Consider the following 230,686-nt stretch of genomic DNA (forward strand, 5'->3'; position numbering starts at 1 on the left):
TGAGCTGTTCCACCCGGGACAGGCGGTAGTAGAGGGTCTGCCGGTGGATGTTGAGGGCCGTCGCCGTGCGGCCCGCCTGGCCCGCGCAGTCGAGGAACACCTCGGCGGTGCGGGCCAGTTCGGCGTGTGCGGGGGTGAGGAGGGGGCTGACGGCGGGGTCCACCGGGTGGCCTGGGCCGCTGTCGGGGAGGGCGGCCAGGAGGCGGTACGGGCCGATGGACGACCACTCGGCGACGGGGCCGAGGTGCGGGCGGGCCAGCGCTGCCCGCGCGGCGGCGGAGGCCTCGCGCCAGGCGGCGGGGAGGTCGGCGAGGGTGCGGACGGCGGTGCCGATGCCGACGACGGGAGACCCGCCCGGCGCTCCCGACGCCCCGGATCCGCCCTGTGCCCTCGACGCCCCGGATCCGCCCTGCGCGCCCGGCGTTCCTGTTGCTCCCGGCGCCCCGGCCGTCAGCGTCTTCGCTGCCGACTGCGCCGGCCCCAGATCCGCCCCCGCCCCCAGTCTGACCAGTACCGCGAGCCGCGGCCCGGAAGCTCCCGGCACCGGTACGAGGGTGAGCGCCGACGCCCCGGGAACCGTACGCAGACCGGGAGGCGGGGCGCCCCAGGGTGCGGCGCACAGCACGGCGTACGGCCCGCCCGTCCCCAGCGGCCCCGACAGCGCCGCGAGCGCGGCCTCCCGGCGGTCCTCCGAGTCGGAGGTGAGGAGGGTGAACAGTTGCGGACCGAGGTCGGCGCGGGAGCGGGCCTCGTCGGCGAGCTGCGCGCCGATCCGGCCGCACACTGCCATCGCCGCGTCGAGCGTGGAATCCGGGAGGGGCGGCGGCGAATCGTCGGCCGCCAGCAGCCACACGTAGCCGTACACCGTCCCCCGGTGCCGTACCGGCAGACACAGCCGCCCGCGCAGGACGCCCGCCGCCGGGTCGGCCGGGATGTGCACGGGCCCGGCGGCCGACGTGATGCCGAAGCGTTCGAAGAAGGCGCGGACCTCCACCGTCGAGCGCCGGGTGAGGATCGACCGGGTGCGGACCGGGTCCATCGCGCCCGCGTCCTCACTGTCGTGCGCCCCGAAGGCGATCAGCCGGAAATCCCGGTCCTCAAGGGTTGCCGGAGCGCCGAGCAGCGCGGAGATTTCGTCGACCAGATCCTGGTAATCGGCATTCACAGCCCCATTCTCGCACCGCCCGACCCCCTTTTCAGACATATGTATGAGGTGGGGTGTCCGGATGCGTGACAGCTGTCGGTAGTCCAGGCTCGGCGCGATACCTAGATTTCACCGTGGTTATCCGTGCCGTCCCAGTTCTGTCACAAAACAGCTGGTCACGGCCCCTTCGAGTCTTTAGTTCAGTGGAGGTGCCCCGTGCTGGGTCCCGTGATCCTCGCCGCATCGCGCAGCGACCAGATGCGCCGTTTCGTCTCGGCCGCTCCGGGCACCAAACAGGTCGTCGGCCGGTTCATCGCCGGTGAGTCCGTCGACCAGGTCGTACCGATCGTCGTGGACGCCGCCGCCAAGGGCCTGGAAGTCACGCTCGACGTCGTCGGTGAGGACATCACCACCGCCGAGCAGTCGTACGCCGCCCGTGACGCGTACCTCGACCTGATCGAGCACCTCAAGGACCTGGGTCTGGGCACCAAGGCCGAGATGTCCGTGAAGCTGTCGATGTTCGGCCAGGCGCTGGAGGGCGGCCACGAGCTGGCGCTCGCGAACGTACGCCCCGTCGTCGAGGCCGCCGCCGCCATCGGCACCACGGTCACCCTGGACGCCGAGGACCACACCACCCTCGACTCGATGTTCGCCATCCACGAGGAGCTGCGGAAGGACTTCCCGCAGACCGGCTGCGTCATCCAGGCGTACCTCTTCCGCACCGAGGACGACGCCCGCCGCCTGGCCGCCGCCGGCAGCCGCGTGCGCATCGTGAAGGGCGCCTACAAGGAGCCCGCCTCCGTCGCGTTCCAGGACAAGGGCGAGATCGACAAGGCGTACGTCCGGATCATGAAGATCCTGATGGAGGGCGACGGCTACCCGATGATCGGGTCCCACGACCCGCGCCTCATCGCCATCGCGCAGGAGCTCGGCCGCCGCGCCGGGCGCAAGCTGGACGAGTACGAGTTCCAGATGCTGTACGGCATCCGCAGCGAGGAGCACGTCCGGCTCGCCGCCGAGGGCCACCGGATGCGCGTCTACACGGCGTACGGCACCGACTGGTACGGCTACTTCATGCGCCGTCTCGCCGAGAAGCCCGCGAACCTGCTCTTCTTCGGCCGCTCGATCATCACCAAGAACTGACTTCCCAGAACTGGCTTCCCAGAACTGGCTTCCCCGGAACTGACTTCCCAGAACTGCCGCACACCCCGCAACCTTCTGACGCAAGGAGCTATGGAACACATGGACGCAGTGACCCAGGTACCCGCCCCGGTCAACGAGCCGGTGCACTCCTACGCCCCCGGTTCGCCGGAGCGTGCCCGCCTTGAGGCCAAGCTCAAGGAGCTGGCCGAGAACCCCATCGACCTCCCGATGACCATCAACGGTGAGAAGCGGATGGGCGGGGGCGAGCGCTTCGACGTCGTACAGCCGCACAACCACAAGTCGGTCATCGGTACGTACGCCAACGCGACGACCCAGGACGCGCAGGACGCGGTCGACGCCGCCCTGGCCGCCGCCCCGGCGTGGCGCGCGATGTCCTTCGACGACCGCGCCGCGATCATCCTGCGCGCGGCCGAGCTGCTGGCCGGCCCGTGGCGCGAGACCCTCGCCGCCTCGACCATGCTCGGCCAGTCGAAGACGGCCCAGCAGGCCGAGATCGACACCCCGTGCGAGCTCATCGACTTCTGGCGCTTCAACGTCAAGTACGCCCGTGACCTGCTCTCCGAGCAGCCCCCGGCGAACTCGGCCGGTGTGTGGAACCGCATGGACCATCGCCCGCTCGAAGGCTTCGTCTACGCGATCACGCCGTTCAACTTCACGGCCATCGCGGGCAACCTCCCCACCGCCCCCGCCCTGATGGGCAACGTGGTCGTGTGGAAGCCGTCCCCCACCCAGACCCACGCCGCCGTCCTGCTCATGCAGCTCCTGGAAGAGGCGGGCCTCCCCAAGGGCGTCATCAACCTGGTCACCGGTGACGGCATCGCGGTCTCCGAGATCGCGCTGAACCACCGCGACCTGGCCGGCATCCACTTCACCGGCTCGACCGCGACCTTCCAGTACCTGTGGAAGACGGTCGGCGAGAACATCGCCAAGTACCGCACCTACCCGCGCCTCGTCGGCGAGACGGGCGGCAAGGACTTCGTCGTCGCGCACCCGAGCGCCGACCGCGCCATCCTGAAGACGGCGCTGACCCGCGGCTCCTTCGAGTTCCAGGGCCAGAAGTGCTCCGCTTCCTCGCGTGCCTACGTTCCGGCCTCCATCTGGAACGACGGCTTCAAGGAAGAGTTCGCGGCCGAGGTCGACGGCATCACCATGGGTGACGTCACCAACCTCGACAACTTCATCGGCGCCGTCATCGACGCCCGCTCGTTCGCCAAGAACAAGGCAGCGATCGACCGCGCCGCGTCGGACCCGACCTGCACGATCGTCGCGGGCGGCACGTACGACGACTCCGAGGGCTACTTCGTCCGCCCCACGGTCATCGCGTGCACGGACCCGGCCAACGAGGTCTTCACGACCGAGTACTTCGGCCCGATCCTCGCCGTCCACGTCTACGAGGACGCGGAGTACGACGCGATGCTGGAGCAGATGGAGTCGGTCTCCGACTACGCCCTGACCGGCTCGGTCATCGCCGGCGACCGTGCCGCGGCCGCGCGCGCGTTGGACAAGCTGCGCTACGCCGCGGGCAACTTCTACATCAACGACAAGTCGACGGGCGCCGTCGTCGGCCAGCAGCCGTTCGGCGGAGGCCGCGCCTCCGGTACGAACGACAAGGCCGGCGCCCCCCAGAACCTCCAGCGCTGGACCCTGACCCGGGCCATCAAGGAGACCCTGGTCCCGCCGACCGACTACCGCTACCCGCACCAGGGCTGAGCCCCTGCTGCTTCGGCAGCCCCTGAACCCCGCCCCCGTCCGACCCCACATCGGACGGGGGCGGTGTTGTGTCCGGGCCCCCCTCTACGCCGCGTCGGGCCAGACGAGGGAAGCCGCGCGATTCTCGCCGCGCCCGAAGTGAGTGACGGCGGACTGGGGCGAGTTGAGCCGCATGATCGTGCCGCCGCCGGTGCCGAAGAGGTCGGCCTGGCCGTCCTCGTACGCAAGCCCCCAGGCGGCGATCCACCCGTCGGTGGTGCCGTCGTCGAGGGTCCAGGTCTGGGCGACAGCGAAGAGGCGCGGGGCGAACTCTTTTGCCATGGCGAGGAGTTCGTCGTGGAGGGGTGGCGTCGATTCGGGGTCCGGGGTGTGCGGAGATACGGTGGTCATGTCGGCCTCCTGCCGTGCCGGATGAGTGGCGTGGCTCACACGGTAGCGTGACCGCTGTATGTTTTTAGAGTGGTTGGGGTCAAAAAATTACAGTCACTCGTGTGAGTGACCCCGTGGGTCGGGTAGGTGCTGGTGTCATCGGACAAGGTCTTCGCCCTGCGGCAGAAGCGTCTGGGTACTGAGCTGCGCAAGCTGCGCGAACGTACGGGCATGACGACAACGGTCGCCGCGCGGACGCTCGGTGTGCAGCCGGCGCAGATCAGCAACATCGAATCCGCGCGGCATCCGGTCAGCGCTGAGCGGGTTCGAGCCATGGCCGTCAACTACAGCTGTGCGGACCCCGGTTACGTGGATGCGCTCGCAGGGATGACTGGCGCGAGGAAGCGCGGCTGGTGGGAGGAGTACCGGGAGAGCCTTCATGCAGGTCTCATCGAACTGGCCGAACTGGAGGACAGCGCAACCACCCTGCGCGTAGCTGTGATCATCCATGTGCCCGGACTTCTGCAAACGGTGGAGCATGCTCGCGCGGTCTTCCGGGAGAACCTCCCCGCACTGCCGCCGCACGATGTGGAGCACCGCATCTCTTACCGCGTGAAGAGGCAGAAGGTGCTGTACGGAGCCAGTCCGACTCCGTACAGGGCGATCGTTCACGAAGCCGCGTTGCGGATGGGGGTTGGGGGGCCGGAAACGGCCCGTGCGCAGTTGAACTACCTACTTGAGATGAGCGAACGAGAGAACATCTCGATTGTGGTGATCCCCTTCGGGGAGGCCTCGTTCCCGGTTTCGGGGCAATCGGTTGTCTATGCCACGGGGCCAGTTCCGCAACTGGACACCGTCGAACTGGACACGGATTATGGGTGCGACTTCCTCGATGCCGAGGCGCAATTGGCCAAATACCGGGCGGTGCTAGACCGTATGGAGTCTCGTGCGCTCCCTCCGGGAAAGTCACGGGACTTGATCCACCGCATCGCGCGGGACATTTGAGGGGGAGTGCTGTGTCCACGACTGGCTGGCAGAAGTCTTCGTACAGTAACGAGGGTGCAAACTGCCTTTACGCAGCGGCCTTCGACGGCCACACCGTCAAGCTCCGCGAGAGCGACGAGCCCGACGTCATCCTGACCACGACCCCCCACTCCCTCGGAGCCCTCCTCCGCGCCGCCAAGTCCGGCCAGGGGATCTTCGCCGACTGACACCGGGGCGGGGGCAACCGGGGCGGACCCCGGCCGCCCCCGCCCCGGTGCGCCCGGACGGATGGTCAGCTGTTGTTGATCAGGTTGATCAGCTGCTTGACGCCTTCGGTGCCGAGGGCCGCGATGGCGAGCCGTACCGGGTGGTACCAGGCCAGGCCGTCAAGCCACTTCTTGAAGGCGGTGAACCCCTTGGCGGCAGCCGACTTGGCACCGGCCCACACCTTGCCGCCCGCCTTCTTCAGAACTGCCAGTGCGGCTTTGGCGGCGGCCGAGGCGGCACTCTGCTGGATCTGCGGCGTGGTGTCACCCTGCGCGACAGCCTGAAGGTCGGCCTGCGCGTGAACGGTCAGGTGCGGGCGCAGTTCGGGTGAGGCAAGGACGGACCGGGCCTGCTGTGCCGTCAGCGGCACGGGGGCCTGGGACGCCACGGCGACGGATGCGTGACGTGCCTCTGCGGCAGTGGCGGCGGGGGCGGCCACTCCGAGCGCGACGGCTGCTGCGGCGGTCGCAGCAGCGGCGCGGAGGTAGGAGATGTTCATGAAACGGTGAGTCCTCAGGTTCGGGTGAGCCAGAACAAGGCGCCGAGCAGGACATGGAGAAGGGGAACGACCACACCGCCCACTCCCGGAGAGGTCTTGCGAGCGGCGAACCACCCGTGAGCAAGGACCGTCGCAGCGACACCGGTGGCGTAGAGAATCCATCCCGGTGCGGTGTTGTGGGGCAGCATGTGGAAGGTGATCCAGCCGGCCAGGAGGGGCAGTGTCACGATGCCCCAGATGCTGTCTGTCCGCTTCTGGTCGTTCGTCTTTTCCATGGTCAACCTCTTGATTTCCCGTCGGGCCGGGCCCGGTCCGGCTGCCGCACAAGCAGCAGGACCGGGTTGATGTGCAGGGGCGCGGTCAGCCGACCTGCTTGGCGAGCCAGTCGATGATTTCGTACTGGACGGCACCCGGAAGTGCCTTCAAGGTCCACTTCACCGGGTTGAAGTTCGAAAGGCTGTCGACCCACTTGCGGTAGGCGTCGGCACCCTTCTTCGCGTTCTTCACGGCAGCCTTGAACAGGGAGCCGGACTTCTTCAGCAGCGCCTTGATGGCCTCTGCCCTGGGGCTTCCCTGCTGAACTTCCTGCTGGTTCTGCAGCTGCGCGATGACAGCGGCATTGAGGCCGGCCTCGCCGTTGGTGGCCGCCGCCGGATTCTGGGCGATCAGGGTGGCGAGGCGGGCCGCATCGGCGTGCTGCACGCTCACTGCGGGGGCCGGGGTGCGCCCGGACTCCGCAGCGTGGGCGCTGGGTGCTGCGACACCGAAGGCGACGGCAGCCAGGGCGGAGGCAGCGGCAATGCGGATCTTCTGACGGTTCACGTAAACTCCGTTGTGCATCATGCGGGAGGGGCACACGGGAGTGCGGCGAGGCGTCGAAACTTAGCCGACTTCCGTGTGTCCTCGTCCCCGAGGAATTGATGAAGAGTTATTCCGCCGGACTTCGCGAATTCGCGTCGGATCGGCGGCACGGGCAGGCGCCCCTCTTCACTGGTGAAATCCTGTCAGCCGATCGAGGCGGCTCTGTCATGCCCGGGGAGGATCGGTGAGCGTCGGCCCCCGCCATGTGGCGGGGGCCGAGTGGGCTCGCGGCTTGGTCAGTTGGCGGGACGGCGGGCCGAGAGGGGCAGGAGTACTCGGACTGCGAACCCGCCGTCCGGCTCCGGCTGCGCGGTCACGCTTCCCCTCAGGCGGGCTGCACGCTCGCGCAGCCCGACAAGCCCGTGTCCGTACGAAACCCCGTTGCCCTGCTCTGCGTCGCGGCCGGCGCCGCATGCTGTGGTCGGGGGCGAGTTGACCACTTCGATGCGCAGAACGGACGTCTGGGCGCAGGAAGAGACCGACACCGTGATCTCGCTGCCGGGCGCGTGTTTCGCCGCGTTGGTCAGCGCTTCCTGCACGGCCCGGTACGCGGCCAGTTCAATGTCGGGCGTCAGCCCGGGGGCTCCGGAGGAGACGGTGCACTCCGCGCGGACCGGAAGGCCACTGGCCGCGATGAGATCGGGCAGCTGGGAGAGACCGGGCAACCGCTCCGGCTCGCCCGATGCCCTCAGTACGCCAAGAACATCCCGGAGCTCGTCCACCGCCTTGCCGCCGAGCTCTCCGATGCGCTGGGCACGGAGCCGCGCCTGGGCATCCTTCGATTCCAGCGCGAGCAGGGTGGCCTCCATGTTGATCAGGCTCACATGGTGGGAGACGCCGTCATGCATCTCGCGGGCCAGCCGGGCACGCTCTTCCACGACGGCCATCTCGACGAAGAGCCGTCGCTCCTGCTCCTTGCTGTGCTGGAGTTCCCGCAGTCTGGCCGCCAGTTCACGGCGGGTGCGTGCCAGTTGCCCCAGAGCTGTGGGGCCGATGCTGAAGAGGGCGGGTCCGATCAGCGCCGCAGCCCATTGATCGGCGGTTCGGCCGCGTGCTTCCGCGACGGACTTGGGAGAAGCGGCGGCGAAGAACATCAGAGCCGCACAGCTGTAGACCGCCAGCCGGGCCGGCACCGCCGCCGCAGCGGTACCGAGCGCGGTCAGCGGTGCCAGCCAGAGATAGCCACTGACCGCTGCGGGAATCGTGGCGAGTGTGACAGCCACTGGCCACTTCCTGCGGAGAACCAGAGCGGCGACGGCCAGGAGGTAGGTGGCATTGACCAGCGGCCCCACCCGGGACTGGACCGTGAGGAACTCGCCGGCAGCAAGCAGGACGATCGCGGCATCGAGTGCCCACTGTGGAACGCTGCGTCTCATGTGCGGGAGTCCCACGCCGAGTCCGTCGCACGGCGGGTCGTCGCGACGCCCTGGGAGTTCGTGTGGTGTGCGGCGATGGCGGCCTGGATCCGATTGGCCACACCGAGCTTGGCGAGAATCGTACTGACGTGGTCCTTGACGGTGGAGCGGCTGACGGAAAGCTGCTGGGCGATCTCCGAATTCGTCATTCCTGTCGGCAATAGCTCAAGGACGGTCTGTTCCCTCGCGGTAAGGGCTGCTCCGGGTGACTTCAAAGGTGCGGATTCAACCGAGGGCGAACGTCCGGAAGGTGCCAGCGCCGGATTGCTCGCGAGCGCGCGGACGACCCTGGAGGAAAGGGCGCTTCCTCCGGCTGCGAGCAACCGAATGCCGGGAATGAGTTCATGGGGAGAAGCGTCCTTGAGGAAGAAGCCGGCGGCGCCTTCGGACAGCGCCCGCATCACGTTCCCCTCGCTGCCGAACCCGGTCAGCATGGCTACGGCCGGCGGAGTGTCGAGCCTGCGCAATTCTGCGAGGACGTCGAACCCGTCGACGTCCGGCATCTGAATGTCGACCAGAGCGACATCCGGAACGTATCTCTTCGCCATTGCGACGGCCTCGCGTCCGTCGCACACCACGGCTACTCGGATGTCTGACGCAGTCTCAAGAATGCGCTGCAACCCATATCGGAGAAGCTTGTCGTCGTCGATGATCATTACGGTCACGGCAGACATGGCCGATTCCGCCCCCAAGTTTTCCGATTATGGTGCAGGTGCACCATAACTGACCGGCGCCCCCCTTCGTCATGCAGTAGATCTACGTCACACATTTCCCCGGGCCGGGAAACCAGAGGTCACTACCCTTCGCACGGGGATCGTGGACACCTTTCGATTACGGCGGTTTCAAGTGGACTGCCTTATAAGGGAATTAGCGGGCGAGGGCGCCGAGCGGCGGGCGTGGCGTACCTCGGGCGATGTCATTGCCCGGCCGCATAATTGCGTCCATGCGTATAACCGAGCACACACTCAAAGAGGCCTGGCAGCAGCTGGCCGCCCGCTCCGACCTGCTCGACGAGGCCATGCTCCCGCCCACCGGCACCTCGCCCGATCAGTACGAACAGCGCGCCGACAGCTCCAGCGAGCTCTTCCTGGTCCTGGACGAGGACGGCACCGTGCGCGGCTTCCACGGTCCCTACCTGGAGGTCTTCGCCACCCAAGACCTCGACCAGGCCCTGTACTTCGCGGCGGAGGAAGCAGTGCGCGTACTCGCCGAGAGGGACGGGGCCGGTGTCACCGGTCAGGCCGGGATGCTGGAGCGGATCAACCCCGCATGGGGAGCGCGATTCCGCAGCGGCGGTACGGGCGATGCGAGCGATACGCAGGAGGTGCAGCGACCCTGCGGAGGGGACCCGCTCGAACGGCTCGCCTGGATCGCCGGCACCTGGCGGGAGCAGGAGCCCTACACCCACCTGGCCTTCTTCCGGGGCGACGACCTCAGTGCCGAAGAGATCGCCCTGGCCCACGGCGCCGACCCCGAACAGGTCGCCGCCGGGACGAGCCTGTCGGAGCTGCGGGGCATGGCCGGTGACGGCCGCGACGAGTGGGACATCGCCTGGGAGTCCTGCTGCTTCGGGCAGGTGGGCGAGTGGGCGTTCCTGATGTACCACGAGCTGCCGCCAGGCACCTGGCTCGACAGTGCGGGGCTCGGCCTGTTCGGCGTCACCGAGACGGTGGAGCTGAGTGCGACCTCTGCGAAAGCCATCTACAGCTTCAGCTACATGAGGGACGGCCACCGCGTCGACGACAACTGGGGCATGCTGGAGCTGATCTGGTACGACCGCGGCCGCGCCCCCTACTACCGGGGCGGCCAACTCGACTTCCTCAACCGGGCCGTACGCCGCGCGGAACTGGACCACCCCGAACTGACCGGCGAGTTCGAACTGTACTTCCACGCCCTGGAAACCGGACTCGGCCTGCAACTGCCCCGGCAGGCCGTTCAGGACGGAACGGTCCGGGCCGCGCAGTGGGCGGACAGGGCCCGCTGACCCCCGTCACCCCACAGCCTCGCCGTACCCCTCACGCACTCCTCAGAGCTTCCGCCACCGCGCCATCGCGAACGAGAAGACGCCGAAGAGCATCAGCCCCACTGCCAGCACCACCAGCAGCCACGGCCCCACCGGCGTCTCCCGGAACGAGCGGATCGTGTCGTCCATGCCCTTCGCCTTCTCCGGGTCGTACGACACCGCCGCTGCCACCGCGAAACCGCCCGCCACCGCGAACACCAGGCCGCGCGCCACGCCGCCGCCGACGCCGGTGACGTCGACCAACTGCCGTACCCGGTGCGGCATTTCACCCATCTTCAGGTGCTTGTGGTACTTGCGCATGACCGCCCGTACGCCGATCCAGACGCCCGCCCCTGCGATGACGAGCCCGCCCGCGCCGACCAGCCACTGACCGGCCGGCAGCTCCATCACCTTCGCCGTGACGTCCTGCGACTGCTGGTCGCTCGACCCCCCGCCGCTGCTCCTGCCGCCCGCCGCGAAGGCCAGTACGGAGTACGAGACGAAGCCGTAGAAGACGGCGCGGGCGGCGGAGAGGAGGCGCTTCTTGGGTTTGTGGCCGTCGACGCCGGCCGCCCCGAAGAGAGCCTCCGACAGTCGCCACAGCGCCATGCCGACGAGGGCGATCCCCATCGCCCACAGCAGGAACTTGCCGAAGGGCTTCTCCGCTATCTCGGCCAGTGCCCCGCCCCGGTCGGCGGACTTGCCCCCGCCGCTCAGCGCGATCTGCAGCGCCAGTAGTCCGACCAGCAGGTAGATGATTCCGCGTGCGGTGAATCCCGTGCGCGCGGCGTACTTCATGGTGTCGCTGCGGGCCGCCCGCCGTGCCGTACCGGTCGCACTCCTGGTGTTCATACGGGTCCGCCTCCAGCCTCTCCTCGTCGGCAGGCGTGTGCCCCGGGTGGAGGTGCGGAAACGAACGGGTGCGCGGGGGAGAGGTGCGGGGAGGGCTGTGCGCGGTCTTGTGGGTTCGTGATGGGCATGTCAAATTCAACGCTGGTGCCCCCACGGCGCCAAGGCACGCGTACCTCCCTCGGCCAGCCAGCCCAGAAGGAGATCCCCCATGCGCATCAGACGTACCGCCGCCCTGTCCTCCCTGCTCCTCCTCACCTCCCTCGGCCTCGGCGCCACCCCCGCCGGGGCCGAACCCACGCCCGGCCCCGCCCCGTCGCTCTACGCCCAGGACTCCACCGCGCGTGCCGAGTTGGGCGCCGACAGTGCCGGTACGTACGTGGACGCCAAGACGGGCGGTCTGGTCGTCACCGTCACGACCGAGCAGGCCGCCGCCAAGGTCCGCGCGTCCGGTGCCACCCCGAAGCTGGTGACGCGCAGTGCGGCGCAACTCGCCGGTGCGATGCGGCAGTTGGAGGCCCAGGCGAAGATCGTCGGGACCTCATGGGGCCTGGACCCCCGCACCAACCAGATAGCCGTCGAGGCCGACCGCTCCGTCTCCGCCCGCGACCTGGCCCGGCTGCGCAGGGTCGCCGACTCCCTCGGCGGTGCGGTGCGGATCGCCCGCGTCCCCGGTGTCTTCAAGAAGGAGATCATCGGCGGCGACGCCATCTACGGCGGCGGCTACCGCTGCTCCTCCGCCTTCAATGTCAAGAAGGGCACGGCGACCTACTTCGTCACCGCCGGGCACTGCACCAACTCGGCGAGCTCCTGGTCGGCGACCTCCGGCGGGTCCGCGATCGGCGTCCGTGAGGGCACCAGCTTCCCCACCAACGACTACGGCCTCGTCCGCTTCACCGACGGCTCCAGCCCCGGCGGCACCGTGAACCTCTACAACGGCTCCGCCCAGGACATCTCCTCGGCCGCCGACGCAGTGGTCGGGCAGTCTCTCAAGAAGAGCGGCTCGACCACGAAGGTGACGTCCGGCACCGTCACCGCCGTCAACGTCACCGTCAACTACGGCGACGGCCCGGTCTACGGCATGGTCCGCACCACCGCCTGCTCGGCCGGCGGCGACAGCGGCGGCGCCCACTTCGCGGGCAGCGTCGCGCTGGGGATCCACTCGGGCAGCTCGGGCTGCACGGGGACCTCGGGCTCCGCCATTCACCAGCCGGTGAAGGAGGCGCTGTCGGCGTACGGGGTGAGTGTGTACTGACCGGCGTGTGCTGACCGCTGTGTGCTGACCGGCGTGTGCTGATCGGCGTGTGCTGATCGGCGTGTGCTGACCGGCTTCGCACGGGTGGGGGTGGTTCCGTGCTCCTGCCCGTGCGAGGGTGCGGACGTGTTCGAGATTCTCCCGGGCCGGGGACTGGTCCTTCCGCACCGCGCCGGAACCCTCGCCTATGGCACGTCCGAGCGTGCCGCCCAGTGGGCCGTCGCGACGCTGTGCGACGTGCGTGAGTCGTGGGTGTGCGGGCTGGAGTGGTCGTTCGGGGCGACGTACCAGGGACTGTCGCTTCTGGTCGGCGGGGAGCGTGCGGGCGGACTCGACGTCGTGGACCTTCGGCGGGCGGTCCATCCGCCCTTGGAGCCCGCCGCCGTGCCCGTCGTCCTCGACGGGGTCGACGTCCTCGGGCACCCGCAGGACGAGGTACAGGAGGCGCTGGCCAGTCAACTCCCTTACCCGGACGTCAAGTTGTGGCGCAGCCACCTCCCCGGCGGGTACCTGGACCGGGTCCACCTCAGCTCCGGGCGGATCAGGTCCAGCCGAGCACGATGAGTGTCAGACCTGCCATGAACCCTGTCCCCAGCAGCACGAGATACCCCGGGTAGAGCCTGCGCCAGCGCCGCATCAGCAGCCCGAACGCCGCAAAGCCCAGGCCCACGGCGAGCGTGCGGGTGCCGCGTGCCTTCGCGGAGGCGAGCAGCCAGTCGGCGGCGGGGAGGTCCGCGCGGCCGGCCTCCGCCGCGTACACCTTGAACGGGATGCCGTTCCAGGGCTGGTGGCGGACGGCTGCCGCACCCTCGGCGGCGAGTTGGGTGCGTACTGCCGCGTGCATCCGGTCCGTGGTCATCGGGGCGGGCAACTGCACGCCGGAAGAGGCGAGTTGGAGGGCGAGGAGGCTGCCCGCCAGGCTGCCCGCGAGGGCGGTGGCGGAGAGCTTCAGGGCGGCTCGCGGGGCGGCCACGCAGGCCACCGCGAGCAGGAGTTCCGGCATCAGCGGCCAGCTCAGCGCCTCTGCCCCGGCCCAGACGAACGCGATCGGCAGCCCCCAGCGGGAGGTCGCGACGGCTGCGACGCGGCGGCGTACGACCGAGTCGCGCAGTGATTCCGCGTTCGTACGGTGGTGGAGTGCGGCCACCGCGTCGCGGGCCTCCTCCGGGGTGACGGTCGGCGGCAGCGGATCGCCGATCCGGATGCGTACGAGGGCGGAGCGCAGGCGGCCGTGCTTGGGGAGGAGACGGTTGGTGCCCGCGATGCCGACGGGGACCACCGGGACTCCGGCCCGTTCGGCGAGGAGCAGGGCGCCGCGGTGGAAGGAGCCGACCTCACCTGCCTCACCGGCGCCCCGGGTGCCCTCGGGGAAGAGGACGACGGCGCGGCCCGCGCGGAGTTCGTCGCTCATGGACAGCAGGTCTTCGAGGCCGCCGCCCTTGCGGCGCACCGGGAAACCGGCCGCGAGACGGCGGCAGACGCGGCTGCGCCACGGGGACGCGAACCAGTAGTCGGCGGCGGCGCCGATCGCCGGGGTGTGCCGGGCGTCGAGCGCGGCGAGCAGGGCGGCGGTGTCGGCGTGCGAGGAGTGGTTCGCGACGACGACGCAGCCGCCGCGAGGGAGACGGCCTCGGCGTTCGACGCCACCGGTGAGGGTGAGGAGGGACCACCACAGGGCGCGGCGGAGGAGGGCGGGGGTGCGGTGGGGGGCCGGGGCCGGGGTCTGTGCAGGTGCGGTTGTTGTGCTCACAGGGTCACCACCATCGCGAGTAGCAGGGCGAGCAGGAGGGAATCGACGCGGTCGAGCAGGCCGCCGAAGCCGGGCAGCCAGCTGCCCGCGTCCTTGACGCCGGACTCGCGCTTGACCATGGATTCGAGGAGGTCGCCGAGGAGGCAGCCGAGGAGGACGGCGGCCCACAGGACGGGCGTGAAGGCTCCGGCCGCGGCCAGGGCGGCGGCAGTTGCCGCCGCGCAGCCGGCGACGCCCGCCCAGGTCTTGTGGGGGGAGAGGGGGGAGAGCGGGCGGGCGAGGATGCCGCGCCGCCCGAGCGCTGTGCCGCCGCACCAGGCGCCGACGTCACCGAGGGCCACGGCGAGGCCGACGGCCATGGCGGTGTCGGGGCCGAGGAGGACGAGTCCGGTGAGGGCTACGGGGATCCAGAGGATGCCGAAGGTGGTGCGGGCGGTGCGGGTGAAGCCGTGATCGGTGTCGCCGGTCAGGAGGGAGGGGAGGGCGGCCGCTACTAGGAGCAGTGCGACGGCTCGCAGGTCGAGGGTTTGCGGGGCGAGCCACGCAAGGGCAGGGAGGGTGAGGGAGGCTGCGGCCAGGACGAGGAGGTCGCCGTGGGGGCGGGCCGGTGGGTGGTGCGGGTTGCCTGCGGCGCTTGCCCCTCCCCGCCCCTTCCCGAAACCGCTGGCCGCGGGGCTGGTGGGGGCTGATGTCCGGGGCTGCGCCCCGTGCACGGACTGCGTCCGCGCGTCCTCAAACGCCGGACGGGCTGAAGTGCACATACGGGCGTACTCCGTTACTGCCACCACCCCCAGGCCCGCCGCCAAGGCGAACGTGCCTGCCGTGCCCAGCCACAGTGCGCCCAGGTAGACCGGTGCTGCCAGTGCCCAGGTGCGCCAGCGCTTGCGGAGTTCTGCCCGCATCGTGACCCGGGGCGGGATCATTGCCACCGCCAGGCCGCTCACCGCCAGTACCCCGGCCACGATCACCGGCACCCGGGCGCTCACAGCGACCGCCACAGGCGTGCGCACCGTACGGCCGCCGTCAGTGCCGAGCCCGCCGCCAGTACCGCCAGGACGGGGACCGCCCAGCCGGGTACGGCCGCCGCGACGACCACCAGCAGGCAGCGTTCCGTCTTGCCGACCGGGCCGCCGTTGAGGCGCTCGGCGCCCGCCGCCGCGCCCGCCAGGGAGATCCAGGAGGGCAGTGTCGCGGCCAGTCCGGCCGTGGCCACCAGCCACAGCGGGGCCAGCGTCAGGAAGCCCGCGACGACGATCAAGTCGGCCGCCCGGTCGCCCAGTTCGTTGAGGAGCGCGCCACGCCGCGTCGTACGCCCCGTGTCCCGGGCCAGCGCCCCGTCCAGGTTGGCGAACGCGAGCCGTGCGGCGAGAAGTACGGCCACCGGCAGTGCCGCGTACGGCGCGGGCACCCAGGCCACTGCCGCCGCCGCACCCGCCGCGCACACCACCCCGGCGGCGGTCAGCGTGTCCGGCGACACCCGGCGGCGGACGAGCGAGGCGCGGACCCCGGACAGCCGGGCCGCGTACCAGGGCTTCAGGGCGTAGAGCCCGGCGCCGGGCGACTGGGGAGACGTCTTCGTGGACATGGCCCCAACTCTGCTGCGGCGCCCGGCAGTCCGACACGGCACGCGTACTCAAAGTGGGCCTGAGTACCTGTGACGGCAGGGGCCTGGGAGAGTGCTGTGCATGACTGAGTACGGGAGCACGACCGAGTACGGGACGACCCTGCGCACCGTTCACACCGCCCACCTCACGCCGGCCGAACTCGTCGCGATCCGCGCCCTTCTCGACACCGCCTTCGACGGCGACTTCGCGGACGAGGACTGGGAACACGGCCTCGGCGGCATGCACGCACTGATCAGCGAGGACGGCGAGATCGTCGCCCACGGCAGTCTCGTCCAGCGCCGGGTACTGCACCGCGGGCACTCGCTGCGGGTCGGCTACGTCGAGGCGGTCGCGGTACGGGCCGACCACAGGCGGCAGGGGCTCGGCGGCCGGATCATGGATGCCCTGGAGAGAATCGTCGACGGGGCGTACGTCTTCGGGGCGCTGTCCGCGTCGGACACGGGGGCCGCGCTGTACGCGGGGCGCGGGTGGCAGGTGTGGCCCGGGGGACTGGCGGCACTCGGCCCGGACGGTGTCGTACGGCTGCCGGAGGAGGAGGGTACGACGTACGTACGGGCTGCGGCGGGGCGGTCACTGCCGGACCCGGGGGCGGAGCTTTTCTTCGACTGGAGGAACGGGGACGTGCTCTGACCGGTTCCGGCGACACGGGGGCATCAGGGATGGGTCCTCAGGGGCGCGGGGCCGTACGGGACATGCGGCTCCGCCGCGTGGGCGCGCCCAGCCACGAACAACCCGCACCCGAAGTCCCACCCCTGCTAGTCCGTGAGGTTCTTGGCCACGTCCTGCTTGACGCCGCGCCAGCCCGCGAGGCCGCCGGCCAGCCCCGCGGCCGCCATGACCGCCAGTACCCATGGGTGCTCCGCCACGAAGTTCCCGTAGCCGCACACGAAGAGCACCGCGAGCGCCAGGAGGGACAGGCCGAGGATCAGCAGCATCCGGCCCAGCCGTTTGCCGAAGATCACCCGCTCGCCGGGGACCGGGGCGAGCGCGTCCAGTTCCGCCGCCGGGCCGGTGCTCGCCGCCTTCGGGCGTTTGAAGTACATGTAGAAGGCCCAGTGCCCGCACGGCTCCCACGCGTCAGGGGCCAGCTCGGCGGTCCTGGCCGCCCGCTGCTGCGCGTTGTTCGCCAGTTCGCGGCGGTACTCCCAGCGCAGTGCGGCCGACGAATCGCGGCGGCAGACGTAGCGGCCGAGGCGGTCCAGGCGCTCGACCTCCCAGCCCTGGTCGCCGTACTGGTTGAGCAGCCTGCGGTCGTTGTAGACGTCGGTGGTCCACTTCCAGGTCTCGGCCCCGCCGGACGGTTCCTCGACGGGCGCGCTGCCGGTCAGCCGCGCCGCGAATTCTTCCGGTGCGCCGAACTCCTCCGCCGGGTCGGCCCCGTCCCCGTCCGGCGCCGCCCCGTCCGTGACGTACGCCGTGAGGTCCGCGACGGTCGTCGTGACCTCGGCCTCGGGCATGCCGCCCGCGCGGAGTGCGGCCCCGAGCCGGTCGAAGTAGGTGTCGTTGGCAGTCATCATGATTCCCCCGTGGTGAGCGATGCGGTCAGCGCGTTCCGCACCGAGGTGTGGAACTCCAGCCAGGCGCCGGTCTGCCCGGCCAGCGCGGTACGTCCCTCGCCGGTCAGCCGGTAGTAACGGCGGCCGGGCCCGCGCTCGGTGGCGCGGAACTCCCCGACGACGTACCCGGCCTCTTCGAGCCGGTTCAGGACCGGGTAGAGCGTGCCGCCCTTGATCTCCCCGAGCCCCGCCCCGGCCAGTGCCTTGGAGATCTCGTACCCGTAGCTCTCGCCCTCGGTGAGACAGGAGAGGACGAGGAGGTCGAGAACTCCCTTGAGCCAACTGGATCTGCGATCGGGCTTGCGGTCTGCGGCCATGCCCGTATTCCACCACCAGATAGGTAGGAATGCAATCTAGTGGGTGGTCTCATCTAGATGGCGGTCTCAGGGCAGTCCGCACAAGGGGTCCGGCGTGATCGCGTCTCAGATAGTAGGAAGTCCGAGTAAGTGTGGAGACAGTTGCCCGGACCTGTCCTAGCTTTGTAGGAGCCGAACGTCTCGCTTCATCAGCGAATGGCGGCCGCGAGCCCGTGCCCCGAAGCAGGCAACCCCTGCCGCACCCGCTCCCCGCCTCTTTCCGGCGCCTCACAGATGCAGCAATTCCCCCTGTTCTTCCATGCCTCTGAAGGAGTCGATCCCCCATGTCCGAGATGACGATGACGATGCACGCCGCGATGCACCCGACGACCGCCCGCCGGGTCCGCCACTCCTCCCGTTCCGCCGAGGCCGCCGACCGCAAGCAGGCCGCGGCAGCACTCCAGCGCGCCCTGGACCGCCGCGACAACGGCGGCGAGACCGGCCACTGAGCCGTTCGGGACGGCCCGCCGCTGAAACGTGCGGAGTGGCATGTCGCGTCCACATGGCGGACGCGACGTGTCATCCCCTGGGACGCGGAGTAGGGTCCCGGACATGTCTCGCAGCATCAATCTCGCAGTGATCCCCGGTGACGGCATCGGCCAGGAGGTCGTCGCCCAGGGCCTCAAGGTCCTCAACTCCGTCCTCCCGCAGGACGTGAAGCTGGAGACCAAGGAGTACGACCTCGGCGCCCAGCGCTGGCACCGCACCGGGGAGACCCTCCCGGACGCGGAGATGGACGCCCTCAAGCAGCACGACGCGATCCTGCTCGGCGCCATCGGCGACCCGTCCGTACCCTCCGGAGTGCTGGAGCGCGGCCTGCTCCTCAAGCTGCGCTTCGCCTTCGACCACTTCATCAACCTGCGCCCGTCGAAGCTGTTCCCGAACACCGCGACGCCGCTGGCCGGCCGCCCGGAGATCGACTTCGTCGTCGTACGGGAAGGCACCGAGGGCCCGTACACCGGCAACGGCGGCAGCCTGCGCACCGGTACGCCCGCCGAGGTGGCCACCGAGGTCAGCCTCAACACGGCGTACGGCGTGGAGCGCGTGGTCCGTGACGCCTTCGAGCGCGCGGCGGCCCGCCCCCGCAAGAAGCTGACGCTGGTCCACAAGAACAACGTGCTCGTCTACGCCGGCCACCTGTGGAAGAACACCTTCGACAGGGTCGCCGCCGAGTACCCGTCCGTCACCACGGACTACCTGCACGTCGACGCCGCGACGATCTTCTTCGTCACCCAGCCGGAGCGCTTCGACGTCATCGTCACCGACAACCTCTTCGGCGACATCCTCACGGACCTGGCCGCCGCCGTCTCCGGCGGAATCGGCCTGGCCGCCTCCGGCAACATCAACCCGACGGGCGCGTTCCCGTCGATGTTCGAGCCGGTGCACGGCTCCGCGCCCGACATCGCGGGCCAGGGCAAGGCCGATCCGACGGCGACCGTCCTCTCCGTCGCACTCCTCCTGCGTCACCTCGGTTACGAGCCCGAGGCCGTCCGCATCGAGGAGGCCGTCTCCGCGGACCTCGCCGAGCGCAGCGCCTCCGCAGTCCGTACGACGGACGAGATCGGCGACGCGCTCGCCCTGCGAGTAGCGGGCTGACCCGACGACTCTCTTCCCACGACAGCCGCCGGGTCCCACCACCCGGCGGCTGTCGCTTTTCCGGCCCCGGGTGCGACCATCAACCCCTGGGCCGCACACCGCGCCAAACGCGCCATTTCATCCCTGCACCCCCGCGAGCGATAATCGAACTCAGGGTCGCGGTATGAGAGGAAGCTCGGACGTCCTACTTCGGTGGGGGCGTGAGCGCGGCCCTTCCCAGACGACCGGTGAAGGAACGCACTCATGACGACGCTCACGACGATCGAGCTCAAGCCCTCATCCACCCCGCTGGCCTCGGCGGAGCGCGAGGCGATCCTCGCCAACCCCGGGTTCGGCCGCCACTTCACCGACCACATGGTGACGATCCGCTGGACGGAAGGGCGAGGCTGGCACGACGCCCAGCTCGTGCCGTACGCCCCGCTCTCCATCGACCCGGCGAACATGACCCTGCACTACGCGCAGGAGATCTTCGAGGGTCTGAAGGCGTACCGCCGCCCCGACGGGTCGGTCGCCACCTTCCGCCCGGAGGCCAACGCCAAGCGCTTCCAGTCCTCCGCGCACCGCCTCGCGATGCCGGAGCTCCCGGTCGAGACGTTCATCGCCGCCTGCGACGCCCTGGTCAAGCAGGACGAGGCCTGGGTCCCGGCGCACGGCGGCGAGGAGTCCCTCTACCTGCGCCCCTTCATGATCGCCAACGAGGTCGGCCTGGGCGTCAAGCCCGCCAACGAGTACCTCTTCCTGGTCATCGCCTCGCCGGCCGGCGCGTACTTCCCGGGCGGCGTCAAGCCGGTCTCGGTCTGGCTCTCGGAGAACTACGTCCGCGCGGTGCCCGGCGGCATGGGCTACGCCAAGACCGGCGGCAACTACGCCGCGTCCCTGCTCGCCCAGGCCGAAGCCGCCGAGAAGGGCTGCGACCAGGTCGTCTGGCTGGACGCGCTCGACCACAAGTGGGTCGAGGAGATGGGCGGCATGAACCTGTACTTCGTGTACGGGGACCGCATCGTCACGCCGGAACTGACGGGCTCGCTGCTGGCGGGCGTCACGCGTGACACGCTGCTGAAGCTGGCCGGTGACCTGGGACTTTCCTCGTCGGAGGGCCGCATCTCCACGGAGCAGTGGCGTGCGGACGCCGAGTCGGGAGCGCTCACGGAGGTCTTCGCGTGCGGCACGGCGGCGGTCATCACGCCGGTCGGCCACGTGAAGTCGACCGCCGCGGAGTGGACGACGGCGGACGGTCAGCCGGGACGGGTGACGATGGCGCTGCGGAAGGCGCTGCTGGAGATTCAGACGGGACGGGTGGCGGATTCGCACGGGTGGATGCACGAGCTGGCGTAGCCGGTACGGGGCGGGCGCGTGCGGTCGTGAGGGGGCGGGCTCTGCGTGGGTGCCGCCCCCTTGCCCACCCGTCCCGCCCCCGGGGGGCGGCCCCGCTGCCCAAGAGGGCTGGGGGGCTTAAAGGGGCTAGGGGCTAGGGGGCAGGCTTTTAGGGGCGCGGGGAACTGCGCGATCAGCCACGACGCACCCGCACGATGTCCCCTAGGGTCGTCGCCAGCCCGGTCGCCCACGACACCAGCCTCTCGTCCTCCCCTGCCGCAGCCACACACTGCACGCCCAGCGGCAGCCCATTCGCCGCCCTCCCCGCCGGCAGCGAAAGCGACGGCAGTCCCGCATGGCTCCACGGCAGTGACATCACCGAACTCCCCGTCGTGGCAAGTCCCTTCGGGGCCGGACCGGTCGCCGCCGGAGTGATCCACAGGTCGATCCCGGACTCCCGCAGAGCCGCGGCGATGCGCGAGCGGAACCCCTCCCGGCCCGCCCGAGCCGCCTCGTACGAGGCCTCGTCGATCCCCTCGCCCTCCCGCAGCACGGCCACCGTCTCCGGCCGGTACGAGGACCCGTACGTCCCGAACCACTGCGCGTGCGAGCGCACCGCCTCGTACCGGTTCATGGTGAAGAGATCGCGCCGGACCTCCTCGAAGTCGGCCATCACGGGCACCCGCAGCACCTCGTACCCCGCCGCCCGCAGTGCCAGGACCTGCGCCTCGAAGGCGGCCAGTGCTTCCGGTTCCGCCTGCGCCAGATAGGGCCCGTCCGGCACCCCGAGCACGGGCGGCGCCGGCGGTCCCAGCTGTCCCGGGTCCCGCCAGTCGTCGCAGACGACACTCGCCGCCGGGACGATCCCGGCCACGTCCCGCGCGTACAGCCCGAGGGTGTCGAAGGACGGCGCGTTCGGGATCACCCCGTCGATGGGGATGCGCCCGTACGTCGGCTTGAAACCGACGATCCCGCAGTACGCCGCCGGCCGGATCATCGAGCCGACCGTCTGCGTGCCCACGGCGAGGGGCACCATTCCAGCCGCGACCGCCGCCGCCGAGCCGCTGCTCGAACCCCCTGGCGTGTGGGCGAGGTTGCTTGGATTGCGGGTCGGTCCTGGTGCCAGGATCGCGAACTCCGCGGTCACCGTCTTGCCCGCGACGTACGCGCCCGCCGCCAGCAACCGGCCGACCACCGTGGCCTGTTGGCCGCCCAGGGCCTGAGGCGGAAGCGCGGACCCGCCCCCGGTCGGCAGCCCGTCCACCCGGACGATGTCCTTCACGCCGACCGCTACCCCGCTCAGTGGACCGGGTGCGCAGACCGCCGGGGGATCGGCGAGCGTGATGAACGCCCGTACGTCCCGGTCGAGTTGCTCGATCTCCGTACGCTTCACTGTGCCGCCCCCGTCGTTCCCGCCGCCTCGGCCGCTCCCGCCAGGTCCACCCGTACCCCCGCATGGTCCGACGGCCACACCCCGTCGACCGCCCCGTGTCCGAACCTCGCCACGCCCTGCACGGTGCCCTCTCCGGCCGGGCCTGGCCGCCCCAGGTGGATGTAGTCGATCCGGCCGGTCGGGCCCGGCGTGTGATAGGCGTTGGAGGAGTCCCAGGTCGCCGAGGGGGCGGCCGGATCCGCGTACTCCCAGGCGTCGATGAAGCACTGCCGGGGTACCGGCGGTGCGGTCTTGTGTCCGCCGAGCAGCCGGATCTCGTCCGAGTCGGGCCAGGCGTTGAAGTCTCCGGTGACGACCGGCGGGAAGGCCCCGCCCCAGCCCTTCTCCGCGATGAACCCGGCGAGGGCCCTGACCTGATCGCACCGCACCGCCGAGTCGTGCGGCGGCGAGTTGAGGTGGGTGGTGAAGAGGGGGACGGGGCCCGCGGGCGAGTCGACGCGGGCGTACAGCGCCACCCGCCCGCTGTCCACGCTCCCTTCGGCGGGCAGCGGCAGCACCGCCTCCTCGCCGATCGGCCAGCGGCTGAGGACGGCCACGCCGATGTCCGAGGTGTCGCCGTCGGTGCGCCGCTGCCAGTGCCAGGGGCGGGCGAAGCGGGCCCACGTCCAGTGCTCCAGGCCCAACTCCTGCGCCAGCCAGCCGGCCAGGTTCTCGTCGCCGTTCGCCCAGACCTCCTGAAGGGCGATCACATCCGCCTGCTGCTCGCGCAGGACGGCGAGTATCGCTTTCCGGCGGGCGTCCCACGGGCCGAATCGCCACCACAGATTCCATGTCAGTACGCGCATGGGGCGAACGTATCGCGCAGGCGCAAGGAGGCGCGGCGGGTTCCCGACCGGTGCGCGGACGCACGAAAACCCCAGAGGTTGCACCGAATGCACACATTGACCGGTGGCCGGAGGTGCGCTTTCATCCTTCAGTGCCCTCGGTGCACTACCGGGGTGCGGGACATCCAACGGGGGACGGCATGTCAATCACCTTGCGTACGTACGTAGTTACGGCCGGAGCGGTCGTGTCGGGGCTGCTGCTCACCTCGCTGCCCAGCGCGGCCGCGGAACCCGCTCCGGTGCGGAACGAGCGGGTCAGTGTGAGTGCGGCGGGCCTGCAGGGCGACGGCTACGCCGAGGACGGAAGGATCAGCGAGGACGGTCGCTACGTCGCGTTCAGCTCGACCTCGGCCAATCTGCTGCCGGCGGCGCTGGAGTACCCGGGCCGCCAGTTGTACGTGAAGGACCGCAGCACCTCACGGGTGGAACTGGCGTCGGTCGCGGCCGACGGCACCCCGGGCAACGGCCCGGTCTTCGACACCTCCCTCAGCCCCGGCGGCCGGTACGCGGCCTTCGCGACGGCCTCCACCAACATGGGCCAGGACGCGCCCAGCGGCCTCAGTATCTACGTACGCGACCTGGCCAAGGGCGTCACCGAGCTGGTGAGCACGGGAGTGGAAGGGTACGGCGGCCAGACCGGCGGGATCTCGGTCAGCGCCGACGGCCGCTTCGTCGCCTTCGTCGCCGACGTGCAGCCCACCACCCCGTACCGGCCCACCGAGCACCGCCGGGTGTACGTGCGCGACCGCGTCAAGAAGACCACCACGCAGGTCAACCACCAGCTTCCGCAGGGGACTTGGGCGACCTCTCCCGAGCTCAGTGACGACGGCCGGTACGTCGCGTACCGCACCGACCGCAACGGCACCGATCCGGGCACGCCCGGCAAGAGCTCGCTCTTCCGTCGCGATCTGTGGACCGGCGCGCTCCAGCAGGTGGACGTCACCCCGGCCGGCCTCCCGTCCACCGCCTCCGCCCTTCCGGTACGCGACAGCCTCAGCGCGGACGGCCGCTACCTCGCCTTCACCTCCGAGGGCTCCGACCTGGTGGCGGGCGACACCGACTCCACCGAGGACGTCTTCGTACGCGACCTGCGGACCGGGCGGACCCGGCTGGTCGACATCTCGCCGCAGGGGGGAGCCACCGGGATCCCGGTGTTCAGCCCGGACGGCCGCAAGCTTGCCTTCGCCGCGCCCGCTTCGCGCAACTGGCTCCTGGACGTGGCGACCGGCCGCGCCCGCCTGCTCGACACCGGACACCAGGGCGGCCCCGACGTGGTCCCGCCCCGCCTGACCTCGCTGGACCTGCACGGGCGCCGACTGGTCATGGACTCCTCGTCCCCCGACCTGGTGCCCGACGACTCCAACAGGGAGAACGACGTCTTCGTGCACGAGACCGACTGACCACGGCCCTCGCACCGCGGACGGGCAGGAACACGCGCACTGCCCGCCGCCCCCGGCGGCGGCCCCGAGCGGCCCGCATCCTGAGACGCCCTGAGACGCGGGGGCAGCCGTGTGCCAGACTGCCCCCGTGTCCTCGTACGCCATGATTATCGGCAGCAGGCGCGCCGGTCAGCAGTGACCGTCCCGTACACCCACCACCCGGTACGGCACGGCCGCTCAGCTCCAGACCCGCGCGCAGACCTCTCGCACCCGCGAGGGGTTTTTTCGTTTTACGGCCCCACCCCGGCCGGAGGAACGAGGCGCCCGCGAAGATGGAGGCAAGTGGAGCAAGCCATTCCGCAGCCTGGGTCCACGCCCAGGACCCGACAGGAGTCAGACAGCATGACGACCGCAGACAGCGCAGCCAGCAGCGCAAACGGCCTTGACGACAGCTTCCACGTCTTCGACACCACGCTGCGCGACGGCGCCCAGCGCGAGGGGATCAACCTCACCGTCGCGGACAAGCTGGCCATCGCCCGTCATCTGGACGACTTCGGGGTGGGCTTCATCGAGGGCGGCTGGCCGGGCGCCAACCCCCGCGACACCGAGTTCTTCGCCCGCGCGCAGAAGGAGATCACCTTCCGCAACGCCGAGCTGGTGGCCTTTGGCGCCACCCGCCGTCCGGGCGCGAAGGCTTCCGAGGACCCGCAGGTCAACGCGCTGCTGGCATCCGGCGCCCCGGTGATCACCCTGGTCGCCAAATCGCACGACCGGCACGTCGAGCTGGCGCTGCGCACCACGCTGGACGAGAACGTCGCGATGGTCCGCGACACCGTCTCCTACCTGCGCGAACAGGGCCGCCGGGTGTTCGTCGACTGCGAGCACTTCTTCGACGGGTACCGGGCGAACCCCGAGTACGCCAAGGCCGTCGTACGGGCGGCCGACGAGTCCGGCGCGGACGTCGTCGTCCTCTGCGACACCAACGGCGGCATGCTCCCTGCCCAGATCCAGGCCGTCGTCGCCACCGTCCTCGCCGACACCGGCGCCCGCCTGGGCATCCACGCCCAGGACGACACCGGCTGCGCCGTCGCCAACACCCTCGCCGCCGTCGACGCGGGCGCCACCCACGTGCAGTGCACCGCCAACGGCTACGGCGAGCGCGTCGGAAACGCCAACCTCTTCCCCGTCGTCGCCGCCCTGGAGCTCAAGTACGGCAAGCAGGTCCTGCCCGAGGGCTCCCTGCGCGAGATGACCCGGATCTCGCACGCCATCGCCGAGGTCGTCAACCTCACGCCCTCCACCCACCAGCCCTACGTCGGCGTCTCCGCCTTCGCGCACAAGGCCGGACTGCACGCCTCCGCCATCAAGGTCGACCCGGATCTCTACCAGCACATCGACCCCGACCTGGTCGGCAACCGCATCCGGATGCTCGTCTCCGACATGGCGGGCCGCGCCTCCATCGAGCTCAAGGGCAAGGAGCTCGGCGTCGACATCGGCGACGACCGCGAGCTGGTCGGCCGGGTCGTCGCCCGCGTCAAGGAGCGCGAACTCAAGGGCTACACGTACGAGGCCGCCGACGCCTCCTTCGAGCTCTTGCTGCGCGAGGAGGCGGAAGGCCGGGCCCGCCGCTACTTCCGTACGGAGTCCTGGCGGGCCATCGTCGAGGACCGCCCGGACGGCACCCACGCCAACGAGGCCACCGTGAAGCTGTGGGCCAAGGGTGAGCGCATCGTCGCCACCGCGGAAGGAAACGGCCCGGTCAACGCGCTGGACCGGGCGCTGCGCGTCGGTCTGGAGCGCTTCTACCCGCAGCTCGCCAAGCTGGAGCTGGTGGACTACAAGGTCCGCATCCTGGAGGGCAAGCACGGCACCGAGTCCACCACCCGCGTGCTGATCACCACTGGCGACGGCAACGGCTCGGGCGGCGGCGACTGGTCGACGGTCGGCGTCGGGGAGAACGTCATCGCCGCGTCCTGGCAGGCGCTGGAGGACGCATACACATACGGGCTGCTGCGTGCGGGCGTCGAGCCGACCGAGTAACGCGGAAAAGACCGAACAGGTTCAATGAGCAACGAGTAAGCGCTCGTTCACCCTGAGTCAAGAGGGGTGAACTCGTCAGGTCTGCAGTCGAACAAGCCATCTCCGGGGTCCGGGGGTGCACAGGAGCAAGCGGAACCGTTCAACTGTTCCCCGGCCGCCACGGAGTTCACACGAGTCACACCGTGCACTTCCGTAACGGCCACTTATTGCTCGGTGCATCCCTATCCACGGAGAGGACGTGACGACGATGAAGAAGACCTACGTCAAGCCGTCGCTGTTCAACCAGGGCGACTTCAGCAAGAAGACCGCGGGCATGTTCTATGCCTCGTGCAAGGAATTCTGGTCCCGCAAGCTCTGCATCTGAGCAGACGGGAACTGAGTGATGAAGATGCCCGGTCACCTGCACCTGCGTGACTTCTTCGTGGTCCTTCCGGACACCGCCGAAGGCGAGGCGGCGGCCGGGCACCTTCGCTCGGCGGCGCCGGATTCCCCCGATGCGCCCGACGCCTTCGAGACCCTTTTCCATCCCTCCGGCCGGCCCTGGATCCTCGCCCGGCTTCTCGTACGGAACCTGGTCCAGGTCACGCGGGGCGACGACGCCCTCGTCCTGATCGGCCCGAACAAGATCCCCGCCGCGACCCTGGACGCCGTACTCGGCCCGGCCTGCGACACCCCCGACCTGCACCGGCGTCTCACCGCACTGCCGGGACTCAGCCATGTCGTCTCCCGCATGGGGGACGAGACGTGTGTGCGGGGCACCGCCTCCGGCCACCGCCGGGTCTACCACACCGAGCACACAGGCGGACGCGTCGCTTCCGACCGGCCCGCCGCCCTCGCCCACCTCATCGGCGCCGACCTCGACGACGGCGCCCTCGCGCTGCGCCTCCTGGACTTCGTACCGCACCCGCTGCGGGAACGGCCGCTCTGGCAGGGCGTCCGCGAAATCGACCCGGCGTACGCGCTGCTGCTCCGCGACGGGGGGCGTACGCACTCCGTACGGCGCTGGTGGCTGCCACCCGAACCCCGGCTCACCGCGGCCCAGGGCGCCCCCCTGGTGGCCGCCGCGCTCGCCGCATCCGTCGCCGCGCACCTGCACGGACGCACCCGGGTCAGCGGCGAACTCTCCGGCGGCATGGACTCCACCACCGTCACCTTCCTCGCCCAGCAGGCCGGTGCGCAGGATGTCACCCTGCTCACCGTGGCCGCCCGCGACGACCGCTCCGAGGACCAACTCTGGGCGGAAAGAGGGGTGTTGGCGGCCCGGGAGGCTGCGGAGGCCGAAGGCGGCTCGCGCAAGATCGAGCACCGGATCGTCCCCGCCGAGGACGCGCCCCTCTTCTATGCCGACCTCGCGGGCACGGGCGGCGAACTCCTCGACGAACCCTTCCCCGTCGCCCCCGCCCGCGCCCGCGCCGCCATGCTCCTCGGACGCGCAGCCGACACCGGCTCCGAGTACCACCTCACCGGCTACGGCGGCGACGAACTCTTCAACGGGCTCGCCTCCGCCTGCCAGGACCTCCTCCCCGCCAAGCCCCTCAAGGCCTGGAACCGGATGAGCGCCCTGCGCCACCAGTCCGGCTGGCCACTGCTGCCCACCCTGCGCGGCATGCTCTTCCCGCCGGCCTTCGGGAAGTGGCTCGCCACCTCGCTCGTCGCCGCCGCGACCGCCGACGCCCGCACCCCGCAGGTCTCCTGGGGGATGCGGCAGGCCATGCGGCCCTGGCTCACGGAGCGGGCGAAGGAGCTGATCCGCGAGGAGTTCCGCAGGGCGGCACAGAGTGCGCGGCCCATCGCGCCGCGCCCCGGCCGCCACATGGACATCGACACCGTCCGCCTCGGCGCCCGCTACTTCCAGTCCATGGAGGACCTGGGCGCAGGACTCGGACTGCCCGTCGCGGCGCCCCTCTTCGACGACCGGGTGATCGAGGCCGTCCTGGCCGTACGGGTCGAGGACCGGGTCGTCCCCTGGCGCTACAAACCGCTTCTCGTCGAGGCGATGCGCGACGTGGTCCCCGCGCACCTCCTCGCCCGTACGACGAAGGACGACATGTCCGCCGACGACGTCCAGGGGCTGCGCGAACACGCCCCGGAAATACGGGACTTGTGGACCGGGTCGCTGCTTGCCGAACGCGGCCTCATCGACGCCGGGCAGCTCCGGCGGCTCGCCGACGACCCGTTCTCACCGGTGCTCCAGCAGTACCCCATCGACGCCACGGTGTCCTGCGAGGCGTGGCTGCGCACGGCGCAGGACGCCTGGTCGAACACCCCTGTGAACAGTGAGGCCAACCAGTGAGTCAGCAGCTCCAGCCCCAGTTCCGGCTCCGCAAGGGCATAGCCGTCACCACCACCGAGTACGGCAGCGTCCTGCTCGACGAAAAGGACGGCACCTACTGGCAGTTGAACGAGTGCGGCACCCTCGTCGTGACCGCGATCTCCGAGGGGAGATCCCCTTCCGACGCCGTCGAACAGCTCCTCGCCGAGTACGACGTGGAGCGCGCCGTGGCGGAGGCGGACGTCGCGGAGCTCACCGGCCGGCTCATCGAGGCGAAGATCGTCACCCGGGCCGGCGGCCCCCGATGACCACCGAGATGACCATGCCCCGGCGCGGCGCGGGCCCCGGCGGCCTCAAGCTCCGCACCGCCGTCGCGGCAGCGCTCCTTCTGGCCAGGCTCAAGCCGGGCCGGCTGCGCCAGGTGCTGACCCTGCTCGGCCGGGGCGCACGCCCGGCCTCGTACGACCAGACCCTTCAGACGTACCGGGCGGTCGTCGCCACCAGCCGCACATGCGCGGGCTGGTACGGCTGCCTGCCCCGCTCGATCGCGATCTCGCTGGCCTGCCGCATGTCGGGCACCTTCCCCGACTGGCACGCGGGCGTCCGTGACGCCCCGCCGTTCCAGCCGCACGCGTGGGTGGCGGCGGGCGGCCGGACCGTCGGCGAGGACGTGCACGACTTCCGCCCGCTGATGAAGGTGACCGCAGGTGGCAGCTGAGGGGACGAACTCCCTGAACCCCCGGAACCCCCGGAACCCCCGGAACCCCCGGAACCCCCGGAACCCCCTGAACTCCCTGAAGCCCCTGAACTCCCTTCCGCTGAAGCTCCTTTGGTCCCGCACCCGCCCCCACTGGAAGCTGCTCCTGTGCGGCGCCCTGCTCTCCCTCGTCGGGTCCGCGGCGGGACTCGTCATGCCGATGACGGCGAAGTACGCCGTCGACGCCTTCGGCAGCGGACGCCCCACCACCGGCCCGCTCGTCGCGCTCGGCGCCGTCGTGATCATCGGCGCACTGCTCGCCGCGGGCGGCCGCTACGTGATGGCCCGCACCGGCGAAGCCGTCGTCCTGCGGGCCAGGCGCCGCCTCGTCGGCCGCACGCTGCGTCTCAAGGTCGCCTCCGTCGACCGGCTGACCCCCGGCGACCTGCTCGCCCGCGCCACCAGCGACACAACCCTCCTGCACACCGTCCTCTCCCGCAGCGTCGTCGAAGCCGCGAGCGGCGTCCTGATGCTGATCGGGACGGTCGTCCTGATGGCCGTCGTGGACCTGCTCCTCCTCGGCGTCACCGTCCTCGTCCTGCTCGTCTCCGTCGGCGTACTCGCACTGCTCATGCCGCGCATCCAGCGCGCCCAGCTCCAGGCGCAGGAGGCCGTCGGGGCGATGGGCTCGCTTCTCGACCGCTCGCTGCAGGCCTTTCGTACGGTCAAGGCCGGCGGCATCGAGGACCGGGAGGCCGCCGCGATCGGCGACGCGGCGAAAACCGCCCACGACCGGGGCGTCACGGTCGCCCGCTGGACCTCGGCCTCCGAGATCGCGATGTTCCTCGCCACCCAGCTGGCCTTCCTCGCGGTCCTGGGGATCGGCGGCGCACGCGTCGTCTCCGGCGCGATGGAGGTCTCCGCCCTCATCGCCTTCCTGCTGTACGTCTTCGGGCTGATGGGCCCGCTCGGGCAGCTCACCGACGGCTGGACCGGCCTCAGCACCGGGCTTGCGGCGGTCCGCCGCATCGACGAGATCGAATCACTGCCGGGGGAGCGGCCCGCGAAGGCCCCTCCGGAGGGGGACCGACTCCCGCCCCTCTCCGTCCAGTTCACCGACGTGACCTTCGCCTACGACGACGCGCGCTCCCCGGCCCACCACGGCGTCACCTTCACCGCCCCGCCCGCGGGCCTCACCGCGCTCGTCGGCCCGTCCGGTGCGGGCAAGACCACCGTCTTCGCCCTCCTGGAACGCTTCTACACCCACAGCTCCGGCACCCTCACCGTCGGCGGCCGCGACATCCGCGACTGGCCGCTCGCGGAACTCCGGTCCGCCCTCGCCTACGTGGAACAGGACGCCCCCGTCCTCGCCGGCACGCTCCGCGACAACCTCCTCCTGGCAGCCCCCGCCGCCACCCCCGCCGAACTCGCCCACGTGCTCACCCGCACCCGCCTCGACGACCTGGTCGGCCGCCTCCCCGACGGCCTCGACACCCAGGTCGGCCACCGGGGCGTCCTGCTCTCCGGCGGCGAACGTCAGCGCATCGCCCTCGCCCGCGCCCTGCTCCGCAGACCGAGCCTGCTCCTCCTCGACGAAGTCACCTCCCAGCTGGACGCCGTCAACGAGGAACGCCTGCGCGAGGTCATCGTCGAGCTCAGCCGCGACACCACGGTCCTGGTCATCGCCCACCGCCTGTCCACGGTCGTACGGGCGGACCGCATCGTCGTCATGGAAGCGGGCCGGGTCCGCGCGACGGGCACCCACGACGAGCTCGTCCGCACCGACGGTCTGTACGCGGAACTGGCGGCGACCCAGTTCGCCACCGAGGCCTCTCTCACCCCGGGGTGAGAAACCGTGACCCCGCGCAACTCGTGCATGTTCGAATACTTCGGGTAGCGTCGAATACATGAGGACCAGGCCGTTTTCGTTCATATCGGCCCTCGTCGGGTCGACGCTTCTGCTGCTGCTCCCGTTCGCCTCGGTGGCGGCAGCGGCCTCCGGCACGACCGAGGCGGGCGACGCCCTGAAGAAGAGCCCGGTGTACGTCGCCCCGGCGGCCAGGAGCCAGCTCTCCCAGGCCGACCAGGACGCCCTGGCCAAGAAGATAAAGGACGCGGACAAGCCCCTCTTCGTGGCGGTCCTGCCGCAGAGCCCCGAGTTCCCGCCGACGTCCGTACGCGGCAACCTGCGCAACGCGACGGGCGTCACCGGTGTGTACGCGGTCCGCCTCGGCGACGGCTTCGAGGCGGGCGCCGACCCGCGCGCGCTGCCCCGCGCCTCGGTCCGCAACCTCGTCTCGGCGGCCAAGACCCCGGCGGGCCTGGACGCAGCCACCCAGCTCAACACCTTCGTCGACCAGGCGCTCCCGCAGATCAAGGGCAGCGCCCCGGCGTCCTGGGACGGCGGCTCGGGCGGCGGCAGCACTTCCGTCGGCGTGCTCGCCGGGATCGGCGCGGTGGCGGTCGTGGCGGGCGCCGGAAGCTACGTCGTCGTACGCCGCAGCCGCAAGCGCAAGGAGGAGGAGCGCCTCGCATCCCTCCGCAAGCTGACGGTCGTGGTCGACGAGGACATCACCGCGTACGGCGAAGAGCTCGACCGCCTGGACTTCCGGCCCTCCGAGCCGGGTGCCACGGACGAGATGCGCAAGGACTACGAGCATGCGCTCGACCTCTACGAGACCGCCAAGTCCCGCATGGCGGCGGTGCACCGGCCCAATGACGTACGAGGTGTGACGGAAGCCCTCGAAGACGGCCGCTACTCGCTCGCCGTCCTGGACGCCCGCCGCACCGGCGCCCCGGTCCCCGAGCGCCGCTCGCCGTGCTTCTTCGACCCCCGCCACGGGCCCTCGGTCGCCGACGCGACCTGGACCCCGCCCGGCGGCGCGGCCCGCGAGGTCCCGGTCTGCGCGGCCGACGCGACCCGCATCGCCGACGGCCAGGATCCCGCCGTCCGTACGGTCGACACGGCCGACGGCCGCCGCCCCTACTACGACGCGGGCCCCGCCTACGGCCCCTGGGCGGGCGGCTACTTCGGCGGCGGAATGCTCCCCGGCCTCCTGATGGGCACCATGCTCGGCTCCATGCTCGCCTCGCCCGCCTACGCGTCGGAGTACGGCGCGGGCACCGGCTTCGACTCCGCCGGTGCGGGCTACGACGGCGGCGACGTCTCGGGCTCGGACTTCGACTCGTCGGGCTTCGGCGGAGGCGACTTCGGAGGGGGCGGCGACTTCGGTGGCGGCGGGGACTTCGGCGGTGGCGGCGGGGACTTCGGTGGCGGCGGCTTCTGAGGGGCCCATGTAAAGGGCCAGTGAAGATCGACTTACCATGTGGGCGACCATTGCTCGCTTTTCAGGTAACTCGGGGAACCACATGAAGTTCAGGCGCATATCGACGCTCGTCGTGTCCGCAGCCATCGCACCGGCCGTTCTCTTCGCCTCGCCGGCGTACGCCGCCGGTGCCGGGGCACCTGCCGCCGCCGCGTCCGACACCGGGTCGAAGACCCCCGGGCAGCAGGAGGAGGACGACCGGGTCGAGGTCGCGCGGCTGATGGGCGCCAAGGACGCGGGTCCGGGGCTCAAGGAGGCCGCGAGCGCGGCGCTCGACGGCGGCCCGGCCGCCGTGCGGAAGTTCCTGGAAGAGGGCCAGTTCCAGGCCCGCATCACCGACAACCGGGTGCTGGCGACCCGGATCTACGGCAAGGGCGGCCCGGGTGTGAAGGAGGCCGCCAAGAAGGCGCTCAAGGGCACGCCCGAGGACGTCCAGGCGTTCCTCGACAAGGGCCAGTACGAGGCCCGCATCACCGACAACCGGGTGCTGGTCGGCCAGGCCATGAGCGTCGGTGGTCCTGCCGTGCGGGAGGCGGGCAAGAAGGCGCTCATGGGTACGCCCGAGGACGTCCAGGCGTTCCTCGACAAGGGCCAGTACGAGGCCCGCAAGAAGGACGAGGCCGCCGCCGCGAAGGACAAGGACAACGGCAAGCCCCGTCCGGACGTCTCCAAGGAGACCGACCAGGGCACGGGTACCGGAACCGGTAGTGGCACCGGCACCGGCACTGCCGATGGCAAGGGCACGGCCGGGTCCGACGCTTCCAAGGAAGCCGACAAGGGCACGGGCGCCGGCACCACGGACAAGGGCACCGGCACCGCCACCGCCGACAAGGGTGGCCGGCCGGAGGCCGACGCGGCCAAGAACGTCTCGGCTTCCGCCTCCGGCGATCTCGCCTCGACCGGCGCCGGTTCCACGCTGCCGTGGGCCGCAGGCGGCGCAGCGGTCGCGCTCGCCGGTGGTGCGGGCATGCTCATCGCCGCACGCCGGCGCCGCTCCGCCGAGGGCTGAGCCCGGCAGAAAATGTGAGAGGTGCGGGGGTCGTCGTTGGCCGGGCGAGGGCGTGGAAATGCCCTGAGCCCGTCGAGTGGACCCCGGTGTGCACAGCCGTCCATGCGGTGAGCGCAGAAAGTGCGACATTCCCTTGTGGGTGTCGCACTTTCTGCACGCGCTTTTTGCACGCGCTTTCTGTACGCGCCTGTCCGCTCAGGCCGTCCCGGCCACCTCGACGCAGGCGCCGCCCCGCCCGCCGCTCAGGCGCTCTTCTTGATCGCGGAGATGTCGAAGTTCAGCTTGACCTTGTCGCTGACGAGGACGCCGCCCGTCTCCAGCGCCGCGTTCCACGTCAGGCCCCACTCCGAGCGCAGGATCGTCGTCGAACCCTCGAAGCCGACGCGCTCGTTGCCGAAGGGGTCGGTGGCCGCACCGTTGAACTCCAGGTCGATGGAGAGCGGACGCGTCACGCCCTTGATCGTCAGGTCGCCGGTGATCCGGTAGTCGTCGCCGCCGCGCAGCTCCGCCTTCGTCGAGCGGAAGGTCATCTCGGGGAAGGCCTCCACGTCGAAGAAGTCCGCGCTGCGGAGGTGGTTGTCGCGGTCCTCGGCGCCCGTGTCGATGCTGGCCACGCGGATGGTGAGGAAGGCCTCGGAGGCGGCCGGGTCCGAGCCGTCGAGCTTGAGGGTGCCCTCGTGGTCGGGGAAGGAGCCGCGCACGTTCGTCACCATGGCGTGGCGGACCGTGAAGCCGATGCTGCTGTGGCTCGGGTCGATCGTGTACTCGCCGGTCAGGGCGGCCAGGGCCGGGTCCACGGCGGTGGGGGTGGTGTGGTCGGTGGTGTCGTTGTCGTTGCGGCGGCCGAAGAGACCCATGGCGTTCCTCCTGGGGGCGGGGAGTTTATTTGGTTGAAGCTTCAATGAGCTTCCTGTGAACGACCGTAGCGCGATGATGTTCAACATTCAACCTTTACGGTCGGGTAGTCGCCGGGATTCAGCCGTTCGGCCCACCGCGCTCCGCTTGGACTTCCGGGCGGGGGTTGTTGGACTGCCGGGGACCGAGGGGTCCGATTCCGTTGACGGGGCCCGTGGGGGCGGGCTTACTCAGGCCCCATGTCGCCAAGATTCCGAGTGGCGTGCGGGGTCGCCGCCGCCTCGTCCGTCGTATTCGCCCTGGCCGGACCGGCCCTGCCGGGAGTCGCCGCACCGACTCCGGCAGCCCTCGCCGACGCCGCCGTCATCCGCTCCGCCCAGCTGTCCGTCGCCGTCGCGGGCGACTTCCCCCGGGTCCTCTCGTACACCGATCGCACCGGAGGGGCCCAGATCCTGGGCAGTACGAAGCCGGTCACCTCGATCGTGCTGAACGGCACCGCCCACCCGGTGCAGGTCAAGGCCGCGCCCCGGGTGCAGGCCGCCTCCGCGTCGTACACCCTTCTCGTGCCCGGCCTGCCCGGTGTCGAGATCGACGCGAGTCTGTCGGTCAGCGGCCGGGCCACCACCTTCAGGGTCACGGCGGTACGGGACACCGAGGCGTTCCGCGTCGGGACCATCGACATACCGGGGCACGACCTCGTGTCCGTGGGCAGCGGCGAGGCGGGTGCCGAGACCGCGTTCACCCGGCTCGACCCCGACTCGACGCGGACGGCCGACGTCTTCGGGAAGGTCACCGGTGCGACCCCCGCCGACGCGGCCCCCGTCGGCGCCTCGTACGGCATCGTGAACACCGGCTCCCTCGCCGCCGCCGTCGAGTCCAACTCCTCGTACGACAAGCCGAGCGGCGCCAGCGCCAAGGACGGCGCACGCCTCTGGCACCGGGCGACCCAGGGGGAGGACGGCAGCGTCCGGGTCGGGCTGTGGTCCGGGCAGTGGACCTACCGCGGCGAAGGGGCCGCCAAGCCCGAGAGCGGCAAGGACCTGCCGTGGGCGAAGGTCGTCGTGACACCCGACGCGAACGGTGACAAGAAGGTCGACTGGCAGGACGGGGCCGTCGCCTTCCGGTCCATCGGGATCGAGGCGCCCGGGTCGAAGGAGACCCCGGACCGGGTCGTCACCCACATCCCGTTCAACTTCGCCAGCCAGGCCACCCACCCCTTCCTCCGCACCCTCGACGACGTCAAGCGCGTCTCGCAGGCGACCGACGGGCTCGGCCAGCTCGCCGTGCTCAAGGGGTACGGGTCCGAGGGGCACGACTCCGCGCACCCCGACTACGGCGGCAACTACAACAAGCGCGCCGGCGGGCTCACCGACCTCAACAAGCTGCTGAGGGACGGCAAGAAGTGGGGTGCGACCTTCGGCGTGCACGTCAACGCCACCGAGTCGTACCCCGAGGCGAAGGCCTTCGACGAGAAGCTCGTCGACAAGACGAAGCCCGGCTGGAACTGGCTCAATCAGAGCTACTACATCGACCAGCGCCGCGACATCAACAGCGGTGATCTGGCGCGCAGGTTCCAGCAGTTGAGGGACGAGACCGACCGCAACCTCAGCCTGCTCTACATCGACGTCTACTACACGCACGGCTGGATCGCCGACAAGACGATGCAGGCGGTGCAGAAGCAGGGCTGGAACGTCGCCACCGAGTGGGCGGAGAAGTTCGAGCACGCCTCGCTCTGGTCGCACTGGGCCAACGACCTCGACTACGGCGGCAAAACCAACAAGGGCCTGAACTCCCAGATCATCCGCTTCATCCGCAACGGCGAGAAGGACATCTGGAACGACCACCCGATCCTCGGCCAGAGCGCCATCGAGGAGTTCGAGGGCTGGACGGGCGAGAGCGACTGGAACGCCTTCTCCGCCAACATCTGGCAGCGCAACCTGCCCGCCAAGTTCCTCCAGCACCAGAAGATCCAGCACTGGGAGAAGGACCGCATCGACTTCACCGGGGGAGTGCGCGGCGCCGTCGAGAACGGCAAGCGCGCCTTCTACGTGGGTGACGCGAAGGTCCTCGACGGGGAGAACTACCTCCTCCCCTGGGACGGCGGCAAGAAGCTCTACCACTACAACAAGGCCGGGGGGACGACCACGTGGACCGTCCCGGCACAGTTCAGGAACGCCGGATCCCTCACCGTCAGCAAGCTCACCGACAACGGCCGGGTGAAGACCGCCACCGTCCCGGTCAAGGACGGAAAGGTCACCCTCCGGGCGACCGCCGGCCAGCCGTACGTGCTGTACCCGGCCGCCCGCACCCCCGCCGCACGCGACGCGAACTGGGGCGAGGGCGGCAAGGTCGCCGACCCCGGCTTCAACGACGCCAAGCTCCGCGACTGGCGTACGACAGGCAAGGCCGTCCGTGACACCGACAGCCAGGGCCGCAACAGCGCCGCCCTCTCCGGCACCGCCGCCGCCTCCCTCTCGCAGCGCGTCACCGGCCTCAAGGAGGGCCTGCGGTACACCGCGTCCGCCTGGGTCGAGGTGCAGCCCGGCTCCTCCAGGCGTACGACGATGACCATCGGCGGCAAGGAGGTCGCCGTCGAACGGTCCACCGCCAAGGAGCAGACCGCCGCCAACGACTGGCACGGCACGTACTTCCAGCGCGCCAAGGTCAACTTCACCGCCCCGCCCGGCGGCACGACGACGCTCAACTTCCAGGCGGCGAAGGCCACTTCGGACGTACGCGTCCGCATCGACGACGTACGACTGGTCGCCAACGCCCCCACCACCAGGCCCGGCGCCCTCGTCCACGACGACTTCGAGGACGTCGACCAGGGCTGGGGCCCCTTCCTCAAGGGCAACGCGGGCGGCGACACCGACCCCCGCACCCACGTCTCCCAGAAGAACGCCCCGTACACCCAGGCCGGCTGGAACGGCAAGCGCATCGACGACGTCCTCGGCGGCAAGGAGTCGCTGAAGTCCCACGAGGAGAACGACGGGCTCGTCTACCGCACCGCCCCGTGGACCGTCCCCATGAAGGACGGCCACCGGTACAAGATCGAGTTCGACCACCAGTCGAGCCACGCCGGGGCCTACGAGTGGGTCACCGGGTACGACCGGATCGGCGCCGACGGCAAACCCGCGTCCATCGAGACCCGCAGCACCCCGATCGCCGAACAGCGCACCACCGCCCGCCTCACCGAAACCGTCACCGCGGGCTGCGGCGACACCTGGGTGGGACTGACGAAGAAGGACGGGGCACCCGAGGGCGCCGACTTCGTGCTCGACGACTTCACCGTCACCGACCTGGGTGAGGCCCCCGAGCGCGCCGCCTGCGGCAACCTCGCCCTGACCCCGGCCGCCGGCGCCTTCGAGCCGGGCCAGAAGCACGAGGTCGCCGCCACCTTCACCAACTACGAGACGACCCCCGCCACCGACGTCGCCCTCACCCTCGGCCTCCCCGCGGGCTGGCAGGCCGAGCCCGCAGGACCCGTCGCCTTCCCGGCGGTCGCCCCCGGCGCCAAGGTCACGGGCAGCTGGCGTGTCACCCCGCCCGTGGACGCCAAGTACCAGGCATACGAACTGAGTTCGGCCGCCGCGTACACCTCGGGCGCAGCGGTCCGCAAGCTCGCCGCCACCGCGAGCGTCCGCACCCTCCCGCCGCCGCCCACCAAGGACGCGTACGCCAGCGACCTCGACTGGACGTCCATGGAGAACGGCTGGGGCCCCGCCGAGAAGGACATGTCGAACGGGGAGACCGCACCCGGCGACGGCAAGCCGCTCACCCTCAACGGCACCGTCCACGCCAAGGGCCTCGGCACCGCGTCGCCCGGCACGATCCGCTACTACCTGGGCGGCAAGTGCACCGCCTTCACCGCTTCGGTCGGCCTGGACGACGTACAGAGCAGCCGGGGCAGCGTCCAGTTCAGTGTCCTCGCGGACGGGACGGAGAAGGTGAAGTCCCCGGTGCTCAAGGGGGCCGACGCCGGATGGTCGCTGACCGCCGACGTGACGGGTGCCAAGTACGTCGACCTGGTGACCGGGGACGGCGGCGACGGACCCGGGAACGACCACGCGGACTGGGGCGGCGCACGCTTCCGGTGCGGCGGCTGAGCCGGACGGGCCCCAAGGGGCCCTTGTAGGGGCCCGGCCCCACGGAGTGTGCGGCGTGCCACATTGGCGGCCTTTGTGAGCTCTTTACAACGGTGGCCCTCGCCGAACAGGGATTTCCTCCGTATCCGGGCATGGTTCTGTTCGGCCCCCACAGGGATACGGTCCGGAGACTGTGCAGAGTCGACGGACCGTTTTCTTGGTGTTCTTCGTAGGGTCGACACATGACCGTTTTGGATACTCCGGGTGCTCCGGGTGAGCCCACCGACTCCCGCGGCCGGGTGGCCGAGCTGCACGCGCTGCGTGAGCAGGCCGTCCGCGGCCCGAGCGAGCGGGCGACCGAGGCACAGCACGCCAAGGGCAAGCTGACTGCCCGCGAGCGCATCGGGCTGCTGCTCGACCCGGACTCTTTCAAGGAGGTCGAGCAGCTGCGCCGGCACCGGGCGACCGGTTTCGGGCTGGAGAGCAAGAAGCCGTACACCGACGGTGTGATCACCGGGTGGGGCACGGTCGAGGGCCGGACGGTCTTCGTGTACGCGCACGATTTCCGGATCTTCGGGGGTGCGCTGGGTGAGGCGCATGCCACGAAGATCCACAAGATCATGGACATGGCGATTTCGGCGGGTGCGCCGCTGGTGTCGCTGAACGACGGTGCGGGTGCCCGTATCCAAGAGGGCGTCAGCGCTCTTGCCGGGTACGGCGGCATTTTCCAGCGCAATACGCGTGCTTCGGGTGTGATCCCGCAGATCAGTGTGATGCTCGGCCCGTGCGCGGGCGGTGCGGCGTACAGCCCGGCGCTGACGGATTTCGTGTTCATGGTCCGTGAGACCTCGCAGATGTTCATCACCGGTCCGGACGTGGTCCGTGCGGTGACTGGTGAGGAGATCACCCAGAACGGCCTCGGCGGCGCCGATGTGCACGCGGAGACCTCGGGTGTCGCGCACTTCGCGTACGACGACGAGGAGACCTGCATCGCCGAGGTCCGCTACCTCATCTCGATGCTCCCCTCCAACAACCGCGAGAACCCGCCGACGGTCGCCTCCGAGGACCCGGCCGACCGGCGCGGCGACGTGCTGCTCGACCTCGTCCCGGCGGACGGCAACCGCCCGTACGACATGCGCAAGGTCATCGAGGAGCTCGTCGACGACGGCGACTACCTGGAGATCCACGAGCGCTGGGCCACCAACATCCTGTGCGCCCTGGCCCGCCTCGACGGCCAGGTCGTCGGCATCGTCGCCAACCAACCGCAGTCCCTCGCGGGTGTCCTGGACATCGAAGCCAGTGAAAAAGCTGCCCGGTTCGTCCAGATGTGCGATGCTTTCAATATCCCCATCGTGACGCTGCTCGACGTCCCGGGCTTCCTGCCGGGTGTGGACCAGGAGCACGGCGGGATCATCCGGCACGGCGCGAAGCTGCTGTACGCGTACTGCAACGCGACGGTCCCGCGGATCTCGCTGATCCTGCGCAAGGCGTACGGCGGTGCGTACATCGTCATGGACTCGCAGTCCATCGGCGCGGACCTCACCTATGCCTGGCCGACGAACGAGATCGCGGTGATGGGCGCGGAGGGTGCGGCGAACGTCATCTTCCGCAAGCAGATCGCGGAGGCCCAGGACCCGGAGGCGATGCGGGCGCGCATGGTCAAGGAGTACAAGGCCGAGCTGATGCACCCCTACTACGCCGCCGAGCGCGGGCTCGTCGACGACGTGATCGACCCCGCCGAGACCCGCTCGGTACTCATCGCCTCGCTGGCGATGCTGCGCAACAAGCACGCGGACCTGCCGTCCCGCAAGCACGGCAACCCGCCCCAGTAATTCTTTCTGCCGCAGGCTACGAGACGCGGCCGGCGAGACGCGGACGACGAGACGGAGACGACGAAACTGATGAGTATCCCTGCCGATACGGCTGCCACGAAGAACCTGCTGCGTGTGGAGAAGGGCGAGGCGGCTCCCGAGGAGCTGGCCGCGATCACCGCGATCCTGCTGGCGCGGGCCGCCGCGCGTCCGGCCGAGGTGTCGGCCGCGCATGGCCGCACGGCGGCCGGGTGGCGTCGGCTGGAGCGGACGCCGGGATTCCGGGCGCCGCACAGCTGGCAGGGCTGAGGGGCTCGGCGGCTCGTCCGCGCTCTTGCACCGAAGGCCCGGCCCCCTGCATGTGCGGGGGACCGGGCCTTCGGCATGTCCGGGACATCGTGCGGGTGCGGCGTGGCTGGGCGCGGGGCCGGTGGGCATTGTGCGGGTGCGTCGTGGCTGATCGCGCAGTTCCCCGCGCCCCTAAAAGACTGCCCCTTACCCCGCTGGTCCCCTGGGGGGGGAAGGGGGCGGGCCCCACGCGGAGCACGCCCCCTCACGACCGCACACGCCCCCCGCGCCTAGCGGAGTCGGGCCATCAGTGCATGCTCCACCAGCGTGATCAACGCACTCTTCGCATCCGCCCGGTGCCGCGCATCCGTCGTGATGATCGGAGTGTCCGGCCCGATCTGGAGGGCCTCGCGGACCTCCTCCGGGTTGTACGGCTGGTGGCCTTCGAAACCGTTGAGCGCGATGACGAAGGGCAGGCCGCTGTTCTCGAAGTAGTCGACCGCGGGGAAGCAGTCCGCGAGACGGCGGGTGTCGACGAGGACGATGGCGCCGATCGCACCCCGTACAAGGTCGTCCCACATGAACCAGAAGCGGTCCTGGCCCGGCGTACCGAAGAGGTACAGGATCAGGTCCTGGTCCAGCGTGATGCGGCCGAAGTCCATGGCCACCGTGGTGGTGGTCTTGTCCCCGGTGTGGGTGAGGTCGTCGATGCCCGCCGACGCGGACGTCATGACGGCCTCGGTGCGCAGCGGGTTGATCTCCGACACGGCTCCGACGAACGTCGTCTTGCCGACGCCGAAGCCGCCCGCCACCACGATCTTCGCGGAGGTTGTGGAGCGGGCTGCTCCGCTGCTAGAGCTTGCGAAGTCCACTGAGCACCCTTTCGAGCAGTGTCACATCTGGCTGACCACCCGCGGCTTCGTCGCCGCCGGGCTGGTGAATCGCGACGAGTCCGGCCTCTGCCAGGTCGGCGACGAGGATCCGGGCTACGCCGAGGGGGATGGAAAGGAGTGCGGAGATCTCTGCGACCGACTTGATCTCACGGCACAGGTGGCAGATCCGCTGGTGCTCGGGCAACTGCCCTTGCAGCCTGGCGGGTTCCGCCGTGGTGCTGACCAGCGCCTCGATGGCGAGCTGGTAGCGGGGCCTGGTACGGCCGCCCGTCATGGCGTACGGACGTACCAAGGGGTTGTGGGTGCCGCCCGGGGAGGACGACGAGGGGGAGCTTGAACCGCGGCCGGCCCCCGGACGCGGCTGCACCGGCTGGATACCGGGCGGCTGCCCACGGTGCGGCGGCTGCGGGGGCTGCTGCTGGTAGGGACGGCTCTCGTACGGTGAACGGCTTGGCGTGGAGGGGAAGTTGAAGCGGTTCTGCGAAGGATCGCCGGAACCACCCTGACCCTGTCCCGGGCCACGGCCATAAGGCCAGTCGGCCGACGAACCGTTGGGGGGCGTTGCCACGTTCTCCTCCTCCGACTGCACTGCGGGCACCATGCACTGTGGAGCCACGTCCCCGAACCCTAAAGCCCGGGGACGCCCCTACGCACGGGGTGTCTGCTAGTTGAGAACAGTTGTGTCCGCCTGTTCGACTACAGGCAGACCTTTGGTGAATCCTCGGCCAATCCTCAGTTGAGCAGACTTCCCTGAAGCTCGGCCCGCAGGTCCGGGGTCAGCACTGTGCCGGCCCGGTCCACAAGCAGTGCCATCTCGTAGCCTACGAGGCCGATGTCGGCGTCGGGGTGCGCAAGCACGGCTAGCGAGGATCCGTCGGAGATGGACATGATGAAAAGGAATCCACGCTCCATCTCCACCACTGTCTGGTTGACGGCGCCGCCCTCGAAGATCCGAGAGGCGCCGGCCGTCAGTGACGTCAACCCGGAGGCCACGGCCGCCAGTTGATCGGCACGGTCACGCGGGAATCCTTCGGACATCGCCAGCAGGAGTCCGTCGGCGGAGACCACCACCGTGTGGGAAACACCAGGGGTGTTGTCCACGAAGTTGGTGATCAACCAGTTCAGATTCTGCGCCGCCTGGCTCATCGGGCTCACACTAACGCTCCTGGTTGTAGGTACTACCCGGTCCACTGTGCTGATCGTAAGTGGCCGCTTGGTTCTGGTCTGTTCCCGCACTGCGTCCCTGCTGGACGCCGCGGCGCAGGTTGCTCAACCTGCCCCGCACGTCCTCGGGGGCGCGGGAGACCTGGGGGCCGCCCTGCGGGGTCTGCTCCGCGGCGCCCTCGACCAGGTTGGCCTTGGGCACCCGCTTGGGGAGGCCGGAGGGGGTGACCCCGCCCGCCTTCGGGTCCTTGAGCTTCTCGGCCCGCTGCCAGCGCTCGTCGTTCGACGTGCGCCAGCCGCTGTCCTTCGCCTCGCCGTCAGCGGCCGCGCCCTGCGCGCCGTCCTGCGGAGCGGCGGGCCGCTGCGGGAGCTGGGCCTGCGGGGGCTGCGGTGCCTGGGAAGGCTGCGGCGCCTGGGGCGCCTGCTCCTGTCGCTCCGAGCCGCCGGCGGACTTGCTGTGCCGGCTGAGCATGCTCTCAGGACCGGACTGACTGCCGCGGCGCGGAAGGCCCGCGTTGGTCATGGAGTGACCGGCGCGCGGCGGCGGAGGAGTGGGTTCCGAACGGTCGAAGCCTACGGGGTCCTGCGGCGCTTCGGGAGCCTCCGGGGAAGACTGAACAGATTCCGTTTGTGCCGGGTACGAGGTGTCGTACGCGGCCTGGAAACCGTTCTGGTCCTGCCAGTTGGCCTGCTGAGGCTGCTGGGACTGCTCCTCGTAACCCTGGTACTCGGGTTCCGCATAGCCCTGCGACTGCCCGGCATGGGACTGCCCGTCATGGGACTGCCCGGACTGCGACTGCCCGGAATGCGGCTGCGGGGCGTACCGCTCGGTCGAGCCGAAGGAGTCCCGGGGGCCGAAGCCGTCGAAGCCGCCGGAGGAGGCAGGGGACGCGGCCGGGTAGCCGTTCTGGTCGTAGCCCGGCTGCTGGTCACGCGTCTGGTAGGAGGAAGCCTGCTGCGAGGGGTCCTGGTACGAGGGGTCCTGATACGCGGACTCCTGGTAGGGCTCCTCGTACCGCTGCTCCTCGTAGCCGCCCTGCTGCTGCGGCACCTCGTCGCGGAACAGCGGGCGCTCCTCGTCCTGCCCGGACCTGCCCTCCAGGGCGGCCCTGCGCTCCTCGCGCTGCAGCGAGCGGTTCACCGGATCGAGCGGTGCCTCGTACTGGGAGTCGTCGAAGCCGAGTTCGGCCGCGGTCCGCAGCGGGGCGCTCTCGAAGGCGGGCGGCTGGGGGGCGTTCTGCTGGTCCGGCATGATCGAGGAGACCGTGAAGTCGCCCTGCGGCTGGTTCTCGCCGCCGCCACCGTGGGTGATCGCGTCCGGGAGCATGACCAGCGAGGTCGTACCGGCCTGCTCGCCCGAGGGGCGGAGCTGGACGCGGATGCCGTGCCGGTCGGCGAGGCGGCCGACCACGAACAGGCCCATGCGCTGCGAGACGGCGGCGTCCACCGTCGGCGGGTTGGCCAGCTTGTGGTTGATGTCGGCGAAGTCCTCGGGGGTGAGCCCGATGCCCTTGTCGTGGATCTCGACCATGACGCGGCCGTCCGGGAGACGGGTCGCGTTGACGCGGACCTTGGTCTGCGGGGACGAGAACGTGGTGGCGTTCTCCAGGAGCTCGGCGAGCAGGTGCACGAGGTCGGTCACGGCCTGGCCGTGGATCTCCGACTCGGGTACGCCGGTCAGCTCGATGCGCTCGTACGACTCGACCTCGGACGAGGCGGCGCGCAGGACGTCGACCAGCGGAACCGGCTGGTTCCAGCGGCGGCCCGGCTCCTCGCCGGCGAGGACCAGGAGGTTCTCGCCGTTGCGGCGCATACGGGTCGCCAGGTGGTCGAGCCTGAACAGGTTCTCCAGCTGGTCGGGGTCGGCCTCGTTGTTCTCCAGGTCGGTGATGAGGGTCAGCTGGCCCTCGATCAGCGACTGGTTGCGGCGCGAGAGGTTGGTGAAGATCGCGTTGACGTTGCCACGGAGCATGGCCTGCTCGGCGGCGAGCCGGACGGCCTCGCGGTGCACCTGGTCGAAGGCGCGGGCCACTTCGCCTATCTCGTCGTGCGAGGTGATCGGGATGGGCTGCACCCGGGTGTCGACCCGGCCGGGTTCCGTACGGGAGAGCTGGTCGACGAGCATCGGCAGGCGCTGCTCGGCGATGGAGAACGCGGCGGTGCGCAGGCGCTTCATCGAGCGGCTCATCTGACGGGCGACCGCACCGGCCAGGATGAAGGCGGCGAGCAGGGCGACCACGACGACCGCACCGTTGATGATCGCGGCGTTGCGGGACTCCTCGGAGATGACCGCGGCGTCCTTGACGGCCTTGTCGACGAGCTCGTTCTCGATCTGCGAGTAGCCCTCGAACTTGGCCGTGGCGGCGGCCATCCAGGTCTGGGGAACGATCCCCTTGGCGGCGAGGGCCCGCTTCGACTGGCCCTTGCAGATCTCGGCGGCCATGCCGTCGTAGACCGAGCCGTTCTTGCTGGGCGGCGTCGGGAAGGGCTTGCCGGCGGCCTGTGCGGCGGCCTTCGCCTCGGCGAGCTTCTTGGCGCCCGCGTCGGCCTTGCCCTTCATGACCTCGCGGAGCCGGTCGACGTCGTGCTGGGTGCCGCCCGAGGCGTACTCGCCGAGGGCGATCGTCTCCAGGTAGTTGTACGAGCAGAACGCCTTGACCTGACCGTCGTAGATCGTGCCGTTGCCGTTGCCGCCCGGACGGATCAGCAGGTGCGTGCCGATGGACCGCTGCAGCGACTCCGCGGCCTTCGCCAGCTCGACGGCGTACACGGTCCGGCCGTAGGAGGTGATGTTGCCGGAGCCGAGGCTCAGCTCGTTCGACACCTCCATCAGGAAGTGCTGGACGTCGCGGTAACCCTCTTCGGTGGCGACCGGGTTCGTGTTCTCGACGCCCGCGGTGTACGCGGTCTCGCGCAGCTTCGGGAGCTTCGGCTCGGCCTCCCGGATGCGGTGGAGGCGGTTGCGCAGGCCCTGGCTCTCCGGCATGCCCGTGACGGCCGTGTCGAACTTCTGCTTCGCGGAGTCGGTGACGGCCTGCACCGCGGCGACGTCCTCGCCGTCCCGGCTGCCACCCGCGAGCAGCGGTGCGGCGGTCAGGTCACGCTCGTTGAGCAGAGCGTGGCCGTACTCGGCGGCGGCGCGCACGATCAGCGCGGTCTTCTCCGCGTCCTGCGCCTGCCGCCAGTCGTTGATGGAACCGCTCACCTGGAAGCCGCCCATGACGAGGGCGACCAGGGCGGGTATGAGGAGGATGGCGTTCAGCCTGGTGGCCACTCGCCAGTTGCGGGGCGACATCCGGCTGGAGCTGCCGCCCTGCGGGGCATCCGCGGACACCTCGGCGGCACCCGGCGCCGCAGCATGCGACGGCGGGGTGAAGTTGCCCCGCGTCTGCTGCTCTGCGGAGCTCTTCTTGCTTCGCCTCACTCGACCAACAACCTCTCGGCGTCGGCACCTACGCTGTGCCGTTTTTCGTTCAGGGCCGTACCGACTGCTCGTACTACTCGTACTTACTCAGGAGTTTCGCCGAATTCCAGCACGCCCGACGGTTCTGAACCAAACAGCCGGAAGGCAGCCCTCCTAGTGGCCCATCCCTCAGATAAAACGGGCATAAAGAACGAGCCCCGTCAAAAGACGGGGCTCGTGTGAGCACAGTGACACCAAATGAACGCGCCGGGTTGCCTTGCTCCAGCAATTCTCTGTCGAAACGTTATGAATTCCACGGCGGAGCAGGGGCGGAGAGTGTCGTACGCCACAACCCGCCCCGGTTCGGCTACGACAACTGCCGTATACCGGACTCCACTTGTGTCCCGGTTTGGCCGGTCCGCTTCAACCGGTCTACTTCAACCGGGCCATCAGCGCGTGCTCGACCAGCGTGATCAGGCCGCTCTTCGCATCCGCCCGGTGCCGCGCGTCGGTCGTGATGATCGGGGTGTCGGGCCCGATCTGCAGCGCCTCGCGCACCTCCTCCGGCGTGTACGGCTGGTGGCCGTCGAAGCCGTTGAGCGCGATGACGAAGGGCAGGCCGCTGTTCTCGAAGTAGTCGACCGCGGGGAAGCAGTCCGCGAGGCGGCGGGTGTCGACCAGCACGACGGCGCCGATCGCACCGCGCACCAGGTCGTCCCACATGAACCAGAAGCGGTCCTGGCCCGGCGTACCGAAGAGGTACAGGATCAGGTCCTGGTCCAGCGTGATGCGGCCGAAGTCCATGGCCACCGTGGTGGTGGTCTTGCCCCCGGTGTGGGTGAGGTCGTCGATCCCCGCCGAAGCGGAGGTCATCACGGCCTCCGTGCGCAGCGGGTTGATCTCGGAGACCGCGCCCACGAACGTGGTCTTGCCGACGCCGAAGCCGCCCGCCACCACGATCTTCGCGGAGGTGGTGGAACGGGCCGCGCCCGTCGCGCCGTCAGAGCTTCCGAAGTCCACTGAGCACCCTTTCCAGCAGCGTGACGGCCGGCGTTCCGTCGGCGTCCGCTCCCTCGCCCGGCTGGTGGATGGCCACCATGCCGGCCTCGGCCAGGTCGGCGACCAGGATGCGTGCGACGCCGAGCGGCATCGCCAGCAGCGCCGAGACCTCGGCCACCGACTTGACCTCGCGGCACAGGTGGCAGATCCGCTGGTGCTCGGGGAGCAGCGTGGACAGGTGTGCCGGGTCGGCCGTGGTGCTGACCAGCGCCTCGATGGCGAGCTGGTAGCGCGGCCTGGTCCGGCCGCCGGTCATCGCGTAAGGACGTACCAGCGGCTGGTCGCCCTCGTATGCGTCGTACGGCGCGTCGGTATGCGCGCCGCCGTACGAATCGTGAGAGGCGGGGGGCGGGGTCATGGGTCCTCCGGGCATGACAGCAGGTGGTCGGCGTGCCGTCTGACGGGGCCGGTGGGGGGATCGGGCTTACGGCCGGACGGTGTGAAGCTTCTGAGGTATTTCCTGAGGGGTGCTGCGGGGGTACTGGCGGTAAGGCTGCCTAGTGGAGCAAGCTTCCCTGGAGCTCGGCACGGAGGTCCGGGGTGAGGACCGTGCCCGCCCGGTCGACCAGCAGTGCCATCTCGTACCCGACCAGACCGATGTCGGCGTCGGGGTGCGCCAGCACGGCCAGGGACGATCCGTCCGAGATCGACATGAGGAAGAGGAAGCCTCTCTCCATCTCGACCACGGTCTGGGCGACCGGGCCTCCCTCGAAGATCCGGGAGGCACCGGCCGTCAGCGAGGTCAGCCCGGAGGCCACCGCCGCCAACTGGTCGGCACGGTCACGGGGGAAACCTTCGGACATCGCCAGAAGGAGTCCGTCGGCGGATACCACCACCGTGTGGGACACCCCAGGGGTGTTGTCCACGAAGTTGGTGATCAACCAGTTCAGATTCTGGGCTGCCTGGCTCATCGGACTCAACTAACGCTCCTGCTGGTGAGTGGGGTCAATGGTGCGGAAGCTGCCAGTGGTGCCATTGGTACCGGCCTGGCGGCCCTGCTGAATGCCCCGGCGAAGATTGGTCAGCCGGCCGCGCACGTCGTCGGGCGCACGGGAGACCTGCGGACCACTCTGATGGTTCTGTTCCTGCGCGGTGCCCGGGACCAGGTTGGCCTTCGGGACACGACGCGGAAGTCCTGAGGTGGTGACACCGCCGGCGGCGGGCTTGCGGACCCGCTCGGCCTGCGAGGCGAGTTCGTCGTTCGGCGAAGCGCGCCAGCTCGACTCGGCAGCCTCGCGCTCACGCTCGGGAGCGGAGGCGGTGGGCTGCTGCGGCACGGAAGCGGACCGGCCCGGCCGGCCGGGCTGCTGACCCTGCGGGGCCTGCGCACCGCTCTGCTCGCCGTGGAACCAGTTCGACTCCAACGTGTCGAAGAGCGGCGTACGGCCGTCCCCGGGACCGGCGGGCGGCAGCGAGTCGGGCGACTGCTGCGGCTGCCGGGCCTGCGGAGCCTGGGGCGCGGCCTGCTGGTGCTGCGGCCGGTCCTGACGCTGCGGCGGAGCCTGCGGAGGGGACTGCTGCGGCGAGGGCCGGGAGGGCAGGCTCGCCACGGGGCGCGGCGCACCGAAATCGGCGTCACCGCGGCCGCGGCCGTCCGAACCGCCCTCGGGACCGCGCGGGCGCGGGGCGTTCGGCGACTGCGGCACACCGGTGGGCGGCGCCGGAGTGGGCTGGAAGCCGGGACGCTCGTACGAGCCGGTGTGGTGCGTGCCGGTGTCGTACGGGTCCACCCGGTGCTGCCCGGTGTCGCTGTTGCCCTGCGGTCCGCGAATCTCCGGGCGCTCGATCTGCCCGGCCCCGGCGTTCCGGCCGGCCTGCGGGAACTGGCCCGTGGCGGCCGGGTCCTGGTACCCGCGGACGTCGGCCTGCGGGAACTGGCCGGTGGCCGCGGGGTCCTGGAAGCCGTGAGCGCCCGGCTGCGGGAACTGTCCCGTCGCGGCAGGGTCCTGCGGACCGCGCGCCCCGACCTGCGGGAACTGCCCGGTCGAGCCGGGGCCCTGACCCTGGCCCTGCCCCTGGTTCTGCGGACCACGCGCACCCGGACGCTCGTACTGGCCGGTGGCGCTGTTGCCCTGCGGTCCCCGTACGTCGGGGCGCTCGTACTGCCCGGACGTGGAGGAGAGGTCGGCCTGCGGGAACTGGCCGGTGGCGGCCGGGTCCTGGAAGCCGCGGGTGCCGGCCTGCGGGAACTGCCCCGTCGCGGCCGGGTCCTGGAAACCATGGCCGGGCTGCGGGAACTGGCCCGTGGCCGCCGGGTCCTGCCGGACGTCAGGACGCTCGTACTGGCCCGTCGTCGAACTGGTCCCGGGCGGCGGCCCGTTGAAGTCCGGACGGTCGAACTCGGCGGTGGAGCCGGGACCCTGGCGGTCCCCGGTGTCCTCGTGACCGCGCGGCGCGTCGGCGGGGTTGGGCCGGGCGCCCCAGCTCGTACCGGGCTGACCGTCCTGCGGCGAGTTCTGCGGGACGGGCCGCTGCGGGGCCGCCGGACTGCCGCCGGGCAGCTCGGCACGCGGACCGCCGGCCCGGGGGAGCGGGGCGGGAGCGCCGCGCTCCGGCTCCGGCGCGTTCTGGCGTACGTCCTCACGGCCGCCGCGACCGCCGCCGAAGGCACCGGCGAGACCGCCGCGCTTCGGGGGGCCGGCGGGCGCCGGGTTCGCGAGACCCGCTCCGGGCGTACGGCCCGGCAGGGCCGGCGCACCCGAACCGGCCGAGACCTGACGCCGCGAAGGCTCCGAACCGAGCAGCCCGGGACCGCCCTGCGGCGGACCGGGGCGGCTGCCGGGGCCACCGCTGGAACCGGGCCCCGCGGGCAGACCCGGACGGGCACCGGGCCCTGCGGGCATCTGCGGCGCACCGCCCTGGCCACCGGGGCCACCGGGCTTGCCGGGAAGCTTCTTGCCGCCCTGGGCGACATCCACCGGGAGCATGACCAGCGCGGTCGTACCACCGGAGTCGGACGGGCGGAGCTGGATGCGGATGCCGTGTCGCAGGGACAGCCGGCCGACCACGAACAGACCCATCCGGCGCGACACCGAGACGTCCACGGTCGGGGGAGCGGCGAGCCGCTCGTTGATCGCGGACAGGTCCTCGGGAGACAGGCCGATGCCGGTGTCGTGGATCTCGACGAGCACCCGCCCGTCGGGCAGCGCGTGACCGGTGACGCGGACCTTCGTCTGCGGCGAGGAGAACGACGTCGCGTTCTCCAGGAGCTCTGCGAGGAGGTGCACGAGGTCGTTGACCACGCGGCCTGCGACCTCGGTCGAGGGCACCGAGGAGAGTTCGATGCGCTCGTACTGCTCCACCTCGGACGCGGCGGCACGGAGCACGTCGACCAGCGGCACGGGCCGCGTCCAGCGGCGGCCCGGCTCCTCACCGGCGAGGACGAGGAGGTTCTCGCCGTTCCGGCGCATACGGGTCGCGAGGTGGTCGAGCTTGAAGAGCGAGGACAGCTGGTCCGGGTCGGCCTCGCGGGACTCCAGCTCGGAGATGAGCGAGAGCTGACGCTGGATGAGGCCCTGCGAACGGCGCGAGAGGTTGGTGAACATCGCGTTGACGTTGCCTCGCAGCAGCGCCTGCTCGGCGGCGAGTCGTACGGCCTCGCGGTGCACGTCGTCGAACGCGGAGGCCACTCGGCCGATCTCGTCCTTGCTGTGCACACCGACGGACTCGACGGACGTGTCGACGTCCTGCGGGTCCGACTCGGACAGCGCCTTGACGAGCTCGGGCAGCCGTTCCTGGGCGACCCGGGTCGCGGTGTCCTGCAGCCGGCGCAGCGAACGGATCATGGAGCGGGCCACCACGAAGGCGCCGACCAGCGAGACGCCGAGCACCAGGAGGATGACCGCACCGGAGATGATCGTGGAGCGCTCGGAATCGGCCTGAAGGACGCGCGCCTTCTGGTCCATCTCGCTGAGCAGCTGGGCCTCGATCCGCTTCATGGCCTGGATCTCGTTGCTCGCCTGGTCGCCCCAGTCCATGTAGGACCGCTTCTGGACGCGGGTGATGCCGTTTTCCTTGGTCAGCACGTCACGCGCGTACATTTCGGCGCGCTGGGCGTCCGGGCTGCTGTTCTCCAGTACTTCGAGCAGCTTCTTCGCCTCGGCGTCGCCGTAGATGCGGGTGAAGGCGGTGAGCTGGCTGCGCTCGTTCTCCAGGGCCGACTTGCCGAAGAGGCGGTCGCTCTCCTGGAGCTTGGCCTGCCCCTCCTTGCCGCTGGCGTCCGGGGTGGCGGGGAGCGCGCCGGCGATGATCGCGCGCTGGATCGAGGCGTACTCCTTGGCGGACGAGAACGCCGCCAGGGCGCGGGTGCGCTGGATCATCTCGCGGCTGGAGGTGGCCTGCGCCATGTCCTGCGAGAGGCTCAGCAGCGCGGTGATCAGGTTGCTGTACTCGCTGACGGTCTGCGAGTTGCCGGTGCCGCCCTGGTCCTTGAAGGCCTCGGCGCGGATCTGCTTCAGGCTCGACAGCTTGACCGAGATGTCGATCATGCTGCCCCGGATGCTCTTCAGCGCAGGGTCGGACTCGTCACCGGTGTCGACGTCGCTCGTGCCGGTGTAGAAGGCCTCCCGCATGAGGTCGGTCTTGTCGGTCTCGGCCTTGATCAACGGGGAGGAGCGCTCGGTGCCGGTGTGCAGCGGGCCGGCCGTCTTGTCGCGCTCGTTCTGCAGAGCCGCGGCGAGGTCGGTGGCCTGACGGGTCATCTTGGTCAGCAGCTGCATGTGCTCCAGCTGCTGCATGTCGTCGAGGGACTCCTGAATACGAAGGCCACCGAGCGCGGTCGCCGCGACCACGGGAAGGGCCAGCAGCGAGACCAGACGGGTGCTGATGCTCCAGTTGCGCAGGGATATTCGGGTGCCCGCGCTGATCGGCTTCGGAGTCCTGGACTTCTCCTTGGGTGCGCCGGGGGCCGTCGGGCCCTCCTGACCGCCGCCGCCACCGCCGAAGGCGCCGCCGCCACCGAACGCACCGCTGCCGCCCGCGCCGCTGCCGCCCGCGCCGCTGCCGCCCGCGCCGCCGGAGGGGCCGGGCCTGGCAGCTCCGCCGCCGGACTTCGCAGCGCCCCTGCTCTGGGGGTTCTGCGGCGTCTGGGCGTGCTGGGGCTGGGGCGATGAGCCGCGGTCGGTCCCGCCGCGCGGCTCCTGCTCCGCCGCAGCGCTGCCATCCCTCTTGAAACGTCCCTGCACTAGCGTCGCAACCTCTGGACCAGGCGTCCTGCCGCAAAGCGGCACAACGGTGTCGAGTCGTGGGGTACCGGATCATCCCCATTGGGTGGTCGTGTGACCGCGGTCCGGGGAATTCCAGCACAGTGCAGGATCTCCAACAAGGCCCGAGGGGTCCGGCGTACCAGGAGTGACGCTTTGTACTGGATGGGTCACCAGTCGTAGACTCCTTTCCCCTACGAAATGGACAATTACCCACGAGTCGCTTACGGGTGGGGGGTGCCCCAGTCGAGACGATCAGGAGCGGAATGGAAGCTTCACATATGTAATGTCCGTTTCTGCCCGCAAGATCAACAGCCTGAAATGCGGCATTTGCCCAACAACTCGTGAGGAAACTCACACGAAGATCCCTGCACAATCCCGGCTTTGGCCGGGAAGCGGATGTTTAGCCTGGCGCTTTACAGGGATTGCGAATCCGACCACCGGCGCCGCCCGGCGCCCCCACGACAAGGCGCGACCACTCACATGAAGACGACGAAGACGGCGAAGAAGTCGGCCCCGGCGATCCGCAACCTGGCCAACCCGGAGCGCACCACGCTCGCCCACCTGGACTCCTCCGCGACCCCGAGCGCGGCGGCCCTCCCGGAGTACGCCCAGGAGCTCCCCACCGTCACCGCGAACTCCCGCCGCACCATCCTGATGGTCGCCCCGGAGACCCAGCAGCACCCCGAGCCCGTCTCCGCCTGACCGGCCCCGGCGCCCCCCTCGTCACAAACGGGGCGAAGCCCGCACCCCCACCCGCGTTAGCCTGGAGCGTCAGACTTCAGCCAGCTCAGTTAAGGGGCGCAGGCATCCCGTGCGCATCGCCAGATTCTCCATCGACGGCAATGTCGCCTTCGGCGCGGTCGAGGGCGAGGGCCCTGACGGCCTCGTCCTCGACATCATCAAGGGCATTCCGTACGCCGACTTCGAGCTCTCCGGCGTCAAGGTCCCGCTCGACAAGGTGAGGCTCCTGCCGCCCGTACTCCCCAGCAAGGTCGTGGCCATCGGCCGCAACTACGCGGAGCACGCGGCGGAGCTCGGCAACGAGGTCCCCGACGTACCCGTCGCGTTCTTCAAGCCGTCCACCTCCGTCATCGGCCCCGGCGACTCGATCGCCTACCCCTCCTTCTCCTCCGAGCTGCACCACGAGGCCGAACTGGCCGTGGTCATCGGCCGCATGTGCCGCGAGGTCCCCCGCGAGCGCGTGAAGGACGTCATCCTCGGCTACACCTGCGCCAACGACGTCACCGCCCGCGACGTGCAGCTGCGCGAGAAGCAGTGGGCCCGCGCCAAGGGCTTCGACACCGCCTGCCCGCTGGGCCCCTGGGTCGAGACCGACCTCGACCCCTCCGACCTCACCATCCAGTGCACGGTCAACGGGGAGCAGCGCCAGCTCGGCCGCACCAGCGACATGCTCCGCTCGGTCGAGGACCTGGTCTCCCACATCTCCGAAGCGATGACCCTCCTCCCCGGAGACGTCATCCTCACCGGCACCCCCGCGGGTGTCGGACCCCTGAACGTCGGCGACGAGGTCGCCGTCACCATCGAAGGCATCGGCACTCTCACCAACAAGGTGATCAAGCGTGGCTAACACCCCCTCCGTCCCCGTCCGCGTGCGGTTCTGCCCCTCCCCGACGGGCAACCCGCACGTGGGCCTCGTCCGTACCGCCCTTTTCAACTGGGCCTACGCCCGGCACACCGGCGGCACCATGGTCTTCCGCATCGAGGACACCGACGCCGCGAGGGACTCGGAGGAGTCGTACGACCAGCTCCTCGACTCCATGCGCTGGCTCGGCCTCGACTGGGACGAGGGCCCGGCTGCGTACGACGGCTCCTCCGTCGAGGCCGTCGGCCCGCACGCGCCGTACCGCCAGTCCCAGCGCATGGACCTCTACAAGGACGTCGCCGAGAAGCTCCTCGCCGCCGGCCACGCGTACCACTGCTACTGCTCCACCGAGGAGCTGGACGCCCGCCGCGACGCCGCCCGCGCCGCCGGCAAGCCCTCCGGCTACGACGGCCACTGCCGCGACCTCACCGCCGACCAGAAGCAGGCGTACGAGGCCGAGGGCCGTCCCGCGATCGTCCGCTTCCGGATGCCCGACGAGGCGATCACCTTCACGGACCTGGTCCGCGGCGAGATCACCGTCCTGCCCGAGAACGTCCCGGACTACGGCATCGTCCGCGCCAACGGCGCGCCGCTGTACACCCTGGTCAACCCGGTCGACGACGCCCTGATGGAGATCACCCACGTCCTGCGCGGCGAGGACCTGCTCTCCTCCACTCCGCGCCAGATCGCCCTCTACCGGGCGCTGATCTCCCTCGGCTTCGCCAAGGCGATCCCCGCCTTCGGCCACCTGCCGTACGTGATGGGCGAGGGCAACAAGAAGCTCTCCAAGCGCGACCCACAGGCGAGCCTCAACATCTACCGCGAGCGCGGCTTCCTCCCCGAGGGCCTCCTCAACTACCTGTCCCTGCTCGGCTGGTCCTTCTCCGCCGACCAGGACATCTTCACGATCCCCGAGCTGATCGAGAAGTTCGACGTCGCCGACGTCAACGCCAACCCGGCCCGCTTCGACCTCAAGAAGGCCGAATCGATCAACGCCGACCACATCCGTCTGCTCGACCCGAAGGCCTTCGCCGAGGCCTGCGAGCCCTGGCTGACGGCCCCGCACGCAAACTGGGCCCCCGAGGACTTCGACCGCGCCGCCTGGGAGGCCATCGCCCCCCACGCCCAGACCCGCGTCACGGTCCTCTCGGACATCACCGCCAATGTCGACTTCCTCTTCCTCAAGACCCCGGTCGAGGACGAGGCGTCCTGGACCAAGGCCATGGGCAAGGGCGACCCGGCGGCCCTCCTCACCACGGCCCGCGCCAAGCTCGAAGCGGCCGACTGGTCGGACCCTGAGTCCCTCAAGAACGCGGTCCTGGCCGCCGGCGAGGAGCACGGCCTCAAGCTCGGCAAGGCCCAGGCCCCGGTCCGCGTCGCCGTCACCGGCCGCACGGTCGGCCTGCCCCTCTTCGAGTCCCTCGAAATCCTGGGCAAGGACAAGACCCTGACCCGCATCGACGCAGCCCTGGCAAAGCTCACCGCATAAGCATTTCCCGTACGTGACCGACGAGGGGCGGCAGCCGATCCGGCTGCCGCCCCTCGCCCGTTCCCCGCCCCTCGCCCGTTCCCCGCCCCTCGCCCGTTCCCCGCCCCGCGTCCGTTCCCCGCCCCGCGGCTAGGCTCGCTCCATGCCGATCCGCGCCGTCCTCTGGGACATCGATGACACGATCTTCGATTACTCCTCCTCCGACCGCATCGGCATGACGCGGCACTTCGCGGCCGAGGGCCTGCCCGGCGGGTACGACACCGTGGAGCAGGCGCTGGGCCGCTGGCAGGAGCTCACCCGGCTGCACTGGGGCCGCTTCGCCGCCGGTGAGTCCACCTTCGACGAGCAGCGCCGCGACCGGATCCGCGATTTCCTCGGTACGGACGTGCCGGACTCGGAGGCCGACGACTGGTTCGCCCGCCATGTCTCGCACTACGAGGCCGCCTGGGCGCTCTTCCCCGACGCCGTGCCCGTCCTGGACGCCCTCTCCGAGGGCTATCGGCACGCGGTCCTCTCGAACTCCAGCATCCGCAACCAGGACCGCAAGCTGCGCGTCCTCGGCGTGCGCGACCGCTTCGAGGCCGTGCTGTGCGCCGCCGAGCTCGGGGTCTCCAAGCCGGACGCCGCGGCCTTCCACGCAGCCTGTGACGCCCTCGCGCTGCCGCCGCACCAGGTCGCGTACATAGGTGATCACCCGGACATCGACGCGCAGGGGGCCGTGGCCGCCGGGCTGACGGGGATCTGGCTGGACCGCTCGGGGGAGGGCGGTCGGCCGGATCTGGTCTCCGTGTCCGGACTCGATCAGGTGCCTGAGCTGCTGCGCGGCAATACCCGTTTTGGAGCCCCGGACACCTTCGGGTAATGTTCTTTCTGCGCCGCCCGAGAGGGCCGAAAGGTCCGGCCGGGAAGCGCAAGCCGAACAAAGACCCCCGATCAGGGGGTTGCGTTTTGGTGGGCTATGGTGTAATTGGCAACACTACGGTTTCTGGTACCGTCATTCTAGGTTCGAGTCCTGGTAGCCCAGCTCGCAAGAGCTGTTGAAGTCACGCAAGTGAAGGACATGCAGCTCTGCTAGGGCCCCCGTTGTGTAGCGGCCTAGCACGCCGCCCTCTCAAGGCGGTAGCGCCGGTTCGAATCCGGTCGGGGGTACAGATCCTTTCTTTCCGACACCTTCAGGTCGCTCCTGGATGTTTCGATGCAAGGATCGCTAGGGCCCCCGTTGTGTAGCGGCCTAGCACGCCGCCCTCTCAAGGCGGTAGCGCCGGTTCGAATCCGGTCGGGGGTACTGGTCACCATCAATTCAAAATGGTTGAACCACCATGGGCTATGGTGTAATTGGCAACACTACGGTTTCTGGTACCGTCATTCTAGGTTCGAGTCCTGGTAGCCCAGCGCAAGTTCAGCAGTACAGCAGCAGACAGGCCCCCGTTGTGTAGCGGCCTAGCACGCCGCCCTCTCAAGGCGGTAGCGCCGGTTCGAATCCGGTCGGGGGTACATGGAGAGAAGCCCTCCGCATCATCGATGCGGAGGGCTTTTTCGTGTGTCCGTACAGCCGTGTGCGGTACGCCAGTTGTACGGCAGGAGCCCTGAACTCCGCTGCTGTGGCGGGGAGTTCAGGGCTCCGGGGTGAAGTGTCGTACGGGAGAAGAGGGTTGACGGGGTGTCAGCTGCCGCCCGAGCGGCGCAGGGACTCCGAGAGGCGGGCCGCCGCGTCGATGACCGCCTGGGCGTGCATCCGGCCCGGGTGGCGGGTCAGGCGCTCGACCGGTCCGGAGACCGAGACGGCGGCGACCACACGGTTCGAGGGGCCGCGCACCGGCGCCGAGACCGAGGCCACGCCCGGCTCGCGCTCGCCGATCGACTGGGCCCAGCCCCGGCGGCGTACGCCGGAAAGGGCGGTGGCCGTGAAGCGGGCGCCCTGCAGGCCCCGGTGCAGGCGCTCCGGCTCCTCCCAGGCCATCAGGATCTGGGCGGAGGAACCGGCCTTCATGGTGAGGGTGGAGCCGACCGGGACCGTGTCCCGCAGTCCGGACAGGCGCTCCGCGGCGGCGACGCAGATGCGCATGTCGCCCTGGCGGCGGTAGAGCTGGGCGCTCTCGCCGGTCACGTCGCGGAGATGGGTGAGAACCGGTCCCGCCGTGGCCAGGAGGCGGTCCTCGCCCGCTGCCGCGGAGAGTTCGGAGAGACGGGGGCCGAGAATGAAACGGCCCTGCATGTCCCTCGCCACCAGCCGGTGGTGTTCCAGTGCCACGGCCAGCCGGTGGGCCGTGGGTCGTGCGAGCCCGGTGGCCGCGACCAACCCCGCGAGGGTGGCCGGACCGGACTCCAGGGCGCTCAGCACGAGCGCCGCCTTGTCGAGAACGCCGACGCCGCTAGAGTTGTCCATGCGTCGATACTCGCGTCTCACTCTGTGAAACGCAAGTTCAATTTTCCAACGAACTTGTCACGCTGTACCGGCGGCCGCACAACGGCCCGCGGTCACCGCCCCGTACCGGGGGCCGGGCGCGGTGAACCGCATCTCTAGTTGAGCCGGCAAAGCCGCCGGCCGGAGGGAAAGCGATGGGTAGGACACTCGCGGAGAAGGTCTGGGACGACCATGTCGTCCGGCGCGCCGAAGGGGAGCCCGACCTGCTCTTCATCGATCTTCACCTGCTGCACGAGGTCACCAGCCCGCAGGCCTTCGACGGGCTGCGGAAGAACGGCCGCCGGGTACGGCGCCTCGACCTCACCATCGCCACCGAGGACCACAACACCCCGACCCTCGACATCGACAAGCCCATCGCGGACCCGGTCTCCCGGATCCAGCTGGAGACGCTGCGCAGGAACTGCGCCGACTTCGGCGTGCGGCTGCACCCGCTGGGCGACGTCGAGCAGGGCGTCGTCCACGTGGTGGGCCCGCAGCTGGGACTGACCCAGCCGGGCACCACGGTCGTCTGCGGCGACTCGCACACCTCCACGCACGGCGCTTTCGGCGCGCTGGCCTTCGGCATCGGTACGTCCCAGGTGGAGCACGTACTGGCGACGCAGACCCTGCCGATGGCCCGCCCCAGGACCATGGCCATCACGGTCGAGGGCGAACTGCCCGACACCGTCACCGCCAAGGACCTGATCCTGGCGATCATCGCGAAGATCGGCACCGGCGGCGGCCAGGGACACGTCCTCGAATACCGCGGGTCCGCCATCGAGAAGCTGTCGATGGAAGCGCGGATGACCATCTGCAACATGTCGATCGAGGCCGGCGCCCGAGCGGGCATGATCGCCCCCGACGCCACCACTTTCGACTACCTCAAGGGTCGCGACCACGCGCCGCAGGGCGCCGACTGGGACGCCGCCGTGGCGTACTGGAAGACGCTGAAGTCGGACGACGACGCGGTGTTCGACGCGGAGGTCCTCATCGACGCCACCTCGCTGGCCCCGTTCGTCACCTGGGGCACCAATCCGGGCCAGGGCGCGCCGCTCTCGGCGAACGTCCCCGATCCCGCTTCGTACGAAGACGCTTCGGAGCGCCACGCCGCCGAAAAGGCCCTGGAATACATGGGGTTGACCGCCGGGCAGGCGCTGCGCGACATCTTGGTCGACACCGTCTTCGTGGGTTCCTGCACCAACGGCCGTATCGAGGACCTGCGGGCCGCCGCCGCCGTGGTGGAGGGCCGTTCGGTGGCCGAAGGGGTCCGGATGCTGGTGGTCCCCGGTTCCGTACGGGTGGCGCTGCAGGCCATGGACGAGGGCCTGGACAAGGTGTTCACCGCCGCGGGCGCCGAATGGCGGCACGCGGGCTGCTCGATGTGCCTGGGCATGAACCCGGACCGGCTGGCCCCCGGTGAGCGTTCCGCCTCCACCTCCAACCGCAACTTCGAAGGCAGGCAGGGCAAGGGCGGCCGTACTCACCTCGTATCGCCGCAGGTGGCCGCCGCGACCGCGGTCCTGGGCCATCTGGCCTCGCCCGCCGACCTGTCCGACGCAGCCGCAACCGCTCTCGTGGAGGCCTGAGAACCATGGAAGCTTTCACCGCGCACACCGGCCGGGCAGTGCCCCTGCGCCGCTCCAACGTGGACACCGACCAGATCATCCCCGCGCACTGGCTCAAGAAGGTGACCAGGGACGGTTTTGAGGACGGGCTCTTCGAGGCCTGGCGCAAGGACCCTCGGTTCGTGCTCAACCAGCCCGAGCGGAAGGGGGCCTCCGTCCTGGTCGCCGGACCCGACTTCGGCACCGGATCCTCCCGCGAGCACGCCGTCTGGGCCCTGCAGAACTACGGTTTCAAGACAGTTGTGTCCTCCCGCTTCGCGGACATCTTCCGGGGCAATTCGCTCAAGAACGGCCTGCTCACGGTGGTTCTGCCGCAGGAGACCGTGGAGCGGCTGTGGGCGCTCGTGGAGAGCGACCCGAACGCCGAAATCACCGTTGATCTCCAGGCCCGGCAGGTCCGCGCCCAGGGCATCACCGCCGACTTCGAGTTGGACGAGAACGCCCGCTGGCGGCTGCTGAACGGCCTGGACGACATCGGCATCACGCTGCAGAACGAGGACGCGATCACGGCGTACGAATCAAGCCGCCCGGCCCACAAGCCGAGTACGATCCGCGCCTGACCGCGCCGGCGGCCCCCGCCGCGGCCCCTTTCACGGCTCCCCGGTAGCCCGTTCGGCCTGAGATTCATGCCTCACTTTCGGTGCCCCCCGCCATTCGTGGCAGGGGGCGCCGAACTGTGTTCCGGGACTCAACTACGCATGTGAGTAAGGAAGTTGGGCACTGGGGCGGAAGTGACTTGAGGGGCTGATGGAGCCTGGAATTCCGTTAGTTGCCCCCGGCGGAGGCGACAACTCGCCCCAGATGGCACAATCGGTGCATGGAACGTGACAGCCAACTCGAGCTCTACGAGGCGGTCGCGGACCAACTGAAAGAAGCACACACACGGCTGCGTGCACTGCAAGTCCCGGAGGGCGTACGGATGGCGCTGTCCCGGAAGCTGCTGGTCATATCGGCCGCGGCGAAACACGATCTCGCGACTGCAGCTAGGCGCCTCGACAGGTTGATGAAGGACCTCGACGAGGGCCGATTCCCCGAAGGCAACTAGGTCTATGGAACTCCACAAGGACTCCCGCAAGGCCTACTTCGTTGCGGCACTAGGGTGATTAGCCCGTTTCGTGTTTGATTTGCGGTATATATCTGCCTAACGTGCGAATAAGCCTGGACATTTCGTTCCGGCAATGTCTCCGAAGGGGAAGACGTGAACAAGGCCCAGCTCGTAGAAGCGATTGCCGACAAGGTCGGCGGCCGTCAGCAGGCCGCTGACGCCGTGGACGCCGTCCTGGACGCGATCGTCCGCGCCGTCGTCGCAGGCGACCGCGTCTCGGTCACCGGTTTCGGCTCGTTCGAGAAGGTCGACCGTCCGGCCCGCTACGCCCGCAACCCGCAGACGGGTGAGCGTGTTCGGGTCAAGAAGACCTCGGTGCCGCGCTTCCGCGCGGGTCAGGGCTTCAAGGACCTGGTGGCCGGCTCGAAGAAGCTCCCGAAGAACGACGTCGCCGTGAAGAAGGCGCCCAAGGGCAGCCTGTCGGGCGGTTCTTCCACCCGTACGACCGCCAAGGCCGCGGCCAAGAAGGCCACCGCCAAGAAGGCGACCGCCACCAAGAAGGCCACCGCCGCGAAGAAGACGACCGCGACGGCCGCCAAGAAGACCACGGCGACGGCGAAGAAGGCCACGGCCAAGAAGGCCACCGCGACCGCCAAGAAGGCGACCGCCACGGCGAAGAAGGCCGCTCCGGCCAAGAAGACCGCGACCACGACCAAGAAGGCCGTGGCCAAGAAGACCGCTCCGGCGAAGAAGGCCACCGCCAAGAAGGCGCCCGCCAAGAAGACCACGGCGCGCAAGACCACCGCGAAGAAGACCACCGCCAAGAAGAAGTAGTTCAAGGCAGCGCGGTACTCACACGCCGGGCCGGGCTCCCTCCGGGGAGCCCGGCCCGCGGTGCGTTCCGGAGGTGCTTCGTGGTGGTGCTTCGTGAGGGTGGGGGCGGAGACAGGGCGTCACAGGGGCCTCAGAGGCCCCAGAAGCCCCTCTCAGAACGTCTGGAGCGTCACCAGGGTGATCCGGGCGTCCGCGCCCGTGGCCGCGCCCCCGTCGGCCGTCTCGATCCGTACGCGCTGTCCCGCGCGCAGCAGCCGCAGCCCGCCCGCGTCGAAGGCCGCCGCGTCGAAGGGCACCGGGGTGCCGTCGTCGAGCAGCACACTGCCGCTGCGGGTCTCGGAGTCGTACGTGTACGCGGTCGCCTGCATGGCGGCAGCGTATCGGCAGGGGAGCGGCGGAGAGGTCCGCGCCGGGGCTACAGCTGGGGCTGGTGCACGGATCCGGCGAAGCCGGCGGGCAGGGCGGCGCGCAGGGCCGCCGTGTGCGCGCCGGTCCCCAGGACGAACGCGGTGCGCAGATCGTCCCCGGTATCCACGTCCTGCCGCACAGAATCCACCAATTCCAGCTGCAGCTCCTCCGCACCGGAAAGGATGTGCCGCAAACGTGAAGGTCCCCCGAACGAGGGCCTCAATTCCACATCTGGCGCAGCGGAAAGGAATGTAGTTCCGATTCCGGCCGCATCGGTCAGAAATGCACGCGGAAATTCTGTCGCACGGTCGAGCACCCGCTGCAATTCGGCGGGGCGCAGCGCGGGCAGATCGGCGTTCAGCGCGGCGACCGCCGTGCGGGCCCCGGCCGCCCGCAGCGACTGTGCCCCGTACGCCAGCGCCGCGTTGAGGCCCGCCGCGGGGGCGTCGGGGACGATACGCGCCCCCAACTCGGCCAGTGCGACACCGGCCGTGGCGTCGTCCGTGACGACCACCACATCCCGTACCGCCGCACAGGCCAGCGCCGCGGCCACGGTGTCCTGCGCGAACGCCAGGGCGAGAGAGGGCCTGAGCGGACCGGGAACGGCGGTGGCGAGCCTGCTTTTCGCCCGCGCCAAGGGCTTCAGCGGGACGACCAGGGACCACGAGGGGGTCCGGGGCGGGTTCAGTTGCGGGCCTCCGTCCGGGCGCGGCCGGTGCGTCTTCGTCACGTGATCGGGAGGGGAACGGGCCCATTGTCGCCCGAGGTCCCGACAACCGAGAGGCCCGGTCCCCGGGCCGGGGCGTACGGTGTTCTCGACAGACGAGGGACCCGGGGCGACACTTGTCCGCCTGATCAGGGCGCACAGGTGCACACGGGGTGCAGCGGCCAGGGTCCCAGAGGAAGGTGTCCCGAGTGTCCCGCCGCAGAATCGGCTTCTGGTACCGCATGGCCGCGGTCATCGCCAAACCCCCGCTGCTTGTTCTGTTCAAGCGGGACTGGCGCGGAATGGAGCACATTCCGGCGGACGGCGGTTTCATCACCGCCGTGAACCACAACTCCTACGTGGATCCCCTGTCCTACGCGCACTGGCAGTACAACACCGGCCGGGTGCCGCGCTTCCTCGCCAAGGCGGGGCTCTTCAAGACCCCGTTCGTCGGCATGATGCTGCGCGGTACGGGCCAGATCCCGGTCTACCGCGAGACCACCGACGCGATGCGCGCCTTCCGGGCCGCCATCGACGCCATCGAGCGCGGCGAGTGCGTGGCCTTCTACCCGGAGGGCACCCTCACCCGCGACCCCGACATGTGGCCGATGGCCGGCAAGACCGGGGCCGCCCGTGTCGCGCTGCTGACCAAGGTGCCCGTGATCCCGGTCGCCCAGTGGGGCGCGAACCTCGCCATGCCGCCGTACGCGAAGGGAAAGAAGACCGACTTCTTCCCGCGCAAGACCCTTCAGGTGCAGGCCGGCCCGCCCGTGGACCTGGAGCGGTTCTACGACAAGGAACCCACGCCGGACGTGCTGCGCGAGGCGACCGAGGTCATCATGGCCGCCATCACCGAACTCCTCGCGGAAGTACGGCAGGAGCCGGTGCCCGCCGAGGTGTACGACCACCGCAAGGCACGGGCCGAACTGCGGCGCAGGGCCGCGGCCAAGAAGGCGGCCGAGCAGGAAAAGGCGGCCGGGCAGGCAAATCCGGCGCAGGTAAATCCGGCGCAGGTAAATCCGCCGCAGGTGAAGACTGGAGAGAACGAGAAGTGACACGGGTCGCCGTCTTCGGCAATGGCTCCTGGGGGACCGCCTTCGCCATGGTGCTCGCCGACGCGGGCTGCGAGGTGTCCCTGTGGGGCCGCAACGCCTCCCGCGCGGACGTCATCAATTCCACGCGTACGAACCCCGAATACCTGCCGGGGATCGAACTCCCCGCGGGCATCACGGCCACCGCCGACGCCGCACAGGCCGCTGCGGGTGCGGACTTCGTGGTCCTGTGCGTCCCCTCGCAGACGCTGCGCGAGAACCTGAGCGGCTGGAAGGACCTGCTGCCCGCAGACTCCGTCCTCGTCTCCCTGATGAAGGGCGTCGAACTCGGTACCGCGAAGCGGATGAGCGAGGTCATCGCCGAGGTCGCCAAGGTGCCCGACGAGCGCGTCGCCGTGCTCAGCGGGCCGAACCTCTCGAAGGAGATCGCCGCCCGGCACCCTGCCGCCGCGGTCGTCGCCTGCCGGGACGAGGACGTGGCCGTACGGTTCCAGGCCGCGTGCCACACCCCGTACTTCCGCCCGTACACGACGACCGACGTGGTCGGTGTGGAGCTGGGCGGCGCCGTCAAGAACGTCATCGCGCTGGCCGTCGGCATCGCCAACGGCATGGGCCTCGGCGACAACACCAAGGCCTCGCTCATCACGCGCGGTCTCGCCGAAACCACCCGGCTGGGCCTCGCGATGGGCGCCGACGCGCACACCTTCGCCGGTCTCGCGGGCATGGGCGACCTGGTCGCCACCTGCTCGTCGCCGCTGTCGCGCAACAACACCTTCGGCATGAACCTGGGCCGCGGCATGACCCTCCAGGAGGCCGTCGCCGCCACCAAGCAGACCGCCGAGGGCGTCAAGTCCTGCGAGTCCGTACTGGATCTGGCCCAGCGGCACGGCGTCGAGATGCCGATCACCGAGACGGTGGTGAGCATCGTCCACGAGGGCAAGCCGCCGCTGGTCGCGGTGAAGGAGCTGATGTCGCGCAGCGCCAAGCCGGAGCGCTGAATTCCGCCGGGCAGGCCCTAGGGGCATCTCGGGTACCCTCAAGCCGATATGAGCAGCGAGAACCTCCCCCAGAGCCCTGCCCAGGAGCCCCGCAAGCCGCGCGTGGCCGTCGTCTTCGGCGGTCGTAGCTCCGAACACGGCATTTCGATCGTCACCGCCGGCGCCGTCATGCGGGCCATCGACCGTGAGAAGTACGACGTGCTGCCGATCGGCATCACCACGGACGGGCGTTGGGTGCTGACCGCCGACGCGCCCGACCGGATGGCGATCGACGACCGCAAGGTGCCCAGCATGGAGCAGCTCGTGGTGTCGGCCGACGGCGCCGTGGTCCTGTCCGTGGATCCCGCCAACCGCGAGGTGGTCTACAGCGAGCCGGGCTCCGTGCCCAAGGCGCTGGGCGAGGTCGACGTCGTCTTCCCGATGCTGCACGGCCCGTACGGCGAGGACGGCACCCTCCAGGGCCTCCTCGAACTCTCCGGCGTCCCGTACGTCGGCTCGGGCGTGCTCTCCTCGGCCGTCGGCCAGGACAAGGAGTACATGAAGCGCGTCTTCACCTCCTTCGGCCTGCCGGTCGGACCGTATGAGGTCATCCGTCCCCGGGAGTGGGACAACGACCCCGCGGCGGCCCGCAAGAAGATCGTGGACTTCGCCGGCGAGCACGGCTGGCCGCTCTTCGTGAAGCCCGCCCGCGGCGGCTCCTCCATGGGCATCACCAAGGTCAACGCGCTGTCGGGGCTCGACGAGGCGATCGAGGAGGCCAGGCGGCACGACCCGAAGGTGCTCGTCGAGTCGCTGCTCACCGGGCGCGAGATCGAGTGCGGGGTGCTGGAGTTCGAGGACGGTCCGCGGGCGAGCGTGCCCGCCGAGATCCCGCCGGTCTCCGCCCACGACTTCTACGACTTCGAGGCCAAGTACATCGATTCGGCGGCCGGGATCGTCCCCGCGCCGCTGACCGACGTGCAGACGGCGGAGCTGCAGCGGCTCGCGGTCGCGGCGTTCGACGCGGCGGCCTGCGAGGGCCTGGTCCGGGCGGACTTCTTCCTGCAGGACGACGGCGAGTTCGTGATCAACGAGATCAATACGATGCCGGGCTTCACCCCGATCTCGATGTACCCGCGAATGTGGCAGGAGAGCGGCGTCGACTACCCGGAGCTGGTCGACCGGCTGATCACGGCGGCGCTGCGGCGGCCGACGGGGCTCAGGTAGTTCTCACGTACGGACTCGGGCAGCCCTGTGTACGGACCGGGTCAGTCGGCGATTCCGGTCGGGATGGTCTTCTTGACGGGGCCGGCGAGATCGGTCAGCGGGCCGAGATCGCCGGCGTACTCCTTGCCGAAGACCACCTCGACATAGGCGAGGCGCAGACTGGTGGTGAGCCGGAATCCGCCCTCCGGGAGTTTCTCCAGGAGCCAGCTCACACCGTTGACGTCGACCCCGTCCTGAGCAGGGTCCGACATCTTCGCGGGTCGGGGGACCCCGCAACGCAGTACGATCGCGGAGCCTCCCCAACCGGCGGTCAGCGACGAATCCGGCTTCGGGTCGACGCGGTCCATTTCGGCCAGGGTGTCCGGCAGTTCCTCGTGCAGCTTGCCGCACATGGCCGAGACGTCCTTGGACGGGGAGGGAACCGTGATCGTTGCCGCGGCGTCACTGGAAGAACAGCCCGCAGCCGCCAGCAGGACGGCGGCGGCGGGCAGTGGGGCAAGACGGCTCAGCAGGCGACGAGTAGACATCACCGGCCAAGCGTAGACGGGGCTACAGGTGGACGACCGGGCAGGTCAGTGTGCGTGTGATGCCGTCCACCTGCTGGATCTTGGCGACCACCATGCGACCGAGGTCGTCCACGGTGTCCGCCTGGGCCCGCACGATGACGTCGTAGGGTCCGGTGACGTCCTCGGCCTGGATGACTCCCGCTATCTTGCCGATCAGGTCGGCGACGGTCGATGCCTTGCCGACTTCGGTCTGGATGAGGATGTACGCCTGTACCACGGAACCTCCAAAGCGGCCACGAGGATCATGTGGGGTGGGGGAAAGAGACGCCACCGTATCGCGTCGTCGCGGGCGGTGGGGAGACTTGCGCGGCCGGTGACGCCCGTACGCAAGAGGCGCGGCACGGCATACGACATGACGTACGGCGAACAGAAGTTGACGTACATGTTGACGGTACCTACAGCAGGGTCGGCTCGCGACCGCAAGCGCACTGGGGCAGAAGGGGCACATTGATGAAGGGCACCGTGGGCGAACTGGGGGAGTTCGGCCTCATCCGGGAGCTGACCTCCAGGCTCACCACCACCCCGGCCGTGCGGCTCGGGCCGGGGGACGACGCGGCGGTCGTGGCCGCACCCGACCGGCGGGTCGTCGCCAGCACGGACATCCTCCTGGAGGGGCGGCACTTCCGCCGCGACTGGTCGACGGCGTACGACGTGGGCCGCAAGGCCGCCGCGCAGAACCTCGCCGACATCGCCGCCATGGGCGCGGTGCCGACGGCGCTGCTGCTCGGCCTCGTCGTGCCCGCCGAACTCCCGGCCACCTGGCCGGTCGAGCTGATGGACGGGCTGCGCGACGAGTGCCAGGTGGCGGGCGCCGCCGTGGTCGGGGGGGACGTCGTACGGGGCGACACCATCACCGTCGCGATCACCGCGCTCGGCGACCTCCGCAACCACGAACCCGTGCTGCGCTCCGGCGCCCAGCCGGGCGACGTGGTGGCGGTGACCGGCTGGCTGGGCTGGTCGGCGGCCGGGCACGCGGTGCTCTCGCGCGGCTTCCGCTCGCCGCGGGCCTTCGTCGAGGCGCACCGCCGGCCGGAACCGCCGTACCACGCGGGTCCCGCGGCTGCCGGGCTCGGCGCGACCGCGATGACGGACGTCAGTGACGGTCTTGTCGCCGACCTGGGGCACATCGCGGAGGCGAGCAAGGTCCGGATCGACCTGCGCTCGGGTCTCATCGACATCCCCACCCAGATGTCGGACATCGGGCAGGCGGTCGGCGTCGACCCGCTGCAGTGGGTGCTGACCGGGGGAGAGGACCACGCGATCGTGGCGACCTTCCCGCCGGACGTGAAGCTCCCGGCCCGCTGGAAGGTCATCGGCGAGGTCCTCAACCCGTCCGCGCTGCCGCAGGTGACGGTCGACGGGGCGCCCTGGACGAGCAAGGGCGGCTGGGACCACTTCGGCGACATCGAGGGCTGAGCCCGTCGCGGCAGAGTCCGCTTCGCGCGGCCGCGTTACATTCGCAGGTATGCGAATAACTCCTGCTGCGCGTCACGGCGTGCTCCCCTGCGTGCTCACCGTCGCCGGATCGGATTCCGGCGGCGGCGCCGGCATTCAGGCCGACCTGAAGACGATGCTGGCGCTGGGCGTGCACGGAATGAGCGTGATCACGGCCGTCACCGCCCAGAACTCCCTCGGCGTGCAGGGGGTTTGGGATCTTCCGGTCGAGGCGGTACGGGCCCAGTACCGCAGCGTCGTCGACGACATCGGCGTACAGGCCGTGAAGACCGGCATGCTGTCCTCGGCCGAGCTCGTCGAGACGGTCGCGGAGCTCCTCGCGGACACCGACGCCCCGGTGGTCGTCGACCCGGTGGGCGTCTCCAAGCACGGCGACCCGCTGCTCGCCGCGTCCGCCCTGGAGTCCGTACGCAAGAGGCTCCTGCCGACGGCGACAGTGGCCACCCCCAATCTCGACGAGGTGGCCCAACTCACCGGTGTACGCGTCGAGTCGGAGGCCGGGATGCGGGAGGCGGCGGACGCACTGCTGGCGTGCGGGCCGCGCTGGGTGCTGGTCAAGGGCGGTCATCTTCCGGGCGACGCCGTCGACTTGCTGACGGACGGCACCGAGGAGCACTGGCTGCGCTCCGTCCGCCACGACAACCGCCATACGCACGGCACCGGTTGCACGCTCGCTTCCGCGATCGCCTCGGGTCTGGCGAAGGGGCTCGACGTCCCGCAGGCCGTCTCGGCGGCGAAGGAGTACGTCACGGAGGCGATCGTGGCGGGCTTCGCCCTGGGCGCGGGCATCGGACCTGTCGACCACGGGTGGCGGCTGCGGAACCCGGCGGGGTAGTTCCGCCGAAGCGGGGACTCGGGGCCGGGGACCCGGGGCCCGGGACTCATTGTCGGGGACTCATTGCCGGGGACTCAGGGGTAGTCCCGCAGGATGATGTCCGTGGCGGCCTTCTCGGTGAGCTTCTTGAACAAGCGGGCCAACGGGCGGGAGCCGAGGATCCGGTACGTACGGTCGCGCTGGCGGAGCTTGCGCTCGGTGGGCGGGGCCAGGAACGGACCCGCGTTGCCCGCGATCTTCTGGCAGCCCTTCGCGAAGCCCCGGAATCCGGCCTCGTACGCGGCGAAGGCGGTGCGGTGGTCGCCGTGCGCGGCAGCCAGCTCGCCGGCCAGTACGTACGCGGCGACGATCGCGGCCCCGGTGCCCATGCCGCCCATCGTGGCCCCGTACCCCGCGTCGCCGATCAGCACGACGCGGCCGGTGGAGAGCCGGTCGATGTGGATCTGGGCGATGGCGTCGAAGTACAGCTGGTCGACCGATTCCAGGGCGGCGAGCGCTTCCAGGGCCCTGGGCGCCTCCCAGCCCATCCCCGCGTACCGCTCGGCGATGATCTTCTGCTGCTGGGCGAGGTCGCCCCGGTCGAAGTCCAGCCGCTCGGCGGAGGAGAAGACCAGGGCCACGCCCGCCCCGGCCGGGTCGCCGTCGTAGTTGCTGATACTCACCATGCGGCCGGGGTCGCTGTACAGGCGGGCGGTGCGGTCGAGGCCGAGGTGGTTGGGGATGTCGAAGCCGGCGACGTAGTGGCCGAGGAAGCGCAGATACCGGGACTCGTCGCCGAAGGCGAGGCGGCGGGTGCGGGAGTGCAGGCCGTCGGCGCCGACCACGAGGTCGAAGGTGCGGGGCCGCGCCTGCTCGAAGGTGACGTCGACGCCGGCCGGGGTCTCGTGGAGGGTGGCGATCGAGTCGCCGAAGACGTACTCGACGTTGTCGAGGTCCTTGGTGCGCTCGTACATGATCGAGGCGAGGTCGCCGCGGAAGATCTCGACGTCGCCGCTCATCAGTGCGGCGGGCAGATCGACGCGGGGAGTACCGTCGGCGTCGACGACGGTCTGCACACCCATGTGCGTCTGGCGGGCGTGCACCTCGTCCCAAATCCCCATGTCCTGAAGGACCTTGCGGTGCACATGCCCCCGGAAGTCGACGGCGAAGCCACCGGGCCGGAGGGCGGGCGCCTTCTCGACGACAGTGACCCGGGCCCCGCGCCGGGCGAGCTGAAGGGCGAGAGCGGGCCCGGCGATGCTGGCACCGGAGATGAGGAGGTGGAGGTGGGAAAGGCTGTTGTTGCGCTGCTGCGTCGTCATGCCGGTGAGCTTGGCGGGGCTGGCTTACCGAGCTCTTACCGCCGCCTGACGGGGGCGCCCCACAGGGGCGCGGGGCCGTATCGGATCTGCGGCTCCGCCGCGTGGGCGCGACCAACCACAACGCACCTGCACGACGACCACCGGCCCCCGGCAGGAAACGGTGTCGTCCCCTACTCGATCCCGATCAGCAGCGGCGCCGCCTGCCGCCCACCCCTGTACGTCACCGTGTCCACCGCCAAATGCCGCCTGCGCACATGGGATTCGAGTGCGTCCGCCAGCCCGTCCGGGACGTCCTCGCCGAGGACGAGCGTGACCAGCTCGCCCCCCGCCGACAGCATCCGGTCCAGCACCGTCCGTGCCGTCGACGCGACGTCCGTGCCGATGACGGCGACGTCGCCGTCGATCAGCCCGAGGATGTCGCCCGCCTGGCAGACCCCCGCCGTCGTCCACGACTGCCGTTCCGCGACGGCCAGTTCGGCGTAACGGGTGGCGCCCGCCGCCGACGTCATCGCCACCACGTCCTCGTCGAACCGCCGGTCCGGCTCGTGCACGGCGAGGGCCGCGATGCCCTGGACCGCCGCCCGCGTCGGAATCAGGGCGACCCGCACGCCCTCCGTACGTACCTGCTGGGCGGCAGCCGCAGCCGTGTGCCGCAGGTCCGCGTCGTTCGGCAGGAGCACCACCTCGCGCGCGTGCGCACGCCGGATCGCGTCGACCAGTTCGCCGCTGGCCGGCGGCTCCCCGGGCCGCGCCAGCACGGTCGTCGCACCCGCCTCCGTGCACAGCTCCCTCAGCCCCTCGCCCGGGACGACCGCGACCACGGCCCGCTGGGCGCGCTCACGCGGCGGGGCGACCCGGTCCGCACCGAAGTGCGTGATCCGGATGCGGTACGGACGTCCCGCTTCCACCCCCGCCTCCACGGCCGCACCCGCGTCGTCGACGTGCACATGGACGTTCCACAGGCCGTCGCCGCCGACGACGACCAGGGAGTCGCCGAGTCCGTCGAGCCGGGCCCGCAGCCGGCCCACCGCCGCGTCGTCCGCCTCCAGGAGGTAGATCACCTCGAAGGCCGGGCCGCCCTCGTCCGCGTGGTCGGCGGAGCAGTCGTCGACGAGCACACCGTGCGGCGCCTGCGGACGTACGGCCACGGCCTCCCCGGTCAGCGCCTCGACCAGCGACCCGAGCACGGTCACCAGGCCCCGCCCGCCCGCGTCGACGACCCCGGCCCGGCCCAGCACCGCCAGCTGTCCGGTGGTGCGCGCGAGCGCGGCCCGTGCTCCCTCGTACGCGGCGCGTGCGACGTCGGCTGTCCCGTCGGCCGGCGTGCCCGCGTCCGCCGCGTCCGCCGCCGCCGTGGCCACCGTCAGCACCGTGCCCTCCACGGGGTGCGCCACCGCCTCGTACGCGGACGACGCCGCCCGCCGCAGCGCCCGCCGCAGACCCGCGCCGTCGGCACTCTCCCTGCCGGGGCCCTTCCCGTCGGCACCCTCTTCGCCGGCGCTCTTCCCGCCGGCCAGTTCCTCGGACATTCCGCGCAGCAGCTGGGAGAGGATCGTCCCGGAGTTCCCCCGGGCGCCTATCAGCGCGCCGTGCGCCATCGCCCGTACGGCATCGCACAGCAGCGGAGCGGATACGGAAGGACCGGTGGGGGAAGGGACGGAAACCGTCTCGTGGGCGGCGAAGACCGCCTCCACGGCCTGGGTGGCCGACTCCATCGTCAGATAGAGGTTGGTTCCGGTGTCGCCGTCCGCGACCGGATAGACGTTGATCGCGTCGATCTCTTCGCGCTCCGCACCCAGTGCGTGCAGCGCCAGCGAGCACCAGGTGCGTACCGCGACGGCGTCGAGGTCGTCGGGGGACTGCGGCACCTGGGCCTCCTCCTTGAGCAGCGGGAACGTTCGCAGACTAGCTTCCGGCGGTGGGCCGGGGAGGGAAGGGGCCGGGGCGGGGGTCCCGGCAGCCGTGGTAGTTTCGTTGTACGAGAGCAGTCGTTGTATGCTGCTCCGGTTGCCCGATGAAAATCGGGACATTCCCCCGGCTACGCCACAGGATCCTCGGATCTTTCGGCATGCCGGAATTCACTGTAAGTGCATCTGAAGTCTTTGGAGTGACCGTGGCTGCCAACTGCGACGTCTGCGGCAAGGGGCCGGGCTTCGGCAACAACATTTCGCACTCGCACCGCCGTACCCCGCGTCGTTGGAATCCCAACATCCAGCGCGTGCGTGCAGTGGTCGGTCGGACGCCGAAGCGGCTTAACGTCTGCACCTCGTGCATCAAGGCCGGCAAGGTCTCGCGCTGACGTCTAGATAGCGCGGCCACCTAGCTGGTTGCTTAAGGAACCGGTCCACCCTCGGGTGGACCGGTTTTTTTCTTGCCCGAAAACGCTTCGGGAGCCCGCGAACCCCCTCTGTCCAGCACAATCGGCGGGTGCGCTTCGGACTGCTGGGCCCCATGGAGATACGTAACGACGACGGCGAGGCCCTCGACCCCGGCGGCACACGGCCGCGTTCCCTGCTCGCACTGCTGCTGCTGGACGCGGGCCGCACGGTGGGCACGGAGCGGCTGATTGAGGGGCTGTACGGAGACGAGCCGCCCGCCCGCGCCGCCAACGCCCTCCAGTCACAGGTGTCCCGACTGCGGCGCAGGCTCACGGCGCTCGGTGAGGGCCCCGGCGGGGGCATCGGCGCGGGCATCGAGTCGCTGCCCGCCGGCTACCGCCTCGACGTCGCCCCGGACAGCGTGGACGTGCACCTCTTTGAGGCGACGGCGCGGGCGGGACGCGAGGCACTTGGCGCGGGCGAGCACGGACGGGCCGCGGAACTGCTGCGGGAGGCGCTCGGCCTGTGGCGGGGCCCCGCCCTGGCGGACCTGGCGTCGGTGCCGTTCGCACGGGCTCAGGCGGACCGGCTGGAGGCGATACGGCTGGGCGTACGGGAGGACCTGGCGGAGGCGGAGCTGGGGAGGGGGACGGGGCCGGGGGCCGGGCTCGTACCGGAGCTGCGCGAACTCGTCGCCGTACATCCGCTGCGGGAGCGGCTCTACGGGCTGCTGATGCGGGCGCTGCGCGCGGCCGGAAGGCCCGCGGAGGCCCTGGCCGTGTACGAGGACGCCCGGCGGGCCCTCGCCGACGCACTGGGCGCCGACCCCTCGCCCGAGCTGGCCGCCCTCCATCTGGAACTGCTGCGCCCGGAACGCGCCGCCGTGCCGCGCCCGGTGCCCGCCACGATCACCAGCTTCGTGGGGCGTACGCGGGAACTCGCACATCTCGGCGAGCTGCTCGCTGCCGCGCGCCTGGTGACCCTCACCGGGCCCGGCGGGGCGGGCAAGACACGGCTCGCGGTGGAGGCGGCGGGGCGCTGGCCGGGCGAGGTCTGCTACGCCGAGCTGGCACCGGTGCCGGACGCGGCACGGCTGCCGTACGCCGTACTGGGAGCGCTCGGCGTACGGAGCAGCGGCTTCCGGGAACGGGCGGGGACGGCGGACGCGACGGACCGGCTGCTGTCCGCCCTGGCCGCGTTCGAGGGGCGCCGGCTGCTGCTCCTGCTCGACAACTGCGAGCACCTGGTCGACGAGGTGGCCCGGCTGAGCGCACTGCTCCTGGGAGTCTGTCCCGGCCTGCGGATCCTGGCGACGAGCCGTGAAGGCCTCGGCATCACCGGGGAGACCCTGGTGGCGGTGGAACCCCTGGGAGCCCAGGCGGCGGTGCAGCTCTTCCTGGAGCGGGCAGCGGCCGTGCGCCCCGGCTTCGCCTTCCGTCCGGGAGGCGGCAGCCACGCGCGCGTGGAGCACATCTGCGCGGCCCTGGACGGACTGCCGCTCGCCCTCGAACTGGCGGCGGCCCGGCTGCGCACCCTCTCCGTCGGCGCGATCGCGGACCGGCTCGACGACCGCCTCGGCCGCGGCGGCGACGACCGCTTCCGGCTGCTGTCGCGCGGCGACCGTACGAAGGAGGCCAGGCATCGCACCCTGGGCGCGGTCGTGGAGTGGAGCTGGGAGCTGCTCGACGAGGCGGAGCGGGAGCTGGCCCGGCGGCTGACCGTGTTCGCGGGGGGTGCGACGCCGGACGCGGTGGAGCGGGTGTGCGGGGTCGACGACGCGGACGGCCTGCTGGCCTCGCTCGTCGAGAAGTCCTTCGTGACGGCCGTGGACGGCCGGTACCGGATGCTGGAGACCATCCGGGCGTTCTGCGCGGAACAACTGGGCGACAGGGAGCGGGAGTTCCGGGACGCCCACGCGGCGTACTTCCTCGCGACGGCCGAGACCGCCGAACCCCTGCTGCGCGGCAAGGACCAGCTCCTCTGGCTGGACCGCCTCGACGCCGAGCACACCAACCTGCTGTCCGCCCTGCGCCACGGCACCACCGCCGCCTCTTTGAGGCTGCTGGCCTGCCTGTCCTGGTACGCACCGCTGCGCGGCCGGGCCGGCGAACTGTCGGCTGCGGCACGGGAACTGCTGGCACGGGCGGAGGACGAGCCGCCCGAGGGGCTCGTGGAGGAGTACACGCTGTGCCTCCTGGCCGCCGTCGGCCACCGGGACGGGGTGGACTGCGGCGCTGCGGACGTGGTGCTGATCGCCCGCGCAGGCGCTTTGATGGAGGGCCTGGTCGGGCGGCTGCGGATGCCGCACGCCCTGACTCTGTGGTCGCTCGCGGCGGGCCCGCGGACCAGTGCGGAGGCGACGGAGGAGGCGGAGGCGGCGTACGGGAGCAGCAGTCCGTGGGCGGCCGCCCTGCTGCGGATGGGCCGCGCCTACCAGCACCTCTATGAGGGGCGGCCCAGGCCGGCCGAGGAGGCGTTCGCCGGGTCGCTCGACGGCTTCCGCGCGACCGGCGACCGGTGGGGCATCGCCAACGCCCTCGACCCGCTGGCCACGTTCGCGCACTGGCGCGGGGACGCCGGCCGGGCACTGGCCCTGCTCGGCGAGGCGCTCGCCCTCGTACAGGAGCTCAGGGCGCCGGAGGAGACCGCCGACATGCTGCTGCGGCGGGCCCATGTGCTGCTGCACGCCGGCCAACAGGCGGAGGCGGTCGCCCTGTTCACCAGGTCGGCGGAGCTGGCACGGGGCATCGGCCTGCCGGACAAGGCGGCGGGCGCGCTGCGCGGGCTCGGCGACGCGGCCCGCCTGTCCGGGGACACGCCGCGTGCGCGCGTGCACTACGAGGCGGCGCTCGAAGGGGGCTCGCCGAACTGGTTCGGTACGGGCGAGACGCTGCGGGTGTTCCTCGGGCTGGGGCGCACGGCGTGGGCGGAGGGCGACGGGGCACAGGCCCTGGAGTGGTTCGAGCAGGCGGCGGTACTGGGGGAGGAGACCCCGGGACGGCTGCTGCTCGCCGAGATCGCGGAGGCACGGGCGGAGGCTGCCGGTCCGCTGCGGGCGGCGGAACTGCTGGGCGAGGCGGAGGGGCTGCGGGGCACGGCGGTGCTGGGCGACCGGGACGTCGTACGGACGCGGGAGACGGCCCGGGGCGCGCTCTCGGCCGCCGAGTACGGGGCGGCGTACGAACGGGGGCGCAGGGCTCGCGCGTGAGGGGCGCGTGAATCCCGCGAGCCACGGGGTTTTCCACAGGGCGAGGGCGTTGTCAGAGGGATGGTGTCCAATGGATCTCGTGCCCTCGCTCGACGAATCACTCAAGAAGACACTCGGCGGCACCACCGCGAAGGTGATGGCCGAGCACCTCGACCTGCACACGGTCGGTGACCTGCTGCACCACTACCCCCGGCGGTACGCCGAGCGCGGCGAGCTCACCCAGCTCGCCGACCTCCCGCTCGACGAGCACGCCACCGTCGTCGCCCAGGTGGCCGACGCCCGCGTCCTGCGCTTCAACAACGGCAAGGGCCAGCGCCTCGAAGTCACCCTCACCGACGGCAGTGGACGCCTCCAGCTGGTCTTCTTCGGCAAGGCGATCTACCACCACCAGAAGGAACTGCTGCCGGGCCGCAAAGGCATGTTCTCCGGCAAGGTCGGCATGTTCCGCAACATCCGCCAGCTCTCCCACCCGGCCTACGAAATGCTCGGCAAGGACGCGGGCGAGGACGCCGTCGCGGCGTGGGCGAACCAGCTGATCCCGCTCTATCCGGCCTGTGCCCAGATGGAGAGCTGGAAGATCGCCAAGACCGTCGACCTCGTCCTGGCCTCCATGGAGGCGACGAAGTGGGCGGAGATCGTCGACCCGCTGCCCGACGCCCTGCGGGACGGCCGGGGCCTTGTCCCGCTGCCCGAAGCCTTCCGCAAGATCCACCGGCCGCGTACGAAGGCGGAGATCGCCGAGGCCCGCGACCGGCTGAAGTGGGACGAGGCGTTCGTCCTCCAAGTCGCCCTGGCCCGCCGCAGGTTCGCCGAGACGATGCTCCCGGCCGTCGCCCGCAAACCGGTCCCCGAAGGACTGCTCGACGCCTTCGACGCCACACTCCCCTTCACCCTGACCGACGGCCAGCAGAAGGTGTCGAAAGAGATCTTCGACGACCTGGCCACGGAGCATCCGATGCACCGCCTCCTCCAGGGCGAAGTGGGATCGGGCAAGGCGCAGCCGCTCGATTCCATGGTGCTGACGCCGCGAGGGTTCCGGCGCATGGGCGATATGGCTGTCGGAGACGAAGTCGTGGTGCCGTCGGGCGACATCGCGCTCCTGGACGGAGTCTTTCCCCAAGGGGTACGGGACGTCTGGCGTATCGAGCTCTCCGACGGCACCTCTGTGGAGTGCGACGACGAGCATCTCTGGATCGTCGGCACGAGCTGCGACTGGGACCGGGGCCGGCCCCCGAAAGTTCTGACGACACGCGAAATCAGGTCGGACACATACAAGGCCAACGGAAGCGCGAAGTGGTACATCCCCGTGGTGACCCCGGTGGACCTGGGTGGTGATGAAACCCTTCCCCTTGACCCGTACGTCCTCGGTCTTCTTCTTGGCGACGGGTCGTTTCGACACAACCTGCGCTTCAGTTCCGTGGACGACGAACTCATCGATGCGGTCAGGTCCGCGGTGACCCCGCAGTGCGAGGGTGCCACCTCGCACGACACATTCGTCCCGGCGGAATTCAAGAACACGTCGATCAAGAATCGCCTGGCGGTCCTGCAGGGTCTGATGGACACCGACGGCACGGTTCAGGCCGACGGCACGGCCGTTTCCTTCTGTTCGGCTTCGCGGCGGCTGGCCGATGATGTGGCGTGGCTCGCGCGGTCCCTCGGCGGGAGAGCGCGGGTTCTCACGAAGAAGGCTGCGTACCACGTGTCCGTTGCGCTGCCCGACCTCTACCCGCCCTTCCGGCTGGAGCGGAAGGCACAGCGGATGACGGGCAGACCGAAGTACAACACCTTCCGGCGAGGAATCCGCGCGGTCGAGTACGTCGGCCGCAAAGAGGTGCAGTGCATCAGCGTGGCCCATCCGAGCCACGCCTACGTGACGGACCATTTCACCGTCACCCACAACACCATGGTGGCCCTGCGCGCCATGCTCGCCGTCGTCGACGCGGGCGGGCAGGCGGCCATGCTGGCGCCCACCGAGGTGCTCGCCCAGCAGCACCACCGGTCCATCACCGAGATGATGGGCGAGCTGGCCGAAGGAGGCATGCTCGGCGGATCCTCGCTCGGCACGAAGGTGGTGCTGCTCACCGGCTCGATGGGGATGCCCGCCCGGCGCCAGGCGCTGCTTGACCTGGTCACGGGCGAGGCGGGGCTCGTCATCGGTACGCACGCGCTGATCGAGGACAAGGTGCAGTTCCACGACCTGGGGCTGGTCGTCGTCGACGAACAGCACCGGTTCGGCGTCGAACAGCGCGACGCGCTCCGCTCCAAGGGCAAGCAGCCCCCGCACCTCCTGGTCATGACCGCCACCCCCATCCCGCGCACGGTCGCCATGACCGTCTTCGGCGACCTGGAGACCTCCGTCCTCGACCAGCTCCCCGCCGGGCGCTCGCCGATCGCCACCCATGTCGTCCCGGCGAAGGACAAGCCCCACTTCCTGGCCCGCGCCTGGGAGCGCGTACGGGAAGAGGCGGAGAACGGCCACCAGGCGTACGTCGTCTGCCCGCGCATCGGCGACGGCGAGGACGAGCCCAAGAAGAAGTCCAAGAAGGCGGCCGAGGACGCGGACGATCCCGAGAAGCGGCCGCCGCTCGCAGTCCTGGAGATCGCCGACCGGCTCCGCACCGGGCCGCTTGCCGGGCTGCGCGTCGAAGTGCTGCACGGGCGCATGCAGCCCGACGACAAGGACGACGTGATGCGCCGCTTCTCCGCGGGCGAGGTCGACGTCCTGGTCGCCACCACCGTCATCGAGGTCGGGGTCAACGTCCCCAACGCCACCGCCATGGTGATCATGGACGCGGACCGCTTCGGCGTCTCCCAGCTGCACCAGCTCCGCGGCCGGGTCGGCCGCGGCTCCGCCCCCGGCCTCTGCCTCCTGGTCAGCGAGATGCACGAGGCCAGCCCCGCCCGCGCCCGCCTCTCCGCCGTCGCCGCCACCCTCGACGGCTTCGAACTGTCCCGCATCGACCTCGAACAGCGCCGCGAGGGAGACGTCCTCGGCCAGGCCCAGTCCGGCGTCCGCTCCTCGCTGCGCGTCCTCGCCGTCATCGAGGACGAGGAGGTCATCGCCGCCGCCCGAGAGGAAGCGGTCCAGATCGTCGCCGCCGACCCCGAACTGGAGCGGCTGCCGGAGCTGCGGACGGCGCTGGACGCGTTGCTGGACAAGGAGAGGGAGGAGTATCTGGACAAGGGGTGATCACGCCTCGTTCGCCCCAACTGCCCCTTGCATCAAACAAGTTGACGAGAGCATCAACAGTGCACAGGATCATCACGGAACATCCAGAACTCACCTGGAGGCACGATGAATCCGAGCACGTCACGCGGTGCCCGCAGCCGCCCGTTGTCCCGCATCGCGGCGACTCTCGGCCTTGCCCTGGTCCTCGCGTCCGGCGCGCTGGCGACGGCCGGGACGGCGCAGGCCCAGCCCGTCGAGTCCGGCTCGCTCAGCTTCGCCGGTGACGACTGGATCGGCGGCGGCGAGTCGTACGCGTACTCCGTCGAGAACAAGGACAAGTTCTCCGTCACCAGCAACAAGGACCAGAACGTCATCTCGGTCTCCGTCAACGCGGCGAACGGCTCCTGGTGGTCGCTCGACCTCGCGGACGGCAAGGCCCTGAAGGCGGGCAGCTACCCGGGCGCCATCCGCTACCCGTTCAACGACGCGGGCCAGCCGGGCCTCTCGCTGAGCGGTGACGGCCGCGGCTGCAACACCCTCACCGGTTCCTTCGATATCGCCCAGGTCGTCTTCGGGCCGAACGGCTACGTCCAGAAGCTCGACGCCACCTTCGTGCAGCACTGCGAAGGAGGGGACGCGGCGACCAAGGGCGAGATCCACATCTCCAACCCGGAGCCGCCCGCCGAGCTGTCCCTCGGCCTCGACGTGTCCCTGGAGGGCCAGGCGAGCACGCTGAACGGCAAGGCCACCGTGCACGGCAAGGTGAGCTGTGACGTACCGGCCCAGGTGGAGGTCGCGGGCGACGTGACCCAGGTGAAGAACAAGGTCATCATCCGCGGTGCCTACAGCACCAGCGTGGCCTGCACCCCGGGAGCTCCCGTCGCCTGGACCGCCAAGGCCGTGCCCACGGGCACGACCCCGTTCCAGAAGGGCCTGGTCGAGGTCGAGGCACGGGCCTCGGCGGTCGACCCGAACTACGGGAACACCGTGACGGTCTCCCGGACCGAGGCCGTCCGCCTCGTCAAGGGCTGAGCCCCGAAGCACCACGGCCCCGAAGCACCACGGCCCCGAAGCGCCACGGCCCCGAAGCACCACGGGCCCGAGCCACCACGGACCCGAGCCACCACGGACCCCGAAGCACCACCGGCCCCGGTCGCACTCACCCGTGCGGCCGGGGCCGACGCCTGCCGGTCCGACGGTGAGCTGAGAGACTGGCCCGGTAGGCAGCCCGCCCCGACCAAGGACTTGAAGCAGATGACCCGCGTGATCGCAGGCACCGCCGGCGGACGACGTCTGGCCGTACCGCCGGGTGACGGCACCCGCCCCACCTCCGACCGTGCGCGCGAGGGCCTGTTCTCCACCTGGGAGGCGCTCCTCGGCACCCTCGAAGGCATCCGGATCGCCGACCTGTACGCCGGGTCCGGTGCCGTCGGCCTCGAAGCGCTGTCCCGCGGCGGAGTGCACGCCCTGCTCGTCGAGGCCGACCAGAAGGCCGTCCGTACGATCCGGGACAACGTCCGGGTCCTGGGTCTGTCCGGCGCCGAGGTCCGCGCGGCCAAAGCAGAGCAGATCGTGACGGGCCCGGCGCCCGCCGAGCCGTACGACATCGTCTTCCTGGACCCCCCGTATGCCGTCACCGACGACGATCTTCGGGAGATTCTCCTCACACTCCACACCCAGGGCTGGCTCGCACAGGACGCACTGGCCACCGTGGAACGCAGTACCAGGGGCGGAGAATTCAAGTGGCCCAAGGGATTCGAACCACTGCGGGCCCGTCGCTACGGCGAAGGAACGCTTTGGTACGGTCGCGCCGCCTCACCGTGCGAAGACGCACGATGACCGGACCGGAGAGACGGGGACCACAGATGCGCCGAGCAGTCTGTCCCGGGTCGTTCGACCCCATCACCAACGGACATCTCGACATCATCGGCCGAGCTTCCAGGCTGTACGACGTGGTGCACGTCGCGGTGATGATCAACCAGTCGAAGCAGGGCCTCTTCTCCGTCGAGGAGCGGATGGAGCTGATCAGGACGGCCACCGCCGACTACGGGAACATCGTGGTGGAGTCCCACCACGGCCTTCTCGTCGACTTCTGCAAGGACCGCGACATCCCCGCGATCGTCAAGGGCCTGCGCGCCGTCAGCGACTTCGACTACGAGTTGCAGATGGCCCAGATGAACAACGGCCTCTCGGGCATCGAGACCCTGTTCATACCGACCAACCCCACCTACAGCTTCCTCTCCTCCAGCCTGGTCAAGGAGGTCGCGGCCTGGGGCGGCGACGTCGCGCACCTGCTGCCGGAGCACGTGCACGCGGCGCTGACGAAGCGCCTCGCGGAGAGGCGCGCCGAAGCACAGGGGAACTGACAAACCGTCACCCGGTGTCGGGCGGGAGGCGACTGGCCTTACAGTCGTCCCGTCCGTCTCCAAACCAGGCCGAGAGAGTGGCGAGCACACGGTGGACGTGCAGAACAAGCTCGAGAGAATCGTCGAAGCGATCGGCAGCGCCCGGTCGATGCCCATGTCGGCCTCGTGCGTGATCAACCGCGCCGACCTCCTCGACATGCTCGAAGAGGTGCGGCAGGCACTGCCCGGCTCGCTCGCCCAGGCCCAGGAGCTGATCGGCGGCCGCGAGCAGCTGGTCGAGCAGGCCCGCCAGGAGGCGGAGCGGATCATCGAGTCCGCCCAGGCCCAGCGCGGCGACCTGATCTCCGACACCGAGGTCGCCCGCCGCTCCCAGGCCGAGGCCGACCGCATCCTCTCGGAGGCCCGCCAGGACGCCGAGGAGATCCGCGCGGAGGCCGACGAGTACGTCGACTCCAAGCTCGCGAACTTCGAGGTCGTCCTCACCAAGACCATCGGTTCCGTCGGCCGCGGCCGCGAGAAGCTGCTCGGCCGGGGCCCCGGCCTCGACGTGCAGGGGTACGGGGACCCAGAGGACGACGACGCCCCGGACTACAGCCCGGACCCCTCCACCCTGCTGCACCGCGCCGACGAGTACGTCGACACCAAGCTGGGCGCCTTCGAGGCCGTCCTCGCCAAGACCCTCGAAGCGGTCGGCAAGGGACGCCAGAAGCTGCACGGCCGGGTCGCGTCCGACGACCTCGGCGTACACATGGCGGAGCAGGACGGCCTGGACCACTCGCAGCTGCGCGGCAGCGACGCCGACTTCCTCGCCGACCTCGCGGAGCCCCAGCCCGCACCTCCGGTCAGGGCCGCCGAGCCCCCGCAGGCCCAGCCCCAGATCCCGGCCCAGCAGCCGTACGACCCGTACGCGACGCAGTACGGCCAGCAGCCCCAGGCGCAACCTCAGGCCCACCCGGCCCAGGGACAGCCGCAGGACGCCTACGCGGCCTCGTACGGCCAGCAGCAGGATCCCTACGGCTACCAGCAGGACCCGTACGCGGCCGCCTACCCGCAGCAGGGCTACGACCAGTACGGCCAGCCCGTACAGCAGCAGCCCCAGCAGCCTCAGATGCCCCAGCACCAGCCCCAGCAGTCGCACCAGCCCCAGCAGTCGCAGCAGCCCCACCAGTCGCAGCAGGGCGCCCTCGACGAGACCAGCATGTTCGACACGAGCATGATCAATCTCGACCAGCTGCGCGCGTACGAACAGGGTCGCTGAACCTCTGCGAGCAGGGTCGCGGAGACCGGATTGGGCCCTGGGCGAAGCGTCCAGTATCCTGGCCATTCGTCGCGGACCACGTCTGCGATTTCGGCTGCCCGATTCGCCATGGACCTTACGTCCTGCGACGTTACGGCGGCCCTTCTCCACAGCAATCCGAAAGCAGGAAGTCCCCTGAGTACGCACCTCGACCACCGCAACCCCCTCGTGTTCGACACACACGAGCTGGGCCGGCGTCCCGGTGCGCTCCAGCGGATGACCCGCTCCGCGGAGGCCCCCAAGGACTTCGGTGTCGAAGGGGTCATCGGCGTACCGGAAGGTGCGCCCTTGGAGATCAGGCTCCGCCTCGAATCCGTCATGGAAGGGGTGCTTGTCACAGGCACCGCCCGTGCCACGGCCGAGGGGGAGTGCGTAAGGTGTCTGGAGCCGGTGCGACTTAACGTCAAGGCGGACTTCCAGGAGATGTTCTCGTACCCTGACGCCGACGACCGGGGCCGTGCAAAAGCGGAACCGGGCGACGACGCCGAGGACGACGAGGACGCGCTTTTTCTTGAGGACGGCTTGTTCGACCTCGAACCGGTGCTGCGTGACGCGGTAGTGCTCGCACTGCCGATGCAGCCGGTGTGCCGGGAAGACTGTGCAGGGCTGTGTTCGCAGTGCGGGACCAGCCTGAACGAGAACCCCGACCACCACCATGACGCCGTCGACATCCGTTGGGCGGCACTGCAGGGACTCGTCGAGACCGGCCAGGTCGACGAGAAGGACAACGTGAACGACGCTGAATCTGGCGTCGACGAGAAGCAGGAGAAGTAGCCGTGGCTGTTCCGAAGCGGAAGATGTCGCGCAGCAACACGCGCCACCGCCGGTCGCAGTGGAAGGCTGCGGTCCCCACCCTGGTGTCGTGCGAGCGCTGCCAGGAGCCGAAGCTCCAGCACATTGCGTGCCCGAGCTGCGGCACGTACAACAAGCGCCAGGTCCTCGAGGTCTGAGCGGCTGGTGAGAGGCACCATGTCTGAGTCACACAAGACGGACAATGCCTCGTCTCACACGCTTCTGGAAGGGCGGCTCGGGTATCACCTCGAGTCCGCCCTTCTGGTGCGTGCGCTGACCCATCGTTCGTACGCGTACGAGAACGGCGGCCTGCCGACGAACGAGCGTCTGGAGTTCCTCGGGGACTCCGTGCTCGGCCTCGTCGTCACGGACACGCTGTACCGCACCCACCCCGACCTCCCGGAAGGCCAGTTGGCCAAGCTCCGGGCCGCGGTGGTCAATTCTCGTGCGCTGGCGGAAGTGGGCCGCGGCCTCGAACTCGGCTCCTTCATCCGGCTCGGCCGGGGCGAAGAGGGCACGGGAGGCCGGGACAAGGCATCCATCCTTGCCGACACCCTGGAAGCGGTGATCGGCGCGGTCTATCTCGACCAGGGTCTAGAGGCAGCTTCCGAGCTGGTGCACCGGCTCTTCGATCCACTGATCGAAAAGTCGTCCAGCCTCGGAGCCGGTCTGGACTGGAAGACCAGTCTCCAGGAGCTCACCGCGGCCGAGGGGCTCGGTGTTCCCGAGTACCTGGTCACGGAGACGGGCCCGGACCACGAGAAGACCTTCACTGCTGCCGCCCGCGTCGGTGGTGTCTCGTACGGCACCGGCACCGGCCGCAGCAAGAAGGAAGCGGAACAGCAGGCGGCGGAGTCCGCATGGCGCGCGATCAGCGCGGCTGCGGCGGAGCGCGAGGCGGCGGCGAAGGCCGAGGCCGAGAATCCGACGCCACCGGCCGAGCCGGTGATCCCTGCGGCTCCGGCTTCCGAGTCGGAGGACGACAGCACGTCGTCGGTCGTCTGACCTGTAGCAATCCGTCCGGCCCCGGCACCACCCCGCAAGGGGCGGCGCCGGGGCCGGACGCGTACCCCCACCCATGCCGTACCCGCACAGACGTATCACCCGTATCACCCGTATCACCCGCATCAGCATCACGCGAGGAGTGCCGCCGTGCCCGAGCTGCCCGAAGTGGAAGTCGTACGCCGTGGACTGGAGCGGTGGGTCGCCGGGCGGACCGTCGCCGAGGTCGAGGTGCTGCACCCGCGCGCGGTGCGCCGCCATCTCGCCGGCGGTGGGGATTTCGCGCTGCGGCTGCGAGGGCAGCGCATGGGGACGGCCATGCGGCGCGGCAAGTACCTGTGGCTTCCTCTTGAGGACGCGCCGCTGGCGGTGCTCGGCCACCTCGGGATGAGCGGACAGCTGCTCGTGCAGCCCGAGGAGGCGCCCGACGAGAAGCACCTGCGGGTCAGACTGCGCTTCGAGGACGATCTCGGCACGGAGCTGCGCTTCGTCGACCAGCGGACCTTCGGCGGTCTCTCGCTGCACGACACCACCTCCGACGGCCTCCCGGACGTCATCGCGCACATCGCACGCGACCCGCTGGACGAGCGGTTCGACGACGCGGCCTTCCACACGGCCCTGCGGCTGCGGCGCACCACGATCAAGCGCGCGCTGCTCGACCAGTCGCTGATCAGCGGGGTCGGCAACATCTATGCGGACGAGGCGCTCTGGCGTTCGCGACTGCACTACGACCGGCCGACCGCGACCCTGACCCGGCCGCGCTCCACCGAACTGCTCGGCCACGTACGGGACGTGATGAACGCGGCGCTCGCCGTCGGCGGCACCAGCTTCGACAGCCTGTACGTCAACGTGAACGGCGAATCGGGGTACTTCGAGCGGTCCCTCGACGCGTACGGGCGCGAGGGCGAGCCGTGCGGCCGGTGCGGCACCGCAATGCGGCGCAGCCCGTGGATGAACAGGTCCAGCTACTTCTGCCCGCGCTGCCAGCGACCGCCGCGCAGCGGGATCATTGCGGCGCCGTAAGGGCTCAGAACCCGAAGTCCTGCGTCCACCACGGGCCGCCCTCGCCCATGTGCACGCCGACGCCCAGCGTCGTGTAGTCGCAGTTCAGAATGTTCGCGCGGTGGCCCTCGCTCTTCATCCAGGCGTCCATCACCGCCTGGGCGTCGGCCTGGCCACGGGCGATGTTCTCGCCGCCGAGGTCCTTGATGCCCGCCTTCGCGGCGCGGTCCCACGGGGTCGCGCCGTCCGGGTCGGTGTGCTCGAAGAAGTCCCGGGCCGCCATGTCGCGGCTGAAGTTCGCGGCCAGCGTTGCCAGACCGGTGTCCGGGCGGACCGGGCTGCAGCCGGCCTTCGCACGCTCCTGATTGACAAGGGAGAGGACGGCGGCGGCCGCGCCGTTCGCGGAGGCCGGGGGCTTCAGCGGCCTGTTCGCCGCCGGGGCCTCGGTCGGAGGCGCGCTCCTGGTGCGCTCGGGGGCGGTGGTCTCCGGAGCCTTGGTGGGCTCCTTCTTCTCGTCCTTGACCGTCTGCTTCTGCGAATTCTCGACGGGCTTCTTGTCCTTGCCCGCCGGAGAGGGACGCTCGGGAGCAGGGGTCTTCGAGGGAGCCTGGGGGCGCTCCTCGCCCCGTGCGGAAGCCGAGGCGGACGCACGGTCGGTGGGGCTCGCCGAAGCGCCGCCCTGGGCCTTGAGGTCCACCGCGCCGCCCGCGGTCACCCGGTCGCCGGAGCTGTTTCCGCCGCTGCCGAGCGTGTAGTTCTCGCCGCCGGGGAGGATTCCGGAAGCAACCGCCACGGCACCGAAGGCCATGGCGGCGGAGACTCCGAGCAGCCCGGTCCGCACGGGCACGGCCCGCTTTTTCCGGCGTCCGGCGCCCCGGTTCCCGCCTGCCGGGGCCTCTGCGCGGTCTTCTGCGGCGGGCCCGGCGGCAGTGCGTCGATGGCGTCCCATCTGCTGTGCCTTCCTCAAAACTCGACGGTCAATGTGTTCACCCATATGGATGAGGCTCATTGGGTCGGGACTGTACGCCATGACGGGTGGGGGCGAAGTGTCTCGTGAGCATTTGGCCGGTTAGCGTGCAGTCATGAACGAAGATGCACGGGCGGACGTGCGGCTCACCGCCTGGGTACGCGGCCGGGTACAGGGAGTGGGCTTTCGCTGGTTCACCAGGGCAAATGCACTGGAGATCGGCGGCCTCACCGGCTTCGCCCTCAACCTTGACGACGGCCGGGTGCAGGTGGTGGCCGAAGGGCCGCGTGAGAATTGCCACCGGCTCCTTGAGTGGCTGCACGCTGGCGACACTCCCGGCCGGGTCGACGGTGTCACTGAGATATGGGGCACACCGCGTGGGGGCTACAGCAGCTTCGCGATCCGCTGACCGGACGGCTCCGAGGTACTCCCCGCCCCCTTCGCACGGGCCGCAGAAGGCCCGTGCGAAGGGGGCGCCGGCAGGTGCGTTCGGGAGAAATGCCCTGGTGGTTGCCAGAGAGGGCTTGCCGTGGAAGGCTGCCCGTACGAGAATGATCTCTACACCCCCGGGTCCCGCAGGAGATGCGTCGCCGGTGCCAGCGCTCGTCGCGGCACGGCAGTACGCCCCCGGGTTACCCGCCGATACGGGGTGTGATCGTGTTGACCGTCAAACTTTTTGGTGAGACGCTGGAATCCCCGCGCACCTTAGCTGTTTGGCAGCGAGAACCGCAGTTAAACAAACGCACTGCCAAGCACCGCGGGTGCGATTCCCTCACGACCCACACCGCTCTCGGTCGGTCACTCAGTGTGGAGGACCACTCATCATGGCAAAGGCGCTTCTCGGTTACGTCGGCGGCTCCGATCCGCGACTCCTCGCCGAGATGCGACGGCTTCAGCAGCGTGTTCAGGATCTTGAGTCCGAGCTCAACCGGATTCAGAACGAGAACGACACGCTCACCGCCGCCGCTCAGCACCGCGGAGACTCATCTCTGCTCGACGAGGACTTCGACATCGACGTCCCGCGCGCGGAGCCCGCGCTCACCTGATTCAGCTGTTTCCGTCCCAGGTCGTCACCTGTGCCGGTCTCCATGGATCTGCAAGGGACGTTTCGGCGTCCCTTCTTTCATTCTTCGACCTCGGTCTTTCTTGGGCCGCGGTCAACCCCCCGGTCGCACCGCGTTTTCTTAACGTCTGATGTGCCCTGCACGTTCATCGGTGAAACCGCGACAGCCCGGTAGAGTCCGGCTGCGTGCATCTCAAGGCCATGACCCTCCGAGGTTTCAAGTCATTCGCGTCCGCCACGACGTTCCGCTTCGAGCCGGGCATCACCTGTGTCGTGGGGCCCAACGGATCGGGCAAGTCCAATGTGGTGGACGCGCTCTCCTGGGTCATGGGAGAGCAGGGCGCCAAGTCGTTGCGCGGCGGCAAGATGGAGGACGTCATCTTCGCCGGCACGACCGGGCGGCCCCCGCTCGGCCGTGCCGAAGTTTCGCTCACCATCGACAATTCCGACGGTGCGCTGCCCATTGAGTACGCCGAAGTCACCCTTACGCGGATCATGTTCCGCAACGGCGGCAGCGAATACCAGATCAACGGCGACACCTGCCGGTTGCTGGACATTCAGGAACTCCTCTCCGACTCCGGTATCGGCCGGGAAATGCACGTGATTGTCGGGCAGGGCCAGCTCGATTCCGTACTGCACGCCGATCCGATGGGCCGCCGCGCTTTCATCGAGGAGGCGGCGGGCGTTCTCAAGCACCGCAAGCGCAAGGAAAAGGCGCTGCGGAAGCTGGAGTCGATGAAGGCGAACCTGGCGCGCGTGGAGGACCTGACCGGTGAACTCCGGCGCCAGCTCAAGCCGTTGGGACGGCAGGCCGCCGTGGCCCGGCGGGCCGCCGTCATCCAGGCCGACCTCCGCGACGTACGGCTGCGGCTGCTCGCCGACGATCTCGTCACGCTTCAGGAGGCGCTCGGCGCGGAGATCGCCGACGAGGCTGCGCTGAAGCAGCGCAAGGAGACGGCCGAGGCGCAGCTCAAGGCCGCCCAGCAGCGCGAGGCCGAGCTGGAGGAGGAGGTGCAGCGGCTCGCGCCGAGACTCCAGCGGGCACAGCAGAGCTGGTACGAGCTGTCACAGTTCGCCGAGCGGGTGCGCGGCACCATTTCGCTCGCCGACGCCCGCGTGACCAGCGCGAATGCCGCTCCGCAGGAGGAGCGGCGCGGCCGGGAACCCGAGGACATGGAGCGCGAGGCCGCCCGGATCCGCGAGCAGGAGGCCGAACTGGAGGCCGCTCTGGAGGCGGCGCAGCACGCCCTGGAGAACACCGTCGAGCACCGCGCCGAGCTGGAGCGGGACCTGGCGGCGGAGGAACGCCGGCTCAAGGACCTGGCCCGTGCGATCGCCGACCGCCGCGAGGGGCTCGCCCGGCTGAACGGGCAGGTCAACGCGGCCCGCAGCAGGGCAGGTTCGGCCCAGGCCGAGATCGACAGGCTCACCGAGTCCCGGGACGCGGCGCAGGAACGTGCCGTCGCCGCCCAGGAGGAGTACGAGCAGCTCAGGGCCGAGGTGGACGCTCTGGACGCGGGTGACGAGGAGCTGGCCGTACGGCACGAGGACGCCAAGCGCGAACTTGCCGACGCGGAGCGGGAGTTGGCCGCCGTACGCGAAGAGCTGACCGCCGTCGAGCGGGAGCGTGCCGCGACCTCCGCCCGCCGCGAGGCCCTCGCGCTCGGGCTGCGCCGCAAGGACGGGACGGGCGCACTCCTCGGCGCGGGGGAGAGGCTCTCCGGGCTGCTCGGACCGGCTGCGGAACTACTGACGGTGACACCGGGTTACGAGGTCCCGGTGGCGGCCGCGCTCGGTGCGGCCGCCGACGCAGTGGCGGTGACCGACCCGGCGACCGCGGCCGAGGCCATCCGGCTGCTGCGCAAGCAGGACGCGGGGCGGGCGGCGCTGCTGCTCGCGGGCGAGGCGGGCGAGGCGGGCGAGGGCGGAGCGGGCAGAGAGGGGAGAGAGGGGAGGGCGCTCGAAGTCCTGCCTCAGGCCCCCGCGCCGTACGCCGTCGCATTCGTCCGTGGCCCCGAGGATCTGATGCCGGCCGTACGGCGGCTGCTGCGCGGTGTCGTCGTGGTGGACACCCTTGAGGACGCAGAGGTACTGGTCTACGCGCAGCCGGCGCTGACCGCCGTGACCGCCGAGGGCGATGTGCTGGGGGCGCACTTCGCGCAGGGCGGTTCGGCGGGTGCGCCGAGCCTCCTCGAAGTGCAGGCGTCCGTCGACGAGGCCGGCGCGGCCCTCGCGGAGCTGGCCGTACGGTGCGAGGAGCTGGCCGGGAGGCAGCGGGCGGCGGGGGAGCGGAAGGACCGGTGCGCCGCGCTGGTCGAGGAGTGGGGGGAGGAGCGGCGGGCCGGGGACCGCGAACGGTCGGCGGTCGCGCAGCAGCTGGGACGGCTCGCCGGGCAGGCCCGCGGCGCCGCGGGCGAGGCCGAGCGGTCGGCGGCGGCCGCCGCCAAGGCGCAGGACGCGCTGGAGCGGGCCACCGAGGAGGCCGAGGAGCTGGCGGAGCGGCTCGCGGTCGCCGAGGAGGCCCCGGTGGAGGAGGAGCCGGACACCTCGAAGAGGGACCGGCTCGCGGCCGACGGGGCCAACGCACGCCAGACCGAGATGGAGGCCAGGCTCCAGGTCCGTACCCACGAGGAGCGTGTCAAGGGCCTGGCCGGGCGGGCCGACTCGCTCGACCGGGGTGCCCGTGCCGAGCGCGAGGCCCGTGCGCGGGCCGAGCAGCGGCGGGCCAGGATGCGCTACGAGGCGCAGGTCGCGGCGGCCGTCGCGGCGGGCGCCCGGCAGCTGCTCGCGCACGCCGAGGTCTCTCTCGTACGGGCGCAGGAGGAGCGGTCGGTGGCGGAGGCGGCGAAGGCCGGGCGGGAGCGGGAACTGGCCGTCGAGCGCGGCCGGGGCCGGGAGCTGAAGCAGGAACTCGACAAGCTGACCGACTCGGTTCACCGCGGCGAGGTGCTGGGGGCGGAGAAGCGGCTGCGGATCGAGCAGCTGGAGTCCAGGGCCCTGGAGGAGCTGGGCGTGGAACCGGCGTCGCTGGTCACGGAGTACGGGCCCGCGCAGCCCGTGCCGCCGTCACTGCCCGCCGACGGGGAGGAGCTGCCCCAGGACCCGCAGGACCCGCGCAACCTGCCCCGCCCCTTCGTGCGCGTGGAGCAGGAGAAGCGGCTGAAGGCCGCCGAACGGGCGTATCAGCAGCTCGGAAAGGTGAATCCGCTGGCTCTTGAGGAGTTCGCGGCGCTGGAGGAGCGGCACCAGTTCCTCTCCGAGCAGCTGGAGGACCTCAAGCGGACCAGGGCCGACCTGATGCAGGTGATCAAGGAGGTCGACGAGCGGGTGGAGCAGGTGTTCACCGAGGCCTACCGGGACACGGCGCGGGAGTTCGAGGGCGTCTTCTCCCGGCTGTTCCCGGGTGGCGAGGGGCGGCTGATCCTGACCGATCCCGACAACATGCTCACCACCGGTGTCGATGTGGAGGCGCGCCCTCCGGGCAAGAAGGTCAAGCGGCTCTCGCTGCTGTCGGGCGGGGAGCGGTCGCTGACAGCGGTGGCGCTGCTGGTGTCGATCTTCAAGGCCAGGCCCAGTCCCTTCTATGTGATGGACGAGGTGGAGGCGGCGCTGGACGACACCAACCTCCAGCGCTTGATTCGGATCATGAAGGAACTCCAGGAGAGCTCCCAGCTGATCGTGATCACACACCAGAAGCGCACGATGGAGGTGGCGGACGCCCTCTACGGCGTGTCCATGCAGGGCGACGGGGTGTCGAAGGTGATCAGCCAGCGGCTGCACTGAGGGCTGTTTTCGGTTCTTTCCGGGCTGTTCCGGGCTGCCTGGGCCCGTGGGGGTGCCCCACTGCTTGCTTCAAAAGGTGAAGGATTACGATCTCCTCCGACCCTTTTGGATTCAAGTAGAAACAACTGGCTACAAGAAGCTTCAAGTGGTGAGCAACGCGGAGTTGTGACCCACTGGTAGTCCACTTGAAGTGCCTGCCCCCCCACGGACATGCCCGGCAACGCGGCCGGGCCCAGGAGTTCACGTGACCAGCACTGCGACACCGTCGTCGTCCGGAGGCCAGCAGGCCGCTCCGGAGCACCTCGGCCATGTCATCTTCATCACGGCTGCGGCCGCGATGGGCGGTTTCCTCTTCGGCTACGACAGCTCGGTGATCAACGGCGCCACCCGGGCCATCGGCCACAAGTACGACATCGGCTCCGGAACCCTCGGGCAGGTCATCGCCGTCGCACTGATCGGCTGTGCCGTGGGTGCCGCGACCGCCGGCCGGGTCGCCGACCGGATCGGCCGCATCCGGGTCATGCAGATCGCCGCCGTGCTGTTCACCGTCAGCGCCGTCGGTTCCGCACTGCCCTTCGCGCTGTGGGACCTCACGATGTGGCGCTTCCTCGGCGGCATCGCGATCGGCATGGCCTCGGTGATCGGCCCGGCCTACATCGCGGAGGTCGCCCCGCCGGCCTACCGCGGCCGCCTCGGCTCGTTCCAGCAGGGCGCGATCGTCCTCGGCATCGCGATCTCCCAGCTCGTCAACTGGGGCATCCTCAACTGGGCCGGCGGCGACGACCGCCACAAGGTCTTCGCCGGTCTCGAAGCCTGGCAGGTCATGCTCGGCGTGATGGTCGTCCCCGCCGTGATCTACGGCCTGCTGTCCTTCGTCATCCCCGAGTCGCCGCGCTTCCTGGTCTCCGTCGGCAAGACCGAGAAGGCCAAGAAGATCCTGGCCGAGGTCGAGGGCGAGCACGTCGACCTGGACGCCCGGATCGCCGAGATCGAGTTGGCGATCCACAGCGACCACAAGCCGTCCTTCAAGGACCTCCTGGGCAGCAGGTTCGGCTTCCTGCCGATCGTCTGGATCGGCATCGGCCTCTCCGTCTTCCAGCAGCTGGTCGGCATCAACGTCGCCTTCTACTACTCGGCGACGCTGTGGCAGTCCGTGGGCATCGACCCCAGCGACTCGTTCTTCTACTCGTTCACCACGTCGATCATCAACATCATCGGCACCGTGATCGCGATGATCTTCGTCGACCGGATCGGCCGCAAGCCGCTCGCCCTGATCGGCTCGGTCGGCATGACGGTCGCCCTCGCCTTCGAGGCCTGGGCCTTCTCCGCCGACATGGTGGGCGGCAAGCTGCCCGACACCCAGGGCATGGTGGCCCTGATCGCCGCCCACGTCTTCGTGCTCTTCTTCGCCCTGTCGTGGGGTGTCGTCGTCTGGGTCTTCCTCGGCGAGATGTTCCCGAACCGGATCCGCGCCGCGGCCCTCGGTGTGGCAGCGGCCGCCCAGTGGATCGCCAACTGGGCGATCACCGCGAGCTTCCCGTCCCTGGCGAGCTGGAACCTCTCCGGGACGTACGTCATCTACACGTTCTTCGCGGCCCTCTCGATCCCCTTCGTGATCAAGTTCGTGAAGGAGACCAAGGGCAAGAGGCTGGAGGAGATGGGCTAGTCGTTGCCCGCTCCGACTGCTCCGCCCGCTCCGCCCGCTGCCCCGGTTCGTTCCTTGAGCCGGGGCAGCACCTTTTCGGAGAAGAGGGTCAGGCTGCTGCGGCCCTCCTCCACCGGCATCCCGCCGCACAGCGGATGCAGGACCAGGCTCTGCGCGTCCAGGTCCGCGCACTGCTCCGGCGTGAGGATCCGGTAGACCCCCTCGGCGCGCAGCTCCTCGACGGTGCTCGCGGAGGAACGTACCGCCGAGCGGGTGTCCTTCGACTGCCAGGAGGCGTACGTCCGGGCCTCGTGCAGGAAGTGCTTGCCGTACGTCGCCCAGGCGCGGTCCGGATCCTCGCTGACATGCAGCAGCGGGGTCTCGGCGCCGGGCATCATGCAGAAGCCCCGGGTGCCGTGTTCCGCGCACTGCTCCTCGTAGTACGCCGCCAGCTCCGGCAGGTGCGCGCTCGGGAAGAACGGCAGTCCGAGCCGGGCCGCACGCCGGGCGGCCGCCCTGGAGCTGCCGCCGACCAGGAGCATCGGATGCGGCTGGGTGTACGGGCGCGGGGTGACGCGGACGGTCCGGCCCCGGAACGTGAAGGGCTCGCCCGACCAGGCCTTGAGCAGGGTTTCGAGGAGCTCGTCCTGGAGCTTGCCGCGCCGGCCCCACTCCGCGCCCAGCTGCTCGTACTCCTCGGGGCGGTAGCCGATCCCCGCCACCGTGACCAGCCGGCCGCCGCTCAGCAGGTCGAGCACGGCGATGTCCTCGGCCAGGCGCAGCGGATCGTACAGCGGGCCGATGATCGCCGAGACGGTGACGGCGATGCGTTTCGTCGCGCCGAAGACGGCGCCCGCGAAGGCGAAGGGGGAGGGCAGCCAGCCGTTGGCGGCGCCGTGGTGCTCCTCTGTCTGGACCGTGTCGATGCCGTGCTCGTCGGCGTACGCGGCCATCTCCAGGGCGGCGCCGTACCGCGCCCTCAAAGAGGCGGGGGTCGCATCGGGCTCGACCAGGTTGAACCGGACCACTGAAAAGGCCATGACGCGAAGTCCCCCTCCGCCGGTGTGGGATGGCGAAGGGGGACGTTAGCTGACGCTGTGTCAGATGGACAGGCTTTCGACGGCCTCGGTGTCCTCGGTGCGGGGCTCGGGGGCCTGGGCCCGCGGCAGCACCGCGTACAGGGCGGCCGCCGCGACGATCGTGATGACCCAGCCGAGACCGTTCTCGCCGAGCCAGGTGGTGGCCAGCGGGCCGGTGAACCACTCGACCTTCGTGAAGAGCAGGCCGACCACCAGCGCCACGCCCCACGCGATCATCGCGGACCAGGCGAAGCCGCCGCTGTACCAGTACGCGCTGGTGCGCGTGGTGTCCATCAGTGCCTCACCGTCGTACGAACGGCGCTTGAGCATGTCGATGCCGAAGACGCCGATCCACGCCGAGAACGCCACCGCGAGCAGCGTGAGGAAGGAGATGAACGAGCCGATGAAGCTGGTCGCCACCACCATCAGCAGGAAGCCGAAGATCAGGCTGATGACCGCGTTGACGCTGACCGCCCAGGCGCGCGGCACCTTGATGCCGAGGGTCTGCGCGGTGAAACCGGCCGAGTACATCGACATGGAGTTGATCAGCAGCATCCCGATCAGGGCGATCACCAGGTACGGAACGGAGATCCACGTCGGCAGCAGCTCACCGATGAAGGAGACCGGGTCCTGCGCGCTCGCCAGGTTCGGGGTGGAGACCGCCATCACCGCGCCCATCAGGACCATCGGCAGGACGACGATGCCGGCGCCGCCGATCGACGCGGCGACCATGCCCTTCGAGGAGGCGTTGCGCGGCAGGTAGCGGGTGAAGTCGGGGCCCGTGGGAACCCAGCTGATGCCGCCCGCGGCGATGGTGCCGATGCCCGCGACCAGCATCGCCGTGGAGCCCGCGGGCTTGGCGAAGACGGCCGACCAGTCGGTGTTGGCGATCAGGTAGACGAGGACCAGCACGCTGAAGACGCCGAAGAGGTACGTCGACCACTTCTGGCAGACGCGCAGCGCGTTGATGCCCAGACCCGACACGACGAAGGTGCAGGCCACGAAGACGAGGAGGGTGATGACCACGAGGGGGGTGTTGCTCTTCACGCCGAAGAGCAGGTCGAGCACGGTCAGGACGGCGTACGCACCGGTGACCGCGTTGATCGTCTCCCAGCCCCAGCGGGCCACCCAGATCAGCGAACCGGGGAAGAGGTTGCCGCGCTGGCCGAAGACCGCCCGCGAGAGCGCCATGCCGGGCGAGCCGCCGCGCTTGCCGGCGATCGAGATCAGGCCCACCAGGCCGTACGAGACGACCGGCGCGGCGAAGGCGACGACCAGCACCTGCCAGAAGTTGAGGCCGTTGAACACGATCAGTCCGGCGCCCATGGTGAGCAGCAGCACACTGATGTTCGCGGCCACCCAGGTCGGGAACAGCTCACGGACATGACCGTTGCGCTCGTTGTCGGGGACCGGTTCGAGCCCTCGGGTCTCAACCGTTCCTTCGGATGCGGCGGTGGGTTCGGCAGTGGTGCTCATGGTGTGGGGGTTCCGTGCCTCTCGCTCGGCGCGCGACGTTGCGTGCCGGTGGGGGAGTGATCGGTCTGGACTCTACGCGCGTGGATACGAGCGCGACCATCGTACTTTGACCCGACTGCGCCCCGGAAAAAGGGGTATGTCGCTTGGAGGAAGCGACAAAGAGGGCCCGGAGATGCCTGGTGGCTGATACTGGGGGGGTTATGGACATCCTCACTCTTGCTGTACTCATCGCAGTCATCGCCCTGGTCGCGGTCGGCGCGATCAGCGGGCTCGTGGTCAGCAGCCGCAAGAAGAAGCAGCTGCCGCCTTCGCCGCCGCCGAGCACGCCGACCGTCACCGCCCCGCCCGCCGAACCTCAGGTCGGCGAGGAAGCCGCTCCGCCGAAGGACGAAGCGCGCCGCACCATCGAGGAGGTCGACCTCCCCGGGGCTCCCGAAGCGCCTGTCGTCGCCCAGGAGCCGGCCGTCGAGCCGGTGCCCGAAGCGCCCGTACTCGACGTACCCGAGCCCACCGCCGGCCGCCTGGTCCGCCTGCGCGCCCGGCTCGCCCGCTCCCAGAACTCGCTCGGCAAGGGCCTGCTCACGCTGCTCTCGCGCGACAACCTCGACGAGGACACCTGGGAGGAGATCGAGGACACCCTCCTCACCGCCGACGTCGGCGTCGCTCCCACCCAGGAGCTCGTCGAGCGCCTCCGTGAGCGCGTCCGGGTGCTTGGCACCCGCACCCCCGACGAGCTGCGCAAGCTGCTCCGAGAGGAGCTGCTGAACCTCCTGGGCACCGACTTCGACCGCGCCGTGAAGACGGAGAGCGGCGTCGACACCCCGGGCGTCGTCATGGTCGTCGGCGTCAACGGCACCGGCAAGACCACCACCACCGGCAAGCTCGCCCGGGTGCTCGTCGCCGACGGCCGCTCGGTCGTGCTCGGCGCGGCCGACACCTTCCGTGCCGCGGCCGCCGACCAGCTCCAGACCTGGGGCGACCGAGTGGGTGCCCGTACGGTACGGGGCCCGGAGGGCGGCGACCCGGCGTCGATCGCCTTCGACGCGGTCAAGGAAGGCATCGCCGAGGGCGCGGACGTCGTGCTCATCGACACGGCAGGACGCCTGCACACCAAGACCGGGCTCATGGACGAGCTCGGCAAGGTCAAGCGCGTCGTCGAGAAGCACGGCCCGCTCGACGAGGTGCTGCTCGTCCTCGACGCCACCACCGGGCAGAACGGCCTGGTTCAGGCGCGGGTGTTCGCGGAGGTCGTGGACATCACCGGCATCGTGCTGACCAAGCTCGACGGCACCGCCAAGGGCGGCATCGTCATCGCCGTCCAGCGCGAACTGGGCGTACCGGTGAAGCTGGTGGGTCTCGGCGAGGGCGCGGACGACCTGGCTCCGTTCGAGCCGGAGGCATTCGTGGACGCACTGATCGGGGACTGAGCTCCGGACGTGTGTGTACGAGGAGGGGCCACCCGGATCCGGGTGGCCCCTCCTCGTACACACGCAGAGCGCTCAGGCCAGATGGCGGTGGCAGATGTACGCCAGCGTGCCCAGCAGCAGTCGGGCCTGCGGGGGCTTGGTCGCCGTGTCGAGGGACGGCGGCCGCAGCCACCTGACCTGGCCCAGACCCGCGTGGTCCGACGGGGGAGCGGTGACGTACGCACCGGGTCCCAGACACCGCAGGTCCAGGTCCGCGTCGTCCCAGCCCATCCGGTAGAGCAGCTCCGGCAGCGCCGCCGCCGCGCCCGGGGCGACGAAGAAGTACGCGCGGCCGTCCGGCGTCACGCTCACCGGGCCGAGCGGAATGCCCATCCGCTCCAGCCTGATCAGCGCCCGCCGGCCCGCGGCCTCCGCCACCTCCAGCACGTCGAACGACCTGCCCACCGGCAACAGCACCGCCGCGCCGGGGAACTGCGCCCAGGCCGCCGTGACCTCGTCCAGCGTCGCCCCGGCGGGCACCACCTGCGCGAAGTCGAAGGGGTGGGCGCCGGGCGCCCCGCAGGACGCGTCGCCGCAGGAACAGACGCCCGCCGCGGCCCTCGCTCCGGGGACGACGTCCCAGCCCCACAGTCCGGTGTACTCCGCCACCGCTGTGCCCTCTGACGTACGGCTGCGGCGCCGTGTGCCGGAGCGCATGTCTCGGATGCCGCCGATCGTGAAGCCCATGCCCCCTCCAACGGGTCGAACTCGCCGGTGGTTACGACGTGGAGTGAGGTGTTGACACTCCGTCATGTCGCCGATGTCGGTGGCGTCGCCGATCCGGCTTCGGCGGCGTGCCGGGACACCCGGGGTGGTGCGGAATGCCGCATGCGCTCCGGCGTGCGTCGCTCCGCCTGCTCCTGATCGTCCTGTGTCAAGTGAATCGTGCCTGCCCGCAGGGGAGTTCACTCGGAGGGGTGGCGAATGGTGGCGTTTCTGTAAGAGCCCTCGCCGGAGCGGTGATCGTAGGATTACTTTCGGTGCATGGACCCCGGAGGTGCGCGTGTTCACGGGTATGCCGGAGGCAAGCCGGATTCCCGTTCGAGGGGGCGCATTCTGCGGACAGAAGGGCCCAACTCACGGCATTCTGTCAGGGGTTCACACGGACGATGTGTGTACGCACAGGATTTCCGGAGCAGGGTGTGCGGCCCCGCTCCGGGCGACGGAATGGGGGCGCTCCCGTGGGCGGCAGCACCGTGAGTGGTGGAAACGCTGGAAAGCGCCCGAACGAGCAGCTCGGTTCGTGGTTCGCGCGCAGCGGCTGGTCCAAGGGCGAGCTGGCGCGCCAGGTCAACCGCCGGGCGCGCCAGATGGGCGCGCACCACATCAGTACCGACACCTCCCGGGTGCGCCGCTGGCTGGACGGCGAGAACCCGCGCGAGCCCATTCCGCGCATCCTCTCCGAGCTGTTCTCCGAGCGCTTCGGCTCCGTCGTCGCCATCGAGGACCTCGGCCTGCGCGCCGCGCACCAGTCGCCGTCCGTGTCCGGGGTCGACCTCCCGTGGGCCGGGCCGCAGACCGTGTCGCTGCTCAGCGAGTTCTCCCGCAGCGACCTGATGCTGGCCCGCCGCGGCTTCCTCGGCTCCTCCCTCGCCCTGTCGGCAGGGCCCGCGCTCATCGAGCCGATGCAGCGCTGGCTGGTCCCCTCGACCCCGGGCGACCCCGGCCCCGCCGAGTCGTCCGCCGCCTCCCGCCGGCCGTCCAGACTGTCCGAGCCGGAGCTGCAGCTCCTCGAATCCACCACTGTGATGTTCCGCCAGTGGGACGCCCAGTGCGGCGGCGGACTGCGCCGCAAGGCCGTCGTCGGCCAGCTGCACGAGGTCACCGACCTGCTCCAGGAGCCGCAGTCCACCGCCACCTCGAAGAGGCTGTTCCGGTGCGGGGCCGAACTGGCCGAGCTGGCGGGCTGGATGAGTTACGACATCGGGCTCCAGCCGACCGCCCAGAAGTACTTCGTGCTCGCCCTGCACGCCGCCAAGGAAGCGGGCGACAAGCCCCTGGGTTCGTACGTGCTGTCCAGCATGAGCCGGCAGATGATCCACCTCGGACGCCCCGACGACGCACTGGAACTGGTCCACCTCGCCCAGTACGGCAGCCGTGACTGCGCCACCGCGCGCACCCAGGCCATGCTGTATGCGATGGAGGCTCGGGCGTACGCCAACATGGGCCAGCCCAGCAAGTGCAAAAGGGCCGTCCGGATGGCCGAGGACACCTTCACCGACGCCGGACTCGACGACGAGCGCGACCCCGACTGGATCCGCTTCTTCTCCGAGGCCGAACTCAACGGCGAGAACTCGCACTCCTACCGCGACCTCGCCTACGTGGCCGGCCGCAGCCCGACGTACGCCTCGCTCGCCGAGCCCGTCATGGAGCGCGCCGTGGAGCTCTTCAGGACCGACGACGAGCACCAGCGGTCGTACGCACTGAATCTCATCGGCATGGCCACCGTGCACCTCCTCAAGAGGGAGCCCGAGCAGGCCGTCCAGTACTCCCAGCAGGCCCTGACCATCGCGGAGAAGGTCAGGTCCGAGCGGGTCAACAACCGGCTCCGCAAGACGGTCGAGGGGGCCGTCCGCGAATTCGGCGACGTGGCCGAAGTGCACGACCTCACCGACCAGTTGGGAGCAAAACTGCCCGAAGCCGCCGAAGCGGTATAGCCGCCCCCGGCGGACCGCGCGGGCGGCCCACAAAGCCCCGGCCGCGACAGCAACCCCGTGAAGCCCGACTCGGCTCCCCCGCGCCAGGTCACCGGGGAGGCTGTCGCGGCCGGCTCATGCTCGTGCCCGTACCGCGGGCGCATGATCCGGCTGTAGGCGCATGATCCGGCTGTTCATTTCCGCGTAACACGCAGGACGCCATCGTCACTGCCGCGAAACATCCAGCTCCATCCGCCGAAACCGCGCTCCGCCACTCTCTGGGTCCATAACCAGCCACCCCGCACTGGCCGCCCCGAGGACGAGGAGACGCCGATGCCCCCAGGCATCACGACAGACGCGATGACTTCCTGGACGCATTCCGGGCTGCCGGTGACGCTCGCCGCGGACGCACCCACGCTGTCCGCCGCCAACACCGGCTTCATGCTCATCTGCTCCGCCCTGGTGATGCTGATGACACCCGGCCTGGCCTTCTTCTACGGAGGCATGGTCCGCGTCAAGTCCACCCTGAACATGCTGATGATGAGCTTCATCAGCCTCGGGGTCGTCACGATCCTGTGGGTGCTCTTCGGTTTCAGCCTCGCCTTCGGCGACGACATCGGCTCCGTCATCGGCTGGAGCTCGGACTTCGTCGGACTGAGCGGCATCGGCGTCACCGAACTGTGGGACGGCTACACGATCCCCGTGTACGTCTTCGCCGTCTTCCAGCTGATGTTCGCGGTCCTCACGCCCGCACTGATCAGCGGTGCGCTCGCGGACCGGGTGAAGTTCACCGCCTGGGCGCTGTTCGTCGTGCTCTGGGTGAGCGTCGTGTACTTCCCCGTCGCGCACTGGGTGTGGGGCGCGGGCGGCTGGCTCTTCGAGCTCGGCGTCATCGACTTCGCGGGCGGCACGGCCGTCCACATCAACGCCGGCGCGGCGGCCCTCGGCGTCATCCTCGTCATCGGAAAGCGGGTCGGCTTCAAGAAGGACCCGATGCGGCCGCACAGCCTGCCGCTGGTGATGCTCGGGGCGGGGCTGCTCTGGTTCGGCTGGTTCGGCTTCAACGCCGGTTCGTGGCTGGGCAACGACGACGGCGTGGGCGCGGTCATGTTCGTCAACACCCAGGTGGCGACGGCGGCGGCGATGCTCGCCTGGCTGGCGTACGAGAAGATCCGGCACGGCGCGTTCACCACGCTGGGCGCGGCGTCGGGCGCGGTCGCGGGCCTCGTCGCGATCACCCCGTCCGGCGGCTCCTGCTCCCCGCTCGGCGCGATCGCCATCGGCGTGATCGCCGGAGTGGTGTGCGCGATGGCCGTCGGCCTCAAGTACAAGCTGGGATACGACGATTCGCTGGACGTCATCGGCGTCCACCTGGTCGGCGGTGTGCTGGGCTCGCTGCTCGTCGGCCTCTTCGCGACCGGCGGCGTACAGTCCGAAGCCAAGGGCCTCCTCTACGGCGGCGGCCTCGAACAGCTCGGCAAGCAGGCGATCGGCGTCTTCGCCGTCCTCGCCTACTCCCTGATCGTTTCCGCACTCCTCGCCTTCGTCATCGACAAGATCATGGGCATGCGGGTCGAGGAGGACGTCGAGGTCTCCGGCATCGACCAGACCGAGCACGCCGAGACCGCGTACGACTTCACGGGAGCGGGCGGCGGCGCGGCCCCGCGCACTCCCGCCCCCGGCCCGACCGCCCAGGCGACGAACAAGAAGGTGGACGCATGAAGCTGATCACGGCGGTCGTCAAGCCGCACCGGCTCGACGAGATCAAAGAGGCGCTCCAGGCCTTCGGGGTCCAGGGCCTGACGGTGACCGAGGCCAGCGGTTACGGCCGCCAGCGCGGACACACCGAGGTCTACCGGGGCGCCGAGTACACCGTCGACCTCGTACCGAAGATCCGTATCGAGGTCCTGGTCGAGGACGAGGACGCCGAGCAGCTGATCGATGTGGTCGTCAAGGCGGCCCGCACCGGCAAGATCGGCGACGGCAAGGTGTGGAGCGTTCCGGTGGAGACGGCGGTCCGGGTCCGGACCGGCGAGCGCGGTCCGGACGCGCTGTAACCGTTCCGAACAGCTAGGGAGCCACTGGGTGACGAGCGTGGAAGTGACCGAAGAACCGAACCCCTCGGGACCCAGCGGCTACGCGGCGGCCCGTCTGCGACTCCTCCAGGAGGAGTCGCGGTCCGGGCCGCCGCGCCGTTCCGCCCTCGCCGGGATCACCGATGAATGGGTGGCGGAACTGTTCCGCATCGCCGCCCGGGAATCGGGGGTGCGATCCGCCGCGCTGATCGCCGTCGGCGGATACGGGCGCGGCGAACTCTCCCCGCGCAGCGACCTCGACCTGCTCCTGCTGCACGACGGCTCGTCCGACGCCAAGGCCGTCGCGGCCCTCGCCGACCGCATCTGGTACCCGGTCTGGGACCTCGGGATCGCCCTCGACCACTCCGTACGCACCCCCGCCGAGGCCCGCAAGGTGGCGGGCGACGACCTCAAGGTCCACCTCGGTCTCCTCGACGCCCGGCACGTCGCCGGAGACCTCGGCCTCACGGCGGGCCTGCGCACCGCCGTCCTCGCCGACTGGCGCAACCAGGCGGTGAAGAGGCTTCCCGAACTGCGCGAGCTGGGCCGGGACCGGGCCGAGCGGGCCGGGGAGTTGCAGTACCTCCTGGAACCCGACCTCAAAGAGGCGCGCGGCGGACTCCGGGACGCCACCGCCCTGCGCGCCGTCGCCGCCTCCTGGGTCGCCGACGCACCCCGCGAGGGCCTCGCCGAAGCCCGCCGCACCCTCCTCGACGTACGCGACGCACTGCACCTCACCACCGGACGGGCCACCGACCGGCTCGCACTCCAGGAACAGGACCAGGTCGCCGCGGCCCTCGGCCTCCTCGACGCGGACGTCCTGCTGCGGAAGGTGTACGAGGCGGGACGCACGCTGTCGTACGCGAGCGACGTGACATGGCGGGAGGTCGAGCGAGTGCTCACCTCCCGTTCGGTGCGGCCCAGGCTCAAGGCTCTCCTCGGCGGCAGGCCGGCCCCCGACCGGACACCGCTGGCCGACGGTGTCGTGGAGCAGGACGGCGAGGCGGTCCTGGCCCGTACCGCCCGGCCGGAACGGGACGCGGTGCTCCCGCTGCGGGCCGCGGCCGCCGCCGCGCAGGCCGGGCTGCCGGTCAACCTCCATGCCGTACGGCGACTCGCCAAGGTCTCCCCGCAGCTGCCCGTGCCGTGGCCCCCCGAGGCCCGCGAGGAACTGGTCACGCTGCTCGGGGCGGGGGAGTCGGCGGTACCCGTGTGGGAGGCGCTGGAGGCGGAGGGGCTGGTCACCCGGCTCCTCCCGGACTGGGAGCGGGTGCGGTGCAGGCCGCAGCGCAACCCCGTGCACACCTGGACCGTGGACCGCCACCTCATAGAGGCGGCGGTGCAGGCGGCGCGCCTCACCCGCAACGTGGGGCGGCCCGACCTTCTGCTGGTGGCCGCGCTGCTGCACGACATCGGCAAGGGCTGGCCGGGCGACCACTCGGTGGTCGGGGAGACCATCGCCCGCGACATGGCGGCCCGGATCGGTTTCGACGCGGGCGACGTGGCGGTCGTCGCCACTCTCGTACGCCATCACCTGCTGCTCGTCGAGACGGCGACGCGCCGCGACCTGGACGACCCGGCGACGGTGCGGTCGGTGGCGGATGCGGTCGGGACGGTGGGGACGCTGGAACTGTTGCACGCGCTGACCGAGGCGGACGCGCTGGCGACCGGGCCCGCGGCGTGGTCGGCGTGGCGGGCCTCGCTCGTCGCGGACCTGGTGAAGCGGGTGGGGGCGGTGCTGGCGGGGGATCCGCTGCCGGATCCGGAACCGGTCGCGCTGAGCGCGGAGCAGGAACGGCTGGCGATCGAGGCGCACCGCACGGGCGGGCCCGTACTGGCGCTGCGGGCGCGGGAGGAGAGGGACGCCGGGCTCGGGGTCGAGCTGTTGATCGCGGTCCCCGACCGGCCGGGGGTGCTGCCTGCGGTGGCGGGCGTCCTCGCCATGCACCGGCTGACGGTGCGGGCGGCCGAACTGCGCTCGGCGGAGCCCCCCTTGGAAGGGGCGGTGCCCGTACTGCTGCTGGACTGGCGGGTGGCGGCGGCGTACGGGGGGCTGCCGGAGGCGACGCGGCTGCGCGCCGATCTCGTACGGGCGCTGGACGGGTCGCTGGACCTGCCGGCGCGGCTGGCGGAGCGGGAGAAGGCGTACGCGGCCGGGCGTGCGCGGCGGCGGAGCCAGTCACCCGCGCCGCGCGTGACGGTCGCCCCGACGGCGTCCCGGCACGCGACGGTCCTGGAGGTCCGCGCCCAGGACGCCCCGGGTCTGCTGCACAGGATCGGCCGGGCACTGGACGCGACGGGGGTACGGGTGCGGAGCGCGCACGTGTCGACGTTGGGGGCAAGCGTGGTGGATGCCTTCTACGTCACGGGTGTGGAGGGGGAGCCGCTGGGAGCGGGTGAGGCGGCGGAGGTCGCGCGGGGGGTGGCGGAGGCGCTGGGAAGCTGAGAGGGGCGCCCCTTCAGGGGTGCGGGGCTGTATGGGACATGCGGCTCCGCGGCGTGGGCGCAACCAGCCACGACGCACCCGCGGGAATCGCGCCCCGCCCTCCGGACGCCCGCTCCGGGCACGGCGAATCCGACCTGCCCGGTTCCCCGCACCTCCAAGCCCGATACGCTGGGTGCCAAACCCATCAGCCCCCGACTCCGAGGACCAACGAGCGCCGTGTTCGATACCCTCTCCGACCGCCTCAGCGCGACTTTCAAAAACCTCCGCGGAAAAGGGCGGCTCTCCGAGGCGGACATCGACGCCACCGCCCGCGAGATCCGTATCGCGCTGCTGGAAGCGGACGTCGCTCTTCCCGTCGTCCGGGCCTTCATCAAGAAGGTCAAGGAGCGCGCCGCAGGTGCCGAGGTCTCCAAGGCGCTGAATCCTGCCCAGCAGATCGTCAAGATCGTCAACGAGGAACTCGTGACGATCCTCGGCGGCGAGACCCGTCGCCTTCGCTTCGCGAAGACCGGCCCGACCGTGATCATGCTCGCGGGTCTCCAGGGTGCAGGTAAGACGACCCTCGCCGGAAAGCTCGGCCTCTGGCTCAAGGGGCAGGGCCACTCCCCGCTCCTCGTCGCCTGTGACCTCCAGCGCCCCAACGCCGTCAACCAGCTGAGCGTCGTCGCCGACCGCGCGGGCGTTGCGGTCTACGCCCCCCAGCCGGGCAACGGCGTCGGCGACCCGGTCACGGTCGCCAAGGACTCCATCGAGTACGCGAAGACCAAGCAGTACGACGTGGTCATCGTCGACACCGCCGGCCGTCTCGGCATCGACCAGGAGCTGATGCAGCAGGCCGCGGACATCCGCGACGCCGTCAGCCCGGACGAGATCCTCTTCGTCGTCGACGCGATGATCGGTCAGGACGCGGTCAACACCGCGGAGGCCTTCCGTGACGGCGTCGGCTTCGACGGCGTGGTGCTCTCCAAGCTCGACGGTGACGCCCGGGGCGGCGCCGCGCTCTCCATCGCGCACGTCACCGGCCGTCAGGTCATGTTCGCCTCCAACGGCGAGAAGCTGGACGAGTTCGACGCGTTCCACCCGGACCGGATGGCCTCCCGCATCCTCGACATGGGTGACCTGCTCACTCTCATCGAGCAGGCGGAGAAGACGTTCAGCCAGGAAGAGGCCGCCAAAATGGCCTCCAAGCTGGCGTCCTCCAAGGGCGGCAAGGACTTCACGCTCGACGACTTCCTGGCCCAGATGGAGCAGGTCCGGAAGATGGGCTCGATCTCCAAGCTGCTCGGCATGCTGCCGGGCATGGGGCAGATCAAGGACCAGATCAACAACATCGACGAGAAGGAAGTCGACCGCATCGGCGCCATCATCAAGTCGATGACCCCCGCCGAGCGCGCCGAGCCGACGATCATCAACGGCTCCCGCCGTGCCCGTATCGCCAAGGGCTCCGGCGTCGAGGTCAGCGCCGTGAAGGGCCTGGTCGAGCGGTTCTTCGACGCCCGCAAGATGATGTCGAAGATGGCCCAGGGCGGCGGAATGCCCGGCATGCCGGGGATGCCCGGGATGGGTGGCGGGCCCGGCAAGCAGAAGAAGCAGATCAAGCAGGCCAAGGGCAAGCGCAAGAGCGGCAACCCGATGAAGCGCAAGGCCGAGGAGCAGGCGGAGGCCGAGCGGCGCGAACAGGCGGCGCAGAACGGCGGCGCGTTCGGTCTTCCGGCAGGTCAGGACAGCAAGGACTTCGAGCTCCCGGACGAGTTCAAGAAGTTCATGGGCTGACGGCCGGACAGCTTTCGTGCGACTTCGCACGACTTCGCATGGCGTCGTGGGCGCACTCCTTCGAGGGTGCCCACGGCGTTTTTGTGTCGTAACGTCCGAATATGAGCAACCCTGTGCCGCTGCGCCAGACCCCTGACCAGCCGTGGCGTTCGGAGGGTGCGCCGCCACCGCCGCCCGAGAAGAAGAAGATGCCCGGCGGCTGGGGCAGGCTCGTGATGACCGCGCTGCTCGTCTATCTGCTCGCCAACATCGTGCTGGGTTTCTTCAACGAGGGCGACGAGCCCACGGTCGCGTACACGGAGTTCAGCAAGCAGGTCACGTCCCACAACGTCTCCAAGATCTACTCCAAGGGCGACGCGATCCAGGGCGAGCTGAAGAAGGAACAGCCCGTTCCGGACGGCGACAAGGACGCGAAGTACACCAAGTTCCTCACCCAGCGTCCGGCCTTCGCCGACGACAAACTGTGGGACGAGCTGACGAAGGACGGCGTGACCGTCACCGCGAAGCCGGTCGTCGAGGAGCGCAGCTTCCTCGCCAACCTGCTGATCTCGCTCGCGCCGATGCTGCTCCTGGTCGCGCTGTGGGTGCTCATCGCGCGGCGGATGAGCGGTCGCACGGGCGTCGGTGGCATGGGTGGTCTCGGCCGGAAGGCGCCGCCGAAGCCGGTCGAGGTGGCCGCCGACAAACGGACCACCTTCGAGGACGTCGCCGGCATCGACGAGGTGGAGGGAGAGCTGTCGGAGGTCGTCGACTTCCTCAAGCACCCCGAGGCGTACCGGAAGCTGGGCGCCCGGATGCCCGGCGGTGTGCTGCTCGCAGGCCCTCCCGGCACCGGAAAGACCCTGCTCGCGCGGGCCGTCGCCGGTGAGGCCGGGGTTCCGTTCTTCTCCGCGTCCGCCTCGGAGTTCATCGAGATGATCGTGGGTGTGGGCGCGGGGCGGGTACGTGAGCTGTTCGCGGAGGCCCGCAAGGTCGCCCCGGCGATCATCTTCATCGACGAGATCGACACCATCGGCCGGGCCCGCGGCGGCGGTTCGGGCATGGGTGGCCACGACGAGCGGGAGCAGACGCTCAACCAGATCCTCACCGAGATGGACGGCTTCTCCGGTTCCGAGGGCGTCGTCGTCATCGCCGCCACCAACCGCGCCGACGTCCTCGACCCCGCCCTCACCCGCCCGGGACGCTTCGACCGCGTGGTCACCGTCAGCCCGCCGGACCGGGGCGGCCGCGAGGCCATCCTCCGGATCCACACCCGGGCGATCCCGCTCGCCGAGGACGTCGACCTCGCCCAGGTGGCCCGTACGACACCGGGCATGACCGGTGCGGAACTCGCCAACCTCGCCAACGAGGCCGCTCTCCTCGCCGTCAAGCGCAAGCAGACTTTCGTCACCCAGAGCGACCTGTCCGACGCCCTGGAGAAGGTCCAGCTCGGCGCCGAACGCCCCCTCGTCATGCCCGAGGAGGAGCGCCGCAGGACCGCGTACCACGAGAGCGGGCACGCTCTGCTCGGCATGCTGCAACCGGGCGCCGACCCGGTCCGCAAGATCACCATCGTGCCGCGCGGCCGGGCGCTCGGCGTCACCCTCTCCACGCCGGACGCCGACAGATACGCGTACACCGAGGAATATCTGCGCGGCAGAATCATTGCCGCCCTCGGTGGAATGGCCGCCGAGCAGGTCGTCTTCGGGGTGATGACGACGGGTGCCGAGAACGACCTGGAACAGGTCACCAACCTGGCCAGGGGAATGGTCGGCCGCTGGGGGATGAGCGAGCGGGTCGGACGTCTCACCGCCATCCCGTCCGATGCGCAGCAGGCGTACGGGCTGTCCGCCGCCCCCGCGACGCTCGACGCGGTCGACAGCGAGATGCGCCGCATCGTCGACGAGTGCTACGCCGACGCGCTGCGCCTCCTGGAGGAGAACCGGCCCAAGCTGGACGCCCTCTCCCGGGCGCTCCTTGAGAACGAGACCCTGGAGGAGGCGGCGGCGTACCGTGCGGCGGGCATCACACGCCTGTCGAAGCCGGACGCGTGAAGCCCGTCGGAGGCGTCAATTCCCTTCTGGTCCCTAAGGCTTGCGGGCGATCAGATACCGGAAGACGTTCGGCATCCACACCGTCCCGTCCGCCCGCAGATGCGGATGCAGTGCCTCCGCCAGCTCCTTCTCCACCTGCGCCGGATCGGTCGCCCGTACCGCCGCATCAAAGAGGCCGGTGGACATCAGCCCGCGCACCGCACTGTCCATGTCGCCGTACCCGAACGGGCACGCCACCCGCCCCGACCCGTCCGGCTTGAGTCCGGCCCGCGCCGCCACGTCCTCCAGGTCGTCCCGCAGCGCGGGCCGCCAGCCGCCGGACGTACGCAGGGTGTCCGTCAGCCGGCACGCCACCCGCAGCACTGCCGAGGTGGCGCAGCGCTCCGGTGGGCCCCAGCCCGTCAGGACGACCGCGCTGCCGCGGCCGACGAGCGGTACGGCGGCGGCGAGCGCCGGGGTGAGGCCGTCGGTGTCGCCGGCCGCACAGCCGATCGGCTCGAAGGCGGTCACCAGGTTGTACGGAGCGGGTTCTGTGGCGTCCGAGGGGCCGCCGCGGAACACGGTGGCCGCCGAGTCCGGGGCTATTGCGCCGTCGACCAGCCGTTCGCGGGCGAGTGCGATCAGCGCGGGATCGGTGTCGACGCCGGTGACCGACGCGCCCCGGGAGGCCGCGACGAGCAGGGCCAGGCCCGCGCCGCAGTCGAGGCCGAGCAGCCGGGTGGCAGGGCCTACCTCAAGCCGCTCGTACACCGCGTCGTAGAGCGGAACCAGCATCCGTTCCTGGATCTCGGCCCAGTCACGCGCGCGGGTACAGGCGCGCGTGCCCGCAGGGGGCGAGGTCGTGTTCAGGTGGTGCTGGACGAGCGTCGGTGTCATCGAAAGCGCCCCAATCCGCCAAGAGGTCGGTCGTGCCCCGGTGTGGCAACCCCCGTGCTGCGTGCGCGTCGGCGCATCCCCCGTATGTCAGGGAACTCCGCATCCGTCCCCACGTCCAGTGGGCGGCGGGCAATGCTTGCGCGCTCCGGGTGTGCGCCCCCACCGAGCGCCCCGGCCGCGCCCCCGTACGGGCGGACGGCCGTACGGCGTCTGTCCGACGTGCCCCGGCCGGTGTGCGGCCCGCCCCGGGGCGCCGGTAGGGTCGGTTCCCGGATTGGGCCGTTCCGGTGAACCCGGGCAGGGACTGCGTACGGCGCACGTGCCACGGGAGCCGACTGCCGCCCCCAGCAGGCGGTTCGGGTACGTGCGGGGACGTACCCGTGGATACGTACCGGCTTGACGCGAGCTGCGCGGGTCCTCCGCAGATCGGCGCACCCTCCCTCGTCGGGAAGCATCAGCGGGAACTGACTGGTACGTGCAAATTATTTGGGATGCCCCGGAATAGGAACACGGGGGCCCTCCGGCTCGTTGTCACGTCGTGAGCACGACACCACCTGTCCTCGCCGCAGAACTGGCGCAGGCGTGGGCCGACATCCAGCGGTACCACCCCGAGCTGCCCGATCTTGCCGCGCCCGAGTCCCTGATCGGAGAGTCCTCGTCCGCCTGCGGCGCGGCTCTCTCCTTCGAACGACTGCTGCACGAGGCAGTCCACGGCATCGCCGCAGCCCGCGGCGTCCGTGACACCTCACGCGCCGGTCGCTACCACAACCGCAGATTCCTCGCGATCGCCGAGGAGTTGGGCCTTGACCACCCGGAGGAGCCGCATCCCAGCAGCGGGTTCTCCCTGGTCGCGCTCAACCCCGAGGCGAAGCGCCGCTACCGGCCCACGATCGAGCGGCTGACCCGCGCGCTGAGGGCGCACACGGTCGCCACGGCCGCGGACACCAAGCGGTCCTTCCGCGGCCCCGCCGCCCGGCACGGGTCGTCCGGGGGAGGGGTGCGGGTCAAGGCCGTCTGCGACTGCGGGCGCAATGTCCGCGTCGTTCCTTCGGTGCTGGCCCAGGCCCCGATCGTGTGCGGCGGCTGCGGCAAGCCGTTCCGCATTCCGGACGTGGTGGCCGCCGTTAGCTGAGGCCGCCGATCGAGCCCCCCGGCCGCGGGCCGGCGCGTCGCAGGTGTGTGGCACAATGGACAGCTGTACTCGACAGCCGCACAGGACCCCTCTCTCCTCCGGCTGACGCGTCCATCGGGCACTCCGAGTACCGCAACCCCACGCGACATCCCGTGGTGCCCAACCACGTCAATTCCAGGAGAGACCACTCCAGTGCTCAAGATCAAGCTGAAGCGCCTTGGCAAGATCCGTTCGCCCCACTACCGCATCGTCGTCGCCGACGCTCGCGTGCGTCGCGACGGTCGTGCCCTCGAAGAGATCGGCCTGTACCACCCGGTGCAGAACCCCTCGCGCATCGAGGTCAACGCCGAGCGTGCGCAGTACTGGCTGTCCGTCGGCGCCCAGCCGACCGACGCCGTCCTCGCCATCCTGAAGCTCACCGGTGACTGGCAGGCGCACAAGGGCCTTCCGGCCCCGGCGCCGCTGCTGCAGCCGGCTGCGAAGGAAGACAAGCGCGCTTCCTTCGACGCCTTCGCGAAGGCTCTCGAGGGTGGCGACGCCAAGGGCGAGGCCATCACCCCGAAGGCGAAGAAGGCCGACAAGAAGGCGGACGAGGCTCCGGCCGACGCCGCCGCTGAGTCGACCGAGGCCTGAGCATGCTCGAGGAGGCTCTTGAGCACCTCGTAAAGGGCATCGTGGACAACCCCGACGACGTGCAGGTCGCCTCGCGCACCCTGCGTCGCGGACGCGTCCTTGAAGTTCGGGTGCACCCCGACGACCTCGGCAAGGTGATCGGCCGCAACGGCCGTACCGCCCGTGCCCTGCGTACCGTCGTGGGAGCCATCGGAGGCCGTGGTATTCGCGTCGACCTCGTCGACGTGGACCAGGCCAACTGAGCATCACGCAGTAGAGCATTACCGGCAGGGGCCGGGGAGGGCTGAGGCCCGCCCCGGCCCATTGTCGTTTCTGTACACACAGGTACGGGATCAGGTACGAACAGGAGAGAACGAGAGTGCAGCTGGTAGTCGCGCGGATCGGCCGCGCCCACGGAATCAAGGGTGAGGTCACCGTCGAGGTGCGCACGGACGAGCCGGAGCTGCGGCTCGGGCCCGGCGCCGTATTGACCACGGACCCCGCAGGAGTGGGCCCGCTGACCGTCGAGACCGGCCGGGTGCACAGCGGCCGGCTGCTCGTGCGCTTCGCGGGCGTCAAGGACCGCACGGCGGCCGAGGCCCTGCGCAACACCCTCCTGATCGCGGACGTCGACCCCGAGGCGACCCCCGAGGACCCCGAGGAGTTCTACGACCACCAGCTCATCGACCTCGACGTGGTCCTTGCCGACGGCACGCAGATCGGGCGGATCACGGAGATCACGCACCTGCCCTCGCAGGACCTGTTCATCGTGGAGCGCGAGGACGGCAGCGAGGTGATGATCCCGTTCGTGGAGGAGATCGTCACCTCGATCGACCTGGAGGAGCAGCGCGCGGTCATCGACCCGCCGCCGGGTCTGATCGACGACAGTCAGGCGGTCGTGGCCTCCTCCAGGGACGCCGAAGAGGACCCGGAAGAGGACCCGGAAGCGGACGCCGAAGCGAACGCCGAAGAGAACGCCGAAGCGAACGCCGAAGAGGACGCGAACTGATGCGTCTTGACGTCGTCACGATCTTCCCCGAGTACCTGGAGCCGCTGAACGTCTCCCTCGTCGGCAAGGCCCGCACCCGCGGCGTCCTCGACGTCCAGGTGCACGACCTGCGCGAGTGGACGTACGACCGGCACAACACCGTCGACGACACTCCCTACGGCGGCGGCCCCGGCATGGTCATGAAGCCCGACCCGTGGGGCGCGTGCGTGGACCAGGCGCTCGCCGACGGGTACGAGGCGGGTGCGCACGGCCCCGTGATGGTCGTCCCCACGCCCAGCGGCCGCCCCTTCACCCAGGAACTCGCGGTCGAGCTCTCCGAGCGGCCCTGGCTGATCTTCGCGCCGGCCCGGTACGAGGGCATCGACCGCCGCGTCATGGACGAGTACGCGACCCGGATGCCGGTGTACGAGGTCTCCATCGGGGACTACGTGCTGGCCGGCGGCGAGGCGGCGGTGCTGGTGATCACCGAGGCGGTCGCCCGGCTGCTGCCCGGCGTCCTCGGCAACGCGGAGTCCCACCAGGACGACTCGTTCGCCCCCGGCGCGATGGCCAATCTCCTGGAGGGGCCGGTCTACACGAAGCCTCCCGAGTGGCGCGGGCGCACCATCCCCGACGTACTGCTCAGCGGGCACCACGGGAAGATCTCCCGCTGGCGGCGGGACGAGGCGTTCCGCAGGACCGCCGCCCACCGGCCGGACCTGATCGAGCGCACGGACCCCGCGGCCTTCGACAAGAAGGACCGCGAAATGCTCTCCATCCTGGGCTGGCGGCCGGGTCCCGACGGCCGATTTGGGCCGGACCCCGAGGCCGTGGAAGAATAAGCAGCTGCTGTCCGTCCGCGTGCGCCCCTGCCACAGGGGGAACGACGTGCGTCCGACGTGATCAGCATTCCCTTTCATCTCCGAAATGCCGCTGATGACCTGTGGCATCAGCGAAGAAAGCAGACACACATGTCTCACCTGCTCGACGTCGTCGACGCTGCCTCGATCCGCAGCGACGTTCCGGCCTTCCGCCCCGGTGACACCGTGAACGTTCACGTGCGCGTCATCGAAGGCAACCGCTCCCGTGTGCAGCAGTTCAAGGGTGTAGTCATCCGTCGCCAGGGTGCGGGCGTCCGCGAGACCTTCACGGTCCGCAAGGTCTCCTTCTCCGTCGGCGTCGAGCGCACCTTCCCGGTGAACTCCCCGATCTTCGAGAAGATCGAGGTCGTCACCCGCGGTGACGTGCGTCGCGCGAAGCTCTACTACCTGCGCGAGCTGCGCGGCAAGGCCGCCAAGATCAAGGAGAAGCGCGACAACTGATCGCGCCTTTGGCGTCCAGGACCGGCCGGATAGGCTCGGATCCGATGGACACCGAAGCAGCACCACACCCGGAGCGCGACCGCTCCGCCGCCCCCCACAGTGGGGACGGCGAGCGGTCGCGCTCCGCGCGTTTGTCCGGACTCGGCGAGCCGTCCGACGAGGCTGAGCCGGCACAGTCCGGGCCGGGTGACGAAGCCCTGTCCGGAGATGCCGTCCGGTCCCCGTGGCGGCGGCCGGTGCTTCTCGCCTTCGCGTGCCTCACCTTCCTGCTGCTGTTCAGCGGCTTCGTACTGCAGCCGTTCCTGATCCCCAGTACCTCGATGCAGCCCACCCTCCAGGTCGGCGACCGGGTCCTGGTGAACAAGCTGGCGTACCGTTTCGGGGCCGCCCCGCTCCGCGGTGACGTGGTGGTCTTCGACGGCACGGGATCGTTTGTACGGGAGGAGCCCGTGGTCAATCCCGTGACGGGAGCGCTGCGTTGGGCGGGAGCGGCGCTCGGCATCGCCGAGCCGGCCGAGACCGACTTCGTGAAGCGGGTGGTGGGGGTGGGCGGCGACCGCGTGGTCTGCTGCGACAAGCGCGGGAGGATCCAGGTGAACGGGCAGGGCGTCGACGAGCCGTATCTGCATCCCGGCGACAGTGCGTCCCGGGTGCCCTTCGACATCGTCGTACCGGACGGGAAGCTGTGGATGATGGGCGACCACCGGTCCCGCTCCAGCGACTCCCGCGACCATCTGGGCAGCCCCGGCGGCGGCATGGTGCCCATCGACCGGGTGATAGGCCGCGCGGACTGGCTCGGCTGGCCCGCCGGCCGGTGGGGCTCGCTGGAGCGCTCGGACGCCTTCACTCACGTACCGGCGCCGGCCGGGGCCCATGGGTAGCCGCGGCCGGGACCGGGCGGCGCAGCACGTCCCGCTGCCGACCGGGAGCCGGTCCACCACGCCTGCCGCCGACGTCGGTGGCGACGGGCGTACGGGGCCGGGGCGGGCGGAGCGGCGGAAGCTGGCCCGCAAGGTGAAGCGGCGCCGGCGCAGATCGGCCGTCAAGGAGATACCCGTCCTCATAGTCGTGGCGCTGCTCATCGCGCTCGTACTGAAGACGTTCCTGGTGCAGGCCTTCGTGATTCCGTCCGGCTCGATGGAGCAGACGATCCGGATCGGCGACAGGGTGCTGGTGGACAAGCTGACCCCGTGGTTCGGGTCGCGTCCCGAGCGCGGCGAGGTCGTCGTCTTCAAGGATCCCGGCGGCTGGCTGGAGAAGGAAGCTGCGCCGGAGGAAGAGGACCCGGTGGTGGTCAAGCAGGTCAAGCTGGGGCTGACCTGGATCGGACTGCTGCCGTCGGCCGACGAGCAGGACCTCATCAAGAGGGTGGTCGCGGTCGGCGGGGACACCGTGCGGTGCTGCGACAAAAATGGTCAGGTCACCGTCAATGGCGTACCGCTCAGTGAACCCTACGTCTTTCCGCACGACCGGCCGTCGAAGATCCCGTTCGAGGTGAAGGTGCCCGAGGGGCGGGTCTTCGTACTGGGCGACCATCGGTCGAACTCGGCCGATTCCCGTTACCACTTGGACGAGAAGTACCACGGAACGGTCTCGGAGGAGGACGTACTGGGCCGGGCCGTCGTCATCGCCTGGCCGATCGGGCACTGGCGCAAGCTGGAGGTCCCCGAGACCTTCGCCCGTGTCCCCGAACCGCGCGCCGGGGCGGCGGCGGCCCCGGAACCGTCGAATAAGGTGGCGTTCCAGGATCGTCAGGTCCTACTCCCGAGCCCAGGGGAACTCCCGCTCGTTATGGGAGTGGTGGGTCTGCGCCTTCTCGGGCGCGGGCGGTGGCACGGAGTGAGGAGTGGACGTGGGGGATGTGGCGGTCGGTGCCCGGTCCGGACACGACGGACCCGAGGAAAAGCCCGAGCCGGAACGGCGTGCCGATGCGTCCCCGTCCGTGACCCCGGGCCCGGCGAGGGAGCAGCGGAGCGGTGAAGAGTTGAGCGACAACGGCTCGCAGGGCAGCGGTACGTACGACGGCGGTACGTACGACGGTGGTGCGCACGACGACGGCGGCGAGGACGGTCACCGGGGCAGCCCGAAGAAGCCCCGCTCCTTCTGGAAGGAACTGCCGCTGCTGATCGGCATCGCCCTCATCCTCGCGCTGCTGATCAAGACCTTCCTGGTGCAGGCCTTCTCGATCCCCTCCGAGTCGATGCAGGAGACCCTTCAGAAGGGCGACCGCGTCCTGGTCGACAAGCTGACCCCGTGGTTCGGTGCGGAGCCGGAGCGCGGCGAGGTCGTGGTGTTCCACGACCCGGGCAACTGGCTCAACACCCCCGTGGAGAAGTCCAATGTCGTGCAGGACGTCCTGAGCTTCATCGGTCTGATGCCGTCCGCCGAGGACAAGGACCTGATCAAGCGGGTCATCGCGGTCGGCGGCGACACCGTGGAGTGCAAGACCGGCGGCTCGGTCACGGTCAACGGCAAGACGCTGGACGACAAGTCGTACATCTCGCCGCAGGGCGCCCCGTGCGACGACCAGCCCTTCGGCCCGCTCAAGGTGCCCGACGGCAAGATCTGGGTGATGGGCGACAACCGGACGAACTCCGAGGACTCCCGCTACCACCAGAACCTCCCGACCAAGGGCTTCGTCAACAACGAGCAGGTCGTCGGCCGGGCCGTGGTGGTGGCCTGGCCGATCAGCCGCTGGGCGACCCTGCCGGTGCCGGACACCTTCGAGCAGAGCGGCCTCGCGAGCGCCACTGCCGCTGCCGCGTCGGCCGCTCCGGGCGCGCTCGGTCTGGCGGGTGCGCTGCCGGTGGTGCTCTGGCGCCGCAGGAGGCTGACCCGCGGGCGTACCGCCGGGTAGGGTGCCGTCCCAGATCGTTGATCTCCGAAACAGGGGGAGCGCTGGGATGGGCAGTTCAGGACGTACGGATGACGGCCGCGGCCGCCTCGGCAATGTGTTGTCGGGGCTGGCCGTGGCCGTCGGCTGTGTGCTCTTCCTCGGCGGGTTCGCCTGGGGAGCGCTGGTGTACAAGCCGTACACGGTGCCGTCGGACTCGATGACCCCGTCGATCAACACCGGGGACCGGGTGCTCGCACAGCGCATCACCGGCACCGAGGTGCGGCGCGGGGACGTGGTGGTCTTCACCGACGAGGTGTGGGGCGCCATGCCGATGGTGAAGCGGGTGGTCGGCGTCGGCGGCGACAAGGTCGTCTGCTGCGACAAGGACAAGCGGCTGACCGTGAACGGGAAGTCCGTGGAAGAACCGTATCTGCGCTCCGGGGGCGGGGCCGGGTCGGAACCCTTCAGCGCCACGGTCCCGCCGGGTGAGCTCTTCCTCCTGGGAGACGAGCGCCGCACGTCGGTGGACTCCCGGGGGCACCTCATGGACTCCACCCACGGCACGGTCCCGGTGGCCAAGGTCGATGCCCGGGTGGACGCCGTGGCCTGGCCGGTGGGCGGCGTACTGGAGCGGCCGGCGGCCTTCGCGTCGCTGCCCGGGGGCATCTCCGAGCCGGGGCCGGTGAGGCTGCTGGTGACCGCGATCGTGGCGGGTGTGGTGCTGATCTTCGGCGGAGCGGCGTACGGACCGCTCGCCAAACTGGCCGGACGACGGAAGGTGCGGGCGTGACGACCGGGACGACGGGTGCGGAAGACCTGGCCGACAGGCCGCTGCGGAGGGTCGCGCGGGTCATCCTGTTCGACCCCGAGGACCGGGTACTGCTGATGCACGGCTTCGAACCCGAGGACCCGGACCGCAGGTGGTGGTTCACCCCGGGCGGCGGTGTGGAGGGCGAAGAGACCCTGGCCGAGGCGGCGCTGCGCGAGGTCGCCGAGGAGACCGGGATCACGGACGTCGAGCTCGGACCGGTGCTCTGGCAGCGGATCTGTTCGTTCCAGTTCGACGGGCGCCGCTGGGACCAGGAGGAATGGTTCTTTTCCGCACGTACGAAGCAGACCGAGACGGTATTGACCGGGCTGACGGAGCTGGAGCGGCGCAGCACCGCGGGTCTGCGGTGGTGGTCCTCCGCCGCCCTGTCGGCGACGCGTGAGACGGTGTACCCGACCAGGCTCGCCGAGCTGCTGCGCACGCTGCTCGACGAGGGTCCTCCGAGTACGCCGATCGTCCTGGCCCCGGAAATCGCATAGGGGCGTACGGGGCTGGCGCACAATAGGGGGACGCACGGCTGAAGGGGAACATGCCATGAGCGCCGAGGACCTCGAGAAGTACGAGACCGAGATGGAGCTGAAGCTCTACCGGGAGTACCGCGATGTCGTCGGTCTGTTCAAATATGTGATCGAGACCGAACGGCGCTTCTACCTCACCAACGACTACGAGATGCAGGTGCACTCGGTCCAGGGCGAGGTGTTTTTCGAAGTAACCATGGCGGACGCGTGGGTCTGGGACATGTACAGGCCCGCCAGGTTCGTCAAGCAGGTGCGGGTGCTCACGTTCAAGGACGTCAACGTGGAAGAGCTCAACAAGAGCGATCTGGAACTTCCGGGTGGCTGAGTTTTCCACAACGGTGGAGTTGTCCACCAAGATCCACTAGTTCGCGGGGATTGCGTCACATTCGGTTCCGGAGGTGGAACCGAATGAACGCGAACAGTGAACGCAAGCCGCGCACCGCACGCGGAAACCTTGGCCGGTACGGCGAGGACCTGGCGGCCCGCTGGCTGGCCGAAGTGGGAATGTCCGTACTGGAGCGCAACTGGCGCTGCCAGGCCGGAGAGATCGACATCGTGGCCCGGGACGGCGACTCGCTCGTCGTCTGCGAGGTGAAGACCCGCCGTAGCGGCCCCTTCCAGCACCCGATGGAAGCGATCACCCCCAGGAAGGCGCAGCGACTGCGCACCCTGGCCGAGCTCTGGCTGTACGAGCACGGCGGGCCGCCGCCCGGCGGCGCCAGGATCGACCTCGTGGGCGTCACCCTGCCCAGACGCGGGGCCCCGGTCCTGGAGCACGCGCGGGGGGTGGCCTGATGGGATTCGCGCGTACGTGCTCGGTGGCGCTGGTCGGCGTCGAGGGCGTGGTGGTGGAGGTCCAGGCCGACCTGGAGCCGGGCGTCGCGGCCTTCGCCCTGGTGGGGCTGCCGGACAAGAGCCTGACGGAGAGCAAGGACCGGGTGCGGGCGGCGGTGGTCAACTCCGGCGTCGCCTGGCCGCAGAAGAAGCTGACGGTGGGGCTCAGCCCCGCCTCGGTGCCCAAGGGCGGCAGCGGCTTCGATCTGGCCGTCGCGGTGGCGGTCCTGAGCGCCGCCGAGCGGATCGACCCCAGGGAGATCGCCGACCTGGTGATGGTCGGCGAGCTGGGCCTCGACGGCCGGGTCAGACCGGTGCGGGGCATCCTGCCCGCGGTGCTCGCGGCGGCCGAGGCAGGCTACCGGCAGGTGGTCGTGCCCGAACAGTGCGCGGCGGAGGCCTCGTTGGTGCCGGGCATCTCGGTCCTCGGTGTACGCAGCCTGCGCCAGCTCATCGCCGTGCTCGCCGGGGAAGAGGTGCCCGAGGAGGAACCGGCCGAGGAGGGCCGGCCCGACGCCATGCTGGCCGGGCTCATGGTGCCCGGCGCGGGAGCGGGCACCGGACTGGCGCCCGGCAGCGGGGACGCGGGACCGGACCTGGCGGACGTGGGCGGCCAGGAGGCGGCACGGATCGCCCTGGAGATCGCCGCGGCGGGAGGCCACCACCTGCTGCTCTTCGGTCCGCCGGGGGCGGGCAAGACGATGCTGGCGGAGCGGCTGCCGGGGCTCCTGCCACCGCTCACCAGGCAGGAGTCCCTGGAAGTGACGGCGGTGCACTCGGTGGCAGGCATCCTGCCACCGGGCGAACCACTGGTCACCCGGGCGCCCTACTGCGCACCGCACCACTCGGCGACCATGCAGTCGCTCATCGGCGGGGGCAACGGGCTGCCGAGACCGGGCGCGGTCTCGCTGGCCCATCGCGGAATCCTCTTCATGGACGAGGCGCCCGAATTCACCGCGAAGGCCCTTGATTCCCTGCGCCAGCCACTGGAGTCGGGGCATGTGGTGGTGGCGCGCAGCGCGGGAGTGGTGAAGTTTCCGGCCCGATTCCTGATGGTGCTGGCGGCGAATCCCTGCCCCTGCGGACGGCACGGCTCCCAGGAGGCCACCTGTGACTGTGGTCCGGCGACGGTCCGCCGCTATCAGTCGAGGCTGTCGGGGCCTCTGGTCGACCGGGTCGACCTGCTGGTCAGGGTCGAAGCGGTGACCCGCGCGGACCTGATGGGGCAGGGCGGCCGGGGGGAGTCGACCGAGGTGGTCGCCGCCCGGGTGCGCGAGGCGCGGGAGCGGGCCGCCGCCCGGCTCGACGGAACCCCGTGGACCAACAACAGCGAGGTGCCGGGGCACGAACTGCGTACCCGGTGGCAGTCGGCACCGGGAGCGCTCGGCGCAGCCGAACGGGACATGGAACGGGGCCTGCTGACGGCACGGGGCTTCGACCGGGTGCTGCGCGTCGCCTGGACCGTCGCGGACCTGGGCGGGCACGACCGGCCGAACGAGGCCGACCTGGAACTGGCGCTCCAGATGCGGACCGGGATCGACCGGGGCGCGGTCCGCAACCGAGCCGCGGGAAGATCCCCGCTGGTGGCCGGAGGTGTGGCGTGAGTACCGGGACGGGCGCGGGGACAGGGACGGGGACGGGAGCGGGAGCGGGGGTGAGCAAGGCGGAGCGGCTGGCCAGGGCCGCACTCACCGGCATCGTCGAGCCGGGCGACGAGACGGGCGGGCGCTGGCTGCGGGAGTACGGGCCGGTGGAAGTGTTGCGGCGGCTGACGGCGTCGGGGTGGGAGGGGACCGGAAAAGAGGGGCCCGGACAGGAGGCGTCCGTACGGGAGGGGCCCGGACGGGAGGGGCCGGTACGGGAGGCGCCCGGACGGGAGGTGTCCGGGTCGGAGGGGGCCCTTCCGGAAGCGCGGGGTTCGCTGACCGGGGCGAGTGGGAAACGGCTCGCCGGCTACCGGAGCCGGGCCACGGCCGTCGATCCGGTGCGCTACCTCGAAGCGGCGGCCGCCGTCGGAGGTCGCCTGGTGTGCCCGGGGGACGAGGAGTGGCCGACCCAGCTGGACGACCTCGGGGACGCCCGCCCGATCGCGCTCTGGGTGCGGGGCCGGCCGAACCTGCGGATGTGGGCGCTGCGGTCCGTCGCCGTCGTAGGGGCCCGCGCCTGCACACCGTACGGAGCCCACGTAGCCGCGACGCTCGGCGGCGGGCTCGCGGAGCGCGGCTGGGTGGTGGTGTCCGGGGCCGCGTTCGGGGTCGACGGGGCGGCGCACCGCGGGGTGCTGGCCGTGGGCGGGGCCACCGTCGCGGTCCTGGCCTGCGGGATCGATGTCGTCTATCCGCGGGGGCATGCCGAGTTGATCGGCCGCATCGCCGAACAGGGGCTGGTGGTGAGCGAGTTGCCACCGGGAAGCCATCCCACGGCGAGCCGGTTCGTACTGCGCAACCGGGTCATCGCCGCCCTCACCCGGGGCACCGTCGTCGTCGAGGCCGAGTACCGCAGCGGCTCGCTCGTCACCGCCCGCAGCGCCCAGCGCATCGGCCGCTTCACCATGGGCGTGCCGGGCCCGGTCACCAGCGGGCTCTCCGCCGGGGTGCACGAACTGCTGCGCGGCGAGGGTGTACTGGTGACGGACGCCGCCGAAATCGTCGAACTGGTCGGCGAGATCGGCGACCTCGCCCCGGCAAGGCGCGGGCCCGTACTCCCCAGGGACCTCCTCGATCCCGTCACCGCACGGGTGCTTGAGGCGCTGCCCGCCCGTGCGGCGGCCGACGCGCGGAGCGTCGCACGGGGTGCGGGTACCACTGGCGATGAAGCCCTCGCCAGGCTGTACGAACTGCACGCTCTCGGGTTCGTCGAACGCCACGGCGACGACTGGCAGTTGGCGTCAAGCGCCGTACGCGGTGCGCGCGCCCGGCGAGGCGGTGCTTGACCAGGGGCGTCCGAGTGAAAAGGTAAAGACGATGACCTTTGAATCGTGCATGGGACCCCGGGTGGAGCAGTCGTGTGCGGCGGCGGGTCCGTCGACGGGGAGCGGGCCGGGACTGTCAATCGTACGATCCGGTCCCATATCCTTCGCGCACTGCGACGCTTCAGTCACGCTACGCTCGCAAGGATTTCGCCCCGCTCAGGCATCACACACGGCATCAAGTCCCCCTCACATCACAGCAGAACGGCTCAAGGCAACGCATGCCCCAGCACACCTCCGGGTCTGACCGCGCGGCAGCGCCCCCGGCTGCCCGCGGTGCCGTACGGCCCCCGGCGCCCTCGTCCGTGGACGAGTTGTGGCGGTCGTACAAGACCACGGGCGACGAGCGGCTGCGGGAGCAGCTGATCCTGCACTACTCGCCGCTGGTCAAGTACGTCGCGGGCCGGGTCAGCGTGGGGCTGCCGCCCAACGTCGAGCAGGCGGACTTCGTGTCCTCCGGGGTCTTCGGGCTGATCGACGCCATCGAGAAGTTCGACATCGAGCGCTCCATCAAGTTCGAGACGTACGCCATCACCCGGATCCGCGGCGCGATGATCGACGAACTCCGTGCCCTGGACTGGATCCCGCGTTCGGTGCGGCAGAAGGCGAAAGCCGTCGAGCGTGCGTACGCGACCCTGGAGGCGAAGCTGCGCCGTACCCCCTCCGAGTGCGAGGTTGCCTCGGAAATGGGCATCGCGGTGGAGGAACTGCACGCGGTTTTCAGCCAGTTGTCGCTCGCCAACGTGGTCGCGCTGGAAGAGCTGCTGCACGCCGGCGGCGAGGGCGGCGACCGGCTGAGCCTGATGGAGACGCTGGAGGACACCAGCGCGGACAATCCGGTCGAGGTCGCCGAGGACCGCGAGCTGCGCCGACTGCTCGCCCGCTCCATCAACACCCTCCCCGACCGGGAGAAAACCGTGATCACCCTCTATTACTACGAGGGCCTCACCCTCGCCGAGATCGGCAACGTGCTCGGGGTCACCGAGAGCAGGGTCAGTCAGATCCACACCAAGTCGGTCCTCCAGCTCAGGGCCAAGCTGGCGGATGTCGGCCGCTGACCCGGTGAGGCGGAGACAAGGGCGCTGAATCGTCCCTGCCGGGTGTACCCGTCGTCAGACCGGGCCCGCATCCGTAGAGTGGAGCCGTGCCAAGGATTCGAGCGGCCTCCGTGGCCGAGCACCGGACGATGCAGCGCAGTGCCCTCCTGGACGCTGCGCGATCCCTCCTGTCCGAGGGCGGTACGGAAGCGCTGACCTTCCCCGCCCTCGCCGAGCGCACGGGCCTGGCCCGCTCCTCGGTCTACGAGTACTTCCGATCCCGGGGCGCGGTCGTCGAGGAGCTGTGCGCCGTCGACTTCCCCGTCTGGGCTGCCGAGGTCGAGTCCGCCATGGCGGCGGCCGACACCGCGGAGGGCAAGGTCGAGGCGTACGTACGACAGCAGCTGACGCTGGTCGGTGACCGCCGCCACCGTGCCGTGGTCGCGATCTCGGCGAGCGAGCTGGACGCCGGCGCCCGCGAGAAGATCCGCGCCGCGCACGGCGGCCTCGTCACCATGATCGGCGACGCCCTGCGCGACCTGGGCCACGAGCAGCCCCGGCTGGCGGCCATGATGCTCCAGGGCGTGGTCGACGCGGCCGTGCGGCGCCTGGAGCTCGGCGGCGCCGCCGAGGAGCCCTGCGTCATCACCGAGGCGGCCGTCTCCATGGCCCTGCGCGGCGTCCGGGGCTGAACCCGGGCCCGTGGTCCGGCAGTGGACCCGGCAGTGGGCCCGGGACTGGGTCCGGGGCCGCGCTGCCGCTGTGTCCGGTACGCCAGTACCGCGGCCACGGACAGCGCCAGCGCGTGCAGGGCGTCCGGTGCGAGCGCCGCGATCTTCGCAGGCGGCAGGGTTTCCTGGCCCGGCTCGGGCGGCGGGACGCCGAACACCGGCAGCAGCCGGGGCGGCCCCCGGCGCAGCAGACCGGGCGGCAGCAGCGACAGCGGGTCGAGGTACTCCTCGCCACGCAGCAGCCCCCAGTGCAGGCAGCTCCCTGCCGGGCAGTGGTACGTCCCGGGCTCCAGCACCGCCACCACCTGGCCCGCGACCACCTCGTGGCCCTCCGCGACCAGGGCGCGCACCGGTTCGTACGTCGTGCGCAGCGGCGGATCCCCGCTCGCGGGCAGCGTGATCGAGAGAACTCCGCGGCCGGCCACCGGGCCCGCGAACGAGACCCGGCCGGACGCCGCCGCCCGCACCTCCGCACCGGCCTCCGCCGCCAGATCCACACCCCGGTGCCCGGCCGTGTACTTCGACGGCGGCGGCTCCCAGCCCCGTACGACAGCAGGGCGGTCACCCACCGGCCAGGCACGGTCGGGACCGTCCGCGGCGAGAGCCGTGGCAGCCCCCGGCAGGACGAGGGAGGCCAGTGCGGACAACGCTGCGATCACAAGTCGGTACATGCCGAAAACGGTGCCCCACCGGGCGAAAACGCGGTGATCATGGACCGTTTCTGTGGACGGCCGGGCGGTTGTGGACAACGCCGTCACCCGGCACTGTGCGGGTCCCGTACACTTCTTGTGGCGATCCGGGTCACCGGGTCGACTTCGCACGTCCCGCCACCACCCACTCTGCGGTCAGTGGCAGCACCGCTCGGTCCCCAGGGGTTTTCCCAGACCCCATGGGCACGGCGCGTGGGACGTCAGGCGCGACCGCCGTCCGGCGGGAGCGATAACCGAGAACCTCAAGGAGTACGGCCATGGCCGTCGTCACGATGCGGGAGCTGCTGGAAAGCGGCGTCCACTTCGGTCACCAGACCCGTCGTTGGAACCCGAAGATGAAGCGTTTCATCTTCACGGAGCGCAACGGCATCTACATCATCGACCTGCTCCAGTCGCTGTCGTACATCGACCGCGCCTACGAGTTCGTCAAGGAGACCGTCGCCCACGGCGGCTCCGTCATGTTCGTCGGCACCAAGAAGCAGGCGCAGGAAGCGATCGCCGAGCAGGCGACGCGCGTGGGCATGCCCTACGTCAACCAGCGCTGGCTCGGCGGCATGCTGACCAACTTCTCCACCGTCTACAAGCGCCTCCAGCGCCTGAAGGAGCTGGAGCTCATCGACTTCGAGGACGTGGCCGCGTCGGGCCTCACCAAGAAGGAGCTCCTGGTTCTCTCGCGTGAGAAGGCCAAGCTGGAGAAGACCCTCGGCGGTATCCGCGAGATGTCGAAGGTTCCCAGCGCCGTCTGGATCGTCGACACCAAGAAGGAGCACATCGCCGTCGGTGAGGCGCGCAAGCTCCGCATCCCGGTCGTCGCGATCCTCGACACCAACTGCGACCCCGACGAGGTCGACTACAAGATCCCCGGCAACGACGACGCGATCCGCTCCGTCACGCTGCTCACCCGCGTGATCGCCGACGCCGTCGCCGAGGGCCTCATCGCCCGTTCCGGTGCCGCCACGGGCGACTCCAAGCCGGGCGAGAAGGCCGCCGGCGAGCCGCTCGCCGAGTGGGAGCGCGACCTGCTCGAGGGCGACAAGAAGGCTGACGAGGCTCCGGCCGCCGACGCCGCTGCCGCCGAGGCCGCTCCGGCCGCCGACGCCGACGCTGCTCCGGCCGCCGAAGCCGAGGCTGCCCCGGTCGCCGAGGCCGAGAAGCCGGCCGAGGCCGCTGCCGAGGCTCCGGCCGCGGACGCCGAGCAGGCCTGACCCAGCCCTTAACGGCTGACTGACGGCGGGGGAGGGTGCGCCAACAGGCGTACCGCCCCCGCCGTTCACCCGTAGATCACGTAGATCACGAATCGCAGATCACGATTCACCTCGCCGATCACGACTCGTAGATCACGACTTCCGAGAAGAGATTCACAGACTCATGGCGAACTACACCGCCGCTGACGTCAAGAAGCTCCGCGAGCTCACCGGCGCCGGCATGATGGACTGCAAGAAGGCTCTCGACGAGGCCGACGGCAGCGTCGACAAGGCCGTCGAAGCCCTCCGCATCAAGGGCCAGAAGGGCGTCGCCAAGCGCGAAGGCCGTTCTGCCGAGAACGGCGCCGTCGTCTCCCTGATCGCCGACGACAACACCTCCGGTGTCATCGTCGAGCTCAAGTGCGAGACGGACTTCGTCGCCAAGGGTGACAAGTTCCAGGCCGTCGCCAACGCGCTCGCCGCCCACGTCGCCGCCACGAACCCGGCCGACATCGCCGCGCTGCTCGCCTCCGAGATCGAGGCCGGCAAGACGGTTCAGGCGTTCGTCGACGAGGCCAACGCCAACCTGGGCGAGAAGATCGTCCTGGAGCGCTTCGCCCAGTTCTCCGACGGCTACGTGTCCGCGTACATGCACCGCACCATGCCCGACCTGCCCCCGCAGATCGGTGTTCTGGTCGAGCTGGACAAGGCCGACGCCGAGCTGGCCCGTGGCATCGCGCAGCACATCGCCGCCTTCGCGCCGAAGTACCTCACCCGTGAGGACGTCCCGGCCGAGATCGTCGAGGCCGAGCGCCGCGTCGCCGAGGAGACCACGCGCGCCGAGGGCAAGCCCGAGGCCGCCCTCCCGAAGATCGTCGAGGGTCGCGTCAACGGCTTCTTCAAGGAGGCCACCCTTCTTGGCCAGCCGTACGCGCTGGACGCCAAGAAGTCCGTCCAGAAGGTCCTGGACGAGGCCGGTGTCACCCTGAAGCGCTTCTCGCGCATCAAGGTCGGCATCTGAGTCCGTACGTCCGACTCTGTCGACGTAACGCGAACATCGCCAGACCCGGCTAGGGTCTGATGCAGCCGTCGGCGTACGCGCCGGCCGGCCGCAGATCTGACGAGGAGGCCATTGCCGCAGCGGGAACCGCAAGGATCCACCGGCAATGGCCTTCTTCGTATGTGCACGAGGAGAAGCACCCCCATGAATCAGGCGCATCAGGCGAATCAGGACAGCGGCAAGAAGACCGGCCGCTTCATGCTGAAGCTCTCCGGCGAGGCGTTCGCCGGCGGCGGTGCTCTTGGCGTCGACCCCGACGTCGTACACGCCATCGCCCGTGAGATCGCCGCGGTCGTACGGGACGGCGCGGAGATCGCGATCGTCATCGGCGGCGGCAACTTCTTCCGCGGCGCGGAGCTCCAGCAGCGCGGCATGGACCGGGCCCGTTCGGACTACATGGGCATGCTCGGCACGGTCATGAACTGCCTCGCCCTCCAGGACTTCCTGGAGAAGGAGGGCATCGACTCCCGCGTCCAGACCGCCATCACCATGGGCCAGGTCGCGGAGCCGTACATCCCGCTGCGTGCCGTGCGCCACCTGGAGAAGGGCCGCGTCGTGATCTTCGGCGCGGGCATGGGCATGCCGTACTTCTCCACCGACACCACGGCCGCCCAGCGCGCCCTGGAGATCGACGCGGAAGCCCTGCTCATGGGCAAGAACGGGGTCGACGGGGTCTACGACTCCGACCCGAAGAAGAACCCGGAAGCGGTCAAGTTCGATGCGCTGGAGTACAGCCAGGTGATCTCCCGAGACCTCAAGGTCGCGGACGCCACCGCCGTCACCCTGTGCCGTGACAACGATCTGCCGATCCTGGTCTTCGAGCTGCTGGCCGAGGGCAACATCGCCCGCGCGGTCAAGGGTGAGAAGATCGGCACGCTCGTCAACGCGCAGGGCACCCGCGCCTGACCGGATGTGCGGTCCGTGATCCCGGTCCGCGCCCCCGATGGTGACCCCGGCCCGGCCGCGGGGTCGGACTCGGGGGATGGACAATGTCCTGCCGGTCGGACACCGTGCAGGAGAAGACGCCCGCAGCAGCAGTACAAGCCGTGCAGCAGTCCAAGCCATGCAGCAGCAGTTCACGACAGCAGGAGTACGTGGTGATTGAAGAAATCCTCCTCGAGGCCGAGGAGAAAATGGAAAAGGCCGTCGTGGTCGCCAAGGAGGACTTCGCCGCAATCCGCACCGGCCGTGCGCACCCGGCGATGTTCAACAAGATCGTGGCCGAGTACTACGGCGCGGTGACGCCGATCAACCAGCTGGCGTCGTTCTCGGTGCCCGAGCCGCGGATGGCCGTGGTGACCCCCTTCGATGCGAGCGCCCTGCGCAACATCGAGCAGGCGATCCGCGACTCCGACCTCGGCGTCAACCCGAGCAACGACGGCCGCATCATCCGAGTGACGTTCCCCCAGCTGACGGAGGAGCGCCGCAAGGACTACATCAAGGTCGCGCGCAACAAGGCCGAGGACTCCCGGATCTCCATCCGCGCCGTCCGCCGCAAGGCCAAGGAGACCCTCGACAAGCTCGTCAAGGACAAGGAGTCCGGCGAGGACGAGGTCCGCCGTGCGGAGAAGGAGCTCGACGACACCACCGCGAAGTACGTCACGCAGGTGGACGAGCTGCTCAAGCACAAGGAAGCCGAGCTGCTCGAGGTCTGATGAACGACTCTTCCTGGGGGGCCCCGCCGAGGGCGGGCTATGCCGGTGAATGGGGAACCCGTGACCAGGGTCCCCTCCCGGCGGGTCCCGCGTACGATGCGCATGACGCCCAGCACACTCGGCCCATGCCCATCGTGCCTGAGACAGGCAGAGACGCCGACGACCGAGACGACCGGAACCGGGGACCTGCTCCCGCCGCGCAGAATTCCGCTGCCCCAGCCGCTTCGGCGGCCGGGGACGCGGCCCGGATTTCTGCTGCCGGGGGCGGTCCCCTGTTCCGCGACCAGATGCCGCAGGAGCCCATGTCGACCCCGTCCCCGGCCCCGCCGCCGCCCCAGAAGAAGCGTGCGGGCCGCGACCTGCGCGCGGCGATAGGGGTCGGCCTCGGACTCGGCGTGCTGATCGTGGCATCGCTGTTCATCTGGAAGGCCGCCTTCGTCGGCGTCATAGCGGTCGCCGTGGTCGTCGGGCTGTGGGAGCTGACCTCCCGGCTGGAGGAGCGCAAGGGCATCAAGGCTCCGCTGGTTCCGCTCGCGGTCGGCGGTGCGGCCATGGTCGTCGCCGGTTACGTGCGCGGGCCCGAGGGCGCCTGGGTCGCCATGGCGCTCACCGCACTGGCGGTGCTGGTCTGGCGGATGACCGAACCGCCGGAGGGGTACCTCAAGGACGTCACCGCGGGTGTCTTCGCCGCGTTCTACGTGCCGTTCCTGGCCACCTTCGTCGCGATGATGCTCACCGCGCAGGACGGACCGCAGCGGGTGCTGACGTTCCTGCTGCTGACGGTGGTCAGCGACACCGGGGCGTACGCGGTGGGCTGGCGCTTCGGCAAGCACAAGCTGGCGCCGCGCATCAGCCCCGGCAAGACCAGGGAAGGCCTGCTCGGCGCGATCGCCTTCGCGATGGTGGCCGGCGTGCTGTGCATGACGCTGCTGGTCGACGGCGGTACGTGGTGGCAGGGCGCGCTGCTCGGCCTCGCGGTCGCCGCCAGTGCCACGCTCGGCGACCTGGGCGAGTCCATGATCAAGAGGGACCTCGGGATCAAGGACATGGGCACGCTGCTGCCGGGCCACGGCGGCATCATGGACCGACTGGACTCGCTGCTGCCGACCGCTCCGGTGGTCTGGCTGATGATGGTCATCTTCATCGGTTCCGCGTGAGCTTCCTACGTACCTGAGCTGCTGTTTTACCCGTGAGGGGCCCGTTGTCCACAGGACGGCGGGCCCCTTGTCGTACATCTGAGACACTGGTATGACCATGCCTGTACCCGGAGAACTCACTTTTGTCGCGCCCCGCGGAGCCAAGAAGCCCCCGCGGCACCTCGCCGACCTCACGCCCGCCGAGCGCAAGGAGGCCGTGGCCGAGATCGGTGAGAAGCCGTTCCGCGCCAAGCAGCTGTCCCAGCACTACTTCGCGCGGTACGCGCACGACCCGGCGGAGTGGACCGACATCCCCGCCGGCTCGCGGGAGAAGCTGCGCGAGGCGCTGCTGCCCGAGCTGATGACGGTCGTGCGCCACCTGTCGACCGACCAGGAGACCACGCGCAAGACGCTGTGGAAAATGCACGACGGGACGCTCGTCGAGTCCGTGCTGATGCGGTATCCGGACCGGGTGACGATGTGCATTTCGTCGCAGGCGGGCTGCGGCATGAACTGCCCGTTCTGTGCGACAGGACAGGCCGGTCTCGACCGGAACCTGTCGACCGCGGAGATCGTGCACCAGATCGTGGACGGCATGCGGGCGCTGCGCGACGGCGAGGTCCCGGGCGGTCCGGCCCGGCTGTCGAACATCGTCTTCATGGGGATGGGCGAGCCCCTCGCCAACTACAAGCGCGTCGTCGGCTCGATCCGCCGGCTGACCGACCCCGAGCCGGACGGCCTCGGCCTTTCGCAGCGCGGGATCACCGTGTCCACCGTGGGCCTGGTGCCCGCGATGCTGCGGTTCGCCGACGAGGGCTTCAAGTGCCGCCTCGCGGTGTCGCTGCACGCCCCGGACGACGAGCTGCGCGACACCCTGGTGCCGGTCAACACGCGCTGGAAGGTGCGGGAGGTCCTGGACGCGGCGTGGGAGTACGCGGAGAAGTCCGGCCGCCGGATCTCGATCGAGTACGCGCTGATCAGGGACATCAACGACCAGGCGTGGCGCGGTGACCTGCTGGGCCGGCTGCTGAAGAACAAGCGGGTGCACGTCAACCTGATCCCGCTGAACCCGACGCCCGGCTCCAAGTGGACGGCCTCGCGCCCCGAGGACGAGAAGGCGTTCGTCCAGGCGATCGCGGCGCACGGGGTGCCGGTGACCGTGCGGGACACCCGCGGCCAGGAGATCGACGGAGCCTGCGGCCAGCTGGCGGCGTCCGAGCGGTAGCACGTCCGGGCCTGGTTGTACGCTGGGCCGCACATTTGCATATTCCGACAGGGGAGCGCCACAGCGCTGAGAGTGCAGTCCTCACTGCAGACCCTCTGAACCTCGCTCAGGTCATTCTGGGTAGGAAGTTCGGTCGTTTACTCAAGCTGTTGCGCCCTGCCCGCATCCTCCCGGTGCGGGCAGGGCCGCGTCTCTTCCTGGTCATTTCCAGGAGGAATTCACCAGTGAGCACCATCAAGAAGTACGCGGCGATATCCATCGTCGCCGCGCTCGGCGTCAGCACGCTCGCCGCCTGCGGCGGTTCGTCCGACGGCGAGAAGAAGGCCGACGGGGCCGGGTCCAAGACGGTCACGCTGGTCAGCCACGACTCGTTCGCCGCCTCGCCCGCCGTGCTGAAGGAGTTCACCCGGCAGACCGGCTACACGGTCAAGGTGCTGAAGAGCGGGGACGCCGGGGCAGCCCTCAACCAGGAGATCCTGACCAAGGGCTCGCCGCGCGGCGACGTCTTCTTCGGCGTCGACAACACGCTCCTCTCGCGCGCGCTCGACAACGGACTGTTCCAGTCGTACGAGGCGAAGGGCCTGGACCGCGTACCGGCGGACCTCCAGCTCGACAAGGGCGAGCACCGGGTGACGCCGGTCGACACCGGCGACATCTGCGTCAACTACGACAAGAAGTACTTCGCGGACAAGAAGCTCGCGCCGCCGAAGTCGCTCGACGACCTGGTCAAGCCCGCGTACAAGAACCTCCTCGTCACCGAGAACGCCGCGACCTCCTCGCCGGGGCTCGGCTTCCTGCTCGCGACCGCCGGACAGTACGGCGACGACGGCTGGCAGGGCTACTGGCAGAAGCTCAAGGACAACGGCGTCAAGGTCGTGGACGGCTGGGAGCAGGCGTACAACGACGAGTTCTCGGGGTCCTCGGGCGGCAAGAAGGCGAAGGCGGACCGGCCGCTCGTCGTGTCGTACGCCTCCAGCCCGCCCGTCGAGGTGCTGTTCGCCGAGCCGAAGCCGGCCGAGGCGCCGACCGGGGTCGCCACCGGGACCTGCTTCCGGCAGATCGAGTTCGCCGGGCTGCTGGACGGCGCGAAGAACGAGGCGGGCGGCAAGGCGCTCCTCGACTTCCTCATCGGCAAGCAGTTCCAGGAGGACCTGCCGCTGAAGATGTTCGTCAACCCGGCCGCCAAGGACACCAAGCTGCCCGAGGTCTACGCCAAGTTCGGCGCGACCATTGACAAGCCGCTGACCGTGGAGCCCAAGAAGATCGCCGACAAGCGTGAGCAGTGGGTCAAGTCGTGGTCCTCGCTGGTGAACAAGTAGGCACGACCCCGCCGGGTGCCCCCAGGGGCGCCCGGCGGGGTTCCTGGCGTGGGAGCGCGGTGCGGCTGGGCCTGATGGCTGTGCCCGTCGCCTTCTTCGCGCTGTTCTTCGCCTACCCGGTCGTCGCGATCGTCGGGCGCGGGCTGAAGTCAGGCGATGCCTGGCAGCTCGGGCGGATCGGGGAGGTGCTGGGCGACCCGGACATCCTCGGCGTGCTCTGGTTCACCACCTGGCAGGCGCTCGCCTCGACCGCGCTCACTCTGCTGCTTGCGCTGCCCGCCGCGTACGTCTTCGCCCGGTTCGACTTTCCGGGGAAGCAGCTGCTGCGGGCCGTGGTGACGGTGCCGTTCGTGCTGCCCACCGTGGTGGTGGGCACCGCGTTCCTGGCGGTGCTCGGGCGCGGTGGGCTCCTCGACGAGCTGTGGGGCGTACGGCTCGACACCACCGTGTGGGCGATCCTGCTCGCCCACGTCTTCTTCAACTACGCGGTGGTCGTACGGACCGTGGGCGGCCTGTGGTCGCAGCTCGACCCCCGGCAGGAGGAGGCCGCCCGGGTGCTCGGCGCGGGGCGTTTCGCGGCCTGGCGGCGGGTGACGCTGCCGGCGCTCGGGCCCGCGGTGGCCGCCGCCGCGCTGATGGTGTTCCTGTTCACCTTCACCTCCTTCGGTGTCGTACAGATCCTGGGCGGGCCCGCCTACTCCACCCTGGAGGTGGAGGTGTACCGGCAGACCGCGCAGCTCCTCGACCTGCCGACCGCGGCCGTGCTGACGCTGGTGCAGTTCGCCGCGGTGGGTGCGATCCTCGCCGTGCACGCGTGGACGGTGCGGCGGCGCGAGAGCGCGCTCAAGCTGGTCGACCCGGCACAGACGTCGCGCAGGCCGCGCGGCGCCGGGCAGTGGACGCTGCTCGGCGGGGTGCTCGCGACCGTACTTGTCCTGATCCTGCTGCCCCTGTCCGTGCTGGTCGAACGGTCGCTGGACGGGCCCGAGGGGTACGGATTCGGCTACTACCTGGCGCTGCGGTCGGTGGCCGAGAGCGGCGGGACCTTCCTGGTGCCGCCGCTGGAAGCGGTCGGGAACTCCCTGCAGTACGCCGTGGTGGCGACCGCGATCGCGCTGCTCGTCGGCGGTCTGGCGGCCGCCGCCCTCACCCGGCGGGCGGGGCGGCTGGTGCGCGGGTTCGACGCGCTGCTGATGCTGCCGCTGGGCGTCTCCGCGGTGACGGTGGGCTTCGGCTTCCTGATCACCCTCAACAAGCCGCCGCTGGACCTGCGCACCTCGTGGATCCTGGTGCCGCTGGCCCAGGCGCTAGTGGGCGTGCCCTTCGTCGTACGGACCATGCTGCCCGTGCTGCGCGCGGTCGACGGACGGCTGCGGGAGGCCGCGGCGGTCCTCGGGGCCTCGCCGCTGCGGGCCTGGCGGGAGGTCGACCTGCCGCTGGTGCGGCGGGCGCTGCTCGTGGCGGCCGGGTTCGCCTTCGCCGTCTCGCTGGGCGAGTTCGGCGCGACCGTCTTCATCGCACGGCCCGACAACCCGACGCTGCCGGTGGCCGTGGCCCGGCTGCTCGGGCGGGCCGGCGACCTCAACTACGGGCAGGCGATGGCCCTCAGCACGATCCTCATGGTCGTGTGCGCGGTGTCGCTGCTGGTGCTGGAACGCATCCGGCCCGACCGATCCGTATCCGGGGAGTTCTGAATGACCGACGCTGCGCAGTCCTTGTTGCGGCTGGAAGCTCTCACCGTACGGTTCGGTGCGCGGGCGGCGCTCGACGCGGTGGACCTGCGGGTGGCCGCGCACGAGATCGTCTGCGTGCTCGGGCCGAGCGGCAGCGGCAAGTCGACGCTGCTGCGGGTGGTGGCCGGGCTCCAACTGCCGGACGCCGGGCGGGTGTTGCTGGACAGCGCCGACCAGGCGGGGGTGCCGGTGCACCGGCGGGGGGTGGGCCTGATGTTCCAGGACCACCAGCTCTTCCCGCAGCGGGACGTCGGCGGCAACGTCGCCTTCGGTCTGCGGATGCGGGGCGCGGGACAGGCCGAACAGGTGCGCCGCGCCGAGGAGTTGCTGGAACTGGTCGGGCTGCCGGGCGCCCAGCTGCGGGCGGTGGCCTCGCTGTCCGGCGGCGAACAGCAGCGGGTCGCGCTCGCCCGCGCACTGGCCCCGCAGCCCAAGCTCCTGATGCTGGACGAACCGCTGGGCCAGCTCGACCGCGGCCTGCGCGAGCGCCTTGTGGTCGAACTCCGCCAGCTCTTCGGCCGGTTGGGCACCACCGTCCTCGCCGTCACCCACGACCAGGGCGAGGCCTTCGCCCTGGCCGACCGGGTCGTCGTCATGCGGGACGGCGGCATCGCGCAGACCGGGGCCCCTCTCGACGTCTGGCAGCGGCCCGCATCGGAGTTCGTGGCCCGCTTCCTGGGCTTCGACAACGTGGTGGAGGCGACCGTGAGCGGCGAGGCCGCGGACACGGTGTGGGGCAAGATCCCCGTCCCGGCAGGATCCCCGCAGGGCGTCACCCGGCTGCTCGTACGCCCCGCAGGCGTCCGGCTCGTACCGGTCGCGGACGGCCTGCCCTGCGCGGTGACCGCGCGCACCTTCCGGGGCAACCACGTCGCCGTACAACTGCGCCCGGCGGACGGGCCGTTGCTGGAGGCCGCATGCGCGCTGCGGGACGCCCCGGAGGAGGGCGCCGACGTGGGGGTCGCCTTCGCGGCGGACGAGGTCGTGCTGCTGCAGGGCTGAGACAGGTGCTTGACGTGCCACGGGCCGGTCCCTGGCGGTGCCATGGAGTGGCCCTGTCGGTGCCATGGGCCGGTCCCTGGCGGGGCACGGAGTGACCCTGTCGGTGCCACGGGCCGGCCCTTGGCGGTGCGGCGGAGTGACCCCTGTAGTGCCACGGGGTGACCCGGAGGTTGGCACCAGGGTGTGATGCCACGTCTGCGGACCGCCCCGCACCGTGGCCGCATGAACGATGCGACGGTGGTTGTCGACGGCAAACGGCATGTGCGGCAAGGGGAGTTGAGGGCGGGCGTCGGGTGGGTCGGGTGCGGCGTGCTCTGCCTGCTCTTCGCTCTCGTGTCCGGGCTGGGGCCGCACCGTGCGTGGGGGCTGACGGCCGCGTTCGGATACGGGGCGGCCGGGTGGGCCGCCGCCCGGCCGCGAGCGGTGTTCGGGGTGCGGCTGAAGCCGGTGCTGGTGGCGCTGGCGGGGGCGGTGCTGCTGCCGCTGACGGTTCTCGTCCTGACCGGGCAGGCGCAGTCGGAGGTGCGGGTGGTCGAGCGGTCGGCGCAGTTGCTCGTGGCTGCGGGCAGTCCGTACGTGGCCGACCCGGTGGTGACGGGGGACTTCAATCCGTACTTGCCGGGGATGGCCGTTTTCGGGTTGCCCCATGTGCTGTTCGGGGACGGCCCGTTGGCCGTGCTGGGCGATGCACGGTGGTGGATGGCGGCCGCATTCCTGGGGGCGCTCGTGGTGGCCGCACGGCGTGCGGCGGTGCCGTGGGTCGCGGCCTGTCCGTTTGTTGCGCTGCCGCTCGCCGTCGGCGGGATAGACCTGCCGGTGGTGGGGCTGATGTGTCTGGGGATCGCGCTGGCGGGCCGGGGCAGGGCCGGGGGCGCCGGGCTGGTGCTCGGGGTGGCGGCCGCATTGAAGTGGACCGCGTGGCCCGCGGTGCCGGTGGTACTGGCGCTGCTGGTGGTGTGCGCGGGGAGGCGGGCGGCGGTGCGCTGCGCGGTGGTCGCTGCCGGTGTCGCGGGGGTGCTCGTGGTGCCGGTGGTACTGGCCGACCCGGGGGCGGTCTACCGCAACGCGGTCGCGTTCCCGCTGGGGCTGAGCGGGGTCGAGTCACCGGCGGCCAGCCCGCTGCCGGGGCGCCTGCTCGCGGAGTACGTACCGGGCGGGACGGTCATCGCCACGGTGCTGCTGGTGCTCGCTGCGCTGCTCGTCGCCGGTTCGCTGGTGGTACGGCCGCCGCAGACGGTCCGGGCGGCGGCCGTACGGCTGGCGGGCGGGCTGGCTCTCGCCATGGCCCTCATGCCGGCCAGCCGGTTCGGCTACCTCGTCTATCCGCTGGTACTGCTCGGGGCCTGCGGCGGCCCGCCGTGGCTGCTGCGCCGGCTAGCGGGGAGTGTCCACCAGTTGCAGAGGTTCCCCGGTCTCGGTGCCCGGCTCGCCCTCGTGCTTGCCGTACCAGGCGACGGCGACCGCGCCCGCCACGGCCAGTACGAAGCCGATGACCGCCACCCAGGCGAACCCGGGGCGCGAGGCGTCGCCCAGCCAGACCACGCCGATCAGGCCCGGTAGCACGGTCTCGCCGACCACCAGGGCGGCGGTGGCGCCGTTGACCGAGCCGATCTGCAGGGCCACCGTGTGCAGGTACATGCCGCCGATGCCGGCGACCAGGATGGCGTACAGGGCAGGGTCGGTGAGGAGCGCCCCCAGGTCGTAGGGGTCCACGCCGTTCAGGATGCGTACGCCCACGCCGAGCGCGCCGAAGCCGAGGCCCGAGAGGAGACCGGCGAGGATCGCGGCGCCCCCGCCCATCAGCCGTACGGCCACCGTCCCGCCGACCATCAGCGCCACGGAGATCGCCAGCAGCCACCAGTGGGTCGCCATCTCGGCGTGGCTACCGCCCTCGTGGCCCGCCGCCGTCGCCAGGAGCACCAGTGATCCGCAGACGACCGCGATCGACGTCCACTCCTTGCGGGTCAGCCTGATGCCGAGCATCTTGACGCTCAGCACCGCAGTGATCACCAGGTTGGCGCTGATCACGGTCTGGGACAGGAAGAGGGGCAGCATCCGCGCGGCCAGCGCGCCGAGCGCGAAGCCCAGGAAGTCGAGGATGGTGCCGACGATGAACTCCCAGGTCATCGCAGCCTTGGCGGTGGAAGACAGGCTGGGACCGCCGTGCTGGGTGACACCGGTGGTGGAGGCCACGGCCGCCTCCCGGCGGGCGGACTTCCGTGATCCGACGGCTTGCAGGACCGATCCTGTGCCGTAGCAGACCGACGCCAGGATGGCGGTGATGAGGCCGATGAGCACCAAAAGCTCCGTTCACGGGTGGTTCGTCTCGCGGGTTGTTCGTCGTCGTTCTCCGACTACGAGACGTGAGAATCGCCGTGAACGTTGCTTTTGGCTCGCCCCAATGTGCCGGGGAGATCAGCCGGTGCGCTCGGCCGCGCTGCGCTCCACGCAGAACTCGTTGCCCTCGGGGTCCGCGAGGAGGGCCCAGCCGGTGCCGTCGGGCTTGCGGTGGTCGGTCACCAGGGTGGCCCCGAGCGCCAGGATCCGCTCCACTTCCTCGTCGCGGGTGCGGTCCTGGGGCTGGAGGTCGAGGTGGACGCGGTTCTTGACCGTCTTGGGCTCGGGAACCTGGATGAAGAGGACCCCGACGCCCGGTGCGGTCACCAGGGCCTCGGGGTCACCGGGGACGTCGTCGTCCGCCAGCGGGGAGTCGAGCACCGCTGCCCAGAAGGTGCCGAGCTTGTAGGCGTCGGCGCAGTCGATGGTGAGGTGTCGTACGAGAGATGCCATGGGCGTCACTATGACCGCGCGTGCATCCGGTCGCTAGCGGATTTCCGCGGTGGCCCCCGCAGCCCGGAGCCGGGCCAGTGCCGACGGGGCCTCGGCGACCGAGTCGACCAGGGCGATACGGAGTTCCATCGCGCGGTCCCTGGCGAGGGACTGAAGCAGGGGCCAGGCCGGGAGGCGTTCGGTCCAGTGGGTGCGGTCCACCAGGACCATGGGGGTGGGCTCGCCGCGCGACTCGTAGTAGTTCGGGGTCGCGTTGTCGAAGATCTCCTGCACCGTGCCGGCCGCGCCCGGGAGGAAGACGACGCCCGCGGTGGAGCGGGCCAGCAGACCGTCCTCGCGGGTGGCGTTGGCGAAGTACTTGGCGATGTGCGCGGCGAACGCGTTCGGCGGTTCGTGGCCGTAGAACCAGGTGGGGATGCCCACCGAGTCGCCGCCGGCCGGCCACCGGGACCGTACGTCGAAGGCGGCCGCGGCCCAGTCCGTGATGGACGGGGTGAAGGAGGGGGCCTTGCCGAGGAGTTCGAGGGCCTCGTCCAGCATGGCGTCCGGGTGTGGGGCCGCGTACGCGCCGAGGTTCGCGGCCTCCATCGCGCCGGGGCCGCCGCCGGTGGCGACCGTCAGGCCCTCGCGGGTGAGGGTGCGGCCGAGGCGGGCCGCGCCCGCGTATGCGTCGGTGCCCCGGGCCATGGCGTGGCCGCCCATGACTCCCACGACCGGTGCGCCGGTCAGGTGCTCGTCGAGGGCGTCGGAGATCGCGTCGTCGTGGATCGAGCGCAGCATCGAGGCGAATATGTCGCCGTCGGACTTGGTGCGCTGGAACCAGGTGTAGGCGAGTGCGTCGGGAGTCGCCTCGTACCCGCCGTCGGCCAGGCCCTCGAAGAGGGAGTCCGGGGTGTAGAGCAGGCCCCGGTACGGATCGAAGGGAAGGCCCGGGACCGGTGGGAAGACGAGCGCGCCGTCCGCCCTGACCTTGGCCGTGGCCTCGTCCGTCATCGGGCAGCCGAGGAAGACGGCATGGGCGGTGTCGGTGCCCAGCAGGGCTTCCGTACGGGCCGTCAGGTCGAGGGACTGCAGTCGGTGGCCGGTGAGGAGGCCGCCGGCGGCCGCCCGGTCGAACTCGGCCAGGGTCTCGATCTCGTGGTCGTGGTCCGGGTGTTGAGGCACGGAGCCATGGTAGGCGGCGGGCGGAGCAGCGCCGGTTCGGGGGTGGCGGGAGTGGCCGTGGGTGCGTCAGGCGGTGAGAGGGGTTGCGGCCAGGGCGGCCACCGCCCAGGTCAGGGGCGCGAAGAGGGCGAGGAGGGCGAGGGCTCGGGTGGCGGCTGCGGCGCGGAGGGTTCTGGCGGCGGCGCCCTGGCGGAGCAGCGTCCGAGTGGTCTCGGCGCGGGCCTGCTTCGTCTCCAGGGCGACGGTGAGGAGCGTCGCGGTGGTGCAGGCCAGGACCAGGGTGGCGCCCAGGCCGGTGAGCGGGCCGAAGGAGGACGCGGAGCCGGGGCCGGAGGTGTACAGGGTGGCTGCCGCGATCAGTCCGGAGGCCGTCGCGCAGACCACGCCGAGCGGGCGGCCGATGCGGTGGGCCTCGCCCTGGAGCGCGCGGCCCGCCAGGAGGCGTACCGCCCCGGGGCGTACGGCCTGGAGGAGGAGGCCGCAGAGATGAACCAGGCCGGGGCCCGCCAGGGCCAGGCCCAGCGCGGTCAGTGTCCAGCCGGCGAGGACGCCCGCCGGGGCGATGTCCGGGTGGCCGGGGAGGGGGAGCGCCCCGCCGGTGCCGCCGCCCCGGCTCGCGTACGTCTCCACCGCCAGGCCGACGGCGGTCAGGGCGACTCCCCAGGGGAGGCCGGTGGGAGGAGCGGCCGAGGGGGTGGACGCGGGGGTGCCGCCCGTCGGCGGTGTGCCGTTCGGGCGGGTCGGCGCGTCTGTGCCGGTGCCGGTTCTTGTGCCTGTACGGGTGCGCGGGCGCAGGGCCAGGGCGCTTGCCGCGGCCGCGATGAGGGGCACCAGGGAGAGCAGGATCAGGACCGCGGGCAGGGGCAACGGGCGGTCGGCGGCGAGGAGTTCGGTGGCCGCGCCGTCGAACGGGAGCCCGCTCAGGTCGCCGCGCAGGTGCAGGAAGAAGAGCAGGGCCAGCAGGGAGCCGAGGGTGCAGGACAGGGCGGTCGAGGCCGCCGCCGTCGAGGCCAGCCGGGCCGGGCCCAGGCCCACCGCGGACAGGCCGGGACGCGGCCGGGTGCTGGGGTCCGTACGGGCCACGGCGACCGCGAACTGCACGGTCGCCGCGAGCGGGACCAGACACCACAGGAGGCGGAGCAGGGAGGGGGCCGGAGGCGACGGGTGGCCGAGGGCGTAGCCGAGTGTGCACAGCAGGAGGAACCCGACGCCCGCCGAGGCCGCCGCGACCAGCAGCCGGCGCAGCAGCACCAGCGGGTGGCTGCCGCGGGCTAGACGGAGAGCGAGCACGCCGCCCGGCCTTCCGTGAGCTGCGCGGGGCTGACGCGACGGCCGTCGAGGAGGCTCACGGTGCGGTCCGCGAGCGTGGCGACGTCCGCGTCGTGCGTGGCGAGGACGACGGTGATGTGGTGCGAACGGGCCGCCGTGGTGAGCGTGCGCAGCACCTGGGCGCCGTCCCTGCTGTGCAGCGGAGCCGTCGGCTCGTCGGCGAACAGGACCGTGGGGGTGGTGGCCAGGGCGCGGGCGATCGCGATGCGCTGGCGCTGCGACTGCGCGAGCGCGGCCGGGCGCGTGCGGGCGACGGCGCCGATGTCGAGCCGCTCCAGCCACTCCATGGCCGTCGTTTTCGCCGCGCGGTGCCCCTCGCCGCGCAGCAGCAGGGGGAGCGCCGTGTTCTCCCAGGCGGTGAGTTCCGGTACGAGGCCGGGCTCGGGGGAGATCCAGGCGAACCGGTCGCGGCGCAGCCGTTCCCGGGACAGCGCGCCCATGGTGTGCACGGGGACGCTGTTGAACCACACCTCGCCGTCGTCGGGGACCAGCCGGCCCGAGAGGCAGCCGAGGAGGGTCGTCTTGCCGCTGCCGCGCGGGCCGGTCACGGCGAGGATCTCGCCCTCGCGGACACCGAGCGAGACACCGGTGAGCGCGGGGGACCCGCCGTGGGAGTGGTGCAGGGAGCGAGCCCACAGGACGTCGTTGTCCGGAGGGGCGTTGTCCGGCAGGGCCACCATGGCGTACACCTCGGTTCAGGGTCAGATCAGATTTCCCGTCCCCCTTGCGGGGGAACGAAAGACAGAGCCGATCGGTCACTGGGCACCGTAAGGATTCGCCGTGCGAGGGGCGCGGCGGCACGGCAGACGTACGGCCCGGAGGCGGACGTTCTCACTGGAACGGGCGCATCCGGGCCGCAGCCGAGGATCAACGGATGATCACGAGGATCCGCGAGGGATCCGGAGGATCAGAGCTTGGTCCAGGCCTCCGTGAGGACCGCCCGCAGGATGGCCTCGATCTCGTCGAAGGTCTCCTGCGTGGAGATCAGCGGCGGGGCCAGCTGCACGACCGGGTCGCCGCGGTCGTCGGCCCGGCAGTACAGGCCGTTCTCGTACAGCGCCTTGGAGAGGAAGCCGTACAGGACGCGCTCGGTCTCCTCGTCGGTGAAGGTCTCCTTGGTGGCCTTGTCCTTCACCAGCTCGATGCCGTAGAAGAAGCCGTTGCCGCGGACGTCGCCGACGATCGGCAGGTCGTGCAGCTTGCGGAGCGTCTGGTAGAACGCGTCCTCGTTGTCCAGGACGTGCTGGTTGAGGCCCTCGCGCTCGAAGATGTCGAGGTTGGCGAGGCCGACCGCGGCGGAGACCGGGTGGCCGCCGAAGGTGTAGCCGTGCAGGAACGTGTTGTCGCCCTGGTAGAACGGCTCGGCGAGCTTGTCCGAGATGATGCAGGCGCCGATCGGGGAGTAGCCCGAGGTCATGCCCTTGGCGCAGGTGATCATGTCCGGTACGTAGTCGAACTTGTCGCACGCGAACATCGTGCCGAGGCGGCCGAAGGCGCAGATGACCTCGTCCGAGACCAGCAGCACGTCGTACTTGTCGCAGATCTCGCGGACCCGCTGGAAGTAGCCGGGCGGCGGCGGGAAGCAGCCGCCGGCGTTCTGCACCGGCTCAAGGAAGACCGCGGCGACGGTGTCCGGGCCCTCGAACTGGATCTCCTGCTCGATCTGGTCGGCGGCCCAGCGGCCGAAGGCCTCCGGGTCGTCGCCGTGGATCGGGGCGCGGTAGATGTTGGTGTTCGGGACCTTGTGCGCACCGGGCACGAGCGGCTCGAACGGGGCCTTGAGGGCAGGCAGGCCGGTGATGGACAGGGCGCCCTGCGGGGTGCCGTGGTAGGCGACCGCACGCGAGATGACCTTGTACTTGGTGTGGTGGCCGCGCAGCTTCCAGTACTGCTTGGCGAGCTTCCACGCGGTCTCGACGGCCTCGCCGCCGCCCGTCGTGAAGAAGACCTTGTTCAGGTCGCCCGGCGCGTGGTGCGCGAGCCGCTCGGCCAGCTCGACGGCCTTCGGGTGGGCGTACGACCAGATCGGGAAGAAGGCCAGTTCCTGGGCCTGCTTGTACGCGGCCTCGGCGAGCTCGTGGCGGCCGTGACCGGCGTTCACCACGAACAGGCCGGAGAGGCCGTCGATGTAGCGCTTGCCCTTGTCGTCGAAGATGTGTGTTCCCTCGCCGCGCACGATGGTCGGCACGGGAGCGTTCTCGTACGACGACATGCGGGTGAAGTGCATCCACAGGTGGTCGTACGCGGTCTTCGAGAGGTCCTTGCCCGGGGCAGGGTTGCTGGTGGCAGTCACGACTATCGGGTTCCCCACATGTAGGTCTGCTTCTTGAGCTTGAGGTAGACGAAGCTCTCGGTGGAGCGCACTCCGGGGAGGGTCCGGATGCGGCGGTTGATCATCTCCAGGAGGTGGTCGTCGTCCTCGCACACGATCTCCGCGAGCAGGTCGAAGGAGCCCGCCGTGACCACGACGTACTCGACCTCCGCCATCTCGGTGAGTGCGTCCGCGACCGGATCGAGGTCGCCCTCCACGTTGATGCCGACCATCGCCTGCCGGCGGAATCCCACGGTGAGCGGGTCCGTGACGGCGACGATCTGCATGACGCCCTGGTCGAGCAGTTTCTGTACGCGCTGGCGTACGGCGGCCTCGGAGAGACCGACCGCCTTGCCGATGGCGGCGTACGGACGGCGGCCGTCCTCCTGGAGCTGTTCGATGATCGCCAGAGAGACGGCATCGATCGCCGGGGAGCTGCCGCTGCCGGGCCTGGGTTCTGCGCTACGACTGACCACGAGCTCACTGTGCATCACGTATCGCCCGTCCCGCAAGGGCAGACCGATGAAATTCGTTGTTGAAGGGTCTCGATTTAACTGAATCCGAAGTTGTCGACAGTGAGGTATGTCGAAAGCGTCGCTCCACTGACTAATGTGGGTGTCTCATCCACCGGACATCTGAGAGGGAGACTGGCCGTGACCACCGAGCTGCGCCGTCTGCGCAATTACATCGCCGGAGAGTTCCGGGACGCCGCCGACGGGCGGACCACCGAGGTGATCAACCCGGTGACGGGCGAGGCGTACGCGACCGCGCCGCTCTCGGGCCAGGAGGACGTCGACGCCGCGATGGCCGCCGCCGCCGAGGCGTTCCCCGCCTGGCGCGATCTGACGCCCTCCGACCGCCAGAAGGCGCTGCTGAAGATCGCGGACGCCTTCGAGGAGCGCGCGGAGGAACTGATCGCCGCCGAGTCGGAGAACTGCGGCAAGCCGCTGGGCCTGACCCGCACCGAGGAAATCCCCCCGATGGTCGACCAGATCCGCTTCTTCGCGGGTGCGGCACGCCTCCTTGAGGGCCGCAGCGCGGGCGAGTACATGGAGGGTCTGACCTCCATCGTCCGCCGCGAGCCGGTCGGCGTCTGCGCACAGGTCGCACCGTGGAACTACCCGATGATGATGGCCGTCTGGAAGTTCGCCCCGGCGCTCGCCGCGGGCAACACGGTCGTGCTGAAGCCGTCCGACACGACGCCCGCCTCGACCGTCCTCATGGCCGAGATCATCGGTGGCATCGTCCCCAAGGGCGTCTTCAACGTCGTCTGCGGCGACCGCGACACCGGCCGCACGATGGTCGAGCACAAGACCCCCGCGATGGCCTCCATCACCGGTTCCGTACGGGCCGGCATGCAGGTCGCCGAGTCCGCGGCCAAGGACCTCAAGCGGGTCCACCTGGAGCTGGGCGGCAAGGCGCCGGTCGTCGTGTTCGAGGACACCGACATCGCCAAGGCCGTCGAGGACATCTCGGTGGCGGGCTTCTTCAACGCGGGCCAGGACTGCACGGCGGCCACCCGAGTGCTCGTACAGGAGTCGATCCACGACGAGTTCGTGACGGCGCTCGCCAAGGCGGCGGCCGACACGAAGACCGGCCTGCCGGACGACGAGGACGTGCTCTACGGGCCGCTCAACAACGCCAACCAGCTGAAGCAGGTCACCGGCTTCATCGACCGGCTGCCCGCGCACGCCAAGGTCGAGTCGGGCGGCCACCGGGTCGGCGACAAGGGCTACTTCTACGCCCCGACCGTCGTCTCCGGACTCAAGCAGGACGACGAGATCATCCAGAACGAGGTCTTCGGCCCCGTCATCACCGTCCAGTCCTTCACCGACGAGGCCCAGGCCCTGGAGTGGGCGAACGGCGTCGAGTACGCCCTCGCCTCCTCCGTCTGGACCAAGGACCACGGGCGCGCCATGCGCATGTCCAAGAACCTCGACTTCGGCTGTGTGTGGATCAACACCCACATCCCGCTCGTCGCGGAGATGCCGCACGGCGGATTCAAGCAGTCCGGCTACGGCAAGGACCTCTCGGCGTACGGCTTCGAGGACTACACCCGGATCAAGCACGTCATGACGTCGCTCGACGGCTGAGCCGGGTTCCGGGGCGGGCGGTAGGCAGACTGTCTATTGCCCGCCCCTCGTACGCTCCGGGAGGGTGAACGCCATGGGTGATCTTGGTCGCGTTTCGCATCGTCTCTCACGCCGTCCCGCACGCCGTCTCTCGCGCCGTACGGTGCTCCGCGGTATCGGGTACGGAATCGGTACGACGGGCGCGCTCGCCGCGCTCACCGGGTGCGGCGTCCCCGCCGCGTACGTCAAGCCGGGGGAGCGGGCCGCTGCGGACTCCTCCGACCGGGACAGAAGCCTCCAGTTCGCCAACTGGCCGCTCTACATCGACACCGACGAGGAGAACAAGTCCAAGCGGCCCACGCTGGACGAGTTCACCAGGCGCACCGGGATATCCGTCCGGTACACCGAGGAGATCAACGACAACGACGAGTTCTTCGGCAAGGTCAGCCCGGCGCTGATGAACCACCAGGAGACCGGCCGCGACCTGATCGTCATGAGCGACTGGATGGCCGCCCGCTTCGTACGGCTCGGCTGGGTGCAGGAGATGGACCGCGCCAAGCAGCCGAACGTGGCGAAGTACCTGGACCCGCAGCTGCGCGGCCCCGCCTTCGACAAGGGCCGGCTGCACAGCGTGCCCTGGCAGTCCGGCATCACCGGCATCGCGTACAACCGCAAGAAGCTCGGCCGCGAGATCAAGCACACGTCGGACCTGTGGCGGCCCGAGCTCAAGGGGAAGGTGACGCTCTTCTCCGGGCTCGACGAGAGCTTCTCACTGCTGATGCAGGGCCTCGGCGCGGACGTCACACAGTGGACCGCGGACGACTTCCACCGGATGTGCGAGCAGGTCGAGAAGCTGGTCGAGTCGAAGCACATCCGCCGCTTCACCGGCAACGACTACGTCAAGGACCTCGCCTCGGGCGATGTGCTGGCCTGCCAGGCGTACTCGGGGGACGTCATCCAACTCCAGGCGGACAACCCGGACATCGAGTTCGTGGTGCCGGAGGAGGGCGCGGAGCTCTGGGCGGAGTCGCTGATGATCCCCAACCTCGCCAAGCACAAGCGAAACGCCGAGAAGCTGATCGACCACTACTACGACCCCGAGGTCGCCGCCGAGCTCGCCACCTGGGTCAACTACGTCTGCCCGGTGCCGGCCGCCCGCGACATCATCGCCTCCTCCAAGGACGAGGAGACCGCCGCACTGGCCGAGGACCCCCTGATCTTCCCCGACGGCGAGGTCCGCAAGCGCCTCGTCATCGCGCGCGACATCACCGCCCAGGAGCGGCTGGAATTCGCGAAGACGTGGAACGGGATCGTGGGGCTGTAGGGGGGACCCGTAAAGCTCGCGTGAAGGTGCTCGTACGCTGCGGACATGAACGAGCCCGCCGCCCAGCTGAGGCGCATCCGTGTGTGGTTGATCTTCTTCATCGTGTGCCTCGTGCTGAGCGGGCTGACCGCCTTCCCGCTCGTCACGGAGCTCAACTGGCTGGCCGACGTGCTGAAGTCGTCCCCGCTGCCCGATGTCATGCCCGGGTTGATGGAGTGGATCGAGCGGTGCCGGGAGGGGCTCGTCGCCACCGAGGCGAAGTACCCGTTCGTGCTGTACGGGACGGACTGGCTCGCCTTTGCCCACCTGGTGATCGCGGTCGCCTTCTACGGTCCATACCGCGATCCGGTGCGGAACATCTGGGTGATCGAGTTCGGGATGATCGCCTGCGCCGGGATCGTTCCGCTCGCCCTGATCTGCGGGCCGGTCCGGGGGATTCCCTTCGGCTGGTCGCTGATCGACATGGCCTTCGGGGTGTTCGGGGTGATTCCGCTGGCGATCGTGCGGCGGAAGATCAAGCGGCTGGAGGCGCTGACGGCGCCGGTCGCGGTGTCGGGGGCGGCGCTCGCGTCGATCCGCTAGGCCGCCTCTCGCAAGCGCGTCAACGCTTGACGGCCACCGCGCCGAACTGGGCCACCTGTGCCGTCCGCGGGTCCTCGTCGCGCCAGCGTGCGCACGACACGATTCCCGGGTCCAGGATCTCCAGGCCGTCCAGGAACGAGGCGAACTCGGTGCGGGTGCGGGCGGTGATCGGCGGGGTCGCGTTCTCGTTCCAGAACGCCATCGCGGCCTCGTTGCCCTCGCCGCCCAGTTCCAGGGTCGGGTGGGTGAGGGCGAGGTGACTGCCGGGCGGGAGGGCGTCCAGGAGGGTGCGTACGATCTCCCGGGCCTGGGCCGTGTCCGCCACGAAGTTGAGGATGCCCAGCAGCATCAGTGCCACCGGGCGGTCCAGGTCCAGGGTGCGGGCCGCCTCCTGGAGGATCCTGTCGGGGTCGTGGGCGTCCGCGTCGATGTACGCGGTGCGGCCCTCGGGGGTGCCGGTCAGCAGGGCGCGGGCGTGGGCCAGGACGACCGGATCGTTGTCGACGTACACGATCCTGGCGTCCGGGGCGATGCGCTGGGCGACCTGGTGCGTGTTGTCGGCGGTGGGGAGCCCGGTGCCGATGTCCAAGAACTGGCGCAGCCCGGCCTCGCCCGCCAGGTACGACACCGCGCGGCCGAGGAACCGCCGGTCGGCACGGGCCACTTCGCCGATGCTCGGGTAGAAGGCGGTGACCTGCTCGCCCACCGCCGTGTCCACGGGGTAGTGGTCCTTGCCGCCCAGCCAGTAGTTCCAGACGCGGGCATTGTGGGCGATGTCGGTGCGAATCGCTTCGGGCATCCGTGGTTCCCTCTCTCCTCCGGTGCGGGGGTGGCGAGGGGCCCATCATGCCGGACGGATCAACTCCGCAGAGCCGAGCGGTACTTGGCTACGGTCGTCGCGAGCAGGTCGAGGCGGTTGGTGGTGATCGCGTCGACGCCCGCGGCGAGCAGCCGGTGCATGCTGCGTGCGGTGTCCGGGGTCCACGCGCCCACCAGCAGACCCTGCCGGTGGGCGTACGTGGTGAGCGTGCGGTCGACGAGGCCGAAGCGGTAGTTGAGCCAGCGCGGGCCGATCGCCGCCAGCAGCTCGGGGCGCGGCGGGGCGCAGGACTCCCAGGTCAGGGCGATCTCGGCGTGCGGGTCCGCGGCCCGTACGCGCAGCATGGCGGTCGGACTGCCCGAGTAGTACATCCGCTCGCTCGCGCCCGCCTCGCGGACGGCGCCCACCACCGTGCGCACCAGCGCGTCGTGCGCACCGTGGAGGTCGATCATCAGGCGGCGCGCGCCGACCGCGAGGATCGCCTCGCGCAGGGTCGGCACGCCGTGCCCGGTCAGCTCGTCGACCTCCGCCTTGGTGAGGTCGACGAGCCAGCGGTCGTGGCCCCAGAGCCGCTTCAGTGTCTCGTCGTGCAGCAGTACCGGGACGTTGTCGCGGGTCAGCCGCACGTCCACCTCGACCGCGCCGGCGCCGAGGGTCAGCGCCGAGCGGATCGAGGCGAGCGTGTTCTCGCGGAAGCGGTACGGGTCGCCGCGATGGCCCACGGCGAGGACACCGGTGGGGACATCCGCGAGGACACCGGCGGGGACATCGGAGCGGACGTCGGCGACGGCGGTGTGGCTGTCGGTGCTCATGAGGTCATTCTTGGCGATGGGGCCAGAGGTCGCTCAGTGAACGGTTCTGGTGAATGGCTCTGGTGAACGGTTCCGCGGTGCTCAGCGGGCGAGCCACTCCGTCGTGTAAGCGTCGATCTCGGCGGACAGCTTCGCCTTGCCCGCCGGGTCGAGGAAGGACGCCTCGACGGCGTTCTTCGCGAGGGCGGCCAGGCCCTGCTCGTCCAGGCCGAGGAGGCGGGCCGCGACCGCGTACTCGTTGTTGAGGTCGGTGCCGAACATCGGCGGGTCGTCACTGTTGATCGTGACCAGGCAGCCCGCCGCGACCATCTCCTTGATCGGATGCTCGTCGAGGTCGGCGACGGCGCGGGTCGCGATGTTCGAGGTCGGGCAGACTTCGAGCGGGATCCGGTGCTCGGCCAGGTAGGCGAGGAGCTCCGGGTCCTGGACGGCGCTGGTGCCGTGGCCGATGCGCTCGGCGCGCAGGTCCCGCAGCGCGTCCCAGATGGTCTCCGGGCCCGTCGTCTCACCGGCGTGCGGAACGGAGTGCAGGCCGGCCTCGACGGCCCGGTCGAAGTACGGCTTGAACTGCGGGCGCGGCACACCGATCTCCGGGCCGCCGAGACCGAACGACACCAGGCCCTCCGGGCGGTGCTCCAGGGCGAGCCGTACCGTCTCCTCCGCCGACTCCAGACCGGCCTCGCCGGGGATGTCGAAGCACCAGCGCAGTACGACGTCCAGCTCGGACTCGGCGGCCCTGCGGGCGTCCTCGATGGCCGCCATGAAGGCGTCGGCCGGGATGCCGCGGCGGGTCGAGCTGAAGGGGGTGACGGTCAGCTCGGCGTACCGGATGTTCTGCCGGGCCATGTCGCGGGCCACTTCGAAGGTGAGGAGCCGGACGTCCTCGGGCGTGCGGATCACGTCCACGACGGACAGGTAGACGTCGATGAAGTGCGCGAAGTCCGTGAACGTGAAGAACTCGGCGAGGGCTTCCTCGTCGGAGGGCACCTTGGAGTCCGGGTGCCGGGCGGCCAGCTCGGCGACGATGCGGGGAGAGGCGGATCCGACGTGGTGGACGTGCAGCTCTGCCTTGGGCAGGCCCGCGATGAAGGGGCGCAGGTCTGACATCGGATCCTCCTGATGCGGGGTGGTACGCCGGGCGGCGCGTGAGTGCTCGGGATCATCGTAGGCGGGGCGCTGGGCCAAGTGGGGTACGCCGTAGCATGACCGGGAACCACGATGGGGGAGGGCCCATGTCAGACAACACGCCGCAGCCTTCGGGGGCGCCGGACCCGTGGGCACCGCCGGAGGGCTCGGGGAACCGCGTGCCCTTGGACAAGCCGGGCGCGCCGTCCGGGAATCCGGTGCACGAGCAGCCGACGGTGACGTCGATGCCGACGGCGGGGGTGGGGCCGGAGGACGCGATTCCCGGTTCTGCGCCGGCCCCGGCTCCGGCCCCGGCTCCGGGGGCTCCCGCTGCGTACGGGTACCCGGTGCAGGGGGCGCCGCCCGGGGTCACGCCGGGGGAGTACGGATACCCGTCGGCGTATCCCGCCGCGCCGTCCGCGCCCTACGGCGGGGGATATCCCGGCTACCCGGGGTACGCGGGGCCGTCCGGGTGGACCGGGCAGGGGCAGCCGCAGAACGGGTTCGGTGTCGCGGCGATGGTGCTCGGCATCCTCTCCATCTGCCTGTTCTGTGTGTACGGCGTGATGGGCATCGTCCTCGGCGCGATGGGCCTGATCTTCGGCATCCTGGGCCGGAAGAAGGCCGAACGGGGCGAGGCGAACAACGCGGGGATGGCGTTGGCGGGGATCATCACGGGGTCGATCGGAATGGCGATCGGGGCCGCGTTCCTGGGCTTCATCATCTGGGCGGCTGTGAGCGGCGGCCTGTAGCGGGGGTTTTACGGGTGGGGGTGCGGGGCGCGTGGCCTCTGCGCGGTGGGTACGGGGGGCGTGTCGCTGCTCCGGCGACGCTGCCGCTGTGGGCAGGTGTTCCGCCACGCTGTGGGCAATCGTTCCGCTGGGGCGAGTGGGGTCTCCCCTGCTCGAACGGAGTTGAGAGCTTGGGGAAGGGTGGGCACAGCGGAACCCCTCGCTCCGGGTAGGAGCACCGCCGCCCCTCCCGTGCCCCTCTTCGGCGTGCCGAGTGTGGGCGGGAGCGAGGGGTGCGGCTCCGCGTGAGGGCCGCCCCCTTGCCCACCCGTTCCGCCCCCGGGGGGCGGCCCCGCTGCCCAAGGAGGCTAGGGAGGCTAGGGGCTGAGGGGCAGGCAGTTAGGGGCGCGGGGAACTGCGCGATCAGCCACGACGCGCCCGCACATGCCCACCGACCAGCCACGACGTGCCCGCACATGCTCACCGACCAGCCACGACGCACCCGCTGCCCTAGGCAGTGAGGTGGGAGCGGGTTTCGGTGAGGGCGAAGCCCAGGAGGTTTTGGCCGCGCCATTCGGCGGGGGACGAGGCGCGGGGGTCGTCGGCTGCGAGGCCGATTCCCCAGATGCGGTCCAGGGGGCTCGCCTCGACCAGTACCCGCGAGCCCGTGCCCAGCAAGTACGCGCCCAGGGACGGGTGTTGGGTGAATTTGTGGGTGTTGCCCGTGACGACGATGTCGTAGCGGGAGCGGACCCAGACGGCTTCGTCGAAGTCGCGGACCAGGCGGCCCGCCTTCTTCGCCTCGGCCGGTGTCCGCGCCGTCAGTGCCGCCCGCTCCGCCTCCGCGTCGCCGAAGAGGGCCGCCTTGCGGGCCATCATCCAGTGCTCGGCGGTGGCGTAGACCGTCCCGTCCACCGTGAAGGGCGATGGCCACCACTGGCTGAAAATGCTCGGTCCGAGCGAGCCGTCCGGTCGTGGACGGTGACCCCAGAAGTGCAGGAATTTGACGCGCTCGCCCCGGTTGACCTGCGCCGTAAGCTCTTCGATCTTCCCCATGCATGCGAGTCTGGCATCCGCCACTGACACTCCGTACGGAATTTCCGTGCCGACTCGACACACGGTCGACCGAATTCGTTGCGTAACCAAAAGGCAACAACGGAATCACTTGTTGGCGGCGCCCTGCTCTGTCAGGATCGGCAATCAAATCAAGCTGGAGCTACGCCGACCCCCGTATGACGGGGTGAACGGCGGAGGAGAGCGTCATGGGCAACCGCTTCCAGGTGCAGGACCGTTTCGAAGGCGGCGCACAGTACATCGGCGGGCAGTTGCGTCCCGGTACCTCGGGTCGTACTCACACGGTCGTGAACCCCGCCACGGGCGAGGGGATCTATACGTACGAGCTGGCCGGAAGAGATGACGTGGACGCGGCCGTGGCGGCCGCCAAGGACGCCTTCCCCGGCTGGTCCGGGGCCACCCCGGGCGAGCGCTCCGACGCCATGCACAAGTTCGCGGCCGTACTCGCCGAGCAGGCCGAGGACTTCGCGTACGCCGAGTCCCTCCAGTGCGGCAAGCCGATCAAGCTGTCGCGCGAGTTCGACGTTCCGGGGACGGTCGACAACGTCGCCTTCTTCGCGGGCGCCGCCCGTCATCTGGAGGGCAAGTCCGCCGGGGAGTACGACGGCGACCACACCTCGTACGTACGCCGCGAGGCGATCGGCGTGGTCGGCTCGATCGCGCCCTGGAACTACCCGCTCCAGATGGCCGCGTGGAAGGTGCTTCCGGCCATCGCCGCGGGCAACACGATCGTGCTGAAGCCGGCCGAGATGACCCCGTTCACCTCGATCATGTTCGCGCAGGCCGCGAAGGAGGCCGGGCTGCCGGACGGTGTCATCAACATCGTCACCGGCGCGGGCAAGGACGCGGGCGAACACCTCGTCGGCCACCCCGACGTCGCCATGACCTCCTTCACCGGCTCCACCCCGGTCGGCAAGCGGGTCGCCGAGATCGCCACTTCGACGGTCAAGCGGCTGCACCTGGAGCTGGGCGGCAAGGCCCCGTTCCTCGTGTTCGACGACGCGGATCTGGAAGCGGCGATCAACGGCGCCGTCGCCGGTTCGCTCATCAACACCGGCCAGGACTGCACCGCCGCCACCCGCGCCTACGTACAGCGCCCGCTCTACGACGCGTTCGTGAGCGGTGTCGCCGAGCTGATGGAGTCCGTACGGCTCGGGGACCCGTTCGACGAGTCGACCGACCTCGGCCCGCTCATCAGCTTCGCCCAGCGCGACCGCGTCGCCGCCATCGTGGACAGGGCACGTGGCTACGCGCGCGTCGTCACGGGTGGCGAGGCCCCGGGCGGCGACCTCAAGGACGGCGCGTACTACCGGCCGACTCTGATCGCCGACGCCGCCCAGGACAGCGAGGTCGTCCAGGACGAGATCTTCGGTCCGGTGCTGGTCGTGCTGCCCTTCGACAGCGACGACGAGGGCATCGCGCTCGCCAACGACACCCCGTACGGCCTGGCCTCCTCCGCCTGGACCCGTGACGTGTTCCGCGCGAACCGCGCCACCCGCGAGATCAAGGCGGGCTGTGTGTGGGTCAACGACCACATTCCGATCCTCAGCGAAATGCCGCACGGGGGATACAAGGCCAGCGGCTTCGGCAAAGACATGTCGGCGTACTCCTTCGAGGAGTACACGCAGGTCAAGCACGTCATGTTCGACAACACCGCGGTGGTCCGCAAGGACTGGCACCGCACGATCTTCGGGGACCGATAAAGAGTCCGCCTGACCAGCGGCAACCCACCCGAAAGGGCAATGCGCATGGAGAAGTTCCAGTACGGGAGACTCCCCGCGGGCGGCACGGAATCCGTGAGCGCCGTGGAGAGTGCCATGCGGCGCAGCATCACGAGCGGCCGGGGTGCACTGACCCGCCGTTCACTGATGCGCGCCGCCGGCGGCGGGGCCCTTGCCCTCGGTGGCATCGGGGCCCTCAGCGCCTGCGGTATTCCGGCCGCGGGCGGCAAGGGCCAAGCGGCAGCGGTCTCGGACGACCTGTCGGCCAAGGAGAAGCAGGTCGTCTTCTCCAACTGGACCGAGTACATGGACGTCGGTGAGAACGACAAGGGATATCCGACCCTCGAAGCCTTCACGAAGCGCACCGGGATCTCCGTCAAGTACACGGCGGACATCAACGACAACAACGAGTTCTTCGGCAAGATCCAGCAGCAGCTGCACAACGGCCAGGAGATCGGCCGCGACCTCATCTGCGTCACCGACTGGCTGGCCGCCCGGCTGATCCGGCTCGGCTGGGTGCAGAAGCTCGACCCCACGCACCTGCCGCACGCGTACGCCAACCTCACCGCGCAGTTCCGCAACCCCTCCTGGGACCCGGGCCGTGCCTACTCGTACCCCTGGACCGGCATCTCCACGGTCATCGCGTACAACGAGAAGGCGACCGGCGGGCGCAAGGTCGACTCGATCTCCCAGCTGCTCGACGACCCCAAGCTCAAGGGGAAGGTCGGCTTCCTCTCCGAGATGCGCGACAGCATCGGGATGACGCTGCTCGACCTCGGCAAGGACCCGGAGAAGTTCACCGACGACGACTACTCGGCGGCGATCGCCCGACTGCAGAAGGGCGTCGACAGCAAGCAGATCCGCCGCTTCACCGGCAACGACTACACCGCCGACCTCGAAAAGGGCGACCTGGCGGCCTGTGTCGCCTGGGCCGGTGACATCGTGCAGCTCCAGGCGGACAACCCGGCGGTGAAGTTCGCGATTCCCGAGGCCGGTTATATCTCCTCCTCGGACAATCTGCTGGTTCCGGCGAAGGCGCGGCACAAGACCAACGCCGAGAAGCTGATCGACTACTACTACGAGCCGGGCCCCGCGGCGCAGCTCGCCGCGTACATCAACTACGTCTGCCCCGTCGACGGCGTCCGCGAGGAACTCGCCAAGCTCGACAAGGCCCTGGCCGCTTCGCCGCTGATCCTTCCCGACAAGGCGATGACCGCCAAGTCGCATCCGTTCCGCCCGCTGAGCGAGGCGGAGGAGAAGGCGTACGAGGAGAAGTTCGCCAAGCTCATCGGCGCGTAGCCGGCACCACGCGTAGCCGGCGCCACGCGTCACCGGCACGCGCGGTCAGCACCACGCGCGGCCGGCACCACGCGTCACCGCCACCGCGCGCAGGTGTCACACCTCGCGCAGGCGCCACCAGCCGCACGTACCACCAGTCGTACGCACGTGTCACCGCGTATGTGTCACCACGTATGTCACCGCGTACGTGTCACGTACGTGACAGCCCCGCACTCCCCGACGCACCCCGACTCCCCCCTGGGACCGCAACCCATGACTCAGAAGACCGAAGGCGGCGACGTCCGCCTCGCCGGGATCAGCAAGACCTACGGCTCCTTCACCGCCGTGCACCCGCTCGATCTGACCGTCCCGCAGGGCTCCTTCTTCGCCCTGCTCGGCGCGTCCGGCTGCGGCAAGACGACGACGCTGCGGATGATCGCCGGCTTGGAGGACCCCTCCACCGGCACCGTCTCCCTCGGCTCCACCGACGTCACGCACCTGCCGCCGTACAAGCGCCCGGTGAACACCGTCTTCCAGAGCTACGCGCTCTTCCCGCACCTCGACATCACCGAGAACATCGCCTTCGGGCTGCGCCGCCGCGGCATCAAGTCGGTCAAGAAGCAGGTCGACGACATGCTGGAACTGGTCCAGCTCGGCCAGTTCGCGGGGCGCAAGCCGCACCAGCTCTCCGGCGGCCAGCAGCAGCGCGTCGCCGTCGCCCGCGCGCTGATCAACCACCCGCAGGTGCTGCTCCTCGACGAGCCGCTGGGCGCCCTGGACCTCAAGCTGCGCCGGCAGATGCAGCTGGAGCTCAAGCGCATCCAGACCGAGGTCGGCATCACCTTCGTGCACGTCACCCACGACCAGGAGGAGGCCATGACGATGGCCGACCAGGTCGCGGTCATGAACGGCGGCCGGGTCGAGCAACTGGGCGCCCCCGCCGACCTGTACGAGAACCCGAAGACCACCTTCGTCGCCAACTTCCTCGGCACCTCCAACCTCATCGAGGCCCAGATCGCCTCGACCGCCGCCGACGTTGCCACGGTGACCTGCGGCGACTCCAAGCTCAAGGTGCCGGGCAAGCGATGTCAGGCGCAGACCGCCACCGGCGACAAGCTCCTGGTGGGCGTACGCCCCGAGAAGGTGTCGATCATCCACGCGGACAACGCGGGCACGATCCCCGACGGCCGCAACCGCCTCACCGGACGCATCGTCGCCTCCAGCTTCATCGGCGTCTCCACCCAGTTCGTCGTCAACAGCCCGTCGTGCGCCGACTTCGAGGTGTACGTACAGAACGTCGAGCGGGACGTGCGGCTGGTGCCCGGCACCGAGGTCGTCCTGCACTGGAACCCGGAGCACACCTTCGGGCTCGACGCGGACCAGGCCATCGACGCGGGCGTGCAGTCGGTGGAGGACGCCTCGTGACCGTCACCGAAGCGCAAGCGCCCCCCGTGGAAGAACCCCCGGTGCACAAGGCGTCGGTGCGCAAGCGCCTCGTCCCGTACTGGCTGCTGCTGCCCGGCATCCTGTGGCTCGTCGTCTTCTTCGCGCTGCCGCTGATCTACCAGGCGTCGACCTCCGTCCAGCAGGGTTCGCTCGAAGCCGGCTTCAAGGTCACCTGGCACTTCCAGACGTACTGGGACGCCTTCACCGAGTACTGGCCGCAGTTCGTCAGGTCCCTGCTGTACGCGGGCACGGCGACGATCCTGTGTCTGCTGCTCGGCTACCCGCTCGCGTACCTCATCGCCTTCAAGGCGGGGCGCTGGCGCAACCTGATCCTTGTGCTGGTCATCGCGCCGTTCTTCACCAGCTTCCTGATCCGTACGCTCGCCTGGAAGACGATCCTCGCGGACGGCGGCCCGGTCGTCGACGTGCTCAACACGCTGCACGTCCTGGACGTGACGAGCTGGCTGGGCTGGACCGAGGGGGACCGGCTCCTTGCCACGCCGCTCGCGGTGGTCTGCGGTCTGACGTACAACTTCCTGCCCTTCATGATCCTGCCGCTCTACACCTCCCTGGAGCGGATCGACGGCAGGCTGCACGAGGCGGCCGGGGACCTCTACGCGACCCCGGCGACGACCTTCCGGAAGGTGACGTTCCCGCTGTCCATGCCGGGTGTCGTCTCCGGCACGCTGCTGACCTTCATCCCGGCGGCCGGCGACTACGTCAACGCGGAACTGCTCGGCTCGACCGACACCAAGATGGTCGGCTCGGTCATCCAGTCGCAGTTCCTGCGGGTGCTCGACTATCCGACGGCGGCAGCGCTGTCCTTCATCCTCATGGCGATCGTGTTGATCATGGTCACCGTCTACATGCGCAAGTCCGGGACGGAGGACCTCGTCTGATGGCCACGCCTTTGAAGCAACCGGTGAAGTGGCTTCGCCGCAATCTCATCGTCATCGCGGGTCTGTTGACCCTGGCGTACATGATCCTGCCGAACATCGTCGTGATGGTGTTCTCGTTCAACAAGCCCAACGGGCGCTTCAACTACGCCTGGCAGCAGTTCTCCACGGACGCCTGGAAGGACCCGTGCGGCGTCGCCGACCTGTGCGGCTCGCTCTCCCTCTCGCTCCAGCTCGCCGCCTGGGCGACGCTCGGCGCGACCGTCCTGGGCACGATGATCGCCTTCGCGCTGGTCCGCTACCGGTTCCGGGCGCGCGGCGCGATCAACTCGCTGATCTTCCTGCCGATGGCGATGCCCGAGGTCGTCATGGCCGCCTCGCTGCTGACGCTCTTCCTCAATATGGGCGCCCCGCTCGGCTTCTGGACCGTGCTCATCGCGCACATCATGTTCTGCCTGAGCTTCGTCGTCACCGCCGTCAAGGCGCGTGTGATGTCGATGGACCCGAGGCTGGAGGAAGCCGCCCGCGACCTGTACGCGGGCCCCGTCCAGACCTTCGTACGGGTCACCCTGCCGATCGCGGCCCCCGGCATCGCGGCCGGTGCGCTCCTCGCCTTCTCGCTGTCGTTCGACGACTTCATCATCACGAACTTCAACGCGGGCTCGACCGTCACCTTCCCCATGTTCGTCTGGGGCTCGGCCCAGCGCGGCACACCCGTACAAATCAACGTCATTGGTACAGCTATGTTCATCATCGCCGTGCTGATGGTCCTCGGCGGCCAGCTCATCGCCAGCCGCCGGAAGAACAGCGCAAGCCCCAAGTAAGACCCAGTAGTTCCCCGAAGGAGTTGGAAACCATGGCCCCGGTTGCCATGCGTAGTGCCGCACAATCCCTTTCCGGCGCGAAGCCGCTGTCGTACTGGCTGGACGACCCCGACCGGCCCGCCCCCGAGCCGTCCCTCACCGGGGACGAGCGCTGTGACCTGCTGGTCGTCGGCGGCGGGTACAGCGGACTGTGGACCGCGCTGATCGCCAAGGAGCGCGATCCGCAGCGGGACGTCGTCCTCATCGAGGCCAACGAGGTGGGCTGGGCCGCCTCCGGGCGCAACGGCGGATTCTGCGCCGCGTCGATCACCCACGGCCTCGGCAACGGCATCGCCCGCTGGCCCAAGGAGATCGGCAGGCTCGAAGAGCTCGGGATGCGCAACCTCGACGCCATCGAGGAGGCCGTCACCAAGTACGGCATCGACTGTGCCTTCGAGCGCTCGGGCGAGATCGACGTGGCCACCGAGCCGCACCAGCTCGGAGACCTCCAGGAGATGTACGAGGAGGCCGAGCGGCTCGGTCTCGCCGAGCACCTGGAGCTCCTCGACGCGGACGCCGTGCGCGCCGAGGTCGACTCGCCGACGTTCCTGGGCGGCCTCTGGGACAAGCGCGGGGTGGCCATGCTCAACCCGGCCCGCCTGGCGTGGGGCCTCAAGCAGGCCTGCCTCGACCTGGGTGTGCGTATCTACGAGAACACCAAGGGCACCCAGCTCGCCTCGGACGACAACGGCACCGCGGTGCGCACCTCGTACGGCCGGATCTTCGCCCGCCGGGTGGCGCTCGGCACCAACGTTTTTCCGTCCCTGGTCAAGCGGATGCGCCACTTCACGGTCCCGGTCTACGACTACGCGCTGATGACCGAGCCGCTCACCGAGGAGCAGCTGGCGTCGATCGGCGGCTGGAAGAACCGGGCGGGCCTCGGTGACAGCGCCAACCAGTTCCACTACTTCCGGATCTCCGAGGACAACCGGATCCTGTGGGGCGGCTACGACGCCGTCTACCACTTCGGCGGCAGGCTGAGCGGCGAGCTGGACTCCCGCCCGGAGACCTTCCTCAAGCTGGCCGAGCACTTCTTCACCTGCTTCCCGCAGCTGGCGGGCCTGCGCTTCACGCATGCGTGGGGCGGCGCGATCGACACCTGCACCCGCTTCTCCGCCTTCTTCGGTACGGCGCACGCGGGCAAGGTCGCGTACGCGGCCGGTTACACCGGGCTCGGCGTGGGCGCGACCCGCTTCGGCGCCGAGGTGATGCTCGACCTTCTCGACGGGAAGAAGACCGAGCGCACCGAGCTGGAGATGGTGCGCAGCAAGCCGCTGCCGTTCCCGCCCGAGCCGGTCGCCTGGGCGGGCATCGAGATCACCAAGCGCTCGATGGCCCGCGCCGACGACAACGGCGGCAGGCGCAACCTGTGGCTGAAGGCCATGGACAAGGTGGGTCTGGGCTTCGACAGCTGAGCCCGCCAGAGCCCGTAGCGAGTGAGTGCGCCCCCGGTCCGACCGGGGGCGCACCACTGCGTAGTGGACCCGTTGAGAATTCACTGCCAACAAATGCCGGAACCCGCGTAATGATCGCGGCCCGCGGCCCTCTCCCCCTGTGTACGCACTGTCCGCCCGTCTGTGCACAGGATGAGAAGGAGGCCGAGCGCGATGGCTGGCTCGGAAGCGAAGACCGCGGTGGAGTGGCTGGTCTCGGTGGCCCCGGACCCCGACGCGTGCCGGTGGGAGTGGGAACGCAACCCACTGGGCGTCGCGCTGCTGCCCGCCGGCCGCCGCTGGGACGTCCTGATCCTGCCGGGCGAACTCGGCTGTCCCACGCTCGAGGTGCTGTCCCGCCTGGTCGACCGGCCGGGACCGGTGCTCGCCGACTTCGGCGACTCCCGGACGGGATTCTTCGTCCCGGCGGGCACGGCCGCCCGCTGGCTCGGCACGGGGGTACGGGGCGCGGGCCGCGGCACCTGGATCGTGGTGCCCTACCCGGGCCGTGCCACCACCGGCGGCGTCCGCTGGCTGGTCGCCCCGGACGGCCGGGGCACCCTCACCGACCCGGCTCTGCTGGAGCTCGCGATGCACGAGGCGGCGAGCCGGATGGTGCGCGACGACTGAGCCACCACGCGGGTGCGAGCAGGAGGACGCCCAGGCACCAGCTGCCGAGCACGTCCAACGGCCAGTGATATCCGCGCAGTACGAGGCCGATGCCGGTCGCCGCGGTGAGCACGAGCGCGACGGGCATCGGCCACCGGCCGCGTATCCCCGTACGGAGGAGGACGGCGGCCCCGCAGTACGCGACGGCCGCCGTCGCCCCGTGCCCGGACGGGAAGTAGCCGGTCTCGGCCGGATCGAGCGGCGACGGCCGGTCGATCAGCACCTTCAGCGGTACGACGACGGCCGGGACCGCCGCCATCGCCAGGGCGGCGGCGAGCGCGAGCAGCCGCCGGCCGCGCCACAGCGCGTACGCGATACCCAGGGCCAGGACCGGGAGGGCGACCTGCAGATTGCCCAGGTCGGCGCAGAACTCGGTGAGCCGGCCCGGCCCCCGGCCGACGAGGGAGCGGTCCGCAGCCGTGTCGGCGGCCGACAGCGGGCCCCGCACCACGACCTGCCAGGTGATCAGTGCGAACAGCAGCGCGCTCGTCACCACCGTGACGACAAAGGCCGACTGCCCCGGAGCAGGGGGGGTGGCTCCGGGGCAGTCGGCAGGACCGGAAGGACGGCCGCCCCGGGGGGTGTGGGGCGGGCCACCGTCCGATCGGTGAGGATTTCCGGGGCCAGAGGCCCCGGGGGTGGTGTGCGCGAAGGCACGACCAGGGAAGTGCCGGGAAAGCGCGACCCTGGCGTCGCCCGCAGTCCCCTGCGGGCGGGGTGTTTCTCTCATCTGCCAGGAACCGTACGGGAGGAAGAGGGGGTCCGACAGCGGGAGTGCGATCCCGCCATTGGCCCCCCACACATCCTTCACAGGCACAGTCTGCCCCGGGCACGGACCGGGTGCGGACCTCAGATTCCGGCGAACGCCGTTTCGAGGATGTCCAGGCCCTCGTTCAGCAGTTCCTCACCGATCACCAGCGGCGGCAGGAAGCGCAGCACGTTGCCGTAGGTGCCACAGGTCAGGACCAGCAGGCCCTCCGCGTGGCAGGCCTTGGCGAGGGCGCCGGCGGCCGCCGCGTTCGGGGCCTTCGAGCCGTCCTTGGTGCCGGACTCGACCAGCTCGATGGCGATCATGGCGCCGCGGCCGCGGATGTCGCCGATGACGTCGTACTTCTCCTGCATCGCGGTGAGGCGGCCCTTCATGACCTCCTCGATGCGCTTGGCCTTCCCGTTGAGGTCCAGCTCCTTCATCGTCTCGATGGCGCCGAGGGCCGCCGCGCAGGCGACCGGGTTTCCGCCGTACGTGCCGCCGAGGCCGCCCGCGTGCGGGGCGTCCATGATTTCGGCGCGGCCCGTGACGGCGGCGAGCGGCAGACCGCCCGCGATGCCCTTGGCGGTGGTGATCAGGTCCGGGACGACGTTCTCGTCCTCGCACGCGAACCACTGGCCGGTGCGGCAGAAGCCGGACTGGATCTCGTCGGCGACGAAGACGATGCCGTTGTCGGTCGCGAACTTCGAGATCGCGGGCAGGAAGCCCTTGGCCGGCTCGATGAAGCCGCCCTCGCCGAGGACCGGCTCGATGATGATCGCGGCGACATTCTCGGCGCCGATCTGCTTGTTGATCATCTCGATGGCCTGGGCGGACGCCTCGGCGCCGGCGTTCTCGGCGCCCGTCGGCCAGCGGTAGCCGTACGCGACCGGGACGCGGTAGATCTCCGGGGCGAACGGGCCGAAGCCGTTCTTGTACGGCATGTTCTTGGCGGTCATGCCCATGGTGAGGTTCGTACGGCCGTGGTAGCCGTGGTCGAAGACGACGACGGCCTGGCGCTTGGTGTACGCACGGGCGATCTTGACGGCGTTCTCGACGGCCTCGGCACCCGAGTTGAACAGCGCCGACTTCTTCGCGTGGTCGCCCGGCGTCAGCTCGGCGAGCTGCTCGCAGACCTCGACGTAACCCTCGTACGGCGTGACCATGAAGCAGGTGTGGGTGAAGTCCTGGAGCTGCGCGGTCGCACGGCGCACCACGGCCTCGGCGGACGCGCCGACCGAGGTCACGGCGATGCCGGAACCGAAGTCGATCAGACGGTTGCCGTCGACGTCCTCGACGATGCCGCCGCCCGCGCGGGTCGTGAAGACCGGCAGTACGGAACCCACCCCACCGGCGACCGTGGCCGTACGACGGGCCTGAAGCTCCAGCGACTTCGGGCCGGGAATGGCGGTGACGACGCGGCGCTCCTGCGGGACTGCGCTCATGAGGGGCTCCTCGGGAAGGGGGTGGGGTGAAACGGACGCTCCGGTACACATTCCGGTACTTCGCAGGCTAGGGGCGGGGCGGCGTGGTGGGCATGTTCCGTTCGGGAGAAGTACGGGGGGCGCCTTGTCCGGTACGGACATAGCGGGTTCATGGGTTCGGGAGCCCGGAAGCGGGGTCCTGGACCACTAGATTGGGCCCGGCAGTGGGACGCGTACAGCTGGTTCGTGGGGACGAGGGGCAGCACATGAGCACCGGTGACAGGCACGACGCACGCTCCACCCGGGCGGGCGGCGTACCCCGGCCGGCCGGACCGCCGCCCGCGCACCTGCCGCCCGTGCCCGCCGCCGCCCCGCCGCTCTCCCGGGTCGAGGACTGGCTGACCACGTCCCGCCCGGACGCAGGCCCCGGGATCTGGCGGTACGGGCACGTGCCGCGCCCCGAGCGGCCCGACGAGGACGTGGTGAGCGACCGGTCGCTGCTGGTCGGCGCGGTCATCTCGCTCCTGACCGGACTGCTGATCTGGTCGCTCTGGTGGAACAACTACATCCCGTACTGGCTGGTCCCCATGAAGCTCGTCACGCCGAGCGAGTGGTGGAACCCGGGGATGTACGGCGGCCCCCGCACCCCGGACGCCTACGAGGGCGTCGCCGTGTACACCGGGCTCTTCGGAGCGGCGCTCGTCTACTGGTTCGGCAGACTCGGCAACTGGGCCGAGGTGTTCCGCCGCTTCGTCCGCAGCCGCGAGCAGCCCTTCCGCGCGGCGATCGCCTTCGGCCTCGCCGCCCTCGTCCAGCTCCTCACCTGGACCGGCACGCTGCCCGTCGTCGACCCGGTGATGATCCTGCTGCCCGACGCCTGGCTCGGCGGCGGCGGCAACCGCTACGTCGCCGCGATCGTCGTCTACGCCGTCTACGCGCTGATCGTCCTCGCCCTGCTCTGGCCCTTCGCCCGCATGGGCGACTGGGCGGGCGCCCTGTGCCGCAAGCCGGCGCCGAGTGCCCCCGCCGCGCCCGCGCACCCCGCCGCCGACCCCGCCCGCTGGCCCGAGCTGCGGGCGGCGGGGGAGCGGGAGGCCGCCGACCTGCTCACCGCTGAGGTGCGCGGCGGGCGGATGAGCGACCTCGATCTCGTACGGATCCGGCAGGCCTGGGACGCGGCAGGGGACGACCCCGAACGCCGCACCGTCTTCACCGCCACCGTCCTGCGCGACGGCGCCGCGGCCTTCACCCACCCCTCCGGCGCCCGCGACCTGCCGCGCCGCACCGCGCACCACGACCTCCTCGCCTCGCAGGTGCGGATCGGCACGTACGTCGACGACGAGCCCAACCCGTATCAGCGCAGGGGAGCGGGCACCGCCGTCGAACCCGCCGTCCTCGGCACCTCGTTCCTCGCCGTCGGCCCGCCCGGCGCGGGCAAGACGCGGCGGCTCACCGCGCCCGTCGTCGAGTCCCTCGCCCTCCAGGCGCTCGCCGGGAAGTGCAGCGTGATCGTCGTGTGCGCGGCCGGGACGGAGTTGCTCGGCGACGAGGCGTACGACGTCGTGGTCAAGCTCGGCGACCGCAGCTCCGTCCACGACCTCGACCTCTACGGCGGCACTACCGACGCCGAAGCCGCCTCCACCGTCCTCGCCGAGGCCCTCGTCGGCGACCTCGACACCGTCGACACCGGGCGGGCGGCGACCGCGCTGGCGCAGCTGGTGGGCCCGTACCACGCGGTGCACAGCTGCTTCCCCGCCGTTCCCGAGCTGTACGAACTCCTGCGCGCGGACCCCGCCGCGCTCCAGCGCCTCGCCGCCGAGCTGGACGCGGCGGGGGCCGACGCGATGCTGCGGGACCTGTCGTCCCGGGTCCGCCAGATGGGCACCGCGTCCGACCCTTGCCCGGCCCTCGCCGACCGGCTCGCCCTCCTCGACCGGCCCGCCTTCACCGACTTCTTCGACACCTCGGCCACCGCCCGTCCCTTCTCCCTGCGCGCCCTCCAGCACCACCCCATGCGGGTCCGCGTCGAGCTGCCCGAGCACGGGCACGCGGAGGCGTCCCGGCTGCTCGCCCGGCTCGTCCTGGCCCAGTTCCTGGTCGCGGTCACCGCCAGGACCGACCGGTCGCTGTTCAGCTGCCTGGTCCTCGACGACGCGACGGCCACGCTCACCGCCGAGACCGTGCGGGGCATCAGCCGGATCCGCTCCGCCAACGCGGGAGTCGTGCTCAACCTCCGTACCGTCGACGACGTCCCCGAGGCGCTGCACATCCCGCTCCTCGGCGCGGTCGGCTGCCACATGGCGTTCTCCGGGGTCACCACCTGGGACGGCCGGCGCTTCACCGAGGCGTGGGGCACCGAGTGGGTGGAGACCACCGAGGTCGCCCAGCACACCGTCTTCGCCAACCAGCCGCTGACCCGGGCCATCCACTGGCTGCGCAAACTCGTCACCGGAAAGGCCGTCGTCACCAGCGCCGTCACCGTCAGGAAGGTGGAACGCGAGCGCTGGTCCGCATCGGAACTGGCCCGCGGGGTACCCGCAGGACACGCGGTGCTGTCACTGACCACGGTGCACGGGGAGCACGCCCCGCCGCTGCTGGTGGACCTGCGGGGCTGAGCCGCCCGGCCCGCGGGGCCGGTGTGACGCGCTCTTACGTACGCCCTGGCAGAATTGACAGTGCCGTTCATACGGGGCGGCACATTTCACCTGAGAAGGTCCCGTCCTCCGATGCCGCCCACGCTCGCCTCCCTCGTCCACCACTCCGCGCTCAAGCTCGTCGTGCGCGCGGGGGAGGACCGGCTGGAGACCCCCGTCCGCTGGGCGCACGTCAGCGAACTCGCCGATCCCGTTCCGTACATGGAGGGCGGCGAGCTGCTCCTCATCACGGCGATGAAGCTCGACGCCGAGAACCCGGAGACCATGCGGCGGTACGTGCGCCGGCTGGTCGGCGCCGGAGTCGTGGGCCTCGGCTTCGCGGTCGGCGTGTCGTACGACGACATCCCGCAGGCGCTGCTCGCCGCCGCGAAGGAAGAGGGCTTCCCCCTTCTCGAAGTGCCGCGCCGCACCCCCTTCCTCGCCATCTCCAAAGCGGTCTCGGCCGCGATCGCCGCCGACCAGTACCGGGCGGTCACCGCGGGCTTCGAGGCCCAGCGCGAACTGACGAAGGCGGCGCTGACGGGCCCCGCGGAACTGGTCGCCCGCCTCGCCTCCCACGTCGACGGCTGGGCCGCCGTCTACGACGCGTCCGGGGCCCTGGTCGCCGCGGCCCCCGACTGGGCGGCCAGGCGCGCCGCCCGCCTCGTACCCGACGTGGAACGGCTGCGCGAGCGGCCCGCACCGGCCAGCGCGGTCGTGGCGGGCCCGGTGGAGGGCTCAGACACCGAGGACCGGGTCGAGCTCCAGTCCCTGGGCGCGGGCCGCCGCGCCCGCGGCACGCTCGCCGTCGGCACGGCGGCACCGCTGGGCACCGCCGAGCGGTACGCCGTCCACTCCGCGATCGCCCTCCTCACCCTCACCACCGAACGCACCAGGGCCCTCCAGGCCGCCGAGACCCGGCTGGGCGCGGCCGTCCTGCGGATGCTCCTGGCCGGAGAGAGCGACCACGCCCGCGCGGTGGCGGGCGACCTCTACGGAGGCCTGCTCGACGCCCCCTTCCGCCTCCTGATCGCCGAGGCGGCCGGCGAGGGCACGGACGCGACCGAACCCCTCCAGGCCCTGGTCGACGCCCTGGAATCGGCGGCGGCGCGGGCGGGCGAGGTCATCCTGGTCGTCCCGGACGGCGGCCGCGTCGTCATCCTGGCGGCCGACGGCGGCGAATCCGTCGCCGAGTGCGCGGCCCACACGGCGGTACGGCGCGGGGACGCGGCCCGCCCGATGGAACCGGCGGAGGAGGGCGAACTGGTCGTCGGCCTGTCCGCCCCGGCGGGCCCCACCGCCGCGGCTTCGGCCTTCAAACAGGCCGAACAGGCACTGTCCGTGGCCCGCCGCAGGGGCCGCACCCTCGTCGAGCACGAGGAACTGGCGACGGGCTCCGTCCTCCCCCTCCTCGCGGACGACGCGGTGCGCGCCTTCGCCGACGGGATGCTGCGCCCCCTCTACGAACACGACGCGACGGGCCGCGGCGACCTGGTCGCCTCACTCCGGGCCTGGCTCTCCCGGCACGGCCAGTGGGACGCGGCGGCCGCCCAGCTGGGCGTCCACCGGCACACGCTGCGCTACCGGATGCGGAGGGTAGAGGAGATCCTCGGCCGCTCCTTGGACGATCCGGACGTCCGGATGGAACTGTGGCTGGCGCTGAAGGCGACGTCCACTTCGCCGGGGGCGTAGGGCGGGGCTCTGCGTGGGGGCCGCCCCCTTGCCCACCCTTCCCCAAGCTCTCGGCTTCGCTCGAGCAGGGGAGACCCCACTGCCCCCGGGGGGCGGCCCCGCTGCCCAAGGAGGCTAGGGAGGCTAGGGGCTGAGGGGCAGGCAGTTAGGGGCGCGGGGAACTGCGCGATCAGCCACGACGCACCCGCACGACGCCCACCGGCCCGCACACGGCCATCCACCCACCCGTACCGGCCCCGCCAATCCGGCACCCACCCCACCCCCAACACTCCACCCCGGACAAACGACGACTCCCCGCCCCGCCCCTACGGTGGAGCCCACAACCCACCTCATTGCACCCCGCACTCTCGGAAGGGCCGGATCCCCCTATGACTTCCACTTCCACCCACGCCTTCTGGCTCGCCGGCCGCCAGGCCACCGGCGACGACGCCTTCGACGTGACGTCCCCGTGGGACGGCCGCCTCGTCGGCAGGGTCAGCGTTCCGACCGACGCCCAGGTCGAAGAGGCCGTCGCCGCCGCGCACGCCGTACGGGACGAGTTCGCCGCGACCCCGGCCCACGTCCGCGCCGCCGCCCTCAACCACGTCGCCGACCGCCTCGGCGAGCGCACCGAGGAGATCGCCCAGCTGATCTCCGCCGAGAACGGCAAGCCCGTCAAGTGGGCCCGCGGCGAGGTCGGCCGCGCCGTCTCCGTGTTCCGGTTCGCTGCCGAAGAGGCCCGCCGGTTCAACGGCGGCGACGCCCAGCGCCTCGACACCGACGCCGGCGGCGTCGGCCGCCTCGCCCTGACCCGCCGCTTCACCCGCGGCGTCGTCCTCGGCATCGCGCCGTTCAACTTCCCGCTCAACCTGTGCGCCCACAAGGTCGCCCCCGCGATCGCCGTCGGCGCGCCGATCATCCTCAAGCCGGCCCCGGCCACCCCGCTCTCCGGCCTGATCCTCGGCGAGCTGCTCGCCGAGACCGACCTGCCCGTCGGCTCCTGGTCGGTCCTGCCGGTCGCGAACGACAAGATGCCCGCGCTGGTCCAGGACGAGCGCCTGCCCGTAATCTCCTTCACGGGCTCCGACAAGGTCGGCTACGCGATCATGGACTCGGTGCCGCGCAAGCACTGCACCCTGGAGCTCGGCGGCAACGGCGCGGCCGTCGTCCTCGGCGACTTCTCCTCCGAGAAGGACCTGGACTGGGCCGCCACCCGCATCGCGACCTTCTCCAACTACCAGGGCGGCCAGTCCTGCATCTCGGTGCAGCGGGTCATCGCGGACGCCTCCGTGTACGACCGCCTGGTCCCGAAGATCGTCGCCGCCGTCGAGAAGCAGGTCACCGGCGACCCGTCCGACGCCGCCACCGACGTCGGCCCGCTCGTCAGCGAGGACGCCGCCAAGCGCGTCGAGTCCTGGGTGGACGAGGCCGTCAAGGCCGGCGCCGAGCTGCTCACCGGCGGCAAGCGCGACGGCGCCAGCTACGCGCCGACCGTCGTCGCCGCCCTCCCGGCCGACACCACCCTCTCCTGCGAGGAGGTCTTCGGCCCGGTCCTGTCCGTGCAGAAGGTGGACGGCGAGAAGGAGGCCTTCGAGGCGGTCAACTCCTCCAAGTACGGCCTCCAGGCAGGCCTGTTCACCCACGACATCCAGGCCGCCTTCCGCGGCCACCGCGCCCTGGAGGTCGGCGGCGTGATCGTCGGCGACGTCCCCTCCTACCGCGCGGACCAGATGCCGTACGGCGGCGTGAAGCAGTCCGGCGTGGGCCGCGAGGGCGTCCGCTACGCGATGGACGACTACACGTACGAGCGCGTACTGGTCCTGACGGGCATCGACCTGTAGCGGGGCAGAACAGAAGGAAGGGGAGGCCAGTAGGCTCGTCCACACCATGACGAGCAGCTCACCGGCCTCCCCTTCGGCGTCCCCGCCACCCCGTTCCCTCGGCGCCAAGGCCGACAAGGACACCGTGCGCCGGCACAACCTCAGCCTCGTGCTGCGGGCCGTGCACGACGAGGGCGAGATCACCAGGGCCCGGGTCGCCGCCCGGGTCGGCCTCACCCGCGCCGCCGTGTCCTCCCTCGTCGAGCAGCTCCTCGAAGGCGGCTTCCTCGCCGAGTCGGGGAAGACGTTCAGCGGGCAGGCCGGGCGGCCCGGCACCGTCCTCAAAATGGCCCGCACCGGCGCCGCGGGGCTCGGCATCGAGATCAACGTCGACTACGTGACCGTGTGCGCCGTCGACCTCAGCGGCACCGACCGGGTCCGCCTCACCGAGCACCTCGACAACCGTGACGTCCCGCCCGCCGACGTCTTCCAGCGAGCGGTCCGTATCGCCGTACGCGCCATGCAATCGGCGGAGGAGCAGCAACTGCGGCTCGTGGGAGTGCAGTTGGCGCTGCCCGGTCTCGTCTCCGGCGGCACCGTACGGTACGCCCCCAACCTCGGCTGGAACCGTGTCGCCGCCGAGGGACCGTTCGCACAGGCCCTCGCCGCCCTGTACCCCGGCCGCCCCGCCCTGCCCGTCGGCGCCGACAACGAGGCCAACCTCGCCGCCCTCGCGGAACTCTGGTTCGGCGGACGCAGCGCCGACCGCTCCTTCCTCTACCTCAGCGGCGAGGTCGGCGTCGGCGGCGCTCTCGTCCTCGGGGGCCAACTCCTGCACGGCGCCCACGGGTTCGCGGGCGAGATCGGCCACGTCGTGGCCCGCACCGACGGCCCGCAGTGCCGCTGCGGCGCCCGCGGCTGCCTGGAGCAGTACGCGGGCCAGCCCGCCCTCCTGCGCAACGCGGGCCTCGACGAGAACGCCGGAGTCCCAGGTGTCGCCGAACTGGAACGGCGGGCCGCCGCCGGCGACGAGCAGGCCCTCACGGCGCTCGGCACGGCGGGCGAGAAGCTGGGAATCGTCCTGTCCGGCGCGGTCAACCTGCTCGACCCGCAGGCGGTCGTCCTGGGCGGCATCTACCGGGGCCTCGCCCCCTGGCTGATCCCCACCGTGACCAGCGAACTGTCCGAACGCGTCGTCTCCGGCCTGTGGCCCACCGACTCGGACCGCCTCCGCGCCTCGTCCCTGTCGGGGGATGCGGCGCGGGGGGCGGCGGCCCTGGTCGTCCGCGACGTCCTGTCCGACCCGGCCGCGTACGTCAACGCATCGCGCTAGCGGCGGGGAACGTGCGAGCACGTCGCGGCCGGCCGCGCAGTTCCCGCGCCCCTGACGAGGCGCCCCGTCAGGGGCGCGGGGAACCGCGCGATCAGCCCACCACCGGCCCGCACGTAAATGCCCCCCGGCTCAGCGCACAGCGAGAAGGTGCTCCATTGCCAGCTGGTCGAGCTTCTCGAAGGCCATCGACCGCTCAGCGGCAGCCGTCACGTCGAACTCCTCGTACGCACTGGGATCCACGAGCAACGAAGCCAGCCCGTCCTCCGCCGTCGGCCGAGCCAGCTCATCCAGCCGCGAGTCCCGCAGCGCCTGCTGCACGGCGGGGTCCGCGCGGAAGGCGGCCGCGCGCTCCTTGAGAATCAGATAGTTCCGCATGCAGCCGGCTGCCGACTCCCACACCCCATCCATCCCATCCGTCCGCACCGGCTTGAAGTCGAAGTGCCTCGGCCCCTCGTACCCTGCCGTCTCCAGCAGATCCACCAGCCAGAACGCCTGACGCAGGTCACCCGCGCCGAACCGGAAGTCCTGGTCGTACTTGATGCCGGTCTGGCCGTTGAGGTCGATGTGGAAGAGCTTTCCGGCCCACAGGGCCTGCGCGATGCCGTGCGGGAAGTTGAGCCCGGCCATCTGCTCGTGGCCCGTCTCCGGGTTCACGCCCACCAGCTCCGGGCGCTCCAGCCGCTCGATGAACGCCAGCGCGTGGCCGATCGTCGGCAGGAGGATGTCGCCGCGCGGTTCGTTCGGCTTGGGCTCGATGGCGAAGCGCAGGTCGTACCCCTGCTCCGTGACGTAGTCGCCGAGCAGGTCGAAGGCCTCCTTCATACGGTCGAGCGCCACCATCACGTCCTTGGCCCCGCCGGACTCCGCACCCTCCCGGCCGCCCCATGCGACATACGTCGTCGCGCCGAGCTCCACCGCCAGGTCGATGTTGCGGATCGTCTTGCGCAGCGCGAAGCGCCGTACGTCACGGTCGTTCGCCGTGAACCCGCCGTCCTTGAAGACCGGGTGCGTGAAGAGGTTCGTGGTCGCCATCGGCACCTTCATGCCGGTCGCGTCCAGCGCCTGCCGGAAGCGCTTGACGAGGGCCTCCCGCTCACTGTCGGTCGACCCGAACGGAATCAGGTCGTCGTCGTGGAACGTCACCCCGTACGCGCCGAGATCGGCGAGCCGGCGCACCGACTCGACCGGGTCGAGCGCGGGCCGGGTGGCGTCCCCGAAGGGGTCACGGCCCTGCCAGCCGACGGTCCACAGACCGAAGGTGAACTTGTCCTCGGGGGTGGGGGAGTAGCGGTCGTTCGTCATGGCCGACACCTCGGTCCTCGCCTCGCACGGCGTATTTGTTTTCTGACATGACTAATACTGCACGAGGTGGCGACTGCTGACCAGAACCTCGTGTCGAACACCCTCCCCATCTGCATTTGTTCTGGGTACGATCAAACCCCCGCGCCTTCTGTCGGCCGCCCGCGAACAGGGAGACACCACCCGATGACCGCCGCCCCGCACGCCCCCCTCGTCATCGGCGTGGACAGCTCCACCCAGTCCACCAAGGCCGTCGTCGTCGACCGCGGCACCGGCCGCATCCTCGGCACCGGCCGCGCCCCGCACACCGTCACCGGCACCGACGGCGCCCGCGAGAGCGACCCCGAGCAGTGGTGGCACGCCCTCGCCAAGGCCGTGTCCGCCGGGCTCAAGGAGGCAGGCGTACGGGCCGGGGACGTCACCGGCATCGCGGTCGCCGGCCAGCAGCACGGACTCGTCGCCCTCGGCGCGGACGGCCGCCCGCTGCGCCCCGCCGTCCTGTGGAACGACACCCGCTCCGCCCCGCAGGCCGCCGCCCTCGTGGCGGAGCAGGGCGCGCACTGGTGGCTGGAGCGCACCGGCTCGGTGCCGGTCGCCTCGCTCACCGCCACCAGCTGGCAGTGGCTGCGCGAGAACGAACCGCGCGCCGCCGGTGCCACGGCCGCCCTGCGCCTCCCGCACGACTACCTCACCGAACGCCTCTCCGGGGTCGCCGCCACCGACCCCGGCGACGCCTCGGGCACCGGCTGGTACTCCACCGCCACCGGCGGCTACGACCCGGAGATCCTCGAACTCCTGCACCTCGACAAGGCGTTGCTGCCCGAAGTCGCCCCCACCGGTGCCACCCGGGTCGGCTCCCTCACCGCCGAGGCCGCCGCCGCCCTCGGGCTCCCTGCGGGCATCGCCGTCGCCGCAGGGACCGGCGACAACATGGCCGCCGCCGTCGGACTGGGCCTGGGCGGCGCGGGCCTCCTGGACCACCCCGTCCTCTCCCTCGGCACCTCGGGCACCGTCTTCGCCGCCACCCGCACCCGCCCCACCAGCCCCGGCATCAACGGATTCGCCGCCACCGACGGCAGTTACCTCCCGCTCGGCTGCACCCTCAACTGCACGCTCGCCGTGGGAAAGGTCGCCGAACTGCTGCGGCTGGAGAGGGAGGACGCCGTACCCGGAGGCGAAGCGGTCCTCCTCCCGTACCTCGACGGCGAGCGCACCCCCGACCTTCCGGGTGCCTCGGGTCTCCTCACAGGCCTGCGGCACGCCACCACCCCGCAGCAACTCCTCGGCGCGGCCTACGAGGGGGCGGTCTTCACGGTGCTGCGCGCCCTCGACGAACTCCTCGCCGCCTGCGGTGCGGACCCGCAGGACCCCGGCGTCGCCGACCGGCCGCTGCGGCTGATCGGCGGCGGTGCGCAGGGAGTGACGTGGGTGGAGACCGTACGCCGCCTCTCCGGCAGGCCCGTACTGCTGCCCGCCGCGAGCGAGCTGGTCGCCCTCGGAGCCGCCGCGCTCGCCGCGGGCGCGGACACCGGAGCCGACCCGGTCGCGGTCGCCACCTCCTGGGACGCGGCCGCGGCGAGGGAACTCCCGCCGGTGGCAAGGGACCTGGAGACATGGGCCCGTATCGAGCACGTACTTCAGCAGGCCTCGGCGAGCCGGCAGGCCTGAGCCGCACGGCCTCCGCCCCCCGGCCCCCCGGCCCCGCCCTGCCCCTCGCGTGCCCGAGAGCGAGGCGATGAGAGGCTGGGGGCCATGATGAAGCTCGTGCTGCTCGGACTCGTGGTGCTCGCCGTCGGTGGGTGCGTGTGTGTGGTGTGGGCGGACCGTGGCGGCCCCCGCTGGACACGCGTGGTCGCCGCCGCGACGCTCTGCCTTGGCCGACTGGTGCGCAGCTCCGCGAAGAACAACAGGCGCAGCGGCGGGTCGAGCGGCGGCGACTAGGACCCCTGTCCGGCGCCTGGGGTCCGGAGCCTTCCCGGCGCCCGGGGCCTGTCCGGCGGATCGGTCCTGACAGACCCCGGGCCGGGGCTCGGCCGGAAGCGGTCTAGCTGACCTTGTACATCGGGTTCGGCAGCTTGAAGGTGCGGTCCGCGTAGCCACCGGTGAAGTCGGAGTCCTGGTCGCCGATGTTGGCGACCAGGTCGAAGCCCCGGGACTCGATGTACTTGCGGGTGGCGGCCTTGTACTGGCCCCCGTCGCACTTCCAGGCGGCGCCCGACCCGCACGCCTCCTTCAGATACGCGGGCGGGTTCACCTTGTCCTTGAGGAAGAGGTGGGTGCGGTCGAGCGGCGTCTTCACACCGACCTTGGCGAGGTTCTTCGCGAACGGGGCGCGGACGTCCTCGGCGGAGCCGGTGAGGAAGAAGACCTCGACGCCCTTGCTCCTCGCGTAGTTGACGAGCTCGGGCATGCCGAAGACGGGGCCGCGGTCGGCCTTGCTCACGTAGTCCGTGAAGGTCTTGGTGCCGTACGTGAAGTTCGTCGCCTTCTCGTAGTCGTACGTCAGGAGCATGGTGTCGTCGACGTCGAGGACGACGGCGGGCTTCTTGCCGTGCCGCGCGCCCTTCTTGCCCGCCTCGGCCAGGTGCTTCCTGGCGGCCTTCTGGACCCGGTGCACGTCGTGCGCGTACGGGCTGTCCGCGGAGGCGGTCCAGGTGCCGTCGGCGTTCTTCGTCCCGGCGTAGTAGCGGTCGATCTGGGTGACCAGGTCGGCGATGTTCTGCGGCTCCTGGGTGGCGGTGCGGTCCTGCGCAGTGCCGTCGGCGGTGGCGACGCCCGCACCGTAGACGGCACCTCCCGCCAGTGCCAGGGTGGCGGCGATGCCGACGATCCGGGTGTTCCAACGTGGCATGGATCGATCTCCGATGAGTTGCGTAGTGGCAGGTCGCGACTTGTCTACGCGCATCGCACGACCGGCCTCAAGGCCCGCTCCCGCTTCTTTGTCCAACCATTGCCGGCCGACGTGCCCCGGGACGGCGGAAGTTCGGCTTACCCGCCGCGCCGATACCTAGAACAATCGACCCGGCCCGTACGTGCCGACGGAACGAAGGGGGCCGGGGATGTTCCACGTCGTAGACACCACGTCGCTGCCGGCACAGGACCGGTTCGACTGGTGGTGCCAGTCGGTCAGCCGCGGCGCGGCCCCCACCCGGGTCAGCAGCGAGCACGCCGCCGACTTCGCCGGAAGGGTCGGCATGCTCTCCGCGGGCCCCCTGCACGCGACCGCCATGGGTTTCCCCACGCTCCGCTCCGAGCGCACGCCGCACCTCATCAGGCAGTCCGACCCGGAGACGTACGAACTGACGCTGATCCTGGACGGAACGATGAGCGTGACGCAGAACCGCACCGAAGCCCTGCTGACGGGCGGCGACTTCGTCATGTGGAGCTCGTCGCGCCCGTACACCGGCCTCGTCACCGGCGCGGGAGAGGCCGGGCCCCGCCAGGGGCAGGGGATGGTGCTGCACCTCCCCAGAACGCTCCTGCCCCTTCCCGAGCACCGGATCGGCGGGCTTCTCGCCACCCGCCTCCCGGCCGCCTCCGGCATCGGCGCCGTCCTCGCCCGGCACCTGCGCGCACTGCTCGACGAAGCCCCCCGCCTGGAGGAGTCCGCGGCCGCCGCGACAGGAGAGGCCACGCTGCACCTGGTGCACTCCTTCCTGGCGACCCACCTCGGCGGGCCGGTGACCCTGGAGCCGGAGACGCGCAGCGCGGCGCTGCTGGCCCGGATGGAGACGTTCATCGAACAGAACCTCGCCGACCCCGGGCTCACCCCGCACACCATCGCCGCCCGCCACCACGTCTCCGTACGCCTGGTGCACCACCTCTTCGGCAGGCGGCCGGAGACGGTGTCGGCGTTCATCCGCCGCCGCCGTCTCGAACAGTGCCGCTCCGACCTGGCCGACCGGCGGCTGGACCCGCTGCCGGTGCACGCCGTGGCCGCCCGCAACGGCCTCGGCGACCCCGCCGGATTCAGCCGCCACTTCAAGCGGACGTACGGAATGCCGCCCGCCGAGTACCGGAGGAGCCTGCGGGGGCACGAGGGGAACTGACCGCACGCAAGAACAAGATGCCTTGCACCGACACCCAATGACGCCCCCGGGGCCGCAGGGGATGATCGGGCACAAGGCGGCGCGGGCGGCTCGGACCCGGCGGACCGGGCGCACCGGCCGACGGCGTGCAGGGGGGCCGGAGCCTCCGCGGCCCGAGCCGCGCCCGCCGCCGGGGTCGGCACCGGGAGGACCATTCGCCACCCGGTGCCGAGCCGCCACCCCTCTGCTTCCGCGCGAGGGCTGGTAGCGATGGGCACAATGGGGTAGATACGAGTGGGTAGAACCGGTCGGTAGCCGTACAGGCTCATTGGGACGGTACGGCGTCCTCCGGGTCCTTGATCCCGACTCGCGGCGAGGTGAGCCTCATGTCCGCACCACACGCATCCGACGCACCGCACGGCCGGCAGCCCAAAGTCACCGGCCCCAAAGTCACCGGCCCCAAAGTTTCAGAACGTGAGGCCCGGCAGGTCGCCGAGGCCGCCCGTGAGCAGGACTGGCGCAAGCCCAGCTTCGCCAAGGAGCTCTTTCTCGGCCGCTTCCGCCTCGACCTCATCCACCCCCACCCGCTGCCCCCGGCAGAGGACAGCGAGCGCGGCGAGGCCTTTCTCGCCAAGCTGCGCGCGTTCTGCGAGAGCGAGATCGACGGCGCCCGCATCGAGCGCGAGGCCCGCATCCCCGACGAGACGGTCAACGGGCTCAAGGAGCTCGGCGCGCTCGGCATGAAGATCGACCGGAAGTACGGGGGCCTGGGGCTGACCCAGGTGTACTACAACAAGGCGCTCGCCCTGGTCGGCTCCGCCAGCCCCGCGCTCGGCGCGCTGCTCTCCGCACACCAGTCCATCGGCGTACCGCAGCCGCTCAAGCTCTTCGGCACCCAGGAGCAGCGGGACGCCTTCCTGCCGCGTCTCGCCCGCACCGACATCTCCGCGTTCCTGCTCACCGAGCCGGACGTCGGCTCGGACCCGGCGCGGCTGGCCACCTCCGCCGTACCTGACGGGGACGGCTCGTACGTCCTCGACGGCGTGAAGCTGTGGACCACCAACGGCGTCGTCGCGGACCTCCTCGTCGTCATGGCCCGCGTCCCGAGGACCGACAGCAGCAAGGGCGGCATCACCGCCTTCGTCGTCGAGGCCGACTCCCCGGGCATCACCGTCGAGCACCGCAACGCCTTCATGGGCCTGCGCGGCCTGGAGAACGGCGTCACCCGCTTCCACCAGGTCAAGGTCCCCGCCGCGAACCGCATCGGGCCTGAGGGTGCAGGGCTCAAGATCGCGCTCACCACGCTCAACACCGGGCGGCTCTCCCTTCCCGCCATGTGCGTCGGCGCCGGAAAGTGGTGCTTGAAGATCGCCCGCGAGTGGTCGGCGGTGCGCGAGCAGTGGGGCAAGCCGGTCGCCCTCCACGAGGCGGTCGGTGCCAAGATCTCCTTCATCGCCGCCACCACCTTCGCCCTCGAAGCCGTACTCGACCTGTCGTCGCAGATGGCTGACGAGGACCGCAACGACATCCGCATCGAGGCGGCGCTGGCCAAGCTGTACGGGTCCGAGATGGCCTGGCTGATGGCCGACGAGCTGGTGCAGATCCGGGGCGGCCGGGGCTTCGAGACCGCCGACTCGCTGGCCGCGCGCGGCGAACGCGCCGTACCCGCCGAGCAGATCCTCCGCGACCTGCGCATCAACCGGATCTTCGAGGGCTCGACGGAGATCATGCATCTCCTCATCGCCCGCGAGGCCGTCGACGCCCACCTCAAGGTGGCGGGGGACCTGATCGACCCGGACAAGACGCTCGGCGACAAGGCGCGGGCGGGCGCGCAGGCGAGTGGCTTCTATGCCCGCTGGCTGCCCAAGCTGGTCGCCGGGCCGGGTCAACTCCCGCGCAGCTACCGTGAGTTCCATCCGCAGGGTCACCCCGATCTGTCCGGCCATCTCCGCTACGTCGAGCGCACTTCCCGCAAGCTGGCCCGCTCCACCTTCTACGCGATGTCCCGCTGGCAGGGCCGCATGGAGACCAAGCAGGGCTTCCTCGGCCGGATCGTCGACATCGGCGCCGAGCTGTTCGCGATGAGCGCGGCCTGTGTACGGGCCGAACTCCTGCGCACCACCGAGGACTACGGCCGCGAGGCCTACCAGCTCGCCGACGTCTTCTGCCGCCAGTCCCGCATCCGCGTCGAAGAACTCCTGAACCGACTCTGGACCAACACCGACGACCTCGACCACAAGGTGGTCCAGGGCGTCCTCTCCGGCACGTACACCTGGCTGGAGCAGGGCATCGTCGACCCCAGCGACGACGGCCCGTGGATCGCCGACGCCACCCCGGGCCCGGCGAAGGAGGACAACGTGCACCGGCCGATCCGCTGACCGAAGCCAGTAATGGTCAACAGGTGACACCGCGACTTCCCGTGCCCCACGATGAACACATGAACCAGGGGTACGGGAAGAAGCGCACGGCGGCACGGACGATTCTGGCGGCGGTGGCGGCGGTCGTGTCCTGCACGGCCGCCCTGACGGCCTGCGGCGCACCGGCCGAGCCCGCCGCCCGCACCGACGGCAAGCCGGCTGCCGCGCCCGAGCCCCTCTCCCAGACCGCCCTCACCGCCCGCGCCCTCACCCCCGGCGAGGAGGCCGGCCCGTACCGCACCGCCGAGTACACCGTCTCCGGCGGCCCGCCGAGCGACGACTACACCGCGGCCCCCGCCGTCTGCCAGCCCCTCGTCGGGCTCCGCGCGGCCCGCGGCGGCCCCGCCGCCCAGGTCCACCGCAGGCTCGCCGACCCCGGGGAGCCGCAGGGCGCCGACGTCGCCGTGCAGTTGCGTACGTACGCGGCCGGGCGTGCGGCCGGTGTGCTGGAAGACCTGCGCACCGCCGGGCAGAAGTGCGCGGGCGGCTTCGCCGAGGTGCGCGGGACGAACCGGGGCACGTACACGGGCGTCGGGAAGCTGCCCGCCCCTGCCGGGGTCGGCGACGAGGCGCAGGCGTTCCGGCTCGCGCTGCTCGACGGCAAGGGCGGTGCCACGTCGTACGAGTACCTCACCGTCGTGCGGTCCGGGCCCACCGTGCTCTCCTTCCGGGCCCAGACCCTGGAGGGCACGGACCTCGGGGGCGTACCGCGGGAGATCGTGGACGCGCAGTGGGAGAAATTCAGCAGCCTCAAGCATTGACCCTCGTCGCATTCCGTCCCACCCGTACACAACTCTCCTTGCGGCAGCGGAACTTAGCCCAGACAATGGTCCGCCTCAGCGAGGGGGAATTCCGATGCCGGGTTTCGGTCTGGGGCGGGTCACCAACAAAATCATGCGCGCGGGCGAGGGCCGTATGCTGCGCAGGCTGCAGAGAATCGTCGAAGAGGTCAATCTCTTCGGCGCGGAGTACCGCGAACTCGCCGACGAGGAACTCCAGTCGCTCACCGGGGAATTCAAGGAGCGGCTCACCGGCGGCGAGAGCCTCGACGATCTCCTGCCGGAAGCATTCGCCGCGATGCGCGAAGCGGCCCGGCGCACTCTCGGAATGCGTCACTTCGACGTACAGATCATGGGCGGTGCGGCCCTCCACCTCCAGTGCGTGGCCGAAATGCGTACGGGGGAGGGGAAAACCCTCGTCGCCACCCTCCCGCTCTATCTGAACGCGCTCACCGGAAAGGGCGCCCACCTCGTCACCGTCAACGACTACCTGGCCGAGCGCGACGCCGCCTGGATGGGCAGGGCGTACCGCTTCATGGGGCTGACCGTCGGCGTCATCAAGGCCGACATGGTACCGGCCGACCGGCGCGCCGCCTACGGCTGCGACATCACCTACGGCACCAACACCGAATTCGGCTTCGACTATCTCCGCGACAACATGGCCTGGTCGCTCACCGAACTCGTCCAGCGCGGCCACCACTTCGCCGTAGTCGACGAAGCGGACTCCATTCTCATCGACGAGGCCCGCACCCCGCTCATCATTTCGGGACCCGCCGACCAGCCCACCAAATGGTATTCCGTCTTCGTGAAAATGGTCGCGCACATGGAAGGCGTACTCGTTCAGGAGGAGCGGTTCAACACCCAGCAGCAGAAGGACGAACTCGCCGACATCCGGGCCCGCCACCACTACGAATACGACCCCAAGAAGCGCACCGTCGCCATTCTCGACCGCGGCATCGAATACCTGGAGGACCAGCTCGGCATCGACAACTTCTACGACTCCGCGCACACCCCGCTCATCGGCCACCTCAACAACGCCATCAAGGCCAAGGAACTCTTCCGCAAGGACAAGGACTACGTCGTCATGGACGGCGAGGTCCTGATCGTCGACGAGCACACCGGCCGCCTGCTGGCCGGCCGCCGCTACAACGAAGGACTCCACCAGGCCATCGAGGCCAAGGAAGAGGTGGAGATCAAGAATGAGAACCAGACCCTCGCCACCGTCACCCTGCAGAACTTCTTCCGCCTCTACGGCAAGGGCCTGTCCGGAATGACCGGCACCGCCATGACCGAGGCCGCCGAGTTCCACCAGATCTACAAGCTCCAGGTGGTGCCGGTGCCCACCAACCGGCCCATGGTCCGCCGCGACGAACCCGACCTCATCTACCGCACCGAGGACGCCAAGTACGCGGCCGTCGTGGACGACATCGCCGAGAAGTACGCCGAGGGCCAGCCCGTCCTGGTCGGCACCGTCTCCGTCGAGAAGTCCGAGTACCTCTCCGGTCTGCTGCGCCGCCGCGGCATCCCGCACGAGGTCCTCAACGCCCGCAACCACCAGCGCGAGGCCCAGATCGTCGCCCGCGCCGGACACCGGGGCGCGGTCACCGTCGCCACCAACATGGCGGGCCGCGGCACCGACATCATGCTCGGCGGCAGCCAGGACCCCGTGGAGCCGGGGGAGTCCGAGGAGCCGGGAGAGCCGGGGGAGTCCGAGGAGCCGGTGAACCTGGACAAACAGGACCGTACCGCCGCTTCCGAACAGGACCGTACCGCCGCCTCCGAAGAGGTCAAAGCCCTCGGCGGCCTCTACGTCCTGGGCACCGAACGCCACGAGTCCCGCCGCATCGACAACCAGCTCCGCGGCCGCTCAGGACGCCAGGGCGACCCCGGCGCCTCCCGCTTCTACCTCTCCCTAGAGGACAGCCTGATGCGGCTCTTCCGCGCCCAGGCCGTCGACCGCGTCATGACCATGGCGAACCTCCCCGACGCCGTCCCCATCGAGAACAAGCTGGTCACCCGCGCCGTCGCCTCCGCCCAGGCCCAGATCGAGCGGCAGAACTTCGAGGCCCGCAAGGACCTCCTGAAGTACGACGAAGTCATGGACCGCCAGCGCAAGCTCGTCTACAGCGAACGCCGCCGCGTCCTCGAAGGCGAGGACCTCACCTCCCAGATCAGCCACTTCATGGACGACACCACCGACGCGTACATCGCGGCCGCGACCGCCGAGGGGTTCGCCGAGGAATGGGACCTGGACCGCCTCTGGACGGCGCTGCGCCAGCTCTACCCGTGCACCTTCACCGTCGCCGGGCTGCGCGAGAACCCCGACCTCACCCCCGAGACCCTCGCCGACGTCGTACGGCAGGACATCCACGAGCGGTACGCGGCCCGCGAGGCCGAGCTCGGCGCCGACACCCTGCGCGACCTGGAACGCCGCGTAGTCCTCGCCGTACTGGACCGCAAATGGCGTGAACACCTCTACGAGATGGACTACTTGAGGGAAGGGATCGGCCTGCGCTACATGCTCGGCCGCGAACCCGTCTTCGAGTATCAGCGCGAGGGGTTCGAGCTGTTCACCGCCATGATGGAAGCCATCAAGGAGGAGAGCGTCGGCTTCCTCTTCCACCTGGAGGTCGCGGCCACCGAGAACACTGAGCCCGCCGCGGACCTGGCGCCCCGCCAGGACGACCACCTCCGGTTCAGCGCCCCCAGCATGGACACCGAGGACGGCGTCGTCACCCGCGAGAACGACCGGTAACGGGCCTGCTGCGGTACGGAAGCGGGGGCGCGCTGTCCACCGGCCCCCGCGCGCGGGCCACAATGGGAGGATGACCGACAGTCCAGCCCCTCTCGCCGACCCGCACCTCCGCTTCGGAGCCGTGACCGAAGGGCCGCGCGACGTCGTCGTCCTCGGCTCCACCGGGTCGATCGGCACCCAGGCCATCGACCTGGTGCTGCGCAACCCCGACCGCTTCCGGATCACCGCGCTGTCCGCGGCGGGATCCCAGGTGGACCTGCTCGCCGACCAGGCGCGGCAGCTGAAGGTACGCACCGTGGCGGTCGCCCGCGAGGAGGCGGCGCCCGCCCTGCGCGAGGCACTGCGCGCGAGGTACGGCACGGAGCCGCTGCCCGAGATCCTGGCCGGACCCGACGCCGCCACCCACCTCGCCGCCTCCGACTGCCACACCGTCCTCAACGGCATCACGGGCTCCATCGGTCTCGCGCCCACCCTCGCCGCCCTCGAAGCGGGCCGCACCCTCGCGCTCGCCAACAAGGAATCGCTGATCGTCGGCGGCCCCCTGGTCAAGGCCCTCGCGAAGCCCGGCCAGATCATCCCCGTCGACTCCGAGCACGCCGCGCTCTTCCAGGCCCTGGCCGGCGGAAAGCGCAGCGACGTCCGCAAGCTCGTGGTCACCGCGTCGGGCGGCCCGTTCCGCGGACGTACGAGGGCGGAGCTGGCGGGCGTCACCCGCGAGGACGCACTCGCCCACCCCACCTGGGCGATGGGCCCCGTCATCACCGTCAACTCGGCGACCCTCGTCAACAAGGGCCTGGAAGTCATCGAGGCGCACCTCCTCTACGACATCCCCTTCGACCGCATCGAGGTCGTCGTCCACCCCCAGTCGTACGTGCACTCCATGGTGGAGTTCGTGGACGGCTCGACCCTCGCCCAGGCCACCCCGCCCGATATGCGCGGCCCCATCGCGCTCGGTATCGGCTGGCCCGAACGGGTTCCTGACGCGGCCCCCGCCTTCGACTGGTCCAAGGCCTCCACCTGGGAATTCTTCCCCCTGGACACCGAGGCGTTCCCCTCCGTGGGACTCGCCCGTCACGTCGGAACGCTCGCGGGCACGGCTCCGGCGGTGTTCAATGCCGCGAACGAGGAATGCGTGGACGCGTTCCTCGCGGGACGGCTGCCTTTCACAGGAATCGTGGATACGGTCGCGGAAGTCGTGGCCGAACACGGAACTCCGGTAGCGGGAACCTCCCTCACGGTCGCGGACGTCCTGGAAGCAGAAACCTGGGCGCGCACCCGCGCCCGTGAACTGGCAGCCCACAAGGCAACGAAGGCAACAGCGGAGGCCCGCGCATGACGTCCATCCTGTTGACGGTCCTCGGGATAGTCATCTTCTTCGTCGGGCTGCTCCTCTCGATCGCCCTGCACGAACTCGGCCACCTCTCGTTCGCGAAGCTCTTCGGCGTCCGGGTGCCCCAGTACATGGTCGGCTTCGGCCCCACCATCTGGTCGAAGAAGAAGGGCGAGACCGAGTACGGCATCAAGGCCATCCCGCTCGGCGGCTACATCCGCATGATCGGCATGTTCCCGCCCGGTGCCGACGGCCGCATCGAGGCCCGCTCCACCTCACCGTGGCGCGGCATGATCGAGGACGCCCGCTCGGCGGCGTACGAGGAGCTCCAGCCCGGCGACGAGACGCGGCTCCTCTACACGCGCAAGCCGTGGAAGCGCTTCGTCGTGATGTTCGCCGGACCCTTCATGAACCTGATCGTGGCCTTCGTGCTGTTCCTCGGCGTGTTCATGATCATCGGCCAGAACAAGTCGACCACCACCGTCGACAACGTCGTCCCGTGCGTGGTCTCGCAGAGCGAGAACCGCGAGTGCAGGGCGAGCGACCCGGCGTCGCCCGCCAAGGCGGCCGGACTCCAGAAGGGCGACCGGATCGTCGCCTTCCAGGGGCAGCCGGTGGCCGACTGGGCGGCCCTCTCCGACCGCATCCGCGAGTCCAGGGGCCAGGTCAGCGTCACCGTCGACCGCGGCGGCGAGCAGAAGGTCCTCACTACCAAGGTGCTGACCAACAAGGTCCTGGCCAAGGACGCCGACGGCAACCCGATCAAGGACAAGTACGTCGAGGCCGGCTACCTCGGCTTCGGCCCTTCCGCCGCCATCACCCCGCTCACCTTCGGCGAGTCCATCGACCAGATGGGCACCATGTTCCAGTCGGGCCTCGACTCCCTCGTCGCACTCCCGTCCAAGGTCCCCGACCTGTGGAACGCGGCGTTCAACGGCGAGGAGCGCAAGGCGGACTCCCCGATGGGCGTCGTCGGAGCGGCCCGCGTCGGCGGCGAGATCATGGGCCTCGGCCTGCCCACCGACACCACCATCGGCTTCATGCTGACGCTCGTCGCGGGCTTCAACCTGTCGCTCTTCCTGTTCAACATGCTGCCGCTGCTCCCGCTCGACGGCGGGCACATGGCGGGAGCCCTGTGGGAGTCCCTGCGCCGCAATCTGGCGAAGGTCTTCAAGCGGCCCGACCCGGGCCCCTTCGACGTCGCCAAGCTCATGCCGGTCGCGTACGTCGTCGCGGGACTGTTCATCTGCTTCACGGCACTGGTGCTGATCGCGGATGTGGTGAACCCCGTCCGCATCTCCTGAAGCCCCGGCACGCCCCCGTCACCGGCGCCCCTTCGGGGGCGCCGTTTTCTGGGTTCCATTGAGTGGATTTGTCGACGGGGTGCACTCCGGTCATTCGAGGTGACGTACGCTCGAAGACCTGTAAGTCCGGAGCCCGCCGATCGTCTCGGGACCTAGATCCACACTTGGGGTTGCACAGCAGATGACTGCAATTTCTCTCGGAATGCCCGCCGTTCCGACGAAGCTCGCCGACCGGAGGATCAGCCGCAAGATCCAGGTCGGTACCGTCGCGGTCGGCGGGGACGCACCCGTGTCGGTGCAGTCGATGACGACCACCCGTACGTCCGACATCGGCGCGACGCTGCAGCAGATCGCCGAGCTCACCGCGTCCGGCTGCCAGATCGTCCGCGTCGCCTGCCCGACGCAGGACGACGCCGACGCCCTCGCCACGATCGCGCGCAAGTCGCAGATCCCGGTGATCGCCGACATCCACTTCCAGCCGAAGTACGTCTTCGCCGCGATCGACGCGGGCTGCGCGGCGGTCCGCGTCAACCCGGGCAACATCAAGCAGTTCGACGACAAGGTGAAGGAGATCGCGCACGCCGCGAAGGACTCCGGCACCCCGATCCGCATCGGCGTCAACGCGGGCTCCCTCGACGCCCGGCTCCTCAAGAAGTACGGCAAGGCCACCCCGGAGGCCCTCGTCGAGTCCGCCCTCTGGGAGGCGTCCCTCTTCGAGGAGCACGGCTTCGGCGACATCAAGATCTCGGTCAAGCACAACGACCCGGTCGTGATGGTCAACGCCTACCGCCAGCTCGCCGCCCAGTGCGACTACCCGCTGCACCTCGGCGTCACCGAGGCGGGCCCCGCCTTCCAGGGCACCATCAAGTCGGCCGTCGCCTTCGGCGCCCTGCTCTCCGAGGGCATCGGCGACACCATCCGCGTCTCCCTCTCGGCTCCGCCGGTCGAGGAGATCAAGGTCGGCATCCAGATCCTGGAGTCCCTCAACCTCAAGCCGCGCCGCCTGGAGATCGTCTCCTGCCCGTCCTGCGGCCGCGCCCAGGTCGACGTGTACAAGCTCGCCGAGGAGGTCACGGCCGGGCTCGAAGGCATGGAGGTGCCGCTGCGCGTCGCCGTCATGGGCTGTGTCGTCAACGGCCCCGGCGAGGCCCGTGAGGCCGATCTCGGCGTCGCCTCCGGCAACGGCAAGGGCCAGATCTTCGTCAAGGGCGAGGTCATCAAGACCGTCCCCGAGTCGAAGATCGTCGAGACCCTCATCGAAGAGGCGATGAAGATCGCCGAGCAGATGGAGAGGGACGGCATCCCGTCCGGCGAGCCCGAGGTCTCCATCAGCTGACCCGTGTTTCTCCGCCTGCCGAAGCCCCGCCCCGATTCCTCGGGCGCGGGGCTTTTCGGTCCGGCTGGGCGCTTTCGAACCTGCCCGGTACAGTGCGGAGATCAGCGATCCGTACGGTGAGGCCCTCTACGTGTTGACGACGACCACCTGCCGCGTCCTCGCCCCCGGCGATCTGGGCGAGGCGCTCGCCCTGCTGGAGAGCGAGCCCGTCAACAACGCCTTCGTGGCCGCCCGGGTCCAGGTCGCGGGCCTCGACCCCTGGCGCCTCGGCGGCGAGATGTGGGGCTGGTACGAGGACGGGCGGCTGCGCAGCCTCTGCTACTCCGGCGCCAACCTCGTCCCGATCTGCGCCACCCAAGAGGCCGTCCGCGCCTTCGCCGAGCGAGCCCGCCGCACCGGCCGCCGCTGCTCCTCGATCGTCGGCCCCGCCGAGGCCACCGCCCCGCTGTGGCGCCTCCTCGAACCGAGCTGGGGCCCCGCCCGCGACGTCCGCGCCCACCAGCCCCTGATGGTCACGGAGACACTGCCCCCCGACATCACGCCCGACCCGCTCGTCCGCCGCATCCGCAAGGACGAAATGGAAGCGATCATGCCGGCGTGCGTGGCGATGTTCACCGAGGAGGTCGGCGTCTCCCCGATGGCGGGCGACGGCGGACTCCTCTACCAGGCCCGGGTCGCCGAACTCGTCGCCGCGGGGCGGTCGTTCGGGCGCATAGAGGACGGCAAGGTCGTCTTCAAGGCGGAGATCGGCGCGGCCACCTCCGCCGCCTGTCAGATCCAGGGCGTCTGGGTCGCCCCCGAGCACCGGGGCCGCGGGCTGTCCGTGAGCGGGATGACCGCTGTGCTGCGTTACGCCCTCGCGGACGTCGCCCCCGTCGTCAGCCTCTATGTCAACGACTTCAACACCCCGGCCAGGGCGTCGTACCGGCGGGTGGGCTTCCGCGAGGTGGGCGCCTTCATGAGCGTCCTGTTCTGAAGCGCTTTTCCGAAACGGGGGCGGCTAGGGTTTCGCCCATGACGGATGACGTACGGGTCGGCCCGCTCGACCTCGCCGCACACGTGGACGAGGCGCTCGCCGTACAGGCGGTCGCCTTCGGCCTCGGTCCGGACGAGGTGGGCGTACGGCGCCACATCGTCGTGCGGCACATGACCAGCCCGGGGGCGCGGGCCCTCGGCGCGACGACCGGGGACGGCCGGCTGGTCGGCTTCGTGTACGGCATGCCGAACGACCGTGCCCACTGGTGGTCCACCATCGTCGAGCCCTACCTCCGGCACACCGGGCGGGACGGATGGCTCGACGGCTCCTTCGTCATCACCGAACTCCACGTCCATCCGGACTTCCAGGCCCGCGGCATCGGCCGCGCCCTGATCACGTCCCTCACGGACACGGCCACCGAGCCCCGCTCGATCCTCTCCGCCATCGACATCGAAAGCCCGGCCCGCGGCCTCTACCGCTCCCTCGGCTACGTGGACCTGGCCGAACAGGTCCACTTCCCGAGCGCCCCCCGCCCCTACGCGGTAATGGGCGCACCACTCCCGCTGACGCGGGGCTAGGGCGGGGCGGATCGGTGGGCATCGTGCGGGTGCGTCGTGGCTGGTCGCGCAGTTCCCCGCGCCCCTAAAAGCCTGCCCCTTACCCCGCTGGCCCTCTTGGGCACGCCCGCGCCCCGTAACCGATTTCCGCCCGCCCCCACCCCCCGGCTAACCTCCTGACATCACCCTTCCGAGCAGGAGTTCACCATGGCCCAGGTCCAGCGCATGTCCCGTTTGATGGTCAAGACATTGCGTGACGACCCGGCGGACGCCGAGACACTCAGCCACAAGCTGCTGGTCCGCGCCGGTTACGTCCGTCGCAACGCCGCCGGTATCTGGACCTGGCTGCCGCTCGGCAAGAAGGTCCTCGACAACATCTCGCGCGTCGTGCGCGAGGAGATGGACGCCATCGGCGCCCAGGAGGTGCTGCTCCCCGCGCTCCTCCCCAAGGAGGCGTACGAGGCCTCCGGCCGCTGGGAGGAGTACGGCGATCTCCTCTTCCGCCTCCAGGACCGCAAGGGTGCCGACTACCTCCTCGGCCCCACGCACGAGGAGATCTTCACCCAGACGGTCAAGGACCAGTGCTCGTCCTACAAGGACCTGCCGGTGATGCTCTACCAGATCCAGACCAAGTACCGCGACGAGGCCCGTCCCCGTTCCGGCGTGCTCCGCGGCCGTGAGTTCCAGATGAAGGACTCGTACTCCTTCGACACGACCGACGAGGGCCTGGCGGAGTCCTACCGCCTGCACCGCGAGGCGTACATCAAGATCTTCAACCGTCTCGGCCTGGACCACCGCATCGTGTCCGCCGTCTCCGGCGCCATGGGCGGCTCCGCTTCCGAGGAGTTCCTCGCCCCGGCCGCCGCCGGCGAGGACACCTTCGCCGACTGCCCGAACTGCGACTACGCCGCGAACACCGAGGCCGTCACGTTCGCGCTCACCCCCGTCGAAGGCGCCGCGCACCCCGCCGCCGAGGACATCGCCACCCCCGACACCCCCACCATCGAGACCCTCGCCGCCCAGCTCGGCGTCGACGCCTCCGCGACCCTGAAGAACCTCCTGGTGAAGATCGACGGCGAGATCGTCGCGGTCGGCGTCCCGGGCAACCGCGAGGTCGACCTCGGCAAGCTGGGCGAGCACCTCGCCCCGGCCGTGGTCGAGCTGGTCACCGCCGAGGACTTTGAGGGCCGTGACGACCTCGTACGCGGCTACGTCGGACCGCAGGGCCTCGCCAAGGTCCGCTACATCGCCGACCCCCGCGTCGCTCCCGGCACCGCCTGGATCACCGGCGCCAACAAGGCCGACACGCACGCCAAGAACGTCGTCGCCGGCCGCGACTTCGAGGTCGACGACTACCTCGACGTCGTCGTCGTCGAAGAGGGCGACCCGTGCCCCAAGTGCGGCACCGGCCTCAAGCTGGACCGCGCCATCGAGATCGGCCACATCTTCCAGCTCGGCCGCAAGTACGCCGACACGTTCTCCCTCGACGTACTCGGCCAGCAGGGCAAGCCGGTCCGCGTGACCATGGGCTCGTACGGCATCGGCGTCTCGCGCGCCGTGGCCGCCCTCGCCGAGCAGTCCGCCGACGACAAGGGCCTGTGCTGGCCCGCCGAGATCGCCCCGGCCGACGTGCACGTCGTCGCGGCGGGCAAGGCGCTCCAGACGGAGCTGGCCGTCGAGGTCGCCGAGAAGCTGGGGCAGGCCGGTCTGCGCGTCCTGGTCGACGAGCGCCCCGGCGTCTCGCCGGGCGTGAAGTTCACCGACTCCGAGCTGATCGGCGTCCCGAAGATCCTGGTCGCCGGCCGCCGCGCCGCCGACGGCGTCCTGGAACTGAAGGACCGCCGCACCGGCGAGCGCGAGGAACTGACGGTCGACGAGGCCATCGCCCGTCTGACCGCATAGACGCACGCAGGAGGGGCCCGCACTCGTCACGAGTGCGGGCCCCTCCTGCGTCGCGGGAAGCCCGCCTACAGCCAGCTCGCGAACTCCAGCAGCATCTCGCCGTCCTGGGTCCGTCCCGCCGCCAGCGCCCGCGTCCCCGACTCGACCGCGCGGAACAGTGTCCAGCCGTGCAGCCGCTCCCGGTCCACGTCGAGGGAGTCGGCCAGCCGGTTGATCCGGCGGCGGGTGGCGGGGGATCCCGCCGCGGTCGCGATCTGGTCGTCGATACGGTCGCGGACGAGGCGTGCCAGGTCGTAGGCGCGCTCGCCCACCAGGGGATCGGGGCCGACCGCCAGCCACGGTGTGCGGTCGCCGCCGAGCACCTTTCCCTGCCTGAAGTTGCCGTGCAGGAGGAGGAGTTCGGGGGAGGCGGCCACCAACTCGTCGCGGGCCGCGAGGGCCGCGTCGACCAGCGGGGTCAGCTCCCCGGGAGCCTCGCGCATCGGTGCGCACTGACGGGCCGTGCGCTCCTCGACGGTCTCGAAGGGGTGCGCGTCGGCGGGCGCCACCCACAGCTTTCGTACGACTCCGGCGGCCTCCAGGAGCGCCTTCGCCTCCGGCAGCGAACGCAGCGACACCTCGCAGTGCAGCCGTTCGAGGAGGAGGGCGCCGTCGCCCGCGGCCGGGTCGTCGGCGAGCTGTACGGCGCCCCAGCCGTCCCAGTGGGCGAGCGCCGCCCGCTCCCGCTCCGGGTGGGCCGCCCCGGGCGCGAGCTTCAGCGCTCCGTGGCTTCCGTCGGCGCGCCGGACCAGCACCACCATGCTGCTCCGGCCGCCGGGCGCCTGTACGCGCTCGACCGTCAACTCCCGGGCGGCGACGGCCTCCTGAGCCAGCGTCGGCAGTTGCCCCAGCCAGTCGGCGGCGGCCGTTTCCCCCTGCGCCTCGCCCAGCGCCTTCACCAGGCGCCCAGACGGTTCGAAAGCCATAGGTGGGGTGTTCTCCTTCGATTCGGAGGACTCACACGCCTTCGCGTACCGAAGTGGTCAGTTCGGCGAGCCCAGGAAAGGCTACGCTGCCGCCCTGCCAGCGGACCGCCCGCACCGCCGCCTCGCGCAGCGCCCCGGCGGCCTCGCGCCGCAGCGGGCCCTCGGAGGCGCGCACCAGGTCCGCGTACACCCCGGCCACCCGGTCCTCCAGGACGGCGGCCAGCCTTGCCGCCGACGCGGTGTCCGCCGCCGGGAACGGCAGCGCGTACGCGGCCTCCGAGACCACCGGCTTCCCGCCCAGGTCGTGCACCGTGCGGGCCAGCGCGTCGCGCCTGGCGCGGTGCGCGTCGTACGCCTCGCGCGCCTCGGCCCGCCGCTTGTCGCCGATCCGGCCGCCCACGACCCCGTACCCGTACACCGCCGCGTGCTCGGCGGCGAGTGCGGCCTGCGCCGCGTCCAGGGTGCTCATGCGGAAGCTCCGTCCGTCAGCAGGTACACGTGGACCGCGCCCGCCGCCGCCACCGACGCCAGCAGCCGGGCCAGTTCGGGGGTGGCCCGGACCACCGCGGCCAGCTGCGCGTCGGAGGCCCGCTGCTCGGCATCGGCCAGCTCGCGCACGGCGGCCTTCGATTCGGCGGCCATGCTCACCGGCGCGGTCCCTGCGGACGCCCGGCCGCTGCCGCGCAGCACCTGCGCCTGCCGGGCGACCTCCGCGCGCAGCGGCTTCAGACGTGCGGCCTCGCCGGGGTGCTTCTTCAGCAGGGCGTCGTAGTGGGCGAGCAGGTCCGTGCTCGTACGGGCCGCTCTCTCGCGCAGGCGCAGCGCGGCCTTCCGTACGGTCGTACTCGTGTCCCGGCTCGTCTCCGTACCGGCGGAACCGGAAGAAGCACCGCCGTCCGAGCAGCCGGCCAGCAGGCCCGCCGCGGCGGCCCCGCTCCAGGCCAGCGCACGTCTGCGAGTGGTGGGCGTGCGCACTGTGTCCGTCTCCCTCGGTCCCGGGGTGATCACCGCAGGCGAGCGTACCTGCGGTGTGGGTCGGGCGGACGGCAACACCCCTCCGGACCGGATACCCTTTGACCTGACACACGACGAAACAGACAACAGCACACGCGGCCGAGGAGTCACCCGGATGAGCACCACCCAGAGCGACAGGCTGCGCGAACTGCTGGAACCGCTGGTCGCCGCGAAGGACCTGGATCTTGAAGAGATCGAGGTGTCCCGGGCGGGCCGGCGCCGCATGCTGAGGATCGTCGTGGACTCGGAGGAGGGCGTCGAGCTCGACGCGTGTGCCGAGGTCAGCCGCGCGATCTCCGAGAAGCTCGACGAGAGCGACGCGATGGGCGACGAGGAGTACGTCCTCGAAGTCAGCTCCCCGGGCGCGGACCGCCCGCTCACCGAGCACCGCCACTACGTACGGGCCGTCGGCCGCCTCGTGAAGCTCACGCTGACCGACGACGCCGAGCTGATCGCCCGCATCCTCGTCGTCGACGAGGCCGGGCTCGACCTGGAAGTGCCGGGCGTGAAGGGGCGCAAGCCCACCGCCCGCCGCGTGGAATTCGCCGACATCGCGAAGGCCCGCATCGAGGTCGAGTTCAACCGCAAGGACCAGAACGAAGAAGACGTGACCGACGAGAAGGAAGAGGAGGCGTAGCCGTGGACATCGACATGAGCGCCCTGCGGGGTCTGGTACGGGAGAAGGAGATCTCCTTCGAGGTACTGGTCGAGGCGATCGAGCAGGCCCTCCTCATCGCCTACCACCGCACCGACGGCAGTTTCCGCCGTGCCCGCGTGAAGCTCGACCGTGAGAGCGGCTCGATCAAGGTGTGGGCGAAGGAGGACCCGGCGGACCTCGAAGAGGGCCAGGAGCCCAAGGAGTTCGACGACACTCCGGACGACTTCGGCCGCATCGCCGCCAGCACCGCCAAGCAGGTCATCCTGCAGCGTCTGCGCGACGCCGAGGACGACCAGACCTTCGGCGAGTACGCCGGCATCGAGGGCGAGGTCGTCGTCGGCCTGGTCCAGCAGGGCAAGGACCCGAAGAACGTACTTGTCGACATCGGCAAGCTGGAGGCCATCCTGCCGGTGCAGGAGCAGGTCCCCGGCGAGGAGTACACGCACGGCCTGCGCCTGCGCACCTTCGTCGTCCGCGTCGCCAAGGGCGTCCGCGGCCCGTCCGTGACCCTGTCGCGCACGCACCCCAACCTGGTCAAGAAGCTCTTCGCGCTGGAGGTCCCGGAGATCGCCGACGGTTCGGTGGTCATCGAGGCCATCGCCCGCGAGGCCGGTCACCGCACCAAGATCGCGGTCCGCTCGACACGCTCCGGCATCAACCCCAAGGGCGCCTGCATCGGCCCGATGGGCAGCCGTGTGCGCAATGTCATGGCGGAGCTGCACGGCGAGAAGATCGACATCGTCGACTGGTCCGACGACCCGGCCGAGATGGTCGCCAACGCGCTGTCCCCGGCCCGGGTCTCCAAGGTCGAGGTCGTCGACATGTCGACGCGCTCCGCCCGGGTGACCGTGCCGGACTACCAGCTGTCGCTCGCCATCGGCAAGGAGGGCCAGAACGCCCGCCTCGCCGCCCGCCTCACCGGCTGGCGCATCGACATCCGCCCCGACACCGAGGAGCTCGGTGAGGGCGAGGAGCCGGGCGAGTACCGGCGTGACAGCGGTGAGGGACGGGACCGCCGGGACGACCGCGGCTGACCGTGCCGTACGTGACGAGGTGAGCCCGGGTGAGACCCGGGCCACATCGTTTTTTGGACCAATCTTGAGCGAGCAGGCTTTCGATTCTTGCCCCAAAGGGGTGAGGTCGGTGCGGGGAGGTAGACTTAGTCGTGTCTGGCCAAACGCATACCGGCGCATGCCCTGAGCGAACCTGTGTGGGTTGCAGGGAGCGAGCGGCCAAGAGCGATCTGCTGCGCATCGTGATGATCGAGGGTGAATGCGTCCCCGATCCTCGCGGTACGCTGCCCGGCCGGGGTGCTTACGTACACCCCGCCTCTGCCTGTTACGACCTGGCGGTCCGCCGCCGGTCGTTTCCCCGGGCCTTTCGGGGCCAGGGCCCGCTGGATACCGCGCCACTGGAGAAATACGTGGCGCGGTACGTCGAGCAGGCGACACCGTAAGACGTAACAAACGAACGGCACGGGTCCCCGTGCGGTCAGGTACCTCGCGAGTTGGAAGTAGGTCGAGATTGCGATGAGCACTCGATGAGTACGCGATGAGTACGCCCATGAAGTAGCGACGGTCCGGCGTTCAACCCGGACCTAAAAGGAGCGAAGTGGCTAAGGTCCGGGTATACGAACTCGCCAAGGAGTTCGGTGTTGAGAGCAAGGTCGTCATGGCCAAGCTCCAAGAACTTGGTGAATTCGTCCGTTCGGCGTCCTCGACGATCGAGGCGCCGGTTGTACGCAAGTTGACTGACGCACTGCAGGGTCCCGGCGGCAACGCCGGCAAGTCCGCAGCAAAGCCCGGCGCGCCCCGCAAGGCGACGCCTGCCAAGCCCGCGGCCCCGTCCGCGGCAACCCCGGCATCGGCGGCGGCTCCCCGCCCCGGCGCCCCCAAGCCCGGCGCACCGGCCCCCAAGCCGGCCGCCGCCGAGGCCCCCAAGAGCGAGCCCACGGCCCCCGCCGCGACGACCCCGGCCCCGGCCGCCGGTCCGCGTCCGGGCCCCAAGCCCGCAGTGGCCAAGCCGGCTCCGGTCACCCCGGTGCCGCAGGCCGAGTTCTCCGCGCCCGCCCCGGCTCAGAACGCCCCGGCCCAGGACGCTGCTCCGGCAGCGCCGCAGGCCGCGCGTCCCGCCGGTGCCACGCCCGGTCCGCGTCCGGCCCGTCCGGCCCCGGCCCAGCGTGAGAGCGCCCCCCGTGAGGGTGGCCAGCGCGACAACCGTGGTGGCGAGCGCGGCGGAGACCGCCCCGCACGTCCGGCCGGTCAGGGCGCCCCGCGCCCCGGCGGCGCCCGTCCCTCGGGTCCCCGCCCCGGCAACAACCCCTTCACCTCCGGCGGTTCCACCGGCATGGCGCGTCCGCAGACGCCCCGTCCGGGTGGCGCGCCCCGTCCCGGCGGTGCCGGTGCGCCCGGTGGCGCCCCGCGTCCGCAGGGCGGCCCCGGCGGCGCTCCGCGTCCGCAGGGTGGCCAGGGCGGCGCAGGCCGTCCGAGCCCCGGTGGCATGCCCCGCCCGCAGGGTGGTGCCCCGCGCCCCGGTGGCGCTCCCGCAGGTAACCGCCCGAACCCGGGCATGATGCCGCAGCGTCCGGCTGCCGGTACCCCCCGTCCTGGTGGCGGTCCCGGCGGTCGCGGTCCCGGTGGCGGCGCAGGCCGTCCCGGTGGCGGTGGCGGTGCTGGTCGTCCCGGTGGCGGCGGCGGCTTCGCCGGTCGTCCGGGTGGCGGCGGTGGCGGCTTCGCAGGCCGTCCGGCCGGTCCCGGCGGCGGTGGCGGCGGCTTCGCCGGTCGTCCCGGTGGCGGCGGCGGTGGACGTCCCGGCTTCGCCGGCCGTCCCGGTGGTCCCAACGCACGTGGTGGCACGCAGGGCGCCTTCGGCCGCCCCGGCGGTCCCGCGCGCCGTGGTCGCAAGTCGAAGCGTCAGAGGCGCCAGGAGTACGAGGCCATGCAGGCCCCGTCCGTGGGCGGCGTGATGCTGCCTCGCGGCAACGGACAGACCGTCCGCCTGTCGCGCGGTGCCTCGCTCACCGACTTCGCCGAGAAGATCAACGCCAACCCGGCGTCGCTCGTCGGCGTGATGATGAACCTCGGCGAGATGGTCACTGCCACGCAGTCCGTCTCCGACGAGACGCTCAAGCTGCTCGCGGACGAGATGAACTTCATCCTCGAGATCGTCAGCCCGGAGGAGGAGGACCGAGAGCTTCTCGAGTCCTTCGACATCGAGTTCGGCGAGGACGAGGGCGGCGAGGACATGCTCGTCTCCCGTCCGCCGGTCGTGACCGTCATGGGTCACGTCGACCACGGTAAGACCCGCCTTCTGGACGCGATCCGCAAGACGAACGTCGTTGCGGGCGAGGCCGGTGGCATTACGCAGCACATCGGTGCGTACCAGGTCGGCGCCGAGGTCAACGGCGAAGAGCGTCGCATCACCTTCATCGACACCCCCGGCCACGAGGCGTTCACCGCCATGCGTGCCCGTGGTGCGAAGTCCACCGACATCGCGATCCTCGTGGTCGCGGCCAACGACGGTGTGATGCCGCAGACGATCGAGGCGCTCAACCACGCCAAGGCCGCCGGTGTCCCGATCGTCGTCGCGGTCAACAAGATCGACGTCGAGGGCGCAGACCCGGTCAAGGTGCGCGGTCAGCTCACCGAATTCGGTCTGGTGGCGGAGGAGTACGGCGGCGACACGATGTTCGTCGACATCTCGGCCCGTCAGAGCCTCAACATCGAGGCCCTGCTGGAAGCGGTCATCCTGACCGCGGACGCTTCGCTCGACCTCCGGGCGAACGCCGAGATGGACGCACAGGGCATCGCGATCGAGGCCCACCTCGACAAGGGCCGCGGCGCTGTCGCCACCGTCCTCGTCCAGCGCGGTACGCTCCGCGTCGGCGACACGATGGTTGCGGGCGACGCCTACGGCCGAGTGCGCGCCATGCTCGACGACAAGGGCAACAACGTCCAGGAAGCGGGTCCCTCGACCCCCGTCCTGGTGCTGGGCCTCACCAACGTCCCCGGCGCCGGCGACAACTTCCTCGTCGTCGACGAGGACCGTACGGCTCGTCAGATCGCCGAGAAGCGTGCCGCTCGTGAGCGGAACGCGGCCTTCGCCCGCCGTGGCGTCCGGTTCTCCCTGGAGAACCTGGACGAGGCCCTCAAGGCCGGTCTGGTGCAGGACCTCAACATCATCATCAAGGGCGACGCGTCCGGTTCGGTGGAGGCTCTCGAGTCCTCGCTGCTCCAGCTCGAAGTCTCCGACGAGGTCTCCATCCGCGTCCTGCACCGTGGTGTGGGTGCGGTCACCGAGTCCGACATCGACCTGGCGACGGGTTCCGACGCCATCGTCATCGGATTCAACGTCCGTGCGGCCGGCCGTGCTCAGCAGATGGCCGAGCGCGAGGGCGTCGACGTCCGCTACTACTCGGTGATCTATCAGGCCATCGAGGAGATCGAAGCAGCGCTCAAGGGCATGCTCAAGCCGGAGTACGAGGAGGTCGAGCTCGGTACCGCGGAGATCCGCGAGATCTACCGCTCGTCCAAGCTCGGCAACATCGCGGGTGTTCTCATCCGCTCCGGCGAGGTCAAGCGCAACACCAAGGCGCGCCTCATCCGCGACGGCAAGGTCGTCGCGGAGGACCTCAACATCCAGGGTCTGCGCCGCTTCAAGGACGACGTCACCGAGATCCGCGAAGGGTTCGAGGGCGGTATCAACCTCGGCAACTTCAACGACATCAAGATCGACGACGTCATCGCGACGTACGAGATGCGGGAGAAGCCGCGCGGCTGAGCACCGTGTAGCGAGAACCGTGAGTCCGGGGCTGAGCCCCTGATGTCAGCGCGGTCGGGGCCGCTCGGCGGAGATTATTTCCGTCGAGCGGCCCCGGCCGTTGCGTGTACGGTTCTTGTGTCCCTGCCAAGCAGTGGCAGTGGTACACGAACCCGAACCGGCGGGACATCCGGACACACATGTATGTGGGGACTCTGTCCTTCGACCTCCTGCTCGGCGACGTACGGTCGCTGAAGGAGAAACGCTCCATCGTCCGGCCGATCGTCGCCGAGCTGCACCGCAGGTTCGCGGTCAGCGTGGCGGAGGTGGGCGACCAGGACCTCCACCGCAGGACCGAGATCGGGCTCGCGGTGGTGGCGGGTGACACGGGGCACCTCACAGACGTACTGGACCGGTGCGAGCGCATGGTGGCCGCCCGGCCCGAGGTGGAGTTGCTGTCGGTACGGCGGCGGCTCCACAGTGACGAAGACTGAGCACGTCAAGCGTGTAATAAACAAGGAGAAGGACCAGTGGCCGACAACGCTCGGGCGAAGAAGCTGGCGGACCTCATTCAGCAGGTCGTCGCCGAAAAGCTGCTGCGCGGGGTCAAGGACCCGCGTCTGGGGACGCACGTGACGATCACGGACACCCGCGTCACCGGTGACCTGCGGGAGGCCACGGTCTTCTACACGGTGTACGGCGACGACGAGGACCGCGCCAGCGCGGCGGCCGGACTCCAGAGTGCGAAGGGCGTCCTGCGCTCGGCGGTCGGGGCGGCGGCCGGCACCAAGTTCACGCCGACCCTGACGTTCGTCGCGGACGCGCTCCCGGAGAACGCCAAGACGATCGAGAGCCTGCTCGACAAGGCGCGGGCCTCCGACGCCAAGGTGCGCGAGGTGTCCTCCGACGCCACGTTCGCCGGCGACCCGGACCCGTACAAGAAGCCCGGTGACGACGACGAGGACGACGCCACCGCATGAGCAACGCAGTAGTGAGCAAGACGCCGGACGGACTTGTCATTGTCGACAAGCCGTCCGGCTTCACTTCGCACGACGTCGTCGCGAAGATGCGCGGGATCGCCAAGACCCGCCGGGTCGGCCACGCCGGCACACTCGACCCGATGGCGACCGGGGTTCTGGTGCTGGGTGTCGAGAAGGCGACCAAGCTGCTCGGCCACCTCGCGCTGACCGAGAAGGAGTACCTGGGCACCATCCGGCTCGGCCAGGACACCCTCACGGACGACGCCGAGGGCGACATCATCTCGTCCACCGACGCTTCCGGCGTCACCCGCGAGGGCATCGACGCAGGCGTCGCGGAGCTGTCCGGCGCCATCATGCAGGTGCCGTCCAAGGTCAGCGCCATCAAGATCGACGGCAAGCGTTCGTACAAGCGGGCCCGCGAGGGCGAGGACTTCGAGATCCCGGCACGTCCGGTGACCGTCTCCTCCTTCCAGGTGTACGACGTGCGCCCGGCGGTCGCGGAGAACGGCACGCCCGTCGTGGACCTGGTCGTCTCGGTGGTCTGCTCGTCCGGCACGTACATCCGCGCCCTCGCACGCGACCTGGGCGCCGGACTCGGCGTCGGCGGCCACCTCACGGCGCTGCGGCGCACCCGGGTCGGTCCCTACGGTCTGGACGGGGCGCGCACCCTGGAGGCGCACCAGGAGGAGCTGACCGTCATGCCGATCGCGGACGCGGCGGCAGCGGCGTTTCCGAGGTGGGACGTCGACGAGAAGCGGGCCGCGCTGATCATGAACGGTGTGCGGATCGACATGCCGGCGCACGAGCGCAACCCGGTGGCCGTTTACGGGCCCGACGGGCGCTTTCTTGCGTTGGTCGAGGAGCAGCGGGGCAAGGCGAAGAGTTTGGCTGTCTTCGGCTGAGGGGTTTTCGGGGCGTTGTCCGGTGCGGGTTCGGGCTGGGCGCGCAGTTCCCCGCGCCCCTATGGGGCGCCTCTGAGGGGCGCTCCCTGAGGGGCGTCGGCGAAACCGTGGAGCGGGTGGCCCGCTCCACGGTTTCCTCCCGCTCCCCCCCCATTCCCCCTGCCTTGGGTCTGTCCGTTTCCGGTGCTCGATTCACCCCTTCGGGCGGGCGCTCGGAGTGAATACGGGGAGTGACGGGGGGCGCTTTCGCCAGGCGTTCTTCTGCAACTGATCATCCTCTGCCTACGGTCGTGGGCAGGGGGTGATCCTTTATGGCGGACGACGGGACCCGGCCGGTTCCGCCGGTCGTGCTGGTGCGGATCTGCGACCTTGCCGGGCGGCCGCGCGGCACCGGCTTCGTCGCGGACGACCTGGGCACCGTCGTCACCAGTCACGAGAGCGTCGACGGGCTGAGCCGTCTCGTCCTGCACGCCCCGGGCGACCGTACCTGTCTCGCCGAGGCCGACGCCATCACCCCGCTGCCGGAGCAGGGCCTCGCGCTCGTACACACCGACGGGCTCGGTGTGCGCCCGCTGCCGGTGAGCGGGCGGACGGAGACCGCGGTCGGGACGTACGTACGGCTGGTGGCCGGGGGGTGGCGGGAGGCGCGGGTGCTGGGGGCGGCGCCCGTGACGTACACGGCGACCGACCGCTTCCATCTCCTGGACTCCGCAATGGAGTTGGCGATGGGGACGGCGGGGAGCGACGCGCTGCGGCTGGGCGGGGCGGCGGTCGGCGGGCCCGTGCTCGACGCGGAGACCGGGGCGGTGCTCGCCGTGGTCGGGACCTCGCTGCTTCCCCAAGCTCTCCACTTCGTTCGAGCAGGGGAGACCCCACACGCGCACGCGGCGGCCGGTTACGCCGTACCTCTCGCAGGCAGGGCGGACGGCCCGCTGGGGGAGTTGCTGCGGCGGAACGCGGCGAGCGTGCCCGCGTACGGGGAGGACCTGAATCTGGCGGGCGCGCTGCAGCTGACGGCCGCGTCGGTGGGGTCCGTGGGCGGGCCGGGCGTCTGGCGGGAGTCCGTCGAACGGGACTGGCTGGTAAGGGAGTTCGCGGACTTCGCGGCCGGTGGGGCAGGTGGTTCGGGAGGTGCGGCGGTGCTCGGTCTTGTGGGTGCGCCCGGGACCGGACGTACCACCGAGCTCGCGGCACTCGCCGCGCGGCGGGCCTGCGGGGCCGGGCCCGCGCCGACCGTATGGCTGCGCGGGGCCGACCTGCGGGACGGGGACGCGTCGGTCGCGGCCGCGATCGGGCGGACGCTGGCGCAGGCGGGGCGGATCGTCGCCGCGTCCGGGACGCCGGGGGACATGGGCGTGGCCACGCCGGAGCGGGTGGCGCGGCTGGCGCGGGACGCCGGCCGGCCCCTGCTCGTACTCCTGGACGGGCCCGAGGAGATGCCGCCCGTACTCGCCCACCGGCTCGCCGAGTGGACGGCGGGGACGGCGGGCTGGCTGAGGGAGTGCGGGGCGCGCCTGGTGATCGCGTGCAGGCCGGAGCACTGGGAGCAGGCCGGGGCGCTGTTTCCCCCGGAGATCCTGCACCCGGTACAGGCGGAACGGCTGCCTCCGGCGGTCCTTGTGGGTGATTTCGACGAAGCGGAGGCGGCCCGCGCACGGGAACGGTACGGGATCGAGGACGGGGCGCTCGAGGAGTCCGACGCCCGGCATCCGCTGACCCTGCGGCTGCTGTCGGAGGTGCGGGCGGCTCTGCCGGGAGGCGCGGCGCAGGGGTGCCCGACGCGGGAGGAGGTCTTCGAGGCGTACCTGGGTCTGGTGTGTCTACGGGTGGCGGTACGAGTGGCTGCCGGCCGGCGTCCGGCGCTGCGGGGCAGCGCCGTGAGGCGACTGGCGGCGGAGGTGTCCGGCCGGGTGCACGAGGCGGCACGGCGGTGCTTGGGTCCCGGGCAGGGGGAGTTGGACAGGGAGTCCTTCGAGGAGATCTTCCCGTGGCGTACGGGCTGGGCGTCGGCGGTGCTGACGGAAGGGGTACTGGTGCCGGCGGGCACCGGGTACCGGTTCGCCCACGAGGAGGTGGGGGACTGGGTGCAGGGGGCGCACCTGGACTTGGGGGAGGCGGTGGAGGGGCTGGTGCATCGGGGGACGGGTGCGGGGGCCGTGGTGCGGAGCGGCCCCCTCCCCGCCCCTTCCCGAACCTGGGGGCGCTGCGAAGTACCGGCCCGTCCGGCGTGTGAGGACGCGCGGCCGCAGGCCGTGCACGGGGCGCAGCCCCGGACCTCGGCCCCCACAGTGCAGGCGGTGCACCCGCCCTGTGGTGAGGGGGTCGCGCGGGTGTTGCCCGTGCCTCGGCATCGGATTGGGCCCGTGGTGGAGGCCATGCTTCTGCTGGAGCGGAATGTCGGTACCGCCGAACTCGTCCTGTGCATGAGCGAGTTGATCGCGTCACTGGAGGTTCTGGAGGGCGAGGAGAGCGCCGACGCCCAGTGGTGGGGCGCCCAGCTTCTCGCGGAGACCCTGTTGCGGGTGCCCGACGTCGGGCCGTACAGCACCGTGCTGAAGGAGCTCGCCGCCGCGGTCACCGCGCGCTCGCTGCGCGCGGGCGGGCCGCAGGGGCTCGGTGGGCTCGGCCGGTTCGGGCCCTGGTTCTGGGAGCGGGTCGAGGTCGACCTGGCCGAACGGGTCGACCTGCTGAGGGTGTTGGTGCTCGCGGACGGGGTGCCGGTGCCGGAGGAGCAGCACTCGCCCCCCGGCGTGCCGCTGCCCGCCCCCCGCCCCCGGTATCTCGACGCGCTCGTGCGTCTGCTCGTCGCCGACGTGCGGCGGGTGCAGGTGCTGCTGTGCGGGTGGTTCGGGGACGGTCGGGTGCTGCCGGGCGGGGCCGGGCTCACCGTCGCCGAGGTCGCGCAGGTGGTGCTGCACACGCACCGCGGCCTCGCGATCGACGATCTCGTCGAGACGCTGGTGGAGGCGGGACGTCCGAGAGCCGATGAGTTGCTGCGCGCCCTCGCCGCCGACGAGCCCGCCGCGCTGTGCCGGGCCGTCGGCCGGTGGGCGCACGACGGGCGGGCCGAGCGGCGGGTGGCCGCCGCCTTCTACGGGGGCGTGGTGGCCCCGCATGCGGCCGGGGCCGCGGACCGGGAGCTGCTGCGGTTCGCCGCGCTCGCGCTGCTGGCACGGGGGGAGGACCTGAGCCTGCACGGGGCGGCGCTGGCACTTCTCGTACGGGATCCCGCTTCGCGGTCGCGGTTTCTGCCGCGTGCCGTGGCCGCGTTCGTCGTCGGGGAGCCGCGGGTGCCCGCGGACGCGCTCGTCGCCGCGCTGGGCACGCACCCGGAGCCCGCCCTCGCCGCCCTCAGGACCGGGCTGCACGCCGCCGACTCCCGGGCGGGGGAAGTGCTGGCCGCCCTCGCGGGTGTGGACACGCCCGCTCTCGCACCGCGCGTCGCGGCCCTCGTCGCCGAGTACGTGGCGCGGTGCCCGGACGGGGCCGGGTACGTGGCCGCTTACGTCGAGGCGCGGCTGGAGAGAGGCCCCGATGCGCGGGCCGTGCTGTTTCCGCTGGTGAGCGGGGCGCTGCGGGGGAGGGCGTGGCAGGTGAGGAGTGCGCTGGCGCCGGTGCTGGCCGCACCGGGGACGGCCGTGTCCCGGGCGCTGCGGGCCGAGCTCCTCGACGTACTCATGGAGTACGAGGAGTACCAGCAGTGGGAACGGTTCCAGGAGCAGTTTCAGGAGCGGGAGGAGTGGGAGGGGCGGGAACAGGCTGTGCTGGACGCCGTGCTCGGGGCCGCCGCGCGCGGGGCGGGGGCCCGGGACGAGGAGCGGACCCGGGAGCTGGTGCGGCGGGCCGGGGTGCTGCTCGTCCGGACGCCTGAGGGGGCGACGCGCTTTGACCGGCGGCTCGTGGCGCTGGCCCGCGAGGTGCCCGGATTCGCCCGGTTGGTCGCCGAGTGGCTGGCCGGGGCGCCGCAGCAGTGGGCGGCCCTGGTCGGCCCCAGCGCGCGGCGGACGGTGCAGGCACTGGCCGAGGCGTCGCCGCCCGCGAGGGAGGGCGGGGGCGAGGACGGGGCACCGATGCGGGGTGCCGGGCGTGGGCATGGCAGTCTTAGACCTGCGTAAGAGCAGGCTTCGGGGTCCGTCCGGACCTCCGGGCAGCCCACATCACGTACAAGAGACGTACAAGGAGCGGTCACAGTGCAGCGCTGGCGTGGCTTGGAGGACATCCCCCAGGACTGGGGACGCAGCGTCGTCACCATCGGCTCCTACGACGGCGTGCACCGAGGGCACCAGCTGATCATCGGGCGGGCGGTGGAGCGCGCCCGCGAACTGGGCGTGCAGTCCGTCGTGGTGACCTTCGACCCGCACCCGAGCGAGGTCGTGCGTCCCGGCAGCCACCCGCCGCTGCTGGCCCCGCACCACCGGCGCGCCGAGCTGATGGCGGAGCTGGGGGTCGACGCCCTGCTGATCCTGCCGTTCACCGCCGAGTTCTCGAAGCTGTCGCCCGCCGACTTCGTGGTGAAGGTGCTGGTCGACAAGTTGCACGCGCGGCTCGTGGTGGAGGGGCCGAACTTCCGGTTCGGGCACAAGGCCGCCGGTAACGTCGCGTTCCTCTCCGAGCTGGGTCCGACGTACGACTACGGCGTCGAGGTCATCGACCTGTACGTGAGCGGTGCGGCGGGCGGCGGCGAGCCGTTCTCGTCCACGCTCACCCGGCGCCTCGTCGCCGAGGGCGACGTCGCGGGCGCCGCCGAGATCCTGGGCCGCCCGCACAGCGTCGAAGGCGTGGTCGTACGGGGCGAGCAGCGCGGCCGCGAGCTGGGCTACCCGACCGCCAACGTGGAGACCCTGCCGCACACCGCGATCCCCGCCGACGGGGTGTACGCGGGCTGGCTGACCGCCGACGGCGAGCGGATGCCGGCGGCGATCTCGGTGGGCACGAACCCGCAGTTCGAGGGGAAGAAGCGGACCGTCGAGGCGTACGCCATCGACCGCGTCGGCCTTGATCTGTACGGGCTGCACGTGGCCGTGGAATTCCTGGCGTACGTGCGCGGAATGGCGAAGTTCGAATCGATCGACGCGCTGCTCGAAGCGATCGCGGACGACGTGAAGCAGTCGCGGTCGCTGATCGCGGACGCGGACGCCGCCGCCGACGCGAAGTAGAAGCAGCAAGGGCAGGCAAGGGGCAGGAAGGGAAGGGGGCGGTCCGGTCCGGAGGCCGCCCCCTCGGCGGTCCGGTCCGAAAGCCGCCCCCGCCGCTCACCCCGTGTGCACCTCCAGCGCCGTCCGTACCGCCGACTCCAGCGCCCCCTCGATCCAGGCCGGTTTGACCGAGGTGTGGCAGCCCGCGAAGTGCAGCCGTCCCTCGGCCGCCGGGATGTCCGGGAAAAGCTCCGTGTGCTGGCCGGGCAGCAGCACCGACGCCTCCCCGTACGCATACGGGTCGCGCATCCACGACTGGGTCCTGCCGACCCCCGTGTAGAACACCTCGATCCGCTGCCCGTACACGTCCTGCACCCCGCCCAGCGCACGCGGGTAGCGCTCCTCGTCGTCGAAGGCGTCCCACTTCAGGGCGTCGTCGGCCCAGCTGTACGAGGCGAGCAGCACTCCGCCCGCACTGCCGGGCACCGGGTACGACGGCTCGAACATGAACCGGTTGGGGTTGTCGGTCGTCGACCCGCCGCCGATCACCCGCGCCGCTTCCGGCTGTTCGTGCAGGGTGGCCCGGTGCGCCGCGTAGTGCACCCGCTGGCTCCGCGAGATGTGCCCGTCCGGTACGGAGGGGTGGGCGCCGAGCAGCGTGCCGTCGGCGGGGGCCCTGCCGCGCCGGTAGGCGTCGTACAGGCCGGGCCGCACCGCAGCCAGCTCCCGCTTCCAGTCCGCCTCGTCGAACTCCCACCAGCGGCGCGAGAATTCCAGCAGCACCTTGGTCGCCGAGTCGTAGTGCACCTCGGTCACCGCGCGCCGCTTCCCGTACGAGAGGGCGGGCGTGAAGGTGACGTGGCGCAGCCCGCTGAACGGCACGGTGAGGATCACCTCGTCGCCGTGGAAGGTCTCCTGCACGGTCTCCTCGCCGCCGCGGCCCTCGGAGACAGTGTGCACGTCGACCCCGCGCGGCCCGTGCTCGACGCGCACCGCCCGCCGGTCGAGCCGTACGGCGTCCCGCACCCGGTCGTAGAGCGCGTCGGCGAACGTCGCGGTGCCGCCGGGCAGTTCGTAGAACACGGTGTCGGGGCTGATCAGGGCCGCGGACAGGAAGCTGTGCACGAAGCCGAGGTGGAGCCGGGACGTCATGTTCTGGACCGTGCCGATCAGGTCGATCGTCGCGTCGTCGAGCCTGGCCCGCTCCGTCAGGTACCGGTACATCGACCAGTGGCCGTACGTTTCGAGGACCGTCGCCCAGCCCTCGACCAGCGCGTCGCCGCTCTTCCCGTCGATCAGCGCGCGGGCGGGCGCGAGCGCGGTGCGCACGATGTCGGAGGCGGGCACGGTTTCGTACTGTGCGGGAACACCGAAGGAGCGATTCACCGCACGCGGGTCGCGCTGGTAGTCGGCGCGGCGGGCCCGGACGCCGTTGACCAGGATCCAGGTCCGGAGGGCGGGATTGCCGAGCGAGTCCACGTCGGACAGGTGGAAGCGGCGGCGCTTGAGCCCGAGGGAGTCCAGCAGCCCTGTGACCAGCGGATGGCTGTCGGGGATGCGCATCGCACCGGCCTCGGCGTACTGCAGGGGGTCGGCGAACGGCTGCTCGGCGTTCTCGTGGCCGCCGGTGCGGAAGGTCTTGATCCGGCCGCCGACCCGGTTGCCGTTGGCCTCGATGACGGTGACCTGGTGACCGGCCTGGAGAAGGAGGTGCGCGGCGGCCATCCCCGCCGGCCCCGCACCGACGATCAGGACCTTCTTGGGGGCGCGGCGGCTGCGCGGCAGGCCCTCTTCGAGGAGGATGCGCGCGTAGCCGGGGACCAGGGGCCGGTGGTGCCGGTCGAGTACGAGGATGGCGCGGGCCACGGCACGGCAGACGTCGCGGGGCACGGGGGCCTGGGCAGCGGCGTGCGCGGGGGCCTGCCCGGGGGAGTGGGGCGGGGACGCGGCGGTGGCGGCCGAGGTGCCGGGGAGAACGAGGGCGGCGGCGCCGGTCGCGGCGATGACCGTACGCCTGGACGGCCGTGCACGTGGGTGGTCTTCGTAACCGTTCATAGTCATTTGGCCTACGTTCGGGCCCGGAGGGACGCAGGCGGCAGGAAACACTCGCACGAGTGGAGTGATTCACCCGTTCCGACCACCGGGCCCGGGTGCTCTCCACATGCGGAAGGCGGCCTGTTGCGGCAACGTGGTCGGGGTCCGTACTTCTGTACCTCTGTACCTCTGTGAAAGGCAGGACCCGTGGCTGACGGCGAGAACACCATCGACAAGATCAAGGGCAAGGCCAAGGAGATGGGCGGCAAGGCCACCGGTAACGACCGGATGAAGGCCGAGGGGAAGACCGACCAGCTCAAGGCGAAGGCCGGGGAGATGCGCGACAAGGCCAAGGACAAGGCCGAGGGCGTCAAGGACTCCTTCGGCCGCAAGAAGGACGACAACGCCTGACGATGGCTGCGCGTCACAGCGACGCGGCGGGCCCGGACACACCCCTCGGTGCGTCCGGGCCCGCCGCGTCGTCCGGCTGCCGCTCTGCTACGTCACTCTGTGACGCGCCTCTTCTACGCCCCCCGGGTCGCCGCCGCCCAGTGGCAGGCGACCTGGGGGGAGTCGCTGTGCGCGGGAAGCACAGGCAGCGCTTCCGTACGGCACTGGTCGGCCACGCCCGCCGCCTCCGCCTCGCCCGAGGCGAGGATCTGGCAGCGGGCGTGGAAGCGGCAGCCCGACGGGATGCGGGAGGGGTCCGGGGGCTCGCCGGTGAGCACGACCGGCGCGCCGTCCGCCTCCGGCAAGACCGACAACAGGGCCTGTGTGTACGGGTGTTGGGGCGAGGTCAGGACGTCCTCCACCGGTCCGCTCTCCACGATCCGGCCCAGGTACATGACGGCCACCCGGTCCGCGATGTTCCAGGCGAGGCCGAGGTCATGGGTGACGACGAGCGCGGACAGACCGAGTTCGTCCCGGAGTTGGAGGAGCAGGGCGAGGATCTCGCCGCGCACGGAGGCGTCGAGGGAGGCCACCGGCTCGTCGGCGACGAGGAGTTCGGGGCCGAGGACGAGGGCGCCCGCGATGACGACGCGCTGGCGCTGGCCGCCGGAGAGCTCGTGCGGGTAGCGCAGGAAGAACCGCTCGGGCGGCCGGAGACCGGCCCGGGACAGGGCCTCGCCGACGGCCGCGCGTTCGTCCCCGTCGTAGCCGTGGATACGGAGGCCCTCGGCGACGGCGTCGTACACGGTGTGCCGGGGGTTGAGGGAGCCGCTGGGGTCCTGGAGGACGAGCTGGACGCGCTTGCGGTACGCCTTGAGGGCGCGCGAGCGGTAGTCGAGCGCGGCCCCGCCGAACGCCACCTGGCCGGAGGTGGGGCGGGCCAGGCCGAGGAGGGTGCGGGCGAGGGTGGTCTTGCCGCAGCCGGACTCGCCGACGAGGGCGAGGATCTCGCCGGGCGCGAGAGCGAGGTCGACGCCGTCGACGGCTCGGGCGGGGGGTGCGCCGTGGCGGCCGGGGAAGGTCAGATGGACTGCGTCGGCGGAGAGGAGGGGGGTGGGGGCGGTGGTCATCGGTGGCTCCCTGGGGGCTAGCGGGATCAGGAGGCTCGGGGCTAGGGGGCTAGCTTTTAGGGGCGCGGGGAACTGCGCGATCAGCCACGACGCACCCGCACCGTTCAGGGCCCCGGCCCTGCCGGGACCGTCGTCCCCACATGCACGCACGCCGCCCAATGCAAAGGCCCCGCGTTCCGCAGCAACTGGTCGTCCGTGGCACACGCCTCCAGCGCCACCCCGCACCGCGGGTGGAACGTACACCCCGACGGCAGGTCCGCCGGGTCCGGCGGATCGCCCGGCAGCCCGCGCGGCGCGCGCCGCGACGCGAGATCGCCGACGCGCGGGAAGGCCGCGGACAGGGCGCGCCCGTAGGGGTGCTGGGCCCGCTTGTAGACGTCCATGGCCGGCCCCTCCTCCACCACCCGCCCCGCGTACATCACCGCCAGCCGGTCGCAGGTGTCCGCGAGGACCGCCAGATCGTGGCTGATCATCAGCAGGGAGATGCCCTGGTCGGCGACCAACTGCTCGATCAGGCGCAGGATCTGGGCCTGGATCATGACGTCCAGGGCCGTGGTCGGCTCGTCGGCGACGATCAGGTGCGGGTCGCAGGCCAGCGACATGGCGATCATGACGCGCTGGCGCTGGCCGCCGGAGAGCTCGTGCGGGTAGGCGTCCGCGCGGGCGGCGGGCAGCCCGACCTGTTCGAGGAGTGCACGGGCGCGCTTGCGGGCCGCCGCCGGGGTCGCCTGCCGGTGGATCAGGACCGGTTCGGCGATCTGGTCGCCGATGCGGTGCACCGCGTTGAGCGAGTGCATCGCACCCTGGAAGACGATCGACGCCCCCGCCCACCGGACCGCCCGCAGCCGCCCCCACTTCATGGTGAGGACGTCCTCCCCGTCGAGGAGGATCTCCCCGGTCAGCTTCGCGCTCATCGGCAGCAGCCGCAGCAGGGCCAGCGCGAGGGTCGACTTGCCGCAGCCGGACTCGCCCGCGACGCCGAGCTTCTGCCCGGCCGCGAGGGTGAGGTCCACGCCTCGTACCGCATGCACGTCCTTGCCGTACGTGACGTGCAGGTTCTTCAGTTCCAGCACCGGCGCCGCACCCGGCGTCTTCAGTGTGCTCAACGGGACACCCCCAGCTTCGGGTTGAGTACGGACTCGACGGCGCGCCCGCACAGGGTGAAGGCCAGGGCGACGAGCGCGATGGCGAGTCCTGGCGGCGCCAGGTACCACCAGTGCCCCGACGACACCGCGCCCGCCTGGCGCGCGTCCTGGAGCATGCCGCCCCAGGAGACGACGTCCGGGTCGCCGAGGCCGAGGAACGCGAGGGTGGCCTCGGTGAGGATGGCGCTGGAGATGCCGAGGGTGGTCTGGGCGAGGACGAGCGGCATCACGTTGGGCAGCACGTGCCGGGTCATGATGTGGGTGTGGCCGCCGCCGAGCGCACGGGCGCGCTCGATGTAGGGGCGCGACTCGACGGCCAGGGTCTGCGCACGTACGAGACGGGCCGTCGTCGGCCAGGCGGTGACGCCGATCGCCAGCACCACCGTCCAGATGCTGTGCGACAGCACGGTGGCCAGGACGATCGCCAGCACCAGGGCCGGCATCACCAGGAGCCAGTCGGTGACCCGCATTGCGACCGTGGCGAACCAGCCGCCGAAGTGCCCCGCCAGGATCCCGACCAGCGTGCCGATCGCCACCGACAGGGCCGCCGCCATCAGCCCGACGGCGAGCGAGACCCGCGCCCCGTACAGCAGCAGCCCGAACAGGGAACGACCGAACTGGTCGGTCCCCAGCGGGAATTGACCGCTGGGCGATTCGAGGGCCTCGCCGGGGGCGTTCGTCACGTTCTGTACGTCACTGCCGACGAGGAGCGGCGCCGCCAGGGCGATCGCGGCGATCAGGAGCAGCCCGGCGAGGCCGATCAGCCCGGCCCGCTGGGCCCGGTACTGCTTCCAGAAGCGGGCGGCGGACCTGCGGCGGCGGGCCCGTGCGAGGGACTTGGCGGTGGCGGGGCGTACGGGCTTGGCTTCGGGGGAATCGGTGGCCCCGGGGGAATCGTTCGTCCCGGTGGGCCCGCTCGCCCCGGTGGGTTCGCTCGTCCCGGTGGGCTCGCTCGCCCCGGTGGATTCGGTCGTCATCGGCCCACCCTGGGGTCGAGCAGCGGATACAGCAGGTCGGCGAGGAGGTTCATCAGGATCATCGCGCCCGCGAAGACCACGAACAGGCCCTGCACCAGGGGAAGATCGGGCACGCTCAGCGCCTGGTAGAAGAGCCCGCCCAGGCCCGGCCAGGAGAAGACCGTCTCGACGAGGATCGAACCGGCCGCCACATGGCCCAGGTTGATGAAGATCATGGTGACGGTGGGCAGCAGTGCGTTCGGCACGGCGTGTCTGCGGCGTACGAGGGAGTCCCGCAGGCCCTTCGCCCGCGCTGTCGTCAGGTAGTCGCTGCCCATCTCGTCGAGCAGCGAGGAGCGCATGACCAGGAGCGTCTGCGCGTATCCGACCGCGACCAGGGTGAGGACGGGCAGCACCATGTGGTGCGCGACGTCCAGGACGTGCGCGAATCCCGTCTCGTTGCCGGACTCCATGCCGCCGGTGGGGAACATGCCCGGGATCGGCCCGATGCCCACCGAGAACACGATGATCAGGAGCAGGCCGAGCCAGAACCCCGGGATCGACCAGAGGGTCAGTGCGATCCCGGTGTTCAGCCGGTCGCCGAGCCCGCCGTGCCGCCATGCGGACCGCGTGCCGAGCAGCAGCCCGAGCGTCGAGTACACGAGGACGGCGACGCCCGTCAGCAGCAGCGTCGCCGGGAACTTCTCGGCGATCAACTCCCCTACCGGCGCGTGGAATTGGTAGGAGATGCCGAGGTCGCCGGATAGTGCCTTGCCGCAGTAGTCGGTGAACTGCTGCCAGATCGGCTGGTCGAGCCCGAACTGCTTGCGCAGCGACGCCAGTTGCTCGTCGGTGACCCGCCGGCCGTGCGTCATCGCCCGCACCGGGTCCCCGGGGATGATCCGGAACAGGAAGAAGCTGGTGACGAGCACGGCGAACAGCGAGACGGCGGCGCCGCCCAGCTTCCCCGCGACGTACAGCAGATAGGCGGTCCTGGGCCCGGCGGCGCGCGCGAAGGCGCGGCGCGGCGGCCCGGACTTCACCGGGCCGCCGCCGGGCTCCCGCACCACGGCGGGGGTGCTTGCGGTGCTCATGGTGGGGTGGGGTCCCTCCGGATCGATCGCGGGCCCGTTTTCGGTACGGGACAGGCCGTTGGTGGCGGTACTGGACGGGCCGTTGGCGTACGTGGACTACTCGCGGTCCTCTGCGGTCGAGCGGCGGCGCACGGCGGTGACGACGGCGATCGCGGCGACCAGCAGGACGGCGATGCCGGAGATGATCCAGACGGTGGGCGAGGTGCCGCCGTCCCCGTCGCCGCCGCTGTCACCGGCGGCCGGCTCCGCCGACCACCAGCTCCAGTAGCCGTCCTGGCCCCAGATGTTGCCCGCCGCCTGAGGCATCGTCAGGATCGACTTGATCTGGTCGGTGCGGTACGCCTCCACCGCGTTCGGATAGACCATCACGTTCATGAACCCGGTGTCGTACAGCCGTGACTGCATCTGCTTGACGAGGTCGACGCGCTTGGCCTTGTCGTACTCGACGGCCTGCTTGCCGTAGAGGTCGTCGAACTGCTTGTCGCAGATGAAGTTGTCGGTCTGGCCGCTGACGTCCGCCGAGGTGGGCAGCGCTCCGCAGGTGTGGATCGACAGGACGTAGTCCGGGTCCGGGTTGACCGAGTAGCCGTCGAAGGCGAGGTCGTAATTGCCCTTCTGCCAGGGGTCGGTGACATCGTCCAGGCATTCGACCTTCAGGCCGATGCCGAGCGCGCCCCACCACTCCTGGAGGTACTTGCCGATCGCCTTGTCGTTGGGGTCGATGGCGTGGCACAGGATGCGGAAGTCGAGCGGCTTGCCGTCCTTGCCGACACGCTTGCCCGCCGCGTTCTTCTTGTAGCCGGCGTCGTCGAGGGTCTTGGCCGCGGCGGCCGGATCGTAGGTGATCTTCTGCTCGGGGGACGGCTGCCAGTGGTAGTCGGCGAAGCGCGGCGGGAGGTAGCCCTGCCCCTCGACGGCGTGCCCCTGGTAGACCTTGTCGACGATCGTCTTGCGGTCGACGGCCTGGAAGAGCGCCTTGCGGACGGCCGGGTCGAGCAGGGCCGGGTGCCCGTCGCCGAACTTCCGCCCGGACTTGTCCTTGGCGCCCGGGTTGGTGGCGAGGGCGAAGAAGCGGCGGCCGGGTGCGTCGTTGACCTTGATGTCCGGCTCGGACTTCAGGGACGCGGCCTGCGCGGGCGTCAGGTTCTGTACGAAGCCGACCTCGCCGCGGCGCAGTGCGGCGACCGCCGCGTCACCGTCCTTGTAGTACTTCAGGGTCAGCTCTTCGAACTTGGGGGCGCCGCGCCAGAAGTTCTTGTTGGCCTTGAGCTTCACGTACTGGTCGGTCTTGTAGTCGGTGATGATGTACGGCCCGTTGCCGACGATCGGGAACTTGTCGTCGTTGTTGAACTTCGAGAAGTCTCCGACCTTCTCCCACACGTGCTTCGGCACGATCGGCACGTCCAGCGCCGTCATCGTCGCCTGTGGCTTCTTGAGCGTGACGACGAGGGTCTCGGGGTCGGGGGCCGTGACCGTCTTGAAGTTGGAGGTGAAGCTGCCGTTGGCGGTGGCGGCGCCCTCGTCCGTCATCATCTTGTTGAAGGTCCACGCGGCGTCGGCGGCGGTGGCCTGCTGCCCGTCCGACCACTTGGAGTCCTTGCGGATCTTGTACGTCCACGTGAGCTTGTCCGCAGAGGGCTTCCACTCGGTGGCGAGGGCGGGGACGGTGTGCGCGTCCTTGACGTCGTAGTTCGTCAGGTAGTCGTAGACGAGCCGCAGGAGCGTCGTGCTGGAGAGCCTGGTCGCCAGGAAGGGGCTGAGCGAATCGACGCTCTGGGCGATGGCGACGGTGAGGTTCTGGCCGTCGGCCTTGACCTGGGCGGGAGGGGCTGCTGGGGCCTTGGCCGGAGGTGCGGCTTGGGTTGCTGCTTGGGTTGCTGCTCGGGTTGCTGCTTGGGCCTGCGACGGCGCCGGGCTCAGCGGGGTGGCGGCTCCGGCCAGCAGGGCGAAGGCGGCGGCCCCGGTCGCCAGGAGGCGGCGGGCGGGGCGGCGGCGGGTGGTGGGGATGGCGCCGTTCGTGGAGCCGTTCGTGGAGCCGTGGGTGGAGCCGTGGGTGGAGCCGTTCGTAGTGCCCTTTGTGTCCATGGACGGAGACCTCACGTCGTCACTTGCGCGTCACTTGCTCGTACGTGCCCGGGAGGCGGGTGGATCATGGGTCGGCAGACGGGTGTGGCGAAGGTCTACCAGCGCTCTTCCGGACATGTCAACGGCGTGCGGGCGCGGCGTCGACGGTACGTCAAGTGCCGTTTGTGCTGCGGGAATACGGGGCAGGGCGGCGTGGCGTACGGGGTCCGGGACGCACGGAGGGCCCGCTCCGCGGCCACGTCACGGGGACGTGCGGGTCACGGAGCGGGCCCTCATTGGTCTCGACCTCTGAAGCCCTACTGCTGAGGGGCTGGCGGCGCCGCCGGAGGCTGCTGCTGCGGCGGCCAGTTGGCGGGCGGGAGGGGGGCGGCCTGGGGGTCGGGTTGGCCGGGCTGACCTGGCTGGCCCGGCTGGGGGGCTTCCGGTGTGCCGGGCTGTGCGGGCAGGGGCTGTGCGGGCAGGGGTTGTGCGGGCAGGGGTTGTGCGGTGGGCCCGCCGGTGAACAGCACCTCGGAGAACGGGGATTGGCCGGGGAAGCCCTGGGGTGCGGGCTGCCCCTGGGGAGCGGGGGCCTGCTGCCAGCTGCCGGGGGACTGGGGCTGCTGGGGGTAGGGCTGGGGTTGGGGCTGAGGGTAGGGCTGGGCCTGGCCCGGGGCTTGCGGCTGGGGGAACTGGCCCGGCTGCGGTCCGGGTTCACCGGGCTGGGCGTGGGCCTGGGGCTGGCCCGGGGGATGGGGCTGCGGGTGCGGCTGCTGCCAGTGCTGGTCGGGTCGACCCTGCTGCTGCGGTGCGTACGGCTGATCGGACTGGGCCGGCTGTGGGGGCGCGTACTGCGGGACCGGCTGTCCCGGCTGGCCGTGCTGGCCCTGCTGCTGAGGTGCGTACGGCTGCTGGTACTGCCCCGGCGCCTGCGGCTGGCCGGGGATGTGCTGGCCCGGTACCTGCCCGGGGCCCTGCGGCTGGCCTTGGCCCTGGCCATGGCCCGGCATCGGCGGGGCCAGGTGCGGCGGCGGGTTGCCGTCCGCCGTCCACAGTCCCTGCACCTGCTGCGCCCGTACGAAGTCCTCGGCGACCAGCGACGAGAGGTGGAAGTACGCCTCGCGGGTCTTTGGCCGCATCATGTCGAGGTTGACCTCGGCGCCCGCCGACAGGTGCTCGTCGAACGGCACGACCACCACACCACGGCAGCGCGTCTCGAAGTGCTGCACGATGTCGTCGACCTTGACCATCTTGCCGGTCTCGCGCACCCCGGAGATGACGGTCAGCGAACGCTGCACCAGCTCCCCGTACCCGTGCGCCGACAGCCAGTCCAGCGTCGTCGACGCACTGCTCGCACCGTCCACCGACGGCGTCGAGACGATGATCAACTGGTCGGCCAGGTCGAGGACTCCGCGCATCGCGCTGTAGAGGAGGCCGGTGCCAGAGTCGGTGAGGATGATCGGGTACTGCTTGCCGAGCACGTCGATCGCGCGCCGGTAGTCCTCGTCGTTGAAGGCCGTGGAGACGGCCGGGTCGACGTCGTTGGCGATGATCTCCAGGCCGGAGGGGGCCTGGGAGGTGAACCGCCGGATGTCCATGTAGCTGTTGAGGTACGGGATCGCCTGCACGAGGTCACGGATCGTCGCCCCGGTCTCGCGCCGCACGCGGCGGCCGAGTGTACCGGCGTCCGGGTTGGCGTCGATGGCGAGGATCTTGTCCTGCCGCTCGGAGGCGAGGGTCGCGCCGAGGGCGGTGGTCGTCGTGGTCTTGCCGACGCCGCCCTTGAGGGAGATCACCGCGATGCGGTAGCAGGAGAGGACGGGGGTCCGGATGAGTTCGAGCTTGCGCAGCCGCTCGGCCTCCTCCTTCTTCCCGCCGAACTTGAAGCGGGAGCCGGCGGACGGATTACGGCTGCTCTTGGGCTTCTGCTTGTTGTTGCGCAGCAGGCGCTCGGAGGACAGCTCGACGGCGGCGGTGTACCCGAGGGGAGCTCCGGGGTGCGACGCCTGCCGCTGGTCGGCCGCCACGGGGGAGGGCCAGGCGGCACCGGTCCGGGGGTCGACGGGGTTGCCGGAGGTGACGGGGGTTTCCGGCTGGGGCTGTTGTTGCTGCGGCGGCTGCTGCGGTTGGTGCTGCTGAGGTACGGGCTGCTGGGCAGGGATACCGGGGGCACCGGGAGCCGTGGCTTCCGGCTGGGCGGCGGAGGAACTGGGCTGCGCCGCATGGGAGTTGTCCGGTGCGGCGGGGGCCTGCGGGAATCCGTAGCCGTTCTGCGGGGCCCCGGGTGCCGAAGGCTGCGGGAAGCCGGTCTGCGATGCGGGTGCGGGGGCCGGGAGCGGTGCTGTGCCGGGCTGCGGGAATCCGTAGCCGCTGTCCGGGGCCGGTGCCGGATTCGGTGCGGGGGCGGGTGCCGGCGCGGGCGTGGGGGCCGGGAGCGGTGCCGTGCCGGGCTGCGGGAAGCCGTAGCTGCTCTGCGGTGCTGCGGGGGCCTGCGGCTGCGGGAACGGGGACCCGGCGTCCTGTCCCGGGGCACCGGGCATCGGGGCCGGAGGCTGGGTCTGGGCGCCGTCGTGCTGTGGGAATCCGTAGCCGCTGTTCGGGGCCGGTGCCGGGGCCGGATTCGGTGCGGGGGCGGGTGCGGGTGCGGGTGCCGGCGTGGGGGCCGGGAGCGGTGCTGTGCCGGGCTGCGGGAAGCCGTAGCCGCTCTGCGGTGCTGCGGGGGCCTGCGGCTGCGGGAATCCGTAACCGCCATCCGGAGTCGGGGCGGGGGCCGGTGCCGAGGGCTGCGCGGGGCCGGGCTGCGGGAATCCGTAACCCTGAGGCTGCGGGCCGGGGACCGGCGGCTGCGGGGCGGTGGGGCTGCCCTGCGGCGCTTCCGGCTGCTGCGGGAAGCCGGGGGAGCCCTGCGGCTGTTGGCCGGAGGTCTCGCTCGACGGTGCGGGTGCGGGCCAGGACGACGGGGCGGCGGGAGGCGCGGGCCACTGCGGTGCGGTCGAGGGCGCCGCAGGCTGGAAGGAAGGGGGCAGCGGCGGCAGGCTGCCCTGCGGCGGCGCCGGGGGAGTCCAGGCCTGGGGCGCGGGTGCGGGCGCACCGGCGGGCGGAGTGTCCTGCGGCTCCTCGGCGAAGGGGGCGGCGGGGGCAACGGGGGCTACCGAGGCGTCCGGGGCGTCCGGGGCGTCCGTGGGAGCGTCCTCGGGAACGGCGTCGTTCACGGGGACGTCGGCGAGCGGCGCGGCTGCGACGGGCGCGTCCATGAGGAAGTCGCCGGGTACGGAGTCGCTCGGCGCGAGGTCGTCCGTAGCGAGACCGTCCGGTACGGAATCGCTCGGTACTGAGTCGTTCGGTACCGAGTCGTTCGGCTCGGCGGCATCACGGTCGTCGGGGTACGAAAGTCCTGACGGGCCATCAAGAGGGTTATCTGCATGGCCGGTTGCCGCTATCGAGGCCGCAACGACGTCCGAGGTCGAGTCGGATTCAGAGCCCGAGTCCGAGTCCGAAGGGCGCCCCTCGGCGGGCACGTCCACCGCAGCCGGTGCAGGGGAATCGAGGCCGGAGTCCGGCTCCGAGGCGGAATCGGTACCCGTATCGGCAGAGGCAGAGGCGGTCACGTCCGCGTCCTGGCTCTCGACCTCGTCGGTGTCCGTGTCGGCGCCGAGACCCTCCGGCTCCGGCTCCGTACCCGCGTCAGCCCCGGCCACGGAGTCGTCCTCCGCCCGAGCGGTCTCGCTCGCCGAAGCATCCGGCGTCGCCGTCGAGCCGTCGCCCGTACCGTCGTCCGCCACAGCGGCAGCGGTGGATGCCGCAGCCTCCTCGGCCGCCGCGAGTTCCGCGAGTTCCCGCTTCAGCGCGGCGGGGGAGAAGCGCATGGTCGCCCCGCTCTCCAGGTCCCCGCCCCCGAACGCCTCCGGCTCGCCGGCCGAAGTTCCCACGGAACCCGATGCTCCGACGGAACCCGAAGCTCCCACGGAGGCGGAATCCGATGCTCCGACAGCGGCGGAACCCGGCGCTCCGACGGAAGCGGAACCCGAAGAACTCGCATTCTGCGTGTACCAAGCGGGCGGCGTGTAGTCGATCGTGAACTCGCCCGTCTGGTCGGCCTCCGAGTCGGGCGACTCCGGGTCGGGCGCGCTGACGGGCACGTTCCAGCCCTCGCGGATCTCGTCCCGCTCGCTGTTCACATTGCCTCCTGCTGTGGTCGAGCACCCTGGTGCCGTGCGTGGTGGGTGGGGTGACCGCTTCCGTCGTCCGATCCGCTCGGCTCTTCCCCGTGTTCTGCCGGGGCGGTCGGCGTGCCCTGCCTGCTGCTCGCAAGCCCGCCTGTCGCGCCCGTGCGTCAGCCTAGTCGTCAGCACTGCCCGTACGGCAGGCCCGATCGCCCGACGAACCGTGCCTCCGGCGTCACTTGACGCCCAGAAGTGACCTCCTGGCATCACTCCGTAACGACCAAAACGGTCACCACTTGACATCTCCACACGGAATGCAGCCCGCCCACCCCGCCGCCCGCACGCTTCCCAACAATCAGGTGTCAACACCTGTGGCATGTGTCATGGCAGCGTGCACACACCCTGCACAACCCGCGAGCAGCAGCCCCACCGCGCACAGCCCACCGCGCACAGCCCGCCCTGCCCGCACAGCGAAAAGCGGTCACCGGGCAGACATCCCAGTGACCGCTCTCCGACGCCGGCCCGGCTACGTCAGGTCGAACTCCCCGTCCCGCGCCCCCAGCACGAACGCCGTCCACTCCGCCTCGGTGTACCGGAGCACGGTCTCGGGGTCCGCCGACGACCGCATCGCCACGGCGCCCTCGGGCAGGTACGCGATCTCCACGCGCTCCTCGGCGTCCTCGGTGCCCGGCGCACCGAGCCACTCCACGTCCGAGATGTCGAGGGCGTAGAGGGCGTCCTTCTCCTGCTGCGTTCCCATTCCGGTGTCCTTCCGCTTCCACTCGGCCCGACTCAACGGCCAACGGTCAACAGCGGCTCTCGCAAGCGCCGTTCGTTCCTCAGGACATGTTGCCCGATGCGCAGGCGGGGGGTTCCGCCATCGTGCCGATCGTGCTATCAGGCCGTTCGTGCTGTCGAGCCGACAGCGACAGCTCGCCGCCCGCGCTGCCCGACGCGTCAGTCCATCCGGCGCGCAGGCCCGAGCAGCGTCCCCTCGACCGGAGTGGGCATCGTCGTGACCCAGTGCCTCTCCCGCCCCGCGCACCACAGGGTGACTCCGTCGCCGAGGCCCGGCAGGGCCGCGACCTCCTCCGGGGTCAGTCCCAGCAGCCGGCCGATCTGCTGTGCCTCGTCGGGCGACACCCGCTGTACGCCGACGAGTGCCGAGTCACGGATCAGCCGAGGCGCCACCGGACTGAGATACGGCAGCAGCGTCAGCACCGACTGCCACGGCGAGGACACGATCCGCCCGCGCGGCGGCCGCATCCCGCAGTCCCGTACGACCAGCACGGGCGAGCCCGGGGTCGCGCCGCTGGGCGGCACGCGCCCGACCTCGTACAGCGTGATGCAGTCAGGACCCGAAGCCGGTCCTGCCCCCGGACCTGCCCCGTGACCCGCTCCCTGTCCTGCCCCGTGACCCGCCCCCTGGCCGGTCCCCGTACCCCCGCCCGCCGCCTGGGCGAGCTGTGTCCACACCTGGGCGCGGCCGGTTTCGACGCTCACCCGCGCGCCCGTGCCCGCGGTGCGCAGCGCCAGTGCCTGCGCCGTCCAGAGGCCGCCGATGAGCAGGACTTCGTACGGAGTCGGACGGTGCAGCCCGAGTATCCGCGGATGCCCGCCGGTGTCGCTGCCGAGCAGGATGCCGTCGTCGCCGACCGGCAGGGCGAGCGCGCCGAGGTCGTCCGTCAGGATGCTGTGCCCGGGGTGGCGGGGGCCGCGCAGCCCGTGCGGCACGACGTCCCTGATCCTGGTGGCGACCCTGCCGCCCGCCGCCCTGTTGCCGCGCCTCACCGGGCACCGCCCAGCGGCAGAGTGGCCAGCACGCCCGGCAGCTGCTCCCGGTCCAGACGTACCAGAGTGACCTTCGCGGAACCCGCCATGCGCTCCAACTCTTTTCGTACGGACACCAGTTGGGTGTCGGAGTCGCCGGTGACGCGGATGTGCCCGGCCACCGTCGACGAGCCCCGGTGCGGACCGCGCCGCACGGTGAGGCTGACGGTGGTCGCGTACGAGGGGACGTCGGCCAGCGCCGAGACCACCCGGGGCAGCGGGGTCGCGGCCCGCCCCAGCTCGGGCCAGCGGCCCACCGCGTACGTGGTGTGCAGCCGGTCGTCGCACTGCCAGACGCGGGACGTCTCGGCGGTCCGCCGGACCGCGCCCGCGTCGGCACTCGCCCCACCGGAAGGCCCACCGGAAGGCCCACCGGAAGGCCCACCGGAAAGCCCACCGGACGGCCCACCGGAAGGTCCGCCGGCAGGGCCGCCCGCGGGGCCGCCGGTCCGGGCGCAGACGGTCGTGGCCACCGCCGAGTTCAGCTCCTCCTGGTTGAGCACCACGGCCCGGAACCCCGCCCCGGTGACCCGGCTCGCCACATGGTCGGCGACCCGCACCAGACAGCGCTGGGCGCCGGCCACACCGCCGCCGCGCGCCTCGACCGCCTCGTGGGCGAGCTCGGGGTCCAGCTTCAGCGCGATCCAGGTCATCCGCAGGGCGGGCGTCGGGGTCTGCTGCTGGAGGGTGGCGTGCGAGACGCGGGCCGCCGACCGCTCGGGCAGGTGCGGGGCGGGAGCGGACCGCACCTGCTGGAGCAGCTGGGCCGACTCCAGCACGATGTCGTCCACCGCGAGACAGTCGCCGAGCAGCGACAGCGGCAGCGCCCGCGCACCGGACGCGGGCCGCAGCGCCTCGCCGCTCGCCTCGACGCGTACGACCGCGGTGAGGAACGTACCGTCGCCGAGCATGCCGACGGTGCGCCGGTCCCGGTCCACGTAGGTGTACGGGCCAAACCCGGGCACGTTCTCCGCGACCGGCACCAGCGCGGCGTCGAGGGCGGGATCGAGCACCGCGGTGCCCCGCCGGCTGCGCGCCCGCAGGGCGAACACCGCGGACAGCCAGTCCTGCACCGCACGCCCACGGCGGCGTACCACCGCGAACAGCAGCAGCACCACGGCCACCACCAGCCCGGGAACCAGCCAGATGCCACCGGCGAGCCAGCCGAGACCGCCCGCGGACACCGCGAGCTCCACCAGAACGAGCTGGCGCAGCGGCAGCGAGGCCGGACGGCCGGTGCGGGACAGCGGCCGCAGACCGGTCTTCGCGGGAGGATCCCCAGGTCGGGCAGCAGTGGCCGTGCCCCCGGGTGCGGCGGCCGAACCGGTGCGCCCGGCGGTCGAACCGGCCGAATTGTTCGATTCGTTGCTACGTTGCCGACGGGAAGTGGTACGTCGGTTTCCGGGTGGTTGCGGTGTGTTCCGCCCCCCGCGTTCGCGCGTTGTCGTCGCCACCGCAGCCTTCCCGTCGGTTCTACAACCAGCGCCCCCGTGTCAGGGGTTGACCGGTCGATCACAGTACCGGAGCAGCGGAGCAGGGGCACCGGCAGGCATAGTGAGGGGCAGCAGGACAGCAGGACCCGCCCGGAGGAGCGCAGCGAACTGGGGGACCTGTGCGGCCCAGCCGGGAGAGGGAACAGCGGACAGATGGCATCACGTCGGGACGAACTCAACGCCTACACATTTGCGAAGCGGAGACTGATTGCGCAGTTCCTCCAACCCAGTTCGACGGGTTCGGAAGAAGGTGCGCCCCGGCCGTTGAGGGCGGTGATCCCGGGCGCGATCGTGGGTGTGGTGATCCTCGCGGGCTTCGGTGCTTGGGGAATGTTCAAGCCGGTCGCACCCAAGGAATGGGACAAGCCGGGCGAGAACGTGATCATCGCGAGCAAGTCGACCACCCGTTATGTGGTGTTGAAGACGGACGGGAAGACACAGCTCCACCCCGTCCTCAACATGTCATCTGCACGACTTCTCCTCGACCCGGACAAGGGCAAGGTCGTCAACATCGACGAGAAGGTGCTGGACAGCGGCAAGATTCCGCACGGCGCGACGCTCGGCATACCGTACGGCCCCGACCGGCTGCCGGACGCCAAGGAGGCGGGCGGCGCGAAGCGGTGGGCGGTCTGCGAGCGGCAGGGCGAGGGTGGCAGGGCGATCCAGAAGGCGGCGTTCGTCCTCGCCGAGCGCGAGGTCGCCAAGACCGACGGGCGCGAGCGCCTCACCGGCGGCGAACTGCTGTACGTCGAGGGCCCCGGCCCGCAGCGCACCCGCTACCTGGTGGACGCGAGCGGGACCGCGTATCCCGTGGGCAAGGAAGAACTGCTGCTGCGCCAGCTGGTCGGCCAGGGCAGGGTCCCGCAGCGCGTCTCGGCGGGCTGGCTGGCGACGCTGCACCACGGCGACCGGATCGCCTTCCCCGCCATATCCCCGGCCGACGGGACACCGGGCGACCCGGCGGGCGCACCCGGCGGCCTGGGGGCCGGCGAGAACAAGGTGGGCATGGTGCTGCGGGCCACCGACGGCACGAAGAACCAGCAGTACGTGGTCCTCAAGGGCCGCGTCGCCCCGATCTCCGACTTCACGGCGAAGCTGCTCATCAACAGCCGCCCGCTGATCAAGCTCGGCCAGGCGGGCCGTCCCACGGCGGTGAGCGCGGCGGCGATCGAGCCGGGGGCGGGTTTCGGCCAGGACCGCAAGTGGCCGCTGGCGGAGCCGAAGCCGGTGAACGACTCGGCGGCGGGGGCATCGGCGGCAGGTGCTTCCGCCGATTCGTCCGCCGATGCGTCAGCCGGCACATCGGCTGGCACATCGGCCGGCACATCGGGTGGCACGCCGGCTGGCACATCGGCTGGCACGCCGGCCCAGGGCTCCGCCCGCAACACCGTCTGCAACGTCCTGCGTGGCGTCGATAAGTCGACCGGCCGGACCTCCCTCAGTACCTGGGCGGGCCCCGCCTTCCCCGCCCCGCTGCCGACGGGCGCGAGCAGCGCGTACGTCACGCCCGGTTCGGGGCAGTTGTTCCGCCAGTTCAAGGGCTCGGCGACCGGCACGGGCTTCGTCTTCCTGGTGACCGACACGGGACTGCGGTACGCGATGCAGTCCAACGGCGACAGCGCGACGGGCGACCCGGGCGGCGGCATCGGCGCCGGCACGAAGGCGGAGAAGCAGGCCCGCGCCCAGGAGGAGGCCCAGGCGCAGAACCGCCTCGGCTACAAGGCGGTCCAGCCCGCCCCGATACCGGTCGAGTGGTCGGAGTTCCTGCCCACGGGTCCGCGCCTGTCGACGGGTGCGGCCCGCCAGCCGCAGGGCTCGTGAGGGGCGGCACGGACATGACACAGGTCTCGTTTCTTTCCTGTCCACGCCGGTTGTTGGCGGGAGCCGTCCCGGTGCTGGGGCTGTTGGGGCTGCTCGCCGTACCGGCACCGCCCGCGATCGCGGCTCCGGCCCCGGGTACGGAGCCGGCCGGGCAGTGCACGTACCCCTCGAAGCCGTACGAAGGGCGCCCCTGGGCCCTCCAACGGGTCCTGCTTGACGAGGTGTGGAAGCAGTCCACCGGCAAGGGTGTCCGCGTCGCCGTCATCGACAGCGGCGTCGACGTGAAGAACAAGCAGCTCACGGCCGCCGTGGACGTCAAGAGCGGCCGCAATGTGCTGCCCAACCCCCTCAAGGACGAACAGGGCGACGTGATCGAGCGAGGCAAGGAGGACGGCACGTCGGACACCGTCGGCCACGGCACGAAGGTCGCCGGCATCATCGCCGCCCGCCCGGCGAAGGGCACCGGCTTCGTCGGCCTGGCGCCCGGCGCGACGATCATCCCGATCCAGCAGAACGACGCGGAGGGCCACGGCAACGCCCTCACCCTGGCGACCGCGATCAACCACGCCATCGCCAAGGACGCCGGCATCATCAACATCTCGCAGGACACGGCGAACGCGACGGAACCGACGCCCGTACTCAGACAGGCCGTCAATCTCGCCCTGTCCAAGAACATCCTGATCATCGCCTCCGCCGGCAACGACGGCCTCGGCGGCAACATCAAACCCACCTACCCGGCGTCCTATCCGGGCGTCCTGGCCGTTGCCGCCTCCGACCGCAACAACGAACGGGCGGCGTTCTCCCAGTCCGGCGAATTCGTCGGCGTCGCGGCCCCGGGGGTGGACATGATCTCGACGGTCCCCGGCGGCGGCCACTGCGCGGACAGCGGTACGAGCTTCTCCGCGCCGTACGTGACCGGGGTCGCCGCCCTGATCAGGGCCAAGCACCCCAAGTGGACCAACGCGCAGGTCACCACCCAGATCAAGCAGACCGCCGAACGCTCCATCCCCGGCCACGACCGCCTGGTCGGCTGGGGCGTGGTCGACCCGGTCCGCGCCCTCACCGAGGACGAACACACCCCGGCAGGCGCACCGGTCCCGGGCGGCGGCCTGACCGGCGTCCACGCCCCGACCGCGGTCGAACTCCCGGTGGGAGAAACCCCGGAGGAGCGCAACGCCCGCCTCGGCACGTACGTGGTGGTGGGCGGCGGCGTGCTGGTAGCGGCGATCGCGGGGGCGGCGGTGGCGGTACGGGACGGGCGTCGGCGGCGGGGTGGTCGCAGTAGCGAACGGGGATCGACTCAAGTCGGGACGCGAGGGACAAGTGCGTACCAACGGTCCTGAAGCGGTCGATGGCCTGTGATTACCCTCTCTGGTATAGGGGTTGGCTGTGCCGGAGACTTGGATAGAGTGGTTCCCCTGTGACGGCTGGGACTCGCGCGCACTGCGATAGCAACCGGTGGGGACAGAGCAAACGGGGACGGGGAGGGATCGAATCATGGGAGACCCGGGCACGGGGGATCTGTCGAAGGGCGTGGGAGCGCTTCGGCAGTTCCAGAAGCGGGTGAACACCCTGCTGCACGAGCTGGAGGGCGGCGACGCGGGCCGCACGAAGATCGCGGCGCAGAGAGTGTCACGCGCGTCGCTGAGCGGGGGCAACGCGACGTTCGCGGAGGCGGACGGGCTGTACGCGCAGTACAACCGGGTGCATCAGCAACTCACTTCGCTGTCGAAGACGTTGGGGTATCAGATCGAGGCGCTGAGTATCGGTGTGCACGCGTCGGAGGTCGGTTACAACAACGTCGAAGAGGACCTTCGGCAGCGGTACGCGGAGATCCGGGACGGGCTTCAGACAGAGCAGGACGCCCAGCAGAAGCGGGACGATGCCTATCTGAAAGCGCAGCAGCAACGGGCCGGTCAGTCTGGGCCGAAGGCCCCCGACACGACCAATCCGGAGTACTGACCCATGGCTGACGAGAACACGCAGGCACCCGCCGCCAAGGCCGAAAAGGCGCAGCTGGCGCAGGACCGCGCGGAAGTCCGGGAACAGCTCCACTCCGCCGAGGTCCGCCAGGGATACTCGGAGTCGAAGGCCCTGATGACCCCTGCGGGGGCCAAGGAAGAGCCGCTGCCGGTCCCCTACATCCGTGACCCGGGCATTCCCGGCTTCTCGACCAGGACCAGCTTTGAGGGCCATGACCTCAACGCCATGATCGACATGGTGGAGAACGCGAACCCGGCGGAGCTGGAAAGCGCGGGGGAGGCTCTCTGGAAGGCCAGGGACGCACTCAAGGCGGCGGCCAGGGAACTTGAGCTCCAGGTCAAGGGCGTGGACTGGCAGGGCGAGGGTGCCACCAGCTTCCGTAAATTTGGGGAAGGGCTCGTGGCGCATGCCCGAGGGCTGGGTGACTTTGCCGACACGGCCGGTACGCAGATCACGGTCGCGGGCACCGGCCTGGCCTCCGTGCACAAGGCGATGCCGCCGAGGGATGGCCGACTCGACAAGCGCAAGCCCGAAGACGTACCGATAGTTGGCCGCGTCGAGGGCAATGCGACGTACGACATGGCGGTGAAGGTCGAGAAGGACCGCCAGGAGGCCATCAACCAGCTGCAACGCTTGTCGTCGTTCTACGCGGTCTCACAAGACACTCTGGCAGCCCAGGAGCCGCCGAAGTTTGACCAGGTCCTCAAGGCGAACGTACCTCCGCCCACCGGCGGTGGCGACGGAGCTGGTGGAGCAGACGGCGGCGCCGCAGGAGGGGCCGCCGGAGGAGGCGCTGCGGGTCTCGGAGCGGCCAGGGCCGTCGCGCCTGCCGATACGTCCGGCCCTGGTGCGGCAGCCGGACGGGCGGACGGTCTCGGTCCTGCCGGTTCGGCGGGCGGCGACACGGCCCGGCCCGGTGCTGCGGTCGGCGGGGTTTCGCCCGCGCCGGGCGGCGACCAGTCGATGGAACTCGCGCGGGTCGCCGCACCACCGGCCCCCGCACCCGCTCCGAGTGTCGCTCCGCCGCCTGCCCCGACGGCCACGGGGCCGGCCCTGGGCACGACACCGCCTCCCATGGGCCCTGGCTATGCGCCTCCGGTCCAGGGCGGAACGGCTCGGAAGCCGGGCATGCCTCCAATGGGGCGCGGTACGGCGGGTCAGCCTCCGTTGGGGCGTTCCGGTACGGCGGGTCAGCCTCCGATGGGTCGCTCGGGTACTGCCGGTCAGCCTCCGATGGGTCGGGGTACGGCGGGTCAGCCTCCGATGGGTCGCTCGGGTACTGCCGGTCAGCCTCCGATGGGTCGGGGTACGGCGGGTCAGCCTCCGATGGGGCGTTCGGGTAGTGCCGGTCAGCCTCCGATGGGTCGCGGTACGGCGGGTCAGCCCCCGTTGGGGCGTTCCGGTACTGCCGGTCAGCCTCCGATGGGACGCACCACCGGCGGCCGTACGGACGGGATCATGGGCGGCAACCCGCAACGCACCACCCCTGGTTCGTCCGGCTCCCGCATTCCGCGCGGCACGGTTGTCGGCAGCGAGCCCGGCACCTCGGGCCGCGGCTCCACCGGCCGTATCCCCACCGGCGGAGCCGTCGGAGCGAACCCCGTGTCCGGTACGGCCGCCCGTCCGACCGGCCGACCCACCTCCGGCACGAATGGTGTGGTGGGCGCTCCCCGAACCGGCACGGCTCCCTCCGGCCGCCCCGGTACCGGCGGTTTCACCCAGGGCGGAGCCGGTCTCGTACGAGGCCCGGCCGGTCAGCGCAATGCGAACGAGCGCGAGGAACAAGAGGGTTCGAAGCGCCCCGACTACCTGACCGAGGACGAAGAGACCTGGACGGCCGGCCGCCGTAGCGCCGTTCCTCCGGTGATCGACTGAGCACGGCCGAGCACGACCTCGTACGACCAAGCACAGCGAAAGGCCCGGAAGCCAGGATGACGGCAGGAATCAGCCAGACCCGAAGGCGTCGGCAACGCATGCACGGTGTGCTTGCGGCAGCGGTGGCGTGGAGCATCGGCGCCGCTGCCGTAGCACCGGCCGCAGTCGCCGCCGAGGCGTCGCCGGAGCAGTGGTACCTGGGCCCGATGAAGGCGGAGGAGATATGGAAGGTCTCCACCGGAAAAGGCATCAAGGTTGCCGTCATCGACTCCGGTGTCCATGAGTCCACGCCCTCGCTGAAGGGGCAGGTCCTGCCGGGCAAGCACTTCACCAGGAAGGGCACGGACACCCAGACCGACGACACCAATGGCCAAGGCACCACCACGGCCGAGCTGATCGTCGGCACGGGGGAAGGCGGTGGTATCCGGGGCCTGGCGCCGGGCGCGAAGGTCATTCCGTTCAAGGTGCCCCTCCACAAGCACAATGCGCTTCCGGAGGTCATGGAGGATTCCCTCTACCGGGCGGTGAAGGCTGCAGCGGACAGCGACGCGCAGATCATCAACATCTCGGTAGGCAGTGAGTGGGCCATCGGCATGAGCAGGTTTGGGGAGACCGACGCCTTCAAATACGCCGCCAGCAAGGGAAAATTGGTGTTTGCCGGTACTGGCGACAACGCCAAGGAAGGGAACAAGCCGCAGAGGCCGGCCGACAGCCCTGACGTTGTCGGGGTGGCCTCTACCGGCCGCGACGGCAAGGTGACGGACTTCTCCCAGCACGGGGAGGACGTCGATCTCGCGGCTCCCGGTGCCGAGATTCCCCGTTGGTGCGATGCGAAATTCCAGCGGTACTGCACCGGGGGCGGGTTCGTTGCTTCCACGGCAATAACTTCTGCCTCGGCTGCCTTGATCTGGTCCAAGCACCCGGATTGGACGCCCAACCAAGTTCTCCGCGTCTTGTACGACACTGCGAGCCGGAACTGGGTGACGGGCAAGCGTGACGCCTACAGGGGGCATGGCCTCGTTCGACCGCGGGACCACCTCCTTGAAGGCAAGGGCAGTCCCGGCAACCCGGACGTGGAACTCAGCGCGCACGGGGTGGATCCCAACCCCCCTGCCCCCGCCACTCCCAACACCCCCCCAATCAAACCCGCCAAGCCCACCGGCACCCCCGCCCTGGCCTCCTCCTCCAAGGACTCTGCAGCCACCGGCCCCTCTCCCCTCCTCATCGGCGGGATAGCCGCAGCCGCGCTGATCCTCGCCGCCGGCGCCTTCGCGCTCGTCCGCAGGCGCCGCGCGGCCCACTGAACCGCACCACCCGACGGCCCCGGGAATTCCCGACTCCGTCAACTCGTCCACACCACACGGATCCGAAGGGAAGCCACTCGCATGGTTGCCAGGCAAGCCAATGACGAAGTAACTCTCAAGAAGACGCAGGAGACGCTCACCAGGAACTTCGGTGGTGTCAAGCAGACCCTGCACAACCTGAACGGCGCCCTCGACGACCTCGAAGGCAAGTGGGTCGGCATCGGTGCCGGCGCCTTCAACAAGAAGCAGACCGAGATCAACCACCGGATCGTGGCGATAGGCAAGCTCCTCCTGAAGTTCCAGGAGGGCATCGAGGCGGCCCGGACGATCAAGGACAACAACGAGGACGAGATCCTCCAGTCGATCAACGGCGTCGACGTCGTCGACGGCTACAGCGGTGATGCTCGGGCCGAGGCCAACACCTCGAACCTCAACAAGTTCTGAGCCTCTCCCGCCCCTGCTCCACAACCTTTCCCTGCACACCACTCCGGAGGACTCCATGCCCGCCCCGCAAGACGGTTCGATGATCGTCACCTACGCCTCTCTCGACCTGGCCGCAGAGCATGTCAGGGCGCAGTCGGGCAAGTTGGAAGCGCAGCTCAGGGAAATCCAGACGATGGTCGCCAGCCACTCCAACCTCTGGGAGGGCGAGGCGCAGACGGCCTACAAGGCTCGTCAGGACGACTGGAACAACCAGGCCTCCGCGATCCACGACGCACTGAAGAAGATTTCCCAGCAGATCAGCGACGCAGTCGGCAAGTACAAGTCCGCCGACCTGAAGGCCGCAGGCAACTTCTAGCACTCTGCAGCCAGACAGCACGTACGACCGGGGTGGGCACGCGCGGGAGGTGCCCACCCCGAGTCATGCGCCGATACGTTTCACAGCCCCGGCGTCCGTCATCGGGTGGCAGCGAACCCCCGGGAGCGGAGGACCGCCTCGGGAGTCTCGCCACTCACACGGTGCACCGCAGTTCCCTCTTGACCGCGAGGGTGTACGTCTTGCCGAACGCGAGGATGATCGAGCAGCGTCTTGAGCTGCTTCTCCCACCGCTCCTGTACGTGATCCAGCCCGCCACCCAGCGCGAAGCCCTGCGTGGTCAGGTCCCTGGCCGCGCCCTGGCTGCTGGACCAGGCGTCCCGCCCGCGGTTTCCCAGCCCTTCGAACAGCTTGTACGCGCTGGCGCCGACCTCGGCGAGGTCGGTGTGCGTGGCCGCCAGGTCACCCTGCCCGCCCCCGCCCCCACGACCCGCCTCCGGGCCCGCGTTGAGCTGCATGCGGTGGCTGTGCCGCCGCCTCGGAATTCAGCTGCTGCCCCTCGTCCCATGCCATGCGCCTGGCCCCTCGCCCAGTTCCCTCTCCAAGCCTGACCAGTCCCAAGAGGGTCCGTTGATCAACAGTTCTCCGGGACGGGCTTCGAGCGAGGGCAACGCGAAGTCCGCGCAGGCGGGCGGTTGTACGCGCAGTACGGCCGGGTCCGCCACCCACCCGCCTCTCCGTGCGCGGCATTGGGGTAGGTCCGGAAGCCAGGATGACGGCAGAACCCGGCCCGACCCGAAGGCGCTGGCGCCGCTGACGCCGCTGACGCCGCTGACGGCGCCGACGGCGCATGCATTGCGCGCCGGCCGCGGTAGCGGCGTGGAGCATCGGCGCCGCTGTCGTGTGTGCACGCGTTCACACCGTCGCTTCAGGGACAGGTCCTGCCGGGGAAGCGCTTCACGAGGGAAGACGCCGGCGAGGTGCGCGCTCCCGGCCCGTACCGGAAGGTCATGATTCCACGCTGATATGTCTGGTTATGCTGGGAACTCTTGTACGTCTGTGACGGGGGTCCCTGCCTAAATGAGCCGATCAGTGGTGCGTGTCATGGTGGTGGACGACGAGATCCTGATCAGGGAGGGGCTGCGGCGGATCCTCGAAACCTTCGAAGGATCCGAGGTCGTCGCCGTCTGCTCCGGCGATGGCGCCGCGGCGCAGGCGCGCCGCCACCGCCCCGACGTGGTGCTACTCGACTTGAGGATGCCCGACCGCGACGGCCTTACCGTGCTGGCCGATCTGCGGGCGCTGCCCGAGCCCCCTGTGGTCGCCATGCTGACCACGTTCGACGCCGACGAACACCTCTCCGCCGCCCTGCACGGCGGTGCGGCCGGATTCCTGCTCAAGGACACGCCTCCGGCCCAACTGGAGTATGCCGTCCTGGAGTTGGCGGCGGGTGGCAGTGTGATCGCGCCCAAGCTGGCTCGGACGGTGGTACGCCACTTCGTCGAGGGGCCCGCGAGCGGGGTGCGGGCGGGGTCCACCGAGCAGGGGCGAACCGCCGTCGAACTGACCGACCGGGAACGGGACGTTCTGGCCCTGGTCACGGAAGGGATGTCGAACGTCGAGATCGGGCGGCGGCTGTTCATCGGCACCACCACCGTCAAGGACCATGTGAGCACCCTCCTGGTGAAGCTCCGGGTGACCAACCGGGTTCAGGCCGCGGTCCACGCCCAGCGGCTCGGACTCGTCGACCCGCCCGCCCCTCCGGCACCCGTGCCCGGCGGCGCCGGGCGATGAGAATCGACTGGTACTGAGAATCGACCGGCATTGAGGTCGACCGGCATTGAGGTCGACCGGCATTCAGAATCGACCCGCATTCACAATCGACCCGCATTGAGAATCGACCGGCATTGAGAATCGACCGGCATACCGCGGAACGCGGCGTGGCGGTGCTGGCGTGCGCCGAGTTGCTCACCGTCGCGGACTCCTTCGGCCCGCTGTACGTCTCCGTCTGCGCGGTGGCTCTCCTCGCGCTCCCGCTGCGCGCTCGCCACCCGCTGCCCACCCTGCTGGCGACGCTGCCCGCCATCGTCACCGAGCATCTGTGGCTGCCCGCCATGCTCGCCATGTTCATGGTCGCCTGCCGGTACTCGCGCGGCGTGATCTCCGTCTGCGGCGTCCTGCTGTTCCTGGCCGCGCTCTGCCCCTGGCCGCCGGGCGCGCTCGTCGAGTACTCGACGGCGGAGATCCTGACGATGATCGAGGGTGCGGGGCTGCTCTGCCTCGGGCCGACCGTGCTGGGGCTGTTGATCAGGACGCGGGGCGAACTCAGGGACAGGCTGGCGGACCTGGCCGCCACCCAGCACCGCGAACGACGGCTGGAAGCGCAGCGGGCCGTGATCGGGGAACGGGCCCGGCTGGCCCGTGAGATGCACGACGTCGTCTCGCACCACGTGGGGATCATCGCGGTCCAGACGGGGGTGCTGTCCGCGACCGAGCCGGACGAGCAGCGGCGTACGGACATCGAAGTCGCCCGCAGACACAGTGTGCGGGCCCTGGAGGAACTGCGGGACATGGTCGGGGTGCTGCGCGGCTCCGACCCGGCCGAGGCCGCGGCGGTCGGCAGGACCGGGCTTGCCGACCTGCACGCGCTGGCGGCGGAGAGCCTCCTCGATGTCGGGGTCGAGGTGGCGGTGGCACCGGGGGTCGGGTGGGATCCGGCGGTTGAGGCAGCTGCGTACCGGATCGTCCAGGAGGGCCTGAACAATGTGCGCAAGCACGCCCCGGGGGCGGCGGTCGAGGTCTCGGTTCTGACGTCCGACGGCCGGGACTCGCTCGTCGTGGAGGTCCGCAACGGTCCGCCGGGCGAGGAGCGCGGCGCGCTGGAACTTCCCACGAGCGGGTACGGGCTGGCCGGCCTGCGGGAGCGCGCGGGGCTGATCGGTGGGCGCGTCGCGGCCGGGGTCACGCCGGACGGGGGCTTCTCGGTGCGCGCGGTGCTCCCGCTGTAGGGCAGGCGTCCCCGGCCACTTGGAGGGGGCCGATGGGCGGTTACGCCCGCCCGGGCGCTCCGAGCAGCATGGGTCCGGGCCACAGCGGACCGCCACCGGCGGCGTTCGCCCTCCAGGCGGCGGACCGGGACCGGGCACCGCCGCGACGATCGCGACCATTCTGCCGACCGTACCGACGGCGCGGCAGGGGGAGACACACAGTGAACTCGACACGCCAGCACCGCCCCTTCATCCGCCGCGCCTCGATCGCGGGCGTCGCCGCGCTCACCGCCGGTGCCCTGTTCGCGGGCGCTGCTCCCGCGCTGGCCGCGCACACCACCGACTCCCGCGCCACCGGGGCGGCGGTCTCGGCCGTCGGGGAGTTCCCCGAGCTGACCGCCGAGCAGCTCCGCTTCATCGAGGAGGGCATGGGCCCTGAGGCGCTGGCCGAGATCTCGGACGCCATGAGCCGTGCGGGCGACGACGGGGAGATCCGCCCCAGAGCGTTCCCGATCGCCGCCGTGGCCATCGGCGCGGCCGCCTGGTGCGCCAAGGGCGCCGTGGCCAGCATCCCCACGTCGGTACTGAGTGACGTCGCCGACGGAAAGTTCTCCGGCAAGGGGACGTACGTCAAGAATGCGATCATTGGCTGCCTGGGCGGCGAGATCGGCGGCGTCGTCTGGAAGTTCCTGCCGGGCTGGGTCAAGAACAAGGCCGTCGCGATGGTGGCGGCCTTCATCATCAAGTACATCCGCTGACACCAGGCACTTGGGGCGCTGCTTCCATGGCGTACGTCTTCGTCTTCTGCTGCTTCGTCGTGCTGGGGGCGGTCACCGCGCTGGCCGCCCGCACCGGATACCGCGGGCAGGTCTGCGACCGGACGGTCGGGTACGAAGTGCCGGACGAGGTGAAGCGCGACCCCGCGCTGCGGCAGCGGGCCAACGGCCTCGTCGCGCACTGGTGCACCGGGGCCGCGATCCTCAGCCTGGCACCGTTGGTGCCGGTGGGGCGGGTCCTGCTGAGTGACGGCAGCCGGGGGATCGGCACGGTGGGGCTGGCGTTCGTCGCGGGTTACGCGTTCGTCGTCATCGTCATCGCCGGCTACCCGTTCGAGAAGATCAAACACTTGGCGCGCTGAGTCGGCCCCCCTGCTCCTGCCCGTTTCCGGCCAGGAGCAGGGGTAAGTCGTGACCGCGCAGTCCACGGACCCCCCCGACGGACCGGCCGTCAGTCATCCATGCCGCTCGGCCGACAGAGCCGTCCGAGGGCGCGAGCCCGATACGGCTCCCCGCCCGCGCCATTCGCATAGCCATTAACTCGGCAGCGCCCCCCACGACTTGACGCCCCGGCGCGGAGGCAGTGCCTCACTCACCCCCACTCCCCGCCGCAGTCGTCCACGACCTCCGCGAGCAGCCACAGCGCTCGCCTGCGCCGTACGAAACACAGCGAAGCCGCCTCCACCACCGCGTCACAGGTCAACCTCCCTGCAACAGCGATGAGTTCGGTGACGGTTAGTGCGGCCGCCGCCCCGTACCGGCCCGTCCCATTCGCATGCAGCGCGCCGTTCACCGCGTTCCGTACGATTCCCACATGGCGCGGCTCCCCGGGAACGGTCAGGCTGAGCGCGAGCCCACCCTGCTCTTCGTACGAGGAGGGGGGCTGACTCCTGCGCGGTGACGGGGCAGAGTACGAGATCCGACAGGGCAGGCTCGCGTCAGGGAGACAGGCCACTGCTCATCTGCGTATCGGGCGTCCAGCCACCAGACTGGCACACCTGTGCAACGGCAGACTGGCCGCAGAATCCGCCCGTGAAGGGGCAGCATGCCGACGCGACCCACACCGTCAAAGCGCCAAATGCGGCTGGGGGCCGAACTCCGTAAATCGCGCGGCGCCGCGGGCGCGACCACCGAGTACGCCGCCGGGCTGCTCGGGCTCGACCGCACCAAGATCTCCCACATGGAGTCCGGAGTGCGTCCGATCGCCCCGGAGCGCGTGCGCACGTTGGCCGGCAATTACGAGTGTGCCGACGGCGAGTACGTCGATGCTCTTGCCGAGATGGCGGCCGGCGCGGACGCGTCTGGTGGGACAAGTACCGGGGCGAACTTCCCCAAGGGCTGTTGGACATCGCCGAGTTGGAGCGCAGCCAGGTCCTCGTCCGCGAGCAGCCGATGCCGTACGTCGGATACGTACACGAGGCGGCCCTACGGATGCGGTTCGGCGGCCGGCACACCATGCGCGAACAGCTCAACCACCTGGACGACATGTCCGAGCGTGACAACATCACGCTCCGCGTACTCCCGTCCGAGGCCGGTGCCTTCCCGGGAGCCGGCCATGCCCTGCTCTACGCACACGGAGCCGTTCCCCAACTGGACACGGTCCAGCTCGACTCCGCCCACGGCTCCGAGTTCATGCACTCCGAGGCGCAACTCCGCAAGTACCAGTCCCACTTGAACTGGATGGACAACAACACCCTGTCCGCCGAAGAATCGGGGGACTTCATCCACGCAGTCGCACGCCAGCTCTGAGGAGAACCCACCATGACCGACATCCACTGGGAAGACGCCTTCTGCGGCGAAGGCAACAATTGTTTCCGCATAGGCACGGACGACCACGGCAACGGGTACGTAGCCCTCCTCGGCCAGGAGGACAACCCCCTCACCGACACCCACGAAGCCCTGCGCAACCTCATCCGCGACATCAAGTCCGGCAAGGCCGACCATCTCCTCTGACCCACAGGCGGTCGACCTGGCCGCGGGCCCGACCGGCGGTGGAGTTTCGAGTCCGGGGTGGGCGCGGAATGTGGTCAGCAGGGTGGGGTGGTGCTGGATGCGGCGGGGCCCTGCTCGAATGGCGCGGGTCAGCTTGTCGAGGGTGAGCGGGGCGAGATTGGACAGATGGGTGCGCTTGAGGCGGGACCAGACCCCGCCCGCAGGGCAGGCCCGGCAATCCGAGCCCCGTACGCCTGGTAGACGGGGATGACCCTGTCGTCGAAGCTTGCGCGGATTTGGCGTGAGAGTGGTGCGTCGCTCGTGCTCGGGGCGTTGCTCGTACGGTGGGCGTCAGTCAGGGCCGTGGGTCGTGTCACCGGTCAAAGAGCGTGTCGTGTCGTCTCTCGTACCGGCTGTTCCGCCGCCCACGCCTGGACGTCGACCACCGCCGGCTTGGCGACCGACCGCGCTCCGGAAACG

General features: G+C 70.6%; 199 protein-coding genes, 5 tRNA genes, 3 pseudogenes and 1 riboswitch (1 of these 208 running past the window's edge). Of the genes and pseudogenes, 140 read left to right on the forward strand and 67 right to left on the reverse strand.

Features of this window, described 5'->3' with window-relative positions; translation table 11 throughout:
- Positions 1–1,165 carry the 5' portion of a helix-turn-helix domain-containing protein gene (locus tag AB0D18_RS13030; protein ID WP_362416053.1) on the reverse strand. 71 nt of this gene lie to the left of the window's left edge, so only the first 1,165 of its 1,236 coding nucleotides appear in the window; its start codon is at positions 1,163–1,165; its stop codon lies off the left edge, out of view.
- Between the two features lie 195 nt (positions 1,166–1,360).
- Between AB0D18_RS13030 and AB0D18_RS13035 the strand changes: the two genes are divergently transcribed.
- Positions 1,361–2,287 (forward strand): proline dehydrogenase family protein, encoded by a 927-nt coding sequence (locus AB0D18_RS13035; RefSeq protein ID WP_362416055.1) that lies wholly within the window; start codon positions 1,361–1,363, stop codon positions 2,285–2,287.
- Positions 2,288–2,386: 99 nt separating this feature from the next.
- Complete coding sequence (gene pruA / locus AB0D18_RS13040; protein WP_362416057.1) at positions 2,387–4,018, forward strand: L-glutamate gamma-semialdehyde dehydrogenase; 1,632 nt, start codon at positions 2,387–2,389, stop codon at positions 4,016–4,018.
- Between the two features lie 84 nt (positions 4,019–4,102).
- Here pruA and AB0D18_RS13045 read toward each other — a convergent pair whose 3' ends face one another.
- Positions 4,103–4,408, reverse strand: a complete 306-nt coding sequence (locus tag AB0D18_RS13045; protein ID WP_362416059.1) for a hypothetical protein — start codon at positions 4,406–4,408, stop codon at positions 4,103–4,105.
- A gap of 132 nt (positions 4,409–4,540) precedes the next feature.
- Between AB0D18_RS13045 and AB0D18_RS13050 the strand changes: the two genes are divergently transcribed.
- Together AB0D18_RS13050 and AB0D18_RS13055 are read left to right on the forward strand one after the other, a co-directional pair.
- Positions 4,541–5,392 (forward strand): helix-turn-helix transcriptional regulator, encoded by an 852-nt coding sequence (locus tag AB0D18_RS13050; protein WP_362416061.1) that lies wholly within the window; start codon positions 4,541–4,543, stop codon positions 5,390–5,392.
- Between the two features lie 11 nt (positions 5,393–5,403).
- Positions 5,404–5,598, forward strand: coding sequence for a DUF397 domain-containing protein (locus AB0D18_RS13055; protein WP_362416063.1), 195 nt, complete (start codon positions 5,404–5,406; stop codon positions 5,596–5,598).
- 65 nt (positions 5,599–5,663) lie between these two features.
- On the opposite strand, the gene AB0D18_RS13060 is transcribed toward AB0D18_RS13055, so the two are convergent.
- From AB0D18_RS13060 to AB0D18_RS13080, 5 genes are all read right to left on the reverse strand, one after another.
- Positions 5,664–6,137 (reverse strand): hypothetical protein, encoded by a 474-nt coding sequence (locus AB0D18_RS13060; RefSeq protein WP_362416065.1) that lies wholly within the window; start codon positions 6,135–6,137, stop codon positions 5,664–5,666.
- A 14-nt stretch (positions 6,138–6,151) separates the two neighbouring features.
- Complete coding sequence (locus AB0D18_RS13065; protein ID WP_362416068.1) at positions 6,152–6,412, reverse strand: hypothetical protein; 261 nt, start codon at positions 6,410–6,412, stop codon at positions 6,152–6,154.
- Between the two features lie 85 nt (positions 6,413–6,497).
- Positions 6,498–6,959 carry a hypothetical protein gene (locus AB0D18_RS13070; protein ID WP_362416071.1) on the reverse strand — a complete coding sequence of 154 codons (462 nt, stop codon included), beginning with the start codon at positions 6,957–6,959 and terminating at the stop codon, positions 6,498–6,500.
- A gap of 275 nt (positions 6,960–7,234) precedes the next feature.
- Complete coding sequence (locus tag AB0D18_RS13075) at positions 7,235–8,374, reverse strand: histidine kinase (protein WP_362416074.1); 1,140 nt, start codon at positions 8,372–8,374, stop codon at positions 7,235–7,237.
- Positions 8,371–9,069 (reverse strand): response regulator transcription factor, encoded by a 699-nt coding sequence (locus AB0D18_RS13080; RefSeq protein ID WP_362416077.1) that lies wholly within the window; start codon positions 9,067–9,069, stop codon positions 8,371–8,373. The genes AB0D18_RS13075 and AB0D18_RS13080 overlap by 4 nt, the downstream gene beginning before the upstream one ends.
- A 287-nt stretch (positions 9,070–9,356) precedes the next feature.
- Between AB0D18_RS13080 and AB0D18_RS13085 the strand changes: the two genes are divergently transcribed.
- Positions 9,357–10,397, forward strand: coding sequence for a hypothetical protein (locus tag AB0D18_RS13085; protein WP_362416080.1), 1,041 nt, complete (start codon positions 9,357–9,359; stop codon positions 10,395–10,397).
- A 42-nt stretch (positions 10,398–10,439) separates the two neighbouring features.
- On the opposite strand, the gene AB0D18_RS13090 is transcribed toward AB0D18_RS13085, so the two are convergent.
- Entirely contained in the window at positions 10,440–11,267 is an 828-nt protein-coding gene (locus tag AB0D18_RS13090) for a DUF1206 domain-containing protein (protein ID WP_362416083.1), read from the reverse strand.
- Between the two features lie 208 nt (positions 11,268–11,475).
- Here AB0D18_RS13090 and AB0D18_RS13095 point away from each other — a divergent pair, with 208 nt between their 5' ends.
- Positions 11,476–12,519: a S1 family peptidase gene (locus AB0D18_RS13095; protein ID WP_362416086.1), complete on the forward strand. Its 1,044-nt coding sequence runs from the start codon at positions 11,476–11,478 to the stop codon at positions 12,517–12,519.
- Between the two features lie 126 nt (positions 12,520–12,645).
- Entirely contained in the window at positions 12,646–13,083 is a 438-nt protein-coding gene (locus tag AB0D18_RS13100) for a hypothetical protein (protein WP_362416089.1), read from the forward strand.
- Here AB0D18_RS13100 and AB0D18_RS13105 read toward each other — a convergent pair.
- From AB0D18_RS13105 to AB0D18_RS13115, 3 genes are read right to left on the reverse strand one after another with little or no spacing between them, the layout of a single operon-like run.
- The gene (locus AB0D18_RS13105) at positions 13,061–14,269 is read right to left on the reverse strand and encodes a lysophospholipid acyltransferase family protein (RefSeq protein ID WP_362416092.1); all 1,209 of its coding nucleotides are present in this window, start codon (positions 14,267–14,269) and stop codon (positions 13,061–13,063) included. The genes AB0D18_RS13100 and AB0D18_RS13105 overlap by 23 nt on opposite strands.
- Complete coding sequence (locus tag AB0D18_RS13110) at positions 14,266–15,267, reverse strand: phosphatidate cytidylyltransferase (protein WP_362416095.1); 1,002 nt, start codon at positions 15,265–15,267, stop codon at positions 14,266–14,268. Before AB0D18_RS13110 ends, AB0D18_RS13105 begins: the two co-directional genes overlap by 4 nt.
- Positions 15,252–15,854: a CDP-alcohol phosphatidyltransferase family protein gene (locus AB0D18_RS13115; protein ID WP_362416098.1), complete on the reverse strand. Its 603-nt coding sequence runs from the start codon at positions 15,852–15,854 to the stop codon at positions 15,252–15,254. The genes AB0D18_RS13110 and AB0D18_RS13115 overlap by 16 nt, the downstream gene beginning before the upstream one ends.
- 100 nt (positions 15,855–15,954) lie before the next feature.
- Between AB0D18_RS13115 and AB0D18_RS13120 the strand changes: the two genes are divergently transcribed.
- Entirely contained in the window at positions 15,955–16,524 is a 570-nt protein-coding gene (locus tag AB0D18_RS13120; protein ID WP_362416101.1) for a GNAT family N-acetyltransferase, read from the forward strand.
- A 125-nt stretch (positions 16,525–16,649) separates the two neighbouring features.
- On the opposite strand, the gene AB0D18_RS13125 is transcribed toward AB0D18_RS13120, so the two are convergent.
- Both AB0D18_RS13125 and AB0D18_RS13130 read right to left on the reverse strand, forming a co-directional pair.
- On the reverse strand, positions 16,650–17,411 hold the full coding sequence (locus AB0D18_RS13125) for a hypothetical protein (protein WP_362416104.1): 762 nt from the start codon (positions 17,409–17,411) through the stop codon (positions 16,650–16,652).
- Positions 17,408–17,767: a PadR family transcriptional regulator gene (locus AB0D18_RS13130; protein WP_362416107.1), complete on the reverse strand. Its 360-nt coding sequence runs from the start codon at positions 17,765–17,767 to the stop codon at positions 17,408–17,410. The genes AB0D18_RS13125 and AB0D18_RS13130 overlap by 4 nt, the downstream gene beginning before the upstream one ends.
- A gap of 323 nt (positions 17,768–18,090) precedes the next feature.
- Between AB0D18_RS13130 and AB0D18_RS13135 the strand changes: the two genes are divergently transcribed.
- The 3 genes from AB0D18_RS13135 to AB0D18_RS13145 all read left to right on the forward strand — a co-directional run bounded on the left by AB0D18_RS13135 (position 18,091) and on the right by AB0D18_RS13145 (position 20,737).
- Positions 18,091–18,255: a hypothetical protein gene (locus AB0D18_RS13135; protein ID WP_362416733.1), complete on the forward strand. Its 165-nt coding sequence runs from the start codon at positions 18,091–18,093 to the stop codon at positions 18,253–18,255.
- 103 nt (positions 18,256–18,358) lie between these two features.
- Positions 18,359–19,402, forward strand: coding sequence for a 3-isopropylmalate dehydrogenase (locus AB0D18_RS13140; protein WP_362416110.1), 1,044 nt, complete (start codon positions 18,359–18,361; stop codon positions 19,400–19,402).
- Positions 19,403–19,645: 243 nt separating this feature from the next.
- The gene (locus tag AB0D18_RS13145) at positions 19,646–20,737 is read left to right on the forward strand and encodes a branched-chain amino acid aminotransferase (RefSeq protein WP_362416113.1); all 1,092 of its coding nucleotides are present in this window, start codon (positions 19,646–19,648) and stop codon (positions 20,735–20,737) included.
- 172 nt (positions 20,738–20,909) lie between these two features.
- On the opposite strand, the gene AB0D18_RS13150 is transcribed toward AB0D18_RS13145, so the two are convergent.
- Together AB0D18_RS13150 and AB0D18_RS13155 are read right to left on the reverse strand one after the other, a co-directional pair.
- Positions 20,910–22,109 carry an amidase gene (locus AB0D18_RS13150; RefSeq protein ID WP_362416116.1) on the reverse strand — a complete coding sequence of 400 codons (1,200 nt, stop codon included), beginning with the start codon at positions 22,107–22,109 and terminating at the stop codon, positions 20,910–20,912.
- A complete protein-coding gene (locus AB0D18_RS13155; protein ID WP_362416119.1) occupies positions 22,106–22,954 on the reverse strand; it encodes an endonuclease/exonuclease/phosphatase family protein in 849 nt (282 codons plus the stop codon). The genes AB0D18_RS13150 and AB0D18_RS13155 overlap by 4 nt, the downstream gene beginning before the upstream one ends.
- A gap of 179 nt (positions 22,955–23,133) precedes the next feature.
- Between AB0D18_RS13155 and AB0D18_RS13160 the strand changes: the two genes are divergently transcribed.
- The 9 genes from AB0D18_RS13160 (at position 23,134) to AB0D18_RS13200 (ending at position 33,716) form a co-directional block, all read left to right on the forward strand.
- Positions 23,134–24,393 (forward strand): hypothetical protein, encoded by a 1,260-nt coding sequence (locus AB0D18_RS13160; protein ID WP_362416122.1) that lies wholly within the window; start codon positions 23,134–23,136, stop codon positions 24,391–24,393.
- A gap of 381 nt (positions 24,394–24,774) precedes the next feature.
- Positions 24,775–26,412 carry a citramalate synthase gene (gene cimA, locus AB0D18_RS13165; RefSeq protein ID WP_362416125.1) on the forward strand — a complete coding sequence of 546 codons (1,638 nt, stop codon included), beginning with the start codon at positions 24,775–24,777 and terminating at the stop codon, positions 26,410–26,412.
- Positions 26,413–26,659: 247 nt separating this feature from the next.
- On the forward strand, positions 26,660–26,776 hold the full coding sequence (locus AB0D18_RS13170) for a keywimysin-related RiPP (RefSeq protein ID WP_362416699.1): 117 nt from the start codon (positions 26,660–26,662) through the stop codon (positions 26,774–26,776).
- A gap of 18 nt (positions 26,777–26,794) precedes the next feature.
- Positions 26,795–28,705, forward strand: coding sequence for an asparagine synthase-related protein (locus tag AB0D18_RS13175; RefSeq protein ID WP_362416127.1), 1,911 nt, complete (start codon positions 26,795–26,797; stop codon positions 28,703–28,705).
- The gene (locus tag AB0D18_RS13180) at positions 28,702–28,992 is read left to right on the forward strand and encodes a lasso peptide biosynthesis PqqD family chaperone (protein ID WP_362416130.1); all 291 of its coding nucleotides are present in this window, start codon (positions 28,702–28,704) and stop codon (positions 28,990–28,992) included. The genes AB0D18_RS13175 and AB0D18_RS13180 overlap by 4 nt, the downstream gene beginning before the upstream one ends.
- A complete protein-coding gene (locus AB0D18_RS13185) occupies positions 28,989–29,402 on the forward strand; it encodes a lasso peptide biosynthesis B2 protein (RefSeq protein WP_362416133.1) in 414 nt (137 codons plus the stop codon). The genes AB0D18_RS13180 and AB0D18_RS13185 overlap by 4 nt, the downstream gene beginning before the upstream one ends.
- 67 nt (positions 29,403–29,469) lie before the next feature.
- A complete protein-coding gene (locus AB0D18_RS13190; RefSeq protein ID WP_362416702.1) occupies positions 29,470–31,230 on the forward strand; it encodes an ABC transporter ATP-binding protein in 1,761 nt (586 codons plus the stop codon).
- A gap of 58 nt (positions 31,231–31,288) precedes the next feature.
- Positions 31,289–32,668 carry a hypothetical protein gene (locus AB0D18_RS13195; RefSeq protein ID WP_362416136.1) on the forward strand — a complete coding sequence of 460 codons (1,380 nt, stop codon included), beginning with the start codon at positions 31,289–31,291 and terminating at the stop codon, positions 32,666–32,668.
- Between the two features lie 82 nt (positions 32,669–32,750).
- The gene (locus tag AB0D18_RS13200) at positions 32,751–33,716 is read left to right on the forward strand and encodes an ALF repeat-containing protein (RefSeq protein WP_362416139.1); all 966 of its coding nucleotides are present in this window, start codon (positions 32,751–32,753) and stop codon (positions 33,714–33,716) included.
- 242 nt (positions 33,717–33,958) lie between these two features.
- Here AB0D18_RS13200 and AB0D18_RS13205 read toward each other — a convergent pair whose 3' ends face one another.
- A complete protein-coding gene (locus AB0D18_RS13205) occupies positions 33,959–34,573 on the reverse strand; it encodes a YceI family protein (RefSeq protein ID WP_362416142.1) in 615 nt (204 codons plus the stop codon).
- Positions 34,574–34,810: 237 nt separating this feature from the next.
- Here AB0D18_RS13205 and AB0D18_RS13210 point away from each other — a divergent pair, with 237 nt between their 5' ends.
- The 3 genes from AB0D18_RS13210 to AB0D18_RS13220 all read left to right on the forward strand — a co-directional run bounded on the left by AB0D18_RS13210 (position 34,811) and on the right by AB0D18_RS13220 (position 40,776).
- Positions 34,811–38,677, forward strand: a complete 3,867-nt coding sequence (locus AB0D18_RS13210; protein ID WP_362416145.1) for an endo-alpha-N-acetylgalactosaminidase family protein — start codon at positions 34,811–34,813, stop codon at positions 38,675–38,677.
- A 221-nt stretch (positions 38,678–38,898) separates the two neighbouring features.
- Positions 38,899–40,488, forward strand: coding sequence for an acyl-CoA carboxylase subunit beta (locus tag AB0D18_RS13215; protein ID WP_362416148.1), 1,590 nt, complete (start codon positions 38,899–38,901; stop codon positions 40,486–40,488).
- A 69-nt stretch (positions 40,489–40,557) separates the two neighbouring features.
- Entirely contained in the window at positions 40,558–40,776 is a 219-nt protein-coding gene (locus AB0D18_RS13220) for an acyl-CoA carboxylase subunit epsilon (RefSeq protein ID WP_362416151.1), read from the forward strand.
- Between the two features lie 269 nt (positions 40,777–41,045).
- On the opposite strand, the gene AB0D18_RS13225 is transcribed toward AB0D18_RS13220, so the two are convergent.
- The 8 genes from AB0D18_RS13225 to AB0D18_RS13260 all read right to left on the reverse strand — a co-directional run bounded on the left by AB0D18_RS13225 (position 41,046) and on the right by AB0D18_RS13260 (position 52,457).
- Positions 41,046–41,627: an ATP/GTP-binding protein gene (locus tag AB0D18_RS13225; protein WP_362416154.1), complete on the reverse strand. Its 582-nt coding sequence runs from the start codon at positions 41,625–41,627 to the stop codon at positions 41,046–41,048.
- A complete protein-coding gene (locus AB0D18_RS13230; protein ID WP_362416157.1) occupies positions 41,608–42,216 on the reverse strand; it encodes a DUF742 domain-containing protein in 609 nt (202 codons plus the stop codon). Before AB0D18_RS13230 ends, AB0D18_RS13225 begins: the two co-directional genes overlap by 20 nt.
- Before the next feature lie 164 nt (positions 42,217–42,380).
- On the reverse strand, positions 42,381–42,794 hold the full coding sequence (locus tag AB0D18_RS13235) for a roadblock/LC7 domain-containing protein (protein WP_030980891.1): 414 nt from the start codon (positions 42,792–42,794) through the stop codon (positions 42,381–42,383).
- Positions 42,795–42,804: 10 nt separating this feature from the next.
- Positions 42,805–46,236, reverse strand: a complete 3,432-nt coding sequence (locus tag AB0D18_RS13240) for a nitrate- and nitrite sensing domain-containing protein (RefSeq protein WP_362416160.1) — start codon at positions 46,234–46,236, stop codon at positions 42,805–42,807.
- A 411-nt stretch (positions 46,237–46,647) separates the two neighbouring features.
- Positions 46,648–47,235: an ATP/GTP-binding protein gene (locus tag AB0D18_RS13245; protein ID WP_362416163.1), complete on the reverse strand. Its 588-nt coding sequence runs from the start codon at positions 47,233–47,235 to the stop codon at positions 46,648–46,650.
- The gene (locus AB0D18_RS13250) at positions 47,216–47,632 is read right to left on the reverse strand and encodes a DUF742 domain-containing protein (RefSeq protein WP_362416166.1); all 417 of its coding nucleotides are present in this window, start codon (positions 47,630–47,632) and stop codon (positions 47,216–47,218) included. The genes AB0D18_RS13245 and AB0D18_RS13250 overlap by 20 nt, the downstream gene beginning before the upstream one ends.
- Positions 47,633–47,771: 139 nt before the next feature.
- On the reverse strand, positions 47,772–48,185 hold the full coding sequence (locus AB0D18_RS13255) for a roadblock/LC7 domain-containing protein (RefSeq protein WP_185034582.1): 414 nt from the start codon (positions 48,183–48,185) through the stop codon (positions 47,772–47,774).
- Positions 48,186–48,194: 9 nt separating this feature from the next.
- Positions 48,195–52,457, reverse strand: a complete 4,263-nt coding sequence (locus AB0D18_RS13260; RefSeq protein ID WP_362416169.1) for a nitrate- and nitrite sensing domain-containing protein — start codon at positions 52,455–52,457, stop codon at positions 48,195–48,197.
- Positions 52,458–52,958: 501 nt separating this feature from the next.
- On the opposite strand from AB0D18_RS13260, the gene AB0D18_RS13265 reads away from it, so the two are divergent.
- The 9 genes from AB0D18_RS13265 (at position 52,959) to AB0D18_RS13305 (ending at position 57,064) form a co-directional block, all read left to right on the forward strand.
- Entirely contained in the window at positions 52,959–53,180 is a 222-nt protein-coding gene (locus tag AB0D18_RS13265; RefSeq protein WP_362416172.1) for a hypothetical protein, read from the forward strand.
- Positions 53,181–53,289: 109 nt separating this feature from the next.
- A complete protein-coding gene (locus tag AB0D18_RS13270; RefSeq protein ID WP_362416175.1) occupies positions 53,290–54,066 on the forward strand; it encodes a fumarylacetoacetate hydrolase family protein in 777 nt (258 codons plus the stop codon).
- Positions 54,059–55,570 carry a glutamate--tRNA ligase gene (gltX, locus tag AB0D18_RS13275; RefSeq protein ID WP_362416178.1) on the forward strand — a complete coding sequence of 504 codons (1,512 nt, stop codon included), beginning with the start codon at positions 54,059–54,061 and terminating at the stop codon, positions 55,568–55,570. Before AB0D18_RS13270 ends, gltX begins: the two co-directional genes overlap by 8 nt.
- A gap of 142 nt (positions 55,571–55,712) precedes the next feature.
- Positions 55,713–56,432, forward strand: a complete 720-nt coding sequence (locus AB0D18_RS13280; RefSeq protein ID WP_362416181.1) for an HAD family hydrolase — start codon at positions 55,713–55,715, stop codon at positions 56,430–56,432.
- 90 nt (positions 56,433–56,522) lie between these two features.
- Positions 56,523–56,594 (forward strand) — tRNA-Gln (locus AB0D18_RS13285).
- A gap of 52 nt (positions 56,595–56,646) precedes the next feature.
- Positions 56,647–56,719 (forward strand) — tRNA-Glu (locus AB0D18_RS13290).
- Positions 56,720–56,782: 63 nt separating this feature from the next.
- Positions 56,783–56,855 (forward strand) — tRNA-Glu (locus AB0D18_RS13295).
- Between the two features lie 35 nt (positions 56,856–56,890).
- Positions 56,891–56,962: transfer RNA gene (locus tag AB0D18_RS13300), tRNA-Gln, on the forward strand.
- A gap of 29 nt (positions 56,963–56,991) precedes the next feature.
- Positions 56,992–57,064 (forward strand) — tRNA-Glu (locus AB0D18_RS13305).
- 169 nt (positions 57,065–57,233) lie between these two features.
- On the opposite strand, the gene ndgR is transcribed toward AB0D18_RS13305, so the two are convergent.
- The gene (gene ndgR, locus AB0D18_RS13310) at positions 57,234–57,956 is read right to left on the reverse strand and encodes an IclR family transcriptional regulator NdgR (protein WP_362416184.1); all 723 of its coding nucleotides are present in this window, start codon (positions 57,954–57,956) and stop codon (positions 57,234–57,236) included.
- A gap of 173 nt (positions 57,957–58,129) precedes the next feature.
- On the opposite strand from ndgR, the gene leuC reads away from it, so the two are divergent.
- The 4 genes from leuC to AB0D18_RS13330 all read left to right on the forward strand — a co-directional run bounded on the left by leuC (position 58,130) and on the right by AB0D18_RS13330 (position 61,478).
- The gene (gene leuC, locus AB0D18_RS13315; RefSeq protein ID WP_362416187.1) at positions 58,130–59,560 is read left to right on the forward strand and encodes a 3-isopropylmalate dehydratase large subunit; all 1,431 of its coding nucleotides are present in this window, start codon (positions 58,130–58,132) and stop codon (positions 59,558–59,560) included.
- 5 nt (positions 59,561–59,565) lie between these two features.
- Positions 59,566–60,159, forward strand: a complete 594-nt coding sequence (gene leuD, locus AB0D18_RS13320; protein ID WP_362416190.1) for a 3-isopropylmalate dehydratase small subunit — start codon at positions 59,566–59,568, stop codon at positions 60,157–60,159.
- Between the two features lie 257 nt (positions 60,160–60,416).
- Positions 60,417–60,644 carry a hypothetical protein gene (locus AB0D18_RS13325; protein WP_362416193.1) on the forward strand — a complete coding sequence of 76 codons (228 nt, stop codon included), beginning with the start codon at positions 60,417–60,419 and terminating at the stop codon, positions 60,642–60,644.
- A 153-nt stretch (positions 60,645–60,797) separates the two neighbouring features.
- Positions 60,798–61,478: an HU family DNA-binding protein gene (locus tag AB0D18_RS13330; protein WP_362416196.1), complete on the forward strand. Its 681-nt coding sequence runs from the start codon at positions 60,798–60,800 to the stop codon at positions 61,476–61,478.
- A gap of 152 nt (positions 61,479–61,630) precedes the next feature.
- Here AB0D18_RS13330 and AB0D18_RS13335 read toward each other — a convergent pair whose 3' ends face one another.
- Together AB0D18_RS13335 and cofC are read right to left on the reverse strand one after the other, a co-directional pair.
- Complete coding sequence (locus tag AB0D18_RS13335) at positions 61,631–61,846, reverse strand: hypothetical protein (protein WP_362416199.1); 216 nt, start codon at positions 61,844–61,846, stop codon at positions 61,631–61,633.
- A 47-nt stretch (positions 61,847–61,893) separates the two neighbouring features.
- Complete coding sequence (cofC, locus tag AB0D18_RS13340) at positions 61,894–62,574, reverse strand: 2-phospho-L-lactate guanylyltransferase (RefSeq protein WP_362416706.1); 681 nt, start codon at positions 62,572–62,574, stop codon at positions 61,894–61,896.
- A gap of 227 nt (positions 62,575–62,801) precedes the next feature.
- On the opposite strand from cofC, the gene AB0D18_RS13345 reads away from it, so the two are divergent.
- The 3 genes from AB0D18_RS13345 to AB0D18_RS13355 are packed head-to-tail and all read left to right on the forward strand — an operon-like array spanning position 62,802 to position 65,848.
- The gene (locus tag AB0D18_RS13345; protein ID WP_362416202.1) at positions 62,802–63,647 is read left to right on the forward strand and encodes a lysophospholipid acyltransferase family protein; all 846 of its coding nucleotides are present in this window, start codon (positions 62,802–62,804) and stop codon (positions 63,645–63,647) included.
- Entirely contained in the window at positions 63,644–64,642 is a 999-nt protein-coding gene (locus AB0D18_RS13350) for an NAD(P)H-dependent glycerol-3-phosphate dehydrogenase (RefSeq protein ID WP_362416205.1), read from the forward strand. Before AB0D18_RS13345 ends, AB0D18_RS13350 begins: the two co-directional genes overlap by 4 nt.
- A 48-nt stretch (positions 64,643–64,690) precedes the next feature.
- Positions 64,691–65,848: a D-alanine--D-alanine ligase family protein gene (locus AB0D18_RS13355; protein ID WP_362416208.1), complete on the forward strand. Its 1,158-nt coding sequence runs from the start codon at positions 64,691–64,693 to the stop codon at positions 65,846–65,848.
- A gap of 41 nt (positions 65,849–65,889) precedes the next feature.
- Here the strand turns inward: AB0D18_RS13355 and AB0D18_RS13360 are convergent, their stop codons facing one another.
- Both AB0D18_RS13360 and AB0D18_RS13365 read right to left on the reverse strand, forming a co-directional pair.
- A complete protein-coding gene (locus tag AB0D18_RS13360) occupies positions 65,890–66,375 on the reverse strand; it encodes a DUF3515 domain-containing protein (RefSeq protein ID WP_362416211.1) in 486 nt (161 codons plus the stop codon).
- 22 nt (positions 66,376–66,397) lie between these two features.
- Complete coding sequence (locus AB0D18_RS13365; protein WP_362416214.1) at positions 66,398–66,631, reverse strand: Lrp/AsnC ligand binding domain-containing protein; 234 nt, start codon at positions 66,629–66,631, stop codon at positions 66,398–66,400.
- 233 nt (positions 66,632–66,864) lie between these two features.
- Between AB0D18_RS13365 and AB0D18_RS13370 the strand changes: the two genes are divergently transcribed.
- On the forward strand, positions 66,865–67,830 hold the full coding sequence (locus AB0D18_RS13370; protein WP_362416217.1) for a thiamine-phosphate kinase: 966 nt from the start codon (positions 66,865–66,867) through the stop codon (positions 67,828–67,830).
- A 49-nt stretch (positions 67,831–67,879) separates the two neighbouring features.
- Entirely contained in the window at positions 67,880–68,704 is an 825-nt protein-coding gene (thiD, locus tag AB0D18_RS13375) for a bifunctional hydroxymethylpyrimidine kinase/phosphomethylpyrimidine kinase (protein ID WP_362416220.1), read from the forward strand.
- Between the two features lie 74 nt (positions 68,705–68,778).
- Here the strand turns inward: thiD and AB0D18_RS13380 are convergent, their stop codons facing one another.
- Positions 68,779–70,005, reverse strand: a complete 1,227-nt coding sequence (locus tag AB0D18_RS13380) for an FAD-dependent monooxygenase (RefSeq protein WP_362416223.1) — start codon at positions 70,003–70,005, stop codon at positions 68,779–68,781.
- Between the two features lie 170 nt (positions 70,006–70,175).
- On the reverse strand, positions 70,176–71,873 hold the full coding sequence (locus AB0D18_RS13385) for a DAK2 domain-containing protein (RefSeq protein ID WP_362416226.1): 1,698 nt from the start codon (positions 71,871–71,873) through the stop codon (positions 70,176–70,178).
- 245 nt (positions 71,874–72,118) lie between these two features.
- Between AB0D18_RS13385 and rpmB the strand changes: the two genes are divergently transcribed.
- The 11 genes from rpmB to mutM all read left to right on the forward strand — a co-directional run bounded on the left by rpmB (position 72,119) and on the right by mutM (position 85,180).
- A complete protein-coding gene (gene rpmB, locus AB0D18_RS13390; protein ID WP_015036441.1) occupies positions 72,119–72,304 on the forward strand; it encodes a 50S ribosomal protein L28 in 186 nt (61 codons plus the stop codon).
- Between the two features lie 128 nt (positions 72,305–72,432).
- Positions 72,433–75,531, forward strand: coding sequence for a BTAD domain-containing putative transcriptional regulator (locus tag AB0D18_RS13395; protein WP_362416229.1), 3,099 nt, complete (start codon positions 72,433–72,435; stop codon positions 75,529–75,531).
- A 70-nt stretch (positions 75,532–75,601) separates the two neighbouring features.
- Positions 75,602–78,721: a helicase-related protein gene (locus tag AB0D18_RS13400; protein ID WP_362416232.1), complete on the forward strand. Its 3,120-nt coding sequence runs from the start codon at positions 75,602–75,604 to the stop codon at positions 78,719–78,721.
- A gap of 105 nt (positions 78,722–78,826) precedes the next feature.
- Complete coding sequence (locus tag AB0D18_RS13405) at positions 78,827–79,732, forward strand: hypothetical protein (RefSeq protein ID WP_362416235.1); 906 nt, start codon at positions 78,827–78,829, stop codon at positions 79,730–79,732.
- A gap of 222 nt (positions 79,733–79,954) precedes the next feature.
- Positions 79,955–80,539, forward strand: a complete 585-nt coding sequence (gene rsmD, locus AB0D18_RS13410; protein ID WP_362416238.1) for a 16S rRNA (guanine(966)-N(2))-methyltransferase RsmD — start codon at positions 79,955–79,957, stop codon at positions 80,537–80,539.
- 26 nt (positions 80,540–80,565) lie between these two features.
- Positions 80,566–81,066, forward strand: coding sequence for a pantetheine-phosphate adenylyltransferase (gene coaD, locus AB0D18_RS13415; protein ID WP_362416241.1), 501 nt, complete (start codon positions 80,566–80,568; stop codon positions 81,064–81,066).
- A gap of 91 nt (positions 81,067–81,157) precedes the next feature.
- On the forward strand, positions 81,158–82,324 hold the full coding sequence (locus AB0D18_RS13420; RefSeq protein ID WP_362416244.1) for an ATP synthase F0 subunit B: 1,167 nt from the start codon (positions 81,158–81,160) through the stop codon (positions 82,322–82,324).
- A gap of 108 nt (positions 82,325–82,432) precedes the next feature.
- Positions 82,433–83,137, forward strand: coding sequence for a DUF177 domain-containing protein (locus AB0D18_RS13425; protein WP_362416247.1), 705 nt, complete (start codon positions 82,433–82,435; stop codon positions 83,135–83,137).
- Between the two features lie 2 nt (positions 83,138–83,139).
- Complete coding sequence (gene rpmF, locus AB0D18_RS13430; protein WP_003965982.1) at positions 83,140–83,313, forward strand: 50S ribosomal protein L32; 174 nt, start codon at positions 83,140–83,142, stop codon at positions 83,311–83,313.
- Between the two features lie 19 nt (positions 83,314–83,332).
- A complete protein-coding gene (gene rnc / locus AB0D18_RS13435; protein ID WP_362416251.1) occupies positions 83,333–84,160 on the forward strand; it encodes a ribonuclease III in 828 nt (275 codons plus the stop codon).
- A 147-nt stretch (positions 84,161–84,307) separates the two neighbouring features.
- Positions 84,308–85,180 (forward strand): bifunctional DNA-formamidopyrimidine glycosylase/DNA-(apurinic or apyrimidinic site) lyase, encoded by an 873-nt coding sequence (gene mutM, locus AB0D18_RS13440; protein WP_362416254.1) that lies wholly within the window; start codon positions 84,308–84,310, stop codon positions 85,178–85,180.
- 4 nt (positions 85,181–85,184) lie between these two features.
- Here the strand turns inward: mutM and AB0D18_RS13445 are convergent, their stop codons facing one another.
- Positions 85,185–86,108, reverse strand: coding sequence for a CAP domain-containing protein (locus tag AB0D18_RS13445; RefSeq protein WP_362416257.1), 924 nt, complete (start codon positions 86,106–86,108; stop codon positions 85,185–85,187).
- 133 nt (positions 86,109–86,241) lie between these two features.
- On the opposite strand from AB0D18_RS13445, the gene AB0D18_RS13450 reads away from it, so the two are divergent.
- The 4 genes from AB0D18_RS13450 to AB0D18_RS13465 all read left to right on the forward strand — a co-directional run bounded on the left by AB0D18_RS13450 (position 86,242) and on the right by AB0D18_RS13465 (position 92,638).
- Positions 86,242–86,535 carry an acylphosphatase gene (locus tag AB0D18_RS13450; protein ID WP_362416260.1) on the forward strand — a complete coding sequence of 98 codons (294 nt, stop codon included), beginning with the start codon at positions 86,242–86,244 and terminating at the stop codon, positions 86,533–86,535.
- Between the two features lie 415 nt (positions 86,536–86,950).
- Positions 86,951–87,172, forward strand: a complete 222-nt coding sequence (locus AB0D18_RS13455) for a hypothetical protein (RefSeq protein WP_266658765.1) — start codon at positions 86,951–86,953, stop codon at positions 87,170–87,172.
- A gap of 203 nt (positions 87,173–87,375) precedes the next feature.
- Complete coding sequence (gene smc, locus AB0D18_RS13460; protein WP_362416265.1) at positions 87,376–90,972, forward strand: chromosome segregation protein SMC; 3,597 nt, start codon at positions 87,376–87,378, stop codon at positions 90,970–90,972.
- A gap of 244 nt (positions 90,973–91,216) precedes the next feature.
- A complete protein-coding gene (locus AB0D18_RS13465; protein WP_362416268.1) occupies positions 91,217–92,638 on the forward strand; it encodes a sugar porter family MFS transporter in 1,422 nt (473 codons plus the stop codon).
- Here the strand turns inward: AB0D18_RS13465 and AB0D18_RS13470 are convergent.
- Positions 92,635–93,657, reverse strand: a complete 1,023-nt coding sequence (locus tag AB0D18_RS13470; protein ID WP_362416271.1) for an LLM class flavin-dependent oxidoreductase — start codon at positions 93,655–93,657, stop codon at positions 92,635–92,637. The genes AB0D18_RS13465 and AB0D18_RS13470 overlap by 4 nt on opposite strands.
- Positions 93,658–93,717: 60 nt before the next feature.
- Positions 93,718–95,172, reverse strand: coding sequence for a cytosine permease (locus tag AB0D18_RS13475; RefSeq protein ID WP_362416273.1), 1,455 nt, complete (start codon positions 95,170–95,172; stop codon positions 93,718–93,720).
- Positions 95,173–95,372: 200 nt separating this feature from the next.
- Here AB0D18_RS13475 and ftsY point away from each other — a divergent pair, with 200 nt between their 5' ends.
- Positions 95,373–96,599 carry a signal recognition particle-docking protein FtsY gene (gene ftsY, locus AB0D18_RS13480; protein ID WP_362416276.1) on the forward strand — a complete coding sequence of 409 codons (1,227 nt, stop codon included), beginning with the start codon at positions 95,373–95,375 and terminating at the stop codon, positions 96,597–96,599.
- A 72-nt stretch (positions 96,600–96,671) separates the two neighbouring features.
- Here ftsY and AB0D18_RS13485 read toward each other — a convergent pair whose 3' ends face one another.
- On the reverse strand, positions 96,672–97,325 hold the full coding sequence (locus AB0D18_RS13485) for a bifunctional DNA primase/polymerase (protein ID WP_362416279.1): 654 nt from the start codon (positions 97,323–97,325) through the stop codon (positions 96,672–96,674).
- Positions 97,326–97,819: 494 nt separating this feature from the next.
- On the opposite strand from AB0D18_RS13485, the gene AB0D18_RS13490 reads away from it, so the two are divergent.
- From AB0D18_RS13490 to ftsH, 6 genes are all read left to right on the forward strand, one after another.
- Complete coding sequence (locus AB0D18_RS13490; protein ID WP_362416281.1) at positions 97,820–99,295, forward strand: tetratricopeptide repeat protein; 1,476 nt, start codon at positions 97,820–97,822, stop codon at positions 99,293–99,295.
- 339 nt (positions 99,296–99,634) lie between these two features.
- A complete protein-coding gene (locus AB0D18_RS13495; protein ID WP_362416709.1) occupies positions 99,635–100,996 on the forward strand; it encodes an ammonium transporter in 1,362 nt (453 codons plus the stop codon).
- Positions 100,993–101,331, forward strand: coding sequence for a P-II family nitrogen regulator (locus AB0D18_RS13500; protein WP_069170469.1), 339 nt, complete (start codon positions 100,993–100,995; stop codon positions 101,329–101,331). The genes AB0D18_RS13495 and AB0D18_RS13500 overlap by 4 nt, the downstream gene beginning before the upstream one ends.
- 28 nt (positions 101,332–101,359) lie before the next feature.
- Positions 101,360–103,795 carry a [protein-PII] uridylyltransferase gene (locus AB0D18_RS13505; RefSeq protein WP_362416284.1) on the forward strand — a complete coding sequence of 812 codons (2,436 nt, stop codon included), beginning with the start codon at positions 101,360–101,362 and terminating at the stop codon, positions 103,793–103,795.
- A gap of 216 nt (positions 103,796–104,011) precedes the next feature.
- Positions 104,012–105,568: a signal recognition particle protein gene (gene ffh / locus AB0D18_RS13510; protein ID WP_362416287.1), complete on the forward strand. Its 1,557-nt coding sequence runs from the start codon at positions 104,012–104,014 to the stop codon at positions 105,566–105,568.
- Between the two features lie 101 nt (positions 105,569–105,669).
- Positions 105,670–107,601, forward strand: coding sequence for an ATP-dependent zinc metalloprotease FtsH (ftsH, locus tag AB0D18_RS13515; protein ID WP_362416290.1), 1,932 nt, complete (start codon positions 105,670–105,672; stop codon positions 107,599–107,601).
- A 33-nt stretch (positions 107,602–107,634) separates the two neighbouring features.
- Here ftsH and AB0D18_RS13520 read toward each other — a convergent pair whose 3' ends face one another.
- Positions 107,635–108,477: an SAM-dependent methyltransferase gene (locus AB0D18_RS13520; protein WP_362416293.1), complete on the reverse strand. Its 843-nt coding sequence runs from the start codon at positions 108,475–108,477 to the stop codon at positions 107,635–107,637.
- Between the two features lie 538 nt (positions 108,478–109,015).
- Between AB0D18_RS13520 and AB0D18_RS13525 the strand changes: the two genes are divergently transcribed.
- The 17 genes from AB0D18_RS13525 (at position 109,016) to AB0D18_RS13605 (ending at position 122,245) form a co-directional block, all read left to right on the forward strand.
- Positions 109,016–109,609, forward strand: a complete 594-nt coding sequence (locus AB0D18_RS13525) for a hypothetical protein (RefSeq protein WP_362416296.1) — start codon at positions 109,016–109,018, stop codon at positions 109,607–109,609.
- A 192-nt stretch (positions 109,610–109,801) separates the two neighbouring features.
- Positions 109,802–110,242 (forward strand): 30S ribosomal protein S16, encoded by a 441-nt coding sequence (gene rpsP, locus AB0D18_RS13530; RefSeq protein WP_362416299.1) that lies wholly within the window; start codon positions 109,802–109,804, stop codon positions 110,240–110,242.
- A 2-nt stretch (positions 110,243–110,244) separates the two neighbouring features.
- Complete coding sequence (locus tag AB0D18_RS13535) at positions 110,245–110,484, forward strand: RNA-binding protein (RefSeq protein ID WP_362416302.1); 240 nt, start codon at positions 110,245–110,247, stop codon at positions 110,482–110,484.
- A gap of 116 nt (positions 110,485–110,600) precedes the next feature.
- Entirely contained in the window at positions 110,601–111,230 is a 630-nt protein-coding gene (gene rimM, locus AB0D18_RS13540; RefSeq protein ID WP_362416305.1) for a ribosome maturation factor RimM, read from the forward strand.
- Positions 111,230–112,051: a tRNA (guanosine(37)-N1)-methyltransferase TrmD gene (gene trmD / locus AB0D18_RS13545; RefSeq protein WP_362416309.1), complete on the forward strand. Its 822-nt coding sequence runs from the start codon at positions 111,230–111,232 to the stop codon at positions 112,049–112,051. Before rimM ends, trmD begins: the two co-directional genes overlap by 1 nt.
- A 129-nt stretch (positions 112,052–112,180) precedes the next feature.
- Positions 112,181–112,531 (forward strand): 50S ribosomal protein L19, encoded by a 351-nt coding sequence (gene rplS, locus AB0D18_RS13550; protein WP_362416312.1) that lies wholly within the window; start codon positions 112,181–112,183, stop codon positions 112,529–112,531.
- 44 nt (positions 112,532–112,575) lie between these two features.
- Entirely contained in the window at positions 112,576–113,412 is an 837-nt protein-coding gene (gene lepB, locus AB0D18_RS13555) for a signal peptidase I (RefSeq protein WP_362416315.1), read from the forward strand.
- Positions 113,405–114,511, forward strand: a complete 1,107-nt coding sequence (gene lepB / locus AB0D18_RS13560; RefSeq protein WP_362416318.1) for a signal peptidase I — start codon at positions 113,405–113,407, stop codon at positions 114,509–114,511. The genes lepB (AB0D18_RS13555) and lepB (AB0D18_RS13560) overlap by 8 nt, the downstream gene beginning before the upstream one ends.
- On the forward strand, positions 114,393–115,388 hold the full coding sequence (lepB, locus tag AB0D18_RS13565; protein WP_362416712.1) for a signal peptidase I: 996 nt from the start codon (positions 114,393–114,395) through the stop codon (positions 115,386–115,388). The genes lepB (AB0D18_RS13560) and lepB (AB0D18_RS13565) overlap by 119 nt, the downstream gene beginning before the upstream one ends.
- A gap of 46 nt (positions 115,389–115,434) precedes the next feature.
- Positions 115,435–116,157: a signal peptidase I gene (gene lepB / locus AB0D18_RS13570; protein WP_362416321.1), complete on the forward strand. Its 723-nt coding sequence runs from the start codon at positions 115,435–115,437 to the stop codon at positions 116,155–116,157.
- Positions 116,154–116,675, forward strand: a complete 522-nt coding sequence (locus tag AB0D18_RS13575) for an NUDIX hydrolase (protein WP_362416324.1) — start codon at positions 116,154–116,156, stop codon at positions 116,673–116,675. The genes lepB (AB0D18_RS13570) and AB0D18_RS13575 overlap by 4 nt, the downstream gene beginning before the upstream one ends.
- 55 nt (positions 116,676–116,730) lie before the next feature.
- On the forward strand, positions 116,731–117,039 hold the full coding sequence (locus AB0D18_RS13580) for a DUF2469 domain-containing protein (protein WP_189825850.1): 309 nt from the start codon (positions 116,731–116,733) through the stop codon (positions 117,037–117,039).
- 83 nt (positions 117,040–117,122) lie between these two features.
- Positions 117,123–117,509, forward strand: coding sequence for a YraN family protein (locus AB0D18_RS13585; protein WP_362416328.1), 387 nt, complete (start codon positions 117,123–117,125; stop codon positions 117,507–117,509).
- The gene (locus tag AB0D18_RS13590) at positions 117,509–119,152 is read left to right on the forward strand and encodes a YifB family Mg chelatase-like AAA ATPase (RefSeq protein WP_362416331.1); all 1,644 of its coding nucleotides are present in this window, start codon (positions 117,509–117,511) and stop codon (positions 119,150–119,152) included. Before AB0D18_RS13585 ends, AB0D18_RS13590 begins: the two co-directional genes overlap by 1 nt.
- 50 nt (positions 119,153–119,202) lie before the next feature.
- Positions 119,203–120,480 (forward strand): DNA-processing protein DprA, encoded by a 1,278-nt coding sequence (dprA, locus tag AB0D18_RS13595; RefSeq protein ID WP_362416334.1) that lies wholly within the window; start codon positions 119,203–119,205, stop codon positions 120,478–120,480.
- Positions 120,481–120,737: 257 nt separating this feature from the next.
- A complete protein-coding gene (gene whiG / locus AB0D18_RS13600; RefSeq protein WP_362416337.1) occupies positions 120,738–121,574 on the forward strand; it encodes an RNA polymerase sigma factor WhiG in 837 nt (278 codons plus the stop codon).
- A 110-nt stretch (positions 121,575–121,684) separates the two neighbouring features.
- Positions 121,685–122,245 (forward strand): helix-turn-helix domain-containing protein, encoded by a 561-nt coding sequence (locus AB0D18_RS13605; RefSeq protein ID WP_362416715.1) that lies wholly within the window; start codon positions 121,685–121,687, stop codon positions 122,243–122,245.
- Between the two features lie 176 nt (positions 122,246–122,421).
- Here AB0D18_RS13605 and AB0D18_RS13610 read toward each other — a convergent pair.
- Positions 122,422–122,955: pseudogene (locus tag AB0D18_RS13610) on the reverse strand (M23 family metallopeptidase); the annotation flags it as partial.
- 296 nt (positions 122,956–123,251) lie between these two features.
- Here AB0D18_RS13610 and rpsB point away from each other — a divergent pair.
- The 10 genes and pseudogenes from rpsB to AB0D18_RS13660 all read left to right on the forward strand — a co-directional run.
- Positions 123,252–124,199, forward strand: a complete 948-nt coding sequence (gene rpsB / locus AB0D18_RS13615; RefSeq protein WP_362416339.1) for a 30S ribosomal protein S2 — start codon at positions 123,252–123,254, stop codon at positions 124,197–124,199.
- Positions 124,200–124,362: 163 nt separating this feature from the next.
- Positions 124,363–125,199: a translation elongation factor Ts gene (gene tsf, locus AB0D18_RS13620; RefSeq protein ID WP_362416342.1), complete on the forward strand. Its 837-nt coding sequence runs from the start codon at positions 124,363–124,365 to the stop codon at positions 125,197–125,199.
- Between the two features lie 183 nt (positions 125,200–125,382).
- The gene (gene pyrH / locus AB0D18_RS13625; protein WP_362416345.1) at positions 125,383–126,144 is read left to right on the forward strand and encodes a UMP kinase; all 762 of its coding nucleotides are present in this window, start codon (positions 125,383–125,385) and stop codon (positions 126,142–126,144) included.
- A 191-nt stretch (positions 126,145–126,335) separates the two neighbouring features.
- Positions 126,336–126,893 (forward strand): ribosome recycling factor, encoded by a 558-nt coding sequence (gene frr / locus AB0D18_RS13630; protein ID WP_362416348.1) that lies wholly within the window; start codon positions 126,336–126,338, stop codon positions 126,891–126,893.
- Positions 126,893–128,050 (forward strand): phosphatidate cytidylyltransferase, encoded by a 1,158-nt coding sequence (locus tag AB0D18_RS13635; RefSeq protein ID WP_362416351.1) that lies wholly within the window; start codon positions 126,893–126,895, stop codon positions 128,048–128,050. The genes frr and AB0D18_RS13635 overlap by 1 nt, the downstream gene beginning before the upstream one ends.
- Before the next feature lie 97 nt (positions 128,051–128,147).
- Positions 128,148–129,254: a 23S rRNA (adenine(2503)-C(2))-methyltransferase RlmN gene (gene rlmN, locus AB0D18_RS13640; protein WP_362416353.1), complete on the forward strand. Its 1,107-nt coding sequence runs from the start codon at positions 128,148–128,150 to the stop codon at positions 129,252–129,254.
- Between the two features lie 39 nt (positions 129,255–129,293).
- Positions 129,294–129,399, forward strand: a riboswitch (TPP riboswitch).
- 79 nt (positions 129,400–129,478) lie between these two features.
- On the forward strand, positions 129,479–130,573 hold the full coding sequence (locus AB0D18_RS13645; RefSeq protein ID WP_362416356.1) for a thiamine ABC transporter substrate-binding protein: 1,095 nt from the start codon (positions 129,479–129,481) through the stop codon (positions 130,571–130,573).
- 74 nt (positions 130,574–130,647) lie between these two features.
- Positions 130,648–132,267 carry an iron ABC transporter permease gene (locus AB0D18_RS13650; protein WP_362416359.1) on the forward strand — a complete coding sequence of 540 codons (1,620 nt, stop codon included), beginning with the start codon at positions 130,648–130,650 and terminating at the stop codon, positions 132,265–132,267.
- Entirely contained in the window at positions 132,268–133,308 is a 1,041-nt protein-coding gene (locus AB0D18_RS13655; RefSeq protein WP_362416362.1) for an ABC transporter ATP-binding protein, read from the forward strand.
- Between the two features lie 222 nt (positions 133,309–133,530).
- Positions 133,531–134,643 (forward strand): annotated as a pseudogene (locus AB0D18_RS13660) (glycosyltransferase 87 family protein); the annotation flags it as partial.
- Positions 134,644–134,682: 39 nt separating this feature from the next.
- Here AB0D18_RS13660 and AB0D18_RS13665 read toward each other — a convergent pair.
- From AB0D18_RS13665 to AB0D18_RS13695, 7 genes are all read right to left on the reverse strand, one after another.
- Complete coding sequence (locus AB0D18_RS13665) at positions 134,683–135,606, reverse strand: hypothetical protein (protein WP_362416365.1); 924 nt, start codon at positions 135,604–135,606, stop codon at positions 134,683–134,685.
- Between the two features lie 117 nt (positions 135,607–135,723).
- A complete protein-coding gene (locus AB0D18_RS13670) occupies positions 135,724–136,098 on the reverse strand; it encodes a VOC family protein (protein ID WP_362416368.1) in 375 nt (124 codons plus the stop codon).
- A 33-nt stretch (positions 136,099–136,131) separates the two neighbouring features.
- Complete coding sequence (locus tag AB0D18_RS13675) at positions 136,132–137,262, reverse strand: Rossmann fold nucleotide-binding protein (protein WP_362416371.1); 1,131 nt, start codon at positions 137,260–137,262, stop codon at positions 136,132–136,134.
- Between the two features lie 66 nt (positions 137,263–137,328).
- Positions 137,329–138,552: a hypothetical protein gene (locus AB0D18_RS13680; RefSeq protein ID WP_362416374.1), complete on the reverse strand. Its 1,224-nt coding sequence runs from the start codon at positions 138,550–138,552 to the stop codon at positions 137,329–137,331.
- Entirely contained in the window at positions 138,534–139,271 is a 738-nt protein-coding gene (locus tag AB0D18_RS13685; RefSeq protein WP_362416377.1) for an ATP-binding cassette domain-containing protein, read from the reverse strand. Before AB0D18_RS13685 ends, AB0D18_RS13680 begins: the two co-directional genes overlap by 19 nt.
- 227 nt (positions 139,272–139,498) lie before the next feature.
- Positions 139,499–140,884, reverse strand: coding sequence for an aspartate aminotransferase family protein (locus AB0D18_RS13690; protein ID WP_362416380.1), 1,386 nt, complete (start codon positions 140,882–140,884; stop codon positions 139,499–139,501).
- Positions 140,885–140,886: 2 nt separating this feature from the next.
- Entirely contained in the window at positions 140,887–141,378 is a 492-nt protein-coding gene (locus tag AB0D18_RS13695; protein ID WP_362416383.1) for an Lrp/AsnC family transcriptional regulator, read from the reverse strand.
- Positions 141,379–141,555: 177 nt separating this feature from the next.
- Between AB0D18_RS13695 and AB0D18_RS13700 the strand changes: the two genes are divergently transcribed.
- The 3 genes from AB0D18_RS13700 to AB0D18_RS13710 all read left to right on the forward strand — a co-directional run bounded on the left by AB0D18_RS13700 (position 141,556) and on the right by AB0D18_RS13710 (position 144,880).
- A complete protein-coding gene (locus tag AB0D18_RS13700; protein ID WP_362416386.1) occupies positions 141,556–142,995 on the forward strand; it encodes a gamma-aminobutyraldehyde dehydrogenase in 1,440 nt (479 codons plus the stop codon).
- Between the two features lie 73 nt (positions 142,996–143,068).
- The gene (locus tag AB0D18_RS13705) at positions 143,069–144,298 is read left to right on the forward strand and encodes a spermidine/putrescine ABC transporter substrate-binding protein (RefSeq protein WP_362416389.1); all 1,230 of its coding nucleotides are present in this window, start codon (positions 143,069–143,071) and stop codon (positions 144,296–144,298) included.
- A gap of 45 nt (positions 144,299–144,343) precedes the next feature.
- Positions 144,344–144,880 carry a hypothetical protein gene (locus AB0D18_RS13710; RefSeq protein WP_362416392.1) on the forward strand — a complete coding sequence of 179 codons (537 nt, stop codon included), beginning with the start codon at positions 144,344–144,346 and terminating at the stop codon, positions 144,878–144,880.
- Positions 144,881–144,899: 19 nt separating this feature from the next.
- On the opposite strand, the gene AB0D18_RS13715 is transcribed toward AB0D18_RS13710, so the two are convergent.
- The 3 genes from AB0D18_RS13715 to AB0D18_RS13725 all read right to left on the reverse strand — a co-directional run bounded on the left by AB0D18_RS13715 (position 144,900) and on the right by AB0D18_RS13725 (position 147,619).
- Positions 144,900–145,679 carry an SAM-dependent methyltransferase gene (locus AB0D18_RS13715; protein ID WP_362416395.1) on the reverse strand — a complete coding sequence of 260 codons (780 nt, stop codon included), beginning with the start codon at positions 145,677–145,679 and terminating at the stop codon, positions 144,900–144,902.
- Between the two features lie 59 nt (positions 145,680–145,738).
- Positions 145,739–146,512, reverse strand: coding sequence for a glycerophosphodiester phosphodiesterase (locus tag AB0D18_RS13720; RefSeq protein ID WP_362416398.1), 774 nt, complete (start codon positions 146,510–146,512; stop codon positions 145,739–145,741).
- A gap of 81 nt (positions 146,513–146,593) precedes the next feature.
- Positions 146,594–147,619: an adenosine deaminase gene (locus tag AB0D18_RS13725; RefSeq protein WP_362416401.1), complete on the reverse strand. Its 1,026-nt coding sequence runs from the start codon at positions 147,617–147,619 to the stop codon at positions 146,594–146,596.
- 125 nt (positions 147,620–147,744) lie between these two features.
- Here AB0D18_RS13725 and AB0D18_RS13730 point away from each other — a divergent pair, with 125 nt between their 5' ends.
- Entirely contained in the window at positions 147,745–148,389 is a 645-nt protein-coding gene (locus AB0D18_RS13730) for a DUF4190 domain-containing protein (RefSeq protein ID WP_362416404.1), read from the forward strand.
- A gap of 489 nt (positions 148,390–148,878) precedes the next feature.
- On the opposite strand, the gene AB0D18_RS13735 is transcribed toward AB0D18_RS13730, so the two are convergent.
- Complete coding sequence (locus tag AB0D18_RS13735) at positions 148,879–149,424, reverse strand: NADAR family protein (RefSeq protein ID WP_362416407.1); 546 nt, start codon at positions 149,422–149,424, stop codon at positions 148,879–148,881.
- A 206-nt stretch (positions 149,425–149,630) separates the two neighbouring features.
- On the opposite strand from AB0D18_RS13735, the gene AB0D18_RS13740 reads away from it, so the two are divergent.
- The 7 genes from AB0D18_RS13740 to AB0D18_RS13770 all read left to right on the forward strand — a co-directional run bounded on the left by AB0D18_RS13740 (position 149,631) and on the right by AB0D18_RS13770 (position 157,709).
- The gene (locus AB0D18_RS13740) at positions 149,631–151,145 is read left to right on the forward strand and encodes a gamma-aminobutyraldehyde dehydrogenase (protein ID WP_362416410.1); all 1,515 of its coding nucleotides are present in this window, start codon (positions 149,631–149,633) and stop codon (positions 151,143–151,145) included.
- A gap of 114 nt (positions 151,146–151,259) precedes the next feature.
- Positions 151,260–152,462 (forward strand): spermidine/putrescine ABC transporter substrate-binding protein, encoded by a 1,203-nt coding sequence (locus tag AB0D18_RS13745; protein WP_362416718.1) that lies wholly within the window; start codon positions 151,260–151,262, stop codon positions 152,460–152,462.
- Between the two features lie 252 nt (positions 152,463–152,714).
- Complete coding sequence (locus AB0D18_RS13750) at positions 152,715–153,866, forward strand: ABC transporter ATP-binding protein (protein WP_362416413.1); 1,152 nt, start codon at positions 152,715–152,717, stop codon at positions 153,864–153,866.
- Positions 153,863–154,786 carry an ABC transporter permease gene (locus AB0D18_RS13755; RefSeq protein WP_362416416.1) on the forward strand — a complete coding sequence of 308 codons (924 nt, stop codon included), beginning with the start codon at positions 153,863–153,865 and terminating at the stop codon, positions 154,784–154,786. The genes AB0D18_RS13750 and AB0D18_RS13755 overlap by 4 nt, the downstream gene beginning before the upstream one ends.
- Positions 154,786–155,607, forward strand: a complete 822-nt coding sequence (locus AB0D18_RS13760; protein ID WP_362416419.1) for an ABC transporter permease — start codon at positions 154,786–154,788, stop codon at positions 155,605–155,607. The genes AB0D18_RS13755 and AB0D18_RS13760 overlap by 1 nt, the downstream gene beginning before the upstream one ends.
- A gap of 32 nt (positions 155,608–155,639) precedes the next feature.
- A complete protein-coding gene (locus tag AB0D18_RS13765) occupies positions 155,640–157,061 on the forward strand; it encodes an FAD-dependent oxidoreductase (protein ID WP_362416422.1) in 1,422 nt (473 codons plus the stop codon).
- 192 nt (positions 157,062–157,253) lie between these two features.
- Entirely contained in the window at positions 157,254–157,709 is a 456-nt protein-coding gene (locus AB0D18_RS13770) for a hypothetical protein (RefSeq protein WP_362416425.1), read from the forward strand.
- Here AB0D18_RS13770 and AB0D18_RS13775 read toward each other — a convergent pair.
- Both AB0D18_RS13775 and gabT read right to left on the reverse strand, forming a co-directional pair.
- Positions 157,642–158,241: a phosphatase PAP2 family protein gene (locus AB0D18_RS13775; protein WP_362416428.1), complete on the reverse strand. Its 600-nt coding sequence runs from the start codon at positions 158,239–158,241 to the stop codon at positions 157,642–157,644. The genes AB0D18_RS13770 and AB0D18_RS13775 overlap by 68 nt on opposite strands.
- Positions 158,242–158,597: 356 nt before the next feature.
- A complete protein-coding gene (gene gabT, locus AB0D18_RS13780; RefSeq protein WP_362416431.1) occupies positions 158,598–159,941 on the reverse strand; it encodes a 4-aminobutyrate--2-oxoglutarate transaminase in 1,344 nt (447 codons plus the stop codon).
- Between the two features lie 245 nt (positions 159,942–160,186).
- Here gabT and AB0D18_RS13785 point away from each other — a divergent pair, with 245 nt between their 5' ends.
- The 4 genes from AB0D18_RS13785 to AB0D18_RS13800 all read left to right on the forward strand — a co-directional run bounded on the left by AB0D18_RS13785 (position 160,187) and on the right by AB0D18_RS13800 (position 167,377).
- Positions 160,187–162,535 (forward strand): DEAD/DEAH box helicase family protein, encoded by a 2,349-nt coding sequence (locus AB0D18_RS13785; RefSeq protein ID WP_362416434.1) that lies wholly within the window; start codon positions 160,187–160,189, stop codon positions 162,533–162,535.
- A gap of 111 nt (positions 162,536–162,646) precedes the next feature.
- On the forward strand, positions 162,647–164,245 hold the full coding sequence (locus AB0D18_RS13790; RefSeq protein WP_362416437.1) for a PucR family transcriptional regulator ligand-binding domain-containing protein: 1,599 nt from the start codon (positions 162,647–162,649) through the stop codon (positions 164,243–164,245).
- A 368-nt stretch (positions 164,246–164,613) separates the two neighbouring features.
- A complete protein-coding gene (locus tag AB0D18_RS13795; protein ID WP_362416440.1) occupies positions 164,614–166,065 on the forward strand; it encodes an aldehyde dehydrogenase family protein in 1,452 nt (483 codons plus the stop codon).
- A gap of 46 nt (positions 166,066–166,111) precedes the next feature.
- Entirely contained in the window at positions 166,112–167,377 is a 1,266-nt protein-coding gene (locus tag AB0D18_RS13800; protein ID WP_362416443.1) for an ROK family transcriptional regulator, read from the forward strand.
- Between the two features lie 129 nt (positions 167,378–167,506).
- Here AB0D18_RS13800 and xylA read toward each other — a convergent pair whose 3' ends face one another.
- On the reverse strand, positions 167,507–168,679 hold the full coding sequence (xylA, locus tag AB0D18_RS13805) for a xylose isomerase (RefSeq protein WP_362416446.1): 1,173 nt from the start codon (positions 168,677–168,679) through the stop codon (positions 167,507–167,509).
- 183 nt (positions 168,680–168,862) lie between these two features.
- Here xylA and xylB point away from each other — a divergent pair, with 183 nt between their 5' ends.
- Entirely contained in the window at positions 168,863–170,344 is a 1,482-nt protein-coding gene (gene xylB / locus AB0D18_RS13810) for a xylulokinase (RefSeq protein WP_362416449.1), read from the forward strand.
- Positions 170,345–170,428: 84 nt separating this feature from the next.
- Complete coding sequence (locus tag AB0D18_RS13815) at positions 170,429–170,617, forward strand: hypothetical protein (protein WP_362416452.1); 189 nt, start codon at positions 170,429–170,431, stop codon at positions 170,615–170,617.
- 103 nt (positions 170,618–170,720) lie between these two features.
- Here the strand turns inward: AB0D18_RS13815 and AB0D18_RS13820 are convergent, their stop codons facing one another.
- Positions 170,721–171,527, reverse strand: a complete 807-nt coding sequence (locus tag AB0D18_RS13820; protein WP_362416455.1) for an HAD family acid phosphatase — start codon at positions 171,525–171,527, stop codon at positions 170,721–170,723.
- A 208-nt stretch (positions 171,528–171,735) separates the two neighbouring features.
- Here AB0D18_RS13820 and AB0D18_RS13825 point away from each other — a divergent pair, with 208 nt between their 5' ends.
- The 10 genes from AB0D18_RS13825 (at position 171,736) to AB0D18_RS13870 (ending at position 186,060) form a co-directional block, all read left to right on the forward strand.
- A complete protein-coding gene (locus AB0D18_RS13825; protein WP_362416458.1) occupies positions 171,736–172,725 on the forward strand; it encodes a helix-turn-helix domain-containing protein in 990 nt (329 codons plus the stop codon).
- A 365-nt stretch (positions 172,726–173,090) separates the two neighbouring features.
- Positions 173,091–175,082 (forward strand): acyl-CoA dehydrogenase family protein, encoded by a 1,992-nt coding sequence (locus tag AB0D18_RS13830; protein ID WP_362416461.1) that lies wholly within the window; start codon positions 173,091–173,093, stop codon positions 175,080–175,082.
- 59 nt (positions 175,083–175,141) lie between these two features.
- On the forward strand, positions 175,142–175,882 hold the full coding sequence (locus AB0D18_RS13835) for a hypothetical protein (RefSeq protein WP_362416464.1): 741 nt from the start codon (positions 175,142–175,144) through the stop codon (positions 175,880–175,882).
- Between the two features lie 94 nt (positions 175,883–175,976).
- Entirely contained in the window at positions 175,977–178,655 is a 2,679-nt protein-coding gene (gene secA / locus AB0D18_RS13840) for a preprotein translocase subunit SecA (protein ID WP_362416467.1), read from the forward strand.
- 70 nt (positions 178,656–178,725) lie between these two features.
- Entirely contained in the window at positions 178,726–179,991 is a 1,266-nt protein-coding gene (gene dxr / locus AB0D18_RS13845) for a 1-deoxy-D-xylulose-5-phosphate reductoisomerase (protein ID WP_362416470.1), read from the forward strand.
- Complete coding sequence (locus AB0D18_RS13850) at positions 179,988–181,289, forward strand: site-2 protease family protein (protein WP_362416473.1); 1,302 nt, start codon at positions 179,988–179,990, stop codon at positions 181,287–181,289. The genes dxr and AB0D18_RS13850 overlap by 4 nt, the downstream gene beginning before the upstream one ends.
- A gap of 181 nt (positions 181,290–181,470) precedes the next feature.
- Positions 181,471–182,625 (forward strand): flavodoxin-dependent (E)-4-hydroxy-3-methylbut-2-enyl-diphosphate synthase, encoded by a 1,155-nt coding sequence (ispG, locus tag AB0D18_RS13855; protein WP_362416476.1) that lies wholly within the window; start codon positions 181,471–181,473, stop codon positions 182,623–182,625.
- Positions 182,626–182,755: 130 nt separating this feature from the next.
- A complete protein-coding gene (locus tag AB0D18_RS13860) occupies positions 182,756–183,601 on the forward strand; it encodes a GNAT family N-acetyltransferase (protein WP_362416479.1) in 846 nt (281 codons plus the stop codon).
- Positions 183,602–183,639: 38 nt separating this feature from the next.
- Entirely contained in the window at positions 183,640–184,179 is a 540-nt protein-coding gene (locus tag AB0D18_RS13865; RefSeq protein ID WP_362416482.1) for a GNAT family N-acetyltransferase, read from the forward strand.
- 186 nt (positions 184,180–184,365) lie between these two features.
- A complete protein-coding gene (locus AB0D18_RS13870) occupies positions 184,366–186,060 on the forward strand; it encodes a proline--tRNA ligase (protein WP_362416485.1) in 1,695 nt (564 codons plus the stop codon).
- Positions 186,061–186,125: 65 nt separating this feature from the next.
- Here AB0D18_RS13870 and AB0D18_RS13875 read toward each other — a convergent pair whose 3' ends face one another.
- Genes AB0D18_RS13875 through AB0D18_RS13885 form a run of 3 tightly spaced genes read right to left on the reverse strand, consistent with a single transcriptional unit; the run spans position 186,126 to position 188,000 of the window.
- Positions 186,126–187,025: an aminoglycoside phosphotransferase family protein gene (locus AB0D18_RS13875; protein WP_362416488.1), complete on the reverse strand. Its 900-nt coding sequence runs from the start codon at positions 187,023–187,025 to the stop codon at positions 186,126–186,128.
- 31 nt (positions 187,026–187,056) lie between these two features.
- Positions 187,057–187,494, reverse strand: a complete 438-nt coding sequence (locus tag AB0D18_RS13880) for a ferritin-like domain-containing protein (protein ID WP_362416491.1) — start codon at positions 187,492–187,494, stop codon at positions 187,057–187,059.
- Complete coding sequence (locus AB0D18_RS13885; RefSeq protein WP_362416494.1) at positions 187,491–188,000, reverse strand: hypothetical protein; 510 nt, start codon at positions 187,998–188,000, stop codon at positions 187,491–187,493. Before AB0D18_RS13885 ends, AB0D18_RS13880 begins: the two co-directional genes overlap by 4 nt.
- A gap of 154 nt (positions 188,001–188,154) precedes the next feature.
- Between AB0D18_RS13885 and rimP the strand changes: the two genes are divergently transcribed.
- From rimP to AB0D18_RS13930, 9 genes are all read left to right on the forward strand, one after another.
- Entirely contained in the window at positions 188,155–188,676 is a 522-nt protein-coding gene (gene rimP / locus AB0D18_RS13890) for a ribosome maturation factor RimP (protein WP_362416497.1), read from the forward strand.
- Positions 188,677–188,678: 2 nt separating this feature from the next.
- On the forward strand, positions 188,679–189,731 hold the full coding sequence (nusA, locus tag AB0D18_RS13895) for a transcription termination factor NusA (protein ID WP_362416500.1): 1,053 nt from the start codon (positions 188,679–188,681) through the stop codon (positions 189,729–189,731).
- A 131-nt stretch (positions 189,732–189,862) separates the two neighbouring features.
- Entirely contained in the window at positions 189,863–190,153 is a 291-nt protein-coding gene (locus AB0D18_RS13900) for a YlxR family protein (protein WP_362416503.1), read from the forward strand.
- 155 nt (positions 190,154–190,308) lie between these two features.
- Positions 190,309–193,476: a translation initiation factor IF-2 gene (infB, locus tag AB0D18_RS13905; RefSeq protein WP_362416506.1), complete on the forward strand. Its 3,168-nt coding sequence runs from the start codon at positions 190,309–190,311 to the stop codon at positions 193,474–193,476.
- Positions 193,477–193,655: 179 nt separating this feature from the next.
- Complete coding sequence (locus AB0D18_RS13910; protein WP_362416510.1) at positions 193,656–193,949, forward strand: DUF503 domain-containing protein; 294 nt, start codon at positions 193,656–193,658, stop codon at positions 193,947–193,949.
- A gap of 36 nt (positions 193,950–193,985) precedes the next feature.
- Positions 193,986–194,435 (forward strand): 30S ribosome-binding factor RbfA, encoded by a 450-nt coding sequence (rbfA, locus tag AB0D18_RS13915; RefSeq protein WP_362416513.1) that lies wholly within the window; start codon positions 193,986–193,988, stop codon positions 194,433–194,435.
- Positions 194,432–195,337: a tRNA pseudouridine(55) synthase TruB gene (gene truB, locus AB0D18_RS13920; RefSeq protein WP_362416516.1), complete on the forward strand. Its 906-nt coding sequence runs from the start codon at positions 194,432–194,434 to the stop codon at positions 195,335–195,337. The genes rbfA and truB overlap by 4 nt, the downstream gene beginning before the upstream one ends.
- A 311-nt stretch (positions 195,338–195,648) precedes the next feature.
- Entirely contained in the window at positions 195,649–199,452 is a 3,804-nt protein-coding gene (locus AB0D18_RS13925) for a serine protease (protein WP_362416519.1), read from the forward strand.
- Between the two features lie 75 nt (positions 199,453–199,527).
- On the forward strand, positions 199,528–200,493 hold the full coding sequence (locus AB0D18_RS13930) for a bifunctional riboflavin kinase/FAD synthetase (protein ID WP_362416522.1): 966 nt from the start codon (positions 199,528–199,530) through the stop codon (positions 200,491–200,493).
- Between the two features lie 96 nt (positions 200,494–200,589).
- On the opposite strand, the gene AB0D18_RS13935 is transcribed toward AB0D18_RS13930, so the two are convergent.
- Positions 200,590–202,533: an FAD-dependent oxidoreductase gene (locus AB0D18_RS13935; RefSeq protein ID WP_362416525.1), complete on the reverse strand. Its 1,944-nt coding sequence runs from the start codon at positions 202,531–202,533 to the stop codon at positions 200,590–200,592.
- 180 nt (positions 202,534–202,713) lie between these two features.
- On the opposite strand from AB0D18_RS13935, the gene AB0D18_RS13940 reads away from it, so the two are divergent.
- Positions 202,714–202,917: a CsbD family protein gene (locus tag AB0D18_RS13940; RefSeq protein ID WP_362416528.1), complete on the forward strand. Its 204-nt coding sequence runs from the start codon at positions 202,714–202,716 to the stop codon at positions 202,915–202,917.
- A 113-nt stretch (positions 202,918–203,030) separates the two neighbouring features.
- On the opposite strand, the gene AB0D18_RS13945 is transcribed toward AB0D18_RS13940, so the two are convergent.
- The 9 genes from AB0D18_RS13945 to eccE form a co-directional block, all read right to left on the reverse strand.
- The gene (locus AB0D18_RS13945) at positions 203,031–204,026 is read right to left on the reverse strand and encodes an ABC transporter ATP-binding protein (RefSeq protein ID WP_362416531.1); all 996 of its coding nucleotides are present in this window, start codon (positions 204,024–204,026) and stop codon (positions 203,031–203,033) included.
- A 104-nt stretch (positions 204,027–204,130) separates the two neighbouring features.
- Positions 204,131–205,132: an ABC transporter ATP-binding protein gene (locus tag AB0D18_RS13950; protein ID WP_362416534.1), complete on the reverse strand. Its 1,002-nt coding sequence runs from the start codon at positions 205,130–205,132 to the stop codon at positions 204,131–204,133.
- Positions 205,129–206,148 (reverse strand): ABC transporter permease, encoded by a 1,020-nt coding sequence (locus tag AB0D18_RS13955; RefSeq protein WP_362416537.1) that lies wholly within the window; start codon positions 206,146–206,148, stop codon positions 205,129–205,131. The genes AB0D18_RS13950 and AB0D18_RS13955 overlap by 4 nt, the downstream gene beginning before the upstream one ends.
- On the reverse strand, positions 206,145–207,221 hold the full coding sequence (locus AB0D18_RS13960; protein WP_362416540.1) for an ABC transporter permease: 1,077 nt from the start codon (positions 207,219–207,221) through the stop codon (positions 206,145–206,147). The genes AB0D18_RS13955 and AB0D18_RS13960 overlap by 4 nt, the downstream gene beginning before the upstream one ends.
- Before the next feature lie 96 nt (positions 207,222–207,317).
- A complete protein-coding gene (locus tag AB0D18_RS13965) occupies positions 207,318–209,306 on the reverse strand; it encodes an ABC transporter substrate-binding protein (RefSeq protein WP_362416543.1) in 1,989 nt (662 codons plus the stop codon).
- A 296-nt stretch (positions 209,307–209,602) separates the two neighbouring features.
- Positions 209,603–213,463 (reverse strand): SCO5717 family growth-regulating ATPase, encoded by a 3,861-nt coding sequence (locus AB0D18_RS13970; protein WP_362416546.1) that lies wholly within the window; start codon positions 213,461–213,463, stop codon positions 209,603–209,605.
- A gap of 511 nt (positions 213,464–213,974) precedes the next feature.
- Positions 213,975–214,208 carry a DUF397 domain-containing protein gene (locus AB0D18_RS13975; RefSeq protein ID WP_362416549.1) on the reverse strand — a complete coding sequence of 78 codons (234 nt, stop codon included), beginning with the start codon at positions 214,206–214,208 and terminating at the stop codon, positions 213,975–213,977.
- A 197-nt stretch (positions 214,209–214,405) separates the two neighbouring features.
- Positions 214,406–215,194, reverse strand: coding sequence for a hypothetical protein (locus AB0D18_RS13980; RefSeq protein ID WP_362416721.1), 789 nt, complete (start codon positions 215,192–215,194; stop codon positions 214,406–214,408).
- 41 nt (positions 215,195–215,235) lie between these two features.
- Positions 215,236–216,474 carry a type VII secretion protein EccE gene (eccE, locus tag AB0D18_RS13985; protein ID WP_362416552.1) on the reverse strand — a complete coding sequence of 413 codons (1,239 nt, stop codon included), beginning with the start codon at positions 216,472–216,474 and terminating at the stop codon, positions 215,236–215,238.
- A 450-nt stretch (positions 216,475–216,924) separates the two neighbouring features.
- Here eccE and AB0D18_RS13990 point away from each other — a divergent pair, with 450 nt between their 5' ends.
- The 7 genes from AB0D18_RS13990 to AB0D18_RS14020 all read left to right on the forward strand — a co-directional run bounded on the left by AB0D18_RS13990 (position 216,925) and on the right by AB0D18_RS14020 (position 224,553).
- Positions 216,925–218,592 (forward strand): type VII secretion protein EccB, encoded by a 1,668-nt coding sequence (locus tag AB0D18_RS13990; protein WP_362416555.1) that lies wholly within the window; start codon positions 216,925–216,927, stop codon positions 218,590–218,592.
- 14 nt (positions 218,593–218,606) lie between these two features.
- Entirely contained in the window at positions 218,607–219,935 is a 1,329-nt protein-coding gene (mycP, locus tag AB0D18_RS13995; RefSeq protein ID WP_362416558.1) for a type VII secretion-associated serine protease mycosin, read from the forward strand.
- 154 nt (positions 219,936–220,089) lie between these two features.
- Positions 220,090–220,554, forward strand: coding sequence for a hypothetical protein (locus AB0D18_RS14000; protein ID WP_362416561.1), 465 nt, complete (start codon positions 220,090–220,092; stop codon positions 220,552–220,554).
- 3 nt (positions 220,555–220,557) lie between these two features.
- Positions 220,558–222,450, forward strand: a complete 1,893-nt coding sequence (locus tag AB0D18_RS14005; RefSeq protein WP_362416564.1) for a hypothetical protein — start codon at positions 220,558–220,560, stop codon at positions 222,448–222,450.
- 56 nt (positions 222,451–222,506) lie between these two features.
- The gene (locus AB0D18_RS14010) at positions 222,507–223,754 is read left to right on the forward strand and encodes a S8 family serine peptidase (RefSeq protein ID WP_362416567.1); all 1,248 of its coding nucleotides are present in this window, start codon (positions 222,507–222,509) and stop codon (positions 223,752–223,754) included.
- An 81-nt stretch (positions 223,755–223,835) separates the two neighbouring features.
- Entirely contained in the window at positions 223,836–224,198 is a 363-nt protein-coding gene (locus tag AB0D18_RS14015; protein WP_362416570.1) for a WXG100 family type VII secretion target, read from the forward strand.
- A 55-nt stretch (positions 224,199–224,253) separates the two neighbouring features.
- Positions 224,254–224,553: a WXG100 family type VII secretion target gene (locus AB0D18_RS14020; protein ID WP_362416573.1), complete on the forward strand. Its 300-nt coding sequence runs from the start codon at positions 224,254–224,256 to the stop codon at positions 224,551–224,553.
- A 98-nt stretch (positions 224,554–224,651) separates the two neighbouring features.
- On the opposite strand, the gene AB0D18_RS14025 is transcribed toward AB0D18_RS14020, so the two are convergent.
- Complete coding sequence (locus tag AB0D18_RS14025) at positions 224,652–225,029, reverse strand: hypothetical protein (protein ID WP_362416576.1); 378 nt, start codon at positions 225,027–225,029, stop codon at positions 224,652–224,654.
- Between the two features lie 562 nt (positions 225,030–225,591).
- On the opposite strand from AB0D18_RS14025, the gene AB0D18_RS14030 reads away from it, so the two are divergent.
- The 4 genes from AB0D18_RS14030 to AB0D18_RS14045 all read left to right on the forward strand — a co-directional run bounded on the left by AB0D18_RS14030 (position 225,592) and on the right by AB0D18_RS14045 (position 228,636).
- Positions 225,592–226,305 carry a response regulator transcription factor gene (locus tag AB0D18_RS14030; protein ID WP_362416578.1) on the forward strand — a complete coding sequence of 238 codons (714 nt, stop codon included), beginning with the start codon at positions 225,592–225,594 and terminating at the stop codon, positions 226,303–226,305.
- Between the two features lie 146 nt (positions 226,306–226,451).
- Positions 226,452–227,519 (forward strand): histidine kinase, encoded by a 1,068-nt coding sequence (locus tag AB0D18_RS14035; RefSeq protein WP_362416581.1) that lies wholly within the window; start codon positions 226,452–226,454, stop codon positions 227,517–227,519.
- Between the two features lie 200 nt (positions 227,520–227,719).
- Positions 227,720–228,256, forward strand: coding sequence for a hypothetical protein (locus tag AB0D18_RS14040; RefSeq protein ID WP_362416584.1), 537 nt, complete (start codon positions 227,720–227,722; stop codon positions 228,254–228,256).
- 26 nt (positions 228,257–228,282) lie between these two features.
- A complete protein-coding gene (locus tag AB0D18_RS14045; protein WP_362416587.1) occupies positions 228,283–228,636 on the forward strand; it encodes a hypothetical protein in 354 nt (117 codons plus the stop codon).
- A 230-nt stretch (positions 228,637–228,866) separates the two neighbouring features.
- Here the strand turns inward: AB0D18_RS14045 and AB0D18_RS14050 are convergent, their stop codons facing one another.
- Positions 228,867–229,088, reverse strand: a complete 222-nt coding sequence (locus AB0D18_RS14050; RefSeq protein WP_362416590.1) for a hypothetical protein — start codon at positions 229,086–229,088, stop codon at positions 228,867–228,869.
- 231 nt (positions 229,089–229,319) lie between these two features.
- Here AB0D18_RS14050 and AB0D18_RS14055 point away from each other — a divergent pair.
- Positions 229,320–230,023: pseudogene (locus AB0D18_RS14055) on the forward strand (helix-turn-helix transcriptional regulator).
- A gap of 12 nt (positions 230,024–230,035) precedes the next feature.
- Complete coding sequence (locus AB0D18_RS14060; RefSeq protein ID WP_362416593.1) at positions 230,036–230,227, forward strand: hypothetical protein; 192 nt, start codon at positions 230,036–230,038, stop codon at positions 230,225–230,227.
- Positions 230,228–230,686: the final 459 nt, after the last annotated feature.

Source organism: Streptomyces sp. NPDC048442, assembly GCF_040651475.1.
Classification (GTDB): Bacteria; Actinomycetota; Actinomycetes; order Streptomycetales; family Streptomycetaceae; genus Streptomyces.

Coding starts and splice junctions, on each gene's coding strand:
- pruA (WP_362416057.1), top strand. CDS start 2,387: ATGGACGCAGTGACCCAGGTACCCGCCCCGGTCAACGAGCCGGTGCAC.
- AB0D18_RS13045 (WP_362416059.1), bottom strand. CDS start 4,408: ATGACCACCGTATCTCCGCACACCCCGGACCCCGAATCGACGCCACCC.
- AB0D18_RS13060 (WP_362416065.1), bottom strand. CDS start 6,137: ATGAACATCTCCTACCTCCGCGCCGCTGCTGCGACCGCCGCAGCAGCC.
- AB0D18_RS13065 (WP_362416068.1), bottom strand. CDS start 6,412: ATGGAAAAGACGAACGACCAGAAGCGGACAGACAGCATCTGGGGCATC.
- AB0D18_RS13075 (WP_362416074.1), bottom strand. CDS start 8,374: ATGAGACGCAGCGTTCCACAGTGGGCACTCGATGCCGCGATCGTCCTG.
- AB0D18_RS13080 (WP_362416077.1), bottom strand. CDS start 9,069: ATGATCATCGACGACGACAAGCTTCTCCGATATGGGTTGCAGCGCATT.
- AB0D18_RS13085 (WP_362416080.1), top strand. CDS start 9,357: ATGCGTATAACCGAGCACACACTCAAAGAGGCCTGGCAGCAGCTGGCC.
- AB0D18_RS13090 (WP_362416083.1), bottom strand. CDS start 11,267: ATGAACACCAGGAGTGCGACCGGTACGGCACGGCGGGCGGCCCGCAGC.
- AB0D18_RS13095 (WP_362416086.1), top strand. CDS start 11,476: ATGCGCATCAGACGTACCGCCGCCCTGTCCTCCCTGCTCCTCCTCACC.
- AB0D18_RS13115 (WP_362416098.1), bottom strand. CDS start 15,854: ATGTCCACGAAGACGTCTCCCCAGTCGCCCGGCGCCGGGCTCTACGCC.
- AB0D18_RS13120 (WP_362416101.1), top strand. CDS start 15,955: ATGACTGAGTACGGGAGCACGACCGAGTACGGGACGACCCTGCGCACC.
- AB0D18_RS13125 (WP_362416104.1), bottom strand. CDS start 17,411: ATGATGACTGCCAACGACACCTACTTCGACCGGCTCGGGGCCGCACTC.
- AB0D18_RS13130 (WP_362416107.1), bottom strand. CDS start 17,767: ATGGCCGCAGACCGCAAGCCCGATCGCAGATCCAGTTGGCTCAAGGGA.
- AB0D18_RS13135 (WP_362416733.1), top strand. CDS start 18,091: ATGTCCGAGATGACGATGACGATGCACGCCGCGATGCACCCGACGACC.
- AB0D18_RS13140 (WP_362416110.1), top strand. CDS start 18,359: ATGTCTCGCAGCATCAATCTCGCAGTGATCCCCGGTGACGGCATCGGC.
- AB0D18_RS13145 (WP_362416113.1), top strand. CDS start 19,646: ATGACGACGCTCACGACGATCGAGCTCAAGCCCTCATCCACCCCGCTG.
- AB0D18_RS13155 (WP_362416119.1), bottom strand. CDS start 22,954: ATGCGCGTACTGACATGGAATCTGTGGTGGCGATTCGGCCCGTGGGAC.
- AB0D18_RS13160 (WP_362416122.1), top strand. CDS start 23,134: ATGTCAATCACCTTGCGTACGTACGTAGTTACGGCCGGAGCGGTCGTG.
- cimA (WP_362416125.1), top strand. CDS start 24,775: ATGACGACCGCAGACAGCGCAGCCAGCAGCGCAAACGGCCTTGACGAC.
- AB0D18_RS13170 (WP_362416699.1), top strand. CDS start 26,660: ATGAAGAAGACCTACGTCAAGCCGTCGCTGTTCAACCAGGGCGACTTC.
- AB0D18_RS13175 (WP_362416127.1), top strand. CDS start 26,795: ATGAAGATGCCCGGTCACCTGCACCTGCGTGACTTCTTCGTGGTCCTT.
- AB0D18_RS13185 (WP_362416133.1), top strand. CDS start 28,989: ATGACCACCGAGATGACCATGCCCCGGCGCGGCGCGGGCCCCGGCGGC.
- AB0D18_RS13195 (WP_362416136.1), top strand. CDS start 31,289: ATGAGGACCAGGCCGTTTTCGTTCATATCGGCCCTCGTCGGGTCGACG.
- AB0D18_RS13200 (WP_362416139.1), top strand. CDS start 32,751: ATGAAGTTCAGGCGCATATCGACGCTCGTCGTGTCCGCAGCCATCGCA.
- AB0D18_RS13205 (WP_362416142.1), bottom strand. CDS start 34,573: ATGGGTCTCTTCGGCCGCCGCAACGACAACGACACCACCGACCACACC.
- AB0D18_RS13210 (WP_362416145.1), top strand. CDS start 34,811: ATGTCGCCAAGATTCCGAGTGGCGTGCGGGGTCGCCGCCGCCTCGTCC.
- AB0D18_RS13215 (WP_362416148.1), top strand. CDS start 38,899: ATGACCGTTTTGGATACTCCGGGTGCTCCGGGTGAGCCCACCGACTCC.
- AB0D18_RS13220 (WP_362416151.1), top strand. CDS start 40,558: ATGAGTATCCCTGCCGATACGGCTGCCACGAAGAACCTGCTGCGTGTG.
- AB0D18_RS13235 (WP_030980891.1), bottom strand. CDS start 42,794: ATGAGCCAGGCGGCGCAGAATCTGAACTGGTTGATCACCAACTTCGTG.
- AB0D18_RS13250 (WP_362416166.1), bottom strand. CDS start 47,632: ATGACCCCGCCCCCCGCCTCTCACGATTCGTACGGCGGCGCGCATACC.
- AB0D18_RS13255 (WP_185034582.1), bottom strand. CDS start 48,185: ATGAGCCAGGCAGCCCAGAATCTGAACTGGTTGATCACCAACTTCGTG.
- AB0D18_RS13265 (WP_362416172.1), top strand. CDS start 52,959: ATGAAGACGACGAAGACGGCGAAGAAGTCGGCCCCGGCGATCCGCAAC.
- AB0D18_RS13280 (WP_362416181.1), top strand. CDS start 55,713: ATGCCGATCCGCGCCGTCCTCTGGGACATCGATGACACGATCTTCGAT.
- ndgR (WP_362416184.1), bottom strand. CDS start 57,956: ATGGACAACTCTAGCGGCGTCGGCGTTCTCGACAAGGCGGCGCTCGTG.
- leuC (WP_362416187.1), top strand. CDS start 58,130: ATGGGTAGGACACTCGCGGAGAAGGTCTGGGACGACCATGTCGTCCGG.
- leuD (WP_362416190.1), top strand. CDS start 59,566: ATGGAAGCTTTCACCGCGCACACCGGCCGGGCAGTGCCCCTGCGCCGC.
- AB0D18_RS13325 (WP_362416193.1), top strand. CDS start 60,417: ATGGAACGTGACAGCCAACTCGAGCTCTACGAGGCGGTCGCGGACCAA.
- AB0D18_RS13335 (WP_362416199.1), bottom strand. CDS start 61,846: ATGCAGGCGACCGCGTACACGTACGACTCCGAGACCCGCAGCGGCAGT.
- AB0D18_RS13355 (WP_362416208.1), top strand. CDS start 64,691: ATGAGCAGCGAGAACCTCCCCCAGAGCCCTGCCCAGGAGCCCCGCAAG.
- AB0D18_RS13360 (WP_362416211.1), bottom strand. CDS start 66,375: ATGTCTACTCGTCGCCTGCTGAGCCGTCTTGCCCCACTGCCCGCCGCC.
- AB0D18_RS13370 (WP_362416217.1), top strand. CDS start 66,865: ATGAAGGGCACCGTGGGCGAACTGGGGGAGTTCGGCCTCATCCGGGAG.
- thiD (WP_362416220.1), top strand. CDS start 67,880: ATGCGAATAACTCCTGCTGCGCGTCACGGCGTGCTCCCCTGCGTGCTC.
- AB0D18_RS13380 (WP_362416223.1), bottom strand. CDS start 70,005: ATGACGACGCAGCAGCGCAACAACAGCCTTTCCCACCTCCACCTCCTC.
- AB0D18_RS13400 (WP_362416232.1), top strand. CDS start 75,602: ATGGATCTCGTGCCCTCGCTCGACGAATCACTCAAGAAGACACTCGGC.
- AB0D18_RS13405 (WP_362416235.1), top strand. CDS start 78,827: ATGAATCCGAGCACGTCACGCGGTGCCCGCAGCCGCCCGTTGTCCCGC.
- rsmD (WP_362416238.1), top strand. CDS start 79,955: ATGACCCGCGTGATCGCAGGCACCGCCGGCGGACGACGTCTGGCCGTA.
- coaD (WP_362416241.1), top strand. CDS start 80,566: ATGCGCCGAGCAGTCTGTCCCGGGTCGTTCGACCCCATCACCAACGGA.
- AB0D18_RS13425 (WP_362416247.1), top strand. CDS start 82,433: ATGGACCTTACGTCCTGCGACGTTACGGCGGCCCTTCTCCACAGCAAT.
- rnc (WP_362416251.1), top strand. CDS start 83,333: ATGTCTGAGTCACACAAGACGGACAATGCCTCGTCTCACACGCTTCTG.
- AB0D18_RS13445 (WP_362416257.1), bottom strand. CDS start 86,108: ATGGGACGCCATCGACGCACTGCCGCCGGGCCCGCCGCAGAAGACCGC.
- AB0D18_RS13450 (WP_362416260.1), top strand. CDS start 86,242: ATGAACGAAGATGCACGGGCGGACGTGCGGCTCACCGCCTGGGTACGC.
- AB0D18_RS13455 (WP_266658765.1), top strand. CDS start 86,951: ATGGCAAAGGCGCTTCTCGGTTACGTCGGCGGCTCCGATCCGCGACTC.
- AB0D18_RS13470 (WP_362416271.1), bottom strand. CDS start 93,657: ATGGCCTTTTCAGTGGTCCGGTTCAACCTGGTCGAGCCCGATGCGACC.
- AB0D18_RS13475 (WP_362416273.1), bottom strand. CDS start 95,172: ATGAGCACCACTGCCGAACCCACCGCCGCATCCGAAGGAACGGTTGAG.
- ftsY (WP_362416276.1), top strand. CDS start 95,373: ATGGACATCCTCACTCTTGCTGTACTCATCGCAGTCATCGCCCTGGTC.
- AB0D18_RS13485 (WP_362416279.1), bottom strand. CDS start 97,325: ATGGGCTTCACGATCGGCGGCATCCGAGACATGCGCTCCGGCACACGG.
- AB0D18_RS13495 (WP_362416709.1), top strand. CDS start 99,635: ATGACTTCCTGGACGCATTCCGGGCTGCCGGTGACGCTCGCCGCGGAC.
- AB0D18_RS13500 (WP_069170469.1), top strand. CDS start 100,993: ATGAAGCTGATCACGGCGGTCGTCAAGCCGCACCGGCTCGACGAGATC.
- ftsH (WP_362416290.1), top strand. CDS start 105,670: ATGAGCAACCCTGTGCCGCTGCGCCAGACCCCTGACCAGCCGTGGCGT.
- AB0D18_RS13520 (WP_362416293.1), bottom strand. CDS start 108,477: ATGACACCGACGCTCGTCCAGCACCACCTGAACACGACCTCGCCCCCT.
- AB0D18_RS13535 (WP_362416302.1), top strand. CDS start 110,245: ATGCTCGAGGAGGCTCTTGAGCACCTCGTAAAGGGCATCGTGGACAAC.
- trmD (WP_362416309.1), top strand. CDS start 111,230: ATGCGTCTTGACGTCGTCACGATCTTCCCCGAGTACCTGGAGCCGCTG.
- rplS (WP_362416312.1), top strand. CDS start 112,181: ATGTCTCACCTGCTCGACGTCGTCGACGCTGCCTCGATCCGCAGCGAC.
- lepB (WP_362416315.1), top strand. CDS start 112,576: ATGGACACCGAAGCAGCACCACACCCGGAGCGCGACCGCTCCGCCGCC.
- lepB (WP_362416318.1), top strand. CDS start 113,405: ATGGGTAGCCGCGGCCGGGACCGGGCGGCGCAGCACGTCCCGCTGCCG.
- lepB (WP_362416321.1), top strand. CDS start 115,435: ATGGGCAGTTCAGGACGTACGGATGACGGCCGCGGCCGCCTCGGCAAT.
- AB0D18_RS13580 (WP_189825850.1), top strand. CDS start 116,731: ATGAGCGCCGAGGACCTCGAGAAGTACGAGACCGAGATGGAGCTGAAG.
- AB0D18_RS13585 (WP_362416328.1), top strand. CDS start 117,123: ATGAACGCGAACAGTGAACGCAAGCCGCGCACCGCACGCGGAAACCTT.
- AB0D18_RS13590 (WP_362416331.1), top strand. CDS start 117,509: ATGGGATTCGCGCGTACGTGCTCGGTGGCGCTGGTCGGCGTCGAGGGC.
- whiG (WP_362416337.1), top strand. CDS start 120,738: ATGCCCCAGCACACCTCCGGGTCTGACCGCGCGGCAGCGCCCCCGGCT.
- rpsB (WP_362416339.1), top strand. CDS start 123,252: ATGGCCGTCGTCACGATGCGGGAGCTGCTGGAAAGCGGCGTCCACTTC.
- tsf (WP_362416342.1), top strand. CDS start 124,363: ATGGCGAACTACACCGCCGCTGACGTCAAGAAGCTCCGCGAGCTCACC.
- pyrH (WP_362416345.1), top strand. CDS start 125,383: ATGAATCAGGCGCATCAGGCGAATCAGGACAGCGGCAAGAAGACCGGC.
- AB0D18_RS13635 (WP_362416351.1), top strand. CDS start 126,893: ATGAACGACTCTTCCTGGGGGGCCCCGCCGAGGGCGGGCTATGCCGGT.
- rlmN (WP_362416353.1), top strand. CDS start 128,148: ATGCCTGTACCCGGAGAACTCACTTTTGTCGCGCCCCGCGGAGCCAAG.
- AB0D18_RS13650 (WP_362416359.1), top strand. CDS start 130,648: ATGGCTGTGCCCGTCGCCTTCTTCGCGCTGTTCTTCGCCTACCCGGTC.
- AB0D18_RS13655 (WP_362416362.1), top strand. CDS start 132,268: ATGACCGACGCTGCGCAGTCCTTGTTGCGGCTGGAAGCTCTCACCGTA.
- AB0D18_RS13670 (WP_362416368.1), bottom strand. CDS start 136,098: ATGGCATCTCTCGTACGACACCTCACCATCGACTGCGCCGACGCCTAC.
- AB0D18_RS13685 (WP_362416377.1), bottom strand. CDS start 139,271: ATGGTGGCCCTGCCGGACAACGCCCCTCCGGACAACGACGTCCTGTGG.
- AB0D18_RS13705 (WP_362416389.1), top strand. CDS start 143,069: ATGGGTGATCTTGGTCGCGTTTCGCATCGTCTCTCACGCCGTCCCGCA.
- AB0D18_RS13710 (WP_362416392.1), top strand. CDS start 144,344: ATGAACGAGCCCGCCGCCCAGCTGAGGCGCATCCGTGTGTGGTTGATC.
- AB0D18_RS13715 (WP_362416395.1), bottom strand. CDS start 145,679: ATGCCCGAAGCGATTCGCACCGACATCGCCCACAATGCCCGCGTCTGG.
- AB0D18_RS13720 (WP_362416398.1), bottom strand. CDS start 146,512: ATGAGCACCGACAGCCACACCGCCGTCGCCGACGTCCGCTCCGATGTC.
- AB0D18_RS13725 (WP_362416401.1), bottom strand. CDS start 147,619: ATGTCAGACCTGCGCCCCTTCATCGCGGGCCTGCCCAAGGCAGAGCTG.
- AB0D18_RS13730 (WP_362416404.1), top strand. CDS start 147,745: ATGTCAGACAACACGCCGCAGCCTTCGGGGGCGCCGGACCCGTGGGCA.
- AB0D18_RS13735 (WP_362416407.1), bottom strand. CDS start 149,424: ATGGGGAAGATCGAAGAGCTTACGGCGCAGGTCAACCGGGGCGAGCGC.
- AB0D18_RS13740 (WP_362416410.1), top strand. CDS start 149,631: ATGGGCAACCGCTTCCAGGTGCAGGACCGTTTCGAAGGCGGCGCACAG.
- AB0D18_RS13745 (WP_362416718.1), top strand. CDS start 151,260: ATGCGGCGCAGCATCACGAGCGGCCGGGGTGCACTGACCCGCCGTTCA.
- AB0D18_RS13750 (WP_362416413.1), top strand. CDS start 152,715: ATGACTCAGAAGACCGAAGGCGGCGACGTCCGCCTCGCCGGGATCAGC.
- AB0D18_RS13760 (WP_362416419.1), top strand. CDS start 154,786: ATGGCCACGCCTTTGAAGCAACCGGTGAAGTGGCTTCGCCGCAATCTC.
- AB0D18_RS13765 (WP_362416422.1), top strand. CDS start 155,640: ATGGCCCCGGTTGCCATGCGTAGTGCCGCACAATCCCTTTCCGGCGCG.
- AB0D18_RS13770 (WP_362416425.1), top strand. CDS start 157,254: ATGGCTGGCTCGGAAGCGAAGACCGCGGTGGAGTGGCTGGTCTCGGTG.
- gabT (WP_362416431.1), bottom strand. CDS start 159,941: ATGAGCGCAGTCCCGCAGGAGCGCCGCGTCGTCACCGCCATTCCCGGC.
- AB0D18_RS13785 (WP_362416434.1), top strand. CDS start 160,187: ATGAGCACCGGTGACAGGCACGACGCACGCTCCACCCGGGCGGGCGGC.
- AB0D18_RS13790 (WP_362416437.1), top strand. CDS start 162,647: ATGCCGCCCACGCTCGCCTCCCTCGTCCACCACTCCGCGCTCAAGCTC.
- AB0D18_RS13795 (WP_362416440.1), top strand. CDS start 164,614: ATGACTTCCACTTCCACCCACGCCTTCTGGCTCGCCGGCCGCCAGGCC.
- AB0D18_RS13800 (WP_362416443.1), top strand. CDS start 166,112: ATGACGAGCAGCTCACCGGCCTCCCCTTCGGCGTCCCCGCCACCCCGT.
- xylA (WP_362416446.1), bottom strand. CDS start 168,679: ATGACGAACGACCGCTACTCCCCCACCCCCGAGGACAAGTTCACCTTC.
- xylB (WP_362416449.1), top strand. CDS start 168,863: ATGACCGCCGCCCCGCACGCCCCCCTCGTCATCGGCGTGGACAGCTCC.
- AB0D18_RS13815 (WP_362416452.1), top strand. CDS start 170,429: ATGATGAAGCTCGTGCTGCTCGGACTCGTGGTGCTCGCCGTCGGTGGG.
- AB0D18_RS13820 (WP_362416455.1), bottom strand. CDS start 171,527: ATGCCACGTTGGAACACCCGGATCGTCGGCATCGCCGCCACCCTGGCA.
- AB0D18_RS13825 (WP_362416458.1), top strand. CDS start 171,736: ATGTTCCACGTCGTAGACACCACGTCGCTGCCGGCACAGGACCGGTTC.
- AB0D18_RS13830 (WP_362416461.1), top strand. CDS start 173,091: ATGTCCGCACCACACGCATCCGACGCACCGCACGGCCGGCAGCCCAAA.
- AB0D18_RS13835 (WP_362416464.1), top strand. CDS start 175,142: ATGAACCAGGGGTACGGGAAGAAGCGCACGGCGGCACGGACGATTCTG.
- secA (WP_362416467.1), top strand. CDS start 175,977: ATGCCGGGTTTCGGTCTGGGGCGGGTCACCAACAAAATCATGCGCGCG.
- dxr (WP_362416470.1), top strand. CDS start 178,726: ATGACCGACAGTCCAGCCCCTCTCGCCGACCCGCACCTCCGCTTCGGA.
- AB0D18_RS13850 (WP_362416473.1), top strand. CDS start 179,988: ATGACGTCCATCCTGTTGACGGTCCTCGGGATAGTCATCTTCTTCGTC.
- ispG (WP_362416476.1), top strand. CDS start 181,471: ATGACTGCAATTTCTCTCGGAATGCCCGCCGTTCCGACGAAGCTCGCC.
- AB0D18_RS13865 (WP_362416482.1), top strand. CDS start 183,640: ATGACGGATGACGTACGGGTCGGCCCGCTCGACCTCGCCGCACACGTG.
- AB0D18_RS13870 (WP_362416485.1), top strand. CDS start 184,366: ATGGCCCAGGTCCAGCGCATGTCCCGTTTGATGGTCAAGACATTGCGT.
- AB0D18_RS13875 (WP_362416488.1), bottom strand. CDS start 187,025: ATGGCTTTCGAACCGTCTGGGCGCCTGGTGAAGGCGCTGGGCGAGGCG.
- AB0D18_RS13880 (WP_362416491.1), bottom strand. CDS start 187,494: ATGAGCACCCTGGACGCGGCGCAGGCCGCACTCGCCGCCGAGCACGCG.
- rimP (WP_362416497.1), top strand. CDS start 188,155: ATGAGCACCACCCAGAGCGACAGGCTGCGCGAACTGCTGGAACCGCTG.
- AB0D18_RS13910 (WP_362416510.1), top strand. CDS start 193,656: ATGTATGTGGGGACTCTGTCCTTCGACCTCCTGCTCGGCGACGTACGG.
- truB (WP_362416516.1), top strand. CDS start 194,432: ATGAGCAACGCAGTAGTGAGCAAGACGCCGGACGGACTTGTCATTGTC.
- AB0D18_RS13925 (WP_362416519.1), top strand. CDS start 195,649: ATGGCGGACGACGGGACCCGGCCGGTTCCGCCGGTCGTGCTGGTGCGG.
- AB0D18_RS13935 (WP_362416525.1), bottom strand. CDS start 202,533: ATGACTATGAACGGTTACGAAGACCACCCACGTGCACGGCCGTCCAGG.
- AB0D18_RS13945 (WP_362416531.1), bottom strand. CDS start 204,026: ATGACCACCGCCCCCACCCCCCTCCTCTCCGCCGACGCAGTCCATCTG.
- AB0D18_RS13955 (WP_362416537.1), bottom strand. CDS start 206,148: ATGACGACCGAATCCACCGGGGCGAGCGAGCCCACCGGGACGAGCGAA.
- AB0D18_RS13960 (WP_362416540.1), bottom strand. CDS start 207,221: ATGAGCACCGCAAGCACCCCCGCCGTGGTGCGGGAGCCCGGCGGCGGC.
- AB0D18_RS13965 (WP_362416543.1), bottom strand. CDS start 209,306: ATGGACACAAAGGGCACTACGAACGGCTCCACCCACGGCTCCACCCAC.
- AB0D18_RS13975 (WP_362416549.1), bottom strand. CDS start 214,208: ATGGGAACGCAGCAGGAGAAGGACGCCCTCTACGCCCTCGACATCTCG.
- AB0D18_RS13990 (WP_362416555.1), top strand. CDS start 216,925: ATGGCATCACGTCGGGACGAACTCAACGCCTACACATTTGCGAAGCGG.
- mycP (WP_362416558.1), top strand. CDS start 218,607: ATGACACAGGTCTCGTTTCTTTCCTGTCCACGCCGGTTGTTGGCGGGA.
- AB0D18_RS14000 (WP_362416561.1), top strand. CDS start 220,090: ATGGGAGACCCGGGCACGGGGGATCTGTCGAAGGGCGTGGGAGCGCTT.
- AB0D18_RS14005 (WP_362416564.1), top strand. CDS start 220,558: ATGGCTGACGAGAACACGCAGGCACCCGCCGCCAAGGCCGAAAAGGCG.
- AB0D18_RS14010 (WP_362416567.1), top strand. CDS start 222,507: ATGACGGCAGGAATCAGCCAGACCCGAAGGCGTCGGCAACGCATGCAC.
- AB0D18_RS14015 (WP_362416570.1), top strand. CDS start 223,836: ATGGTTGCCAGGCAAGCCAATGACGAAGTAACTCTCAAGAAGACGCAG.
- AB0D18_RS14020 (WP_362416573.1), top strand. CDS start 224,254: ATGCCCGCCCCGCAAGACGGTTCGATGATCGTCACCTACGCCTCTCTC.
- AB0D18_RS14025 (WP_362416576.1), bottom strand. CDS start 225,029: ATGCAGCTCAACGCGGGCCCGGAGGCGGGTCGTGGGGGCGGGGGCGGG.
- AB0D18_RS14030 (WP_362416578.1), top strand. CDS start 225,592: ATGAGCCGATCAGTGGTGCGTGTCATGGTGGTGGACGACGAGATCCTG.
- AB0D18_RS14045 (WP_362416587.1), top strand. CDS start 228,283: ATGGCGTACGTCTTCGTCTTCTGCTGCTTCGTCGTGCTGGGGGCGGTC.
- AB0D18_RS14060 (WP_362416593.1), top strand. CDS start 230,036: ATGACCGACATCCACTGGGAAGACGCCTTCTGCGGCGAAGGCAACAAT.